Below are 230,686 nucleotides of genomic sequence, written 5' to 3' on the forward strand. Positions count from 1 at the left end.
CAGTAAAGAGTATCCGGTATTTACAACAAATGAAGAAGCAAATGATGAGTTTATTTTAAGAAATTTAAACTTTTCATCCAACTTTGCTAACTTTTCCCATATGCAAAAAAAAGGTGGCACTAGAGTCCGTTTGTATTACAAAGTTCTACAAACTTATAGGTTTTTTCTTCCCACAATTGATGAACAAACTAAAATCGGTAACTTTTTCAAACAACTAGACCAAACGATCACTCTTCATCAACAAGAACTAACCACTTTGAATCAAACCAAACAAGGATTCTTGCAAAAGATGTTTCCAAGAGAAGGCGAGTCTGTGCCAGAGGTTCGTTTTCCAGGTTTTACGGGGGATTGGGAAGTTCGTAAGTTGGGTGAAATGATGGATGTTACCTCTGTAAAGAGAATTCACCAATCAGATTGGAGGGAGAGCGGAGTTAGATTTTTAAGAGCAAGAGATATAGTGGCAGCTTCGAAAAATGAGGAACCAAGTGATTATTTGTATATATCAGTTGATAAATATAATGAATATTCTAAGTTATCAGGTGAAGTTACTCAAGGGGATTTGTTGGTAACTGGTGTTGGGTCAATTGGAGTGCCTATGTTAATTTCTGATGACAAACCTATCTACTTTAAAGATGGGAATATTATTTGGTTTAAAAATAATCAGACAATCCAAGGGGATTTCTTCTACTATTCTTTTATAAATAATAAAATCCAGAAGTACATACGTGATGTAGCTGGAATTGGGACTGTTGGGACTTATACAATTGATAGCGGAAAAAAAACACCAATCTCATTACCAAACTTTGAGGAACAAACCATTATTGGTAGATTTTTTAAACAACTAGACGAGACTATCGCTCTTCATTACCGTGAATTAGATGCCTTAAAAGAAACGAAAAAAGCATTTCTGCATAAGATGTTAGTTTAAATGGATAGAAAAGAGGGAGAAACGTGACGAAAATCGCTCATAATGATGAACTGGCAGTGGAACGTCGATTGATTGAAGTGCTGGGGGAAGGGCATAATCAGTGGAACTATCGTCCGGACTTAAAGTCGGAAGAAGACCTTTGGAAGAACTTACGCAAAATCATTACTCGAAATAACTTATCCGAAATAGGGGAACACCCCATTTCGGATAAAGAGTTTGAGACAATTAAGACCGAGTTGCTTTCTAAAACACAGACACCATTTGATGCTGCCAGGTGGCTGAAGGGGGAGAACGGAATTGCCCGCATAACGATTGAACGCGAAGAGGCATCTCTCGGTTCCATGTCATTAGTGTTGTATTCGAATCATGACATTGGTGGAGGCATCTCTACATACGAAATCGTTCACCAGATTGCGAAACAAAAGGTAAATGCGGATGGCCGTGATCGCCGGTTTGATGTAACACTTCTTATAAACGGGCTACCTATTGTTCAGATTGAATTGAAACAAGTCAGTGCCAAAGATGGCGTATTCCAGGCTTACAATCAAATCAAGAAATACGCGGAGGAAGGGATGTTTCGCAATAACATTTTTTCGACGCTTCAGCTCTTTGTGATCTCGAATGAACAGACGACGCGTTATTTTGCCAATGCGATGCCAAAAGATATGCATAAGAAATTCGTGTTTAGCTGGCGCACGACGGATAATCGAAAAGTAGAGAATCTGTATGAATTCGTCAAACAGGTCTTAAATATCCCGGATGCTCATCGACTGATCGCCAATTATACCATTGTCAGTGAAGATCAGGACAATAAAGCGCTAATGGTCTTGCATCCGTATCAAATTCACGCCATTGAAGCATTGTTCACTTCAGCGATGAAACACGAGTCAGGATTCGTATGGCATGCAACGGGTTCAGGGAAAACGCTAACGAGTTTTGTTTCTACGAAGCTATTAGCACGTAAACCGGGTGTGGATCGTACCATTATGATCATTGACCGGAAAGATTTGGACAATCAGACGACAACCGAGTTCACCAAATTCGCCTCCGAGTTCAATACGGGTATCTCGTCCGGTACGGCGAAGTCCAACAGCTTAATTGTGGGAACCGAGAGTTCAAAGAAGTTAAGTGAGACCCTTCTATCCGACAGCAATTCCAATACCGTCATTATCACGACGCGCCAAAAGCTGGAGGCTGCTTTGCGATTTGCTCAAAAACAGGAAGAAAAAAACGGATCTCAACGGTTCAAGAAGTTGATCGGGCAGCACATTGTATTCGTGGTGGATGAATGTCACAGGGCGCTAAGTGCAGAAGGAATGGAGGCCATCAAAGAATTTTTTCCGAACTCGACATGGTTTGGATTCACGGGGACACCGATCTTCAATGAAAATAAAAAACAAGCGAAGGGTCAGTTAGCTCGGACCACTCGTGACCAATATGGAGAAATTCTTCATACGTATACCATTAAAAACGCGTTAGAGGATGGTTCGGTTTTAGGGTTCCAAGTCGAACACGAAGATACGATTGAATCCACTTCCCTTTACAATTATATCTTTGAGCAACTGCGTCTAAATGAAAAATACGCAGACTGTACGGACGATGAGCTTAATGAAATGATCGATGGTATGGATGGGATAGAGAAAGAAACCTATATTCCAAACGCTTCGTTTGAAAGTGAAGAACATATTCATAAGGTTATCAATAAAATCTTCCGGCCGGATAACGCCTACACGAAATTTGATTTTGAAAATGGCCGTCCGCAAAAATCCGCCATTTTAACCACAAGTTCTATTGATATGGCCAAGCGATATTATCATACGATTAAAGCCATGACAAAAAATCCTGATTGGATTGAACATGAATTTTGGGGCCACCCGATCCGGAAAGGCCGCACGATAGAAGACCCTGACTTCCCTCGAATTGCGATCACCTATTCATTACAGGAAAATGAGGAAACCTCAAAAGAGACACAAGATGAAATGAACCAAATCATCAAAGAGTACAATGGTTATTATGATACAGCCTGGTCGATTGAAGATATCGAACGATACAATGGGGATATCAATAACCGCCTTGCCCGTAAAAAAGCAGAGTTCAAGGAGTTTGGGAAGCAGATCGACCTTGTGATCGTGGTGGATCGTTTATTGACGGGGTTTGATGCCCCGACCATCCAGACGTTATTTGTTGATCGGAACTTAAGCTATGCCAACTTGATTCAAGCGTTCTCCCGTACGAATCGAACCTATCCTGGTAAATCGAAGGGATTGATCGTCACATTCCGAAAACCTTCAACCATGGAACGAAACGTGCAGGATGCGACGAAGTTATACTCAAATAAAAACGATGAATCGAAGCTGGTGTATCCGACGTATGACGAATCCAAAAAACGCTTTAAAAAGGCCCACAAATCATTGCAAACGTTAGTGCCAAACCCTACAGATATTGATGAGCATTCTCCCCTTGAAAAACGAATCGAATTTGTAACAGCCTTTCAAGAGCTGAATAATGCGTTTGAAGCGTTAGTGACCTATGACGATTACAACGATGAGATGGAGAAATCAAAGGCCCTTCAAGAACAGGTGAAGACTTTGGAAGAGTATATTGGGGTGTACAACACGGTGAAAGGATCGCTCGTGGAAGAAGGTGGCGATGGCACGAACCCTGATTTCTCAGGCATCGAGTTTTATGGAGAAAATGCGATTAAGATCTATGATATAGACTCCACCTATATTGACCGTCTATTAGAAACGTACTCAGCCAATAATCAAGGGATCCGTGAAGAAATTGAAAAAGCCCTTCAAAAGTTGAATAAATCAGATATTGTGAAGAATGTATACCATACCATTTTAAATGGCATTGACTCCAAAGAGATTGATATAAAAGAAGATATCTTTGCAGTGAAAAGGCGCTTCTTCACCCAATCCTATCATAAAGCCATTGAAGAATTTGCGAACACTTGGTTTGTGGAGGGAAATGAGCTATATTCCTCTGCTGTTCAATATGAGATTGGCTCAGAGCCTATTCCGAATATTGGCGGGATCATCAATAGCAAGCAATTTGATAAGTTTAAAGCTATACATCCAGACGCAAAACCATTAAAATACGGACCAGAAATGAAGCGTCAGTGGAGAAAAACATTAGATCAAGTTATCATACCTTTGAATGAAGAATTGAGATAATACCTATATGAAATCATGAAATAAAGTGTCAAAACTTAAAAGTTATGACACTTTATTCTTTTTATACATTATAAAGGTATTAATAGGTATCATAACTTATAATTATATATCATGAGCGTTAAGTTGTAATTCTAAAGCTCTGTCTTATTCTTCTGTTACTTTTGTTTCTTTATTTATAAATTTCCAATAGAACGTCTCAATTGAGTTTTCGTGCCACTTTTCCATAATAAAATCACTCACATGGGATACTTCCTGATTTTTTCTTTTAGATTTTATCTCGAAGTAATCGTCTATATGAATTTTAATTGCTTTTAATAATTCATCACGGCTCATACTACATAATTCTTCATATTCTTTTTTAAATGGATGATATTCACTAATTTGTGGCCTATTCTCCCATTTCATTTATATACCTCATTTCATCTTTACTTAAAATCTTTAAGTGTTTTCCTATTATACAAGAGGGGATTTACAAATTGTATAGAATATTTTTAGTATACACTTATTGACGAGAGCTTAAAACTACTGGCAAAGTGATAAAGTAGGGAGGAAATAGACAAACTGAAGGACTCCTTTTGCAGGAGGACTATATAGAGAGAAGGGGATTGAATAGTGAAGTGCTTAAATTGTGATGTCAATTTTCATGAAACAGATATAGAAATTATGGAAGACTGGGATCTGCAGCTATGTGATGATTGTGAAGGTGAGCTCATTGAAAACAAGACAGGTTTATCTGAGTGGGAATTTCTTAAAAAAGAAATGACCATTCTCCATAAGGGCGATAACTTTCTTACAGCATTTTCAGCTGGAGAAGTAATAAAAAAGATGAAGTCTTTGGAAAGAAGAAGTCTTAATAAGTGAAAGTAATCTCATAAAGTTCCTGCATATAAGAGTTGCATGTTCAGCATAGGAAAATCCTTTTGATTTGGTTTTCTTTTCATTAAGTGAACCTTATCGGTCAATCTGCTTTATGGATCTTCTCCGGATTATTAAGTGGCTATCCCGGTGGCTAAAAGAAATTTAATTCTACTCCCTGTTCTAAGCAATATTCGTTCTAAGGGCAAGATATTAATAATCTCTTTTAATGTCAAGAATTTGATTAACCCTCATAATAATTAAACTTAATTAATGTTTCAATATCATCTAAAGAATCAATACATCTAGCTACTTGTTTTACTGAATCTTCTTTTGAGATTTTCCCATCTTGGAGTGATAGTCCTAGGTTAATCAACTGTTCCTTTAATATTAAAAGTTCTCCTTTAAATGCAAATGTGTTGATTATATCCATACAAATTCACCTGCTATATAGTTAATTAAAGTCAGTGTTTATTGCTTTCTTTTTATTGTTTCCATAACCCTAAATAAAATGTCAATATGTAGTTGAACAAAACCACCATGGCTTCTCTACATAGATAAATGGGAATTGGACAATACATTCTTTATACGTACATAGTAGAAAGCTTGCAACATGATAAAATTATGTCATGGTGCAAAGCTTTCATTAACTCGGTTAACAAACGCGTTTTCTTATCCTGAGAAAGGTTAGAGTGAATGATATTTTCGTATTCTTGGATTAAATTTTTTCACTCATGGGTCTCCATCCTTAGGACAATTATTATTTATAGGCAATTGTCATACCGAGGGCATCAAAGTCCAGTTTTTTTACTTTGATTATGTTTATATAGTCATTTCCAACATGCTCTTTTGAAAATGAAGCCTTTATGATGGAAAAATCTTCTTTTCGGAAATATTCAGTATAGAAATACATATGAATAAACTTGAAAGAGTGGTGGTCACGAATTTTATAACTGAAGGTTTTAACGGGAATCATATCAACAATATCCTCAATTTGTTTTGAGAAATCTTCGGATGTCAGCTCTTCCAATGCTTTAAAATCAAAGTCATACCCTAACAGTTCGAATTCACTCTTTAAGAAAAATCGATTTTCGCTTTTACTGGTGAAAATATTATCTTTTTCCTTTGTTAAATCGATATTGGGCTTTTCTTGAGTTCGATCAATAACCCATGTCTTCCCGATTTTTTTAGCCCTGATTTTACCTTCAGCACAAAGGTTCTTAATATAACCAGCAGATAGATCCCATTTTTCTGCAGCCTCTTCAACCCCAATTACATTCTCTAACATATTGTTTCCTCCTTTACATGCGTTATCACATTCTTTAATTATATACCAATGTGTGCGTTATCGCATTTAAAGAGTAATTTTAAATATTTTCATTTATTTTATAAACGACCCTATTGGGATACTGAAAACTTTGAATCCTTTGCTATTTATTCAATGCTCGGATTGAGTAGACACTATTGAAATCTTTTCTTAAGAACCAAATAAAAGAATAACATAACTCCAAATAGTAATAAGCATAAGTCATTGTATTTTACTTATAGAGATATTCAAAAAGGAAACATTTATCCTTGAAAATTCACAAGTTGTGTTTAGAATTTTCCTTTAAGCACCATAATTAATGAAGATAACCTTTTAAGGATGGTAGCTATGGCAATTTTCTTATTAAAGGAAAATAGATTATTGATAGATGAGCTTTATCAGTTGCTCTTTAAAGACTTTAAACATTCTTCTGTATCTATTAATTGGGAATATTATATATGTAGAGAAAGAGAGATTTTTCAAAAAGATATTCTGGAAAGAATGGCAGGAAAACAAGTATTCTCACCGTTTAATTCTGCAGAAGAGAAAATCACAGGATCCAACGAATTCCTTAGAGTATGGCATAAAGAATTTAATGAGCAACTTGGTATAAAGCCCAATAACTATAGTAATGGTTCTCAACAATATGCTGTTTTTAAATGCCCTATTCAAGACTCAAACCACCCTCCTTATATAAAGCAAATATTCCAAGTGTTTACTCATGACCAAGATTGCCCCTATTGTAGTTCTTTTCATCATTGTATATCTAATTCTTTCGGATATCATTTTCCTGAAGCAGCTCGCTTATGGGTGTTCGAAGAAAAGGATTTAACCCCTTTCCATGTAGGTAAAAAGGCATCAAATCTTGTTACTTGGTTATGTGGAGATTGTAAAAAGGAGAGTATTGCGGCAAGGGTCGGAGAATATGATTCTATACGTTTTTGTGAAGAGTGTAAGCCTAAGAATAGAAAAAAGAAAGAGATAAAACTCGGAGAAATTAGTCCGCGTTTAAATAGTTTCTATGATCAAACATGGATGAAACTTAGAAGAGAGGGAACAATAGATTGGGAAATATTATTCTTTAAAGAGAAAGAACTGAAAAAAGAAGATTTACTAGAGAGTATTAAGAGGGTACCACAACGAATTAAAGGATTGCAGCCTCTTATCCAAACTCATAAAAAGCTTGTAGAGGGCGAGTGGAACTTTGAAATAAATGATGCTATAGGAATAACACCTGATAACATATCTGCTGGAAGTAGCCAGATAGTTGCTTTTACTTGCGATAACCCAACCCATCCTCCGTATGAGACAAAAATATCATTGAAAACAAACCCCTCAACTAGTAACGGCTGTCCTTATTGTCATGGTACAAGAAGATGTTTATCAAACTCATTTGGGTATCAACACCCCTACATTGCTCTAACTTGGTCTGAAAAAAATAAAAGTGAGGTTACTCCTTTAATAATAGCATCAGGAAACAATAAAAAGTTCTTTTTCAAATGTCCGGAGTGCGAAAATGAAGAATGGTTAGTATCACCATATAATAGAAAGAAACGCATTGTATGTCCTAATTGTAATAGATGGTCTCAGGGATCATTTGCAGAGACCGCCTTTTACTTTTACTTTAAAGTGGTTTATCCAGAAAGCGAAAAGAAAAAAATGTTAATAGATGATAATGTATGTGAGATAGATATTTATGTTCAAAATTTAAAATTCGGAATTGATTATTTGGGTGAGTATTACCATAAAAATAAGAAGGCAGAAGATGAGAAGAGGCAAGGATTAATAAGAAGGGAAAAAATTGATTTGATAACAATACGAGAATCTGAAAAAAATAACTCGTATTTAGAGGATAAGATGAACTTTATCCATTACGTTTCTAAGGGGATTGGAAGTAAAGAATTCCATGATTCATTAGATGAGTGCATTATTAGGTCTTTTGCGTATTTATGTGAAAGAGGGGAAGAACTGGACCTCATTCAATTAAGAAGAATCGTTAATACAAAATTAGATATGTATAATATTCTAACACTTTTACTTGTAAGAGTTGAGAATAACATCTTTGTAACCCACCCCCATCTAGCCAAAGCATGGGATTACCACACAAACAATCAGATAAACCTTAAGCCAGAGTATTTTTCTTACGGTTCAAACATTACTGTTTCTTGGAAAATTAAAGGTGGTAGTTCTGTTAAGAGGACAATTAAGTATATATGTGGGCTCAGTAAAGAAAAATTAAAAAGTATAGGTTACTTATCAAGCTGAAACTAATCTTTATCCGTTAAAATATAATAAATGTCTAAGTACTTTCTGCTTAGACATTTAAGTGTTTTCAACAATAGGTGGGAATTGAGATTAATTACATCACTTATAAACTCTGTAAATGGTTAAACCAGTGGATTTAAAGTTGTTAGGATTAGCAAGTATTGTTCTTTATTTATTATAAAGAAAGGATAGATCCCTCAAGTTTTATTCAGAAATGTTTACTTTTTTATCAAAATTGGTTAATATATACATATAAACCTGTTTATTCGCAACATAACAAACGGTGAAAGCGTTTACTTATAGGTTTTTTAGAATACCTATTAAGGAGGGGGAAACATGAGCAGGAGAGCAACTGACCTTGCTATGTATTTTATTAAAAATAACTATGACTATCCCCGCAATACATTTGACGGCAATATGAAGCTTCAGAAAATGCTTTATTTCTCTCAATTAATACACATGGCTAGAAAAGGAGAAAAGCTTTTTCCTGATAATATGTATGCTTTTAAAAACGGTACAGTCATAGATAATGTTAGGCAAGTATACCAATACAATAATGACTACATGATTATTGAGTCATTAAATTCTAATACTAATTTTGAGCAGGAGGAGCTTGAATCAATTAAACTGGCTGAAAAAGTTTTTGGTCATTTGGATGCTGAAACTTTATCCGAATTAAATCATCAACAATATAGTTGGCAAGTATCGTATGAGAATTCAAAGGATACGTATTCCAATTACCATCACAAAGAGCGTAGTATAATTGATGAAGAACTCATTAGAGAATATGATTTAAATAAAGTCAGTGATATTTTAGCTGTTATTAGTGAAGAAGATAGTAGTGAAGAGTATGAGATAGTTAACGGCATAAAGTTTTATTATGATCCAGAATTGATTTCTATTGATGATAAACTTATTGAAACATTGCAGAGCTTTCATGGTGACGAAGAGGCTTATTCTATTTGTTTCGATGAAGACAATGGATACATGATTTATTGATGAATATTCAAAAAGGTCAAGGATTAAAGCTATGCCTAGATTTTGCTGATGGCCAAGAGTGCACTTATCCCCGTACTTTTCTTGTGTTGGATGCAGATCAAAGTACATCACAACTATCTCTCCTTAATATTTCTTCTATAAAAGGAAAAGAGCATAAATTACTCTTTTCTTCTAATGAAAGGATTATTCTTTATAATCCACCGTTTTATTTAGCTAGTTTTGTTAAACTAGACGCGCAGTACACTATTGATTACTTTACTGACCTTGATAGCACTATAATGGCTAAAGGGAAAGCTTTGGATCCTGAAGAGTTTCAAAGAATAGAGCAAAGATATATTGATTTCCTTACCCTTAACGAAATTAGTAGTGTATATTACGAAGCATCTCGCGTTAAGGAGTTTAATGGAATAACCTGAAACTTCTGTACTACTTTAAGAATTCTTGGTTATGCAGGGTGAATCTTTAAATCATACTTTCTTTAGCAGTAGAAATAACATTGTAAATGATTTAATAATGTACTTTAGTGAAAAACCCAGACCTAATTGGCTCTGGGTTTTTGATTCTCTATTGACTTTTTATTCTCTAAAGAAGCGAGAGGTAATTAAGTTGCGCGCTTCACTGTCTAAAGATGTGCCGATTTTGTGCCGAAACAGTTTGATAAAATACAATAAACTTTGAAAAACGCAATTAGGAAAACATTGATAAGACAGTTACTTTGATTTCAATTCAAGCAATACGATCATTAAAGTTAATCAAGTTCGAAATGGAAGGTTCTATCGGTTAATAATCAATCAAACTCCCCTGATGAGTCATCAGGGGAGTTTTTTTCTGGTTCCAATCCCCACAATTTTTCCGCGATGAATCCAAAGATAAGAATTTCCATTTCCCTTATGATAAAATGGACATGTTCATAATAAAGTAGGTGAATGCTGATGATATACATAGGCGTTACAGGGTGGGGAGATCATGATACCCTCTATGAGAATGTTTCCCCCAGGGACAAATTAAAGGAATACGGAGCTCATTTCCCCATTGTGGAGGTGGACACGACGTTTTATGCTGTCCAGCCAATTCGAAACGCGGAGAAGTGGGTAAAGGAAACACCAGAGGACTTTAAATTTATTGTAAAAGCATACCAGGGAATGACAGGTCATCAGCGTGGTGAAATCCCTTTTGAAACAAAGGAAGAGATGTTCAGAGCTTTTAAAGAGTCCCTTGCTCCATACACGAATGCAGGGAAACTGGCAATGGTCCTCCTTCAATTCCCACCATGGTACGATTGTAAAAAAAAAGAGAATGTCGATTATATACGGTATTGCAGGGAGCAATTGAAAGATCTTCCTGTATCACTTGAATTCCGCAATCAGAGCTGGTTCAGGTCCGAGTATCGGGACAAGACTTTGGCCTTCATGAAAAAGGAAGGGTGGATCCACAGTATTTGTGATGAACCCCAGGCAGGTGAAGGATCCGTGCCGCGGGTGCTGGAAGCGACGCATGAAGATGCCACTCTCATCCGGTTTCACGGCAGGAATCTCTATGGGTGGAATAAACCGAATGGCGAAGATTGGCGGGAGGTCCGCTATTTATATCGCTATAATCGTGCTGAGCTCGAGGAATGGATCCCCCATCTCCATCATTTGCACGAAAGCTCTAAGGATCTTTATATCCTTTTTAACAATAATTCAGGTGGAGACGCGGCTGATAATGCGAAAGAATTGATTGAATTATTGGGGCTTGAGTATGAAGGACTTGCCCCGAAGCAGCTGGATTTATTTTAGCCGACAGGAGATGAAAGGCAGATGGAATGGATTGTTCTTCTATCAATTGGGCTTTTGGCAGGTGCGATAGGATCACTGGTCGGTTTAGGCGGTGGTGTGATCATTGTACCGGCCCTGATTTATTTTGGTACATATACAAGCCTGGTAGAAGGGATGAACCCGCAGACCGCTGTGGGTACTTCACTGGTCATCATGATATTTACAGGGTTATCTTCCACCCTTGCATATTTAAAGCATAAAACCGTCGATTATAAAAGCGGATTGATCTTCTTTGTTGGGAGCGGACCCGGGTCGATACTTGGAGCCTGGGTGAACAAGGGGTTGAATATGGAAAGCTTTAATCTTTATTTCGGCATTTTCATGATAGTGGTGGCCCTTATTCTGATGATCAGGAATAAATTAAAGCCTATAGAAAAATTCAGGGATGCATCTTTTCAGAGGGAATTTACCGATCCAAGTGGAGAAACCTTCCGGTATGGATATCCTCCGGCACTTGGAGTATTGATCGCCTTTGTTGTGGGGTTTACATCGGGGTTGTTCGGCATTGGCGGCGGCTCTCTCATGGTCCCTGCCATGATTCTGATTTTTCTTTTCCCGCCCCATGTGGCTGTTGCAACATCGATGTTTATGATTTTCCTTTCGGCATTGGTGAGCTCGGGAACACATGTGTTGTTCGGGAATGTCAAATGGCTGTATGCGCTGGCTCTGATTCCGGGAGCCTGGATCGGGGCAAAGGCCGGGGCATATATCAATACGAAGCTCGAGTCCAAAGTATTGGTGAGCGTTTTGAGGATTATTTTGATTTTAATTGGTATTCGATTGATTTATCAAGGAATGACAGGATAACATTCCTCCAATAGGAGTGAACGATTTATGGGAGAAACCATTCATATTTATCATACGAACGATCTTCACAGTCACTTTGAGAACTGGCCAAGAATAAGGGATTTTTTAAAACGGAGAAAACAGAAGCATGTGAATGACGGAGAGTCTGTGTATCTATTTGATATCGGTGATCATGTGGACCGCTGGCATCCATTGACAGAAGCGACGTTAGGAAAAGGGAACGTCAAGTTATTAAATGAAGCCGGGTTCGACGCTGTAACAATCGGAAACAATGAAGGGATCACATTGGATTATGATGATTTAAACAGTCTGTATGACAGTGCCCGGTTTGATGTGATTGTAGGAAACCTGTTCGATCGTTCCTCACGGCGTCCAGGATGGGTGGAGACTTACCGGATATATGAGACCGGCAGTGGTATGAGGATTGGCGTCCTAGGTTTAACGGCCTATTTCAAACCATTTTATAAAGCTCTCGGCTGGAACATTACCTCCCCTTTGGCTGAACTGAAGAAGTTGGTTCAGGAGGTTCGCCAAAGCGTCGATATGATCATACTCCTTTCCCATCTGGGGATAAGGGATGATGAGATGATCGGGGAACAATTCCCTGAAATAGACGTTATCCTTGGTGCCCATACTCACCATGTCTTGCCTCAGGGGAAAGAGGTGAATGGCACCATGCTCGGTGCTGCAGGAAAATATGGTCATTATGTCGGTCATATCACAATCGAGGTGGATACAGCCACCAAGCAGGTCATGGAAAAGAAGGCACGACTATATGAGCAGGGGGAACTTCCGGCTGTTGTGAAGGAAGCGGAGGAAAGAGATCAATGGATCCGGAAAGGGGAGGAGTTATTAAAGCAGGAAGTGACCTGCCTGACAAACGCTTTCCCGGTTGACTGGTTTCAGGCGTCCCCGCTTCCTGAAGTGCTTTGTGATGCACTAATGGAGTGGTGTGGAGCTGATTGCGGTTTCCTAAATGCGGGTCTTCTCATAGAGGGACTTGACGAAGGAATGGTGACAAAGCAGGATTTGCATCGCATCCTTCCCCACCCGATCAACCCCTGCATGATCCGAGTGAAGGGAGCCGAGCTGAAGGAAATCATTAAGCAGACTCTTAATGAGGACTGGCCGCATCTTGAAGTGAAAGGACTTGGTTTCAGAGGGAAAGTGATGGGAAGGTTCGTGTATTCGAATATCTACTTTGAAGACCATGACATCTTCATCGGAAACGGTCCGATCGAGTCCGGGAAGATATACAAGCTGGCCCTGCCGGATATGTTTACATTCGGCCACTTCTTTCCGGACCTACAGAGGCTCGAGAAGAAGTACTTTATGCCGGAATTTTTACGGGATGTCCTCGAATGGAAATTGAAACAGTAAATGTCTCACCGTTTCCACACTCATGACATACATATGAGTGAAGGGAGCGATGAAACATGATGAATGTATCTCCGATTACCATTGGGGGACATACCTTTACAGCGATTTCTGTTGCACTTCCGAAAACCAATCTCCTCGTCGTGACGAGTGAAAAAGGATATATAATGTGTGGGGCACTTGATGTTGCGCTGCTCAATGAAAAATTAAAGGACAGGGGGATCATCGCTGGAAGAGCGGTTGGTGTGAAAACCATCGATCAGCTCCTCGATGCGCCGCTGGAGTCCGTTACCTACGAAGCAGCGAATCTCGGCATCCACACGGGAATGGCCGGAAAGGACGCGCTGTTGAAAATGATATAGACATGAGAATGACCAGTACTCATTATTGAGTGGCTGGTCTTTATTTTTGAGGGAGTGATTGCGTCATTTTAAGAATTATTGCGTCAAAATCGATAGTAAAGTAATTGCGTCAATTAACAAAATAAGGTAACAAAAATCCTCTTCAGCCGGCACGCGACACCTTCATAAAATTCATCTGAACCCTTCGATATTCTTTCATGAATATATAAACAAATACACCTTGCAAGCTCCTTTTTATCCTTTATAATGGAGATACTAGGAAATTTTGTCGAAAAATGAAATAATTACATAGGAGAATTCTATGAGGCTTATATCAACAAGGGCTTTGAAACCCGGCATGGTTCTAGCTACAACGGTATATAATATGAGAGGTCAAGCGTTGATTCATGATAATGTTCCCATTACAGAACGCATGATCCACAGATTGCAGGAGCTTAGTATTCAGTATGTTTATATTGAAGACTCTCTTTCAAGTGGAATCCATGTGAAGGGGACCGTTTCGAGTAAAGTGAGACAAGAGGCGGTTCAGAATATCGAGATGGCCTTCAATCAATTAAGCACCTCCAAAGAGAAGCCAAGTCTCCTTGTGATTGAAGATAGTGCCTCTCAATTAAAGCAGGTGATTGATGTCGTCCTGTCCGAGGTAAAGGCGAATAATGATCTTCTGACGATTTTGACAGATGTGTTTACATACGACTCCTATATATTTCATCACTCTTTTAATGTTACGTTATATACACTTTCCATCGGTCTTGAACTTAAGCTTTCACAGAAGCAGCTGGAGCAGCTCGGGGTTGGGGCGATCCTCCATGATATCGGTAAGATGCTCGTGCCTGAAGAGATCCTGTTAAAGCCCGGGAAACTTACGGAAGACGAATTCTCGGAAATCAAGAAACACTCTGAACATGGCTTTGACATTCTGAGACAGCTTCATTCAGTTTCCCTGATCATCGCACACTGTGCCTATCAGCATCATGAGAGGCTCGATGGCTCGGGTTACCCGCGGGGGATCAAGGGTGAAGATATTCATCCGTTCGCAAAGATCATCGCTGTGGCCGATGTATTTGACGCCATGACGTCAAACCGGGTGTACAGGAAAGCCATGCTTCCTCATCAGGCATTGGAGGTCTTGTATGCGGGATCGGGAACATTGTTCGATTCAAATGTGATTGAAGCCTTCCGCTCATCGGTTGCGATGTATCCGAATGGTATGATCGTGGAACTGAATGATGGACGGAAAGCAATTGTGACCGATCAAAACAGGGGCGTCACAGACCGCCCTGTGGTACGAATCATCGAAGAAGATGGTCAGGAGTTAGACTCTCCTTATCCACTCGATTTAAGCAAGGAATTAGACAAGGTGATCACAGGCTTTGATCCGGATTATGAACCGCAATCTCTTAAGATTAAATAATTTTTTGCGCTAAACCCTCCTTACAATGCATACAAATAGCTTGTAAGGGGGGATTTTTTTGTCAAAGTTCAAAACCTACAAACCCCGAAGAGGAGGTCCGCTGCCTTTTCGACATGTCATGATCATTACGTTTCTATTCTTTATGATCTCAACGGGATTCGGATTGTGGATCATTAACAAAGGGTTGAAGCCGACTCTCCTTGCGTATGCCGAAACACAAACAAGCAGGATCGGTACCCTGGTGATAAACAAAGCGATCAATAAGAAGATTGCCGACGTACTGGATATTTCAGATATAACAGAAGAAGTGAAGAATTCAGAAGGAGATATCGTTTCATTTAAATATAATACACAGACGATCAACAGGGTCCAGGCAGAAATTACGAATCTTGTGCAGCAGAATCTTCAGGAAGCAGAAGCGGGGAATATTGAAAATCTAGAATTTCTCACTGAAGTGGAGCTTGATGAAGGGAAGTCGAAAACATCGAAGGGCATTACCTATTCTGTTCCATTGGGGCAGGCAACGAACAACGTATTGCTCGGGAACCTGGGGCCGAAAATCCCGATCCGCTTTCATTCCATCGGTGATGTACGTTCCGATGTGAAAACGACGGTTGAGCAGTTCGGGATCAATAATGCGGTTGTGAAGGTATTTGTGGAGCTTGAAGTGAATGTGCAGATCATCATCCCGTTTGCAACGAAAACCGAAACAATTAAGCAGGATATCCTGGTTGCGATGGGGACCGTTCATCTGGATGTACCGCAATTTTATAACAATGGTGGAGGGGAATCGAGTCCTTCCATCGAATTTCCCACAAATTAGTCAGGAAAAAAAGTTGTCAAAAGAATGATAGTTTGGTATATTAATAAAGAAAATTTTATAACACACCACATCATCAGTCCGATGGGGTAGAGGCGCAGAGTTCAAGAGTAAGCTGTTTGAGAATGACAACTGTGAGAACAGATGAAAGGGAACTTTTGCCGAAGTAATTATACATGTCAAATGTGTATTTGCTGGGGTTATCTTGAAGAAGGATAACACTGTCATTATAGGGAATCTCTATAATGGGGAGCTACAGATCGTGATGGAGCACTTAAATTACTTACTAAGGTAATGATAGCTTCTCTATCGTTGCCTTTTTTTATTATCCTCTATCATGCTACGATGGTTCCCCCCCTATCAAATAGGAGGAGGACACTATGGAAAACACGATTTACTCATTATTACCACCCCTTTTAGCCATTCTTATGGTTATCCTTACAAGACGGGTTCTACTTTCATTGGGAGTAGGAATCGTTGCGTCTGCCTTTCTGTTGGCAGATTTCTCAATTACCAAAACATTCAGCTTTATGTGGGACGCCTTTAAAGGCATCTTTGTCGCAGATGGCGGACTTAACACCTGGAATGTCTACATCATTTTCTTCTTACTCATTCTTGGTATCATCACGGCATTTGTGAATATTTCCGGCGGGAGCCGCGCATTCGGTGAATGGGCGATGAAACGTGTGAAGACACGACAGGGCGCACAGCTTCTAGCTGCGGTACTGGGTATCATCATTTTTATTGACGACTATTTTAATGCCCTTGCTGTCGGACAGGTTTCAAGACCCATCACGGATCGTCATAGAATCTCACGTGCTAAATTAGCCTATATCATTGATTCAACATCGGCTCCGATCTGTGTCGTATCCCCGATTTCAAGCTGGGGAGCGTATATTATCGGGATCATCGGCTCCATTCTTGCAACACATAATATCACGGAGTACACGGCATTCTCAGCGTTCATTCAAATGATTCCAATGAACCTATATGTATGGGCAGCAGTACTGCTTGTCGTCATGGTTGCCTATAAGGGACTCGATTTTGGAAAAATGAAAGAGCATGAAGTACGGGCCCTTGAAACGGGAGATCTTTATGATCCAGGCAAAGAGATTCCCGGCGAATTGAAAAATGATCTCCCAGTCAGCTCAAAAGGCTCGGTAGGCGATCTTGTCTGGCCGATCGTTGCCCTTGTCATCGGGACTGTTTCCATGATGCTGTGGACTGGATATCAAGCGGTGGGATCCTTTGACCTGCTGCCGATCTTTGAAAATACGGATGTAACCAAATCCTTATTGTATGGTGGATTATTCGGACTTCTTATTTCCCTGATTTTCTTCCTTCGCCAAGTCAGCTTGAAAGGAATCGAAGCGGGTGCGATCGGGACAGCTGTAGTGGAAGGTATCAAGTCGATGCTGCCGGCTGTTTACATCCTGATATTTGCATGGACGATCGTGACACTCATCGATCAGCTGCAGACGGGTACGTATCTTGCTGGCCTCGTTGAACAATCGAATCTGCCGATGCAGGCACTTCCGGTCATCTTATTCCTGGTTGCCGGCATCATGGCATTCTCAACAGGAACATCATGGGGATCGTTTGGTATATTACTGCCGATCGCAGGTGAAATTGCTGCAGCTTCAGACGTGAGCATCTTACTGCCTGCCATGGCAGCGGTACTGGCGGGATCTGTATTGGGTGATCACTGCTCACCTATTTCTGATACAACGATCCTTTCTTCCACAGGAGCGGGAAGCAACCATATCGATCACGTGCTCACACAGCTTCCATATGCCGTAATCGGTGCGGTTGTTGCAGCCATCGGTTACCTTGTATTGGGGTTCACCGGCAGCACCATTCTTGGTCTCGCCGTAGTCATCATTTTGATCTTGGCCTTTTCCTTTTTGTTCGGTGAAAAAGCAAAGCCTGCATCTGCAGAGTAATTCATAAAAACCAGGAGCCATGTAGGCTTCTGGTTTTTTTATGGATTCACATAGAGTTCTCCTCCTGATCCTATCGTCTCCTGTTCTCCAAAATTCGACAAAATTCTTATAGTGAAATAGTACTGTAGAAATTTGGTGAATTTCTCAATAAATCACTAAAATAAAGCTTTGACAATTGGCCTGGAACTAGCTATACTGTCTTTAGATTATAAATAATCTGAAAATATAAAAATTTCAAATACCTCATGGGGGTAGTTGGAAAGAACTAGGGGGGAACAGCATGGAGAAACGTGCACAATTTGGGACACGGGCAGGATTTATTCTGGCAGCTGTCGGTTCAGCAATCGGACTGGGGAACATTTGGCGTTTTCCGGCAGTGGCGTATGAAAATGGTGGGGGAGCTTTCTTTATTCCTTATTTATTCGCTCTTCTAACAGCAGGTATTCCATTATTAGTACTTGAATTTACAATTGGTCATAAGTACCGTGGTTCAGCACCGTTATCTTATTTCCGTCTTAATAAGAAAACAGAATGGCTTGGATGGTGGCAGGTCTTAATTGCATTCGTCATCTCTACCTATTATGCCGTCATTATCGCATGGGCGATGTCGTACAGTGTATTTTCTTTCAATTTAGGCTGGGGGAAGGATACAGAGTCATTCCTGTTCAATGATTATTTAAAATTGACCGTGGACGCGGGTCAGACGGGAAGTGTGGTTCCTGGGGTATTCATCCCGCTTGTAATTGTATGGGCCGTTACACTGGGTATTCTTTTCAAAGGTGTAAAGAAAGGAATCGAAGTAGCGAATAAAATCTTTATTCCAGCACTTGTTATCTTATTCTTAATTATCGTTGTTCGCGCTTTAACTTTACCCGGCGCGATGGATGGTCTGGATGCGTTCTTCAAGCCTGACTTCAGTAAAATTGCCGATCCGGGTGTGTGGGTGGCGGCATATGGACAGATTTTCTTCAGCTTATCCATTGCCTTTGCCATCATGATTACGTACTCAAGTTATTTGCCAAAGAAATCGGATATTACGAACAATGCGTTCATTACAGGGTTCAGTAACTCCGGCTTTGAATTATTGGCAGGTATCGGGGTGTTTGCGGCACTTGGTTTCATGGCCCAATCACAAGGTGTGGCAGTGCAGGATGTAGTAAGCGGCGGTGTGGGTCTGGCGTTTGTTGTCTTCCCGCAGATCATTAACGAATTCCCGGCATTCAACGAAGTATTTGGTTTCTTATTCTTTGTTTCACTTGTACTGGCCGGTCTGTCTTCGTTGATTTCCATTTCGGAAACCTATGTAGCAGCCGTATCTGAGAAGTTCGGGATTTCCCGTAACAAAGCCGTACTTTTCGGTGGTGGACTTTCAGCTATCGTTTCCATTCTTTTTGCCACACAGGGTGGACTGTTATTCCTAGATGTAGCGGATTACTTCATCAACCAATTCGGAGTGGCGTTTGTCGGATTAGTGGAAGTAGTCGTGATCGCCTGGTTCCTGCGCAAGCTGGGAGGATTCCAATCCCATGCGAATGGAATTTCGGATATCCAGCTTGGTGCCTGGTGGAAAGTATGTCTCGGCGTTATCACACCGATCGTGCTTGGATGGATGATGTTCGGATTATTCAAAATGAATTTACTAAAAGAGTTTGAAACGGAAACTGGTAACTACGAAGGATATTCAGATGCTTTCATTCTGTACAGTGGATGGTTCGTAGCTGCCTTTGCCATCATTGTAGGAGTGGCCTTCGGATTTAAACGCTGGCATGCCAAGACAGAAGCCGATAGCTATAAGGGGGTAAGCTAACATGACTGGTAGCGCAATTACAATGATGATAGTCGGAATGGTCATCATCTGGGGTGGATTAGCAGCTAGTATCATGAACGCTGTTTCCAAATCAAAAAAGCAGGTATAGAGAAAGAAGCAGACGATGGAATGTCCATTGTCTGCTTTTTTAATGTTTCTTGCTTTTGATCCTGTCCTGGCGTTCCCACATTCTAAGATGGGGGTAGGGATCAAAGGACCATTCAGTAAGGCCATTATCCTTATACATTCCATAATGCAAATGCGGCGGGAATTTCCCTGACGTTCCCGGAGGTCCATATCCTGAGCTTCCGACACCGCCAATCACCATGCCCGGCTCAACCACTTGTCCGACATGAAGATCTTTGGCAAAACCACTCAAATGGGCAAAATAATGATACGTATTATTGATGTCACGTATCCCGATGCGCCAGCCTCCATAACGATTCCAGCCTTTCATCTCGATGATGCCGTAAGATGTTGCTCTCACCGGTACACCATAATCAGCGAAGAGGTCCGTCCCTTCATGGATCCGTCTTCCACCCCATCCACGGGCATCTCCCCATGTGTTCCGGTAACTATAGTTAAATCTCAGGGGAAGCGGAAAGGCTTTTTGATTGAGATGAATCGTTCCGTACTGTTTATATATTTTGGCATTTCCCATTATGATACTGACGGTTTTATCCCGCTTGTAATAATCCCAGAGGGCAAGCTTGAAGTTGTCGTGATCAATGCCATAACGGAGTATGAAGTCGGTTAGAGCGGCAAGGATATCTTCATCACTTTTCAGGCTAGCTTTCCCGTCATGCTCCCCGTCCCGACCGATTCCATTGAAAAGCGCGATCGTTTCAGGATTGTCATCTTCGGGGTGGGGGTTCAAAGGACCGACCCACTTTTCAGGCTCTACATAAATCGAGATGAAAGAGGATGGTTTATCCCTGTCTTTACGGGCAAACCGGAGACTGCGTTCATACTGATCGATGGCAGCCAGGTAGTACCAGGGGATATGCGTCAAAGCCTCGCTTTTTTGAAATAATTCCATTCGTTTCGTGTAAATTTGTTCATCCGTAAGCTTTTCTGCTGCATAGCTCTTAAACGGACTGATCGCTAAGAAAAATACGATGCAGAAGATCAATCGTTTGTACAAAATCATCCCTCCATTTTTAGGGGCCTATATGTAGTTTGTATCGTTCCGGGGGATTCATAATCATCAATAAATGGTAATAGGACATCACATGCTTGTTTTCACTTTTTTAGTATGATAAAGTGACAAAAGAAGTATATTGATGATGGCTTTTTTTACATAGGATGAACGAGACAACGTTTCACTCTTTGCCTAAGTCAGAATTATTTAGGATTGGAGATGAGGGGTATGAGTAAGAAAGATGAACACATTCGTAAACCGGATTGGCTTAAGATTAAGCTGAATACGAACGATAATTATATGGGTCTGAAAAAAATGATGCGTGAAAACAATCTTCATACAGTTTGTGAAGAGGCCCGTTGTCCTAATATTCATGAGTGCTGGGGAACGAGACGTACGGCCACGTTCATGATCCTGGGTGACATTTGTACACGTGCCTGCCGTTTCTGTGCCGTTAAAACAGGACTTCCGACTGAATTAGACTTGAAAGAGCCTGAACGTGTTGCGGATTCCGTACAATTAATGAACTTGAAACACGTCGTCATTACAGCGGTTGCGCGTGATGACCTGAAAGACGGCGGTTCACAAGTCTTTGCTGAAACCGTCCGTGCTATCCGTCGTAAGAGCCCGTTTACATCCATCGAAGTGCTGCCTTCTGATATGGGTGGGGTATTCGAAAATATCAAGACATTGATGGATGCCAAGCCTGACATCATGAACTACAATGTCGAAACCGTCCGCCGCCTGACTCCAAGAGTTCGTGCCCGTGCGACTTACGACCGGACATTGGAATTCCTCCGCCGGGCGAAAGAATTGAATCCGGAGATCCCTACGAAATCGAGCATCATGGTTGGTCTCGGGGAAACGAAGGAAGAAATTCTCGAAACGATGGATGATCTACGTGCCCATCATGTTGATATCGTGACATTAGGTCAATATCTGCAACCATCGAAGAAGCACTTGAAGGTTCAAAAATATTATCATCCTGATGAATTTGCCGAACTTCGTGAAGCGGCAATGGAAAAAGGCTTCAGCCACTGTGAAGCAGGTCCTCTTGTTCGTTCTTCTTACCATGCCGATGAGCAGGTAAACGCAGCAGCGAAATCCAGACAAGCTAAAGGTGAGCAGGAAGTACAGAACGCATAATTTCATATAACTAGAAAAGGACTGACCTGTCGGAGATCTCTCTGACAGTCAGTCCTTTTGTACAGATAGAGGTTAGTCCATCATGTTATCATTGCCGGTATAGTCATTGCGCTTTTGACGGTCCATATTGATCTTATGGGTATCATCATCACGCATTTCGTATTGATCAGACGTCATTTCACCGTTGGCGTTTTCACCTGAGTCGACATTTCTACCTTGTGGAGAGTCTTTGAGCATCAGGTTGATGGTATCGTCAATGGCTGTATTCGCATTTTTGCTGTCACTATCCATCTGGGCAAGGTTTTCAACGTTGCGCATCAATGCTTTATCATCGGTTACATAGACATGGTACCAGCGCGGAATGACGGACATAGCTGTTTTCTTAACCTGATCGGCTACTTCGAAGCGTCCTTGTTTATCTTTTTTGTCGGTCACATAAGAGACAAGAACTTCTTCGTCCGTGACGAGGGTAGAGCAATCTTTCACGTCAGGAAGGGCAACACTCATTTTGCTGATGCTGTCGGCTACCTGCTCGCGATTGATACTGTACATGTCCTTGGTGGAAATGTTTTGACCACCGGTAGGGCTCTTCTGCTGGCGGACATAACCAAAGTCTTCCCCGCGGTGTGCCCCTTTTTTGGTCCAGCCATTGTCGTTATACAGGTCTTCCCTGTCACTTACGTTAATGGTATTCCCGTTGTCGTGGAACATTTCCTCATTGGCTGTGTCGATGCCATTACAGGCTGTCCCGATTAATGTGATGCCGAGGACCGTTGTACCTAAAAGTAATTTATTCAACTTAAACACCCCCTATCCAGTAGGGTGACCATCTCTTATGGGAATTTTTCATAGTAATTAATGGACAATCCGTTATAATTTAAAATAAGGAAACGAAAGTGGGTGGACAGAGGTGATTTGTGTGCAGAACACGTGCTACGAAATCGTCGAGGAATTCAGGGACGGATTCAACGAGGAAGCTTTCAAGGAAAGATATAGCGATATCTTAAGCAAATACGATTATATCCTTGGTGATTGGGGATACGGTCAGCTCCGATTGAAAGGATTCTTCGATGATCACAATCAAAAGGCTTCTTTCGACACAAAGGTGAGCACTCATAAGGATTACTTATATGAATACTGTAATTTTGGGTGCGCTTATTTTCTTGTGAAGAAAGTCAATAAATAATGGTGAAAAGGAACAAACGACGATGGTCGTTTGTTCCTTTCTTTTACTTGTTTTCAGTATACGGCGGCTCTTCATTCACATCCGGGTCGGCATGAACAGGATGTGATCCCGGTTCCTGACGAGGTATATCCTGATGCAGGGATTTATTCTCGTAGTTGAAGGCACTATAATACCGTTGTCCTTCTTCCCAAGGTGTACTCTTGTTTTCAACAGGGGTATGCTTACCTCTGGGAGCACCGTAAGGACCTTCCGGAAGTGTCTCGGGGACGAGGAAATTACGGTATGTTTCTACATTGGAGAAGTCACTGTATTCTTCGTCTTCTTTATCATAGGATTTCCGGTCTTTGCTCATTTTATCTCCCACCTTTCATACCTTTAGTATGTGAGCGGGAGGTGGAGTTCATTCTCTCGAGTGGAGCATCTGGATCAAAGAATGGTTTCACCTAAAAAGTCTCTTAATTCATCCGCTTCTTCCCCAGTTAACTTAAATACACTCTCAACATAGCCGGGTTCACCAAGGTCATCTCTCCCCAAGATGGCAAATCGACTGCCCTGAAGGTCCAGTACCAATGATTTCCCGTAATAACGTTCCGTTTGGGTAATGGCCAGGTCGTACCGCTGATTTTCCCCCATGAAACTCACGAATCGCGTTCGTGTATTTTCAGTATCGTCATATAAATAAAAGCGTTCACTCATCACGATGTCCTCCTCTTTTTCTGCTTATTTCATCATATCAGACTGAGACGGGAATTGCAGGATGTACCTGTATGGGTCTGGTGAAATTATGTTAAAATAAGGTGCAGGTTATTGTTTAAGGGAGAGGTGAGCATCATGTATTTCGTAGACAGGGAAAAGATTGAAGAAATATTGATCTATATGGATGAGCAGCTAAACATATTCAGTCGTCAAGAACAGTGGAACGCTACTCTGGAAAAGTTGGCGCTGGAAAGGGTTGCCCACGTCATCATTGAATCCATCCTGGACGTAGGGAACAGCATGATCGATGGATTCATCATGAGGGACCCCGGGAGCTATGAGGATATCATTGATATTCTTCTGGATGAAAAAGTGATCACAGATAGGATGAGCGAAGATCTCAAACGCCTCGTCGAACAGCGCAAACCACTGGTCCAGGAATATACAACCGTTGATCACAAGCAATTACATACCATCCTGGAAGAAGTGTTCCAAACACTGAACCAATTCCCGCTGCAGGTCCGGAACTACCTTGAAAATGAACTTGGCCCCGTATCGGCATTTAAAAACTAAACGTATTTGACAGCGCTTTCCTTAATGAGAATGCGCTGTCTTATTTTCTTTAGAGAGTGACTTTATAGCGAAGTAAATAGAAATATTGGACATACTAACGACACTATATGGAGGTAGATGATGAAAGAGTATAAAGGGTATTTAATTGATTTGGATGGCACGATGTATAAAGGAAAGGAGAAGATTGAAGAAGCGGGGGATTTTGTGAAACGGATGCAGGATAAGGGATTGCCTTATCTATTCGTGACGAATAACTCTTCAAGAAGACCGGAACAGGTGGCGGAAAAATTGCGTTCCTTTGATATACCCGCAACGAAGGAACAGGTATTTACGACATCCATGGCGACGGCACAGTATATGGCGAAAGAAAAGCCTGAAGGAACAGCCTATGTCATCGGCGAAGAAGGAATACGCTCAGCACTTGAAGAGAACGGCATTACACTGCGGGATGATAAACCGGATTTCGTGGTAGTGGGGATTGACCGGGAGATTAATTACGAGAAATTATCCCTCGCTTGCCTGGGGGTGAGAAACGGGGCAACGTTTATTTCAACGAATGGAGATATCGCGATTCCGACTGAAAGGGGATTGCTTCCGGGGAATGGTTCCCTGACGTCTGTTGTGACGGTCTCCACCCAGACCGAACCGATCTTTATCGGAAAGCCGGAGTCCATTATCATGGAACAGGCTTTATCTGTGCTAGGGGTCCCGAAGGAAGACACTCTGATGGTGGGGGATAACTATGATACAGATATTCTGGCTGGAATAAACGCAGGGCTCGATACGCTCCTTGTGCATACGGGGGTTACAACAAAAGAGGCGTTGACTCAAAAGCATATTCAGCCTACCTATACAATAGAAACATTGGATCAATGGGATATTTAACATTAATAAATGTGGAGGCTGACTGCAGCTTCCACATCCTTCATGAACCTGCTGAGTACTCAAATATTGGAAAAATTCTTTGATTAGTAACATTTCATAATAGACAACACACGTTTGTATAAGTAAAATAGAACTAGTGTGAAAAGAAGTAAACAAAATACTATTTATACTAAAGGGGGAATTTTGTGATTGCCCTTTTGGTAACAATATCTATGCCTCTATAGATATGTTGTAATAATAAGTAGTATGAACGTACATTATACTCCTAATGAATTATGTGGTTTTTTCCTCTAACTAACGATACTTTTCCATGACGCATATTTGAGTACCCAGAAGGATCATGACGACAGAAAATGAAATACTGAAATTTTTTAAAAATTTTTCGAAATTAAGTGTAAAGGTATTCAACTAGGGTAAACACCAAAGGTAGTAGGGGACTATTAGCATTGATACCTTTTCAATTTCTAACTATTCTTTACGAATGCACACAACTTTAAGAATGAAAGTCACTGTTTCTTAGCTTGATTTTCGAAACAATCCACGTCATTTCTAAAGAATTATTAAAAGGGTAGTGAGGTAATGAGTATTACAGTTACAGGACTTGTCGGAAAGAAAATAAGGCAGCATAGAAGAGCAAAAGAAATCACCATACAACAATTAAGTCGTAAATGTGGATTAACGGTTAATTATATTTCGTTGATTGAAAAGGGAGAGGCAAATCCGTCCCTGAACAAGTTGTTTGCCATAGTATGCTCGTTGGAGGTTCAATGGGAAGATATTATGCCGACTTGTGAAGAACACCAAGACATCTACAATCACACGATTCTTTAATGAACTAATTTTCTCTTTTTAATTTCTTGTTCGATCAGAATGATGAATTCATTACTGAATTTTAACTGTTTTGCTTTTTTATAGGCATCGATAAGGGCTTTGTCACTCAGGAGTTTAATAAGATCTCACCTCGATCATTTTCAAAACGTATGTAAAATGTGTGATATTGTAAACTCCAAAAGAGAGAAAGCCTTTTTTGGTGTGTATGTATTTTAGTTTGGCCCAGGGTACATTTATAATGAATATAATTACAACTATATTTGTAATTATATAAAACTATTCGCTGAAGTGCAAACATTAAGTTAGTTAAATGGATATAATTGATTTACACTGTATAATCTTTTAGGGTAGATTGTATCAATTACCTTGTACGCTTCTTTCATCACTAAAAATCAGACGACCCTGTCGTCTGATTTGGAATACTTATTCACCCTCATTCTGTGCATTTCGCCCGGTGTGCCAATCGGCTGGAAGCGGCAGCTGCAATGGCGCCAACGATATCATCCAGGAAGGTATGGCACATACCCGATGATTTATCATTCAATCTCTCCAGGATTCCCGGTTTTTGTTTATCGATATATCCGTAGTTTGTGAATCCGATCGAACCGTACACATTCACGATCGAAAAGGCCAGGATTTCATCCACACCGTATAATCCTTCATCTACTTCAACAATCGCCTGCAATGGTTCCGCAAGCATCTTTTTCTCAGCTAATATATCAAGTTGAATGCCTGTAAGTATGGCATTCTGTACTTCGCGCTTCGTCAATACACGTTCAACGTTATAGACACATTCCTTTAATTCAAGATCAGGATGATACTTCTGTTGAAGGTACATGACTAATTGAGCGATGTCTTCTATTTCCACTCCTCTTTCATGCAGCCATTTACGTGCCGTTCTCTCTAATAAATCCATTGACGCTTTATCCTTCATCTTATTCACCTTTTTCCTTGAAAGATTATAAAACCCCTATTTCGATTAGACGAAGCCTTGTTTTACTCATATGATTCCCATTTGAAAAATAGACATAATAATAGCTTCTGTTCTCATTCTTGCCCATCCCTGGATTTGGATATTCATAAATGCATTGGAATGATGGTCTAGGGTAGCGCAGTCAGCACATGAATGTTGAAAAAGAACGGTCATTAAAGATAGGAGAGGTCGGTATGTCTCAAGAGATTCTAATGAACCATTTTGGGTTACATCCTGAGCGGGCATTCTTCGATGGAATGATGGATCGATATATGGTCGGGGGATTAGTATATAGTATTGTGGGTGTATCGAATATGGAACAGGAAACCCTGGTGGAACTTTATAAATTGGCAGAGCACCTGAAAAGCTCCGGGGACCGGCATGTGTCGACCTTTGTCCAGAGCAACGAGGGGAAATTCCTCGTGGTGGAGAAGGATAAAGATTATGTCGTCCTTCGAAATGAGGGAATCGAGTCCCCACCAAATCATAAACTCGGCAGGAAGCTAAGCAAATTCCATTTCAAGGGACGGTCCTTCGAAGAGAAAGTGGAGAAGATAAATCGCATGGGTCAGTGGAAAAGTCTGTGGGAAAAGAGGATGGCTCAATTGGAAAAAGCCTTTTACCAGGTCATTCAGGACCAGCCCGCTGACGAGTTTGAGCGCCGGTTTGTCGAGAGTTATCCTTATTACAGTGCGCTTTCGGAAAATGCCATTCAATACTTGGTCGATACGGAGCTTGATGAAGACCCGAAGGCAGAGGACGCCGGAACAATCTGTCATGAACGGTTTCTCGCGTCCACATGGGGGACCGAAATGTGCATACATTTTCCGTTTCAATGGGTATTCGACCACTGCAGCCGGGACATAGCAGAGTGGGTGAGGGAACGATACTTCATGAGGAGTCAAACGTTTCATCCTGAGCTTCAGGATTTCCTGAAAGAGTATGAGTCGATCACACCCCTTTCTCCTTTTTCATGGAGGTTGTTGTATTCCCGTCTGTTGTTTCCCCTGCATTACTTCGAGTGCATCGAAGAATATTACATTTCCCAATCAGAACAAAAGAAAAAGACAGTCGAGGAGAAACTTGAACGCTATTTGAAGAATTCCCACCAATACGAAGCGTTCCTGTCAGATTTTTACCATATGTCCGAAGTGCCGGTGAAAAAATGGGGAATTCCCCTCATAGCGTGGCTGTAATCCAATTCCCGAGATAGGATGTGCCTTCCCTTTTATGCTAAACTGAAGAAAAGAATAGGGAAGGCAGGGGGATGTTTATGAAGCCATTCATCTATATTACGAGGAAACTTCCTGAGGCCGTGGTCGCCCCGCTAAAAAGTGAGTTCGAAGTGGAGATGTGGGGACGGGAGGATGCCCCTGTACCGAGGGATATCCTTCTGGAGAAAGCAGAGAAAGCGTCTGCTTTACTTACCATGCTATCGGACAAGGTGGACCTGGAACTCTTAGGGAATGCCACTTCTTTAAAAGTGGTGGCAAATCTTGCGGTAGGTTTTGATAATATCGATCTTGAAGCGGCAAAAGAAAAGGGTGTCACGATCACCAATACACCAGATGTATTGACGGAAACGACGGCGGATTTAACATTCGCCCTTCTGATGGCTACAGCACGACGAATCGTAGAAGCAGACCGGTACATTAAAGAAGGAAAGTGGGAAAGCTGGTCACCTCTCCTCCTTGCCGGAATGGATATTCATCATAAAACGATGGGGATCGTAGGTATGGGAAGCATCGGTGAAGCGGTGGCGAGAAGGGCGCAAGGATTTAATATGGAAGTGCTGTATCATAACCGTTCCCGTAAACCAAAAGCTGAAGAGACCCTTGGAGTAAGGTATGTGTCATTCGATGCCCTTCTTGCCGAGTCGGATTTCGTGGTCGTCCTGGCGCCTTTAAATGCGGAAACACAGGGCATGTTCCAGAAAGATCAATTCAATAAAATGAAGAAAACAGCGATCTTCATCAATGCAGCACGTGGAGCCATCGTCAATGAAGCGGCCCTCCTGCAGGCGTTAAAGAGGGGGGATATCGCGGGAGCCGGCCTGGATGTATTCGAAACCGAACCGATTAACGAAGATCATCCTCTTCTCCAATTCGATCAAGTCGTCGCCATCCCTCATATCGGAAGCTCCTCCAAAGACACCCGTCATGACATGATGACCCTGTGTGTAGAGAACATACAGGCCGTCCTTAAAGGGGACAACCCGAAAACAGCGGTGAAGTAAAAGAAAAAAACCTGAATCCAATAAAGGATTCAGGTTTTTTAAATGAAATCTCGATTAGAATACTTGCTCTACTTCAACGATACCAGGAACTTCTTCCACCAATGCGCGTTCGATTCCTGCTTTTAATGTGATGGTTGAACTTGGGCAGCTTCCGCAAGCGCCAAGGAGGCGCAATTTCACAATGCCATCTTCAACGTCTACAAGTTCACAATCTCCACCATCGCGAAGTAGGAACGGACGTAATTTATCTAATACTTCCTGAACGGGTGCAATCATTTCGTTTTCAGCCATAATTATCTACTCCTTTCCTTACTATCTATTATAATGACATATTCGCAAAAAATCTATCAACCTGCAAATGATTGGGCATTTCTTTTTCAAAAAATGTTTCCCATTCCGTTTCCAGAAAGAAAATGGTTCCAACCTTCCTGCTTTTTTTGTAAAATAAACAAAAGAGGGGAACAAGGGGGAGGATCACATGAATCGTAAGCCAGTTGAACTTTACGTGTACGGTGCAGAAATACTCTGTCCAAGCTGCGTGAACTTACCATCATCGAAAGAAACGTACGAATGGCTGGAGGCTGCTGTGAGCAGGAAATATCCAAATCAGCCATTTGTTATTAAATATGTGGATATCCACAATCCGCCGGAAGAAGATTCGGTGAAACAGTTTGCCTCAAGGGTAGTGGAAGAAGATATGTTCTATCCCATTGTCTTATTGGAAGGCAAAATTGTCGGAGAAGGAAATCCCCGTTTGAAGACGATCTACTCAGAACTTGAGAAGTATGGATATGAAGCGGTTTAAAGCTTCTTAAGGTGAGAAAGGCTTTCTATAGTGAAAGCCTTTTTTTGTTGGGGATATTGCGGATAAAAAAGAACCGCCCACGAGCGGTTCTTCTTACATCAACCATTATGATATTTATACATCCACAATACACCGGATTTCAACAAACGGGCGACCCGTCCCGTGATGGAGCGCTCGTTCACCAGTCCGAAACCATGCTTCTTTCCGAGAGAACCAAGGATCCCCTTTAGCTTGATCTTTGGCAGTTCTGCCGGAAGCTCTTCGTTATTCCAACGCTTCAGTAAGATGGTAACGATTTGCTCCGCCTGTCCTTCAGCAAGTTGTGCACTTGGGGCTTGAGGAAGGCTTGCGCAGTCACCGACCACATACACGTTTTCATCCTGTGGCAGGTTATGATACTTTGTCAAGATGACGCGACCGCTTGCATCCTTTTCCACATCCATATCGCGAACGACCTTACTCGGTTGAATCCCGGCTGTCCACACGATGGCATCACAGAAAATCTGTTCTTCGTGGTTATGCAGTGTATTCGGTTCCACTCTTGTAATATTGGAATTGTTCACGATTTCCACGCCATTTTCGTCAAACCAGCCGTGAACGTAAGAGCTCAGACGTTCAGGGAAGGCATTGAGGATACGCGGTCCACGGTCGAATAGCTTAATTTTCAGATCTGAACGGCTTTCCCTAAGCTCACTGGCAAGTTCAATCCCGCTTAAGCCGGCGCCGACGATCCCGACAATCGAACCCGCTGGAAGATTACAAAGCGTTTGATAAGTCTTACGTGACCTTTCAATCGTTTGAATCGAGAAAGTATGTTCATCTGCACCCGGTACATTATGATATTTATCCTCACACCCTAGTCCGATGACAAGGTCGTCATAAGGAACGGCATCCTGATCTTTCATACGAACGAGTTTATTCTCCATGTCCACGCCTGAGATGTCTCCATATACATAGGATAACCGGGCATGTTCCGGAAATGATACGCGTACATGTTGATCTGAAATCGTACCGGCCGCAAGCGCATAGTATTCTGTCTTCAGACAGTGATAAGGATTTCTGTCAATCAGGGTAATCGATACATCTTCAGGTAATTGGTTGGGTAATAAGCGAAGAAGGACGCGCATATTGCCATATCCTCCGCCAAGCAGCACTAATTGTTTCATGAAAATTTCCCCTTTTTGCACTCTACATTATTGTTGAAATAGTGTGTTTGTATATGATTTATATCCCGATATGGATAGGGACAGGATTTAAAGGACAGTCACGCCGAAACGGGTCCTGGCAAAGTAAGCATTTTCAATGTGAAGCCTAATTCGAGTAATTTCTACATAAATAAACCTATTAACATTAAAAGTATATCGAAATAAAGGTGTTTTCACAACAGAAATAAGCGAAAATGTTCACAATCTGTTATACCATTACATGGAATACAAATCATTGACGATAATGATAAAAAAAGGTAGCATAACAAAGAGTAGTGAGGTGATAGAATTGAAACCTATTATTGAATTTTGTATAAGCAATCTTGCTAGCGGTGCGCAAAAGGCGCTTGAGATATTAGAAAGAGACCCGAACCTTGATGTCATTGAATACGGATGCCTGGGATACTGCGGAAAATGCGCCCAAGCGTTTTATGCTCTCGTCAATGGGGAGGTCGTAACAGGCGACACGCCTGAAGAACTGGTGGATCATATCTATCAATTCCTTGAAGACAACCCGATGTTCTAAACAAAAGCCGGCCCTGACCGGCTTATTTTTTTTTGTAAAAATACATGTAAAAAAACCAGTGGGGATCACTGGTTTTTTTACATTGACTTCATTTCTTTATACATTTCCCGGATTTCATACCAGCGACCCCTGGCCATTTCGATGATTTTCGGTTCGGTGGAGAGATGCTGCTTACCGATGACTTTAGAAAGGTAGGCTGCCGCTTCCTCAATCTTATCCTGCCTCCTCAGTAATTCAGCGATGATATAAAGGAGCTTTGTTTCGGACATTAAAGAGCCTGATGCACCATCTGTTAAATAAGCATCGATGTATTCATGTGCTGCCAGATTAATGAAGCGCCTTTCCTGTTCTCTATCAGCCATCTTTCGATAAAGCCAGGCTGTGCGAAGGTATAACCCTGCTATGGTCACTTTTTTCTCCTTCTTGATTAAAGCACAGTAGGCGGCCAGTTTATACGTATTGATCGCATCTTCATATGACCTGATTTTCCCATAATCCTGAGGCAGCCAGTGCAGACTGATCTTCTTTTCAAGCTCTGCTTTAAGAACAGGAGGTATGTATGCTGTAAAATCATCGGTATAAGAAAAACCGCACTGCGGACAGACGGATACATTATAGAGCAAAGGGTTTACATCATCTGACTGGTACAAGGGACAAAAGTCACTGTCATATCCGGTGAGCTTCACAAACCGGGATCTGATCCTTGTCGTACTGTATGAGTGTTTACATGATAGACACTGGGTCTTTTTATCATAAAATGGCGTCACTACCGTCATGAATCTCACCTCACAATCGGGACTATCTACCCTATTATACCTTGATGGTGGCGAAGGTAACCAGTGTTTTTTATTCATGGTGAGTAAAAAGTTGTGTTTAATGAGAATATTCGTATAATTACTCTTCCAATCATTCACCAAAGCCCCATCGGTTGAGTAGTAAAATAGAAAGGAGTATACTAAGTAGTAAGAAATGAAAAGGTTGGGGGTGTAATGAATGAGTGAAGTTGTCATTCTAACAGAAGCTGCTGCCCTTCAGATTAAAGATATGATGAAGGAACATGACGAAACAGATGCCATGTTACGAGTAGCGGTAAAAGGGGGAGGCTGCAGCGGCCTTTCTTACGGTATGGGATTTGAACATGAGCTTCAAGATGGAGATACAACGACAGAGCAGCATGGAATCAAGCTTGTCGTAGCAAAAAATGATGCTGCCATCCTGAACGGTACGAAAATAGATTATAAGCAGTCCATGATGGGCGGCGGATTTACGATCGACAATCCGAACGCAATCGCTTCATGCGGGTGCGGATCATCATTCGTGACAGCGACGAATAAAGGTACGCCGGAGAATTGCTAACGTTAACCTATTCGAGAACCTAGTCGAAAGGGTTGCGGATTACGGCGGAAAAACGTCGATAAACCTTCGTTCAATTGAATAAAAACAAGTCCGATTACCGGGCTTTACGGTTGTTAATGACGGCCTCTTAGCGAAATTAATTCGTTAGGGGGTCGTTTTTTATTGTCTTTAAAACGGAAGAAACGTCGTGTCACCGGGTTGTCTAGCCAACGGAAAGAGTACCCGAATCTTACATTACAAGAGGCGTTTGAGTTCGTCGTGTCCGCCAAGAGAGCCGAGGGCCTACGTGAGCGAACGTTAAGGGACTACACGAAAATGTGGGGTTATTTCACCGACTGGCTATCGCATAACTACGAGGTGGACTATATCAACGATTTAACTTCGGAAGTATTTCGCAATTACATCAACTGGATGAAATACGACAAGCCAAAGTACGACGGTCATAAGTACATCGACTCAGCAAAGCAGGGCGTCGGGCTATCCGATACAACGATAAACATAAACCTTCGTACGATACGTGCAGTGTTCAATTACTTAGAACGTGAACAACTGATCGAGGTTAATCCGATTGCAAACGTTAAGCCTATACGCCAAGACGTCGATATGTCCGAGGCATTAGCCGACGATGAAATCAAAGCGATATTTCAGCAACCAATACAACGGGAGTACGTTGGGTTCCGTGATTACGTGGCTATGCACGTCTTACTTGACGCCGGGCTACGAATCAACGAATTATTAAGCCTTCGAGTTACAGACATCGACTTTAAGACGAGATTCATTACGATTGCAAGCGATAAGAGTAAGAACCGTAAGCACCGTATCGTACCAATATCTACGCACGTATCGAAGTTACTATTGCAACTAATATCGGAGAATCAGGAGCACTTTCGGACAGACCGGATATTTATGTCGAGCTACGGGGAGCCGTTAGGAGCGAATCACTTTAACAAACGATTGAAGTTTTACGCAGAAAAAGCCGGGGTTAAGAAAGCGAAGGTAACGGCGCACGTCTACCGGCACACATGGGCGAAAATGATGATTCTTAACGGGTGTGATCCATTTACGTTGCAGAAGCTAGGCGGCTGGGCGGACATACGTACAATGAGGCGTTATATACAGATGGACTTAAGAGAGATGCGGGAATCACACGATACTTATTCACCGGCACTTACATTATTCGGACGAAAACGTCTATAAGCAAACAAAAAAAAGACGCAATCACCCGTACATAGCCGAAGCCAAACACGAATGATATACGCCAGTCACTAGGTTTAGTATATCGAAAAAATCGTTGTTCGGCAAGGTGTATTCGTTATGTCGTTTGAACCGAACATACATTCGTGATAAGGGTACGTTTTCGGTCATAAAGACATATTTATATGTACGGGTAGGCGTCTCTAATCGAAGGGACGAAGCAATCGATGGAACAACGCTATCTAACAACGAACATAACCGAACTCAAACCATACGCCACATTCGATCAGCAGGCGGACATGGACGAGACCATTTACGAATACATAGACGCATTACGCAGCGATGAACATCCCGAATCAGTGATCGAGGTGCTACGGTTCTTCGGTCGCAGTTCACTACGAGTCCTGGGCGTCTCCTTCGCCAAGTACGAGACCATCGCCGAGTCAATCGGGTATAGCAAACGTACAGTCATTCGAGCAGTCAATACACTAGCAGGTTACGGCATGATTGAACGGATCCCAACGTTGAAGCAGTGGACGGGTAGAGGGCGAAAGAAATCCGTTAATATTGTACGTGTGTTACCGCAAGCTATTACGCCAGTGGCACCGCAACCCGTCACCGCAGAGGCACCCGATGAAGTCACGTCAGACAACGAGTCCAACGTTAATATGCAGTCCGAACCACTCGTTAATAAACACTGTACTTCTAACGTACTAGAGACGGTGCAGGCGCTAGAGTCGGCAGGACTTAAGAACTCGATACCAACGCCAATCTATGACGCACTATCACCGTTCTACAACGCACAGGACATTCGCAGGCTAACGGGCATCGTATTTAGAGCGAAGGCATCCGTTAGTAAGAGCATACGTTTAGAAGACCATTCAGAGGCGTTTAAGGGCACCGTATTAGACGTTGTAAGGCGTTTCAAAGCCGGAACCCTACGTAGCATTGATTCGTACCTATACGTGTCTCTCCGCAAGTTATTCCGCAGGCTGCAGATAGAATCGGCCTGGGCATCGTTTTAGTAAACGTAATGGGAAACGTTGATACACCGTTAATGACACTTGTATATACAACGTTAAAATTCGTATAAGAAGTAACCCGTCATAATACGTTAACCATCGTTGGAACAACGTTAACATATAGGTTACCCACGATTGCACGTATGTTTACATATGGCGTTATGCACACGTTTAACTGTCGTAATTCCACCGGCAAACGGGTTCACGAGACGAGGGTGTCCGAAATATACAGGGGTCAAATCGGTAGGCATATCGACACCCTACGCCGTATCTGACCGCTTGATAAACGAGGATCCCAGGCGAGAAACCACCGTTCAGCATTCGTTTTTTATGCAGTAAATTCGTTGTATATTCGGGTGCATAAAATCTATCGAGTATACAACGGTCACAAACGTTGATATAACGGTGTTTGCAACGTAGGTTCCTAGAAACTTAATTATGTTAACTAGGTTGACCGAAACGGCTAAACCCGTTGTTACCATAGGTTTCGTATACCTAACGTGGTATTATTATCGGGTGCCTGGCGAGTGCCTAATCGCATACATACGGATGCATATTTAACCCACGATTGCATTAACGCTTCACCACGTTAAAGGGGCGGGGGCTATCGGGGGATTTCGCCGGCTGCCGGGTGTCGTCACGTTTTCTACAAGTTTCAGAACCTTCGACCTCTAAACGGGTGTGCTACGTTGGCTGCTATAAAATTTTCGCAGAATTTCCGTAAGGTGCGGGGGTTACCTATTCATCCGTTAGGTCGATGATATCTCGTATGTCCGTTATCCCGAGTGCCTGCGCGATCCTTTCGATATGTCCGAAGTTAATGCTTTCACGTTTGCCGTTCTGTAGCTCGCTGAGTGCTGCGTGTCTAATGTCCGTTATTCGCGATAACTCACGTAGGGACATGCCGCGTTCCTCTAATAGACTGCGTATTTTAATCGTTACCTTTACCATCGTTGGCTTCCCCCTAAAATTTATGGTTGACGTTACCTATAAGCGTACCATATAATGTAGTTAACGGTGGTACTTATTCGCGTACCATACGATAAGCGGCTAGCCCGAGCGCGAACGTAGTTCGGGAGAGCGAGGAAGGATGGCGTATAACATGGCACAATGGATCAGCGCAGATGACGGGGGCACGATGACACAAGCCGAAGTAGAGTTCGCGAACATTGAACGTTATTTTATGGCGAAAGGCATCCCAACGGACATAGCGAGAAAGTGCGCCTGGCAAGCGGACTGGACCGACGAGGAATACGAAGTGATGATGCAGGCGGCACGAAGCAAGTGAAGAGCGGGTCATACTAGGGTGACGGAGAAACGGTGATAAAGGTAGATTGCGGGGGTCATATTGGCGTATGGTCCCCGTTAATATTACAAACGTGTTACAACGATTACTGTTTCGTTAAAAGTGACGTCTGATGGCTATATTTTACCCGATTTAACGAGTGTTAAGTAGGGCCGGCGAACTAAAGTTTACGTTATTTTCGCTATCAGAGTTACATGACAGGCGCTCAGCCGAGTATTAAGTAGGGCCGGCGAGTTATTCGCAGAAAGTTACGAGTGGACGCCATATTTTACCTCGTTAGCTATACTATCATATGTACGGCAGCCGTGAGCAGGTGAAGTTTTTTCAACGTGTACCCTGTTTTATACCCCGTTAGCTATACTATTATTAAAGCGATAAAGCACGCAGGCAACCGGCAAGCACGGTGGCTTATTTGTCGTTGAAAAATGTCCCACGAACGGCTTCGAAATTGGTTCATATAAGAGAAGGCATATATTCAAGAAGGCTCAAACGCATTCATTCCTTAATATAACGAAAAGGTGTCGCAAGGCACTCTTTTTTTATTTTGATAAATAAGAAGAAAAAGGAGAGTTTTAAATGAAGCTAAAGACGTACGAAATCGTGTACAAACCGCATTTAACCGTAGGCACCGTAGAGGGCGAGTCTGATCCGTGTCTCTTAACGAATGACCAAGAGTTCACGGCGACCATACGAGAGTTCAGCAAGGAGCTCGCAAAGACACGCCTGGCACTGAACGTTTATCGCGAAAATCTCGACCATCCATACGGTCATGCGATCGCGATGAGCGCAGTGCGGTTCATCAAATCGATTAAGGAGGTGAAGTAACGATGAAGCGAAAGGTCATTCTAAGCCTGCACATCGCTAACGAGTTAGTTCAACGAGGGTTCCCGATTATCGAATTAAAGCCGTCAACGAAAATTCAAGGTCGGGCAGCGTTCATATTCGAGTTAACGCCGAAGCTGAGCGAAGTCCTAACCGAAATATCCAAACGAAAAGGCATTCGACTATAAAACTATCGAAGGGGAGTATTCACAATGAGCCAACAAAGACAACGTAAGCCGATTAATAAGGAAAATCCGGGGGCAAACGGTAAGCATTTTATCGCATTCCCGAGTGATGCGAAACACTACGTTCATCATCCGAGAATGGCACCAGAGAAGTTATTTCTGTATCAGCTATTAATTGATTACTACAACGTTGATAAAGGTTACGCGCACCCGTCGCTCGAAACACTTACGATCCACTACGGGAAGTCCTACAATACTACCGTTAGGCACATCGAAGACTTGAAGGTGGTTGGGCTGCTCGACTATCCGAAGAAAGGTTACTATGTACCGTTACAACCGTTGACGGCCGACGAGTTCTATGCAGATTTTCCTGAGGCGTGGGAGCGCTACAAGAAGGCGTATGACTCGATGGAAGGTAAGAAATCGAAGGACAAAACGAGAATGCAAGAGTGGCGAAGAGAGCAAGGTTATGATGATTGATTCATGTTACGCCCAACAGTGGGGTGTTACGTAACCAACAATTGGGTGTTAAGGAATACGTGAATTGGGTGTGAACTAGATTTAATAAACTAGATTTAATGAACTAGATTTAAAACCCTTACGAGCTTAAGTGCATACTCGCTCACTAACGTTCGCTCGGCATAACCTTACTACGTAAGAACATGCATAAGTATTTGTACAAAAACCTATAAGCGTATAAGAGCATGTACGAAAAAGGATAAATACATGTATGCGAATGAACGAGTGAATACGAGTATATGTGTGTTGCTCGCGACTACCATAAACCAACGAAGGAGACGATTTAACGATGGGGAAAATTAAGAAAATTGAAATCAGCGAGGAAGTTATCGGATTTTACAGAAGGCAAACGGCGGGCATGGATCGGTCGGAAGCGGAATACTTCGTTCACCAGGCGCAGGCAGGCGATGTAGATTTTTCGCACAACAAACGTATCAAACGATGCTTGCAGTGCGATCGTTGGTTCGAAGATGGAAAAGCGAACAAAAGGAAGTGTTGCTCGAGTAAGTGTAAGAACCGATATGACTCAGCAAATCGAAAGGGTAAACGTCAAAAGAAAACGGCAGAACGTCAAGGGATCACGGTGGATGAATTGCAGGCTAAACGCGAGCAGAGTAAGTACGAAGTGATTCCGGTGGGCGACGCCTCCAAAGTCGATTATTACGCGTACAGGAATAACGACGGCAACAGCCGGAAGACAACGATGGAGATCGACGAGTCTGGCGAAGGTAAGGCAAACGTTATGGTGTACTATGGTGAGCGTAAGATAGGCCGGGAGCCAGGCGAAGTTAAAATCACGGAATGTAATCGCGAGGGCATTGACGCGTACATGCTCGAGAAGTACGGGGCACATCGTTTGAGAATGGAACGGGCACGGGCGAAGAGTTACGGCAAACGCATTCATTTTTCAAGATAATGAGGAGAGCATTAATATTCGTGCCTTAGCCGGCGAGATACGATCACACTCTCCTGCGTTTTTATAGCGTGAGGAGAAGAAAACGAATTAACAGGAGGAGATAGCATGAGTAACGAAAAATTCCGCATGGTACGTTTGTTCCTAGATATGACGCAACAAGAGTTCGCGAGGCACTTAGACATCGCATATTCAACGGTGTACGGCATCGAGGCGGGCAATCGTAGGGTAAGCGACAAGGTAGCCGCGAAGATTGCGCACAAGTTCGAGATAACAGACGAGTTCATGGCGTTCGCTGATCGAGTTAAACGTTTGGAGGCGATTTAATGAGTGACGTAAAGGACTTGCTTATCTATCGTAACAGATATAGTAATTTTATCTGCTCGAATCCACGGGAGTCAGACTATCGTAAGGTTAGCTGTTTGTCCGCGAAAGAGGCAGCCAAGTTAGTCGGGTTCAAGTGGTACGCACTACGTAAACAGAAGTTCCAGGACTTACTTTTAAATACGGAGATAGACGGTAAACCGGTATTTATATTAGTGAACGACGGAGAGAAAATCGCGGTCAATCCGAATGTACGTGAGCCACTCGAGTACAGTCCGGTCTTGGCGGCATTGTTCAATGGAAATTAAACTTAGGAGGCGGTTTGATGTTAGCGCATATTGCCCAGGAGTTGATCGAGAATGACACCCGATGAATTAACGCAGGAATGGTTGCAGGCGATTGCTTACGACGACTACCACGAGGAACGGTTCGGAAATGGCAACGACGATGCTTAACGAAACAAAGTGGTACCCAGGCGGGGGCAACGCTGAACACCTCGGCAAGCCAAAGAGATACGTTACGAGTGCCCGCGAGTTACTTCGGTTGCTGCACGATCACAAGATCCACGTTTTTTATCATACGAATCTAGTCGAGTGGGTCAGCGAGAAGCCGTTAGTGGCGGGTGAAGGTCGACTCAAAACGTTAATTGATAAAGGCATTGTACACGCCTCCAACGAGGGGCTTTACTATTTAACGTAATCGCCGAAATTAGCATGGGAATACCCACGTTAATCATAGCACCAAATTGAATTAAATGCAAGCCGGCGTTTGGACTACGTGACGACGCAGGAGCCGGCAACGAAATCAAACATACGAAGGGATGTGCAGGGATGGAGGCCGATAAATTAGCGATGGCAATATACTTACTCGCGTTGGCTCGGATTGAAGCGACAGGCAGGACGTACGTCGCGAAAGAGATACGAGCAACGCAGCAGACGTTACATGAGTCACTTGGATTAAACAAATCAAACTAAAGGGATGGGGATGTTTGTTATGGAAAAAGCATTATACGAAAAAGTGATCGAGATTTTAACGAGGTTAGAGGACAAAATCGATTCAATCGACGAACGCACGCAGGACATCGAAGAACGCCTCGACGGTAGCGACTACGAGCGTAAGTTTGGGGTGGTTCGATGAAGACGATATACACGGAAAAGAGGTCTACCGCCGGCAAGCAAATAGACCCCTCAAATAAATATTCGACTTTAAGTATAGCATTTGTCCGGAGTGGTGGCAATGTCTAATGCACTTTGGAAGTTAGAGCCCGGCTTCATCGCGGCTTATACCGAGGATAGAGAGTTAATCAAACGCATCAAACGATACAAAAAGAATTGGTCGATCATGGCTGATTATTTTCGTAACGGTCGATTAGTCGGAATGCAACTGAAAATCCCGGCTAACGAACGTAGGCAGGCGGAACGAATGCTAGACGTAAAATTAAGCAAATGAGCCGTTTAGAGGCGTTGTAAGTCGTTTAGGTACGAACACCTTAGCGATTATTTACAGGCGCCTTATTCGTGCTGATTAGGGCAAATAGCTGTCGATAGCACCCCCAAAAAAAATTTAGAAAGGATTATTTGATGGATATAACAACTACATTGAAGTTTCATAAGCAAATACCGATCGAAGTACCTTTTCGGAAGTATCTACCTTACTATTCGGGATATACGGAAGGTATGTCTTATAAAGAGTTCGAGAGAGATTGTGAGCTCCGGAGAAGGCGCGGAGAAATAGACTATAACGGGATACTTTTAAAAGGATATATCAGGCATCAGGTTCCTAGAGATTCAGGTGTGTACTTCATGTTCTATGACGATGAAGTAATTTACGTTGGAAGGTCAACCAACTTACAACAACGACTTATAAACCATTGCGAATTAGACGGACATTTAAGGTACGCAGACAAGGTTGCGATTCAGTTTGAGGAATCCATTCCTAGACAGTATGCAATTGAAGCAGTAGCAATCGCAGAGTTCTTACCATCAAGAAATAAAGCGGGGAGGGTTTGCTAGGTGAACGATCATAAACGAAAAAGACGACGCAGAAACCGGAAGCAGCGAAAACAGCGCCCGGCACCAAAGCCGATGGCAACGGAGATACAACACTTACTGCCGGAACCAACCGTTAAGGAGTTGAGGCGCATTGCCAATCGTAAACGTAAACGTAGAGCCTAAGCCACCGCGATTAGATAACGAGAACAAAGAAGTGTATGCGAAGTCAAGCGATGTCACCGTTTGGTCGCTATACGATCAATCATGGGAGACGTTAGTTGACGAGGGGCTTGACCGGTTATTTGAAAGCCGAAACCAATTCGAAGTGGAGCGATTGAAATGCCACGTAGAATAGGCGCGAAGAAGTTCCGGAAGAAACGAGCGGACGGCACAACGAACAAGCCCCGGGCCCACATTAACGACGGCATGGCCGGTTGGATTCGAGGGTTCCTGGGCATCGAACCAGGCCGGGCGACGTGGGAAGCGCCGCCGAAATGGGCGATTCAATACAGTCGGCAGTCCCCGGAACACATCGAAGCACTCGAAAGGAGGGGCGTATATGTTCGGAAGGAAACGGGAAGTGAGAGGCGAGATAGTCGAAAGTCACGACGACATGACCGACAAGGTGCTCGTCAAAATCGACATAGAAGCGTATAAAGAGTTCAGTATCGTTGTCATTAAGATATACGACCGAACCGATGGCAGCGCGTTGTTTGAGTCGAGCTACCGAACGATAGAAAGCGAGCGGCCGGCACACTATACGGCTGAGGCAATCGCAAAGGAATATACGCGGGCTAACGGCCTGCACATAGATAAAACGTTAAGTAATGCGGAGCTCCCATTCGTGGGCAACGCTAACAAGCGCAGCCGATAACAACAAAAACTATCAAACTAAAGGAGAGGTTTTATATGAGAGACCAATATCAGAAGCAAATCGAAAAGGAAGTCGCAAGCTACCGAAAGGCATACGACAAAGTAATGAATAGCGATGACCCACGGTTAGCCGGCCAGGACGTTAAAGACTACGAGGTTGGCAAACTACGGGAGCAACTAGAGGCAAACGTCAGTCAAATCGAAGCCGAGTTCACCGAGAAAATCGAGGCTGAAATCGAACGTGCAGCAAAGGAAGCCGGGCGCAGCCGATTCTTCGTAAGTAGCCCCGACAAACAGTACGTAACGGACATCACGGACAACCTGGTGACGAAGCTAACCTTCGCAGTCACAGACGCAGACAAATCGGAAGCATTCAGCGAATACGACGCTAAACTCGAATTGATCGAAGACGTAGCGCCGTTCAGTGAAGTTGTTAAGCAGTTGGCGGAGGCATCGCGAAAGCTCGGGGACGACGAGTTCTCGAAAAAGAAAATCCGCGGTCTATACTACCAGCTAAACGAGGGATTGCGCACACCTGAACAAGAACGGTATGAAGCGCTGAAAGTCGATAAGATGACGGGCGTATCGCACAAATTCAGAACGCTCCAAATGACGCACCCGAGCTATTCACATAAGCAAGCAGCACGTAAGTCAAAACGTATGTAAGCTAACGCAAGTCGTAATGCTCCGTTTGAACGGCGGTATCTCGTCAATATGCAGTCGGAGGAACACACTTGATCGAGGCGTAACACCCGGCGGGCCCGGCGCTCCACCCGTTAGCCCGCCACAAACTAAATTAAACAGGGGGAATTTTAAATGAACATTGTAATCGAAATCAAGCAGCATCAAGGGAGATTCGGTGTAGGTTACCGCAGTCTTTCCGCAAAGGACGGGAATGGCGAGTATCTATCGAATGACATTAGCGGGAACAACGTTGTCGACTTCGTGGAAAACGCAATCCAGGAAGGCATCAAGCAGATAATAGCGAAGGACGCGAGTGCAGAGGCGTTCACCGTCGACTTGCCGGCGGGAATCGTACTAGGTGCAGAGTTATCCGCAATCCTCGTTCAGAAGTTCGAGGCAGACCCGTTAGTATCGTCATTAGCGTTTAACTAAGCAAGCACAACGGCCTCCACTCGGGGGCTTCTTTAAATTCGATTAACTATTATCACGAAATGGAGCGTGGATTAATGGAAATCCGAACTACAAGCGATAACTTTACAGGCGGGATCACACGTAAGGAAGTCGAACGTACACCGAGGGTAGCGTCAGCAGCCGATGCGCCAACAAGGGTTAACCGGCTAATGACAACGGTCTACTCGACTGAAGAGGTCACGGCGCTATTTGATTACGTTAAGCAACAGGGCGGGCAAATCGTCGCAACGCAGTCATTACGAGCAGGCGCAGGCATTTCCGTCACGATGGAGATACCGGCAGCCAGCGAAAATAGAAAGGAATGATACACGTATGCAAATTGTAGAACGGTTACGGGCGCGCTACCTCGACAGGGTAGACGTTGAGAACCTTAACAAAGTAACGGCACGCAAGCACAAGCGAGACTTGCGGGTGCTACGTACAAAATTGAACAAGCTGCCGGCGGGCACACCGTTGCAGTCGGAAGCACTCGAATTAGCCGAGGCATATCTACGGATTATGGACGAAATCATCACGGGCAAAGAGGCGGACGAATCGTTGGTACACGGTGGCCAGGCGTTCCAACGTTACGTCGATGCAGTTAGGCGAGTGATGTCGTAATGGCGGCTAAAGCGAATAACAAAATGAACATTAGCTATACGATCAAAGCGATTGACCGGTTTACGAAGACGCATGACAAACTAGAACGTCAATTCAGCAAACTCGAGGATATGACGAAAGGCTTAACGCAAGTCAAGGAAATCAAGATAGACGTTGATAACGCAGTCGCCAACGCTAAACTCGAGCATACCGAACAGAAGGTTAAAGACATTCCGAAGTTCCCGACAATCCGGCTCATGGTCAAAGGGTTCTCGAAAGGGCTCGACCAGGCGGATCAATTCGCAACTAGACTACGAACAATGGAAGAACTATCGCAGGGCTTCGGCAGGGGCGCACTGTTTACCGCGCTGCCCGCATTAGCACCCGTGTTAGGCATCGCAGCAGGCGGGGCAGGGGCGTTAGCGTCGAGTCTATTCGCAGCAGGCGCAGGGGCCGGGGCATTCGCGGCAGTCGCAGTGCCGACAATCGGGTATCTCGCCGAAATGGATAAAGAGGTCAAACGTGGGTCCCAGGCGTGGTACAAGTTAAGCGACGGCACACGTTCAGCACTGGGCGAGCTCGACAAACTGCGGTCATCGTGGTCGAAGTTACAAGACCGATTCCGCGAGCCTGTACTCGGTATATTCGCGATTAACTTACAGTCGGCGCAGAAGTTACTAAAGGAGTTTACGCCTGTTATCGAGAGTTCCGTGGACGCCGTAAGCAACCTGTCTAAAGCGTTTGACAAGAATCTCATGTCCGACGACGTGCAAGCCGTGTTCGAGTGGCTCGGTAACACCGCGGGCCCATACCTCGAAGACCTCGTTAAAACGGTCGGCAACTTCGGCGTGGGCTTTATGTCGATGATGAAGGCGTTTGACCCGTTAGCCCAGGATTTTGCAGACGGCTTCTTACGAATGTCCGAGAAGTTCCGGGAATGGGCGAGCACCCTCGAGAATAACAAGGCATTCCAAGACTTCATGGCGTATGTCAGCGAGAACGGTCCGACGTTGTTGTCACTGATCGGTAACATTACGAAGTTCCTCGTCAACTTCGGTATCGCGATTGCACCGTTAGGTACGAAGGTACTAGAGCTAACAAACGCCTTCTTCGCATGGGCAAGCGAGCTAATAAAGAATCACGAATGGATAGCGAAATTAATCGGCGTCGGCTGGGTAGCGCAAGGAATGTTCGCGATGCTCGGGTCTATCTTAGCGCCGGTTATCGTTATCTTCAGAACGTTGTGGCCGGTCCTAGCAACCGTGTTCAAATGGTTCGGCAGCCTTAAAGGCGTATTAACGAGGGTCATGCCGTGGATTGTCCGCATCGGCACGACGGTATTACGACTAGGCGGTCCCCTCGGGTGGCTAATATCGACGATCATATTCATGGCGGGCGTGATTTACTCGAATTGGGACTCGATCAAGAAGTGGACTATCGAAACATTCACGAAAGTTAAAAACGTAATCAAAGACGCCTGGGCGAAAGTTGAAGTGTATTGGGGCGTGGTCAAACGTTTGGCAGCGATCCTAGCCGTCAAGTTCGGCGAAATGGTTAATTCTGTACGCAAGAAAATGGGCGAAATCAAGGACAAAATCGAAGACAAGTGGGACGCAGCGCAGGACTTCCTCGAGGGCATTAATTTGTTCTCCATCGGAGGCGACATCATCCGAGGGCTGGTCGACGGTATCTCGTCAATTGACGTATGGGGCGCGGTGACAAACGTCGGCTCGAGCATCAAGTCCGCCTTCACATCGTTCTTCAAGGTGCACTCGCCGTCACGTTTAATGCGCGATGACGTCGGTAAATGGATCACGTTGGGCGTAGTGGACGGCATGACCTCGATGGCGAGCAAAGCCGAGCGAGAAGCGAACATGGTCGCAAATGCAATCGCAAAGCCGTTCCAAACGATGGAGAAAGACTACACGTTCAGTGCGGTAGGTAGCGCACGCAGTCAGTATGCAGCGAGCACGCGAACAGAGTCAACGCAGGCAGCCGTGGCGACCGCAGGCGCCGGCGGGGACCTCGTAATAGAAGTGCCGGTCACGTTAGATGGTCGCCAGGTAGCACGTGGGACATATCGTTATGTTACCGAGGAGCAACGACGTGAGGCAAGTAGGGTGCAACGATTTAAAGGATAACGGTAACATCGTAACACACGCCGGGGCGGGTATGCCTCGGCTTTTTTTTGTGCATGTCGGAGAGACGCGATTCTGCGCAATTAGATTCGGGCGGACGTACATCAACGGTCAATACCGACGAAATAAAGCCTTGTAATCCCCGTCCACTTTAGGTAAACTATGGATAACGTAGTACATCGCTAATGAGGCGGTACATAAACAACCGTATTGAACGAAATTAATTGGCATCACGCCGTACAAACGCAGTAACCTAGCGAACCTTGCGTAGCTAACCTAACGTTGTCACCTAACGACTAATTTACGATCGACAATCCGAACGCAATCGCTTCATGCGGGTGCGGATCATCATTCGTGACAGCGACGAATAAAGGTACGCCGGAGAATTGCTAAATGAATAAAGGGACGGACCTCACTAATTGAGGTCCGTCCCTTTTTTAAGCTTAATGAATGTTTTTCAGTGCTTCTTCCACAGGTGTGTCACCACTTAGGATTTCGAATACTTTGTGGTTGGTTTCTTCGATGGTTAAAGAGTCTACAAGCACTTTCGCGACATCTGCACGGGGAATGTCACGGCTTTTATCTGTGATGCTGGTGGCCGCTTCAATCTTTCCTGTTGAATCATCGAATGAAAGGGATCCAGGGCGGACGATGGTGTAATTTAAGCCGCTCTCTTTCAAGTGGGCATCCGCAGCACCCTTGGCTTTTAAATAGAATTGCAATTCATCCGGTCCGCTTGAAGGATTATCCGCACCCATGGAGCTGAGCATCACAAAACGCTCGATACCCATCTTCTTCGCATAATCGACTGCTTTCTTAGCACCCTCCTGGTCGATGGCTAACGTCTTATCGTCTCCTGTCGAGCCACCACTGCCGGCTGCAAAAATGACGGCATTTACATTTTCAAGTGCATACGAGAAATCCTGCTCAAGGTCGGCAACAATCGGTCTTGCTCCCAAGTCTTCCATTTCGTTTGCCTGTTCTGTTTTTCGGATCATGGCTCTCACGAAATGCTGACTGCTATTTGAAAGCTCTTTTACTATATGGCGGCCTGTGTTGCCGTTTGCTCCGATAACTAACACATTCATTTTACACATCATCCTTTATCTGAATTTTTTTTGTCCTACTATTGGTCTACCCATTCATGGTGAAAATAAACAAAGGAGTGGGCGTGGATAACGTGAAGAACACAATGGTTGGAAGGAAGTTCTGATCATGAATCATTCATCTTCTCTAAAAAATAAAAAGGCCCAGGATACGATATCCTGAGCCTTGTGGATGGAATTAATCCGTAAACATGGACGTACTGTGCATCGGCTGCACCCTTGCTTTTGGATCCATATACGCTTTGGCATTGTTGACGGCTGTCGGTGCTTCGCCAAATCCACTTGCAATGAGTTTGACTTTCCCATCATACGTACTGATATCACCGGCCGCATAAATACCAGGGATATTCGTTTCCATCCTGGAATTGACCACGATTGAGTTCTTTTCGATCTCAAGACCCCAGTCTTTGATCGGACCGAGGGAGGAGACAAATCCGAAGTTTACAATTAGTTCATCAAGGTCGATAATTTCCTTTTCATCACCTTTTGTTTCCTCCAGTACGATCTGATTGATCTTCTCTTCATCGACGACCAACTCAGATGGGACGTATGGTGTTTTCAATTCAACTGTGGAGTTGTGTAAATTCTCCACACTGTGCTCATGAGCCCTGAATTTATCACGTCTGTGCACGAGATAAACTTTTTCTGCGACAGGCTCAAGCATAAGCGCCCAGTCAACAGCAGAGTCGCCTCCGCCGCAAATGACCACTTTCTTACCTCTGAAATGCTCGAGGTTATCGACAAAGTAATGAAGGTTTTTCCCTTCAAACTCGGACGCGTGCTCAAGCTCAAGGCGGCGTGGCTGGAAGGCACCGTTTCCTGCCGTGATGATGATCGTTCTGGAAAAATGGATTTCTTTGTCAGTGGTGAGTTTGAACATACCATCAGCCTGTTTTTCTAGACCTTCCACGGCCTGCTCCAAACAAATGGTCGTTTCGAATTTCGCCATTTGCTCTTTTAAATTATTGACCAGGTCCTGGGCCTTCACTTTAGGAAAACCGGCAACGTCATATATGTATTTCTCAGGATATAAAGTAGCAAGCTGCCCCCCGAGTTGTGGTAAACTTTCGATGATCTTAACTGATGCTTTTCTCATGCCGCCATAGAACGCTGTAAACAGCCCCGTTGGACCGCCGCCTATGATCGTGATATCATACACTTTTTGATCTTCCTTCAACATGATCCCTCCAACCATTTAGGTATGCTTCTTTTTACTTTATTCTATCACACAGCTTTTGATTATTCCCAATGATAGAAGGTGTAAGTTCAGATAAATCAGACTTATCTATGAAAGAGACTACGACTTTTGATTGATTCTACGGACATTTTTTAAATATTCTTAAGAATTTAATTTCCTATATATATCTTGAAAATGCGAGGCAAAAAGAATATTATGTAATGTAGACATATTGTTAAGAATTTATGACAATTTTCGCATAACTATGGAGTAGTTCGTGAAAAAGGTCACATACTTTTGTTTTCATATCTTTATTAACCAATATTTCCTTTTTCAATAAGGAAAAAACATCGCGTTTGATTTGTTTTAGTTTCCTTTATATAGGGAAAAAGATAATAGCATCATATTGAACGGGATAAAAACGCATAATGTGGAGGACTCTAAGAGTATCCGAAGCAAATTTATCAAAAAAGGTGGAAGTGATTCAGTTGAGAAAGCCAAGAATCGTTGTATTAGGTGCAGGTTATGGTGGATTAATGACGGTAACTCGTCTTCAAAAGCAACTCGGAACAAATGAAGCAGAAATTATTTTAATTAATAAGAACGATTATCACTATGAAACCACTTGGTTACACGAAGCTTCCGCAGGTACGCTTCATCACGATCGAGTGCGCTACGACGTGAAAGATGTTGTCAACACGAGTAAAGTGAACTTCCTGCAGGCGACTGTTGAAGACATCAAAGTGGAAGAGAAGAAAGTCATCACAGGTGAAGGTGAAGTAGAATTCGATTACCTGGTAGTGGCTCTTGGTGCAGAATCAGAAACATTCGGAATTCCAGGCCTTCATGAGCATGCCTTCATGATTTCGAACATCAACTCTGCCCGTCAAATCCGTGAGCACATTGAATTACAATTTGCTACGTATAAGAACGAAGGAGAATTGAACGATGAACGCTTGACCATCGTTGTAGGCGGAGCAGGTTTCACTGGTATCGAATTCCTGGGTGAACTGGGTAACCGTGTTCCTGAGCTTTGCCATGAATATGATATCGACCGTAAGAAAGTGCGCATCGTATGTGTGGAAGCTGCGCCAATGATCCTTCCTGGATTCGATCCGGAGCTTGTGAAATACGCCCGTGCCAAGCTTGAGAAAAAAGGCGTGGAATTCCATATTGGAACTCCGCTGAAAGAAGCAAAGGCAGACAGCGTACTCATCGCTAAAGGTGAAGATGAAGTCGAAGAAATCAAAGCTGGTACGATTGTATGGGCTGCAGGTGTTCGCGGTAACTCCATCATCGAAAGAGCTGGAATTGAAAACATGCGTGCCCGCGTAAAAATCAACCGTGATCTTCGCGCACCTGGACACGACAATATCTTCATCATCGGTGACTGTTCACTGATGATCAATGAAGAGACTGAGCGTCCATATCCACCGACTGCACAGATCGCCATGCAGCAAGGTGAAGTATGTGCCCGTAACATCGCTGCTTTACTGCACGGTAAAGGGGATCTGGAATTATTCACTCCGGACATCAAAGGTACCGTATGTTCACTAGGTGAAGATGATGCGATCGGTGTCGTCTACGGTAAGAAAATCACTGGTACTAAAGCTTCCTTCATGAAGAAGGTTGTCGACAACCGTGCTCTATACATGGTTGGTGGACCGTCACTAGTGTTCAAAAAAGGGAAATTCAAGTTCTTTTAAGCCCTAAAGGATTGAATGAAAGCAGAGTGGATTCCACTCTGCTTTTTATTATGAAGGAATGTAGACGGAGGTGCTTACAATGAAAAGGGGTAAGGTATGGCTGGCCGTTGCTGGTCTGGTCATGGATGAAAACGGTAGATGGCTTGTGGTGAAAAAGAAATACAGCGGATTGAAAGGGATGTGGTCACTGCCTGCAGGATTTGTCAACGCCGGGGAAACCGTCGATGAAGCAGTCATAAGAGAAGTAAAGGAAGAAACGGGATTACATACAACCATCAAAGGGATCATCGGCATAAGATCGGGGGTCATCCAGAACGATATCAGCGACAATATGATGATCTTTCTGCTGGAGAATAAGGGAATTTCTTCTATTGAAAAAGAGGAAGCTGAGTTGTGGGATGTCCAGTGGAAATCCCCTCAGGAACTATTGGCAGACGAAAAAACATCCGTGATGGTCCATGAGATGATCAAACGAATGGGTTCCATGCAGAAGTTGAATATGATCGAAGGAATCAATCCAGGTGACCAGTTCGCCTACACAGAATATCGTTTATTTTTATAAAATTCTGTAAATTTTAAGAAAGAAAGAGATAATGAAAGAAAAACATAAATGTATTCGCTTTCTTAAAGGTACATCCCCTATAATGTCCCTTTTCTTTATTTCGGATAGATGATATATTATCAGAAAATTAAGAAATTAAAGAAAAGGGAGAGGGAAAAATGAGAGCTACTGCGAATGCTAAAACGAAATACTGTCTTTATTGTTCAGGAAAAGGATACTTTCAGTTAGTATTGGGTGGTTCTGAAACGTGTCCGTGCTGCGGAGGCAGCGGGAAACAGAAATAACCCTTAAAGGATAGAAGATGAAAGCAGACCTGACGAAGGTGGATACTTCCCTTGTGAAGTATGGAAACCGGTGTTGGGTCTGTTTTTTCTATGTCTGAATGATAAATAAGTTTATTTTGTGAATAAGTGACAAATCTTCCCCTGAAAATATTGACGCTTACATTTCACTCGAGGTACACTATTCTTTAGTGTTATGGAGGTGTAATTTGAAATGCCTATACATGTAATGATTATATCGATGCTTCTATTTTTTGTTCTATTTTTCGGAATAGGATTTTTGTTAAATATGTTATTGCGCATGACGTGGATCATGGCCATCATTTATCCGATTGTCGTTATTTTTATCGTGGACGAAGTTCGTTTTATAGATTATTTCCGAAATGCAGGGGAGTCTTTTTCAGAACTTGGGACAAGACTCAGCCACTTGGCTGTAGCCGATCTCGTGATTCTCGGAAGCGGCCTCGCAGGTGCCATCCTGTCCGGCATCGTCATGAGAATCTTAAGAGCAAAAGGATATCGAATGTTCTAACCACATCCGTTTAACCGGGAACTTAAATCCCAAGGTTGAACGGATTTTTTATTTTAAATGACTATAGTTTGATATCGTATCACAAGTAAGTGCAGGTTGATTTCCGCTTCAGGTGCTCGCTTTCCGCGGGGCTGGCGGTGAGCCTCCTCGGCTTTGCCTGCGGGGTCTCACCTGTCCAGCGTTTCCCGCAGGAGTCGAGCACCTTCCGCTCCAATCAACTGTCGATGCATACGTTTTTCACTTCAACGGATAAAATATCACTTCCATTTCTATTCTAGTTTTGCTAATCATTTTCTCTGAAACAAATGCTCCACACCCGTAGCACACATTCCATGTCATTAATAAAAGCTTTTATGTTGGTCAATTTGTCATTATACAGTCAGAATATTAAAGCACAGAGTGGATTGAAGCGGAAGGCACTTGACTCCTGCGGGAAATAGAGGAAAGGTCGAGACCCCACAGGGCGCAAGCCCGAGGAGGCTCGACTTCCTCCCCGCCGGAAAGCAAGTGCCTGGAGCGGAAAGGAACGGTCCCTGTTTTCACGAACCACTCATAAAAAATTCTATTTATCTAAGTAAGTATTTTAGAAAATAGAACACACTAGTTGAAGTGAGGAATGCCCTGTTTTTAAAGGAGTTTTTCACGAAAAGAAAAACCAAAATAATTTCCAAATATTGAAACTATTCGATTTTTTTATCAATTTATGCATATATCTCCTCCCGAATGGGAAGTATGTAGGGTGGGAGGAGTGAATACATGAATCTGTTTAAAATTTGGACAAAGAGATTCGTTATGGTCAGTTTGTTTATCCTTGCACTCGGTACCACCTTTCAATCGGTGTCAGGAGTAGAGGCGCAAACCTTTAAAACCTGGATGATGGACAAGGGTGACAGTGATCAAAAGAGTCTCCACGATAAAGAGCATAAGACAAATCCTTTGCATTTGTCATTCAAGTTTCTTAAAAGGTTTACGGGCTATGAGACAAAAGTGTCAGCCAGTGCATCTGTTAAGCCTGAAACATTGGAAGAATCCATTGATTGGGATCAATATACGAAACACAAGGTTGTGGCGACGGGCTATACTGCCGGCGTTGAATCGACGGGGAAGGACCCGGGCCATCCCCTTTACGGCATTACATATTCGGGAGTGAAAGTGAAGCGTGATCTGTATTCTACGATAGCAGCGGATATTTCCGTCTATCCAATCGGTACCATCCTGTTTATCCCTCATTATGGTTATGGTGTCGTAGCCGATACAGGGAGCGCGATCAAAGGAAATAAAGTAGATCTCTATTATGAAACGGTGGACGACGTTTATAATGAATGGGGCAAGCAGACACTGGACGTCTATGTGGTCCAGATGGGTACGGGTGAGTTATCCGAACAGGACTTGACCGAACTTAATGAAAACAAATCCATGCAGGTTTTCAGGCAGCAGATTTTATCACCTGAAAAAGAATAAATAAAGAGGTTGGGACAAAAGTATTTAGTTGAAAGAAAATCCGAACGATTATTCGAAAATCGAAATCGTTCGGATTTTTTATTGGATGTTTACGTAAACATCGTTGCTTTAAGATATAGTAAGTAGTGGTTGATTTCCGCTCCAGGTGCTCGCTTTCGGCGGGGCGTGAGTTGAGCCTCCTCGGTCTTTGCCCTGCGGGGTCTCAAGATCCAGCCACGGTGGCTAGCCCCTCGAGGTCATAAGCTAAATGGTCCAAGAAGGCACAAGAACGCCTTCTTAGCACATTCATCTTATGCTTGTCAGGGCTGAGCAAGCCACCTCCGCTTTTCAGGCTTTCCCGCGTTTCCCTCAGGAGTTGAGCACCTTCCGCTCCAATCAACTTCCAAGCGTAAGTGTTTCTCTATCACTTTGTAATGTCTTGATCGCTTTACCTATTGCATACATCAACTGTTATTCTATTAGTGGCAGTGACCTTAACCGTTACTTATAAAAATACTCTTTCTAAACAGATGTGAATGATTCATTCTGCTTCGACACACCCCAAATGATCGAAAATGAGAAAACTACAGTCTGTGTACGAATAACACCTATCTTGATGAATGGCCCTTTTGTTATCATTGCTAAAGCACATTCAGTATATATAGCAGGATCTAGCTTTTGATTGGAGTGCAAGACGAAGACTCCTACGGGAAAAGCGGAATAGGTGAGACCCCGCAGGAACGACAGTGACGAGGAGGCTCGCCTTCCGCCCGAGGAAAGCGAAGTCTTGCACGGAAATCAAAAGCGGTGTAGCAAGCAATCCTAACTGAATTTATGATTGTTCGCCTTTAGAAGAAATGGATTTAGTTATCTCCCAGCCTATTTATTTATGTGCCGGCCTTGGCAGTAGGGAGCCTCGGATAAGAACAAAGGTCCAATCAGTTTAGCAGCAGTGTAAATAGGGGAAAAAGAAAGTGAGAAACGAAACCAAAAGGAGTGGAAGATATGAACAAAAGTCAATTCGACAAAATGAAGAATGGAGAAGGGTTCATCGCGGCGCTTGATCAAAGCGGCGGCAGTACACCGAAGGCATTGGCAGGGTACGGTGTGAAGGAGGACTCCTACTCAAATGAAGACGAAATGTTTGATAAGGTCCATGAAATGCGGACGCGAATCATCACTTCCCCATCCTTCAGCCCCGACAGGATCCTCGGGGTCATTCTTTTCGAACAAACGATGGACCGGGAAATCGAAGGCAAATATACAGCGGATTACCTTGCAGATAAAGGCATCGTTCCTTTCCTCAAGGTGGATAAAGGACTTGCGGAAGAGGAAAACGGTGTTCAGCTCATGAAACCGATCCCTGACTTGGAAGAGACTCTGGGCCGTGCCACCGAACGGAAGATTTTCGGCACGAAAATGCGCTCAGTCATCCACGAACCGAACGCGAGCGGCATTAAGGAAGTTGTCGATCAGCAGTTCGACATTGGAAAACGCATCATCTCTGCCGGTTTGGTTCCGATCATCGAACCTGAAGTCAATATCCATAGTGAACAAAAAGAAAAGTCTGAAGAAATTCTGTGCGATGAAATCCTGAAGCATTTGAATGAACTATCAGAAGAGGAAAACGTCATGCTGAAGCTCTCGATCCCGACGAAAGCGAATGCGTATAAAAAGTTGGTTGAGCATCCACGCGTTGTGCGGGTCGTCGCACTTTCCGGCGGCTATTCACGTGATGAAGCGAATGAAAAGCTGAAGGAAAATGACGGGGTGATTGCAAGTTTCTCCAGGGCATTGGCAGCTGACCTAAGTGCCGATCAATCCGAAGAAGAGTTTGATGCTGCGTTGAAGAAGGCTGTTGATTCGATTTATGAAGCCTCGGTTCATACTAACTGATAGGGTGTAAAGAAATAAGAACATGCCTGCTCGCTTATAAGTGAGCAGGCATGTTCTTTTACGTTTCATGATATAAATCGGGATGAAGCAACCGGGCAAGTTTCTCGGCCCCTTTTAACAGAAGGGGGGATGGCCGGCAGTAGAGTGCTTCTTCCAGGACAAAAATACGGTCTTCCTGTACAGCGTCAAGTGTATTCCAATCAGGGCGGTTCTTTACGATCTCAGGCTTCACCCTGCTTTGCCTTACACCGACCCATGCCAGGCAGATATAATCCGGATTGCGCTTCAATACGTCCTCCCAATCGGTTTGAACACTTGCCAGGTCCACATCTTCAAAAAGGTTCCGGGCACCGACCATTGTGCTTAATTCGGTCAGCCAATTGACCCTGCCGGGTGTGAAGACCGGTTTAGGCCACCACTCCCAATAAAGGGAGGGAGGATTTGAAACCTGATCCCCGATCGTCTTTAAACGTTTGACAGTATCCAAGAATTCCTGTCGGCGTTTTAAGGCATGTTCTTCGATCCCACACGCTTTCCCCACTGTCACGAGATCTTCCGCAATGTCAGTGAAGCTCTGGGGATTCAAGGTGATGTGGGGGATATTCCTCTTTTCAAGTTCTTCTATATTTTTCTCCATTCCTGGAACGCTTAAGGATGAAAACACCAGATCCGGCTTCAATGATTCCAGCTTATCCATATTAATCGATAGATCCGGTCCGAGCTGCGGAAGGGACTTTACCTCCGCCGGATAGTCGGAGTAATCATCAACGCCGGCAAGAAGAGGTGTCAATCCCAGGTAATCGATGATTTCTGTATTACTGGGGCAAATGGAAACGATTTTCATGCTCACACTCCTAGAGGATGAATAAATAATGAAGCAGAAGGGTCAGGATGATTCCTGAAAGTCCGCCAAAGAATACTTCTATAGGTTTATGACCGAGTAATTCCTTCAGCTCCTTGCGCTTCTCCTGTTCAGGTTTGTTCTGCCAGCCTTTGGCTTCTGACATGAAGCGCTGGAAGTCCACCATCAATTGATTGAGGACAATCGCCTGCTCTCCTGCCTGCCTTCTGACACCCGTTGCATCAAACATCGTAATGATGGCAAACATGGCAGATACAGCGAAGATAGGGGAAGAGAGTCCCGCTTCAAGAGCTACCCCGGTGGATAATGCCGTCACGGCTGCTGAATGGGAACTCGGCATCCCTCCTGTTGAGGTAATCAAGGACCAATTCCATTCCCTCGTTGCGATAAACTGTATGGGAACCTTAACAAACTGAGCAAAAAAGATCGAAAATAAAGACGCCCATAATGGAAAATTAAACAGTACTTCCATGCTGTGAAATGCCACCCTTTCAATTGTTTGAATAAAAATAATGTTCTCATTATAACATACCCCATCCAGCCCTCGTATAACTTTAAAAAGCAGATTGTTAGAAAGTCGAAATAATTGGACATCTTCGCTATAATAGTGAGTGGAGGTGTCGGTGAACATGAATTTTTCAATCAATCAAAATGAAGTAACCAATGCAAATGGAGAATGCCTGATCGTGGGTATTTACAATCAGCCAACATTCGAAGGAGAGCTGAAAGAGCTCGATCATAAGTTTGAAGGCTATCTTACACAGCTTGTGAAGGATGGAGACATTTCTTCCAAGCACAAGAAAGTATCCAAGATACATACGTTTGGAAAACTTGAAGCGAAAAGAATCGTATTCGTAGGACTTGGAAAACCAAAAGAGTTGACGTTTGATCTTTTAAAAGAATCATTGGGCTCTGCATCTAAATCCTTGAAAAATATGAAAGTGTCCTCGTTTTCAGTCGCGCTCGACACATTTGTTTCTGAGGAGATGGTGGCAACGGATGTGGCTCATGCCTTCATGGAAGCCTTTACGATGTCTACATATGAATTCCATGGTTATAAAAAGAAATCGAATGAACCGGAAGTACACGTAGAAGCGATCGAATTTTTTACAAAAGAAGAGTCGAAAGAAGTCGAGACGGCTTTGTACATTGGTTCTGCCTTCGGGAATGGAGTAAACTCAGCCCGTACACTGGTGAATACACCTGGTAATCTATTAACTTCGACAAAATTGGCGGAGTACGCTCTGGAATTGGCTGAAAGATACAGCTTTGAGGTGGAAATCCTCGACAAAGAAGAAATGGAGCACCTTGGAATGGGCGCGCTTCTTGCCGTGAACCAGGGATCCGTTGAACCTCCGAAAATGATCGTCCTGAAGTACAACGGGAAAGAGGAATGGAAGGATGTCATCGGTTTAGTCGGAAAAGGGATCACGTTTGACACAGGCGGCTACTCCCTGAAACCCAAAGATGGAATCGTCGGTATGAAAACCGATATGGGTGGCGCAGCGGCAGTACTCGGTGCCATGGAAATCATCGGTGAAATCAAACCGGAACAAAATGTCGTTGCCGTCATCCCGTCCACGGACAATATGGTGAGCGGCTCTGCATTCAAGCCTGACGATGTGATTACCTCCATGAGCGGTAAGACCATCGAAGTGTTGAATACGGACGCAGAGGGGCGTCTCGCGCTTGCAGACGGTATGACCTATGCAAAGCATCAAGGAGCCAACTATTTGGTCGACGTTGCAACCTTGACCGGTGGAGTCATCGTGGCTCTCGGCGAGGATAAAACCGGTGCCCTCACAAATCATGAAGCCTTCTTCGAGCAGGTGCTGGAAGCTTCAGGTGAATCAGGTGAATTTATCTGGCGCCTTCCTTATACGGAAAATGATAAAAAGCGTGTCCGCGGTAGTGATATTGCCGATTTGAATAACTCACCGGGACGAGCAGGCCATGCCATCATGGGTGGAGCGTTCGTCGGTGAATTTGCCGAAGGCCTGCCTTGGGTACATCTCGACATCGCCGGGACGGCTACAACGAAAGGGAGCCATGATCTCGGTCCTTCAGGGGCAACTGGCGTCATGGCAAGAACCCTTGCCTTACTGGTCGAACGCTTTGTGCCGTTAGAAAAATAAAATGATTTGCATGATGGGAGAGTCTTGTTTCAGTGCCTGAATTTGGAGGCACTGGGAGGAGGCTCTTTTTTTAGTTGTTTTCGGAGGGAGTGGGGGGAGGTATTGGATATAATTGGTGAATAACGCAAATAAAGAAAAAATGACGCAATTCCAGTTTGAAATGACGCAATAATTTGAAAAACGACGCAATTACCAGGAACCAGGCCGTTCTATGCGTATCCCATCGCTTGATGGAGAGGCATTTACGTCGTAAGACGAGTGAGTCCGGCCGTCGGTGAAGGGAATCCAGCCAAAAATAACAATAATCCGGCCGTTATTGGTCAAAAACCAGCCGAAGTGAAGAATAATCCAGCCGAATCGGAACCGAATCCAGCCGAAACAAGAAAAAATCAAGCCGATTAACATTTAATGGTAACCCCGCCCGGACCCAACGCCTCCCACCGCAACCACCTTCAAACCTATGAAAAAATTCCCACTCCATCTTTCACCCTGCTAAAGTATTGACAAACTCTCTTTATCTTGTTAAAGTTGAAATCGTGATTTTATCACTCTACCAATTTAGCGAACTAAAGCAACGGTATAAGCAATGACAACAGTAAAAGTAACAAGCTGATAAATAGTATCTGAAGGAGGAAGCAATTATGAACGCAGTTGTGATAGCGGTTCTTGTCATGCTCGTATTGAGCCTTGCGCGTGTGAACGTGGTATTCGCTCTGATTACTGGGGCGTTGGTCGGGGGACTGACGGGCGGACTGGGATTGGACGAGACGATATCCGTCTTTACAGAGGGAATTAGCGGCGGGGCAAGCATCGCGTTAAGTTATGCCCTGCTGGGTGGATTTGCAGTGGCGATTTCCTATACGGGGATTCCGAATCTGCTCGTTGACTGGGTATTGAAGGTCGTTGGGAAAAAAGGGGATTCAAGAAAGACAGCCCTTTCGAAAGCACTTATTGTTATTTCTATTTTAATCATGGCTTGTTTTTCTCAAAATGTGATTCCGATTCACATCGCTTTTATCCCGATACTGATTCCGCCTTTATTGAAGGTGATGACGGAGTTGCGGATCGATAGACGTTTGATCGCATCGGTGATCACGTTCGGATTGACGGCTCCGTATATTCTTTTACCAGTAGGATTTGGACTACAGTTCCATGAGATTATCGCTCAGAACATGGCATCGAGTGGAATGGAAATCAACATGGGCGATATTCCGAAAGCCATGCTTCTCCCTGTGGGAGGAATGGTCATCGGATTACTGATTGCTGTGTTTGTGAGTTATCGCAAACCGAGAGACTACAGTGAAGCTGAAGAAGTCATTGCTGATGAAAAGGTCGTTTATAATAAAAGAGCGATGGTGTTCGCTCTCATTTCCATCGTAGTGGCCTTATTCGTTCAGCTTCAGTTGGAATCGATGATCTTTGGGGCACTGGCAGGTATAGCCGTCCTGTATGTTTCAGGCTCGGTTAAATGGAAAGAAGCAGACGGGTTGCTGAATGAAGGAATGAAAATGATGGCTTTTATCGGCTTTGTCATGATCACGGCATCCGGATTTGCAGCAGTGGTAACAGAAACGGGAGATGTTGAAACATTGGTAAAGGCGACGGCTGATGTCATTGGCGGCAACCAGGCTTTGGCTGCCCTCATTATGCTTGTCGTCGGGCTTCTGGTGACAATGGGGATCGGTTCTTCATTTGCCACCATTCCGATCATTGCAGCTATCTTCGTCCCACTTGCCATGGAGCTTGGATTCAGCCCTCTCGCAACGGTTGCGATTGTGGGTACAGCAGGTGCACTTGGAGACGCCGGGTCTCCCGCATCAGACAGTACGCTTGGACCGACAGCGGGACTGAATGCCGATGGGCAGCATAATCACATCTGGGATACATGTGTCCCAACCTTTTTACACTATAATATTCCATTGATCCTGTTCGGTTGGATCGCAGCTGTCATTTTATAAAGAAAAGAAGCGGGGCTCCCTCGCTTCTTTTTTTGTGCCTTCACATCCAACGAACAATCACGATTAAATGGCAGCAATCCACCTGCCCGAGCTTTTCGTCAAATACGAGGCGGACTCCATCCGGATTGAACGATACAATCGGCTGTACCCTTGTACCGATGGTTTGAAGTAGTTTATGTACTTCAGGTACATTCGATTGCTGTGCGGCGTTCATGAATTTCGAGGAGAAGTCTTTGGATGTGTTGATTTTCTGAAGCACCTTTTGGGCATCTCCCAGTAAGCTCAACGTTTTGCCTGCCGAAGACATAAATGTTTTGGTTTCGATAGCAGGGTAGTTCCGATGATAGGAGGGAATAGGCTGTGCCCTCGAATGAATCGGTGAGTAGGGGCGTTGAACAGGCGGATAAAAAGGGTGGTACCGATACATAACAGAAAAACCCCTTTCGATAAAAATGCTCTAAGGAAATGTATGAAACTGTTCAGCCGATTATTCATCAATCGAAGGCAGGACGGATAGGGCGGGGAAAATAGAGGATTTTCACACACTTTCTCGAAAAGGTAGTAGAGAAGACTATGATATGGGGGAATTCACGTGAACACGGAGAATACATTGATCAGTGCGTTAGGAATTGAATTTGTAGAACTGGGAAAGGGTAAGGTCATTGCGACGATGCCGGTGAATGAACAGACGAGACAGCCGTTCGGCTTCCTTCACGGCGGGGCTTCGGTGGCACTTGCAGAAACGGTTGCGAGTGTAGGGGCGGTACAGTTGATCGATTTGGATAAAGAAATATGCTTCGGCCTTGAAATCAATGCGAACCACATTAAAGCAAAGCGTGAAGGACTCGTCACTGCGACGGGAACGGTCATGCATCAGGGCAGGACCACCATGGTTTGGGACATTAAGCTTACGGATGAGGACGATCAATTGATCTGTGTATCACGCTGTACGATGGCAGTGGTACCGAAACGCTGACGATACTCACCGAAATGTTTAATCAGTGAAAAAATGGGAAATCAACTACTAACCAATACATTAGGAGGCAATACAAATGAGTTGGACAAAAAATGATTACCCTGATTCACTGAAGAACCTGCCAGTGGACGTACGGAACAAAGCCATTGAGATTGCCAATGCCCTTTTGGATGAAGGATATGAAGAGGGAAGGGCGATTGCCATCGCCACTGACCGTGCCCATCAGTCTGAAGAAGGAGGCACATCGGAGAAGACCGAATATCACGTTACTCACCATGACGACGGCTGGCAGTTAAAGAAGGCCGATGGGAAGAGGGCCATCCTGGTTGAAAGCACAAAGGATAAACTCCTATCGAAAGCGAAAAACTATGTCACGGATCATTCCGGGACACTGGTTGTCCATAAAGAGGATGGAAGCGTTGAAGATCACTTGTATCAACGCTAGGGAATAGAAAAAGGCTTGCCCCTTTGAAAAAATGGGAGCAAGCCTTTTTTGTTCCTTTTATTGACTGTTCTGACGCTCATATTGTTCTTTATCCTTTAAGTCATCCCGTACACTTTTGTCCCAAAGTTTGACGCCGGTATTATAGGCGGCACGTGAGATGAGGTGGCCGGAAACCGGCGCTGTGACAAAGATGAAGATGATGGCCAGGATCAGTCTTGAATTGAAGTGACCATGCTCCAGATAAAAGTAAAGAAATGTGGCGAGCAGGATCGACATGACGCCGAGCGTCGCACTTTTAGAAGCAGCATGATTTCTCGTATATACATCAGGAAGTCTCAATACGCCGAAAGCCGTGACCAGGCTGAGAAATCCTCCAATGACTAAAAAGAATCCAATGAAAAATCTAATGATCTCGCTCACGTTCGATGATCTCCCCTTTCTCCAGGAACTTTGAAAAGGCGACGGTTCCGATGAAAGCCAGAATTCCGAGGAGCAGGATCACTTCTAGAAAAGCGTACGTATCGAGCATCATCGAAACGAGTGCAATGATGGCGATCAGGTTGATCCCGATCGCATCGAGAGCCACTACCCGGTCAGGGATCGTGGGACCTTTCACCACTCGGTAAACGAGGCCGAGCATGGATATGGAGACGCATAATAACGTGATTTGAAAGATCAGATGTAACATTAGCGGCTCACCTCCATGATGGCTTTTTCAAAAGAATCCTTAATTTCATTGATGGCTTCATCGACATCCGGCATATCGATGGCATGAACATAAAGAATCTTCTTGTCGTACGACACGTCCATGACCAGCGTACCGGGTGTCAATGTAATCAGATTCGCCAAGAGTGTAATCTCCCAATCGGTCTTTAATTCTGTCGGTAAAGCGAAGATGCCCGGCTGGAAGTCCAACTTCGGTTTCAAGACCGTTTTTAAAACCGAGATGTTTGCCAGGATCAGTTCCTTCAAGAACAGGAAGAACAGACTGATCACGGCAGCCACCCGTAATAAATAAAACCGTGAGTTGAAAAATCTTCTGAATGCAAAGATAACAAGCAATCCTAGTAAAAAGCCAATAAAGAATGACTGAGAAGTAAAGGATACCGAAAGAAACATCCAGACAAAGGCCAGGAAAAAGTTTAATAATATTTGAAAAGCCATTCTACATTACTCCTTTAACACTGCGTCTATATAGAGATTCGGATTTACCAGTACTTCGGTTGCTTGTGAAAAGAGTGGACGCATCGCTTCTGCACCAAGGCCGTAACCTACAGCCAGCACGACGAGTACAGCAGACGTCATCCATAAGTAACGGGCGTCTCCCTTAGACACTCCGTTATATTCCTTCGGGGTTCCCCAAATACCATTAACGAAAATCTTGATGACAGAGTAGAGCACCAACAGACTGGATGCGAGGACGACTCCTGCTCCTACGTAGGCCTCTGCCGCAAAGCTCCCCCGTACGATTAATAATTTCCCGATAAAACCGCTTAAAGGCGGGATACCGGCAAGTGAGAATGCGGCGACAAGGAATGTCCATCCAAGCCAAGGATAGTGCTTGATCAATCCGCCCATTTTCTTCAGGTTGGCCGTGCCTGTGATGGCAATCATGACACCGACCAGAAGGAATAAAGCGGCCTTGATGATCATGTCATGAACCAAATAATAAATCGCACCCTCCATTGCTTCAGGGTTCATTGTCGATACCCCGAACAAAATCACACCGACAGCAATGACAATGTTATAGATTATGATCTTTTTAACATCCCAATAGGCAATGGCGCCGATACAGCCAAGAACCATGGTAAGGATGGCCAGTATACCCAGGATTTCATGGGTGAATCCGGTATCGTGATAGAAAAATAACGTGTATGTCCGGATAATCGAATAAACTCCGACCTTCGTAAGCAGGGCTCCGAACAGAGCAAGCACCGGGGTCGGCGGCGCATAGTATGAGCCTGGCAGCCAAAAGTATAGCGGAAAGATCGCGCCTTTAAGGCCAAAGACCAATAGGAACAGGATGGCGATGGCTGTTAGAATTCCCGGCTGATCCACTACGGCTATTTTCCTCGAAATATCCGCCATATTCAGCGTTCCAACGACTGAATACAGGTATGCAACGGTGATGACGAATAGTGCGGAGGAGATCACATTCACGAGAATGTATTTGATTCCTTCACGCAGCTGTGCCTTCGTCCCGCCGAGGACCAACAGGACATAAGAACTCATCAGCATTACTTCGAAAAAGACGAAAAGGTTGAAGATATCACCTGTTGTGAAAGCCCCGTTCACTCCAACCAATAGAAATTGAACGACAGGATAATAGTAGAATCGCTCCCTGCCCACTCCTATCGACTTAAACGAGTAAAGAAGCACGACAAGGGCTATGATACTTGTCGTCGTCACAAGTAAGGCAGAGAGCATGTCGGAAACGAGGGTAATCCCAAAAGGAGCTTCCCAGCTTCCGAGGTTCACCGTCTGGATTCCGTCATGGTGAACCGTATTGATCAGTACAAGGGATGCTGCTACGGTAGCCAGAGTTGACAGAGCTGAAATCCCTCGCTGCAGTTTCACATATTTGCTGATAAACATTAAGATAATCGCCGTGAATAACGGGATTAGAATCGGTAGTATTAATAAGTTAGTCATTTCCTTCGTTACCTCTCATCTGATCCATATTATCCGTGCCAAGCTCCTGATATGCCCGATAAGCGAGAACGAGGAAGAAAGCTGTCACTCCAAAGCTGATAACGATTGCCGTCAGGATCAATGCCTGGGGCAGGGGATCGACATATGATTCAGCGTGTTCCCCGAGCAGAGGCGCATCTCCCCCTTTAAGGCCACTCACGGAAAGGATCAATAAATGGGCACCGTGGCTTAACAGGGCTGTCCCGATGATGATCCGGAGCAAGCTCTTGGATAACATTAAGTAAACGGCGCTTGTAAATAGGATTCCGACGACGACGGCCATGATGATCTCCATTATTCGCTCACCCCAATCGTTTGAATGATGGTCATGGTGACCCCGATGACCACCAGATACACGCCTGTGTCAAAGAGGACGGCTGTGTGCAGCGATGTCTTCCCCAACAAGGGAAGGTGGAAATAATCGTACGCGTGGGTAAGGAAAGGAACATCGAATAATAAAGCCCCCGCACCCGTAGCCACTGAAAAGAACAGGCCGATCGCCGTGATGATCTTGTAATCCACCGGTAAAATGGTGGCGACGGTCTTGATGTCATAAGCGAGTAACAGTAACACAATGGCCCCCGACGTCATCAAGCCCCCGATGAATCCTCCCCCCGGAGTGTAGTGACCCGAGAAGAAGAGTCGCAACGAGAACAGGATGATGATGAATGCGACCACATTGGTAACGGTCTGCAGGATGACATCATTCGTTTTTACTTTTGCTTTCATCCTTCATCCCTCCTTGTAAGGCGCAATTTGATCATGGAGTATATGCCGAGTGCCGCAATGGCCAAGACGCAAATTTCAAACATCGTATCAAACCCACGGAAGTCTACGAGGATGACGTTGACCATGTTTTCCCCGCCGGCTTTATCGTGGGTATTCTCAATATAATACTTCGAAATGGACTCAAACATCTTCGAGCTGTAGGAAGAGATGGCGAATAAAGCGACGACCACTCCGACCCCGATCGATATGAGTGCGTTCCCGAGTTTAAACCGCATGCGTTCTTCATGCCTGCTTAATTTAGGCAGGTGGTAGAAGCAAAGTAAGAACAGGGCCACCGACACGGTTTCAATGACAAGCTGTGTCAGGGCCAGGTCCGGGGCGCGGAATAACACAAAGAATAGTGAAACGGTATATCCTGCAGCTCCAAGCGAAATGATGGACGTCAGTCGTGATTTCGCAAACAGGATAGTGACAGAACTGATGACAAGGAGAAGCGCGATGGCAATCTCATAAATCCCGACTGGAGCAACTTCTTCCATATTGATGGCGAACGCCCCTTTGAACCACATCGCAAACAATGAAATGGCAATTAAGAAGGAGAAGATGTACACCAGATACGTACGGATAAAGCCTGTCATATAACCACTTGTAAAGTTATGGGCGCCACGCTCACTCTTGATGAGACCTCCATCATAGAAAGAATTCAAAGTAAAGCGCTCAGGGATCCATGTGTACACCTTTTTCCATGAAGGAAAGAGGAGATACAACAGGATACCGAATAGAATGACCCCGAATGTCATGAATAGCTCAGGTGTAAATCCATGCCAGAATGAAATATGCGTTTCGACCTCATATCCCTCCTGGATCAGGCTTGGGGTAATGGCAGCCACTGCCGGCGCGATGATCCGCTCTGACAGGATGTTCGGGAAGAAACCGAAGATGACCACGAGCGAAGCCAGGATGATCGGTGAGATCAACATTCCAAGAGGGGCTTCATGCGGTTTCTTTTCGAGCTTCTCCGGCTGATGCTTCCCGGTAAAGGTTTTGAAGACCAGGATCATACTGTAAATAAACGTGAACACACTTCCTACCCACGCAAGGAGCGGAAAGATCATGCCGAATGTATCCAGGTTGAAAATATCCATTTCAAGGACCCTGACCATTCCTGTAAAGAACATCTCCTTGGAGAGGAATCCGTTGAAAGGAGGAAGCCCGGCCATGGAGAATGCTCCGATAATGGCGATGGTGAACGTGATGGGCATGAAATTCATCAGCCCGCCAAGCTTTCGGATATCCCGGGTACCCGTTTCATGATCAATGATCCCGACGACCATGAATAAACTTCCTTTGAAGGTCGCGTGGTTGATCAAATGGAATACGGCGGCGAGTGTTGCCACCATATAAATGTTATCATCAAGCTCTGTGTAATGAAGAGCTGCCGCTCCCACTCCCAACAGGGACATGATGAGGCCCAGTTGACTGACGGTGGAAAAGGCGAGGATCCCTTTTAGGTCCGTCTGCTTTACGGCGTTGAAAGAACCCCAGAATAAAGTGAAGATCCCCACGCCGCCGACGAGCCATAGCCAAACGCTTGATTCTGCGAATATCGGGCTTAAGCGGGCGACAAGATAGATACCTGCTTTAACCATCGTGGCGGAGTGCAGATATGCACTGACCGGTGTTGGTGCTTCCATGGCATCCGGCAGCCAGATGTGAAATGGGAACTGAGCGGATTTTGTGAATGCTCCCAACAGTACTAGAAGCAAGGCAGGAAGGAAAAGTGCCTGTGTCATAAGCTGATCAGCTTGTCCGACTAATTCCCTGATGCTGAAAGTTCCGCCCATTAGATAAAGGAGCAGGAATCCTCCAAGCATGCTGAGTCCCCCGAATACCGTGATGAGCATCGATTTCTGTGCTCCATATCTGGAACGCTCACGGTGATACCAGTAACCGATCAATAAGAATGATGAAATAGAAGTGAATTCCCAGAACATATAAAGAACGATCAGGTTGTCGGAAAGGACAACGCCCAACATCGCTCCCATGAACATCATTAAGTACACATAAAAATTATGTAATTGCTCCTTCTTCTTATCTAAGTAATAAATGGAGTAAAGGACAACCAGTGAACCGATTCCCGTGATGAGCATGGCAAATAGTAATCCAAGGCCATCTACGTAAGCGGTGAAGTTGATCCCGAAGGAAGGCATCCACTCCAAGGTTTCCTTGACGGTATCCCCATTTCTTGTAATGGAGATGAATTGAAAAAAGTACGTGAATAAAGCTGCCGGCAACAATAGTACGAACCAGCCGGTATGTACATTCCGAAATGCTTTATATAGAAATGGAATAAGTATCGCAAATAAAAAGGGCGATACAATTGCCCAATGTAATAAAGTCATTTAAAACCCCCCTCTTTATCATAATCGTTTATTCTCAACATGGTCTCATGTCGACCTTATTCATTATTCGGCAACATTCTTCATTACTCGACCGAAGCTGAACCCTAAAAAGCATTATAACGTAAAAAATAAATGCTTGCATTACTCAGCATCCCATTCATATCACAACTTTCAAGAAGTATTAAATATGAAGATACGTGGAAATGCATGTAGAAAAATTTGTTGGATTTTCTCCTCGATTCTTGACACTTCCAGAATAGTTTCGGTCAAATTGGAGAATCCTATCCACAAAGGGGTGAAGTTATGAAAAAGAAAACAGTAGCGGTTACGACCATATTTTTTGCTTTTTTTGGCTTTGCGTGGATGGTGGAAACCGAAGATCGATTTAACCGGGAAATCATTGAGACCGAAGACCCGACGAGTATGAATATCAAACCGGTTCAATATGGTGAAACGGAAGAAGTGGAAGAGGAAATGACGAAAGAACCCGCACGCGGGAGACAACCATTTGAATCCAGGGAATATATCAGAGTGGTACCCCATTCTCATTCCCTTCAATGAAACGGCCCTTTCTTCCATAACAGAAGGGGTGTTTTTTTGTTTATGGATGATAAGGAGAGATAGGCATATTGTCATTGTTCCTTCTGTTTCTATACCCTTTTCAAGATCTCCATAAACGATTATGATGAGAGTGAATGAAGAATCGTTATGGGAGAGTTTTGAGTGAAAAATACATACTTAACAAGTTATTTACCCCTTTTTTCGATACTATTGTTTAGTCTGACGTTTTCCGTTTATGGAGTGGGAGTCTTCGTGGACGTATTTAAAAAAATCGGTGTCTACCCTGGCATGAGGGAGTTTTTATCCGATATACAGCTTAAGCTTGCCATTTTGATCCTGTTAATGGTCGCCTTCTTCATGGTGTTCGCGGCTTTAAAACTGATTGCTGAGACCATCAATGGGGTATCCATGCTGTTTTTTGCCACGGATTCGGATGGGCAGTTGTATAATCTTGTTCGTACAGGCTCGATGATTTACTTCATCGGGGGCTTGGTGTCTGTGGTGAGTCTAAAGTCTTTTTTAGGGCTTTTCATCATTTTTGCACTCAGTTCGATCGCTTATTTTATCTACTTTGTGTATAAAATAAGTCCGTCCCTCTCGAAATGGGGGATCTTCGGAGTGGTGAGTTTGCAGGTATTCTCATGGTCTTCGTTATTTTTGACGATCTTCTTTGTTTTTTTGAAGCTTTATAACGGAGTAATGGCAAGTCTCCCGATTATGTCGAAGGTAAAGTTATAATAGAAAAAGCGTCTGCAGCACATGCTGCAGACGCTTTTTTGATATAAGATCATTCCATGATTTCCTGCCAGACTTTATGACTTGGACGCTTTTGTTCGATCTCACTCATATCACGGGGAATATCATGGCCGACCCAAACGCCTGTCGTAAGGGTGTCGGTCAAACCCATCACCCAGTAATCATGATAGTTATTGGTCGTGCCGGTTTTGATTCCTACATACGGCTTGGATACATACGCGGATCTTCCGGTTCCGGCTGTCGCCCCTTCATTGAGCATTTTTCTTATTTTAGCAGTGGTATCTGCTGACCAGACTTTCTTCGGGTCCTTTTTCCATTGATAAAGAATCTTTCCGTGACTGTCACTGACGGAAAGGATGGCATGACTCTCCTGATAACTGCCGTCAATAAAAGAGGTATAGGCATCCGTCAGTTCCAGGGGACTCATTCCATAAGTGAAGCCGCCAATGGAAGAAGCGAAGGTTTGATCTTCCTTTATCACCCTTTCAAAGGAAAAAGGGGAGATGGATTGGAAGGCTTTTTCAATGCCGACCTTTTCCATGAGACGAAGCGCCGAGCCGTTATAGGATTGTGCCAGGGATTGTTTCAATGTCACCGTACCCGGCTGGATCCCTCCATAGTTGACCGGACAATACTCACCGACACAGTATTGATTGGCATTGACTTTGTCATTGATCCCGGCCTTGAATTTCTCAATGTAGGGACCGTATACGAGCAGCGGTTTAATAACCGAACCAGGCTGCCTGAAGGCTTGGAACGCATGATTGAAATTATATTTCTGGTAATCCCTGCCACCGGATAAGGCAACAATCATTCTGGACTTATTGTCGATGGTGACAGTTGCTCCCTGTAATTCTGCATTTAGCTGTTCATTCAAAGCCCGGACACTTTTTTGTTGAAGAGCGGGCCGCAACGCCGTTTGAATCCTGACACCTGACGAAATCACGTCCTGAAATCGTTCCTCGAGCTTCCCGGCGATCCGCTTCTTTTCCTCTTCAGATGCGGCATTTTCCAGTTCCAGCTTATAGCCTTCGTTTAGAGCGATCAGTTCCTTCAGCTCGTTTTCTACATAAAAGGCATAGTCGGGATAGAGATCAGTCTTCTTGCGGACATTCAGGGTGATCGGTATTTTCTTTAATTTCTCCGCTTCATCCTTCGATAATTTTGATGTGCTCACAAGAATATCGAGCAGTCGCTCCTGACGAACCTTCGTTTGATCGAAATGGTCAACGGGATCATATTTACCCGGATTATTCGGGATTGAAGCGATGAACGCCATCTCCGCCTGGTTAAGATCGGAGACACTTTTTTGAAAATAGTATTGGGAGGCTGTTTCGATCCCGTATACTCCATTACTGAAGTAAATGACGTTCATATATAACTCCAGTATTTCATCCTTTGATAAGGATTTTTCAATTTCATGTGCATAAAACAACTCGGTCAGTTTACGATTATAGGTTTTTTCCTGTCCCAGATATAAGTTCCGGGCCAACTGCTGGGTAATGGTACTCCCTCCCTGCTGGATATGGGTGAACACCAGATTTTTCACGACAGCCCGGAGGATTGCGCCAGCATCGAAACCGACGTGTTCGTAAAAGTGCTGATCTTCAGATGCGACCAGTATATCCTTTAGGAACGAGGGGATCTTCTCGTCCGGCACATATAGACGGTAAGGCCGGTTCACCTCAGAAAAGACCTTACCGTCCTGATCAAGTAATAAGCTTGTACGATTCAGGTCGATGGACTCGGTACTCACTGCATGCTCCAACTCCTGTTGAAAGCTTTGTACCTTGTTCCATTCACCCGTCGCAAAAAATAACGTGGTGAAAAAGATGAGTATAAAACTAATCACCGTTACATAACCTGCAAAAACTCTCATATCTCACTCTACTTTTCTAGTATTCTTTCACATGGCTTTGAGATTCAGAATGATGTATACTCCACCATAATAATCCAAATGCTCCTAAGAATAAAGCACCTGTTACATAAAAAACGGAAGAAATGCCAATATATCCGGATACAATGCCTCCAAATGCCGGTCCGATCACATTTCCAAGAAATCGGAAGCTCTGATTATATCCAAGGACTTCTCCCTGCATACTCAATGGTGCCTCCTGACGAATGTAGGCAGTGACGCAAGGAATCATACCTCCGATCGCAATTCCGAACAGGAACCGGAAAAGAACGAGCTGCCACAGCTCGACAGCCAGTGCCTGTGGAACGATGAAGATAGAGGCGAGAACGAGAAGGATGGATAAAACCTTTTCATACCCGATATCGTCACCGAGCTGTCCCCATCTTCTCGTCGCAATCAAGTTTCCGAATCCCGTCGCTGAAAAGGCGATTCCTGCTAAAAATGCCAGATTACTAGAAGAGGTGAGTTCATCTACATACAGGGCGAGAAGCGGCTGTATGCTGAAGTTCGCCACTTGAATCAGGCAGGAAAGGATAAGGACCGTCAAGAGTAATTTATGATCAAAGATATGCTGCAGGACTTCTTTACTCGAGTATTTGTTCCGTTGATCCCGTTGTTCCCTGCTTCTTTGTTCATCGATCCCGAGAAGTACGACGGTCGCAGCAGTGGCGATGGCGATGGAAGTGAAGATAAACGTGTAGGAAAATCCCACATTGTCTGCCAACAGTCCTCCAATCACCGGACCGAATAACCCGCCTGATACGGTTCCCATCTGAAGGGTGCCAAGTGTCCTTCCCGCTTCTTCCTTAGGGGTCTGGGAGGAGATGAGGGCCATCGATGTAGGGATGAACCCCGTCACCGCCCCCATGATCCCCCGCAGAATGAACAGTCCCCCAACGGAATGCATAAACCCCATTAAGAAGATGGAAGTTGCAATCCCGTATCCAGTGATGAGAAGGATCGGCTTATATCCAAAACGATCCCCGATCCGACCCCATAGGGGAGATATGAAGAACGCCGTTAAGAATGTAACTCCAAAGACAAAACCTGACCAGCGCTGGATATATTCGTGACTATAAGTGCCAAAGGTTTCAATGTAAAGAGATAAAAAGGGCAGCACCATTGTTGCGCTGGCCGCCACCAGAAAATTGGCCATGAGCATGATGGTTAGATTCTTTCTTTTTTGTGAAATAATTAACACCTTCTATATGTTTTTTTATTTCGTATACCTAAATATTCATTTTATTAAAGATTTGGTCCATAGTCCACTGAATAACATTTATTCGCATGTAAAACCGGGAATTAGTCATAATTTCCTGACTTAGCATGATATAATGTAAGAATAAGAAGTATGGAGAAATGCTGCGCATCGCACAGTTCTCCTTTCGGATGGAGTAAAGAAATACGATTATCCTGAATTTTTTTATTATAAATGAATTGGGGTCTTATCTACATTTTGAGGAGGGAGTATACGTGGCGAAAGCGGAACAGCTTGTGTTTATAGATTTTGAGTTTTCTATGCCGGAACGACATAGGGTCCCCAAAGGTTTCTTCCCTGAAATCATCGAAGCCGGGGTAGTGGTGGTAGAGTTCGGGAAAGTGTCAGATACGTTTTCCTCTTATGTGAAACCGACTGCATTCCCCAAACTGACCAACCGCTGCAAACGATTTTTATCCATCAGCCAGAATGAAGTGGATTCAGGGATATCGTTCCAATGTCTGATTGATTATTTTAAAGGGTTGAATGATTTGGGAGTCGCGAAGGTAGTGACGTGGGGAAACATGGATATGAAGGTACTTCGCGATAACTGCGCGCAGGCGGGCGTATCATTTCCTTTCCAAGCTCAATTCGTCGATTTATCCATGGAATATAAGCGCTTCTTCGGTGATCAGAACCAGACGGGACTATGGAAGGCCGTCCAGGAATATGGAAGGGAAGGTGTCGGAAAGCACCATAAAGCGTTGGATGACGCCCTTACCACCCAGCATATCTACAACCTGGTCGAAAAAGATAAAAAATACCTCGATAAAGCCGCACCCACCACCATCGGAGACAGAATCGACCTCTCGAAATTCTACAACCAGCTTGCATGAAAAGACGGGGACGAACCTTCATTTGAAGGTCCGTCCCCGTCTTTCATTAAAATGTGAGGTTATACATCAGTTCGTATTCCCTTTGAATGGATTGCAGTGTTTCAAGACTCTTTTGTGCGTGGGGGGAACCGTCTGCTTCAAGTTCTTCCTTCAACGTTAAGAATGAATGGATAAGTGTTTCATTGTAATCGGGGATGTCCCCGTCATATGGCTTGACCATTTTCTCCGGCATGTTGGCACGCTCACCGTGGGCAAGTGCTTTCCGTTCATGAAACAAAGGTACGTCCACAGCTTGAGGGTTGTGCAGGTCGCCTTGCCTCGGATGCTTTAAGACAGCCTGAATCTTCACGACAAAGGCACCGGGTCGTTCCCCTGTGACCTCCCCTACATATTTTCCCGTTTTATAAAAAGCTGTGACATAATCACCAATTTGAATGTTTTTCATAAAAAACCTCCTCTAATACATCAATCTCTATTATAATGTAAGCAGAATGAAACTGAGAAATAACTACTATAAAGGTAACATGTGGAGGTACATATATGAAGCGTTTAATGATCGTTACCCTCTGTTTACTAGGTTTAGTTCTTGCCTCATGTGGACAAACAGAAAAGGGAGATACCACTGAAGAAAAGCCAAAAGCATCCGAGAAGCAGAAAACAACAGAAGAATCCAAAGGAGATGAAGATATGACGTATCCTCAGCTGACAACAGAAGTTGCTGAAAACGAAAAATTAGTTGAAATGAAAACATCCATGGGAACCATCAAGATCAAATTATTCCCCGAGCAGGCTCCCAAAACCGTGGAGAACTTCATAAAACACAGTAAAGATGGGTATTACGATGGCTTGAAATTCCACCGGGTCATTAAAGACTTCATGATTCAGGGTGGAGACCCGAATGGAAACGGTACGGGTGGGGAAAGCATCTACGGAGAAACATTTGATGATGAATTTTCACCTGAACTATTCAATCTCCGTGGTGCCCTTTCAATGGCAAATAGAGGGCCTGACACTAATGGAAGTCAATTCTTCATCGTTCAGAAAAGTGACTTCGACCCGCAGATGGAAGACCAAATGAAATCTGCCGGTTTCCCTGAGCAAATTATCGATGCTTACAAGGAGAATGGCGGAACACCTTGGCTAGACCAGAAGCATACCGTGTTTGGTCAAGTGGTTGAAGGGATGGACATAGTGGATAAGATTGCAAACGTAGACGCGGATGAAAACGGCCTTCCTAAAGAAGACGTCATCATTGAAAACATCAAGGTTGTAAAATAAATGCTTAAAGAGCTGCGAACCCCATTAATGGGGTTCGCAGTTTTTTTGAAGAGAAAAAAAAGGTATTTCCTCGGAAATTGTCGGGTAGACGTTCAATAAATCGTTAAAAAGGTGACGATTTGAAGTTGGTTTGTCCTTTAGAGAGTTGTTATAATAGACAAAGAGTTTGTTTTCGAAAGGAGCGTACCATGCTTTCTTCATTTATATTAAATTTATTTCTCTATTTTCCCGAAGATAAGACAGAATATATCCCAGCCGGCATTACGATGGCCATTTTTGTGATTGCTGCCCTCCTTACATTCCGGATCATCCAGAAAGCTTCAAAGCGCGAAGAATTGAAAACGAAGAAAATGGAAGAAGAAGCAAGGGTTCAGAAGAGAACAGAATAGAAAATCGAAACACGCCTCCTGAGCGTGTTTTTTTCGTCCTGATGGATATCCTTCATACGGCAACTCTTCATGGAAATAGGAATAATTTTCACCACAGGAGTCAACAATGGTGAAAGAGTATGCAGAGATGGAGGAAGAGCGATATGAAAAAATTATCCCTATTATATATGGTCATGATCACACTCCTTGCAAGCGGATGTGCTATCGAAAATCCGAAAAAGCTAGAAGTGGAAATGAAAAATGAGAACGGTGATTCACTGGGGAATGCCACCCTACAGGAACAATCTGACGGAGTGGAAGTCGCATTGGATCTCGAAGGACTTCCTCCGGGGGAGCACGGAATCCATATACATGAAAAAGGAGTATGCAAGCGGCCGGATTTCGTATCGTCAGGTAATCACTTCAATCCTGACGACACGAAGCATGGACTGCTTCATCCTGAAGGGGCCCACGGCGGAGATCTGCCCAACCTCATCGTGGGGGATGACGGCACGGTGAAGGTGAAGCTCATGGCACCGATGGTTACCTTATCAAAGGGGAAGACATCCCTCTTCACGAAAGAAGGGACTTCACTCATCATTGATGAAAACAAAGATGACGGGATGACACAACCCTCGGGGGATTCCGGTAAACGCATTGCCTGTGGCGAGATCAAAAGCGATAAGAAGTAGCCGTTAAAAAATGTACCAGGTACGAATCCTGACGATTCGTACCTGGTACATTTTTTTAATTCAATGCGGATCTTAATCTTGTCAGACCATCCATCAGCGTCTCCCGTGGACATGCAATGTTCATGCGGACAAAGCCTTCCCCGCCAGGACCATATTTCGTCCCCGGTTCCAATGCAAGTCTTCCTTTTTCTAATAGTCGATTTTTCAGTTCATCATCGGATAGGTTCAACTTCGTGCAATCGATCCAGAGTAAATACGTCCCTTCTGCTTCCACGACTTGCAGTTCAGGCAGGTGTTCTTCAATGAATTCCTTCGTGACGGTTACATTTTCCTGCAGATAATCCAGGATTTCATCCAACCACTCTTCTCCGTGGCGATAAGCCGTTTCCATTCCAATGATGCCGAGTGTATTGAGAGTAAAGAAGCCTTGCTTTTTATGAACGCCTGCAATCTTTTCCCTGATTTCAGCATTTGGAGTGATCATGGCTGAAGCCTGTAAACCTGCCAGGTTAAAGGTTTTGCTCGGTGCAATGCAAGTAATCGTCATATCCCGGAATGTATCATCCAAAGAGGCGAGGGGAGTATGCGTATGATTTTTATAAACCAGATCTGAATGGATTTCGTCCGAAACAATCAAGACGTTGTACTTGTGACATAATTCAGCCATTTTGATCAGTTCTTCTTTCTTCCACACCCGTCCGCTCGGATTATGAGGGTTGCACAGAAGGAATAGCTTCACACCTGTTTTAAGGGATTCTTCAAAGGCATGAAAGTCGATGGAATATCTCCCTTCACGATACTGCAGTCGGGCATTGACAATTTCCCTGTCATTATCCTCCACCAGGCTGAAAAATGGAGTATAAACGGGAGATTGGACTAGCACTTTGTCTCCGGGAACAGTGAGTGCCTGAATGATCGTTGATATAGCGGGAACGACTCCGGGACTGTATTGCAGCCAGGTTGTCTCGATTTCCCAGCCGTGGCGTTTTTGAACCCAATCTTTAATGCTTGCCGCTGTTTCATCCCCTACAAATGTGTAGCCAAAGATCCCGTGCTTCAGTCTGTTCCCGAGCGCTTCCAATACAGCCTCAGGCGGAAGGAAATCCATATCTGCCACCCACATAGGCAGGACATCGTCTCTCCCAAACACGGTTTTCGTGAGGTCCCACTTAACGGAGGAGGACCCTTTCCGGTCGATGATTTCTTCAAATCTACTCATTATTCTTTCCCCTTTCGTTTATGTATTTGTAAGTATAATCATATGATGGAAACGAAAAAGATGAAAATGATATGTCTTACCGTTAGTCATTTGATTTCTTTTCCAACACAAGAAAAAAGGGACTTCTCCCTACGTTTCAGTTAGAAGCGTTTGGGAAAGTCCTTTTTGAAATAGAGGCTCTGTCCTGGCCTCATCCGAAACTTCTTCTGGAGCAGCGGAAACAAATGCATGAATATTTTCCAATACTTCCCTTGGCTTTTCTTCGGGTACAAGATGCCCCGTCTCTTTCAGTACCACGAGTTTCGAGTTCGGGATATCCTGGTTCAGCCTCTCTCCCGTTGATAAAGGTACCACCCTGTCATGCTCTCCCCAAACGAGGAGGCAGGGTGTTTGGATATTTCGCAGGTCATTCACCGAAAGATCTCCTTCGCGGTCCCGTATCATCCTTGTTAGCGCTTTGAAAATATCATCCTCCAGGAAAGGTTTCAAATATCCAAACATCATTTCATCGTCAATCATGGTAGAGTCATGCACGACGTTTTCAAGGTTATTGCGGACCCCTGAGCGAGTAAGCCACAGTTTTACGTAAAGATGGAAAAAAGGGATGTGACTCAGCATCGTGACAGGCCAATTCATCCTCTTTAGATATCCTGAACTGCAGAGCAGGACGCCTTTTTCCACTAAGTCAGGGGCCTTTTTCATGACATTCAAGGCGATCTGCCCACCCATGGAATGCCCCGTCAAATGGATGTTGCTTACCTTCAGATGGCCCAGTAAGGCGATGACCGTATTGGCAAGGTTGTCGTAAGAATAAACGAAGTTGTTGTGTTTTCCGCTGTTTCCGAAAGGAGGAAGGTCGATGGAAACGACATTATAATGTTCTTTCAAAAGAGGTGTAAGCCGCCTGAAGCTGAAGATGGATGATAGGAATCCATGAAGAAGGACGAAGGTCTCAGAGGCAGTGGGATGTTCGTGATATTCAAAGTAAACATTGGTGCCGTTCACCTCCACCACTCTGGAGAAATCGTTTTCCTGCATTTTTCCTCACTCCTTTCTGTATTGATTATAGATATTTTACCCCCAATTCCTCATTTCACACCTTGAATTGAAGTTTCTGACATATCCATTCCCTTTAAAGGGGGGGAATAGGTTGACTCTTTTCATATACGTGACTTCTGATATAATGAAACCATTTAGTGGGGATGAGGAGGAAGCAAAATGCAACTGAGAGAAATGGAGCTTGATTTAGTAAGGATATTACAGAAGGATGCAAGGATTTCGACAGAAGATTTAGGAAAAATGCTTCAAGTGCCGGCAAAGGAAATTGAGGAAGCGGTTGAGAAGCTTGAAAAAGCGAATATTCTTGTCAGATATAGCTCGATTGTGGACTGGTCGAAAGTGGAAGGCCATGAAGGTGTGACGGCCATGATTGATGTAAAAGTCGCTCCGAAAAGAGGGGTGGGCTTTGATGAAGTGGCTCACCGGATTTACCGGTATAAAGAAGTGAAAAGCGTCTACCTGATGTCTGGGGCGTACGACCTGTCCGTGACGGTTGAAGGGCGGTCCATGCATGAAGTGGCGACATTCGTGTCTGAAAAGCTCTCGACCCTGGATTCTGTCCTATCAACGACCACACATTTTCAATTGAAGAAATATAAGCATGATGGAACGATCTTCGGTGATCATGGAGAAGATAGAAGAATCGTGGTGTCCCCATGACAACCAAGACATCATACATAGCTCAATCAGTTAAGAATTTAAAGCCTTCAGGAATCAGGAAATTCTTCGATCTCGCTGCCAATATGGAAGGGGTCATTTCCTTAGGCGTAGGGGAGCCGGATTTCGTCACCTCCTGGACGGTGAGGGAAGCGGCGATTCTCTCCTTGGAACAGGGATATACCTCCTATACAGCAAATGCGGGACTTCTCGAGTTGAGGGAAAAGATTGCCCGGTATATGAAAGAGGGATACTCGGTTGACTATGATCCGAAAACGGAAATCATCGTGACGGTCGGGGCTTCACAGGCACTTGATATCAGTATGAGGGCCATCATCGATCAGGGTGATGAAGTGATCGTCGTCGAACCGGGCTTTGTTTCGTACGTTCCTCTTGTCCAATTGGCGGGGGGAGTGCCGTTAACGGTCGAAACCAAACCGGAAAATGGCTTCAAGGTCACAGCTGAAGAACTCGAAGCAGCCATCACGCCAAAAACAAAAGCTGTGTTACTTTGTTCCCCGAACAATCCGACAGGGACGGTCCTTGAAAGGGGAAATTTAGAGAGTCTGGCTGAAGTGATCCGGAAGCATGATCTCGTCGTCTTTTCAGATGAAATTTATGCGGAGCTTGCCTATGACCATCACCATGTATCAATCGCTTCGTTAGAAGACATGAGAAAAAGGACCATCGTCATCAACGGCTTCTCCAAAGGGTTCGCCATGACGGGCTGGAGGCTCGGCTATATATGCGCCCCTGAAGAGATTGCTTCATCTTTATTGAAAATCCATCAGTATGCCATGATGTGCGCGTCCACGCCTGCTCAATATGCAGCAGTCGAGGCACTGGATAAAGGGATGGACGATGTGATGGAAATGAAGAGAAGCTACCGTCACCGCCGTCACTATTTCGTCGACTCCCTGAACGAATGTGGATTAACATGCCACACCCCGGGAGGAGCGTTCTATGCCTTTCCTTCCATTCAAAAGACGGGAATGTCTTCAGAGGAATTTGCAGAAAAACTCCTGTTGGAAGAGAAAGTGGCGGTTGTGCCCGGTAGCGTGTTTGGTAAAGGTGGAGAAGGGTTTATCCGTTGTTCGTATGCATCAAGCATGGAGCAGCTGCAGGAAGCGGTGAAACGGATGAAGCGATTTGTGGAGAATCACGGTTAGGTACCGAATGAAGGATACCAGGCACCATTTCCAGATTGGTGCCTGGCATCCTTAAAAATACGCAAAAAAATAGGACGATACCATGATCGTCCAACAAATGAAAACAAAAGGGGGGAATACTTAGAAAGCTTATTTTCAGTATGACCCCTTTTGTGTTTCTCTATACATCATTTTCAAAAAAAGTTTTTAAGATTCATTTGTTTCATATTTTAACTCATATAGCATTTGCATCACCCTAAGAAAATCCTCTTCTGAGAATTCCTTGGCCTTGCGAAGGATGAGCTTTGTCCGCTTGGGACCCAGTTCTTTAATCAGCTGCTCCATTTCTGCATCTATTCCTGCAGGTGGATGGTCTTTCACTTCCCGTTCCATGAGTTCGGAAGCAGGAATATCGAGAACAGTGGAAAGTTTAAGGATCGTCTGGGTATCAGGTATCTGCAGATCAGATTCATATTTCTCAATTGTTTTCGTTCCCAACCTGGCCCGTAAAGCAAGCTCCTGTTGAGACAATCTACGCTCTTCCCTTACTCGTTTCAGATTCTCGCCAAAATGAGACATATCTACATTCCCTCCTCTTAAAATGACTTCCGTATAACTTTAGTTTATCACCACTTGGAAAAAATCAGCCCGATAACCCGTGAACAAAATGTTACATAAATAAAAGTAGATGAGACTGTGATAAAAGTGTTTAGTTAAAAGAAAATCCGAACGATCATTCGAAATTCTTTTTTGAAATTCGAAATCGTTCGGATTGATCATTTGGCAGTTTATGTAAATGTTGTTACGTTTAGATGTAGTGAGTCGTGCTTGATTTCCGCTCCAGGTGCTCGCTTTCCGCGGGGCTGGCGGTGAGCCTCCTCGGGCTAAAGCCCTGTGGGGTCTCACCTGTCCAGCGTTTCCCGCAGGAGTCGAGCACCTTCCGCTTCAATCAACTGTCCAAGCGTAAGTCTTTCCCTATAACATTGTAATGTCGAGATTGCTTCACCATTGCATACACCAACTCTTATTCTATTAGTTGAAGTGACCGATAACCGTTACTTATACAATTACTTTTTCTTACCTCATGTGAATGACTCATTCTGCTCCTACACTGCCCAAAGATCTGACATTTAAAAATTATAGTCTGTGTATGAATAACACCAACCTTGGTGAAATTTCCTTTTATGAGTATTGCTAAAGCAAATTCAGTGTATATAGCAGGATCTAGCTATTGATTGGAGTGCAAGACGAAGACTCCTACGGGAAAATCAAAAGCGGTTTAACAAGTGAACCTAATTAATTTTTGATGGTTCGCTTTAAAAGGAAATGGATTTAGTCATGTTCCAGCTTCCTCTATGGATCATGATATGAAAACGAGTATGATCGCTACTGGTACGATGTAGCGCAGGAGGAAGATCCAGCTGTTGAATAAGCCCCTGGAGATGGATGAACCGGATTGAAGTTCATTCCAGACGTCCTCACGTTTCAATCGATAGGATACGAAGATGGAAATGAGTAAAGCACCTACAGGCAATCCGAAGTTACTCGTAATATAATCAGCGAAGTCAAAGAAGTTCTTTCCTCCGATAAGAAACTCATCGAATACACCAAATGATAGAGCGCTCGGGATTCCGGCAATGAAAACAAGGATCCCGATCAGCCAAGTAAACGGCACTCGTTTGTTCTGATTCCCCTTGGACAATGCAGCGACCCCGATCTCTAGGATGGAGAAAGCGGATGTCAAGGTGGCAAACAGTAACAGGATAAGGAACACCGTTAAGAATATCCCACCGAATGCAATCTCATTGAACACGGCAGGAAGGACCACAAAGGCAATCCCCGGCCCCTCATCCGGCTTGAAGCCGAGTGCATATACGGCCGGGAAAATCACCAATCCTGCGAGTAGGGAAATAAAGATATTCAGACTTGAAACACTGATGGCGGACCTGGGCATGCTGTCCTCTTTAGATAGATACGATGCATACGTCACCATGACGGATAGACCCACCGTTAAAGCAAAGAATGCTTGTCCCAGTGCGAGAAGGACCGTCTCTCCATTCAAATAACTCCAATCCGGGAGTAACAGGAAGCGGACACCTTCCATCGCACCATCCAATGTCAGGGATCTGATCACCAGAATAATAAATAAAATGAATAGTGCAGGCATCATATAACGACTGGCACGTTCAATCCCTTTTTGTATTCCGCCCTGTACGACAAGAATGGTGATGACGATGAAGGCGAACTGAGCGATCAGCACTTCTTTTGGATTCGCTATGATGCTTTCAAACAGAGCACCATACTGTTCTTGCGATTTTCCAATCAGAGAGCCCGTCACACTTCTTGCCAGATAGGAAAGAATCCATCCTCCCACCACACTGTAAAAGGATAAGATGATGAACGACACCACCGTCCCCAAATAACCGATCCAGTGCCACCGGGAATGAGGGGCCAATATTTTATAAGAAGTAACAGCATCAGCCCCGGCACGCCTGCCAATGACAAATTCAGCGAGAAGAATGGGGGTCCCAATTAAAACAGTAAAAAGTATAAAGAGCAAGAAGAATACACCCCCGCCATTCGCACCGGCCATATAAGGGAATTTCCAAATCGCCCCCAGGCCGATGGCAGACCCTGCCGCAGCCAGAATAAAGCCTATCTTAGAAGTCCATTGATCTTTCTTGGCCATACCTAAGATCCTCCTTTCAAAAAATAAGATTTTTCAATCGTACTATGTTTTAGTACCTCTGTACACCGGATTTTTTAATTTTCAATAAATGGGGTAAAGGACAGGAAACGCTATTCAATGAAGAAAGTAAACTGAATGACCGCGTTTCATTTCCATTTATTATGGATGAAAACGCTTAAAAACATTACTTTTCAACTAATTTTTAGAAAAGAAGCCAAAAACAAGGCAAATAGACTGGAAATTTTCTGAATATGTAGTATACTAATTGTAACAAAACGTTCACAAATTATTCTTTTTTTCGCCACAATTGAAAGCGTTTACTACAGAAATGGAGGAATTGAAATGGATGTCTTTCTAGTATACCTATTCGTCGCAACGGCAACTCCACTTTTTCTTTGGGTCGAACATCGTAAATGGGCGGTTCTTCACATCCCATTCGTTATAGCCTTATGGTCAGTGTTTATCTATTATGTAGCCGTACCTGAATTCGGAGGCTGGGGACATGTAACCTTATGGAGTCTGTTCGTGGCAAATCTTGCATTCGCACATATCGCAGCTTTCATGTTATATGCTGTTCCATTTATCCAAAAGCAAAGAAAGAAAAAATCAACGACTGTCAAGAACTTTTAGTCTGACCCATTTTTAATTGGGTTGGGCTTTTTTTTTGCACTGCGGATGATTTCATATAATCGAAAGACTGCCAATATATAGTAGAAGGAGAGCGGTATTGGAACATCCCGCATCTTTCAAAACAAAAGGTACCGTAAAGCACCGGATTCACTCTGTTTTAATAAAATGAATAATTGGGAAGCATAACTAGTGAGAATGCAATTATAGACGGATGATAGGATGTAAATGAAGGAGCAAAGAAAATCTCTTTGCCGTATTCCCGATTCTATGATATAATCTACAATTGCGTGTAAAGACGAAAAATAATATATATACTAGGAGTGTTACCATGACTACAAAATTCGAAACAGGAACTGTTGTAACAGGTAAAGTTACAGGCATTCAACCATACGGTGCGTTCGTTGCACTTGACGAAGAAACTCAAGGATTAGTTCATATTTCTGAAATCACTCACGGATTTGTTAAAGACGTTAGTGAGCACCTTTCAGTAGGCGACGAAGTAAAGGTTAAAGTATTATCAGTGGACGAAGCTGCTGGTAAAATCAGCCTTTCTATCCGTGCTACAGAAGAAGCTCCTGCTCAACAAGCAAAGCCTGCAGCAGCGAAAAAACCTCGCCGTCAAGGTCAAGGAAGTGTGAAGCAAGCTAACGAAGAAACAACACCAGCTGGCTTTAACACTCTTAAGGACAAGCTTGAAGAGTGGATCGAGCAATCAGAACGTGAAGATCTAATCAAGAAATAATTGATTATAAATAAAGACCAGCCTTTTTACAGGGCTGGTCTTTTCTTTGTTTACCGAAGTATTGAAAATATGATCGTAAATTAACGAAAAATAAAGAATTTTTTAACAATATACTTGTCCGTACCTCCCGGATGGCATATAATGAAAAATGAAAGCGCTTAACATGGTAAAAAATACATAAATACAGGAGGATCTTAGATGCTTTATAATAATCCGAATACGGAAGGGTCATTGGTACAATTTAAAGACAAATATGAGAACTTTATCGGTGGGGAATATGTACCGCCTGCAAGCGGGGAGTATTTTGAAAATGTATCACCGGTAACGGGGAAGGTCTTCACAAAAATCGCCCGTTCAAACAAAGAAGATGTTGAAAAAGCATTGGATGCTGCCCATGCAGCAAAAGACGCATGGGGCAAAACCTCTGTCGCAGAAAGATCGAATATCTTAAATAAAATTGCAGATCGTATAGAAGAAAATCTGGAAATGCTGGCTGTAGCTGAAACGTGGGATAATGGAAAGCCTGTCCGTGAAACAATGGCGGCAGACTTACCATTAGCGGTTGACCATTTCCGTTACTTCGCAGGGTGCATCAGAGGCCAGGAAGGATCCTTAGGAGAAATTGATAATGATACGGTTTCCTATCACTTCCATGAACCGATAGGGGTTGTTGCGCAGATCATCCCTTGGAACTTCCCGATTCTGATGGGGGTATGGAAGATTGCTCCTGCCCTTGCTGCAGGAAACTGTGTCGTATTGAAGCCGGCAGAACAGACGCCAGCTTCCATCATGGTTCTCGTTGAACTGATAGAAGACCTTCTGCCTAAAGGCGTATTGAACGTGGTTCAAGGGTTTGGTGTGGAAGCTGGGAAACCTCTGGCTCAAAGTAAGCGTGTTGGCAAAGTAGCCTTCACGGGTGAAACGACAACAGGCCGCCTGATCATGCAATATGCTTCACAAAACATCATTCCTGTTACATTGGAGCTTGGTGGGAAATCACCTAATATCTTCTTTGAAGATGTCATGGATCAGGATGATGACTTCCTGGATAAAGCAGTTGAAGGTTTTGTCATGTTTGCACTGAATCAGGGAGAAGTGTGTACCTGTCCTTCAAGAGCGCTGATTCAGGAATCGATTTACGATAAGTTCATGGAGCGCGCAATCGAACGCGTAAAACAAATCAAGCAGGGGAACCCATTAGATACAGATACTATGCTTGGTGCTCAAGCTTCCCAAGAACAATTGGATAAGATTCTTTCATATATCGAAATTGGGAAAGAAGAAGGGGCAGAATTACTCATCGGTGGGGAACAAAATACACTGACTGGGGATCAGGAAACAGGTTTCTATGTGAAGCCGACCGTATTTAAAGGAAACAACAAAATGCGTATTTTCCAGGAAGAAATCTTTGGACCCGTTGTTTCCGTTACAACGTTCAAAACGAAAGAAGAAGCCCTTGAAATCGCCAATGATACTCTTTATGGACTAGGAGCAGGGGTATGGACGCGTGACATGAACACGGCTTACCGTTTCGGTAGAGAGGTTCAGGCAGGACGCGTATGGACCAACTGCTACCATCAATATCCGGCACATGCGGCATTCGGAGGCTACAAAATGTCCGGTATCGGTCGTGAAAATCATAAAATGATGCTGTCACACTATCAACAAACGAAGAATTTACTAGTCAGCTATAGCCCTAAAGCGTTAGGATTCTTCTAAAATGGAACAGCGTCTAGAGGCGACAGAACAAGCTCTCCAGCTGATTGAAACGTTAAAGGGCAAGCACGGCGCCCTTTTGTTCCATCAGTCCGGTGGATGCTGTGATGGCAGTTCCCCTATGTGTTTGAGTCAAGATGATCTGATCATCGGTGACAGTGATGTATTGGTAGGTACTGTAGCCGACTGTCCTTTTTATATGAACGAACAACAATATGAATATTGGAAGCATTTCCGGATCATATTGGATGTAAGAGAAGGCAGAGGGGGAGTATTCTCCCTCGAATCCACGGAAGGTGTACGCTTCATTACGGATTCTAAATTGATGAAAGTGTGAGATTTACACTTTTAGAGACAGCCTGTTTTACAGGTTGTCTCTTTTTTTGGGATAAATATCAACCGTTCTACACAAAACGACAAGTTTCGCCCACCCCCGCCCCACAAAAAAACCACTCCCCCTATAAGAGAAAGTGGCCTCTAACCAATCAAAACGAATTCCGCTCGATCCCGTACTTCCGTATCCGGTACTGTAGGTTCTGTCTGCTCATCCCCAGGGCTTTCGCGGTCTTGGTGATATTAAAGTCGTGGTATTTCAATGCCTTCTGAATATAATAGGTTTCGGCTTCCTCCATGAAAAGCTCCAAAGGCTTGATTTCCGTGCCTGATTGGTAGAGGAATTCCGATTCACCCTGGCTTTCGTCACCTGTTGCCGTATGATGGATCCTCTGCCTGAATCCGAATGGAAGATGCTTGTATCCGATTTCCTCCTCAAACCCTACGAGGTTGAAGGCACCTTCCATGACATGCTCGAGCTCCCTTACGTTCCCCGGCCAGTCATACTGTTGGAAAATCTCCCTCACTTCGTCGGATATCCCCTTGATATTCATGGCGAAATGATGGTTGAACTGGTTAATGAAATAATCCACCAGCTCAGGAAGATCTTCTTTTCTCGAACGGAGAGAAGGGATGAAGACGGACACGATGCTCAGACGATAATAAAGATCCTTCAATAACCGCCCTTCTCCAATGGCGTCGATCGGATCCTCGTTCACCGTTGCCATCACCCTGACGTCAAATGGGAGGTCCGTCCCTCTGGATAGGAAGTTTAACAGTTTCTCCTGAAGGGAAGGGGTTAGTGAGTTGATTTCGTCGAGGAGGAGTGTTCCTCCCTGAGCCTGTCGGAAGAGAGAGGGACGGTGGTGTTCAGGGTCTTTCCCCTCACTCTTGTCGTGAAAGAGAATTTCTTCAAGCATGTCATCACGTAAAGAAGAGCAATTCTGGGTGATGAAAGGACGATTGGCACGGGCGCTGTCGTTGTGAATGCTTTGGGCGAACAGTTCCTTTCCAGTCCCTATTTCGCCGCAGATCAGGACTGGTGAGGAGGTCCGCGTCGCCTGCTTTCCTGTTTCCACAGCGTCAGTGAGACGAGGATGATGCCCTATGATGCTGTCAAACGTGAAGAAACTGCTGGGCTTTTTATGTATGTGATCCCTCATCACCTTCTCGAGTTTAGTGATGTCCCTGGCAATTTCGATGGCTCCGATCAGCACCTCATCGTGAAAAATCGGGAAGGTGTCATTCATCGTCGTGATTTCGATTCCGTTCATATTAAAGTAGGTCTGCTTGACATTAAGGGTAGGTTTATTTGTTTTCAGTACCTTTAAAAGGGTGCTTTCTTCCTCGGAGTGAAATTGAAAAACATCCAGCAGATTTTTATCGAGGACGTCTTCAATTCCCATTCCTTCGATCTCGCGCATCTTGCGATTGTATATGATGGTCCTTCCGGTAGAATCGATGACATGGACGCCTGATTCGAGATGTTCTGCGACTTTCTCATACATATGCAATCGTTTTTCAAATTCCAGCATGCTGTCTCTCTCCTCTTTTTAATCGTAGGTTCCTACTGCAAAACGTATCGTCTATTGAACATTTTATGTGCGAATTACCCATACTGACGTGGATGGGTGCGAGCCCCCAGCTCAGTGGGATTCGCAAAAAGAGTGGAATTATAAAAAATTTTTAAAAAACTCTTGAAAAACGCAACCATCTTTTGCATTATTATAAGTGTAAGGGTTTTCTAAATGCAAATTTTTTTTGCGTGCTTGTGGAGGAGGATGAATAAAATCTTTCTTTAAGGGAGCAGACCCGGATGATTCTCTGCTTCACCTTCAAGTAAAAACAACATCAGTAACACGTTAAGAGTGAAAACGGGAGTGGCCTTTGAATACAAGGGCCCCATCCTTTTATAAAAAAGATAAAGTTTTAGAATATGTAAGGAGGAATCAGTATGACAGTAAGTACGCATTCGATTATTGAACAAACAGAAAAGTATGGTGCCAAGAATTATCTTCCACTACCAATCGTTATTTCAGAAGCGGAAGGTGTCTGGGTAAAGGATCCTGAAGGCAATAAGTATATGGATATGCTCAGCGCCTATTCAGCGGTCAATCAGGGACATCGTCATCCAAAGATCATCCAGGCGCTGAAAGATCAGGCAGACCGGGTGACACTGACGTCACGCGCGTTCCATAATGATCAATTAGCACCTTGGTATGAGAAGATCTGTCAGCTGACAGGTAAAGACATGGCTCTTCCGATGAATACAGGTGCCGAGGCTGTGGAAACGGCGATCAAGACGGCTCGCCGCTGGGCATACGATGTAAAAGGGGTTGCCGAAAACAGTGCAGAAATCATCGCCTGTAACGGAAACTTCCACGGCAGGACGATGACAGCTGTATCCCTTTCTTCAGAAGAGGAATACAAGCGCGGCTTCGGTCCGATGCTTCCGGGTATCAACCTGATTCCTTACGGGGACCTAGATGCGTTGAAGGAAGCGATCACACCAAACACAGCGGCGTTCCTCATCGAACCGATCCAAGGGGAAGCAGGGATCGTATTCCCTCCAAAAGGCTTCCTGAAAGCGGCTTATGAACTATGTAAGGAAAATAATGTCCTGTTCATTGCTGATGAAATCCAGGCAGGCCTGGCCCGTTCCGGAAAAATGTTTGCATGTGAGTGGGAAGATGTCAATCCTGATATGTACATCCTCGGAAAAGCACTGGGAGGGGGAGTCTTCCCGATTTCGTGTGTGGTTGCAGATGAAGATGTGCTGGGCGTATTCAATCCAGGTTCCCATGGCTCGACTTTCGGAGGGAATCCGATGGCATGTGCGGTGTCCGTTGCCTCCCTTGATGTATTGATCGATGAAGATCTTGCAGGCCGTTCCCTTCAAATGGGAGAATACTTTATGAGTAAACTTCGTGAGATAGATAATCCTATGATTAAGGAAGTTCGTGGCAGCGGATTATTTATCGGGGTGGAACTGACAGAACCTGCCCGCAAATACTGTGAACAACTGAAAGAAGAAGGACTGCTATGTAAAGAAACTCATGATACAGTCATCCGTTTCGCCCCGCCGCTGGTCATCTCACAAGAAGACCTCGATTGGGCCATCGAAAGAATCAAAAAAGTACTGTCTTGATATCACCGGCAGGCTGAAAAGTTTTTTTCTTGAATAAGCCTTGAAAACGCTTGAAAATAAAAATTATTTCTTTCCCAAGTCAATGGTTTAAGATACGGTAATATGTTACAATAACAACGTTTCAGATCACATAATAAAGAGGCGAATGTTTACAATGGGAGAAAACCTTAATCTGTTTACTTCTACACAGCATGTCATCAATGATGCTTTATCAAAGCTTGGATATACGGAAGAAATGTATGAACTTCTGAAAGAGCCGATCCGTATGTTGACCGTCCGGATCCCTGTCCGAATGGACGATGGCAGTATCAAAGTTTTTACAGGCTATCGTGCACAACATAACGATGCAGTAGGTCCAACTAAGGGTGGCGTACGATTTCATCCTGAAGTGGATGAAGAGGAAGTTAAGGCTTTGTCCATGTGGATGAGCTTGAAATGCGGCATTGTGGATCTGCCATATGGTGGAGGGAAAGGCGGGATCATCTGTGATCCTCGAACGATGTCCTTCACAGAGCTTGAGAAGCTTAGCCGCGGCTACGTACGTGCCATCAGTCAGATTGTCGGGCCGACAAAGGATATCCCGGCACCTGATGTGTACACAAACTCTCAGATCATGGCTTGGATGATGGATGAATACAGCCGTCTTCGTGAAAATGACTCACCGGGATTCATTACGGGAAAACCGATCGTACTTGGTGGTTCCCAAGGTCGTGAAAAAGCAACAGCTCAAGGTGTGACCATCTGTATCGAACAAGCAGCAAAGAAACGCGGCATCGATATTAAAGGTGCACGCGTCGTCATCCAGGGATTTGGTAATGCCGGAAGTTTCCTTGCAAAATTCATGAATGATGCCGGTGCGAAGGTCATCGCGATATCCGATGCCCATGGAGCGCTCCATGATCCTGCCGGTTTGGATATCGATTATCTGTTGGATCGCAGGGACAGCTTCGGGACCGTAACGACCTTATTTGAAAACACGATTTCAAATAAGGAATTACTGGAACTCGAGTGTGACATCCTTGTACCTGCAGCGATTTCAAATCAGATCACGGAAGAGAATGTCTATGATATTAAAGCATCCATTGTGGTAGAAGCTGCAAACGGTCCAACTACCTTTGAAGCAACACGAATCCTGTCAGAAAGAGGGATCCTCCTGGTGCCGGACGTACTTGCAAGTGCCGGGGGAGTAACGGTTTCTTATTTCGAATGGGTTCAGAACAATCAAGGGTACTACTGGACAGAAGAAGAAGTAAACGAGAAGCTTTATGCTAAACTTGTGGAAGCTTTCAACAATGTATACGAAACATCTCAGAACCGTCGAGTGAATATGCGACTAGCCGCATACATGGTCGGCGCACGCAAAATGGCTGAAGCCTCAAGATTTAGAGGTTGGGTGTAACGATCGCATGAATAAGAAGGACGTATTCTCATTTTATATGAGGTACGTTCTTTTTTTATTTAAAGGAGTTCCCGAAATGAATGTAGAAATGATTAGAAAGCGGCGGTATAGGGTAAAATCACTGAAAATGGGCTTAGGTATATTTACATTGCTCACGGAATTTTTGTTCTTATGTTTAAACTTATAAACATTAAAGATTCGGAGGGAAACAAATGTCGACTGAATTCTTCATAGAGGAAGCTTCTCTCGAGGCGATAGAAGCAAGTCTTCAACAGCACAAGCAATTTTTCAAGTCCGGGGTGACCCGTCCCCTTCAATACAGGAAAGATTTATTAGAAAAATTCTCGACTGTCATAAAAAATCATGAAACAGAAATCATCAGTGCCTTAAAAAAAGATTTGAATAAATCCGAGATGGAAACGTATGCGACGGAAATCGGCATCCTTCTGGAGGAGATTCGATTCGTCCTTAAGAATATCGATGAGTGGGCAGAACCGAAAAAAATGAAAACGGCTAAAACCCATATTGGATCAAAGGCCTATACTGTACCGGAGCCATACGGAGTCACCTTAATCATCGCCCCGTGGAATTATCCGATCCAGCTCGCACTGGCACCGGTTATCGGAGCGATTGCATCTGGGAATACGGCGATCATAAAACCGTCGGAGCTCACCCCGACGACTTCTGCATTACTCGCTCAAATGATCAACACACATTTTGATCCAAGGCAGATGTTCGTCATAGAGGGCGGAGTGGAGACGACCCAGAATCTTCTCAAGCAGCCTTTTGATTATATTTTTTTCACCGGGAGTGTGCCTGTCGGGAAAGTGGTGATGGAAGCCGCCGCCAAGCAGTTGATCCCGGTCACCCTTGAACTGGGCGGGAAAAGCCCGTGTATTGTCGATGAAACGGCAGATATACCTCTTGCCGCCAAGCGTATCGCTTTCGGGAAAGTGACAAATGCAGGACAGACTTGCATCGCACCGGATTATTTATTTATTCATAAAAGCAAGAAAGATGAATTTATCACTGAATTCAAGAAAACCGTGATTGACTTTTATGGAACAGAACCGTTGCTCAGCGATAAATTCGGAAGGATTGTCAACGAGAGGCATTTCAATCGTTTGACGGGCTATTTAGAAGACGGGGAAATCCTTTTGGGAGGCAATGTGGATCCCGGCACCCTGAAAATCGAACCGACGTTAATGGAGCCGAGGGATTTTTCGGTGCCTGTGATGCAGGATGAAATATTCGGACCGATTTTTCCTGTCATAGAGTATGAAGATCTCGATGAGGTCATCGATTTTGTAACCGAGCGGCCGAAACCTTTGGCACTATACCTGTTCACGGAAAACCCCATCACGGAAGAGAAAATCAATGGATCGATTTCCTATGGGGGCGGTTGTGTAAATGATACCCTCATGCACATTGTAACGCCTTATCTTCCTTTCGGCGGGGTAGGGGAGAGTGGAATAGGAAATTATCACGGGGAATCCAGCTTTTCGACCTTTTCCCATTATAAGAGTATCTTGAAGCAGACGACGAAGTTCGATATGAGCTTCCGTTATCCAAGCGGACGATTCGGGATGCAGATCATCAAGAAGTTGTTGAAATGATAAAAGGTGACCCGGGGTGGGTCACCTTTTATATTGGGGTCCTTAGTATCTGGTTGGTTCTGTACGAGGTTCTCTTTCAAGCTCTTCCGTCGGTTTGAATAACAGACCAAGATTGATGAGGCCTGCAATCCCAACTAAACCGTATACGATCCTGGATAGAGCTGCATCCTGTCCGCCGAAGATCGCTGCAACAAGATCGAATTGAAAGAAACCGATAAGTCCCCAGTTGATAGCACCAATGATCGTAAGAACCAAGGCAATGCGTTGAATACCACTCATGTTGTTTTCCTCCTTTTAGTTCAATGGCTCATTCATAAGTTTCCCCGTAAGCTCATTCCTATTCAAATTGCCCATAGTAAAATTTCCTTGTGCAAGTTCTTTGCAATTTGGGGATGATATATTCGATAATAGAAAATGTGCTAGGAACATTTTGGGTAACGAAATAAATCGGCCCTTACAGAATACAAGGAGGTAACAAATAATGAATGACTTTACATTTTACAATCCGACTAAATTAATCTTTGGTAAAGGACAAGTAGAACAATTGAAAGAATTGGTGCCTCAATATGGTAAAAAGGTGCTTGTCGTTTACGGCGGGGGAAGCATCCAGCGTAACGGACTATACGATCAAGTGATGTCAGTGCTTAAAGAGATTGACAGTGAAGTATTTGAATTATCCGGAGTCGAGCCGAATCCACGCCTTTCTACGGTTAGACGAGGAGTGGAAATCGCTAAGGAGAAGAACATCGACTTTATCCTGGCCGTCGGCGGCGGAAGCGTCATCGATTGTACGAAAGCCATCGCTGCAGGCGCAAAATACGATGGAGACGCATGGGATCTTGTAACGAAGAAAACGTTTGCGAAAGAAGCCCTTCCATTCGGAACGGTTCTTACTTTGGCTGCGACGGGTTCTGAAATGAATGCCGGATCGGTTATCACAAACTGGGAAACAAATGAAAAATATGGTTGGGGAAGCCCGGTGACATTCCCTCAATTCTCCATCCTGGATCCGGAAAATACGTTTACCGTACCAAAGGATCACACCATCTATGGCATGGTGGACATGATGAGTCACGTGTTTGAACAGTATTTCAATAATGCTACAAACACACCGCTTCAAGACCGCATGTGTGAATCTGTTCTGAAAACAGTGATCGAAACAGCTCCGAAGCTGATCAATGATCTTGAAAACTATGAGCTTCGTGAGACGATACTGTACTCAGGTACAATTGCACTTAACGGAATGCTGCAAATGGGTTATAACGGTGACTGGGCAAGCCATAACATCGAGCATGCCGTGTCAGCTATATATGACATTCCACACGCAGGTGGACTGGCGATCCTGTTCCCGAACTGGATGAAGCATAACCTGAAAGTGAACCCATCACGATTTGCCCAAATGGCTGAACGCGTATTCAACGTCGACCCAGCCGGTAAATCGGAAGAAGAAGTGGCCCTTGAAGGTATCGAAAAGCTTCGTGAATTCTGGTCAAGCCTGGGTGCACCATCCCGCTTGGCGGATTATGATATCGACGACAGCAAGCTTGACCTGATGGCAGATAAAGCCATGGTCAACGGCGAATTCGGCAACTTCAACAAACTGAACAAAGAAGACGTGCTTGCGATTTTAAGAGCATCTTTATAAGTTAATGGGGAGGGACGGACCTTGTGAGGTCCGTCCCTCTTTTTGTAGTGGTTTGGGAGTAGGTGTTGGGATGAGATTTGGTGAAAAAAGTAAAACGGCTGGTTTCTGTTCAGTTTTGGCTGGATTATGGGGTGAATCGGCTGGATTCGGTGGCGTTTTGGCTGGATTAAGGCATGAATCGGCTGGATTCCTGACCATTTCGGCTTGATTTTCCCCGAAGACAATCCAAGCCACTTCCCATTTCGTCCTATCTACCCTTTTTTCCTCTGCAGATTCCAAAAATATCGTGTTTTCTTCCCAGTAATTAGGGGAACATAAACAGGTGAGGGTGGGCATAAATAAAAAGTTTATCATGCACGCGCTTACATAAAGGGAGCGTTCTTGATTCTCGGGTCAGCTTTCGATAAAGTGAGATAGAAGAAAATATTTTAATCGGAGGATGGTTATGACACACATTCATTTTGATTATTCAAAGGCGTTATCGTTTTTTGGAGAACACGAACTTACATACTTAAGTGATGCGGTTAAGGTTGCCCATCATTCACTTCATGAACAAACAGGTGCCGGGAGTGACTTCCTTGGTTGGATCGACCTTCCTGTGGATTATGACAAAGAAGAATTTTCACGCATCCAGAAATCAGCGGAAAAAATCAAAAATGATTCCGATATCCTTCTTGTGATCGGTATCGGTGGATCTTACCTCGGGGCGCGGGCAGCGATTGAGATGTTGAATCACAGTTTCTACAATGCCCTTCCGAAAGAAAAGCGTTCGACTCCACAAGTCTTATTTGTGGGGCAAAACATCAGCTCCACTTACATGAAGGACTTAATGGACCTTCTGGATGGAAAAGACTTCTCCATCAATGTGATCTCAAAGTCGGGTACGACGACTGAACCTGCGCTTGCTTTCCGTATCTTCCGCAATATGTTGGAAGATAAGTACGGGGTGGAAGAAGCCCGCACACGTATTTATGCGACAACGGATAAATCGAAGGGTGCACTGAAGACGCTTGCGACAGACGAAGGCTATGAAACATTTGTCGTTCCTGATGATATCGGAGGACGCTATTCTGTCCTGACAGCAGTAGGCTTGCTGCCGATTGCCGTCAGCGGAGTAGAGATCGAATCGATGATGAACGGTGCGGCACAAGCCCGTGAAGATTTCAGTAAATCAGAACTGACAGAGAATGCTGCCTATCAATATGCCGCGGTTCGAAATGCCCTTTACAACAAAGGAAAAACAATCGAAATGCTCATCAACTATGAGCCGGGATTGCAGTACTTTGCTGAATGGTGGAAGCAGCTGTTCGGGGAAAGTGAAGGAAAAGACCAAAAAGGCATTTATCCTTCTTCTGCGAACTTCTCGACGGATCTTCATTCTCTTGGACAATACGTTCAGGAAGGACGCCGTGACATTTTCGAAACCGTCATCAAGGTTTCAGAGCCCCGTCATGAGCTAAAAATCGAGAAAGCGGACAGCGACCTGGATGGATTAAACTACCTTGCTGGTGAAACAGTGGACTTCGTGAACAATAAAGCATTTGAAGGTACGCTGCTTGCCCATACAGATGGAGGAGTACCGAACCTGATCGTGGAAATTCCTGCGATGGATGCCTACACATTCGGCTACCTTGTTTACTTCTTCGAGAAAGCATGTGCCATGAGTGGATACCTTCTTGGTGTGAATCCATTCGATCAGCCGGGAGTGGAAGCATATAAAGTGAATATGTTTGCCCTTCTTGGTAAACCAGGCTTTGAAGAGAAGAAAGCCGAGCTTGAAAAACGTCTGAAATAATGCACAAGAGCACTGAGTAAATCTCAGTGCTCTTTTTACATTTTTCTTTACTTTTAGGAGAAACTATCCCTAAAAGAAAGGGGATGCATCCACGTGATTGAGCTTTCATCGAGCATTGAAGGACAGCATTATCAACTGTATAAACTGGAACAGCTTTTAAAGCCGCTTGGATATTCGATCGGCGGTAACTGGGATTACGATCACGGCTACTTCGATTATAAAATTGATGACGAGGTCGGGTATCAATTTTTAAGAGTGCCGTTTACCTCGGTGGACGGTCAACTGGACTCAAGGGGGGCTACCGTTGAATTCGGTAAACCGTTCCTTCTCTCTCATAAGTATCAGATCGGCCTGGACGATTTTGCATCGACAGGGAACTTTTCAGGTTCTGTCAATCAATTTTCAGAGCCCCAGGATCCCGATGCAAGTTTTCCTGAAAAGTACATTGCCGTTGGTAAGGAACTAGTGAAAGAACTCGAGAGCACCCTGTTTTCTAGTTAGAAATCACAAGGAGTTCGTCTGATTCTTCAACAATCGTCGTTAAAGGAGGATTCACTGTTGTGTGTTCTCCTTTTTTTATGCCTAAAAGGATGACGTTGTTCGTTAAGAGATGGCTGCTTAAAGAGTGGAAATTTTCATTGATGAACTCCTGTGATACAGGAATGAGCTTCAGATTATTCCCTTTTAGATGATTCAACAACTTTAATATGGTTTTAGACATTCCTTGAGAAATGATGCTATTCATCATTACGTAACTGGTCTGCATATTCGTTTGGATAACCTCATCGGCTCCTGCCCGATTGGCATTTGCGACTTGGTCCTTCTGAAGAATTTCTACCACGGTATATAATTCCGGATAGTTCCCTTTAATGGCGAGAAGGGTCAGAACGGAATTCATATCAGAGGTCATCTCATCTTTATTTTGGTCTGCCGTGATGATGGCGATGGCTGCTTCCTGAAGATTGACTTTCTTCAGGGTGGCGTCCTTAAACGGTGTTCCCCGGACGAAATGAATATGATTATTGGTGTAGGGATTCTTGTGAAGGGTTTCATCGACCAGGATGATATCACATTTGGACTGAAGGGAGGTGAGCTGATTGATGATTTCCCTTGTCCGTTCGTTCCAGCCCACGATGATGACATGCTCCCTTCCTTTAAACGTCGCCTTTCCTTCCAGGTAGGCATTTTGTGTCATGACGGTTTCGGCGGCCAGTGTGATAAAATAGGTGGAAAGAAAGCCGGCACCAACCAGGATCAGGACAATCCCGAGAAATCTCCCTTCGAATGTTATTGGAACAAAGTCTCCATATCCTACAGTGGACGTCGTGATGATGGCCCACCAAATCCCATCAAATAAAGAGGGGAAGGTATCCGGCTCTATAAAATGAATGATCGTGCCAAACGAAATCATCAGCGTTATGGCGATCGTAAATATTCGAATAACTAGAGGCCAGCGCAAGAAACCATGAAACATTTGCTGTACCATTCTACCAGCTCCTTTTTCATCTGCACTGACCATTATTTCCTTTTCAGGTACGTCTAAAACTATGAAAGCCATTCTTTCTTTAACAAACTGTACATATATGCGTCAAATGAATGGTCATCCTGAAGGATATATTCCCTCAGCAAACCTTCCTGCTTGAATCCAAGCTTCTCAACCACCCGTGATGACGCCTTATTATAAGGAACGATCACTGCTCCAATACGATTCATTCCTTTTTCTGAAAACAGGTAACGAAGTAAAGGGGAGAGCGCTTCACCCATGATTCCCTTACCCCAATGCCCGGGATGCAGGTCATATCCGATTTCACAGCGTTTATACGCCTTCGAGATGCCATGGAACCCGCATGTCCCGATCATCTTATGGGAATCTTTCTCCACGATGGCCCAGCGCATGGGACCTCCTGATTCCAGGTGCTTTTCATAGTTTTCAACCATACTGACCGCCACGTCTTTCGATTCAATCGGACTCATGCCGAAATAACGGAGAACGTCCCCGGACGTATAGAGTTCATAAAGAAAATTGACATCTTCCAATGTAATCTGTCTTAAAACCAATCTATCTGTTTCAAATACTGGATATATTTCCATATTTATCAACCCCTTTGTAGAAGAAAGTATACCATGGAAAAGCCCTTGGGGGGGTGAAAATCATTTACACAAAAAAGCCTCTGTCGAATGAGACAGAGGCTCCATCATTATGACTTGAATCCTGCAGCTTGTTGCACGTTCCATCCTTTCTTTGAATGAAATGAACCGTCCTTCACGTTTGTCAGAAGCGAGCGGTCACAATCGGAAATGGATGATTGACCTGAAAGGGCAAGCGTCAAGTCGAGATCGGCCAGTATATTCCGGATCACGTCTTTCACCCCTTGTTCACCGGCCAAAGTCAATCCGTACATATAGGGTCTTCCTATGAGAACGGAACTTGCCCCGAGGGACAATGCTTTCACCACATCGGCTCCACGCCTGATGCCACTGTCAAAGAGAACAGGGATGCGGCCGTCCACAACGTCGCATATCACCGGCAGGGAGTCTAAAGCTCCGATGGCCCCGTCAACCTGTCTTCCACCATGATTGGATACGATGATTCCATCCATTCCCCGATCGACGGCAAGCTTGGCGTCGTCGGGATGGAGAATGCCTTTCAGCAGGATCGGCAGCCGTGTATGTTCACGCAGAAAGTCCAAGTCATCCCATGTAAGTCTTGCGTTGCCAAACACTTGGGACCAGAGGATGGCAGCTGCATTCCGGTCCACTTCAGGGGGTTCACTCAATCTTGAACGAAAGACAGGATCGCTCACGTAATTACCGACTCCTTCTCCTGACAGAAAGGGAAGGTAGGCGTTTTCAAGATCGAATTCACGCCACGCCATCATCGGGGCATCAAGGGTCACGACGATAGCGGAATATCCAGACGCTTCAGCCCTCTTAAGCATACTGGCTGCAATCTCAAGGTCATTACTCCAATACAGCTGGAACCATCTTGGGGAGTCCCCCATGACGGAAGCGATTTCTTCCATGGAGTAAGTGGACGCTGAACTTGCAATGAACGGGACATTCATGGATGCCGCCGCGCGTGCAGACGCCAGCTCCCCATCAGGGTGAACGATGGATTGCACTCCGATCGGTGCAAGGAGGAGGGGGGAGGAGTAGGTTTCGCCAAATAAGGTCACTTTCAGGTCGCGATTCTCGACATTATTCAGCATACGGGGGACGATCTGCCAGCTTTCGAGGGCACTTCTGTTGGCGCGCATAGTCTCCTCGCCGCCGGCACCTCCCGCCACATAATAATAAGGACCGTCCTCAAGCTTTTCCCGTGCTCGTTGCTCAAGCTCTTCAAACCGGAAAGGGATGGAGGGACGGACCTTTCTCTGATAAATTTCATTTTGGACGTGGTTTCCATACTGATTCATGATTTTCTTCTCCTTTCATCGTTGCCGGGAAAAAATGCAAATCGTAAAAAGGAAGCGTATGTAATCGGCGTGCTTTTCCTTATAAGGAAAATGGTACTTACAGAATTCAGAAAAGTCAATTAAATCATTTTTTAAAAAGAGTCTGGGACAAAAGTGTCTAGTTAAAAGAATATCCGAACGATCATTCGAAATTCTTTTTTGAAAATCGAAATCGTTCGGATTGATCAATTTGATGTAGTGAGGAGTGGTTGATTTCCGCTCCAGGTGCTCGCTTTCCGCGGGGCGTGAGTTGAGCCTCCTCGGGCTTTTGCGAAGCCACTGAAAAAGTCCAGCATTTTAGAGATGAAAAATGATGTTTAAAAAACGAGGCTCCAGATTCGCTTCTAAGCGACGATAGACTGGTAGGGAGACATATTTGACCCCCTAAAAAACAGCATTTTTATAAAGTGACTACTTTTTCAGTGGCTTCGGCTTTTGCCCTGCGGGGTCTCAACTTTCCCGCGTTTCCCGCAGGAGGCTCGCCTTCCGCCCGAGGAAAGCGAAGTCTTGCACGGAAATCAATAGCGGTAGCAAGCAACCCTAACTAATTTTTTGATTGTTCGTCTTGGAGGAAATGGATTTAGTTATGTCCCAGCCTATCCAATTTATAGCCCAACCTGCTTTTTAATCGCATCCAATCGTTCATCAAGCTCGTCGGATACGGTTTTCACTTCTTCGTGTTTCGCTGATCCCAGATCGTTCAGGTAGTTTCTGATTTTATCCTGACGGTCATCGAGGAGAGTAGAGATGGCAGAGCGTTTCTCTGAATCAATGAGTTTTTCTTTTTCCAGGCGGTTGAGGGTTTGTGTCATTCTATTTTGTTCATTTTGAAGCATGGACTGATAAGTGGAGGATATATCTCTCAATGCATTATAGTGATCGACCGTTGTCCATACATTGTCACTGAACCTGTGAACCGCCCACCATCTCCACGTATTCTTATTGATGGCTTCTTCCCACACATTTTTGATTTCAGATAATTGCTGTTTCGTTTTCACAGAGGAGTACTCTCCGCCACCGGCCTCTGCTACCTTCTTCAATTGTCCGTCGGCCTCTGAATCCACATCGAATCCGATGATATTGATTTTGACATCGGTATTGTCCGCCTTCACCTTTTTGGCAGCGGCCACCGGATCCCCATCGCAGGTTTCGATTCCATCACTCACGACATATATGAAGTTCTCCGTCTTTCCGTCACTTTGGGATGTAAGTTGTTCGTTGGCTAATTCGATACTTGATGCCAATGGGGTCCAGCCCTTGGGATCGAATTTTGTTAGCGATTCCGAGAAAGCAGCCCCATCATATGGTTGAAGGGGATAGAGAGACTCGACTGCCTTACACGACATCTCTTTATCGGCATCACTTCCAGTTCCCTTATGTCCGAATGCGATCAGGGATACATTCACGGATTCGGGCAGCTCCTTTGCAAGACTTTCCAGGCTATCCTTGGCAAGGGACATCTTGCTTTCCCCATCCACGTCGGCTTTCATACTCCCGCTCGAATCGATCAACAAGGCGACATTCACCCTTTTGTCTTCTTTCTGGGTAATTTCATTCATCGGGACATCCTGCAGAAGTCTACCGTCGGGAAGCTCCATTTCTTCATATACAACCTCATAGTTTTCAAGCTCAGAGGCAATGTCACCGTATCCCGTTTGGAGACTTGATAGAATGGACTGTGCCCACTTATGTTCGTCCCATTTTTTCGTTTCTTTTTTACCGATATCCTCGACATATTCATCGGTTGCGTTACCTGTAGCCTCTTTATACGCTTTAGGATCTTTGGACCAGCTCTTATTTTCTATGTATTGATGATAGAGGTCGCCTGATTTCTCCTTGATCAACTCTTCGGGGGTGGCACTTGATAAATCCACTTCTTTAGAGGCTGAAATGGTCTTGCCAGGCTCCAGCCCGCCTTTTTTCTTTGTAGCGGCATTTTCTTCGTCTTCCTGACATCCGGTTAAAAGGATGAACAGCAAAGACAATATAAAAAGCGGCTTTAATCGATTCATATCATTCTCCTCTTTCGAACAAAATTATACAACTACTCATTTTATCCATAAATTTACTTTTAATCTACTACCCTTTGAACTAGTACGATAAACCCATTGATCACACAATAAAAAAAAGCGTCCTTATTGTATAAATAAGGACGCCTTTTATCTCATTTCGTTATGGAGCATAGCGGGATCGAACCGCTGACCTTTTGGCTGCCAGCGAACGTTGAGTTATTAAATACGTTTAAATAAGTCAATTTAGGTCGTTTTAATGTAAAAGAATTTACGGAAAAACCCCATTAAATAATCAAATGTGTGCTTTTGTGAACTTTTATGGTAATGTACGTGGTCATTTTTAAAATAAAGCTATACCTAAATAGAAATGGTTCTTTTCTTAGGGATTGTTGCTTTAAAAGAACAAAGGAATTTTATGGTACTATATATAAAAAGAGTTTTTTCTGGAGGTAATAACAATTGAAATATGACGTAATTATCATTGGAGGGGGGCAGGCGGGGCTTTCAATGGGGTACTACTTGAAGAAGAGTAGTCTTTCTTACCTCATCTTGGATGAATTGTCTGAGATTGGCGAGGTGTGGAAAAATCGATATGATTCTTTACAGTTGTTTACTCCTTCTTATTTTAGCTCACTTCCAGGTTTTAATCTTGATTCAGATTCATATCCTACCAAGGATGATGTTGCTGATTACTTAAAGCAATATGTAAAGAGATTCTCACTCCCATTACAGATGAACACTAAGGTCAATAGATTATTTTTAATTAATGGTGAATTCGTAATAGAAACCAATCAAGGTTCAATAAAGGCTAATAATGTTGTAGTGGCAACAGGACCTTTTCAAAAACCTTACATCCCTGATTTTTCATCGCTTATGTCTAAAGAGGTCTTACAAATTCATTCGTCAGAATACAAAAATCCAAGCCAATTAAAACCAGGGACAGCTCTAGTTGTAGGTGGAGGAAATTCCGGTGCCCAAATTGCTGATGAGTTATCAAAAGATAGGAAAGTATTTTTATCTGTCGGACATAAAATGGTGTTTTTGCCACAAGATGTTGGCAATAAAAGCATCTTTTGGTATTTGGATAAATTAGGAGTGTATAAAGCCAGTCATAATTCTCTGTTCGGAAAAATGTTAAAAAAGAGGCCAGACCCTATTTTTGGTTATAGGTTGAAAAGGTTAATTAAGAATGGAACTATAACATTAAAACCACGAGCCATTTCTTCTGAAAAAAATCTCATACTATTCGAAGACAAAACTCAAATAAAAGTAGATAATGTAGTCTGGGCAACCGGGTATAAACCAGATTACAACTGGATAGAGCTTAATGAAATATTCAACGATAAAGGATTTCCGACCCATAATAGGGGTGTAACTTCCCAAAAAGGGTTATTCTTTTTAGGGTTACCCTGGCAACATAATAGAAGTTCTGCTTTGATTCAGGGAGTAGGGGAAGATGCTAGTTATATATATACCCAACTAAAAGAATCAAATTCATAATGTTTATTCAGAAAGTCATTCCATAATGGAATGACTTTCTGCTTGTAGACAAAGTCTAAGAATTAGACCAAGTCTACAAGCTTTTTTGTATAATGGAATGGAATCGATTATTTTGTGGGGGATATAAAAGGTTATCAAAACACGTTGAGGATGGAAGAAATCAAATTGAAATGGTTGCGTTGGACCAACTTGTTCCAGAGGATCATCTAGTTAGGAAGGTTGAACAAGCGATTGACTTTGAATTTATTTATGTCCTGGTAAAAGATAAGTATTGTTTAGTGCCAAGCCGTTCCTGCCGCTACTGAAAAAGGCATCTCTTATATTGCAGATCATTAGCTCTTTCCAATTGGTCGATTGCTGATGAAATTAGTAGGCTCGTCCCAATTAATACACCTCAAGTAATCAGCCACAATTCATGCTTCATAAGGATGACTGCCCGTTCCAGATGGAAGATCCATTTAACCACCCCAATTCTTTTTATAAACAGGGTTTCAGCAGCACTGGCTCTCAAAAGTATCAGTGTAAATCTTGTAACAAAAAGACATCATTAACCCCTAAAAGAGAAGAATCCATTACATACAATCAAAAGAGACATGACCTTAAACTGACGTGTCAGGTTTGTAAAAAAACACTTATTGCGAGAATTGGGATTCCCCAATTCTTTTTTTCATTCAAGCTGATACTTGAATGAGCTTGAATGAGGGGATGGATAAAGGGTATACTATATTCAAGTAAAGGTTTGAATGAAAAAGAGGTGGGAATATGAATAAAAATACTTACGAGATCTATTGCTATGACGAAGAAAAGATCAATCGATTACAACAGGATTTCAGACAGTAGATATCCCTAGTGTTTGCATAAAATGTTCAAAAGTTTGTGTTGAAACACAGGAAAGAGGAGGTTGAAAAATGATAACAACTATACTTACAGCCGCAGCTATTTATGTAGCAACTGGTATTGATTACCTTGTTATTTTAATTCTATTATTTTCACAAATTAAAAAAGGACAGGCAAAACATATTTGGTTAGGAAAGTATATTGGAACGATAATTGTTATAGGAGCAAGTCTTTTAGTTGCTTTTGGTGTTACTAACCTAATTCCTCAACAATGGGCTATAGGACTACTTGGGCTTTTACCAATTTACTTAGGTATAAAGATATGGATTAAGGGCGACGAGGATGATGAAGGCAACATTTTATCGTTATTTTCCTCAGGTAGGTTTAATCAATTATTTGTAACGGTCACTTTTATTGTATTGTCTTCCAGTGCAGATGATTTTTCCATTTATGTACCGTATTTCACAACATTAAACGTGACTGAAATTATTGTCTCTATCATTACTTTTTTAATTATGATTGGAATTTTACTCTATGTCGGTTATCGTTTAGCCAACTTGGATTTCATATCGGAAAAAATTGAAAAGTATCAACGTTGGATTGTTCCAATTGTCTTCATAGGATTAGGAATTTATATTATGTTTGAAAATAGAACATTTAATGCCCTATTCACATTCCTGTTTTAATAAATAGTTGTACTAGTTAACAAGACAAAAGCATTAAGAAATGATTTGTATGAGATTCACTTGAATGTAATGGCGAAGAATGTGTATACTTTATTCAAGCGAACATTTGAATGAATGAGGTGAGAATATGAGTAAAGCTACTTGTGAAATCTATTGCTATGACGAAGAAAAGGTGAATCGTATACAAGGAGATTTAAAAACAGTGGATATTTCTAGTGTTGCCCAAATGTTAAAAGTGATTGCTGATGAAAATAGGGCAAAAATCACCTATGCTCTCTGCCAAGATGAAGAGCTTTGTGTATGTGATATCGCGAATATCGTAGGTGTTACTGTCGCAAATGCCTCCCATCATTTGAGAAAACTTCATAAACAAGGTGTCGTTAAGTTTCGAAAAGAGGGAAAACTCGCATTTTATTCGTTAGATGATGAACATATCAAGCAGATAATGATGCTCTCATTAGCCCATAAAAAGGAGGAGAAAGGTAATGTCTGAACAAGTAAAAGTCAATGAACAAGAGTCAAAAACATTCCGTGTTCAAGGATTCACCTGTACTGACTGTGCTAAAACGTTCGAAACGAACGTGAAACACCTGGATGGTGTTTCGGATGCGAAAGTTAATTTTGGTGCTTCTAAAATTACGGTTACGGGCAATACAACCATTGACGCACTTGAAAAGGCAGGTGCTTTTGAAAACTTGAAATTACGAGACGAAAATGAAAAAAAGGTAGAACGTGAACCTTTTTGGAAGCAAAAAGAAAATATTAAAGTCTATATTTCAGCGATATTGCTTGTAATTAGTTGGTTTTTAGGAGAGCAATTAGGGGAAGAACATTTTCTTCCGACGATTGGTTATGCAGCATCCATTTTAATTGGTGGATATTCGCTATTCATTAAAGGTCTTAAAAATCTAAGTCGGTTAAAGTTTGATATGAATACATTAATGACCATCGCCATTATAGGAGCTGCAATCATTGGTGAATGGGGTGAAGGGGCAACGGTAGTTATTCTCTTTGCCGTCAGCGAAGCCTTAGAACGATATTCAATGGATAAAGCTCGGCAGTCTATTGAATCATTGATGGATATTGCTCCAAAAGAAGCGTTAATTCGTCGTGGAAATGAAGAAATGATGGTCCATGTTGAGGGTATTCAAGTGGACGATATTATGATCGTAAAGCCTGGGCAAAAATTAGCGATGGATGGAGTGGTCATTAAAGGCACTTCTACTCTAAATCAGGCTGCGATTACAGGAGAAAGTGTTCCAGTAACGAAAACGATTGATGATGAAGTCTTTGCAGGCACCTTGAATGAAGAGGGATTGCTCGAAGTTAAAGTAACGAAACGAGTGGAAGATACTACATTATCGAAAATCATTCATTTGGTGGAAGAGGCTCAAGCAGAACGAGCACCTTCTCAAGCGTTTGTCGATAAATTTGCAAAATACTATACACCAGCTATTGTGATTCTGGCATTCTTAATTGCAGTTATTCCTCCGTTATTCGGCGGTGATTGGAGCGAATGGATTTATCAAGGATTAGCTGTATTAGTGGTTGGTTGTCCATGTGCACTGGTTGTTTCAACTCCAGTTGCCGTGGTTACCGCAATAGGAAATGCAGCAAGAAATGGTGTTTTGATTAAAGGTGGTATTTATTTAGAAGAAGCAGGAGCCCTTAAAGCCATTGCTTTTGATAAAACAGGAACATTAACAAAAGGTGTACCTGCTGTTACCGACATCATAAACTTTGGTGAAAATGATAATGATTTATTGTTAATCACAGCAGCGATTGAAAAAGGTTCACAGCATCCTCTTGCTTCAGCTATTATGCGAAAAGCAGAAGAAAAAGGATTGAAATTCAATGATGTATCGGTCGATGATTTCCAATCTATTACAGGTAAAGGTGTAAAAGCAAAAGTAAATAACCAAATGTATTATGTAGGAAGTCCGAACCTTTTTGAGGAATTGCATGGAAGCATTTCTAGTGATAGAAAAGAAAAAATTGCGGAGATGCAGACACAAGGCAAAACAGTGATGGTGTTAGGAACAGAAAAAGAAATTCTTTCGTTCATTGCCGTAGCCGATGAAATGAGGGAATCATCTAAAGAAGTCATCGGCAAGTTGAATAATATGGGTATTGATACCGTGATGCTGACAGGTGACAATCAAAGGACAGCAAAAGCAATTGGAAAACAAGTCGGTGTTTCGGATATTAAAGCTGATTTACTGCCAGAAGATAAATTGAATTTCATTAAAGAATTTCGAAGAAAATACCAAAGTGTCGCAATGGTTGGAGATGGCGTGAATGATGCACCAGCTCTTGCTGCTTCCACTGTTGGTATAGCAATGGGTGGAGCTGGGACTGATACAGCACTAGAAACGGCTGATATTGCGTTAATGTCTGATGATTTAAGAAAATTGCCATATACGATTAAATTAAGCCGTAAGGCTTTAGCAATCATCAAGCAAAACATTACCTTCTCTTTAGCGATTAAATTAGTTGCATTACTGTTAGTTATGCCTGGATGGCTTACATTGTGGATCGCGATCTTTGCAGACATGGGAGCTACGTTGTTGGTGACCCTTAACAGTTTGCGGTTACTAAAAGTAAAGGAATAAAAATAAGATATGGCAAGAGAAAACACTGTTTGTTTCTCTTGCTTTATTATTATAGTGCTAGTCTTATTCAAGGGGCTTTAATGGAATAACGCATAATATAAAAGAGGAGCTGCAATCCCGTTGCAGCTCCTCTTTTATGTGCAGTTTTTCATTCGTTTTCCCCTTCAAAATTGCTTGCAAAAGACTTTGTAATTTTACTTGTAAAAGCAATTGCAGTTATGCTTTTTTTTCCCTCTCACCCGAACGGGTTACGCTTAACACAAAGGTGGGGTTTGTCTACGGTCTGAAAGTCATTTCATAAAGGAATGACTTTTTATACTTCACATAGGTATTGAGGGTAATACTATTTGAATCTGGCAAGCACTGAGAAGTATTTACCACCTTTAGGAATGATTTAGTATTTCACAAATAGTTGCATAAGTCATTCCTGGTAATATTCAAATGAAATTTGTATTAAGCTCTTTATGTGTTCATTAACTAGATAATAATAAACAAGTTTTCCTTCTTTTCGGTATTGAGCCAAGCCCAGGTTTCTTAATAATCTTAAGTGGTGAGAAGCGGTGGCTGTAGAAGAGCCTACTATGTTTGCAACATCACAAACACAAAGTTCTTTTTCCAGTGAAAGTGCATAGGCAATTTTTAAACGTGTATCTTCAGAAAGGATTTTAAACATCTGTGCAATATTAAATGTATTTTGCTTTTCTAACTTTTCCTTTATTAAGGATACTTTTTCACTATCTATACAAGTAACTTCACATATATCTGTGTTTTTCAATTCAGTCACCTCATAGTCATAATAGAACTATCTACATTGTATCACGGTTCCTGTTCCAACAGAATCTGGTATTCTATGTCGTGTATTTCAGCACAAATCAAATGGAAAAGGGACTTATTTTATAGAATGAGTCCCTTTTCCATTTGAAAGTCATTAAATTCCTGTCATCATTATTAAATGGGTGGAATGTCACGGGGTTAGTAAATTGTAATAAATGCTACAAGGTTGCCTAGAATCCCGTAAAACCACCAAATAAATAGTTCGTAAGAAAAGAAATGATGGGATTCATCCAATTAAAGTATAAAATGATTCCCATAAAGATCATTAAGTACCCGCCGATTTTCATGATTTTTGCGCTGTACTTATTGATCCACTTTGCTTTCCCAAGGAAAAAACTTAGCACAAAGAACGGTACCGCAAAGCCAAGAATGTACCACGCCATAAAGAACAACCCTGCATTAGGGTCTGTGATACCAAGCGAAATGACTGCCGCTAGAATGGGCCCTGTACAAGGGGTCCATCCGGCAGCAAAACCGATACCGATTAATATCGTACCCAAATAACCAGATGGCCGCCTTTTGAATTGAATCCTTTTGTCTTTCATCAAGAAATCAAACTTAAGGAGACCGGAAACCACCAATCCGAAAAGTACGATGAGTATGGCCCCGATCTGGCGGAGCAACTCTTTATTCAGCAAGAAAAAGTTTCCGATGAAAGATCCCGATACTCCTAAGAATATGAAGATGATCGAAAAACCGATCAAAAAGAAAACGGTGTGTAAAATGGCTTTTCTCTGCATTCCTTTTCGGTTATTTAATTCATCTATGGACATGCCTGTTATATACGATAAAAAAGCAGGGTAGATGGGGAGCGTGCATGGTGATAGAAAAGATAGCAAGCCTGCCCCGAAAGCAAATAAAATGTTTAATTCTTGCACAATTCCAATTCTCCTTTATTGTTCTGGCTTGATCATATTCATATAATCATGTATGTCTTGCTGTGACATACTTCCCGTAATTACTTTTACTACTTTTCCTTCAGGGTTTATAAGGAATGTCGTCGGGATAGGTCCTACTCCATATGTGTCAATCAATTCACGGTTTCGATCCATTGGGAAAGTGAAGCTCAGATCATATTTTTCAACAAATTTATTGACAAGGAAATCAGATTCTCCGATATTAACCGCTAGCGTTTCAACGCCTTTATCTTTAAATTGTTGGTAGCTCTTCTCCATGTATGGCATTTCTTTTTCACACGGTTTGCACCAAGTGCCCCAGAAGTTCAGAAATACACCTTTCCCTCTATAATCACTTAATTGAACTGTATCACCGTCTAACGTTTCTAATTTAAAATCTGGTGCCATGTCCCCTTCCCCTATGATAGCTCGATCTTTCGTAGCGTTTAGATAGAGTGTATAGACGACAGCAGAGATTAATACAAGTAAAATGCCCGTCCGTACCAATCTTCTCTTTCTTTTTTTCATTGTTTTCCCTCACAGTTTCTAGTAGAATATGTTTGAATCTAATATATATTTGAATGTACATTTAAATTAACAGTTTAGTTTGTTTCGGGCAATAGAAGGGCATGGCATTTTTACGCAGTTCAGAAGATTGTTGAAATTCTGTAATAATTTTGGTTCATTGATGATTCTGACAGCTGATATGATGAAGCTAGTTTTAATAATTTTGAAGAGGTGTACTTTTATGAAGAAATCATCCCCGATCAAGTATCTCGTATTACTTACTGTGTTAGTAGCTGTCATATTGGCGGCAATCGTTATGCTGAACACCAAGTCGCAAAACAAGGATGAAACATTGGAATCTCATCCAGACACAAAAAATCAGCCCCTTTTAGGTGAAAAGGATGCACCTGTCTCGGTGGTCGAGTTCGGTGATTTTAAGTGTCCTGCATGTAAGGCATGGGGGGAAAGGATTTATCCTCAACTAAAAGAAGATTTCATTGATACCGGGAAAGCGAATTTATCCTATGTAAATGTGCTCTTTCACGGTGAGGAATCAACTTTGGGTGCGTTAGCTGCCGAGTCAGTTTATAAACACGATCCTGACTCTTATTGGGAATTCCAAAAAGAACTATTTAACCAGCAGCCCAAAGAAGATCATGATGCCCCGTGGATTACAGTGGAAAAGCTGTTGGAAGTAGCGGGTAATACGACCGATATGGACCTTGAACAGTTAAAGCAGGATATTGAGCAGCAAACGTTCAAGGAACAACTCGAGCTGGATAATTCCCTAGTGGAAGAGTTCAAGGTGGAGAAAACACCGACTGTAATCATCAATGGGGTAAAGCTTGAGGATCCGTATGATTACGAGCGTATTAAATCGTTGATTGAAGAAGGACAAGAGTAGATGAAGGAAGTTAGCAGAAGTCAATATTTTCTTTATGGTGCATGGGTCGTTTCAATCATTGCGACACTTGGAAGTTTATATTTCAGTGAAATAAGGGGGTTCATTCCTTGTGAATTATGCTGGTTTCAAAGAATATTCATGTATCCATTGACGTTGATTCTGGGAGTGGCGACGTTTCAAAATGATAGCGGACTTAGAAAAATCATACTTCCTATGTCGATTGTTGGAGGTACGATTTCCATATTACATTATTTGGAGCAAAAAGTTGAAGGGTTCGGAGGAATCAAGCCTTGTGCGAGTGGTGTTCCCTGCAATGCCGAATATATTAATTGGCTCGGATTCATCACGATTCCATTCCTGGCCCTCACAGCTTTTGTATTTATTACTATTTTTACTCTGCTATCAGCAAATAAAAGGTAATCATGCAGCCAATATTCATGTGAAATGGAAATTGTATACAACAAATGAGCCATGGAACATCATGGCTCATTTTATATTCGGATAACCAGGTAATCACCGTTCGTCATCTGTACAACATCTGCTTTTAAACCTTTCGCTATATCGACCGTCATTTGCTTTAAATCTTCAAGATTGTCGCTGTATAAAAGAAGCGGTCCTCCATTTATTACCCTGTCACGGTCTGAAGTTAAGTATGCCAATATTTGATATGAAGGTTTCATTGAATTTTCCCTGCCCAAGAAGACTCACCCTTTCAAGTTGGTTTTCATAACAGCATGAGATTTTTTCGTGCTTTCGAGTAAGGGACATTTTTTTACGGCTTCGATGAATGCATCTATATCGCGCTTGATTGGAACAAGAGTGATCATGACCTTTCCATCCACATAATCTTTTCTTGTGAATTGATAGCGTTTGACACCCAATGCCCGGCATGCTTCGAATAAAGCAGCCTGCCGTTGTCCGAAGTTATCCAAATTGATCCTGAAATGATTTTCTTTAGGGTAGATGACGACGGCCATTCCTTCTTCTGTAAATAGCTTTTCAGCGTTGTCCGTTCCGAGCAGGTTGCTGACATACATATCATCTACATAAAGGGATGAATGTTTTACGTCTACTTTTCCTTCCTTTACCTCTGCAATATCCCCGATCGTCTTGCCTTTCGTGAATCTTTGCAAATAATATAAGAGTGCGAAACCCGCCAATGCACCCCCGACTATACAAATCATTAGATTGTTCAAATCGAGAGCGTTTCGGAGAAGGGAAATCGTGAAAGAAGTGACGAGCGCTACGATAAATGCAATATAATTTCTGGCTTCGAATGTTTTGGCAATTCCATCTATGTATGCTTTACCTCGATAGGTGTATTCTGTTTCCTCCAAGTCACTTAAACTTTCCTTTTCCATTTTTCTTACATCTCTAAATTGTTGAAGAGCCAATGTCAGGAATGTCACAGCCACAAAGTTTTTGCTGAGTAAAGCAGGAATTGCCACGGCCCCGAGTGCCGCTGCTACAAAACCCGTAATGATTTGAATAAGATAACCATTGGGGTAACTGGGATACTGCCTGAAGTCTTCTTTGATGGTTATGATTCTCGCGATCGTTCCAATCACAATCGCACTGACAATGGTAATTAGTTCATTTGATGTTATACCGGCTGATTCCATGGTGTATCACCTCGATTAATGGGATCGATCTGGATTAGTATTAGGAAATAGTCTGTGGTTTATGCGATGTTTATCCTTGTGTTTATATGTGTATATGTGTTCATATTGGGATATTGATGAATAAGGAGGTTCGAATTGTGGAGACTGCCTTTCTATTAACGTGTTTATTTATTTTGATCATTGTACTTCTTTATACGTTCTTTATCATTGCTGCTTATAAGAAAGGAAAAAAGATGAAAAAATAGTGTAAGAGGAGCGTGATGCAAATTGTCCAAGAATCAGTCATCTACCAAAAATACCAGGCTGGCCTTTTTCTTAAATCTAATTTTTACTATTATCGAGTTCATTGGAGGATATCTCACTAATAGTATGGCGATATTGTCTGATGCTGTACATGATTTGGGTGATAGTCTGTCGCTCGGGGGATCATGGTATTTACAGAGACTTTCAAATAAAGAAGGGAACAATAGGTACAGCTTCGGATACAAGAGGTTTTCAGCACTGGGCGCGTTGATCAGCGGTACCGTATTGCTGTTCGGATCGATTTTCGTTTTGACTGAGGCTATACCGAGATTGTTTAATCCTACTCATCCAGATGCCCAGGGGATGTTGTGGTTTGCCATATTAGGTGTGGCGATAAATGGATTCGCTGCATGGAGGTTACATAGTGGAAGCTCTATGAATGAAAAGGTTCTGTCCTGGCACCTTCTTGAGGACATTCTTGGCTGGGTAGGGGTCCTGATCATAAGTATCGTGATGATGTTTAAGGATATTCATATTCTCGACCCCATTCTTTCCATCGTGATTACTTGTTTTGTACTATTTAACGTTGTTAGAAACCTTATTAAAACGATGAAAGTCTTTCTTGATGCAGTGCCGGATGAAGTGGATTTGGATGCCATTCGTGAACAAATCAAAAGTATAAACGGCGTGGATGAAGTTGACCATCTTCATATCTGGTCGATCGATGGAGAAGAGAATGCCATGATTACTCATTTATATACTTCGAAGGGTTTTGCATGCGAAAAACAAGAAGAGATAAAAGAGAAGGTAAGGGATTTTGTTTCACACCTTGATATTAAGCATTCCACTATAGAAATTCATATAAAAGAAAACTAGGCATAAGAAACTGCCTAGTTTTTCTTCTTAGTATTAAAATAGCAGATTGCTGTCATATGACTAAGCAATGCTACGGTAAGAATGGAAAAAATCATGTGTAGAGATGAAGAGATTGGGCTGAGTTCCTCCGTTTTGGCAATAAATCCTCCAAAGGTTGTAAATCCAGCCAGCAAAATCAATAGCAAGGCTTGTTTCTTCATCACTTTATACCTGAACGAAAGGAATAGTGCATACCCTGTAGAGAATAGTGTGACCATTCCTAAAACACCATGCATCAAATATACGAAGGTTGTCAGTTTGATTTCTGCGGTGTTTATTTCGAATAGTAGTTGACTTAGTTCAAAATGTTTAAAGAGAGCACCTACTAGCACCTCTGTCATAAGAGCTGTAAATCCAACAAACAAAGGTATTCTTATTTCTTCCAAAACCCTGTTTTCAGGTCTTTTATTTAACCCTGCATGAAGGAAAATGAGAGAGATTAATAGAAATAGACTAAACATCACATCAAGTGTGGTGAAGCCGGTTGGTGTTCCCAGTAATACATTCATCCCGCCAATCATAGCTTGGATAAATAAGAGAATCATTGAAAGAACCGAAATGACTTTTACTGCTTTATCGGATGATTTCTTCCATGCCAAGATTGCGTTTATAAGAATGACCAGCCCGAGAAGTGTGGTAAACAAACGGTGTGAATATTCGATCACTATGTGATAATCTGTTATATCAGGAATGATTTTCCCGTTACAAAATGGCCAATCAGTACCGCAGGCATCGCCTGAATTTGTGGCAACCACTAAGTTTCCAAGAATTAATGCAGCAATCGTTACATTGATTGTAAATAAGGAGAAATTATATTTCATTTTTCATAGTAGTCCTTTCATGTTAAAATAAATATTATATTTATATATGTTCATATATTAACAGGTTCGAGCGTTTCAGCACAAACGTTTAAAACGGTTTTCACATAACGTTCACCATTCATGTAATGCAAAATAAACAATAATAGATTTATGGAGTTGATAACAATTGGACTTTTTAAAGAAACAAATGAGAGACAACTTCTTTATGTTGACTCTCATCTTTTTAATTGCAAAATCATATGTAGTCAGCCGGTTCGTCTTTAACCTGGAGATTGAGAATGTCATGCAGGAACTGATTCTGTTTCTTGCGAATGCAGGGTCTATCATGCTCATACTTTCCCTGGTGGCGATCGGTAAGAAAGAGACACTGAAATGGAAGCTTTTGGTCACCAATATCCTTGGAACGTTCATTCTCTATTTTAACGTGGTGTATTATCGGTTTTTCAATGACTTCATTACATTGCCGGTACTCTTTCAAACAGATAACGCGTCGGATTTGGGAGAGAGTATAATCAGTTTAATGAATCCGTTGGATATCTTTTTGATTGCTGATTTTGTACTTATCTCTTATCTGTTTAAATATGTGAAGATAGTTGAAAACAAGAGAAAACATTACAAATTTGCATTCGCTTCTGCCATTATTCTATTACTGAATATCGGACTTGCGAATATAGAACGCCCCCAGCTATTGACCAGGTCCTTTGACCGTCAGATGCTGGTGAAAAACTTAGGAGTGTTCAATTACCATCTGTATGATGGATTTCTGCAGGCTAAGACGAATATGAATCGGGCACTTGCTGATAATTCAGAGCTGGCTGAAGTTTTGAACTACACAGAATCAATAAAGAGGCCGGTAAATGAAGAAATGACGGGGGTTGCAAAAGGAAAGAATGTGTTTGTTATTTCACTTGAATCTACTCAGAACTTTGTAATAAATAATAAAGTGGATGGAAAAGTGATCACACCTTTTCTGAACCAACTAATCAGACAAGAAGATACGTATTATTTTAATAATTTCTATCATCAAACAGGACAAGGGAAAACGTCCGATTCTGAGTTCTTGTTTGAAAATTCATTGTATGGACTGCCAAGAGGAGCAGCGTTTTTCACACATGCTCAAAACGAGTATAATGGGCTTCCATCTTTGTTAAAAGAAAAGGGATATACAACATCGGTGTTCCATGCCAACAACAAAAGCTTTTGGAACAGGGATGTTATGTATAAAAACCTGGGGTATGAAAACTACTACTCCGAATCGTATTATGAGGTGAATAATGAAAACTCGATAGGCTGGGGTTTGAAGGATCAATCATTTTATGAACAGTCGATTCCATATTTAAAAGAGCTTTCACAGCCTTTTTATTCAAAATTCATCACGTTGACGAACCATTTCCCTTTTTCTCTTGAACAAGAGGATGAGTCGATCCCGGAATGGACTTCAAATGACGGAACGGTGAATCGTTACTTCACTACAGTCAGGTATGAAGACGAAGCATTAAAGCAATTTTTTGAAAGGTTGAAAGAGGAAGGTTTATACGAGAACTCAGTCTTCATCATCATGGGGGACCATTATGGAATCTCTCAAAATCATAATGAAGCAATGGGGCAGTATTTAGGTAAAGAAATCACCCCATTCGTAAATACCCAGCTTCAACGGGTCCCGATGATTGTTCATATTCCAGGTGAAACAAATGGACGCACCATATCAAATGTAAGCGGACAAATCGATGTGAAACCGACCATATTAAACATGTTGGGGATAAAGCCAGATGAAGACATCCAGTTCGGATCGGATTTATTTACGAAGGATCCTGATCAGTTTGTCGTACTCCGAGACGGCAGCTTCATTACAGATAAGTACGTGTATACCGATCAGAAGTGTTATGACAAGAGTACAGAAAAGCTGACGGAACAAAATGCATGTGAGCCCTATATCAAACAGGCAGAAGACCAACTCAAATATTCGGATCAGGTAGTTTATGGGGACCTGTTACGGTTTTTAGAAGAGAAGAAACAAGGTGAATAACCTAAAGAAGAAGCTGAAGTTACTAGAGGTAACTTCAGCTTCTTATCTTGGTGCCCAAAGAATCACTGAAACTCCTAAGAGGCAAATAGCTGCACCGATAAAGTCATACATGTCCGGGGTGTTCTTATCAACCCACCATCCCCACAGGATTGCGAGAACGACAAATACTCCGCCATATGCAGCATATACCCTTCCAAACGTGGGGAAGTTCTGCAGAGTAGGGATGATCCCATAAAGAACCAGGATAAGGCTTCCCCATACTCCATACCACGGAGAAGCGTTCTCCCTCAGCCATAACCAGACGAGATACCCTCCTCCGATTTCAGCCAGCCCGGCAACGATAAATAATATGATGGCAGTTAACAAATAGAAACGACCTCCCTTTCATAAAAGCCAGATCTGATCATATCACAGACCTGGTGATGATATATTACACCCACCCGAAGATCCTTGCTAATTGAGCAATTGCGAACGTGACTGCTATAGCCAAACCTGTAGGGATTGCAAAGGACAAGAATGTCCACTTTTTACTTTTTGTTTCTTTATAGATATTAATCAGGGTCGTTCCGCAAGGGTAGTGGAGTAGTGAAAATAACATCATATTTAAAGCTGTGATCCAGGTCCACCCTTGATCAATGAAAATTTTCTTTAATGAATCCAGATCCTCCACCTCGATCATTGCTCCGGTCGATAAGTATCCCATTAATAGGATTGGGAGAACGATCTCATTTGCAGGGAGACCCAGAATGAATGCCATTAAGATAAATCCATCCAAGCCAAGCTGTTGTGCGAACGGATCCAGAAACTGGACGATATGCATTAAGATACTCGTATCTCCGACCATGATATTAGCCAGAATCCAAGTAAGTACACCAGCTGGGGCGGCAATGACAATGGCCCTTTTTAATACAAAGGCTGATTTATCAATTGTCGCTCTTATGATGGTGTTCATAAATTGTGGTTTGCGGTATGGAGGCAGTTCCAATGTATAATGGGTTGGAACTCCCTTGAGTGCAGTTTTTGAAAGAACCCATGAGACTGCAAGTGTAACAATAATACCAAATACGACCATCCCGACCACAACTCCTGCAGTTACAAGAGTTCCAGCAGCACCAGTGAATCCGGCAGCCATAAATATGGATGCAAGCAATATTAGTGTTGGCCATCGACCGTTACAAGGAACGAAATTATTGGTAAGGATCGCAAGCATTCTTTCACGAGGCGATTCAATGATCCTCGTAGACATGATGGCAGCTGCATTGCATCCGAATCCCATTGCCATTGTGAGGGATTGTTTACCGTGTGCACCGGTTTTTTTAAACAAACGATCCATATTAAAGGCTACTCTGGGCAGATATCCGTAATTTTCTAAAAGGGCAAACATTGGAAAGAAGATGGCCATGGGCGGCAGCATAACACTGATCACCCAGGATGTTCCTCTGTAAAGCCCCAATACTAGTACCCCGTGAAGCCAATCAGGAGCGTTGATGGTCTGGAATCCCAATGACAGGTATCCTTCAAGCCATCCAAAAAAGCTGGCAAGCATGGAAGAGGGAACATTAGCGCCGGCAATTGTTAAATAAATGACGATTCCCAGCATAGCAAGCATAATTGGAAACCCAAATAATCTTGAAGTAAGGATTTTATCAAGTTTTTCTGTGTGTAACAATTTGCTTTGATCCTTCACTTTTGTCATGTCTTGACAAATGGCCTGTGTATGCCGGAATGCACTTGATACAATTTCATCACGTATTGATTCAGAGGAAAGATTAAAGGCTTTTTGTTTAAGTAAAGTGATTTCACCACTACTCTCCTGATGCAAATTCATACTCTTTCCCTCCTTTTCTGTTCTTTAATACTCGCTGATTTAATTCTTCAATAACACTTTCATCACCTTCCAACAGTCGCAGTGCAATCCACCTTGATGGTAGAAAATCATTATATACAGCTTCGATGTCAGGCTGTAACGTTGAAATTTTACTTTCTATTTCCTCTGAGTACTTGATATTAATGAGAGCAAACGTACGGTTGTTCTTTACGGTATCACTAATTGTGTTCAGCATGTTTTCTATTCCGATTTTATTTCGTGCTGATATTTTCAATACAGGTACTCCAAGTGTGTTACGTAGTTTTTGTTCATCGATATGAATTCCCTTTTTTTCAGCCTCATCAATTAAATTCAAGCAAACCACTACTTTGTTCGTAATCTCCATCACCTGTAAAGCAATATTGAGATTTCTCTCTAAGGAGGTGGAGTCTAATACAACAATCGTGATATCCGGTTTTTCAAAAGCAATATAATTCCGGGCGATTTCTTCATCAAGTGAATTTGAAAACAGTGAATACGTCCCAGGCAGATCAATGATTTCATATGAGGTCTGCAGATGATCGAAGTAACCCTTTGACTGGGATACAGTCTTACCCGGCCAGTTTCCTGTGTGCTGGCGTAAACCAGTCAACAGGTTGAACAAAGTTGATTTCCCGGTATTCGGATTACCTGCCAGTGCAATACGATATGTCCTTTGGTTATCCAATTAAACCAACTCCCCGATAATTTTTGTACTTTCTTCTTTTCTTAAAGCAATCATTGTATTACTTACTCGAAATGCGGTGGGATCGCCTAAAGGACTTTTCTTAACGGACGTGATAATGCCCCCGGGTACAAAACCCAAATCTAATAATCGTCTTCTCATTACCCCAGTAAGATGCAATTCTGTAATTCTCATACTTTTGCCTTCTTCAAGGTCATATAGTCTATTTGTGGACAAAGGCATTTGTTTTACCACCCTTCACATATTTTTTATTAAGTTTATTTTTTTTCCTTAGTGCAACTTTTTCTTTATCGTATGACCGAAATTTGATTTTGTCAATAGCTTTATTGACGAATGTTTGTACTTTTTACTGAATAAAGTTAACTAGTGGAAAGGGGGTGCTGATATTCACATTTATACAGGTTTATACGTAGGGATTCCTTTAATCATAGGGGTTGTAATCGGTATTTTTACATATAATCTGATTGGCAATTATAAAAAAATCCTCACGAACTTGATTGGGATAGGCTTGGTTTTATTTATAATATTGGAGTTCATTCCGCATATTATTGGGAAGTACGATTACACTGGTGTCTTGTTGGGGAGTACAAGTGCTGTTGTCTTCTTTTATGCATTGACTCGGCTTACTGATCGGCAAATAAGCACGAGCAGGAGGCTGCCATTCATTGCAATGATCTCAGGCTTTATTCTGCATAGCATTCCGACTGGTTTCAGTATTGGGGTCACGTCAGCCATCGATGGAATATTGGCGATGAAGCAATTGAAGGGGATGTTCATCCACCACCTAGGTGAAGGGGTAGGAATAGCGGGTCTATTGTTCAAACAAGGAAATGAGGTGCGTTTTGATTCCGGGGGTGCTTCTGTAATCGTTATTACTCTGGTCTTTTACTTTTCTGTGTTGGCTGGTACTAATTATCAAGTGAATGAACATATAGCAAACTGGGTTGTTGGTGTTGCACTAGGATCGCTACTCTATGCGTTGATGCATTTATTTGAAACGTGATGAAAATCTGTTTGACAAAAGCAGATCTTTTTTTTATCATATAAATTATAATACATGAACACATAATCATATATTGGAATAGGATAGGAGTGTCAGTATGGGGAAAAATGAAAAAGACGAGAAATTAATTGAATTGAACAAAACAAAGGTTGATCAGGTAGAAACGAGTGATTGCGAAGACATTGATGAGGAAACGCTCTTTATTGTCACCCAGACATTTAAAGCTTTATCTGAGCCTACGCGTGTAAAGATTCTTCATCTGCTTGCACAGGAAGAGCATTCAGTTAATCAGATTGCGGAAAAACTTTCATTATTGCAAACAACTGTTTCACACCAACTGCGTTTTCTGAAGAATTTACGCTTGGTTAAATATAGAAGGGAAGGAACGACTCTATATTACTCTGCTGATGACGATCATGTGATGAATATGCTTCAACAAACCATGCACCACGCCAGACATCACTAATGTTTTAATGGGGGATACTATATGAACGAATATAAACTGCAAGGACTCTCATGCGGAAATTGCGCGAGGGAAATGGAAGAGGAAATCAATAAGCTCGAGAATGGGGAAGGCTCCAGAATACTTTATAACAGCAGTAAGATGGTTCTGACTGAAGGTGTCGATCTTAAAAGGGTTGAAAAAATCCTTTCTTCGGATGGAGCTGCCATCTTGAAAGATCAAGAAGGTGACAATGATTCTCATGACCACGATCATGATCATTCTCACACTAACAGCAGTACCATGAAGATCTTGCTGGGAATCTCTACAATCATTTTTCTATCTGCCATATATGTCGATACACAATTGGACAATATAGTACCCGTTCTCATGTACTTAACAGCAGCTGCAACAAGTGGTTATCCGACATTCATCAAAGGAGCAAAAAACTTACTTAAGTTCAAATTCAATATTGATACTCTCATGACAATCGCGCTCATCGGTGCTTTTTCGATTGGGGAATGGAAAGAAGGAACATTGGTTGCCATTCTGTTCGGGCTCAATGAACTGCTTGAAGGAATGGGGATGGAAAAGGCCAGGAAGTCGATGGAAGAACTGCTGAAGGTTGCACCTAAAGAAGCGATTCTCCTTGAAGGCGGAGAAGAAAGAGTGGTTCCCATAAGCTCGCTTATGATTGAAGACATTGTCCTGGTCAAATCCGGACAAAAGATTCCTTCCGATGGAGTGGTTCAATCAGGTAAAAGCTCTGTCAATGAAGCAGCCATCACAGGAGAAGCCATGCCGGTTGAAAAGGGGCCCGGCGAAAAGGTGTTTGGTGGAAGTATCAATAATGAAGGCGTATTAAAGGTAAGGATTTCAAAAGAATACAAAGATTCTTCACTAGCAAAAATCCTGCACCTGGTGGAAGAAGCTCAGGAAACAAAAACACCGACAGAACAATTCATAAACAAGTTTGCCCGTTATTACACACCACTCATTATGGCAGTTTCCGCTTTAGTGATGCTGGTACCGCCTCTTCTTTTAGATGGGGATTGGGGTTCATGGTTTTATCAAGGGCTGGCTGTTCTCATTGTCGGATGTCCATGTGCATTGATTCTTTCTTCTCCAATTGCCATCGTCTCCGGTATTGCCCGTAACGCGAAGAACGGAATCCTTGTCAAAGGCGGCGTTTTCCTTGAGCAGCTAGGGAAGATTGATACGATTGCATTTGATAAAACCGGCACTCTGACCAAAGGGCATCCTTATGTAGAGGAAACGGTGGTGTACGAGAAAGAAAACTTTTTCCGAATAGCTGGGTCAATAGAGAAATCCTCTTCACACCCAATCGCAAAAGCAGTCATGAAAAAGATAAGCGAAGACGCTGAAAGCCAAACATATTCAGAACCGGAAGAAATCAATACGATCTCGGGTCAAGGAGTATCCGCAGTAATCGATGGGAAAACCTACAAAGTAGGAAATGAGAAAAGCCTCGATTTTTCCGTTCCGTCTGAAGTGAAGAGAAGTATTCAAACGCTAAAAGACATGGGATATACGCTTGTGATTGTGTCAAGTGATACAGAAGTTCTTGGACTATTTGGGATCACGGATGAAATCAGGGAAGAAAGTAAGGGAATTATAGGAGACCTTTATTTAGCTGGTATTAAAAATGCGGTCATGTTGACAGGCGACCATGACAAGACAGCAGAAAAAGTGGCAAAACAAGTGGGACTGACAGACTATTTTGCTCGTCTCCTCCCGGATGAAAAAGTCTCTAAAGTAAAAGAACTCACAAGCCAAGGAAAGGTTGCCATGGTGGGGGACGGTATTAACGATGCTCCGGCATTGGCGACAGCGGATTTGGGCATTGCAATGGGCAAAGGAACGGACAGTGCAATAGAAACAGCCGATATCGTACTGATGCAGGATCATCTTGGGAAACTCCCATCAGCCATAAAGATTGCTAAACGGGTCAATAAAATTATTAAGATCAACATCTCATTGGCATTGGGATTAAAACTGATTGCATTGCTCTTGACCATTCCAGGGTTATTGACACTATGGATTGCCATCTTATCTGATATGGGCGCAACTATTTTGGTCACATTGATAAGTCTTACGGTTATGCTGGGGGAAAAACAAAAAGCTATATAATAATAAAAGGAGCAGGATGGTATCTGCTCCTTTTAATTATGATTGTCACATTATGATCATTTTTCATACATTGTCCAGCCCGATGCTCGTGATACATTTATGATAATTAATACACAGGAGGACGAATAATGAAGAAATATTATTGGATTAGTATTCTCGTCTCTGCAATGCTTGTTCTTTCCGGGTGTGCAGAATTTGAAGCGGAAACAGATTGGAAGGTAAGGGATTTCAGCTATACGAACCAAAATAATGAAGAGGTAGGGTTAAAAGATCTGAAAGGCGAAATTTGGATTGCGGATTTCATCTTTACCAGTTGTGAAACTGTCTGCCCTCCAATGACGTATAACCTAACGAAAATTCAAAAACAATTAAAAGAGGAAGGAATCAACGATGTCCGGTTTGTTTCATTCAGCGTTGATCCGGAAGTTGATACTCCGGAAAAATTAAAAGAATACATAAGCAGCTACGAAGCGGATACAAAGAAATGGGATCTTCTCACTGGATATGATCAAAAAGAAATTAGCTCGCTTGCCGAAGAGTCGTTTAAGGCATTGGTAAGGGATGACCCTTCCTCAGACCAAGTCATCCACGGCACCAGCTTCTATTTGGTGAATAAAGAAGGGAAAGTTGTCAAGAATTACAGCGGGGTACAGGATGTCCCTTATGAAGAAATCGTATCCGACATCAAGCTTTTGAAAAAATCGTATGAATAGGGTGGAGTAGATGAAAAAAAGAATCATTTTCTTGTTTAGTATCATGCTTTCAATTGGGATTCTGGAAGCTTGCGGGTCCGACGAAAAGCAAAATGACAAAAAAGAAGGTCAAGTGCCTCAAATGTTAGAAGTTAAAGTGAAAACCGATCCGGGTGAACTTTCGGCCGGTAAAACCAATCAAGTAAGCGCCATCGTTACCCAAGGTGAAGAAAAGGTGTCCGATGCAGATGAAGTCCTGTTTGAAATCTGGAAGGAAGGTGTATCTGAGGAAGATCACATAAAGAAAGAAGCTGAGCTTAAAGAGGATGGAATATATGCCATCGACTATACGTTCGATGAAAAAGGGAAGTATTTCATCATTGCCCATGTAACAGCAAGGGATCTTCACAACATGCCAAAAGTAGAAGTGAATGTGCAATAGGAAGCAGGTGCAACAGATTTGAGATTGTTTAAATATATTCGGATTGCAAGTATTATTCTGATTGTCGGGATGGCTGTATTCTTTTATGTGCCATTTAACTTAAGCCCTCCGGATTCAACCAGGGTGATTCTTGATCATGATAAAAAGACGTATATTGCGCCTCCTTGTTTCAATCAGACTGATGCTACAAATTTCTTGGAAGAAACAACGGTTGCGAAACTTGATGAACTTGATTATGAAGCAAATTCTTCGTGTACGGAAGAAGCACTCACTAAAAAGAAGACGACTTTATTTCACCGCGTGACAGGGGAGCCTAAATTTGAATGGTGATACACAATAGAAAGGAATGAGAAGATGGATATTATTAACCTCATTTTGGCTTATTTGATTTTATCAATTCCTGCAGGTCTAGTAGTTCTGTTTTTTAAGAGAAAGTCATCCAAAGAGCTTCAGAAGTTGGAACAAACAGGTGATCATTCAGGGGCTGTTGCATCACCTGACAATAAGTAGGGCCGCTATATCGCCTGCTGCTATCTTGGTACATCAGTACTTATCGAAGAGCTTGTCCATATGGATGAGCTCTTTTATTTTGTTTCCGAATTACCTGTGTATTTCACCCTGTAGCACAAATTCCAATTAATTTTGACACACATATTAGAAATTGCTAATATGTTAGTTGTACATATTAGAAAAATCTAATGTGATAGGAGACAAGGATATGAGTACAAAAATTGATTTGAATACAAAGGTGAAATTCCTGCATAGCTTTGCCCACAAAATCAGGATACAGATATTAGAGAGTATCAAAACGGAAGAAAAGACAGTTTCTCAGATTGTAGGGGAACTGGATGGGAGCCAGTCGAGCATTTCCCAGCATCTTGCCTGCTTAAGGGGTTGCGGTCTGATTGTCGGGAGGCAGGAAGGAAAGTATACGTATTATAGTGTAAGCAACCAGCATGTCCGTGATTTGCTTGATATGTTTGACGTGGTGCTGGATGAAGTTGAAAATGATGTTGCGTGCTGCAGCAATCATATCGTGTAGAGGGTGGATTGAATGGGAGAGTCATGTTGCAACTCAAGAGAAAAAGAAACCAGCAAGGAGACCGGAACAGCAAGCTGCTGCAGCAGTCAAGGTAATGTTGAGAAAAAACAAGAACCTAAAGGCTGCTGCAACAGCCAAGAAACTTCGCGTAAAAAGGAAGAGGGATTGGTTGCGTTCAACTATGAATTCAACCAAATCGAAGAAAATAAAGATTCTGAGAAATCATGCTGCAGCAGTACTGGAACGACCGAACATGTTGATGTGAAAAACGGGTCTTGCTGCTCATCCAGCAATCATAGGACTGGGGAGACTGAAGCTTTTTCATCCACATCTGAAAAAGCTGATTACCGGATTTATGGGATGGATTGCCCTTCTTGTGGAATGTCGATTGAAAAAGCTCTCGTAAAGGTGGAGGGAATTGACGAAGCGAAGGTGAACTATAATTCTGCAAAGCTTCAAGTAGCAGGCAGCAATTTTGATTTGGTAGAATCAGAAGTACAAAAACTCGGATTTAAGATCGAACCAATAAATCAAAACAGGAATCTGAAGATATATGCTGTTGAGGGGATGGATTGTGGAAGCTGCGCCAAGAGCATTGAAAACCATTTAAATACGATTCCTGAAGTCCGGCATGTAAGTGTCAATTTCTCAACGGGAAAAATGAAAGTGGATCATGAGAACCGTGTGGAAGACATCGTTTCTGAAGTTTCAAAGATTGGATTTCATGCATCCTTGCAATCAAAGCAGGATGGAAGCACTGAAACTTCAAATAGAAAAGAAGGATATGGAGTCATCATCACTTCCGGAATTTTGATTGCTCTTGGTTTCTTAGGGTCGTTAACAGATGTTTCCTATCTGGTGACCACACTGTTGTATGCAACTGCTATGTTCATCAGCGGCTATAAGCCGGTTAAAAGTGCTTATTATTCGATCAAAAGCCGTTCGTTGGACATGAATGTATTGATGTCAGCAGCTGCAATTGGGGCAGCATTGATTGGGGAGTGGCTTGAAGGAGCCACGGTGGTTTGGCTGTTTGCCTTGGGAACTTCCCTTCAAAACATGTCAATTGAGAAGACCAGACATTCTATCCGGAACTTGATGAATCTGGCACCATCTGAAGCGTGGATTAAAGCAGGGGCACAGTTAAAGAAGAAGCCAGTGGAAGAAGTGAAGATTGGTGAAGTATTAATTTTGAAACCCGGGGACAGAATCCCGCTGGACGGGGAAATTATAACTGGTAAATCAAGTATCAATCAAGCCCCAATCACCGGTGAATCCATCCCGGTGGATAAAGAAGCCGGAGACTTGGTCTATGCGGGAACAATAAACGAGAATGGGTCTCTTGAAATAAGTGTCACGAAGCTTGCTGAAGATACAACCATTGCAAAAATTATTCACCTGGTGGAGGAAGCCCAGGAACAGAAGGCCCCTACCCAGGCGTTCATCGATAAGTTTGCAGCTGTGTATACGCCTATTGTGTTCGTGCTCGCGTTGGTCGTCATGGTTCTTCCGCCACTGCTTGGCTTTGGTACTTGGGGAGATTGGTTTTACAAAGGGCTCGAATTGTTAGTCGTTGCCTGTCCATGTGCCCTGGTCATTTCCACACCTGTCGCGATTGTCTCGGCAATTGGCAATGCAGCGAAGAACGGTGTTTTAATCAAAGGTGGTACATTCCTTGAAAAAGCAGGAGCGATTACGGCAATTGCGTTTGATAAAACGGGTACCTTAACCGAAGGGAAGCCAAAGGTTTCTGAAGTAAAGGCGTTTCATGCAACAGAAGAAGAGTTGTTATCCATTGCTCTGACATTAGAAGAGTATTCGACACATCCGATTGCACAAACTATTGTAGGGTTTGCCAATGAGAAAGGGATTGAATCTAAAGATGGGGAGTTCTTTAAAAGCATAGTGGGAAAAGGGGTTCAGGCTACCATTGATGGGGTCTTACACTATGCAGGAAATTCAAGGCTATTTGAAGAAATGAACCTCCCTTTAGACGAGGCTGAAACAATCGTTCAAGAGCTACAAAGCACAGGGAAGACGCTCGTGATCGTCGGTACAAAACAGGAGATCCTCGGAGTCATTTCTGTTGCTGACTCGATCCGTACAACGACTGTAAAAGCATTGGATGGTTTGAAAAAAGTTGGAATTGGCCAGGTCGTGATGCTGACCGGCGATAATGAAGGCACCGCCAAAATGATTTCAAAGGAAGCAAGCGTCAATCGTTATTTTGCTGAGCTTTTACCTCAAGATAAGGTAGATGCCATTAAGAAGTTACAAAGCGAAGGCCACAAGGTAGCGATGGTCGGGGACGGCATTAACGATGCGCCTGCACTTGCCACCGCTGATTTAGGAATCGCAATGGGCGGTGCAGGCACAGACACTGCGATGGAAACGGCCGACATTGTATTAATGGCGGATAATCTTGAAAAACTGCCTCACACGATCAATTTGAGCAGAAAAGCACTCACAATCATCAAACAAAACATCTGGTTCTCATTGATTGTGAAATTTGTTGCATTGGCATTGATTTTCCCTGGCTGGCTGACACTGTGGCTGGCAGTTCTGAGCGATACAGGGGCTGCAATCATTGTCATATTAAATGCTCTTCGCCTTTTAAAAGTAAAATAGTTGAGAGCTGTTTCCGTGTTCACTGAACAGATCAGACCACTTTTAATTAAGTGGTCTGTTTTTGATTGATAGATTCTTTGTTAAGTCAAAGAAGCTCACATCCTTTCTGTTATTAAATGCTGGATTGCAAATTCTTTTGCTGAACACAAATATCAATTGACCAGGTATCTCCGGTGAGCATTACGGTTTATACCCACAAAATATGCACTATCCATGCAAACGAAAAATAACTTTCTACGAGCGATAAAAATATTATTTATTCGTTTATTGGCATGATAACTGGATATAGTAATTATGTAACAAATAACTCAAATCCCAAGGAGGAATGTAAGATGTCACATGAAAGGTACCAATCTGCTATCAAAGCGCTGCATGAGTGTATGGAAGCTTGTAATCATTGCTACGATGCTTGTTTAAAGGAAGAAGATATCAACATGATGAAAGAGTGCATTCGGTTAGATCGAGAATGTGCGGATATGTGTGCATACTTAGAACAATCCCTAGTAAGAGGGACACCATTCGCATCTGAACTGGCTCAAGTGTGTGCGAAGATTTGTGAAACGTGTGGAGAAGAATGTAAGAAACATGATCATGATCATTGTCAAGAATGTGCAGATGCTTGCTTTAATTGTGCAGAAGAGTGTAAAAAAATCGCTTAAACATAAACAGGGGAGACAGTTCGAATGTCTCTCCTGTTTTATGATAAGAAATCAAAATGAGAAACGATATTTTGACTATTCAAGTGAATGCTTATCCTTAATACATATGCGTTTATTGTTTTGCATAAATTATTCATATTTTCAGGGAAAGATATAGTTAAGGTAGAAAATGATGTTAGGAGTGGTGAAAACTGACGACAAACATTGAAGGCAAAAAGGTTCAAGAAGCAGATAATAACAGAAAAAAGATAAAGCTGATCCTTCTACTCGCTCTACCCGCAGTTGTGGAGAACTTTTTTCAGACTATCTTAGGTTTCGTTGATACGTACTTTGTTTCAAAATTGGGTCTAATACAAGTATCGGCTGTAGGGGTAACAAATGCTATACTCGCTATATATTTCGCTCTATTCATGGCCCTTGGGGTCGCGGCTAATGTATATATTGCTAACTTTATAGGTGCCAATAAAATAGAAAAAGCACGGCACATTGCACAACAATCAATTATTGTAACGATTGTTGTGGGTATAATCACTGGAATTATTACTATATTTTTTGCAGAACCGTTGCTTAAATTAATGGGGATTGAGAGCAATGTACTGGATGCAGGGGTGACATATTTTAGGATTGTTGCCATTCCATCTGTATTTATGGCCTTGATGTTCGTTTTGAGTGCTATTCTCAGGGGGGCAGGTGACACAAAGTCCCCGATGAAGACGAGTATTATCATCAACATTGTGAATGCGGCACTGGATTACGTGTTTATCTTTGGTTTTTGGGTCATACCTGAAATGGGAATAGTCGGTGCAGCAACTGCTACAGTCGTAGCACGTGCACTAGGAACTTTTATACTATTTCGCTATACTCAAAAAAATACTTCTTTAACTTTCAAAAAAGAATATTGGAAAGTAGATCCTGTTCATTTAAAAGAGCTGTTTATCCTAGGGACTCCCGCAGCAGGAGAACGATTGATTATGAGAGCAGGTCAAATTGTTTATTTTGGATTTGTTGTGGCTCTTGGAACCAATGTTTTCGCAGCTCATCAGATTGCTGGTAACATTGAAGTGTTCTCTTACATGATCGGGTTTGGATTTGCCACAGCAGCAACGATTCTGGTAGGTCAGCAGGTTGGAGCCGGTAAGTTTGATGAAGCGAAAACATATGCTAAACTGTGTGTATTTTTAGCAGTTGGAAGTATGGCTGTCTTTGGACTCATATTATTTAGCTTAGGCGGATGGGCAGGAAGTTTATTTACAGAAGACAAAGTAGTGATCGGAAACATTGGAACAGCATTGAAAGTCTCAGGAGTATTTCAGCCATTTTTGGCAGTTGTCCTTGTTTTAACAGGTGCCTTTCAAGGAGCGAATAATACAAAATTTCCGATGTATTTAACAGGAATCGGTATGTGGGCTATCCGAACGTTACTTGTTTATGTATTGGGCATTCAGCTTGAATGGGGGCTGCTAGGTGTCTGGATGGCGATTGGTTTGGATATTGCCTTTAGAGCCGTCGTACTAACCCTACAATTTCATCGTGACAAGTGGATTGTGGTGAAAGTGGAGCCGGAAGAAGACCCAGAATCTCATTGCCACCCTCAAACATCGAAGGAGAATATGTCAGCGTGTGTGAATAACTACTAAAAAAAGATGGAGCGATTCTTGGCTCCATCTTTTTTTATTTCATGATTTAGTGGTGTCCCCCGTCACTTTCTGCAACGATTTCAAGCTTGTTATCGATTATCCCCTGGGTCTCATAAGAGATGGTTTCAATACTCCCCATTAAATAGGAATGATTATATGGACCTTCTTGGGGGCTATCTTGAAAAGTAGGTTTAATCTTTGCAAGGAAATGATAAACAGAGTCCTCCAGTTTACCTTGGTCCAGCCAAATTAGCGGACAATGCTTTCCCAGGTGGGAAAATGGAGCTGTAGTAATGGCCAATTCAGGCTGGGAGGTTGAGATGAAGGAAAGCCCCCTCCCTGGCTTGTCGATACCCCATCCAAAACCACTATCCTGGTCTTTAAACATTGTGAATTCAATTGAGACATCGACGGGATTATCTCCTGGAATTCTAGTAACGCTACCATACATGCTCAGTTCTTCTTCTACTTGTTTAGAAATTATTTTTTCAGGTCCTACAATATAAATATTTGGATTCTTTCTTTTCTTCAGGGCTTTAATTGTTTCTAATGGAACGCCATTCGTTTCTACATATAAAATGGGCTCAGGCATATGAGCAATCCAATAACCAGCTACTAGAGAAAAAAGCTTTGCATGATCCTCGGAGGATACAACGAGGATATTTTCAGGATACTCATCTGTCAATCTTGCATATTCCTCATCGACTTTAAAAGCAAACTGAGCAGCCGTCTCTGCTGTTAACGATTTAACCTTATAAGAAGCCAATTGTTCATTCACATGATCAGTAATGTCTCCCATAACCATTATTTGAATCCCTTCAGAATTTCCTTTAGGTTGTAGTCTGTCGATTTCATTAAGCACTTCTTCCGACACACCTTCCGAGTCAAAATGAAAAACAGGTCCGTTATTTGGGTGATGAATAAAATTTACCGATGCCAAGCCAATACTCCACGATTTATTCGGGAAAAGAGTAACCGTGCCAGGTCTGGTTTCATCATGTGTGGCCGGCCAAATCATTTGGGAAGTATAGATTGAAGCCTCCAGCGTATTATCTGTATTTAGTCTCGAGACATTTTTCGTATCATACGTCTTAAGGTTAACCCCTGCGCGATCATTATAAGAATTAGGTTTACTGGCAAACTGTTCTAATTGTTTATGTGTTTTCATCGAATCCTCCTATAAATATTGAATATAATTAGCATATTCCCCAAGGGATTGCAGATTGTTTGCAGATAAAAGAATTCTATTTTTATTCGATTATTTTATGGGTGTAAAATTACGCTTGTATGGTTAATCTAAACATTGCATTAAAGTACCAATACATTACTGAAATGTATTAAGTATGTATAAAAAAGGAGCTTTATATAAGGGTGGCTAAATGGTAAGTTTTGTATATTTTTACAAGTCAACAATTCTATATTATTAACAATGAATGCAGACTTATGTTTAATTTATTGGGATATTAAAGTTCAAGTAACATCGGTGAGTTGAGACCATATATTTGTATTTTTAGGCATGCTTATGCTTCTATATAATTGAGTCAAAATTATGCTTCTATTTGTAATTAAAAGTCATTTCCTGCTTGTTTTCGGACATATCTTTTCAACCAAAAAAATAAAAGTTCAAAACTTCTTCTGAAAATAAATTTATTACAAGTTGAAAAAACGTCTTTTAAGGCGTTTTTCTTTTGCTTAATCACTTTTTATATAAATAATTAAAATTATCTGAATATTATTGACATTAAGTTAATAAAAGATAATTATTAAATAAATACCTTACCTATGTACTGTACAGAGTAAAAAGAAAGAAGGGAGTGTTTTTTATCAGTGGTGAGCCTGCTTTTACAAACAAACAGATGATCTTTGCTATTTTAGCTTTAGCAATTCCTGCCGTCGTGGACAATTTTTTTCAGACCATACTTGGGTTTGTAGATACTTATTTTGTTGCTCAAATCGGTTTGGAGGAAGTAACCGCTGTAGGAGTGGCTAATACGTTACTTGCAGTGTATATTGCAGTATTTATGTCTCTGGGAGTATCAGTGAATGTCTATGTCGCAAAATTTTCAGGCTCAGGGAATAAGGAAAAAACCCAGAATGTTGCGGGTCAATCAATTCTCTTGGCTTTAGCTCTTGGTCTTGTATTTGGATTTGTTACCATCGTATTTGCTGAGCCATTATTAAGGATGATGGGTCTGGGGGGAGAAGTACTACAAAAGGGAGTTATATATTTTAGAATCGTTGGTATCCCATCACTTTTGATTTCTTTGATGTTCAGTATGAACAGCATTTTAAGAGGGATGAAAGATACTAAAACACCAATGGTTGTCAGTATAATCATAAATTTATTAAATATTTTGCTTGACTATATTTTAATCTTTGGTTTCTTTATCATTCCTGCATTTGGATTGGAAGGAGCTGCATGGGCTACAGTGATATCCAGATTAACGGGAGTTTTGTTACTGATTATTTTCCTTAATAAAAAGAAATTCGTTCGCAAATCGACATTATTTAGATGGGATTCATCTCTTCAGAAATTACTGCTGCAATTAGCCACTCCAGCAATGGGAGAAAGGCTAGCCATGCGGATCGGCCAGGTACTTTACTTTGGTATCATTGTTTATATGGGAACTCAATTATTTGCTGCACATCAGATAGCAGGTAATATTGAAGTCTTTTCTTATATGATTGGGTATGGGTTTGCAACGGCGGCAACTACATTGGTCAGTGATTATTTAGGGGCACAAGAATACGATCTTGCAAAAAAGGCAGCGAGGTACTGCGTATACTTAGGAATAGCATGTATGTCGATATTTGGAGTCTTTTTATTTTTTGGCGGAGAGTGGATCGGTTCTTTTTTCACAGTTGAGGAAGAGGCAATTAAGAATATTGGTATAGCTTTAAAGGTTGATGCTTTTATTCAGCCCATTTTAGCGATTGTTCTCATCATGACTGGAATATATCAAGGAGCAGAAAATGCCAAATCACCATTGTATTTGACCATGATTGGAATATGGATCATCCGTACGTTGGGGGTATACTTGCTTGGGATGTATTTCGGATGGGGGATATTAGGGGTTTGGATAGCGATCGGATTGGATAATGCATTTCGGGCATATTTTCTATACAGAGGATTCCATAATGGAAAATGGTTAAATAACATAGAAATCGTAACAGATATCTCGTATCAAAAACAAAGAACCCTTTAGAATGGGTTCTTTTGTTTTGTATACTAATTTACGATCAGTGTACCGGTCATACCGTTTTCTTTATGACCAGGGACGGTACAGAAAAATTCATAAACTCCTTTTTCGGTAGGAAGAAATTCTAGTTGATTTGAACTGTTGGCTTGAGCATGAAGATGAAATGATTCATTGGATATTGATGAGTGGTGGGCATGCCCACCATTTGAATTAGGCGCATTAGCTGTAATTCCTTTAATTTCAATATCGTGTTCTACTTGATCATCATTTTGTAACACAATTCTGGCAGTTGTGTCTTTTACAACAGTTATGGTGGATGGCTGATAACGCATTTCAGATGCAATGATGTTGATTGTGTGTATATCTTCAGTTTGGTTTGAACCGTTATGATTAAGGTGAGATTGATGCCCCGTCTGTTCTTTAGTTGGTTCTGAATGTGGCGAAGCAGTAGATTTAAAAAGTAATTCACCTGAAAAGAAAAATGCAAAGATGGTGACGAAGACAACCAAAGGCTTAAATAGCCATTTCTTCGTAATTAAGTACTGTTCAGGTTTGGTTCGCGGAAAAATAAAAAATAGAAATATAGAACATAATGAAAGCACCGACAAAATTTTCAAAATCATAATAGATTCTTTAGGAGAAATCATTTCTCCTAACATTGCTCCCATCATACCACCCATTAATCCTGCCATTAAACCTTCGATGGAAGATAGTGGACTATGGATGATTCCTATCAGCAGTCCGACAGTACCTCCTATCCCCATAGACAATAAAGTGGAATAGAATAAATCCCCTTGGTATAGTGCGCCGAACATTACTCCTAGCGTCAATCCAATACTCATTCCTGTATACATGGAAATCATCATGTATGACATAGAATGTAACCGTTCTTTTAATATTTTCCCCATAATCATACAAGCCAAGACTAAGAGAAAAAGAGTGATAGAAATAAATAGTTGATATGGTTGAATCGTTATCTCCTCCTTTGTTTGCTTTCATGATATGAGAAGAATAGACAGGCCATTCCAAAATTTTTTAAAACATTTGAACTATAAAAATATAATTTTCTTAAAATTCAGTATTTACAAAATATTAAATAAGGTATAGTATATTTAAAAACAAGCCCAATATACTATAGAGGGGTATTGTATTTTTTAAAAATTTATATAGGGAGGAATACAAATGGCAAAAGGACAAAAAATTTTGTTTCTTGGAGTTTATGGAATGGAAGTTGTGGAATGTGGAGGTGCACTGGCAAAGAACGTAACTAGTGGCGGAGAATCCTACGCAACAATTATGCTTTGTCGTGAGACCAGTCAGCCTCAAGTAAGAAAAGCCAGTGAAGAATTAGGAGTGAATGTTTCCTTCTTGGATTTTCAATATGGCACTGTCGATTTAAGTATTGATTCAAAGCTCAAATTGATCAAAGTCATCAGAGAAGTAAAACCAGACATTATTATCACTCAAGACCCCGAGCATTCCTTCCATGATCTTGACCCGGACCGCAGGCCGGCTATGACTTTACTGCTCGAATCCATCGCCCTTTCAAGTCGAGATTTTGGTTTGGAAGAACTTCCTGGTTTAGATCCGCATCCTATACCAACCATTTACTACATGACCCCTCATCACCCTAATACTGTAGTAGATATTTCATCTGTTTGGGGAAAGAAAGAAAATGCGATGAGTGTCTTAGAAAGTCAAATGGAATTCAGTGGAATGCATTTTGATGAAATGCTGGATCCGTCAGCTGCAGAAATTATAGCTCCCGGTTTTTCTAAACTAACTAATAATTATGAAAAAGGACGGGCCATTCATAAAGCATTGGATAAAGCGGTTCATGTTTATCATGGATTGGCAACCCACGGCCATTTTGCTTTAGCTGAAGCGTATAGAAGAGAAGGAAATTTCCATTTGCAGGAATTAATTAAATGATATGAAAAGGGGAAAAAGGATGAAGAAACCTCTACTATTAATTGCAGTCTCGCTGTTACTTGTTATTTCGAATCTCACCCCTGTATTTGCAGATCAGAAAACTAAATCCTTAAAAGTCGGAATTACAAAGGATGAAAATGGACTTAATCCCTACACCTATGTAACGGGTTATCCTGGCCTCGATTTGGTGAACCTTCTTTATGATAACATGTTTGTGTTAGATGAAGACAATCAGCCTCAACCATGGTTAGTTAAAGAGTACAATGTTAGTGAAGACGGTCTGACCTATGAGTTTACACTACATGAAAATATCACATGGCATGATGGTAAGCCTTTGACAACAGAAGATGTTAAATTTACAATGGAATATTTTATCGATCATCCTAAGTCTCGCTTCACGAATCCTCTTAAGAGCATCGCCTCAATAGATCAATCAGACGAAACCACAATCTCACTTACCTTATCAGAAGCAGATCCCAACTTCATGATTCAACCACTTGCAGATTTACCTATACTACCAAAACATATCTGGAGTGAAATAAGCAATCCAGATGAAGAAACGAATGCTATTGGAAGTGGTCCATACATTCTGGAAGAACATAAGTCAGGACAATATTATAAGATGAAGGCCCATAAGGATTATTTTCACGGGGAGCCTCCAATAGAAGAAATCGTTTTTCCGATTATAGAAGATACGACAGCCATGCTGAATGCCCTTCAAGCTGGAGAAATCGATGCTCTTTCTTCTAGTATATCACCTGAACTTGTAGAGCAATTTGAATCAAATAGTTCATTAAAAGTGGCTAGGGGACCTGGTTACAGTACGACACTTTTCCAAATTAATGCGGAGAAGTATCCGATGACAGAATCGGCCTTTAGGCAAGCTGTTAATTATGCAGTGGATAAGCAGAATCTAGTCGATACATTGTTGCTCGGATATGGTGAAGTGGGTAGTCCAGGATTTATCCATCCGTCTTCCACATTCCATAATTCAGAATTGAAACCTGTATACGATCAAGAAAAAGCGAAACTGATCCTTGAAGAAGCGGGCTTTAAAGATGTTGATAGGGACGGTTTTAGAGAAGACCCAAAGGGAGAGAAGATTGACCTTACCACTCTTGTATATGCAAACAGTCCGATCAGAATCCGGACAGCAGAGCTGGTTTCAGAAGCAATAAACGAGATTGGGATTAAAAATACGGTAAAAGCGATGGATGCAACAACTGTTGATTCCCTAATGTGGCCTGACTTTGATGTGACAAAGGGTCGTGATTATGATATGGGTCTGTGGGGTTGGTCTAACACGATGCAGTTATTCCCTGATCGTATGGTTGAGTTGTTCCACTCCGATCCTGCAGTAGGTTCTGTTAACATTGGTGCTTATAAGAATGCCGACTTTGATGCATTGTCTGAACAATTATCCACTACTTTTAAAGAAGAGGAGAGAATGAAGGTCATTAAGGAAATGCAATCACTAGTTGCAGAAGATTCTCCTTTTATCACTTTATATTACCAGGAGATCGTTAATGCATATAACCCATCAGTATACGACGGATATGTTTTCCAAGTAGGGAAGGGGATTATTAATAAGCTATCCTTTGTTTCAGGTGAGAAATCCGAAATCAAAACGTCTGACCAGAAAGAAGCAGCAACTGGGGATGTAGCCAGCCAAAGTACATCTGGTGGGGGTTCTAAAAACACCCTATTCATACTTGGAGGGCTTATTCTTATAGTGGTCATCGGCTTCTTCTTTATTAAACGAAAAGGTAAAAGCAAACCGAAAGATGATTTTGATTTTTAAGTGATAAGGAGGTCTGATTGATTACTTGAATCAGACCTCCTTGATTCACATTCTAATGTGGAGGTGTAACAGTTGGGAAAGTTCATAGCTGGAAAGTTTGTACAATATGCCATCGTCATTTTTTTGATGCTCACGCTGAATTTTCTTCTTCCGCGCTTGATGCCAGGCAATCCCTTGGTTTTCCTAGCGGGTGAAGATGTTGGGTTTATGTCGAGCAGTGAGAAAGAGGCAATATTGGATGAACACGGGTTGAATGATCCGATTCTTGTTCAATATGGAACGTATATTAAGAACATCGCTACTGGAAATTTTGGCTTCTCTTATCAGCAAAAAAGACCTATCTCAGACCTTTTGATGGAACGACTGCCATGGACATTGTTGCTTACCGGGCTAGGGCTGGTAATTTCAACGGTCATCGGAGTTATGTTCGGGGCAATTTCGGCTTGGAAACGCGGTACAAAGACCGATGCTAACCTGCTCACGGTGTTTATGTTCCTGAGTGCTATGCCCTCCTTTTGGGTAGGTATGATTCTGGTTTCTATTTTTTCTGCTCAGCTTGGATTATTTCCGGTGTTTGGAGCTGAGAGTGCCTGGTCAAATCTAACTGGTATTGATCGATTTATCGATATTATGAAGCACTTAGCATTACCCTTAACGACGCTAGTATTGATTTCGGTAACCAGCACATTTATGATTATGCGCTATTCAATGTTAAGTGTATTGGGTGAAGATTATATCATGATGGCAAAAGCAAAAGGGGTTAAAGAGAAAGTCATTAAATATAAGCATGCCATGAGAAATGCGTTATTGCCTGTAGCTACAGTCTTTATGCTTAGTTTAGGGTTTATGCTGGGCGGAGCTACCGTGATCGAAACGGTATTTGCTTATCCTGGTGTAGGCAGATTGATGTTTGAATCTGTACTAAGCAGGGACTACCCTTTGATTCAAGCCACTTTCTTAATTATCACCTTTAGTGTGGTCCTTGCAAACTTATTTGCTGATTTGATTTATCCTATCTTGGACCCGAAAGTGGGTAAAAATAATGGATAAACAAAAATTAAAAAATTATTGGTCCGTTCTCTCATCAAACAACTTAGGGATGCTAGGTGTTGGGATCTTATTGATGTTCTTGCTTATCGCCTTGCTGGCACCTCTTATAGCACCCTATGATCCGAGTGTCAGGGTGGGAGGCCCCTTTATAAAACCAAATGGTGACTTTCTTCTCGGAACTAATGATGTAGGTCAGGATATCTTCAGTGAATTGATTTATGGTACAAGAGTCTCCTTGCTAATTGGTATTGTTGCGGCTTTAATTTCCATTGTCATTGGCTGCCTAGTAGGAGTCATAGCAGGATATTACGGAGGGAAAATAGATTCGATGTTAATGAGGTTCGTTGATTTGATCCTTGTAATCCCATTCCTGCCCCTTATGATATTATTAGCCGCTTTCATCGGGCCAAGCTTTTGGAATATCATCCTGGTCATAAGTTTGATCTCATGGGCGAGTCCAGCCCGTGTAATACGATCACAGGTGCTATCGTTAAAAACAAAAGGATACGTGGAGGCCGCCAAATCGATTGGTACCAATATTAGGGTCATTCTGACAAAACATATCTTACCAGGGGTAATCCCCATTGCTTTGTCCCAGTTTGTACTGGCAGCAAGTCATTCGATATTAATAGAAGCTTCATTGAGTTTCCTTGGATTAGGAGACCCATTTACAAAGAGCTGGGGCACCATTTTATACTATGCACAAGCAAGAGGTGCTTTCTTAACGGACGCGTGGGTATGGTGGATACTTCCTCCTGGGCTTCTGATCACTACGCTGGTTATAGGGTTTGCATTCACGGGGTATTCCTTGGAAGAAATCCTTAACCCTCGATTAAGAAAGGAGCGGTGATAAATGAATTCCTTACTCACAGTGGAGAATCTGTCAACTTACTTCAAAACAGATAAAGGAATAGCAAAAGCAGTGGAAAACGTTTCTTTCTCGGTAAAAGAAGGAGAAATGCTGGGGATTATCGGTGAATCAGGATGCGGAAAAACGACAGTTGCACAGTCTATTCTACGTTTGATTGAATATCCTGGGAAAGTGGTTTCTGGAGAAGTTCAATTAAACGGAAAAAACATTATGAAACTCTCTGATTCTGAACTTACTGATTTAAGGTGGAAGGAACTTTCTGTTATTCCTCAAAGCGCGATGAATGCTCTTAATCCAGTCTATACCGTGGGAGAACAAATAATGGAAGCTATCTTCCTACATGAAGATGTAAGTAAAAAAGAAGCGGAAATCAGAGTCAAAAAATTGTTAGAGTTGGTTGGTATAGATGGAGAACGTTGGAAAAGCTACCCGCATGAGTTTAGCGGAGGGATGAAACAACGTGTTGCAATTGCCATGGCGCTTGCATGCAACCCTAAGCTGGTCATTTCTGACGAATCAACAACAGGTTTGGATGTTTTGACTCAGGCTCAAGTCATTGCCCTGATAAAAGACTTGCAAAGAAAATTAAATCTTTCTGTCATTTTGATTTCCCATGACCTTCCAATGGTAACAGCAATATGTGACAGAATCGTTATCATGTACGCAGGAAAGATTGTAGAATGGGCTTCTACTGAAGATATAATTAACGATGCAAGACACCCTTATTCTTCAGCTCTTTTGAAAGCTACACCAGACCTGGCAAACCCTGAAAGGGAAGTAATCTCCATTCCAGGAAGTGTTCCAAACTTAGTGAACCCTCCCAGAGGCTGCAGGTTTGAAACTAGATGCCCATTTGCAATGGAAAGATGTAAAACAGACACTCCTGAACTAAGAGAAGTTAAACCAGGCCATTTTACTGCTTGCTTCCTAGAAGAAAAGGGGGAGAATAAAATTGGATAAAACAGTATTATTCAGTATCAAAAACCTACAGAAAACATTTGTGAAAAAAACTGGACCGATTTTTAAGCGGGTGAGGAAAGAAGTCTATGCTGTCAATGACATTAATTTAGATATAAAGCGCGGGGAAATATTAGGGATCATAGGTGAAAGTGGATGCGGGAAAACAACTACCGCAAGGATGGTAATGAGATTAATGAAAGAAAGTGCAGGAAAGATTGAATTCGAGGGAGAAAACTTATGTAAATTAAATGATGCTCAAACGAACAAAGTACGGAAAAAGATGCAAATGATTTTTCAGGATCCTTACGATACATTAAACCCAGGGATGCGAATATTAGATATTTTAATGGAGCCATTAAATGCACATGAAAAGCACCTATCTCATCCAGAGAAATTAAAGAAAGTAAAAGAAGCGATAGAATCAATAGAATTAAGGCCAGCAGAAGATTTTATGTATCGGTATCCTCATCAATTAAGCGGTGGTCAGAGACAACGGATTGCCATAGCAAGAGCAGTGATCTTAAAACCATTATTTATTGCGGCGGATGAACCAACTTCAATGTTGGATGTTTCTGTAAGGGCAGGGATTTTAAATTTATTATTAGACTTAAGAAAGAAAATGGGCTTGACAATGATGTTCATTACCCATGATTTAACGACTGCAAGCTATATGTGCGACAGGATAGCAGTGATGTACCAAGGGAAGGTAGTGGAAATCGGGCCAACTAAGAAGATTATCCAATCACCATCTCATCCCTACACTAAAGCATTAGTTTCTGTGGTAAAAGATTTGAATTATTTTATTGAACATCGTGACCAGATCATCCTGGACGGAGAAGTCGATGCTACTCAAGAGTTGAAAGGTTGTCCTTTTGTTCACCGATGTCCTCACCAAGAAACTAAATGTCATGATATGGAGCCTCAACTAGAAACCCTTGGTAAGAATCATGAAGTTTCTTGTCATTGTCATGAGGAGTTATTAGAGAAAACATCTTAGTGGAGAAGGGAGTAATCAGCTTTGGAAGGGAAGAAAACTAAAATTGCAGTAAACGGAGGGATTGGATTCGGTGCCAAGCTGACTTCCAAACAGTTAATGGTCATTGCGAATCGCATAGGGGATGTCGAGTTGGAATTAACCACGTTCCAACAAATTTACTTGGAAGTATCAGAAGATGAAGTGGATGAAACCATCCAGGAATTTCAAGCAGCTGGGTTAAAATGTTACCCGGTAGGCAATGTGGTTAAAAGCCTGCGCACTTGTAATTTTTGTAAGGGTGAACTCGAAGAAGGAATGCCTGTTGCGAAGGAAATCAATGAGCGAACTGCGGGAAAAGAAGTGCCCTTTACTGTAAAGATGGCTTATACTGGTTGTCCCGTAGGATGTGGAGAGCCTCTAGTAAATGATATCGGTATTATGAAAATAAGGGATAAATATAATCTATATATAGGAGGGAAATCCAAAGGTAAGGACGCTGAGGCAGGTACTCTGCTTTTCGAGAATTTGGAACCAGAAGCACTCTATCTTTATATCGATCGTTTTCTTGCCAAGTATCAGGAATTGGGAAGAAAACGTGAAGGCGTTGCAAAGTTCATAAAGAGGATTGGATTTGATGAAATAAAGCAATCGATTAAATAGTCTAAATATTTGTCATACAGCTTGAAATCATGTAATTTGAATATGATGGAAAGCACTTTCATTGTTTTAACCAAATCGTTTGAAAGGGGTTGCGAAATGTCATCTAATCCAGAAAATATTATTGAGATGGATTCTTGTTGTGCAACGGATGGTGATCGAAAGAGCCATCATTCAGATAAAGTAAAAAATAACCTTGTAACAAGACTGAATAGGATAGAAGGTCAAATTAGAGGAATCAAAGGACTCATAGAACGTGATACGTATTGTGATGATGTTATAACACAAATATCGGCCACGCAATCTGCACTAAATAGTGTAGCGAAAATATTACTTGAGGGTCACATGAAATCCTGTGTCTTAGAACGCATTCAAGCTGGAGACAACGAAGTACTTGATGAAGTATTGGTAACCATTCAAAAATTAATGAAGAAATAAGGAGAGGATCGAGATGGAAAAAGTAACGCTGCAAGTAGAAGGTATGTCATGTGGTCACTGTGTGAAAGCCATAGAAGAAAGTGTAGGGAAATTAAATGGAGTTCAACATGTGAAAGTATATCTTGATTCAGGTACAGTCGACGTTGAATATCAATCCTCTAATGTTTCTATTGATACGATCAAAGAAACTATTGATGATCAAGGATACGATATTCAGGAATAAATAAAAGAAAACGTGCCATTATGTGCACGATTTCTTTTGGAAATGAATATACCCCATATAGGTATAAGGAGGTCTGATAATGACTGATAATTCTAAAGAATTCAATATGCAAATAACGGGAATGACTTGTGCGGCATTTGCTAGAAGAATAGAAAAAGGACTGACCAAACTGGAAGGTGTTAAGAATGCCACGGTCAATTTGGCATTGGAAAAAGCTACAGTTGCATTTGATTCTAAGAATGTGAATGAAAGTAAAATACAAGAAAAGATAAAGGATCTGGGGTTTGATCTGGTAACAGAGAAAGTTGAAATAAGTATATCCGGTATGACTTGTGCGGCCTGTTCAACAAGAATTGAAAAAGGATTGAATAAATTAGACGGGGTTTTTAAAGCAACAGTTAATTTGGCTTTGGAAACGGCTACTGTTGAATATAATCCATCCACTCTCACAGTAAACGATCTCATGAAAAAAATAGAAAAGCTAGGATATGGAGCTAGAGAGAACATCGATACAAATCAACAAGCTGCAGTAGATCATCGACTGAAAGAAATAGAGAACCAAAAAGGAAAATTTGTTTTCTCTACCATTCTTTCTATGCCATTATTATGGGCGATGGTGAGTCATTTTGAGTTCACTTCTTTTATCTATTTACCGGAAATGTTTATGAATCCTTGGGTTCAATTTGCTTTAGCGACGCCTGTTCAATTCATAATAGGGAAACAGTTTTATGTAGGTGCCTATAAAGCATTGAAAAATAAGAGTGCAAACATGGACGTATTGGTAGCGCTAGGAACTTCAGCTGCTTATTTCTATAGTATATACTTATCCATTCAATCGATAGGAAGTACTGAACATATGGTCAGTTTATACTTTGAAACAAGTGCAGTATTAATTACGTTGATCATTCTCGGAAAGCTCTTTGAAGTGAAGGCCAAAGGCAGATCTTCAGAAGCAATAAAAAAACTAATGGGTTTACAAGCGAAAACCGCCACTGTACTTCGTAAAGGAGAAGAGCTCGAGTTGCCGTTAGAAGAGGTTCTTGTAGAAGATATCGTCTACATAAAACCAGGAGAAAAGATCCCGGTCGATGGGGTGGTCATCGAAGGGAAATCAGCTATTGATGAGTCCATGCTGACTGGGGAAAGTGTTCCGATAGATAAATCAGAAGGCGACGAGGTGATTGGCTCCACGTTAAATAAGAATGGTTTTTTGAAAGTGAGGGCTACAAAAGTAGGAAAGGATACTGCCCTGGCTCAAATTATTAAAGTTGTGGAGCAAGCACAAGGATCTAAAGCTCCTATACAACGTCTTGCCGATAAAATATCCGGGGTTTTCGTACCTGTGGTAGTGGTGATAGCGATTATTACGTTTTTCACCTGGTATATATGGGCTACACCTGGTAACTTTGCTGAATCTTTAGAAAAAATGATTGCTGTTCTTGTTATTGCTTGTCCATGTGCATTGGGATTAGCAACACCTACATCAATCATGGCCGGGTCTGGCCGTGCAGCAGAGCACGGCATCTTATTTAAAGGTGGAGAGCATCTTGAGACGACTTATAGAATTTCAACAGTAGTTTTAGATAAAACGGGAACGGTCACCAACGGAAACCCTGTTCTGACAGATGTGATTACTCATCAAGATATTGACGAAACTGAATTTCTAACCTTAGTAGGCGCTGCAGAGAAACCCTCTGAACATCCTTTGGCTATTTCCATTGTCGAAGGGATAAGGGAAAAAGGGATTAATCTTGATGCAAACGTTGAGTTTGAAGCGGTTCCTGGATTTGGTGTGATAGCCAAGGTTGATTCTAACAATGTTCTCATTGGCACGATTAAATTAATGAACAAAGAAGGAGTGTCAATTGGAGGAAAGGTGTTGCAGATCAAAAATCAGCTTGAGCAAGCAGGAAAAACTGCTATGCTCGTTGCCATCAATGGTCAATATGCTGGATTAGTTGCAGTGGCAGATACCATTAAGAATACATCTAAAGAAGCTATTGAACGATTAAAAGATATGGGGTTAGAAGTCATTATGATGACTGGAGACAACCGGCAAACTGCGAATGCTATTGCCAAGGAAGCGGGTATCAGTCAAGTCATTGCGGAAGTATTGCCTGAAGGGAAGGCAGAAGAGGTCATAAAGCTACAAAAGAAAGGGAAGAAGGTAGCTATGGTAGGAGATGGGATCAATGATGCCCCGGCCCTTGCTGTAGCTGATATCGGAATGGCAATCGGAACAGGTACAGATGTAGCGATGGCAGCAGCTGATATCACACTAATACGTGGTGATTTAAATAGTATCGCAGATGCCATTAGAATGAGCCAAAAAACAATTATAAATATTAAACAAAACCTTTTCTGGGCGTTCGCTTATAACACATTGGGAATACCTATTGCAGCCCTCGGCTTCCTCGCTCCCTGGCTTGCTGGAGCGGCGATGGCCTTCAGTTCAGTTTCAGTCGTACTTAATGCTTTACGTTTACAAAGAGTGAAATTATAGGAGGGATAGAAGATGAAAAAGTGGGCTGTATCTGCACTTGTATATCTATTGCTAATAGTTGGAGGTTATACTGTGTATTCACAAGTGTTTCAGTCGGATGAAAAGGCTTCAAACGAAAAATCTGAAAGCCATAATAGCCATGAAACCGCTGAACCTGCCGATACTCACGGTGAACATGAAGAAACATCAACTGAATCAGACAGCCATGACGAACACGGTGAAGGTGTGGAGGGAAGCGAAGTCAATGTCGATGTAGCTGCAGAAAATAATTCAATCTCCATCATGGTGAAAGATACAGATGGCAATCCTGTAGACGAATTAGATATCAATCACGAAAAATTACTTCATCTAATTATTGTAGGATCTGATATGGAAATATACAAACACTTGCATCCAGAAAAAACTTCAGAAGGAACATTCAAGGTAAACCACGATTTAGTAGATGGAAGCTATAAAGCATTTGTCGATATCAAGCCAACCAACAAGAGTTATCATGTTGAAGCCATTTCTTTTAACATAGGTGAGCAAGGTGCAGATAGCCATCACGCTAAATTGATTGAAAGTGAAAAGCTTTCTGTGGAAATCGGTTCTCATCAAGTAACATTAAACCCCAGTACCCTGAAAAGCGGTGAGGAAGTGGAGTTGCACTTTGATTTGAACGGGGAAGTACCCGAGCAATACTTGGGAGCCCTTGGCCATGTGGTTATCTTGGATGCACATGCCGAGGAATATCTTCATGTTCATCCATTAGAAGGCGAAAATCCTATCTTTGCAACAAGTTTTGCTGAACCAGGACTTTATAAAGTTTGGGCAGAATTTAAATTTGACGGGGAAGTATTCGTGTTTCCGTATGTAGTGAATGTGAACTGAGGAACCTCCAAAAATTAAGAAGGAATGAAGTTAAGATGGATTGGTTCACGCATCTTTGTAATGACATCATAGACAAAATATTAAGGACAATAAACTCTTTACTGCTGTATTCAGTATTGCAATCAATGTTTTTATCAGTATTATAGGTGTTTTACCAACTTTTTTATAACACCAAAATGAATTTAACTCTGATTGGACTGGAAACAGGAATCGTAGTATCAATCCTGTGTGAATCTTTAGGAACTATTATCAGATTTGTATTGTACAGAAGAGGGACTTCCTCTTCAAAGCTTTACAAAGTAACCAGAAACAAATATTTTGTTAAATTAAAAAATGCTCAGGGGAATGAATGGATATTCCTGTTGTTTGCATTTAGAATTGTACCATTTATTCCTTCGAGTGTGGTGACCGTGGCTGCAGCTTTCAGCAACATTCACATTGTGGCGTTTTCGATAATCAGCACCATTGGGAAAATTCCAGCTCTTTTAATGGAAGCAATGATTGTTGTGAATGTAATTAAAGCATCGCAGTGAAGTTTGATTTTAATGGTGGCTCCTACAGTAATGGTCCTGGGCTATTTGAATTTCAAGATGAAAAGAATAAAAAAATAAGTATTGTACTGGCAAATATGATATAAAGCCCTGTAGGTTATTAAAGAATACTACAGGGCTTAATATATTTATCAGTAAGCACACTTATCATTCCGGCTGGTTATTTGCTTCAGGGTCTGGAGTAAAATTTGGTGTAAAACCTTTGTATTTCACCATATTGACCATTCCAGCACTTGCATGATGAAGATCGTGACAATGGAATAGCCAGTTTCCAGGGTTATCTGCCTTAAAGGCCACTACGTATTCATCTCCGGGCTTTAAATTTATTGTATCTTTCCAAATGGGTGAACCTTCTATTGGTTTACCGTTTTTACTCAATACTTGAAAAAAGTGTCCGTGTAGATGCATGGGGTGGTCATCACTTTTCGAATTGTTCGTCAATGTAACTTTTACAAGGTCGTTTTCATTTACCTTGATATTTTCTGTATTAGGGAACGTATTATCATTGATTGTATAGGCCATTCCTTCGTGGTTCATTGCGGTATTCAAATCCATTGTATATTCGACATCATATTGTTGATCAAGGCTGAACTTAGTCTCCTCAGGTTCCCCGTACGATGTAAAGTTAAATTCCGGCAATTCTTGAGCTTGATTTGACTTATCTACACTGGTCTCTGCACCTTCATATTTTATTAAAGTCTTCATTCCTTTTGTGCCTTCCATTTCACCATGACATTCGAGGAACCACTCACCTGGATTGTCTGCAGTGAATTCGATATCATAGCGTTCACCTGGAGCGATGGAGACAACTTCGTCTTTAAGTTTCTGTGGATTCGTTATTTCCTGACCGTCAATTGCGACTACTTTATAATCATGTCCATGTAAATGTATCTTGTGGGACAAAAAGCCAACGTTCACAAGGCGAAGTCGAACCTTTTCTCCTTCCTTGACTTTGAGTGGTTCTATTGCTTCCCCACTTTTACCGTTTATGGAGAATACATCGTACTCACTCATATCATGACCCATAGAATTTTCCTCATCGTTCTCCGTTTTTTCAGAGTTTTCGTTCTGACCCCCTTCTGAATTCATGTTTTCATGGTCCATGCCTCCCATCTCATCCATACCCGAGTTCTTTTCTTCGCTTATCCATTCATCGAGCATTAGCGTATAATCTCTGTCATAGCTGACTTCCTTTGGCTCGACAGTTAAAGATCCATATAGCCCTTTATCCATTTGATCGACTGCATTTTGGTGAGTATGGTACATATAGGTACCTGCATCTTCAGGAGTGAATTCATATTGGAAAATTTCTCCGGGTTGAACGGCATTCTGAGTAACCCCTGGGATACCATCCATGTCATTAGGAACAGTAATTCCATGCCAGTGAATAGTAACTGGGACGTTTAATTCATTCTTTAAATTAATTTTTACTTTTTCCCCTTGTTTGACTCGAAGTTGTGAACCTGGAACTGATCCGTTAAAGGTTAATGCGTTAACGCTGGTTGTAGGAGTTAGTTGATGGATTCCTTCTTTTGCAGTGATTGTAAATTCGTTACCTGTCAATGTTTCTGTATCGACTGTCTTTACTCCATCTGATTGACCGTCAGAATTAGTTGAACTTTGTTTGGTGTTATCGTTGGATTCACTATGCTCCATGCCGCCCATTTCGTCTTCTTGTGAAGAGCATGCAGTTAATATAATTGTGAAAAACAGGAAAAAACTAAATAAAATAAACTTTTTCATCTTGTTACCTCCATAAAAGTTATAACTTAAGATTAAGTGAAATAAATGCAAAACTTAAGGAAATAGATTTATGTAATAAAAAGTTCACAATTAAATAAAAAAGTGTTTTAATTCATAATTTCTCCTTATTTATCAGATAAACTATCCTATTAAAAGGAGGTATGTTTTACAGTGGAGGACATAAACACGATAGACCGTATAGCAATAGAAGTTGGACCCTTTACTGTTTACTGGTATGGAGTAATAATAGGGTTAGGTATACTGATAGGGTTCTTGCTGGCTACTAAAGAGTCCAGAAAGACAGGTCTGGACCATAACGTATTTCCGGATCTTTTGATTTGGGCAATTCCTATTTCCATTCTTTTTGCAAGAATCTATTATGTTAGTTTTGAATGGGAATACTATAAAGAAAACCCGTTGAATATCATTGCTGTCTGGGAAGGCGGAATAGCCATTCATGGTGCGTTGATTGGGGCGGTATTAACCACAATTATTTACTGTTATAAAAAAGGCATATCTTTTTGGAAAGTCGCCGATATTGCTGCACCGAGTTTGATCTTGGCTCAATCTATTGGACGATGGGGTAATTTCATCAATCAGGAGGCTCATGGAACTCAAGTGAGCAGAGAGTTTCTAGAATCAATGTTCCTGCCTGACTTTATAGTCGATCAGATGTTCATCGAGGGTAATTATTATCATCCGACATTTCTTTATGAATCAATGTGGAATTTATTGGGATTTATTGTTTTGATCACTATTAGAAAAAAGTTCACAAAATTAAAGCAGGGAGATGTGTTCCTCACTTACCTGATTTGGTATTCCACGGGCAGATTTTTTGTTGAAGGAATGAGGACAGACAGTCTAATGCTTACAGACAGTATTCGAGTAGCTCAATTGGTTTCGTTGCTCATTATTTGCATAGCTATTTTTCTGATGTATTACCGTAGAAAGAAGTATAGACTTGAACCTTATCTTCACAGCTATCGGAGGCACTAATGACTTGCGACGCTCAACGGCTGTGCAGCATTGAAATTATGTGATGCATGTGCATCTAAATTTGTATGCTGAAGTATGCCCTCAGTAACAGGTGCATCCCAATGACAGTATAATTACAATTATTGAACTTATTATGAAGCATAACAGCCATGCAATTTGACTGTTATGCTTTTTTGTTAATAGTAAAGGTATTGATTTTCATGAATTCTGCATATTTTTAGGGCATTACTAATTGAAAGATTGTTTATGAAGGAGGAATATTTGGATGAATCATCAAAATTCACATGATCATCATCGGCACCGAGAGTCTCACGGAGAACCAGGGATGAAAAATGAACATGTACACGGGGAGCAGGAAGATCATGCTTCTCATCATGCCCATATGGTTGATGACTTTAAACGAAGGTTCTATATTTCGCTCATCATCACTATTCCGATACTGATTTTCTCACCTATGATTCAGGAATTCTTAGGGATAGATTTAAGATTTACTGGCGATATGTATATTTTATTCGGCCTTGCTACGTTTATATTCTTTTATGGTGGATGGCCATTTCTTGAAGGGTCCTGGAAAGAGTTAAAGCGAAAAGAACCTGGAATGATGACACTGATTGCTTTGGCCATAACCGTAGCTTATGTCTATAGTTCGCTTACGGTATTTGGTCTTTCCGGAAAAAACTTCTTCTGGGAGTTGGCAACGTTGATTGACATCATGCTCCTTGGCCACTGGATTGAAATGAAATCGGTCATGGGTGCTTCACGTGCATTGGAGGAGTTAGTGAAGTTAATGCCGTCAGAAGCTCACCTCGTCGATGAAGAAGGAAATGTAAAAGATGTTCCGACTTCAGAATTGAAACAGGGGGACAAGGTTTTGATTAAGCCGGGGGAAAAAGTACCGGTCGATGGAATGATCATTAAAGGAGAATCCTCACTTGATGAGTCAATGTTAACAGGGGAATCAGTGCCTGTTGAAAAATTCAAAGAAGATCAAATCATTGGCGGTTCAATCAATGGTGAAGGCTCTTTGACAGTTTCAGTGGAGAAAACAGGGGAAGACAGTTATCTCTCACAGGTCGTGACGATGGTGAAAGAAGCACAGGAATCAAAGTCACGAACACAAGACTTATCAAACCGTGCAGCTAAATGGTTGTTTTATATAGCTCTTTTAGCGGGCATCATTACAATGGCAGTGTGGCTGTTAATAGGGGAAAGTTTTGTTTACGCATTGGAAAGAATGGTAACAGTCATGGTTATTGCCTGTCCGCACGCATTGGGGCTGGCTGCTCCACTCGTAGTCGCAAGATCGACGGCAATTGCTGCGAAGAGGGGGCTGTTAATTCGAGATCGTGCTAGCTTTGAAGGTGCAAGAATCCTTGATGCAATTGTATTCGACAAAACTGGAACGTTGACAGAAGGTAAGTTTGGTATCACTGATATACAATTGGTTGAAAGTTCGGAAGAAGAAGTTATAAGGCTCGCTGCCTCATTGGAAGCCCAGTCAGAGCACCCAATTGCAAGAGGAATTTTCGAGGAAGCTGAAAAACGTTCAATTAAATTATCAGAACCGGAAAACTTCCAATCCATTACAGGTAAGGGCCTTAAAGGGAGCATTAATGGCAAGAGCGTAATGGTGGTCAGTCCTGGTTATATGGCTGAAGAGAAGATTTCCTATGATAAAGATATTTATGAAAAACTATCCGGTGAAGGGAAAACTGTAGTGTTTGTACTTGTTGAGGAAGAATTATCTGCCATGATTGCTCTGGCGGATAAAGTGAGAGAAAGCTCCAAGGAAGCCATGAAACGATTAAAAGAACTCAATATCCGTGCTATGATGCTGACGGGCGACAACAAGCAGGTGGCCAACTGGGTGGCGAATAATTTAGATCTTGATGAGGTTTATGCAGAAGTGTTGCCTCACCAAAAAGCTGAAAAGATCAAGGAGGTGAAAAAAGAAGGTCTGAGAGTAGCAATGACAGGTGACGGTGTAAATGATGCACCGGCTCTTGCAAACGCCGACCTTGGTATAGCGGTGGGAGCGGGTACTGATGTGGCAATGGAAACAGCGGATGTTATATTGGTAAAGAGTAATCCGAATGATGTTGTGTCCATTATTTCATTATCGAAAGCAACGTATCGGAAGATGATTCAAAACTTATGGTGGGCTGCCGGTTATAACATTGTAGCTATTCCGCTGGCAGCTGGAGTACTGTACAATGCAGGAATTGTACTAAGTCCGGCAATCGGAGCGGTACTAATGTCACTCAGTACCGTGATAGTAGCTATTAATGCACGTTTATTGAAAGTTTAAGGTTTTTTGAGTAACGCGCAGGTGACTTACTTGAGGAACACTCTAAGAAATTTAACAGCATTTATCACAATATAGTAAAAGAGCATCTCTTTCGATGCTCTTTTACTATATATTCATTTGAAAATGAAATTTACATATATCATATACTTTCTCATGAGAATTTCTTTTTAATTGTTGGTTTACAAACTCCAATACGTGAGCGTATCAAAAACCCCAAGGATAACTAAGGCTACCCCAGAAAACTTCTGAACCAAGGAACCTACCTTTCTGCTTTTTTTAATCAACGATCCATCAAGTTCCAAAAAGCTAATCATGAATAGAATAATTAAAAGTGGAATAGATGTAGCGATTCCAAACAATGACGGTAGTATAAAGCCTGAAGGAGAAGAAATGGCAACTGGCATTAGGGTTACAAAGAATAAAATAAACATAGTTGGACAAAAAGCAACTGAAAAACTGATTCCCATCCAAAGCGATCCCCATTTCCCCTCTTTAAATGTAACTGGAATCCAACTTGATAGTTTATTAATGAAACGCAACTTGAAGAAGCCTAATAAAAATAAACCAATAAAAATAATCATGGGACCTATAACCTTCCGGAATGCAGAGAAAAAAATAGTGCTATTAGATCTGAAATCATTTCCAATCCACCAAAATAATAGACCAAGCAAAGAGAAGGCAATGATCTTCCCTGCTATAAAAAATAGTACTTCTGTCCACTTCATTTTAGACTGGATACTGCTGGTTCCATAAATTGTGATAGCGCTGATATTCGTAGTGAGCTGGCAGGGCGCGAGTGAACCGATTAATCCTAAGATTAATGCAACTAAAATAGGAAAATCCATTAAACTATCCACCATATTGTAAAACGGGAGACTTAATGTATTACTGATTCTAGTTAGTATTTCATACATACTTACACAACCTTATTCATTATTATCACTTAGGTTTTCCACTGTCCATAATTTCAGTCCAGTTCTTGCCGCCGTCAGACGTACGGTAGATATCATTTTTGTATGTCACTAACGTCATTTCTGACTGATTCTTTGGATTTTGTGCTATGAACATGATAGGATTATCGTTATTTATTGAAGGTAACGGTAATTCTACTTCTTCAAGTGATTCCAAGTTAAATTTAATCAAGCTGATACCCTCTTCTTCTAAACTCGAATATACCCCGGTTTTATCGTTTAATACTACACTGGTAACCGGTGTTCCTTGCATTATTGGTGAAAAGGTATCCCCGCCGTCTTCTGAGAAAAAGATCCCTTCCTGACTATTTATAGCCAACAGATTTTTTTTATCAGGATGGGCGGCAAGTCCAATCAACTTAGCAGGATCGATTCCTGACATTTTTCTCTTGTTCCAGTTTTCCCCTTCATCGCTTGAAGAATAAAGGCCTGTTTCCAATGTAGAATTAGGTTCTTGGTTTATGACAAACAACTGACCGGATTCATATCCTGCAGAAAGATAATGAAAGTCAGTTTCCCCATAGAATGCCAGCTTGTCTAAAGATTTCCCTTGATCAGTACTCTTGATGATTCCCAGTGGGTTCTTCAAGTCAGAACCATTCTCAGGATGCCCGCTGGAATAAAAACCGTCTTTATATGGAGAGAATCCCATGTAATCATGTTTATTGCGATTAGCCTCTGTCCATTTGTTTTCTTCATATTTATAGAGTCCGTTGTGAGTGGCTATAAAAAAAGCATCGTCATTATTTGGGTATCCTGCACCATGTAGGTGTTCGACATTTTCTGATTCTGGACTTACGAACTTATATTCTTGTGCTGTAGAGGAACATCCGGTTATTAGTAATCCAGATCCAATTAATATACCAATTGCTTTATTAAGTTTCATATAATTTTCTCCTGCCTTCTTGTTTATTTATACTTTCCACTGATAACCAAATCCCCAAATGGTGGTCAAGTGGTTCTCAATGGGAAAGTGAGCGGATTTTAACTTTTCACGAAGATTCCGGATATGAGAATCTACCGTGCGGATTTCAGTTTCCGCATGATTATCCCATACCATCAATAGAAGCTGCTGCCTTGTATACACTTGTTCAGGCTTCTTCATTAATGCTTCTAGTAATTTAAATTCCTTCAAAGTGAGTGATATTTGCTTTTCATTATGAATTAGTGTGAATGACTGATAATTCAAACTGAAATCCCCTCTGATTAAGAGGTGTGAGTTAGATGTTTTGAACTCATTCTTGTGCCTTCTCAAAGCTGCTTTAATTTTGGCCAGGAGCACTTCTTCGTCAAATGGTTTTGTGAGATAATCGTCTGCTCCGAGTTCAAGGCCTCTGATAAGATCGGCTTTTGTGTCCCTTGCAGTAAGCATGATGATTGGGACCGACGAAAACGTCCTGATCTTTTCACATACTTCCCAACCAGACATCTCTGGCATCATGATATCAAGCAGCAGTAAATCAAATTCTCTCTTCCTCAATTGCTGGATGGCTTCATGACCGTTGTTAGTTTTAACACATGAGTACCCACGCGGTTTGAGAAAAAGTTCAATGAGATTCAGCATTCTCGCCTCATCATCTACAATAAGAATGTTTTTCATTTAGAACCCTCCTTGATAGGAATATACAGTTGTATAATCGTTCCTTTTCCGATTGTACTCTTCACCTGAATATCACCTCTGTGTGCTTCAACCAGCTCTTTTACAATTGATAGTCCAAGCCCTGATCCCCCATGTTCTCTAGAACGAGACTTTTCAACGCGATATAAGCGTGTGAAGATATTCGGAATTTCATCTTCAGGGATACCGATACCTTCATCTTCAAGCGAGAAGATAGCATTCTTCGAGTCAGAGGTGACAGTAAGAGTGACCATCGTATCTTTTTTTGAATATTTCTTAGCGTTATCCAGCAGATTCAAGAAAATTTGTTCCAGACGTATCGGATCTGCATAGATGACCATATTAGTTGTACAATCTACAAAATGTAATTGAATGTTTTGATTAACAAATGCCGGCTTAACCTTTGTATATAATCTATTTAATAAAGGCCCAATTTCCACTGTTTCCTTGTAAATAGTAAAGGTATTTTCATCAAGCTTTGCAAGTTCAAATAGATTTTCCACTAGCTGGACAATTGTACCGGTCTCCTCCTCGATAATATGAAGATATTCCTTTCGCTCCTGCTCCCCGATTTCTATTCTCTTTGCAATAGTAGTGTAGCCTTGCACGTAAGTTAGAGGAGTTCTAAGTTCATGAGAGATACTTGCTAGAAATTCAGCTCTCTCTGCTTTTATTGACTTTAAATCATCAGATAACTTCTGTATAGCTTGTGACAATTGGCCAATTTCATCATTTCCAGCTTGAGGAAGCATGACATCATAATCTCCTCTATTGATACTCTCGGTTGCAGCCTTCATTTTAATTAGTGGCCGGGTTAAAATCTTGGAAAGAATAAAATGAATAATAATCATTAGTACTAAACTCAGCCAGCCTGCAATTAGAAAGTGAGAATTTAGTTCCTTGATTAGTTTTCTTAAAGGGCCAGTAGGTTTGAACATAAAGATATAGCCTTCCTGAGAACTTGCACGAAAAGAAGACATAGATACGATGTAATCGTCATTACGGTAGTCTTTTTTTAGCATGTTGCTATTGGGATAAGAAGCTACAACAGCTTTCTCTATAACCCCTTCCATTTCAGGTGAAACCTTGTCCGAAGCAATAATTATGTTTTTTTGTTTGTCAGTAACAACAACGATTGCACTTGTCCTTGATTCCATCAGGGCTATATGCTGCAGGGTTTGCTGAGTGTAATTATCCTCTAATATGTCACGATGACTTTCACCTCTGGATTGAATGGAATTTATCTCTTCATCTATCCTACTGTTCACGATACTTTCGTGGAGAAAAACCAAGATGAAAACAACCAAAATAAATACTGCAATCGTGAAATATACCGTTAACTTGGTAGATATCTTCATTATCAACCCTCAATTCTGAACTATTAATAAGTTTACATTTTATTTTTGAAGAAAGTGTGCAGTTTTAACAGTTAACTCTAGCTTATAAATAGTTTTTGTTTCTACATATATTTTGCATATCTACAGGGTAAAATTTTAATGAAACGTAAGTAAGGAGGAGTCAACATGACAATCAAAAGAATTGCTTTGCTTTTCGTAACACTATCTATTCTTGTTCTGGGGGCTTGTTCTAGCAACAACGGGGAAAAGACAGAAAACAACGAAAACCAAAGTGATCAAGAGAAGATGGAAGAAAAAGAAGAGATGGATGATATGGACCATGGTGAAATGAATCATTCTGGTTCGGGTGAAGTTCCAGAAGGCTTGAAGGAGGCAGAAAACCCTAAATATGCAGTCGGAAGCAATGCCTTACTCGAAACGGATCATATGCCGGGGATGAAAGGTGCAGAGGCGACTATCCAAGGTGCTTATGACACTGTAGTATACACTGTTACTTATACGCCTACAAACGGTGGTGAAAAAGTTAAAAACCACAAGTGGGTCATCCATGAAGAATTGGAGAACCTCAGGGAAGAACCATATAAGCAGGCAGATGAAGTCGTATTAAATGCCAACCACATGGAAGGAATGGATGGTGCTAAAGCCGCAATTGATTCAGCTGAAGAAACAACCGTCTATATGGTCGATTACACCCCAACGGATGGCGGAGAAGAAGTGAAAAATCATAAATGGGTTACGGAAAGTGAGCTGTCATCCAAAGAACAATGATAAACGAAAAGAGCTCATCCGTACATTGTGGATATGCTCTTTTTTGTAAACTATTACGAAATTTAATTAAACATGGATAATTTCTAGTTTATAAAATACGGTAGTGGGTATAAGGATAATAAGGAGATGATTTTATGATGAACGGCGGAGGTATGGGCGGTGGCTTTTTTGGAAGCGGATTTCTCTTTATTATTCTCATCCTTGCCATCATTGGAGTATTCATTTGGATGATGAGGTCAAATCCAAAAGGAGATGCCAGTCCTCCAACTCAAAACATGAACAACCAAGCATTGAATCGATTAAAGGAGAGGCTGGCAAAAGGAGAAATTACTGAAGAGGAATACGATCGGCTTAAGAGAAAACTGGAACAATAGAGTTGAGAGGTTTCTGTTTCGTGTTCACTAACTGCGCCTTAAATGGCGCAGTCTTCGTTTACGATTTACTTGCAAAGATTCTGCATGAGAGATGGGTACCGTGGTAGTGATTCAAAAAATGTATTAAGGAGACTCAACGATGAACAGGAAAATAATAGGATCTATACTTATTACAATATTGGTGATCATGGGTGTTTTTTTGTATCTCAATTCTCCATGGAATAAAAGTGATATGACTTTACCAGAGGGAGTGAAAAGCGGCGAAAGGAGTATTTTAAAGGTCGGGGCACAAGAGCAAGGTGAACGAAATGTAAAGTCATTTGATTTAACCGCTCAAGAAAAAGAGTGGGAAATCAGTGAAGGAAAGATTGTAAACGCGTGGACCTATAACGGTACAGTTCCAGGAGAACCGCTTCGGGTTAAAGAAGGAGACTTTGTAAAAGTAAATTTAAAGAACGAACTCAACGTTCCGGTTACGATTCACTGGCATGGGGTCCTATTACCGAATAAAATGGACGGAATTCCCGGACTCACTCAGGATGCGGTGCAGCCTGGGGAAAGCTTTACATATGAATTTATAGCAAACGACGCAGGGACTTATTGGTATCACTCTCACCAACAAAGCTCAAAACAGGTGGATAAAGGCCTCTATGGTTCACTTGTTATTGAAGAAAAGGAAAAAGAATATGAAAAGGATGAGTTTTTCATTCTTGATGAATGGGCGGTAGATCAGGATAAACGGGATATGTCGAATATGGGGGGGATGATGCAGGGAGCTATGTCCGGTGACGGTGAAGCGGATACGAAACAAATGTACGACACGTTTACCGTGAACGGTAAATCAGGGGATGCCATCGAACCACTTAAGATGGAATCAGGTGAAAAAGCAAGGTTGAGGTTCGTTAATGCGGGTTATCAGGTGCATAAATTAGTCTTCCCGGAAGGTTCTATGCGTGTAATTGCCAATGATGCAGAAAAGGTTATATCAGAAAAAAACACTTCCAATGTACTAGAAATTGCACCTGGCGAGCGAATCGATGTGGAGTTTACGAAACGAACCCAGGAGACTGCTTTCATCGGTCAGGAACAGAACATAGAAAATGCGGAAGACATGGTGATCCCGGTGATATCAGAGAATAATAACCAAGCGTCGGATCAAGAGGTTGTGCTTGCATCCGGAAAGGATACAGCAAAAGGTATTTCATATGGAAGTGAAAAACTCCTATTCGAAGATACCCCTGATCCAGATGTAAATTACGACATGGATTTAAGCATGGGAATGAACATGGGAGAAGGAATGTCTTTCCAAATAAATGATAAAACATTCCCCGAGACCCCGCCTATTCAGGTAAAGGAAGGTGACATTGTAAAAGTGACACTGAGAAATACAGGAAGAATGAATCATCCTATGCACCTGCATGGTCACCGGTTCCAGGTAAATTCTAAAAACGGGGAAGAATTTGAAAATCCAATTGTGAAAGACTTAATTCACGTGAAACCCGGGGAAGAATATGTCATCTACTTCAAGGCGGATAACGCAGGAGAATGGCTGTTCCACTGCCACGATAACAACCATGCTGATATGGGAATGGTGACGATTGTGGATTATGAAGGGGTATATTCACCGTTTGAGTTAGGCGGTGAAAAAGATAACCAGCCAAACTAATATATCTATTTAGAACTGGGCTCAGAGTTGAATTTTAGTGTTTCGACGCTATGGAATTTCTCCAACTGTAAAAATTCACAATGAGAGTGTAGGGATAAACAAGGAAAAAGGAGAAACGTTAGGGAATAAAAAAACCCTTGAATATCAAGGGTTTTAGGTATATGGAGCATAGCAGGATCGAACCGCTGACCTTTTGGATGCGAGCGAAGTTATTAAATACGTTAAAATAAGTCAATTTAAGTCGTTTCAAGAAAAAAAATCACGAAAAAACCCCATTAAAAAATCAAATGTGTGCTTTGTGAATTTTTTTGGTAACGTGCGGGGTCAATTTTTAATTGCAAAATGCTCAATTGTTCTTATGACTTTTAGAATTAATTCTAGTAAGAGTTCGCTTTTATTAAGAAAATAAATGATTAATTCCTATATTCTTTTGAATACAGATTACTAAAGTCTTAGAAATCCTCCCGCATCAACAGAGTTAAAAACTACATTGATAAAAGAATTGATTCATTCATCAAAAATAATTAAAAATAACCTTTACAAGAATTGGGTTGCATGGTATGTTATATACAGAAGTTCCCAGCCGAGGAAATACATAATCTCTTTTAGGTATTGATTGCATTTTTTTAAATAATATGAGTTAATAAAAGTACAATCATTTTATCAAATAATAAAGTAATTTAATATACAAAAAAGTGGAAGGACCACAAATTAAACGATGGGTTTCGTACCTGCATCGGTTCATTTGTGGTCCTTTTTTTATTTATTTACATCATATATACAAAAATTTGGGTGATAATCATGAGTTTTAGCATACATACCGCAAAGCTAGATAGAACATTACTTAGAGACTTTCCAATGAAACAGTTAAACATTTCTCAAACCGCTTTAAACTTAATCTTTCACCTAACTCCTTTCGTGGATCGCGACGGACGTATTCACCTGGACAAAGAAGTTGTAAGGAGAAAGATGTATTGCGACAGACGCGAATTACATAAAGCTTTAAATGAGTTACGTGAAACTACATATCAAGGTAAGAAACTTATAACCTACGAAAATGGTTATTATGTTTCTCATTTCCACCTGCCTACAAATGGGGATGACTCTTACCTTAAGCATATCCCTTTTTACAATTCAGCTGATTTCCAAAACCTATCTAAAAATCAGACTCGTCTATTCCTATACATCGCTACAAACAATATAAGGAATCAATTTACACGTGTAGCCGTTGAAAACCTGTACAAAAATACACTGCATGACCGCGAATACGGACTAAATATTTACGATAGCTATAAAGATATGACAGAAGACCTATTCTTTCTTATCGATAATGGCTATATTTCAGTGCGCTTCCAAGGACATAAAAAACCAATCGACAATAATGCAACCCACTACAAGTCCGATTTCCATAGAACTTTCGGGTTTAAAAATAATAAAAAATCACGCACTAGCAAATATTTCAAACCAAAACACAATCTCGATCTGAAAGTGAATCATATTTTGTTCAATGAAGAAGCTATTAAGAATGAAGCTGGTAAGGCGGAACTTCGCTTATTGGCTGAACGTTACCATATGTGCCATGAAGATATGAAAGCAGAAACATTTAATTTCATCATAGGTAGAAAGAAATCATTGATAGAACAATTCGGCATTGCCGGACTTGAGATATACCGTACAGCCCTCCAGAAATACTTCAAAGAAAAAAATGAAAGTATAATTTATTACGACCTTGTTGGCAAAGCCGTAAACACCTTCACAGATTTCTATTTATTAGAAGAGATCAAGAAGGTTATTTTGAGTACTCTTGAAAATCAGTTAGGCGGATTTGTGAGCACTTCTTTGTCAAACCCAATAAAAAGCGCCCATATTCCTACACTTATTAAATACTTTATTGCCAACTCGTCTGATGAACATAAGGTTCTAATAGATCAAGACATCAAGAAAATTGATAATGCTTACGATTTACTCTCAGGTCTAGCTGCAGAGGAGCCATGGATATACTTAGCAGAATCCATTGAAACCACTTACGCAGTTCACGAAGCTAAGTTATACAAGATGTTGAGAGTAGAAGGTGTCAAAGCAGGCATCCATCAACCTTTCGAACTGCTAGAAGCAGTGAACACAAAAAAACTCATTGCATCTTTTGCTGCTAATGCTCAACTCTCTAAACATAAATACCTAGAGGAGGAAGCTAACCAACTCAAACAAGTGGTACGTTTCTTCAAAAAGAAACAAACACCTCTTGCTCAACGCATACAAGAAAGCAGTAAGGAACCAGACCCAAAACCAAAGAATCATTTTGCCATGTTTGAAGAATATATGAATTCGTAACAAGCCGTTGCCTTGCTTTTGAAAAATTTAAAGCTAACGGCTTATTCGTGTTTATCTTTAGAACATATTTAAGCACAGTCAAATAAAAATAGACATTGCATACAATAATACGAACCAGTTCCACCTCCCAATTGAGGAAAAACTGGTTTTTTTGTGTTCATTACTTCCATTATTTTTCAGATGAAAACAATTATCGTTTCTATAAAAGCCATTACTTCTACTCCTATACGACTTCCTATAGCATTAAAAGATTTTATTGAACTTCTCTAAGTCATAAAAAGCACAATTCCGATACTCGTGAAAAATTGCTGTAATCTAAAAAATTCAAAAAAACGTGAATTACATATATATCAATGGATCCAATCCTTCTAATACCGTCAATTGCATTTTCCTAATGTTTTTTGTAATAGGGTTTGTAATTAGGTTTGTTATGAGTATTGTTATTGAAGCTATTATCTGTTTTCTTTAAACCGTATTCCGATTTATCGTTAGTTCAAACATATTTGATAAGACCGGCTACATGAGAATACAGGTTTAAACATTTTACATCGACAAAGCTGAACCTGTTGCTTGGAAGATCCACTCTCAAGGGGGAGACCATGTAAAAGTTTTAACTCAATAGAAGAGGAAAGAGATTATCTGAAAGTGCAGGTAGACTATTTTAAAAAAGTCTAGAAAAGGAGGGGAAATCAGATTCATTTAGCGAGCTATTATAAGTAAAGAGCTAGAAAAGGGCAAAACGGGATTAGAAACACACATTACGAGTGTTTTATTTACAAGTATAGAACGGTGCTTTTTAATACTTAAAAATTAGTACGATTAATTTTTATTTTAAATTCTCGTTAAGCAAGGAGAAACAAAATATGCAAAACCAAGATCCAATTCAGCATTCATTATCTTTTGTTGAATCTGACCAATCAGACAATATAGATAATTTGTTTACCCAAAAAGATATGAGCCGTTTCGGAAAGGGGAGGGAAATGTGGGGTTATATCAACCATCAATATGCCTATTCAGTAGAATTTGATAGTAAGGAATTGATTTAGAAAGCTAAACATATACTTCTCTTTCTTCCTTATAGTGAGTGATAAAGGTGTCCATAAGCGTCAAAAGCTGCTATAGAAAAATGATGTTCTAGGGGGTAAGGTATATAAAGACCGGGCAGGTTAAGTTCTACGATCCATTACACCACCTGCCACTTGTTAATTAATTCGTTTTTATTGGGTAGTCTTGATTTTGGATCTTCAAGTTGGATTCGCAGAAAGTCTACCCACTGCTTTTTTTCTTCCTTTAGAAAATAACGTAAACCACCAGAAGTTTTATGTACTGGAAGGTGTGGATGCTTTTTTAAATTACTCTTTATAAAATCTACAGATACTCCCAAGTAGGCAGCCATGTGAGTTGTTGTGAATTGTTTTTTATAATTGAAAGTTTCTTCATAAGCAATACTATGCTTTCTTTCTCCATATATTTCCGCGCCATCATACAACCAATCACGAATCTTTATTGAATCACGGCTGCAAAATAACATCTTCATAAATGACTCAGATTTACAATCATTATGATCAATAGGGTACCAAACATGAGAGGGGGTTATATTTAGATGTTTTTTGATTTTTAAATATACTCCATACATAAGTTTTTCGTTACCACAAATTGCAAGAAACAACTGACTATTCCTATGAAACCAAGATCCGTCAGCATCTATTAATCCGAGAATTACAGTACTATCTAATGAATCTGGGATTAATGGATAATTCACTACTAATGACTTATTTGGAACACACCCCAAAGCTACTAGGTCATTAAATAGATATGGACTATGTATTCTTAATTCTTTATATTTATCTCTTACTATTTTTAGTTCATTGGTGTAGTTTAATAATTTGGAAATTTTTTCTACAATATCATGGTCTTTTTGCGATATTGATACTGTCTTTGTTGCATTTTTTTTTGATGGAAAGGTATTACCGTCTCCTAACATAACACCAAAAGGATAAGCGATTATTTTATTAATAATCCCGTATTTAAAAAAGAAGTGGTTGCAAATTTCTTTGTTACGAAAATTCTTTTGTTTACCTACAATGTCATATGTTCCAAGTGTTTCATCAGGCGCAAAGAATTCATATTCTTTGGTATTGAACCTAAAATTTGACTCATCGAACTCTTTTACTTGAGAATCTGCAAAACAGCTTTGACTACAGAATTGATTATAAATAGGTGAATTCCGTATCACTTTAACAAAGGTAGTATTACAATTCTTACAAATAAACTCCGCTTTTTCTGCAAGAGGTAATTTATAAGGGTGAACACCGTACTTTTTAAAATGTTTTCCGACAGTGCTGTTATTTTTCCCTGATCTCCTTGCGAATTCAGTAATAGTAAGTTTATTTTCTTGTAAATATCTTGATAATTCATTTGGCGTTTTTCCATACTTTTCTATGCATTCTAAAACTAAATGATTTTCCATATTGTGAAGCATTTCCAATATTCAACTGAATAATACATAAAATTGAATTCTCTAAAAATTATTAAAGAATTAAAAGGTGTAGTTATAAATCCATTTCCCCTGTCCTTGTTAATTCTACATTGATGTGATTAAATTAAATTAATTCCGCAAATTATTATTATTTACACTGGGAGCACCAGAAACATGCCTACTTTATTATACGGGCATGTTTTCAGGTGCTTTTGTTTTTTTTGAAGAAAAATTATACATATACTCAGAGCACACATTAGCCAACAAATTACTCTTTTTGGTTGGTGTACTAATAAGCCTTAAAAGCTAGGTGATGGGTGCAGTGTGTGTATGTCAGTTTTTAAGCTGGATAAACTAATACTTAGAGGTGATTAAAATGAAATCCAATGATTTTATGACTATTTATGCTGCATGTAATGAATGGGGAATCTCTGAAGGATTCTTCAGTGTCTTAAAAAGCCTTCCCAAGCACGAGGCATGGTTTACTGGAGATGCAACACAATATGGGCAGGATCTTGTTCTAAAGACAGCAATTCCAAATATTAAGGCTTTATATGAAAAAACTTGCGAGGAATTTAATAATTACACCAAAGACCCGAATTACCTGAACATCGGTGGGCTCATTAAAGGGGTGACTCAAACCAACTCAGAGATAAAGAACATGATTGATTCAAAGCAATACGATCATCTATTTGTTAAAGTATTACGCAGAAAAAAACTCGACCCGATCTTTGGTGCCTATATATATTTTTTTAAATACGACTTCCTAGAGCATTGTGAGAACTTAACAACTGGTTTTCTTGCTAAATTACTAAAAAAGAGAGGGATAGTAGTTTCTGATGTGACTATATTAAGTTATAAAAAAGAAGGACTATTATCAGTTAAAGAAAATCAATATGGGATAGATACGATGTCTTTAAATGAAGTTGAAAGCCTTGTTCTTGCTAAAAAGAAGGAAAAATATATGCATTCAAAAAATACAGCAAATGAGAACTCGAATTTTTCTGTGCTCAACAGTCAACAGCAGAAGATAATAGAAGAGTATCTATCTTTTAGAAAAAAGGGGGGAAGAATATCACACAACAACTATCGGGCAAAAAAACACATTGCAAATAAAGAAGAAACACTTGCCAAACTAAGAAGTGCCTTGGCCACATTCTTCTTTAGAATTATTTGTGCTCGGTGCAATATTGATCAAAAACCTAAGATGAGGTATGCCTTTCTTACACAAGATGAAAAGGAGAAATACGACTCAAATAAGTTCCATCCCACACAAATTAGTGAGGATGATGCATTTGCATTTATGACAGAATCTAAGACTACATCAGCCGTCCACGTATTCCAAACTATTAAGCCTTTTTATGCTTGGATACTACAACGTCTAAAAAACGATGCATTGACTCCTGATAAATGGTTTGAGTATGGGCAACTGGAGCTAAGAATAGAGTCCTTCTTAAATCAGTTTCCAACAAACTATAGTGAACTAGCGTCTGGAGAGACCATTAATAAAGTTAATAAGTCTTTCTTAAATAGAGAAGAGATGATTATTGTGAGGGAAAAACTACTTAATGATCCTGGCTCTCATGACCCTTATAGAAATGCAACTATCTGGGAGTTATGCTGTGTTACAGGGACTAGACCGTACGAAGTAAGAAAACTCAAAATTGAATATTTCTTATTAGACAAGGAAGGATATATAAAATTAAATAGTCGGGGGTGGGGAGAACTTCACATCCCTCGTGAAGCTTCAAAACATGAAAATTCTCCATCTCACCCCGTACTAGGTACGGTAATTCCAGCAGGTACTGTAAAACGGGTAAATGAATACTTGAAACGATTGTATAAAAAACAAAAGAATGAGCCCAGGGGGAAGGGATTTTTATTCAGACCTGAAGATCTATTTCCAGAAAAGGGATACAAGTCGGCAATTATGACAGATGTGATGACGAGGTTGAAAACGCAATTGGATTTTCTATCGTATGAGCAGAGAAGAGATTTTGAGTTAAAAGCATCAAGGCGGAGCATGAATAATCTAATTGAGGGCTTTGGCGTAAGGTTACCTATTGAAAGATTAAACGGTAGGATTCAAAAAGTGGCTGCGGATATACAAATGCGGCATAAAATTTCTGGAGATATTGGAGAAATGCATTATACTGCACCCATATCAGATGATGATTTTTATACTGTTTTAAATCACACGATTAACTTTCCATGGAACCGAAAAGAATTGATTATGTGGGAAAAGGAATTGAACCTGCATTCTTCAAAGGATTTTGAAATAAAAAGTGAAGAGAAGGAAAGTAAAAAGAGCAGTCAGGAAAGAAAGGAATATGAGTTAAATGAGATTAATTCAAAACGTCTAGATGAAATTAATCTGCAATTAAATAAACTAAGGAAGCGGCCCAAGGGGTTAACCATAGAAGAATGGTTTGAGATGAAAGAGAGCTTGGAAAAAGAAAAAATGTACATTAATTAGCTCAATAAGGGGGAAGCTAATGAAAGATCAAAATCTAGAAATATTTTCAAAGTACTCTTCTTGGGAGGAGTTTGAAGGTTATATCCATGAATATGGCTTTGAAGGGAGCATCCCTCATGTTTTTGAAAAAATCCGGGATAACGACCTTCTTACGCCTTCTGATATATCTTATATAACAGGATATTCAGAGGAAACGGTTCGAAGATGGTGCCGTTCTTGGAAACTGAAAACTACAACTGGTCGTGCACCTTATCATGTGGTAGGAAGTGACTTAAAGAATTTCTTGTATTATTGGACAAGGAAAGAGTTGATACAAAACTATAAATAATGTAATAAGATGTCTACTATAGAGGTGCAGAATGGAAAACGTACTGGGTTTCCCAACGAACCTAACAGTACGTTTTTTATTGTCAAGACATATATGTAAACTAGTTATTAAATCTTTCTTTTTCTTTATTAAGCTAAGGGGGCGTTAATTAAATTACGTTAAGGAACGTGTGAATATGCCGTTCATAAAAATATCTTTTTAATAAAGATAAAGTAGATAGCTTTAAAAAACTAAGTATATTTCCAATCCTGGAAGGGAAGAGTTTTTATGGGATTATTTTAAAGTTCCTCCAGTATACTATTCAGAACGGAGTGCTTGTAATGAAGTGGGAAAATAGGCCATCAATTAGTGAATCGCATCCATTTAAAGAGGAATATGACCGTCTGTTAGATTTAGATAGGGATGAATTATTAATGGAAATTAAAAGTCATATAGACGACTACTTTGAAATGAAATCAAAGAGAGAACAACTTGGGAAACTTAATGTAAATGATCTCCTTACTGAGCAGTGGCATAAAAACTCAATTGAGACGTTCTACTGGAAGTTTATAAACAAAGATACCAAAGTAAAAGATTTATAAAGACATTTCAATTGGACTCTATTTTTTATTCATCCCAGATGATTTCCATATTTTTAAAGTGTCTTTATAATCAATAGTATTTATTCCAGTATCTTTTGATTAATTTCTCCAACTGTCAAAGCTAAATCAGTCCTTACTTTCGGTGAATTTTGTTTTTTTACGTAGATAGACTTTTATCAAATCGTCAGGGATGACTTCTAAACTTTTATGGATTCCCAGGTTATACATGATCAATATTAAAGCTCGTTGTAATTCTTCATCTGTGTATAGCATCTTACCCTCTCGCGGCATTTCCCATTTTGGTGGCAAATACGACTCCATGTCATCATATGTAATTGCTTGAGGTTCTAATTTCAATGTTAACTTTTCCATAATAATCTCCTTTGATTTAAAGAAATTTGCTAATTCTGAATCACTAAGCACAATCTGTTCCACAATTTGAAAAAGGGCTGGATTTTCAACACCATCTTCTAATTTGACTACTAATTCTTCCACTTTTTTCTTGAATTCATCGCTACACATTTTATCACCTCCTGCTATTGGAAATAATTTTTTTAACACTTCAATATGAACCTCAAACAAATAGAAATTCTCCGTTGCAGACATTCCCGGTTTCTTCGTAACAGCATTTCAAAAAATTTCTCAATACCTATAAGCAAGGCTTTTTCATACCCTTCCATGCACACTTAATTGAGTATTAATGTTGGATGAGTATTAATCCCTAAGCTCCTGAGAACGCACATTTTAATTTGCTTTGTGGTACAAATAGCATAACCTTGCTACAGCCATTATTTTTGAGATTAAAGGGGAACATACTTCTAGAAAATCTCCTCACTAATATTTTATTATTCGTTTTTAAGTACTCTTCCGTGTTTCTTATCTTTGTAACGCAATATGAAAGTATTTCTTTATTTTAGAAGCATTTTTTCTTATTCGGTTCTGATAACGCTTGTTTTATTCATCATAATCTTGCCCTTTATAAATAACTACGAACCATTTACAGCAGTACTAACTTCATCCATCTAATTACATCTAGTCTTATTTGTTTTATTATAATAAGTAAATCGCAACTAATAAAGCACCTATCAAAATAAGTATGTCGAGGCTTTAATCTACCAAGATAGTGACTGAGGAATCGTTTTATATCTAGTTTTATTTCTAGTCAAAAAAACTAAAGGAAGTGAATTTATCCTAATGCGCCAATTTCATTTTATTGACAAGATTATTAATGCTGCAGACAGCATAGAGACATATATACAAGGACTGTCGATTGAAGAGTTCAAAAAGTCGAGGTTAATTATTGATGCAGTAATTTGGAATCTAGAACTAATTGGAGAAACAGCAAAAAACATTCCTATTAAAGAGAAGGAAGATAATCCCCATATTCCTTGGGAAAAGATAATTGGCTTTCGTTATACTCTAATAAATGAATACGACAATCTAGATTTATCAGAAATATGGGAAATAGCAACAGTAGATACAATTACACTAAGAGCCAAATGTGCTGAAATAAAAAGTAAATAGGCTAATCTAAAAAAGTGGGTGATTAGGGAACTAATTATCCACTTTTTTACATGTCGAGTAGGTATTTTTAAACATAATGTCGAAGTATGTATTATCAGGTTTTTTTGGGGGAGTGTTGCTGTGTTAGAAGTAACCAAAGAAGAAATTCTTCATTTTATATATATGAAAAAATCAGAAAAATCGGATTAAGGAAAAGATACTATAATATCCTACATAACAAAGAATCAGAAGAGTATAAGAGGTTTATAAGTGTTTATCTAAATCATAAAAGTATGTTAACCGAGAGAGAACAGATAGTATTAGATTCTGTTTATGGTGTAAAAGGAAAACCCTTAAAACTAAGGGAAGTCGCGGAGATCATTGAGGTTACTCCTGAAAGGGTAAGACAATTAGTTTACAAGAGTGAAAGGAAATTGGTGGATTTCCTACGTCAAATATACAAGGTTAATTTCTTCATGAATTGAGGTAGTTCTTATAACATCGATTATAAGTACTGATTATTTTAGGTGTGTGGCATGATTTGCGGTTCCAGAGGAGAGGAGCAACCAATAGACTGCTATTCTTTAATTGAAATTAAAGATAGCATTTAACTATTAACAAGGTAAAGGAGCTTTAATTTGAAGATATCAAATATTAAGGTCAATAATTACCGAAACTTAAGAGCAGTTGACCTAGATACAAATAAAATTGTAGTTTTTATTGGAGATAATAATTGCGGTAAGAGTAATCTACTTAGAGCAATAACACTTCCTTTTATGAATCAAGAAATAGGAGCGGTTAATAAAAATCTCGGATGGCAAGACATTAATAGTGCCGCTAAGCAAGAATATTATTCTTTCATAGAAGGAAACTTAGAAAAAATTAAAAATAGTACATGCGACATAGATCAATTTATTGACCATATACCTTTTGTAAATGTTGAAGTAACACTTACTCCCCAAAAAGTGGCAGAAGAATATTATGTTAGAAATTGGACTACTAATTTAGATAATGACACACCCTTATTCACTATAAGGTATGAATATAAGGTTGAGGACCCTCAAGATTTACTTCGCCACATCTCAGACATATTACAAGATGTTGATTCGATAGATGATTTAAAGATGAATTTACTTCCAATCGAGTTTTATAAGTACCAAACAATCATACCCTCGACCAATGAAAAGGTTTCCTATACAGACCTGGCTTACTTCAAATATAATGCACTAGCTGCTGAAAGAGATGATTTTTCAAATAAATCTTCTCAGTTAGGCTCTAAATCACTAGTATCTCTCTTGCATAATAAGATGAATACAGATGATAAAAAGAAAGTGGAACAATCATATGAAACATTCTTCAATGACTTAAAAAACATTAGTAGCTTAGAAGAGGTATTTAATTGGCAGGAATCATCGGACTTAGAAAATGCTAAAGATTTTTTTGGAAAGATTACTTTGCTACCTAATGTTCCTACAATGAACTCTTTACTAAACAATGTGCGTTTAGGCTATGGTGATGAATCCTTAAATTCACAAGGTTTAGGATATAGAAACCTAATCTACTTATTCGTCATGTTGAATTCGTTAAGCATAGAAAGTGATGTAGCTTTAAACATATTAACAATAGAAGAACCTGAAGCTCATTTAAGTGTAAGCAATGAACACCTTTTAGCTAGTTTTATAAATTCGACGATGAATAGGAACAACCAACTACAACTTTTTATTTCAACACATAGCGCGGAGTTTCTTGATAAGCTCGATTTAAAGAATGTAGCAATATTAGCTGAAGGAAGCACTTATGCTCTAAAGAAAGAACTTGAAGGTGACCAATTGGATTACTTAGCCAAAAAACCTAACTTAGACTTTCTAAAGTTTCTATACTCAAGGAATTGCATCTTAGTAGAAGGTCCAACCGAGGAAATGCTTATCAAATCTTACCTAAGTACACAAAATGAACAATTGAATGATATTGAAGTAATCTCTTTACATAAGGGCTTTAGAGATATGCTTGATATATGGCTTAAAGTGAATCAAAATACAAGCCATAAAATAGGCATAATTAGAGATTTTGACAATCAAAGGAAGGCTCAAGAAGATCATGAGGCTTATAATCATTATCCGAATATTTATGTAACAACTACACAAGAGTATACCCTGGAACCTGAATTTGTTAACACTAGTACTAATTTTGAAAAGCTGAAAACATACTTTTCTACCAAGCATGGCTGGGAAGGTATTGATACTAAAGAAAACCTTTCAGATAAGTGGAGGGGAGCTAAGACGGATACAATGTTACACTTTTGTCGAGACATAGGAACTGAAGAATTAAAAGATGTGGTAATGCCCAACCACATTAGAGAGGTCATTCACTTTTTAATTACGGGAGAAAAAACATGTATATTGTAGTGGCTGGAGCTGGAGCCGGTAAAACAACCTCAATGGCTGAACTCGTAATATCAAGACTTAAAGAGATTACTGATAATAAAATAATATACGTTATCACTTATACAAACGCTGCAAGAGATAGAATAAAAGAAAAAGTTATAGAAAACGAAGGACGCATTCCTAAACAATTAAAAATTGAAACTATACATTCTTTTTTGTTAAAAGAAGTAATTTATCCTTTTAATCACTTAGTTTATGGGGATCTTTATAAATCTGCTTCGCAGATACCCCTTCATCCTAAACCGGCCTTTAAAGCAATTAAGAAAAAGGAGTTAAGAAGGGAACATATATTACACGTAGAAGATGTAACGAAGACAGCCAAACATCTTCTTTGTGGTAAAAACAAGGATACTGCGAAGATAAAACACAGGCGTAATAATGCCTTGAAAATGTTGTCTAGATACTTAGATTCCATATATGTGGACGAAGCACAAGATATGGATAAAGATTTTTTAGAGGTATTAACAATGCTTGCGAATTATAATATCAACGTTAATTTGATAGGTGACCCTAAACAAGACCTTAGAAATAGAGGAGCTTTTCGAGATATTATTGCAGGTGATTTATCGGTTGACTATAAGTCAGAGAACCACCGCTGCCCTAGTTTACACGTAGATTTTTCAAATAGCTTCATATCAAAGTCAGAGCATCAGACTTCAACAAAAGAAGAGGGAACATTACGATACTTATTGGAATCAAACTCCACAATTCAAGAAGATATTAAATGTGCAAAGTACGATTTAGCATATATTTACCAGAGGAATGCCCGCTTTAAGACTCATAGAGAAGATGTAACAAAAACAGAGAAGCAATTATCATACGAATTAACTGTAATAGCTCGTAAGGCATCTTCTGTAAAACAGAATAATTTAAATCAAGTTGTTTATGTGCTTAAAAAAAAGACTGTTAAATCTATCAAACGAGGAATTCCTACTTATAAAATCTTTTCTGGACTTGAAAAAGAACTTACATTAAGTCTAGATAAATATGACAAAGGTAAGATTGGTTCTGCTGTAAATGCATATCATAGTGCATTATCAAGTGAACCAGGTATATTAGTAGGTTCCATTGATGCTATTAAAGGATTAGAAGGCTATAATTGTTTGTTTATAATTTCCACTCAACTTGCTCCTTATTTATTTAAAGAAGTAGATGATTACAATAAAATGAGGAACTATTTATATGTAGCACTTACTCGTTCTAAACGTGACTTAACTATGTTGCTTACAACCGAGGTGGAAAAAAAGTATGGCCATAAATACATTCATGAACAACTTAATAAGTTAGGTATAGCAGAGTTAAAGACCTAAATTTGGTACTTTAACTGTTAAGAAACTGAGGTTGTTGAGATCGTTGCTAAAGTGAAATTGGTACAATGGTTATCTCGCTTTCAATTGGGTATTAAGTTGGTTATACAAGAAAAAGACAACAGGAGAATTGCTAAACAGTATAAATATACTTGTTATGAATTATATTTAAACGCGATCACTTTGAAAGTGATTGTTTTTTCGTATTTGACTCATATTGTGCAAAAGTCCCGTTAAAATTACTTTGTGAAAATATTTACTTTAGCTAGATGGTAACACGATAATAAGAATTTATAATGTAGAAAGAAAGGACTTTAATAGTTTTAAAAGTAAGTACAATTAACTATAAATAGTCTTGTTAATTACTTAAATAGGGGTGACATTAAAATGAACTACAGAAATATAATTAGAAACCAAATAGGTAAAAGTGGTAGAGGACCAGAAATAAATGAAAATAGCAGAAAAGGGGTTGATGGGGAGATAAATGCATTATGTATTATGAAAAAATATTACCTTGACACCAATGAGTTAGCCAAAGTTTTCTTTCTTAATCAAAAGAAAATAGAGCATGCTAAATAAAAAACATCCACTGCTTACTATGGAGTTATAGTACATTGGGTAGGTTTAAGCAATTTGATAGCTGTAATGTCTTAGGTAGAACTATTACAAAATGAAAACACTTGGAGCTCTTTACCTGTGCCAGACTATAAAGTTGATACTAATAGAAGCTGTTTAATTTAGTAGCATCAAGTAAATGGCATTTAAATTTGAGGCAGTTGTCATATCTATAAGCCGATCTAAGTTCCTTTATGTGTGATCTGAGTGTTCAAACTAGCATACTTTTGCCCGACTGTTTAAGAAGGCGACATATCACATTGAGACGTATCTGTGTACTTAACAACAAGTTTTGATGTTTTTGGCACAAAAGCTATATAATTTTCATAAATATATTCGATTAGATCTTCTCTTTTCACTAGCCATTTACGATCATTGCCTTTTGTCGCCTTTAATTTTCCATCTAATATATGAGGCTTTAAGACTCTGTAGTTCACATGTTTTCTCAACTCAAAAAAATCATCGAATCTAAAGATATATTGAACTTCTCTAAGTGTTAGGATTTTACCATTATCTAGATGGTTAATTTGATGTCGCACTATGAAATCATGCATGTATCCATTGTAATTAAAATCTGGTTTGGGCTCCCACTCCTTCCATAATTTAGAATCTGAAAGCTCTATAATGTCTGAAAGCCTTATGTTTGCGAAGTGTATTAGGTTTTTATCAAACGTATCTTTTACTGGCAGATAAAGATTTGAACTTTTAGCTACTTGCTCTTTTCTAAAGCTTTCATTTAAGGAGGGCTTACTGCTGGCAGTGCTAATAACGTTATTTTCTTTTAAACCCACCTCTACTTTTTCAGGACCAACCACTAACCTAAATTCGTACACACATTCTCCTGTTTTTAATAGTTGCGGTATAAATTGCACTAAGTAATAGTAGCTTCTACCTGCACATTTTTCATTTAAGTCTCTTATAGTATCCTGGTGTTCCTCTTTGAACTCCGGAGCTATCCATATATGATACTTTGCATTGAAACTTACCCCGTATTGTAATAACCTTGAGAAGTGATCGTTGTCACTTACAGTTAATTGATTTTCAATAACTACATTTTCCCTTGAAACTTTTGTTCTGCCTAAGACATCTACTCTTTTTCGGTTTTTGGCGTTCACCTCTTTTCCTATTACTTCTATATCTAACTTTATCACGTCACTTAATTCTCTTATTTTGTCATATTGAACTAGCCACGGAGTGAAATCTTTTGTTTCATTACTAAAGAACTTTCTGGGTTCTATTGTCTTTTTATCATGCAAACTTAACATTTCCCCTCCCCCTTCCCTATATGATTGATTAGTATTTTTACACGCAAAAAGATTTTCAAAGAGGCTTTTTATATTTTTTCCTAAATATTAATAAACAATTCCTTTTTGAAAGAAATTTAAAGCCAACGAGACCTTTTATTAAATTCCTTGGGATTGCTATGCTATGGCTGTAAAGTAGGAGCAAAAACACTCATTTGTGGTGAAGTTGAACTATAGCAGCAAGCTCTCATAGCAAAGTTAATAGTAATAAATTAGGATACACGATTATTCTACTTATGGAATAAGACCTCTCTTTGATCAGAATACAGATTATTCTTCGTATTATTACAAAAATAGTGTTATCAAAGTCTTTTATATCAAGCGAGTTGATAATACAGGATTATTAATCGGGTACATTCGGTAGTTGGAAAAATATAGTGTCTAGTGGAAGTTTTTATGGCTTCCGTTCTATTATTGTTGAATTCTAAACGGATGTTCAATTAAAGGGCCATATTGTTGAATAAAGCTTTTTGAAAATGGCAGTTTAAAATAGTAAATCGATAATATAGTATATAATACTTCCCTTGACCCTGTACTATAGTACAGGGTTTATACTTTGTATGAGGTGAGATAAATGCAATTTCGAATTGGAGAACTGGCTGAAAAGTGCGGCGTTAACAAGGAGACCATTCGATATTACGAGCGTTTAGGCTTAATTCCAGAGCCTAATCGTACCGAAAACGGATACCGAATGTATTCGAAGAAAACAGTTGATCGATTGAATTTTATAAAACGGATGCAGGAACTGGGATTTACCTTAAATGAAATTGATAAATTGCTAGGGGTTGTCGATCGCGATGAAGCGAAGTGTCGTGATATGTATGATTTCACTGTTCTTAAGATAGAGGACATCCAGCGTAAAATTGAAGATCTTCAAAGAATTGAACAAATGCTAGTGGATCTAAAAGAAAGATGTCCCGAAAATAAAGATATTTATGAATGCCCCATTATTGAAACACTGATGAGGAAATAAGAGGTGCAACAGGATGAAAAACACACTAAAAAGTTCAGGTTGGTTTCTTTTCGCACTAATCACATGTCCGTGCCATTTGTTTTTACTGCTTCCTTTGGTTGCAGGTACAGCACTAGGCTCATACTTTACGGAATTTAAAGATGTTATTTTCATCGTGATGGGTCTTTTATTTTTATTCGCCCTTTTCAAGGGCTGGAGAAAACTTGATCCAGAAACAAAAAGAGAAACAAAGAAAGAAACAACAACTCATGATTGCTGCAGCATGGAAAGGTTTAAATCATGAAGGAAAAAGTGTCTCAGTTAACTACTATATTTTCTGCTTTTGTTATGGCTGGATGCTGCCTGGGTCCGTTGATTTTTATACCCCTGGGTTTAACCGGTTTTGCCGGAGCATTAGCCTTCTACTCATTTAAATATCGATTATTGTTTAGCATCGTTACGATTATCCTTCTTGCTTACTCCTTTTACATGGTTTATGGAGGAAAGAGAAAAAGAAAAAATTCTATCATCGGCTTATGGCTCACGACATTTTTCGTTTTTTGTATGTTTCTTTTTTTATTTCTAGTTGAAGGTGGATTATAAAAATGAGGTGCTTATATGAGAGTACACTTAATCAAGATTATGATGCTATTATCGCTTTTGTTCGTGGTTAGTGCGTGTAATAACGAAAAAGAAACACAAAATACTATAGATGCTAAGGAGCATGTAAAAGCTACCATTGAAACAACTAAAACAGGGACATTCACGGTTTTGGGTATGAATTGTTGTCCGCCTTCAGTTGTTAAAGATGTTTTGAAACAAGTAGATGGTGTTGGCAAAACAACCATTAAAGTCAGTGGAAGTAAAGGCGAAGTAACGGTTGCCTTTGATGATAAGAAAACGGATTTACAGACAATAAAGATGTCTGTATCGGAATTTGGCCTTGGAGTCGAGTAGAAGGAGGAATTTTACATGAAAAAGTTTCAAGTAAACGTTCAAGGAATGACATGTACGGGTTGTGAAGAACATGTAGCTGTCGCCCTTCAAAAAATGGGGGCAAAAGAGATTGAGGTCGATTTTCGTCGCGGAGAAGCTATATTTGAACTTCCAAGTGACGTTAAGGTGGAAACAGCGAAAAATGCGATTGCCGAAGCCAAATACGAGCCAGGTGAAGCAAAAGAAGTACAACTGCATGAGCCTGTAAAGCTAGGCGAAGAAGGCGATTATGACTACATTATCATCGGTTCCGGTGGGGCTGCCTTTTCATCAGCCATTGAAGCTGTAAAATATGGGGCAAAGGTGGCTATTATTGAACGTGAAACAGTTGGTGGGACCTGCGTGAACATTGGTTGCGTTCCCTCAAAAACCTTGTTGAGAGCTGGTGAAATCAATCATTTAGCCAAAAACAATCCGTTTGTAGGATTGCATACGTCAGCTGGTGAGGTGGATTTGGCACCATTGATCAAGCAAAAAAATGAATTGGTAACGGATCTTAGAAACAGGAAATATGTAGATTTAATTGATGACTACGGTTTTGAATTAATCAAAGGGGAAGCAAAATTTGTAAATGAAAAAACGGTTGAAGTGAATGGAACGGAGCTATCAGCGAAACGATTTTTAATAGCAACAGGTGCTTCACCGTCTTTACCTGCCATTCCTGGAATAGATACAGTAGATTATTTAACAAGCACCACATTACTTGAATTAAAGAAAGTGCCAAAACGTCTTACAGTCATTGGCTCTGGTTATGTCGGTATGGAACTAGGGCAACTTTTTCATAATTTAGGTTCAGAAGTTACGTTAATGCAAAGAAGTGAACGTCTTTTAAAAGATTATGATTCGGAGATTTCAGAAGTAGTGGAAAAAGCTCTAGTTGAACAAGGAATAAATCTTGTGAAAGGAGCAACCTATAAACGAATCGAACAAGATGGAGACATAAAAAAAGTTCATATTGAAGTCAATGGCAAGAAGAGAATCATTGAATCAGAACAATTGCTGATTGCCACAGGAAGAACACCTAATACGGTAAGTTTAAATTTACCTGCTGCAGGCGTTGAAACAGGTTCGCGTGGTGAAATCATAATTGATGACTATTCGAAAACTACAAATGCTTGCATCTATGCTGCAGGAGATGTCACGCTTGGACCTCAATTTGTATATGTGGCAGCCTATCAAGGCGGAGTTGCAGCTGGAAATGCGATTGGTGGACTGAACAAAAGGCTTAATTTAGAATTGGTTCCAGGGGTTACGTTTACGACTCCATCAATTGCGACGGTTGGTTTGACTGAAAAGCAGGCAAAAGAAAAAGGGTATGAAGTGAAAACCTCCGTATTGCCGTTAGATGCAGTGCCCCGTGCACTCGTAAATAGAGAGACGACTGGTGTGTTTAAATTGGTTGCAGATTCAAAAACGTTGAAAATACTAGGAGCTCATGTGGTGGCAGAAAATGCAGGAGATGTGATTTATGGGGCAACATTGGCTGTTAAATTTGGGTTAACTGTGGAAGATCTCCGTGAAACCCTAGCTCCATATTTAACCATGGCAGAGGGATTGAAATTAGCTTCCCTGACGTTTGATAAAGATGTTTCAAAATTATCTTGTTGTGCGGGATAACAACACAATTAATCCACCGTTTAGGCAAGACGGTGGATTTTTCTAACCCTGGATAAGGTACGGGGTTTCATTTGATAGAAATAAGGCAAACGTATTATAGAATCAATATTCTGTGAGGAGGATAATAATGATTAAGAAATACGATCTTATTGTTATTGGTACAGGTTCTGCGGGTTCAATTGCAGCAGCAAAATGTAATAAAGCCGGTTGGAGCGTAGCTATGGTCGATGACAGGCCGTTTGGGGGCACGTGTGCACTACGTGGATGTGACCCAAAGAAAGTTTTGCACGGTGCTGCCGAACTAATTGATTGGAACAAACGGATGGTTAATAATGGGGTACCGTCTGGATTCTCCATAAACTGGAAAGATCTTATGAGCTTTAAAAGAACCTTTACAGATCATATCCCGGAAAAAAAAGAGCAAGCATTGAATAAACAGGGAATCGATACGTATCATGGCAATGCATCTTTCGTGAGTGAGGACAAACTTGAAGTGAATAAAGAAGTGCTCGAGGGGAGTTATTTCTTAATCGCAAGTGGTGCGAAACCTACTCCTTTGCCTATAGAAGGAGAAGAACATCTTACTTATAGTGATGAATTTTTAGAGTTGGATGAATTACCACAAAGAATCGTCTTTGTTGGTGGGGGGTATATTTCGTTTGAATTTGCTCATATCGCGGCACGTGCTGGATCAGAAGTTCATATTATCCATAGAGGTCAAAGACCTTTGGAGAATTTTGATATAGATCTTGTAGATATCCTTTTAGAAAAGTCGAAAGAGATTGGCATACAGGTACATCTTCAACATTCCGTTGAATCCATTGAAAAAGAACAAGGAAAGTTTCATGTGTACGCTCGAAAAAAAGAGGATATAACTCGGTTTGAAGCAGACATTGTTATTCATGGTGCAGGAAGGGTCCCTGCCTTAGATATGGATCTTGAAAAAGGGAATATAAAAAGGAAAAAACATGGTGTCCATGTTAATGAGTATTTGCAAAGTGTAAGTAACCCGAAAGTCTATGCAGCCGGGGATGCTGCAGCAACGGATGGCTTGCCCCTCACACCTGTAGCCAGTGCAGATTCTCATGTCGTAGCATCTAATTTATTGAAAGGGAACAGCAAAAAAATTGAATATCCCGTGATTCCATCTGCTGTATTCACCGTACCTAAAATAGCATCGGTAGGTATGAGCGAGGAGGAAGCCCAAAACTCTGGTCGGAATATTAAAGTAAAGCAGAAAAACATCTCCGACTGGTTTACATATAAACGGACAAATGAGGACTTTGCTGCGTTTAAAGTGCTGATTGACGAAGATCATGATCAAATTGTCGGTGCTCATTTGATTAGTAATGAAGCCGATGAACTTATTAATCATTTTGCAACAGCCATTCGTTTTGGAATTTCAACCAAAGAAATGAAACAAATGATATTTGCCTATCCAACAGTAGCTTCGGACATCGCACATATGTTGTAACTTTTATTAGATGTTTTTTCAGCACGATTTTTCCATTATCTCTTGCACACGCTTATTCAGAAAAGGGCGCGATTGGTGAAAATCAAAAGCTTAATTTCTCACTAAAAATAATGAGGAATTAAGCTTTTTTATCTTTCAAAATCCTTAACGTCTGTATTTACCCGACGGTACCTCGACTTTCAAGTATTTGATTTGTATATATAAAATCCTCGCTCAATACTATCCCTCCAAACTGTTGTTAACCACTCTATGCTTGAAATAATTATCATAGTTCAAAAAGGATACGTTAATAATTGCTATATTGATTAGATTGTTCAAGGAGTGCTTTATGATTTATACAATTGTATTATTCATTGTTGCAGGATTAGCTGAAATTGGTGGTGGTTATCTAATTTGGTTATGTCTCAGAGAAGGTAAGCCACTTTATTTGTGGATCTTTGGGGGAGTAGCCTTAGTTTTATACGGAGTCATTGCTACTTTTCAATCATTCCCATCGTTCGGTAGAGTTTATGCTGCCTATGGAGGAGTATTTATTGTTCTTTCTGTACTGTGGAGATGGGGCATTGATAAAAAACACCTGATTTATATGGTAGGGTTGGTGCTGGTATTTGCTTGGCTGGGGTATCAGTAATGTTGTTTGCACCACGTCAATAAAAAGACTTCTTCAAGTGGCGCTTTATTTGAAGAGTCAACCTAATAAAGTCGGTTCCTTAGCGTACAGGAAATTGACTATTTTAGATTGAGATTCGCTTAGCGTACGAAATTTCCGAAATGTTGGCGGTACCCCATATATGATAATCTACAAAAAATAGCTTTAAGTGCAATTACATCGAGGGAAAATAAAATGTTCTTCCGTTAAAGGGCGTTAGTGGAAGATGAGATCAAAATAAGACCTGACATTTTAGATATGTCTAATATGTGTAGTTCTTTTAATAACAAGCGTTAAAGTCCTATAACCTAAATATAACATTGGCTTTATAAGTATATGGATGATCGAGATGGTGATGGACTAGTAGGTGAGTAAACAGTTGCTATGTAATACAAATATAATGTCATATATGTTATTCCGTCTGAAAAATGACAAGGATCCTTGTTATAAAAGGGATCTTGGCATTTTTCATTATGTTATAAGTTACTCATAAAATCCCCATTAACGACAAAACAGAAGATATTCTAAAGGTCAGTAAGCTAAGATTCTTATTCTTCCGTTAAAGGGCCATTTAATTGAACATCGACATTGCCTAAAGTGGAGTAATTTGAAATAATTGGTAGAAGTAAACTAATTTTTAAGGGGCTAAAATTGTGAAGGATATAGAAATGAATATAAGTTTGAAATGTAGTGTTTGTGGAAATGATCAATTCTCCTTAATTGACAATAACAGTGATGATAAAAAGGAGGATACTGATAACATTTTCTTTAAATGTACTGACTGTGAGGTTGTTAAATCTAAAATGCAAATTATTGAAGAAAATAATTACATAATTGATGCAAACTTAATGGACTTACAAGACGACGTTATTAAGCAACTTATGAAAGATTTTAAGAAGGTGTTTAAATAGGAGGAAATTATGGATTACGTAAAATTATGGTTGGAATTTAAAGAGGTGTTCATTGATCTAGTTAAATATGGATTCCCAACAATTGCACTCTTTTTATCTTTACTCTCTTACTGGGATTCAAGAAAAACAAAAAAGGTTCAAGTTAGGCTAAACGAGTTAGAGGAAAAGCTTAAGAGATTTGAATTGGAAGACAAAGAAAAAGAGCGTGAAGAGTCAACAAAAGCAATGATTGAAGCAAGGATTATGAACATCTCTAGAGGTAAGTACAGAATGAAGTTGTGGAATTCTGGCAAAGTTACCGCCTACAATGTTGACTTTGAAACTCAGGAAGACTCGAAAGCTATAGTATTAAAAGAAAAGGTACCTTATGAGTTTCTAGAACCTGGAAAAAGCTTTGAAGAACACGTTATTGTTCATAGCGGGACTTTCAGAAAATTTAAAGTAACTACAATTTGGACCGATAAGCAAGGGAATAACTATTCAAAAGATCAAATTGTAACAATCTAGTATTAGTAAAAATGCATGGGACTTAAACCAAATAAAACAAGGTTAAAAGTAACCCAACGACTTGTAGAAGTCATCAAGTTTATTTTTGACTCATTTTTAAATTTAAGACATAAATGAGGGATAAAATGGTATTTTTAAAAAAACATGGATTAAGTAGAACGAAAATATATAAACTTTGGAAAACAATGAGGTTAAAGTGCTATGGGAGTAATGTAGATACCCGATATAAAGGGAAGGATTTATGGATATGCAGTGAATGGAAAGAAGATCCTGTAACCTTTGTGAAATGGGCTAAACAAAATGGTTATAAAGAAGGTTTGGAATTAGTTAGGAAAGACAAGGATGACGGTTTTTACCCAGAAAACTGTGTATTTCTTGAAAAGAAAGAAACAAGTAAAACTCATGGCATGAGATGGTCGAGATTATATAGGATTTGGACGCTAATGAAGCAAAGGTGTGTAAATCAGGATTTAAATTATTATGATAGATATGGTGGGAGAGGAGTTTCGGTATGTGACGAATGGATGGAATTTGAGGCTTTTGCAATGTGGGCGATGGAAAACGGTTATAAAGATGATTTGTCTATTGATCGTATAAATGTAGATGGAAACTATGAACCTAAAAACTGCAAATGGAGTACAGACGTGCAGCAACAAAGAAACAAAAGAAATAATCATTTTATAACTATTAAAGGCGAAACGAAGACTATCGCAGAATGGGCTGAGATAAGTGGACTCCCATATAAAACTCTGCAAAGAAGAATTTATACCGGCTGCAAGGAAGAACACTTGTTGTCTCCAATAGGATCACAGTACAAACATATTGAAATTAATGGTGAAAAAAAGCCATTGAGTGTTTGGGCAAAAGAAGCAGAATTACCTTACTCAACAATTAAAAGAAGATATGAAAAGGGTATTAGAGGGGACGATTTATTGAAAAGAGGAAGACTAAATAAAAATCCAGAGGAACAAATGTCATTTGATCTTTGAAAACAGTTACGAATTGTTTTTCAGACTTAGTTAAAGTTGTTCTCAGCCCGCGACTAATACAGAAACTTACAATTAAATACAATGTTCCAACGGATTTGTTTTTTCTAGGAATATATTTTGGGAAAATCAATCTCCTGTTAAAGAGGGCAAGAACCGAAGAATAACTAATTGATCTGGCTATTGATCTTTTTCAATTATTGGATTAACGGAGCAGAATACTTGAAGAAGAAAGTTAATGCAGAAACAAAGAACTTTAATTGAAAGCCTGTAAGAATGTGGTGAAACTATGGACATAAAAGACAAATTAAAGTTATTGCTAAGGGAGACTGTTTTAGATTTTGTAAATGGTGATTTCAAGAAAATTCACCCAAAATTAATAGATGAACTTACAATCGAGGACATTAAAGAAGAGTTGAATTACTGGGGTTCATTAACGGTTCCACCTGAATTTGCTTATGAGACCGTATATTATTATAAGTACGATGAGGGTTCAGGATATGCTATCGAATTTGACCTCTGGGTTGATAATCAACAAAGCGATTTAACACTATCTTGTGAAGCCGTTATAGACTCATATAATAATGTATTGTCTTTTAAAATCGAAAATCTACACGTTTTATAGTTCCTGCTTATTGCGCTAATGGGGGCATTACTTTAATTGAGGTGTTTAATTTGAGTGGCGAACAAACGATGTTAACAATTGATGTATCTAGTATTAAAACATCAAAAGGATGACATTTATTATTAAAAGAATCCCTTGAATTTCCTGATTTCTATGGTGAGAACTGGAATGCTTTTTGGGATGCAATAACAGGTCTTATTGAGCTACCAATGAGAATACAATTTATTGGCTGGTCTAATCTAGAAGAAAAATTACCTTCTGATGCCAATGCTTTATTAGAATGTCTTACTGATTTTAATGGAGAATATACTGACGAGAAAAGGGAATTCTTGTTTCGCTAACGGGTGCGAAAGTTGAGCAAGGAATTACAGGCAGCAAGTGCTGAATTCTTTGAAAAATATGAGCAATAATTTTTAATAAGCGTTTTATAGAATAGGGGGATTTAAAAGTGAGTTATTTTGAAAATTTTAATGTTGATATATTCTGGGATGATAGTGAATATGCAAAGAAAGAGTATATTTCAAAACCGCCTACAAATGAAGTCATTAATAAAATAGAAAATGATCTAGGGTATAAACTCCCTGAATCTTATATTTGGCTAATGAAAAAGCACAATGGAGGAACCCCAATAAATAATTGCTTTCCTACAAATACTCCTACAAGTTGGGCAAATGATCATATTGCTATAACAGGGATTTATGGGGTTGGATACGAAAAAAGTTCTTCACTTGGAGGCAATTTCGGTAGTAGATTTTGGATTGAAGAGTGGGAGTATCCAGATATAGGAGTTGCAATTTGTGACTGTCCATCTGCTGGTCATCATATGGTTTTTCTTGATTATAGAGAGTGTGGTCCTAATGGAGAGCCATCGGTTGTTTTTATAGATCAGGAAAACGATTATAAGATTACTTTCCTAGCGAACAATTTTGAAAGTTTTATTAAAGGGCTAATAAATGAAGAGGTTTATGAACAAGAATTTGATGATTATGAAATAGAAAGTATAGAAATAAGTGAGGATCTTTTAAAATTATTAAAAGATGAAGAATAAATCATTCTTAAACAAAAGGGGGCGTTAATTGAAGAAAATCCGTTTTTCAATCAGTAAATTTGCTACAAATTTGAAACCCTTTTGTAAGAATTATAACCATAATGGACAAAATTCGTTATGTTTTTTGTGCCATTTTTATAAACTACAATATATATTTCAGTGTTGCGGAAACGTGCGCGAAGGGTTAGATACGTAAAGGCACTCAAAAGCAAAAGGTATGCTGTAATATCAATAAAAAACAGCATACGAATAATGGTGCGAATTCGTATGCTTGAGACTATTGAATTTATACGTTGTGTACCTCTGAAGTGAAATACTTAGAAGTAAACTCTATGTCCTCTTTTTTTGGATGAATATGGTAAAATATAATTGTATTTTGACAATTTGAAGTTGGGAGGTATCTCCATGATAAATAAAGAGGAAGAATATAAATCTACTTTAAAGCTAATTCTCAAATGGTCTAAGCATTGGATGACTCCGAGTGCAAGAAGAAAATATTCAGGAGCAGGTGGAATGAAAGAACCAGCCCAAAGGACATTGGATTTTATAGCCAAGTTAGATGGGGCTTCATCTTACAAAGAGAGGTTAGATAGATTATACGTCTTTCTTAGTGAGAGGGAACAAGAAGAAAAACAAAGTCAGTTAATGGGAACAGGTTTTTATTTTGAGTTGATGTCACAAATTAGAACAGCATTTAAACAAGTTGAAAGAGGAGAACCTGTTCAGAGAAACATAAACAGGTGATATAAGAATGGATTTACCTGGATAGGAGGATGTAACTATTAAAATTATTCAAGATTCCTTTAATCAACTCATTTCAAATAAACTAAAAGAATTTCCTGAAATGGATAATCCCACAGAGAAGATTAATAAACTCATGGATGAATTACCTTCAATTATTGAAGAATCTACAGAAAAGTCATCCGGGTCAATTTTTAAATCGATGATATCTAATTTAGATAATTTATATTCAGAAAATAAGAAAGAGCAGCGAGAGTATTGTGAGCTTTTAGAATCTAAATGGTATCAAGCACTGTCTCTCTTACATGGAATCATTGTCATATCTACTGAAATATCTACTGATTTACTGGATAGATTCAATGAAGATGAATTTGATCTAAAAGAACTGGAAATATATTCGGTATTGCTAAAATTGCAATCTAGAGCTGTTTTAATCAGCAAAGAAATATTTTCACTAGTTGAAAATGGTTATCCGGACGGTGCGTTGGCAAGATGGAGAAGTTTGCATGAAAATGTAGTGATTTTTTCACTCTTAAAGAAAAATATTAAAGACACCACTTTCACTTTGGAGTTAATAGGAAGATTTATGGATTATTCACTAATAGAAGAATGGAAGTTTGCAAGAAAACTTTCTGCTGAAAAAGTAGAAAAGGGTTATTTTAAAGATTTAACTGACACTAGAGAAAAAATATTAAAGAAATACGGAGATAATTTTAAAGAGGCTAATATGTGGGCTCACCCATTATTTCCTAGAAAAAAGAAAATATTCTTCTCTGATTTGGAAACAGAAGCAGAATTAAATAACTTAAATATTTACTATAGTCAGGCTAACACTCAAGTTCACACTAGCCCTATGGGAATGTATGAGAGCCTTTCTTTGCAAGAAAAAGTAGATCAGAAGTCGTTTTATCTTTTTGGAAGCTCTTTTTACGGGAATGCTTTACCGATTCAATTAACAGGTATTTCGTTAGCCCAGATATCAACCGCATTATTATCAATTAATCCTAATATAGACGATATCATCGCTATGAAGGTAATAATGAAGTTTAATGACATGTGTAATAAAACATCAGATCAAATAAGAAGTGAAATAAAGCCAAAATAAAAAATTACTTTCTTTAGTAAATTATTGGTTAAAATACAATTTACTTTGTTATTAACTTATTTATAAAATATCATCACACAGTAACACCTACACCTAGCTTTGAGCGAGGGAGAAATCCTTTGCTCTTTTCCACTTATTTATAGTACAAAAGCACCTCTTGACTGCCTTGGTATTACTTGCCTCGGGATTAACGGATCTCGTATTTTAAACTCCTCCCTTATTTGTAGATAACTTCTTAGGTTGATAAAAGGAAGAGAGAATAAATAAAACCTTATTAAGCTAAACGGGGGCGTTATGGGAAGATTATTGCAAAGGTTTTATAACATTGATTATAAGTACTAAATTATCTCCAGTAATTAGGCCAAATTGCGAAGTAACATTTATATTGCGAAGTAGACATATACTAAGCAACAAATTTTTAAAAAGGAGGGCTACCGCGTTTATTCTGGTGAGATTCTATTTTTATGACCACATTCTGTACAAAATTTAAATTTTGCACTTCACAATAATTAGAACATCTAGTAATGTATTAATATTATTTTATATAAAAATCAAGAACTGCATTTACTTTATGTTGGATCTCAATAAGCAATGTATGTAATTTTTCTTTAGGTGGGTTTCCTAAAATTAGCTCAAATTTTTTATTAATTTGAGCTCGTTCTTTTACCGGGTCAAAGGTATCTACCTTTGTGGAGATGGGTTCAAGTTTTGTGATATGTATTAAGTCAAAGATGTTTCCATCTTTTTTACATTGAAGACAGTTCCATTCACTCGTCACTGCATCCATGGTTGTGTTTTCCCAGCAATGGGGACATGGAAAAACAATTGTCATCTCGTCTGCATTAAAGACATAATCAATTTTTCGTGTTTTAAAGAATGATAATACAACATAATGTTTGCCCATATAGTCACTCCCGCGCCCACTTAGGTTTTACACGAGCAGCTTTCATAAATACTTTAAAGTCATGCCCGGTTACAATATACTTGTTTCCAAAACAATATGAAGCCATCTTTCCATCTCGGCACCAGCGGCGAACTGATTCTGGGTGCATACCAGTTAGGTCAGATATATCTTCAATATGGAGAACGACATCATCAGGAACTTCAAATAATTGTGATAATTCAATTTCCATACAATCAACTCCTTATCACACATATTACACATATTGAACAACAACTATTCAAACTGAAAAAAAATTATCCCCTCTGTTTGCCTTCACTCTATCAAAAAACTTATAATTAAAATAAGAAATAAATATTAATGAGATAAGAATTAATGCATTTTGTACAGAAGGACTGGACGAATGTATTGTGGATTTTACACAATACGTTTGTCCTTTTTTTGTTAGGAGGAAAGATAGTTATGAGGGAATAGAATTACTTTAATCACGACATATAGTAATAATCAATTTCAATATAAGGAGGGGAGACATTGGGAAAGTCGATTGAGAGTTATCCAATTGTTCTTAAAGCAAGTCATATTGCTGAAATACTTGGTGTTTCAGAACCTACTGCGTATAAACTAATGCGAGAGAAAGATTTTCCTTTGATTAACATCTTAGGACGAAATATGAGAGCTCTTCGCAATGAATTTTTCAATTGGTTAGAAGAAAAATCAAACAATTCTTAACCAACAATTGTGCGTTTGAATTTTATTTAAAACAGGGGGGAAGTTGAGCTATGAAAAATAATAATCATGAAGGAAATATAAACAAGAAATGTTTGAAAGCTAGGTATGTCAGAAAACATACTCCAGTATCGGATAAGAGGGGAAAGGAAGGTAAAAGAGAATACTTAATTATTCAAAGTAAACCCAAGCAGCGGATGCAAAACCAACAGTTAAGTAATAAACGACCTTGGAGTTTAAAAGAAGTAAGTCAATTCCTAGCAGTAGCTGATAAAGAAGGAAAAGGTCTATTATATGACTTTACGCTTTCCACAGGATTAAGACTGGAGGAGGTTTTAGCCCTACCTTGGTTCAATGTGGATTTAAAACAGGGGACCGTTACAGTATCAAGAAGCGTTTCCTTCTTTTTAAATGGAGGGGCTGATCTTAGTACATCCAGGAGTCACCATCGTACGATATCCCTACCTCCATCCCTGGTCGAGAAAATGAAGAAGCATAAAGAGGAACAAAATGAAATTAAGCAACGACTGAGGGAAGATTATCGACATGGGCTTGACCTTGTATTTCCCAGAATGGATGGGGGATTACGTAACCCTTCAAGTATTCGATTTCAATTATATAGGCTGATAGAGAAGGCAAACGTATGGCAAATCAATTTCCATGAATTGCGTAATATACACGAGAGCAGGCTGGTTCAAAGTGGAGCACATCCTCAGTTCATACAAGAAAGATTAGGGCGTTAAAAACTTTGAAACACTTCTTACTCTATACATAACCTAGGCAGTGATATTGTATATAGCTAAAGATAGAGTTTTGAGTAAAAGAGTAATTCCAGCTGTATGTCATAATTCAAACAAGCTATTGAGACGTATAGGTAAATCGCAGGTTCAGAAGAATGAATATCATCAATAAATGAAATAACCATTCTAGGTCGGGTAAGTGACTACTGTAAATATTAATAGGAATAATTTGCACAGAAGAACTGGCAAATGGATTGTTTTATCAATCTATTTGCCTTTTTTATTTTTAAATATTGCAGGTAATTAGAATTTTCACCTCTGGTTTGATAAAGGGCATTGCATTATATATTTGGTGGCATGTGTTCATACTGTTGATGACCACGTGCTTACCTAAAATAGGAGGTAAGTTAAGCTTATGGCTAGTGTAAAGACGAAAGGAAAAGGAAATAAAAAACGTTGGGTGGTAAGGTATGACGGTGCGCCTGATCCTGTGACAGGAAATAGGAAACAACTTCAAAAGACTTTCAAGTCAAGTAAAGAAGCAGAAGAGTTTAGATCACAAGTAACGTTAAATAGAAGTTATCAAGGTGAAATGAATCAAAACGGGACTTCCAGCAAAAATGATGTAGAGGTGGAGGAAATCTTATTCTTCGAATATGCGACTAAATGGTTAGAAGTCGAGTACTTCCAAAAAGTCAGACCCACAACATTCAAAGCAGGCCGTTACTTTATGGAGAAGCACATCTGTCCATTCTTCGGGGGTAAATACCTTTCAGACGTTACAACTCAAGACATCAAGGAGTTTTATGCCAAACTGAAACGAGATGGATATGCTCAAAAAACGATCAGCAGCATTCACAAATTCCTATCGAGTTTCTTTCAAGCTACAATCGAAAATGGGGTCTTAACGGAACACCCGATCAAAGCCATTAAGAATAAGCCAAAAGATCCCATCCGCATAGCCCACCCTTGGAGTTATGCAGAGGTCGATCAATTCTTAGCAGTAGCTGAAAAAGAGGGGAAAGATGTAATGTATGACTTTACCCTTGCGACTGGGTTAAGGCAGGGGGAGGTCTTTGCCCTTCCTTGGTTCAATGTAGATTTGGATGGGAAAAGAGTCACTGTAACAAGAAGTGTTTCCTATGATGAAAATGGAGAGCCGGAGCTTCTACCGAAAGCTCCAAAGAGTTACCGAACGTTGTCCTTACCCACGTACCTGGTAGAAAAACTGAAGGTGCACAAAGAAAAGCAAGATATGATGAAACAGCGAATCGGTAAAGATTATCACCATGAACTTGCCCTGGTATTTCCAAAAATGGATGGCGGATTCCAAAATCCATCTAATGTGCGCAGGCAACTATATAATCTGATGAAAAAGGCGAACGTGAGGAGGATTACGTTTCACGAACTAAGACACACGCACTCTAGCTTGCTCATTCGAAGCGGAGCACAACCCAAGTTGGTGCAGGAAAGATTAGGTCATGAAGATATAGAAACCACATTCCGATATTATGGCCATCTTTGGCCGAATGCGGACCATGAGGCTGTTCGGGGCTTGGAGAAAGAAATGGAGAAACATAAAAATCAAAGGAATGTCTGAAAACAAATGTGGACTTGTGAAGGTGAAGGGATATACAAGGGAAAAAGAGAAAATTGAGGGAATATAAAAAAACCCTTGAATATCAAGGGTTTCAGGTGTATGGAGCATAGCGGGATCGAACCGCTGACCTTTTGGCTGCCAGCCAAACGCTCTCCCAGCTGAGCTAATGCCCCGTGAATCGGTCAAGATTTATTATAAGAAAGTTCAGAGTGTTCGTCAATGCTTTTTAAAAATTATTTTTTAGCAATGGAAAAGCGGCGAGCCACTCACCGCTTTCCAGATATGGATCAGCCTTCATTCGTTACTTCACATCTTTATTGGCTAATTCGAACCCTTTTACGAGTGCCGAAGCTTTTTCATCAGCGATCACCGTTACATGGTCATGATCATTCAGAATAGAAGCAGGGAAGCTTTCGGAAATAGTGCCTTCTACTAATTTTCTTAGTGCTTCCTGTTTCGCTTCGCCTGATACAAGGAGGAGAATTTCCCTGCTTTTCATGATCGATGAGATTCCCATCGTAATCGCATGTGTCGGTACTTCATCGATTGAATCAAAATAACGGGCATTTGCCTCCCGGGTTGATTGGGCAAGTTCCACAACATGAGTGCTGGAGTCAAAAGAAGTCCCGGGTTCATTAAATCCGATATGACCGTTGCTGCCGATCCCCAGTACTTGAATGTCGATGCCGCCGTGGGAACGGATTTTTTCATCATACGCATTGGATTCTTTTTCGGGGTCCGCCGCATCTCCTGAAGGAATATGGATGTTTCCAGAATCGATATCAATGTGCCTGAATAGGTTCTCATTCATGTACTGATAGTAGCTGTTCGGGTGTTGACGGGGTAGTCCGATGTATTCGTCCAGATTGAAGGAAGATACATGTCGATAAGACGTCCCATTTTGCTCATGGTCATCAATCAGTGCCTCGTAAAGCCCTTTTGGGGTACCCCCTGTGGCCAGTCCCAGGGTCAGATTTTCAGATGATTTCACTTTGGATAATAGATAGTCTGCAGCGACTTGACTCATTTCCTGGTAGTCTTTTACTTCAATTCGTTTCATGAGTGTCATCCTCTCGAATATAGGCTATTTTCCCTTTGCATATCGTGGTGTATACGTCTTTGTTTTCATCTAATAGGACGATATCTGCATCTTTCAGGGGTGCGAGGCTTCCTTTCCGGCTAAAAACATTTAATTGTTTGGCGGGATTCTCAGCTGTCATTTTAATCGCACTTCTCATATCACTTGTTGTGAATGATTGAATGTTTGAAAAGGCATCCTTCATTTTCAGTACGCTTCCTGCCAATGTGTCTTCATCTAACATGGCTTTGCCGTCATTGACCGTCACCATCTGACCGCCGAGATCATACTGACCATTCTTCAGACATTTCGCCCTCATGGAATCGGTAATGAGGATTAAACGTTCATCCGTGATCTGATTGAAAGCAAGTTGAATCACTTCAGGCCGGACGTGGATGCCGTCTGAAATCAATTCCACCATCAGTTCCTGTCGCAGGAAGGATGCTCCGACGATCCCCGGCTCACGATGATGGAGTCCCGACATTTGATTAAACAAGTGGGTCACATGGGATAAGCCGGCATCGATGGCCTCCCCGACTTCATCGAAGGTTGCACTGGAGTGGCCCACTGAAGAGACGATCCCGTTTGCTTTTAAGTAACGGATCAATTCGTAATCGTCATCAAGCTCGGGGGCGAGCGTGACTACTTTTATGTGGTTTTGAGATAGTGCCTGCCAGCGTTTAAATGTGTCAACGCTCGGCTTTTGGATTCGATCGAGAGGTTGTGCGCCTGCACGGTCCGGATTGATGAACGGTCCTTCTAAGTGAAGGCCGAGAATTTCCGCCTGACCATCTTTTTGATGATTGGCCATATAATCGGCGGTATTCTTCAATGCTTTTTCGATCGGCTCCGATCCTTCTGTCATTGTTGTGGCAAGGAAGCTCGTGGTTCCTTCTTTCGGAAGAGTCCCTGTCATCGTATCAAGGGCTTCCCTGGTCGCATCCATGGTATCGGCTCCATTTACGCCATGAATATGAATATCTATCATTCCAGGGACCACACTATACCCATGGGGAAGGGAAATCACTTTGTACCCTTCTGTATCTGTTAAAGGAGAACGTTCACCCATTTCGGTGATCATTCCGTTTTCAATTTTGATATACCCTTTTTCATACACTGTATCTTCTGCATAGATTGTTCCATTCAGTATTAGCAGTTTTTCTATATTTGAGGTCATTGAAATCACTCCTTGAGTACTTTACCATTCTACAATACCACCAGTAAGTATAGATGTCTATACCAGTTAGAAAGTGGGAAAAATATTTCAAATATGAAATGCGACGGGTAACCTATCCGAATCAATAAAGCAATAAGTCCCAATAGATGAATTGGTATAGACTTCTATTCCTTTTTAATGATATGATTTTTCCTAAGCGCTTTCAAATGAAATAAAAGGAGAGAATAGTATGTTAGGTTTCTTACAACGAATCGGTAAATCGCTCATGCTTCCCATCGCGGTTCTGCCTGCAGCTGCATTACTGCTGAGATTGGGTCAGGATGATCTGCTGGGTATCGCGTTCATGTCTGAAGCAGGCGATGCTATATTTAAAAATTTAGCACTAATCTTTGCCATCGGGGTGGCCATCGGATTTTCGAAAGATGGAAATGGTACAGCCGGATTGGCAGGTGCCATTGGTTATCTGGTATTAACTGGAGGGTTAAAAGCCCTTGACCCGGACTCAGATATGGCGATTTTCGGCGGAATCATATCCGGTGTGGTGGCAGGTTTATTATATAACCGTTTCAATGATATTAAACTTCCGGCATGGCTCGGATTTTTTGGAGGCAGACGTTTCGTTCCCATTGTGACAGCTGCATCCATGGTTGTACTCGCAGGGATCTTCGGCATCATCTGGCCGCCGATCCAGAGCGGGATCAATTCCATCGGTGAATGGATCATCGGGGCAGGTGCGACGGGAGTGGGTGTGTTCGGCCTGCTAAACCGTCTCCTGATTCCGGTTGGACTGCATCATGTGTTGAATACCCTCGTCTGGTTTGAATTCGGCACATTTAAAGATGCAGCGGGTGAAGTCGTGAAAGGGGATATTCCCCGATTTTTCGCAGGGGATCCTACAGCCGGGACCTTCCAGACCGGATTCTTCCCGATTATGATGTTCGGTCTTCCGGCAGCGTGTCTCGCCATGATCGTGACGGCAAAAAAACACATGCGTGCCAACGTAGCGGGGATGTTGATCGGACTCGCCGTCACTTCCTTCTTAACAGGGATCACGGAGCCGATAGAATTCAGCTTCATGTTCTTATCTCCTGTCCTTTACGGGATTCACGCTGTCCTGACGGCGAGTTCTATGGTCGTTACCTATGTACTTGGCATTCATCATGGATTCGGTTTCTCGGCGGGTGCCTTTGACTACATCCTTAATTTCAGCATCGGTCAAAAGCCTTGGCTATTACTCGGAGTGGGGATTCTCTACGGGATCATCTACTTCCTCCTATTTACTTTCTTGATCAAGAAGTTCAATTTGAAAACTCCTGGTCGTGAAGATGATGAAGATGTGGGGGCACCAGTTAAGAACTCAGGCGGGAATGGTAAGTACGAGATCATGGCTTCGCATTTCCTTCAAGATCTCGGTGGAAAAGAAAACCTGGCCGTCATCGATAACTGTGCCACTCGGTTACGTCTCGAAATCAATGATGTCACACTGGTAGACGAAAAAGCGTTAAAAGCTCACGGTGCGAAAGGTGTGATGAAGGTGAATAATCGGAACCTTCAAGTCATTGTAGGAACAGATGTGGAATTTGTCGCAGACGAGCTGAGAAAGCTGAAATAAGTGGAGACTGCTGACCGTACCGGGCTTGCCCTCATCGGAACGTTGTCTGCTTTTTACATGATAGATATAATAAAATAGAGCTTAAATCCGTTATATCGAAAGGAGAACCGTTCGTGGTTAATAAAAATTCTCCTCTTCCTTTGTATTATCAGTTAGAAGAACACCTTAACCACTTAATACAGTCTGAAGAGCTCAAACCGGGGGACGCCCTTCCATCCGAACGGGAACTTGCTGAGTCATTTAAAATCAGCAGGATGACCGTGAGACAGGCGATTACCAATCTGGTGAATAAGAATGTCTTATATAGAGAGAAAGGGCGGGGCACCTTCGTCTCCCATCGGAAAATCGAACAAAGCCTCCAAGGACTGACAAGCTTTAGCGAAGATATGAAAAGCAGGGGACTCGAGCCTGGGAATAAATTATTGCATTTCGAAATTTCTCCGGCATCAGAGGATATCCGGGAGCTCCTTTCACTGGAGGAAGAAGAACTTGTGTATACGATGAAGCGGATCCGCCTTGCAAACGGCGAACCGATGGCATTGGAGACGAGTTATATACCCGTCAAGCTGCTTCCTGGATTGAATCAGGAAACATTGGAGAAATCCCTGTATCACTATATCGAAAGAGAGCTGAACCTTCGCATCAGTCATGCCACCCAATCAGTGGAAGCGGCAATTGTGACAGAAGCGGATACGAAGCATCTGAAGGTGAAAAGCGGGGAGCCGGTGCTCTTCATCCAACGGGATTCATTCCTGGAAGACGGGACCCCTTTTGAATTGGTACGATCCGTATATCGAGCCGATAAATATAAGTTTAAAATCAACCTCGACAGAATGTGAAAAAAGGAGCAGAGGCCCCGTTTAAATAGGGATCCTGCTCCTTTTTGATTACAGTCCTTTTGTTAACAGGGGAATCCGTCTGCGGTACTTCTCGATCAACCTTTCATTATGATCCCCTGCACCATCCACGTTTCCACTGATGAAGATAGGCGGCTCAAACCCTCTTTCCGCCATGTGTCCGATGGCACCGGCCATGATACTATTCAAAATCGCAGCTCCGACGACGGTTGAGGAAGGTGAAAATGGAACAGCCACCCGTTCATCGGTCATGACAGCATCCCCAACGACGGAGTGATTGTTCATGGCAAGATCCACTACTTCACTAAGAAATTTCCCGCTTGGATGCCTTGATGTTTCTTTTTCTACGTAGTCAAAGGAGCTGATGGAAGCAACATAAGCGCCCTTTTCCTTCGCATGAAGAGCAACGTCGATAGGAACAGGGTTCTTTCCAGAGGTAGAGAGGACGATCACCACGTCTTGAGGCTGAATATCCTCTCCACTCATGAACTCTGACGCAAATCCTTCTGCTCTTTCTAATTGAGAAGACCGTACGGCTCCTTCGTGGAGCATGAGGGGCTCAATCAAAATCGGGTTGATGGGAACCAGTCCACCTGCTCTGTAGAAGACCTCTTCAGAGAGGATGTGAGAGTGTCCGCACCCGAAAAGGTGGATGATACCGTCTTGTTGGATGCAGGAAGAAATGCGTTGGGCAAGACTGGCCATTTTGTCTGCTTCTTTCGTTTGAACCACGTGAAGTTTTTCCTGGATTTTTTCAAAATATGTCGTAATCATTCTGTTCCCGCTTTCAGTTTTTCTTTCAGCATACCATAATGCTAATGAATCTATTCAATCCTCACGCCCCGCAGAAAGCGAGCACCTGCAGCGGAAATCAACCTGCACTCGCTCTTTCCAATCGCATAAAGGTAAACCCTTTTTCAAAATCACCAATAGATGTTATAGTAAGATAATATAAAATTGAATTTCCTGAAAGGATGTTCTTAATGAGCTATAAAATGATCGTACTTGATTTAGATGATACATTACTACGGGATGACCAAACGATTTCAAACCGCACAAAAGATGCCCTCATACAGGCGCAGGAAGCCGGAGTGAAAGTCGTCCTTGCATCCGGACGTCCTACCCAGGGAATGCGTTGGGTAGCGGAAGAATTGAAACTCGATCATTACGGAAGCTACATTCTCCCTTTCAACGGATCGAAAATCATAGATTGCAAGACAAAGGAAGAGAAATACAGCCGAACCCTTTCAGCTGAAACGGCACATTCCTTATATGACATAAGTAAGCGAGAAGATGTAGGTATTCTGACTTATGCAGAAGACGCCATTATAGTAGAAGAAAAAAATCAATTTGCTTCCATAGAAAGTGACCTGACGGGCCTACCGGTGAAAGTCGTTCCGGATTTTAAGGAAGCGATCACGGGACCGGTCGTGAAAGCTCTTATGCTGAAAGAAGCCGATTATCTGGCAGAAGTGGAGAAAAAGCTACAAGCCGAGCTTGACGGTGAACTCAGCGTGATGCGATCAAAGCCCTTCTTCCTTGAATTCACCCAGCTTGGTGTCACAAAAGGAGCAAGCCTTGACTATCTGATCAAACCTATGGGAATCAAGCCCGAGGAAGTCATTGCCATCGGGGACAGCTACAATGATCTGACCATGATTGAATTTGCCGGCCTCGGAGTCGCCATGGGTAACGCCCCGGATGACATGAAGGAAAAGGCGGATTACGTTACATCTTCCAATATGGAAGACGGAGTAGCAGAAGTGGTCGAAACATTTGTGTTGAATAAATTGTCCAAAATCTGATTGCAAAAGGACCGGAGTCCATATAGGGGACTCCGGTCTTTTTCCCCTTTTTTTAAATAAAAGGGAAAAAATGTATAAAATCTTCCGTTCTATGATACTATTAAAAGTAACATTGTAAACCGGAGGACAGAGTATTGAAAGTTATAGGTGGTGTAGTAGTTAAATTCCTATTATCGATCATAGGGATCATTTTTATAGGCGGCCTGCCCGTCCTGCTTTCGGGTATTGGCGAGCGGGAATTGAACTTGCAGGCGTACTGGCAATCCGTAAAAGAAATTGTATATGCCCTGTTTCACGCCGGGGATTTAACATACGTGGTAATCGGTGGAGAGAAGGAACGTGACCTGTTCCCTTATTTATGGGAACCGATCTTCTATTCACTAATCATTTTATTTTCCGCTTTTCTTCTCGCAAGTTTCTTAAGTATCCTCCTCACGATTTTCACCATGCTGTTTTCACAGAAAAAACGAAATCGAATCAAATTCTTCTTATATTTATTCGAATCAATGCCCGATGTTCTGGTCATCCTGCTATCACAGCTGATTGTCCTCTATCTGTACAAGCAGACAGGCATCCTGTTTTTTGAGATTGCTTCCGTAGCAACGGAAAAAGCGTATTTTCTTCCCATCCTTGTGTTGGCAGTATTGCCTACGGTACAGCTGTTCAGAATTTCAATCCTTTCTTTTGAAAGGGAAGAAGGAAAAGACTATGTGACACTTGCTCAATCAATCGGATTGGGGAAACTGGTGATCTTAACATTCCATATATTAAGGAATGCCATTATCTCCGTCTTTTTTCAATCGAAGAAAACAGTATGGTTCATGCTGTCCAATTTATTCGTTCTGGAGCTTTTATTCAATATCGCCGGGATCACCCGTTTCCTGAAGTCGACGCTACAGCCGAAAATGTTTACAATCGCGATTCTTTCGATTTTCATTCCTCTGTTTGTCTTCTATACGGTTGGAGAGATCGTGCTCTCTAAAAAGGCCAACAAAGGGGAGGAAATTTAATATGAAGAAAAGCGTATGGAAAAACCCATTCTTTCTAATTGGATTCACTTTCATTTCTGTGATGATTGTGTCAAGCTTCTTCTATTCGTTTGTGTGGGGGAACGAGATCAGAAGATTGTATTTTATCTCTGAAGAAGGCGTTGTCGTGGAATCTTCCCCGATTTCACCGAAGTGGTTATTTCCATTCGGGACGGATGCCCAAGGGCTTGATTTGCTCGGTAAAATCATCATCGGGGCAAAATATACAATCTTAACGGCCTTTGTGATTGCCTTCTTAAGGGTATTTTTATCGATTCCCCTTGGTTTGATACTGGGAACCTTTCTGATGAAGTATAAAAAATACATCAATGGATGGATCGATTCCTTCCATTACATCCCTTTGACGATTCTTGCTTATTTTTTGCTGCAGCCGGTCCTTTGGGAACCGTTTGAAGGATTTTCCACTTCCCTCGTGGAGCGGTTCGTCATCGAGATTCTCTTATTAACGCTGCTTATCGTTCCGATCTTATCTGCGCTCCTGGGAAATGAAGTGTCACTAGTGTACAAGCAGGAATTCGTTTTGAGTGCGAAAACATTGGGGGCAGGGAAGTGGAGAATCATCTTTAAGCATATCTTACCTTCCATGAAAGAAAAACTCGTCATTTTATTGGGACAGCAATTCATGCAAACACTCGTCATTTTCATACATCTGGGGTTACTCACCTTATTCTTGGGTGGTACGGACGTGGACTATCAGATGGTACATGACCCGCCAAGATCGATTACGTATGAATGGTCCGGCCTGATAGGCGATTCCTTTCGCTATCTTCAAGGGGCACCATGGATACCGTTGACGCCGATCCTGTTTTTTTCTGCGACGATGCTATCGGTTTCGTTCATGATCGAAGGATATGTACAGGCAACGAGCGGACAGTCCTATTATAAAAAGAAATTCAAGGCGGCCTACCGCCCATTGAAGGAAAACAAAGTAAAAGAGCTCGATAAGTCCGATTTTCAAAAGGTAAATATGTAAGGATGGAGCAAAATAAAGGGGAAGGTCTTTGCTTACTGGTAATAATTTCATTAGTCGTTTATGTTTTACGTAAAGATTTATAGGGAATTAGTTTACACTGAGCAAACAAAACAAGGATATTTTTAACAATGGAAGTATATTCAACCACCATAGTGGGAATATATGGGGCGTTCACTTCTTGTTCAAAATTCCTTAACCCTTGTCAGATAAGGATTCCGCACCGTAATTAGCAGCGTTTGTCGAATCCCCATGAAATATTTTTGATACATTTACCGCAAATTGTTATACACATGAAATCAATTTTTGTTATAATACTCGTTGTTGATTCGATTGGATTTACATTCGCTTAACATTTCCTTACTCAAATGATGCTAATAAGTGCTACAAATTAAATACAATAAAAAAGGTGATGAAGTATGAACTTCTTTAAAAGACAGGTTGAAGATATACGCAGTGGGAAGTTATCGTTCTTCTTTACAGTCGTCGTATTGTTTTGGATCAAGACCTACGCGGTATATTTAGCCGAATTTAATCTAGGAATACAAAATGCACTTCAGCATTTTCTTTTATTTCTTAACCCATTAAGCTCAGCTCTCTTATTCTTTGCTCTCGCATTATTCTGGAAAGGCAAGGGTCGGTATATCGCATTCATCGTCATTAACTTCCTGATGTCCTTTGTCCTCTATGCGAACGTCGTATACTATCGTTTCTTTAATGACTTCATTACAGTTCCGGTATTACTTCAGGCGAAGACGAATAACGGACTTGGAGGAAGTGCACTGGAATTATTGAGTCCTATCGATATCCTGTACTTCTCTGACTTGTTCATAATCATTGGACTGATGATTATGAAGAAAGTGAAACCACAAGAAAAATTACGTTTCCGTTCAGTATTCGCGGTCATGACATCAGCAGTCCTTGTGTTCTTACTGAACCTTGGCCTTGCAGAAATCGACCGTCCAGAACTATTGACACGAAGCTTTGACCGTAACTATCTTGTGAAGTATCTTGGTACACACAACTTTACGATTTATGATGTGATCCAGAATTCCAAGACATCTGCCAAGCGTGCCCTGGCAGACAGTAATGAAGTATCAGAAGTAGAGAACTTTGTGAAAGCAAACAAAGTGGACCCAAACCCTGAATACTTCGGTAAAGCAAAAGGGAAAAACGTCATTTATGTATCGATGGAATCCCTGCAAAACTTTGTGATCGGGAAAGAAATCGATGGGCAAGAGGTAACGCCATTCCTTAACTCATTAGTGGAAAAAGAAGATGCGATCTATTTCGATAATTTCTTCCACCAGACTGGTCAAGGGAAGACATCCGATGCCGAATTCATCATGGAGAATGGATTATACGGATTACCTCAGGGTGCCGTCTACATGACGAACGCCAACAACACGTTGCAATCAGCACCTGGAATCTTAAAAGGTGAAGGATATACTTCAGCAGCGTTCCACGGAAACTATAAAACGTTCTGGAACCGTTCTGAAATGTATCGAACGATGGGATATGATGAGTTCTACGATGCAACGTATTATGATATGAGTAATCCGGAAGAGCAGCTTCCGTATGGATTGAAGGATAAGCCGTTCTTTGAAGAATCCATGCCGATGCTTGAAAAATTACCACAGCCGTTCTATACGAAATTCATTACCCTATCGAACCACTTCCCGTTCGATCGTCATGAGAATGATACAGACTTCGAACCGGGTCAATTTGGCGATGGTGTAGTGAACCGTTATTTCCAAACGGCCCACTATATGGATTCAGCTTTGGAACAATTCTTTAATGATCTGAAAGAAAGTGGACTATATGATGATACCGTCATCGTCCTTTACGGTGATCACTATGGTATTTCTGAAAACCATAATAAAGCAATGGAACAAGTCACAGGCGAAGAAATCACAGATTTCAAAAATGCACAGCTTCAGCGCGTTCCGTTATTCATCATTGCTCCAGGGGTCGAGGGTGAAGTCAATCACACATACGGCGGTCAAATAGACGTCCGTGAAACACTATTCAACCTTCTTGGTGTGGATAACAGGGACTTTATCAGTTTTGGTCAGGACTTACTGTCCAAAGATCGTAAACAAATCGTACCTTTCAGAAATGGAGACGTCATTACTCCTGAATACTCTGATATCAAAGGAGTATGTTACGATAACGAAACGGGTCAACCTGTAGAAGAAGGAAGCAACGCATGTGAAGATGCGTCTAAAGAAGCTACGAAACGTCTCGAACTTTCAGATAAAGTAGTATATGAAGACTTACTTCGTTTCTACAAACCAGAAGGCTATAAACAAATCGATCGTTCAGATTATCAATATATAAACCCGAATCCGAAAAGCGCAGAAAATCCTGAAGCTTCTCAGGAAGAGTCTCACGAGTAATTCGGGTATAGTAAGCCAGTCCTTTCACCATGATGGTGGGGGGGCTGGCTTTTTTTGTTGTGGGTAGGAGTGGTTCGTTCAGCTGCTGATTATGTGTGAAAAATCAGCAGCTGAAAAATAGAAAGGTTTCAACAGGAAAAAACATCGACTGCTCACTTTTGATTGTAATATGATTGATTATGATAGTTTTTGATTAAAAATGATTGATATTTGTAACCGTTCTCATTATAATGAAGGTAACAAACGATCGGAGAAAGTAGGAGAGGCCATGTTAACCGAGGAACGTCATCGAGTCATTTTAGACTTATTGAAGGAGAAGGATGCGATCAAGATCCAGGATATCGTAGATGCAACGAATGCCTCAGAGTCAACGATTCGCAGGGACTTAACGCAGCTGGAGCAGGAAAAATACCTGAAAAGGATTCATGGCGGGGCGTCAAAGCTGCAAGGGAAATTGAAGGAATTGAGCGTTTCTGAAAAATCATCCAAAAGCCTTCATGAAAAACAGGTAATCGGCCAATACGCAGCCTCTCTGGTGGAAGAAGGGGATTGCATCTATCTGGATGCCGGTACGACTACCTTGAGTCTGATCGATCATCTTCCTGAAAAAGACATTGTCGTCGTCACGAATGGATTGACCCATGTGGAAGCCCTGCTTCAAAAAGGATTTAAAACCTATATGATCGGTGGGTACGTCAAGCCCGTAACGAGAGCGATGGTCGGTAGTGGGGCACTGGATTCCCTCCGACAATACCGATTTGATAAAGCATTTATGGGGGCAAACGGGGTGCATGCACAATATGGATTCACCACGCCAGATCCTGAAGAGGCCCTGGTGAAGCGGATGGCCATTGAGTTATCAAGAGAAGCTATGTTCCTTGCCGACGATTCTAAATTCGGTGAAATTGCTTTCAGTAAAATAGTGGATCTCGATAAAGCGATGATCATTACAAACACTTTGGATGAAGAGCATGATCAGGCAATGAGGAATCAAACTACAATAAAGGTTGTGACAACATGATATATACATTAACACTGAACCCTTCTGTGGATTACATTATGGAACTGGACTCCTTTCAAAAAGGCGGTCTTAACCGGAGCAGTGCAGAAAGTGCCTTTCCAGGGGGGAAGGGGATCAATGTTTCCCGCGTTTTACACATATTGAACGTGGACAGTGTGGCACTTGGATTTGCAGGGGGATACACGGGGGAGTACATCAAACAATTTTTGAACCAAGAGGATATCAGGACAGAGTTTGTCGAGGTAAAGGAAGCCTCTCGCATAAACGTCAAGGTGAAGGCGGATGATGAAACGGAAATAAACGGAAGCGGGCCTTCCATCAGCGAAGAGAACATCCGGGAGCTGCTCGATCAAATATCTTCCTTGACGGCAGATGACATGATTGTGCTTGCCGGAAGCATACCTGCTTCGGTTCCAAAGACATTTTATCAGGAGATTGCCGCTCAATGTCAAAAACAAGGGACGAAAGTGATCATCGATGCTGAGAAAAAATTGATTGAACCGGTCCTGCCTTTAAAGCCATTCCTCATCAAGCCGAATCATCATGAGCTCGGGGAAATGTTTGATGTAAAGATCGACTCTATTGAAAAAGCGGTACATTACGGAAAGAAACTCAAAGATACCGGTGTTGAAAACGTCATGGTATCAATGGCTGAAAAAGGTGCACTCCTGCTGACTGATAATGGGATGTTTTATTCTTCTGTACCTAAGGGGGAATTGAAAAGCTCGGTCGGTGCAGGGGATTCAACGGTCGCCGGATTCCTTGCCGGCCTTTCGAGGGGATGGAGCGTGAAGGATTCTTTCCGCTTGGGTACCTCAGCCGGGTCGGCGACTGCCTATTCCATTGGTCTCTGTTCATCTGAACACGTGGAAAGATTATTCGAAGACATTCAGATTACAAACATATAGAGGGGGAATTCAAAATGAGAATAACGGAATTACTGACAAAAGATACGATTCAGCTTCATGTATCTTCTCATTCGAAAAACGGAGTCATTGACGAGCTGGTATCCGTTTTGGATCAAAGTGGTAAATTGCAGGACCGTGATGAATTCAAGAAAGCGATCCTTAATCGGGAAGCACAGAGTACGACGGGGATCGGGGAAGGAATTGCGATTCCCCATGCGAAAACATCCGCTGTTAAAGCACCTGCGATTGCATTCGGAAAATCAGAAGAGGGTGTTGATTATGAATCTCTTGATGGCGCACCAGCTCATTTGTTTTTCATGATTGCAGCGACTGAAGGGGCGAATCAAACCCATTTAGAGGCACTCAGTCGCCTTTCGTCCATGCTGATGGATATGGATGTACGGAAAGCACTGTTGAACGCTGGTACAAAAGAAGAGGTATTGGAAATCATTAATACTCATGATGGTGAGGACGAAGAAGAAACGACCGCTGAAACGTCCGCTCCGGGGGGGAAGATCCTTGCTGTCACGGCTTGTCCCACAGGGATCGCTCATACGTATATGGCAGCTGATGCACTAAAGGCGAAAGCGAAAACGATGGATGTGAATCTGAAAGTAGAGACAAATGGTTCAGGAGGGGCAAAGAACATCCTGACACAAGAAGAAATTGAAAGTGCCATAGCCATCATTGTCGCAGCGGACACGAAAGTGGAAATGAATCGGTTCAAAGGAAAACACGTCATCGAAGTTCCTGTGGCGGAAGCGATCAGACGTCCTGAAGAACTATTGAATCAAGCCATGAAAAAAGACGCCCCGATATATAAAGGGGGAGAGCAGGAGAAAGATTCCGATAAGGGCTCTGAGAAAAAGCAAAAATCGGGGTTCTATAAGCACCTTATGAATGGTGTATCCAACATGCTTCCGTTCGTGGTAGGGGGAGGGATCCTGATTGCCATCTCCTTCTTATTCGGCATTCAGTCAGCAAACCCTGATTCTCCGGAGTACAATGAGTTTGCGGCGATCTTGAATACGATCGGTGGAGGGAATGCCTTTTACCTGATGGTTCCTGTCCTTGCAGGGTTCATTGCCATGAGTATAGCCGACAGACCGGGGTTTGCCCCTGGTATGGTAGGCGGATTAATTGCAGCAACGGGTCAAAGTGGATTTTTAGGCGGAATCATTGCCGGTTTCTTAGCCGGTTATGTAGTACTTGGAATTAAACGATTAACTAAGAATTTCCCTTCCGCTTTGGAAGGAATCAAACCGGTACTCATTTATCCGTTACTTGGTATTTTCATTACAGGGGTGATCATGCTTCAATTCCTGGTTGAACCTCTAAGTGCACTCAATACAGGCATACAGAACTGGCTTGATGGTCTCGGAACAGGAAACTTGATATTACTTGGGTTGATCCTGGGGGGAATGATGGCTGTCGACATGGGAGGTCCCATCAACAAAGCGGCCTTCACGTTCGGGATCGCCATGATAGAAGGCGGGAACCTGGCACCCCATGCGGCCATCATGGCAGGAGGGATGGTACCTCCATTGGGACTCGCCATGGCCACGACATTATTTAAGAAGAAGTTCAATGATAATGAGCGGAAAGCGGGTATTGCAGCTTACTTTATGGGCGCTTCCTTTATTACCGAAGGAGCGATTCCTTTTGCAGCAGCGGATCCATTCCGTGTGATTCCTTCGATTGTGACGGGATCTGCGATTGCAGGGGCATTGACCATGTTCTTTGGGATCGGTTTACCTGCACCGCATGGGGGATTATTCGTCTTCCCTGTAGTGGAAGGAAATCCATTCCTATATCTACTGGCGGTTCTGATCGGGTCCGTCATTACAGCGCTAATGGTAGGCTTCTTGAAGAAACCTGTAAAATAGCCGGGAGAAGAACAAAAAAGAACGAGGGAAATTCCCTCGTTCTTTGTTACGTTTATAAGCTCTCGATCTCTACATCCTTGATTCCTTCTATTTCTGAAATGGTGTAGTAAATGTCTACCGTCTTTTTCCTGAAGTCAACAATGATCTTTAACTCTAATAGATGGTGTTGATTCTTCAAGTCTTTGATCCGGATATTTTCAATGGTGATCTCTTCGGCTTTGATTTTTTCAATGATCGACTTGATCTCCTTCTTTTCGGATATCGTGGCGCGAAGGGACAATTCTTTTTCCCTCAGGCGTTTTGGACCTAAGTAAGTGATGATGATAGGGACCACTTCTACAGATACGATCAAAAGGAGGACCCCCGCAGTTGCTTCGAAATAAAAGCCTGCACCGACGGCTATCCCTATTCCTGCTGCCCCCCAAATCATCGCGGCAGTGGTCAAACCTGAAATACTATCGTTTCCTTTGCGCAGGATGACACCTGCTCCCAGGAAGCCGATACCCGAAACAATCTGAGCGGCTAATCGAAGCGGGTCCATGGTGATATTCACTTTGTCCGAACCCTCAGAAAGATAGGCGGATTCCATGGACACAATCGTTAATAAACAACTCACAATGCAGATGACAAGAGACGTCTTCAGTCCTACAGGCTTTCTCTTCAATTCCCTCTCTAGACCTATAATCAATCCCAATACGGCTGAAACACCGAGTTTTATTAAGAATGTCGTATCTAATAGCTCCATCCATCCCCCTCCAATCCTTCCAGACTACAAAAAAATTCATGTAGTAATTCGATTCGTCTGATTATAAAATAGAGCAATGAACAACATATATCAGGAGGTCTGTCATGTCGGATGCGAAAGTAAATCCATACCTTATACTTGCTATCGGAGTCATCTCCGTTTCCACCTCTGCCATCTTAGTGAAGGTATCGAGTGCGCCATCAGGCATTTTGGCATTTTATCGATTGTTTTTCACCGTTCTTATAATGTCCCCGGTATTTTTTTTAAAGTATGTGAAGGAATTGAAACTTATTACTCTGAGAGACTGGATGTTTTCGATTTTAGCCGGTGTATTCCTGGCGTTTCATTTCATCCTTTGGTTTGAATCCTTACACTACACTTCCGTTGCAAGTTCCACGGTGCTTGTCACGCTGCAACCGTTATTCGCTTTTATCGGTGCGTACCTATTCTTTCAGGAAAAGTTAACGGCAAAGGCTTTATTATCCGCTGTCTTAGCCGTTGTAGGGAGCTTCATCATCAGCTGGGGGGACTTCCGGATAAGCGGCAGCGCTTTATGGGGAGATATTTTGGCTTTAATTGCATGCGCCCTTATAACGGGATACCTCTTATTCGGGCAGACAATCAGAAAACGGCTATCTCTTATGACATATACATACCTCGTTTATGTCATAAGCTCTATCGTCTTATTACTCTATGTCCTTTTCCGATCTGAAAGTCTGGGACCCTACCCGAAAGAAGATTGGATCTATTTCCTTCTTCTTGCCATCATCCCGACGCTACTTGGGCATACATTGTTTAATTGGTCGTTAAAATGGTTAAGTACCTCGACGATCTCCGTGGCCATCCTCTTTGAACCAATAGGCGCATCTCTCCTCGCCTATTGGCTATTAGGGGAAAAAGTACTGATGACTCAGGTGATGGGCGGCATGGTCATTATGACCGGTGTCACGCTTTTCTTAATAGAAGAAAGGAAACTGAAAAAACTTACCCAAGCGAGTGAGGTGAAAACGGATGCACTATAGAAAGGCAGAACTGCAAGACGCAGGGAGCCTCGCTTACGTCCATGTGCATAGCTGGAGGACCACCTACCGGGGGATCGTTTCAGAAGATTACCTCGAGTCTTTATCCATAGTGGAAAGAGAAAAGAGGTGGGTCAGTATCCTTTCAGATGCCCATTACACGTATGTATGCGAAAAGGAAGACGGAGAAATCATCGGCTTTGTTTCAATTGGAAAAGAGCGTTCTGGTAAATATGAAGGAGAGTTGTATGCCATCTATCTTCTGGAAGATTATCAAGGGAAGGGCATTGGGAAAGCATTATTTGATATTGCCAGGGGAGGGCTCAAGAACATGGGCTTCAACTCCATGTGGATCTGGGTGTTGAAAGAGAACCCGTCGAAACACTTTTATTACAAATATAATCCTGTCCTTTTGAAGGAAGAGATATTGACAATAGGGAATGAAGAGCACCGGGAAGAGGGGTTGCTGATGGACCTCAATCAAAAAGACTAAGGAGCGATGGCCCCTTAGTCTTTTTGAATACGTCGGACTCAAGAAAATACGTATGTAAAGCCGGAAAAAACAAAAGCCATGACTACGGAAAAAATAAAGGTCAATCCCCTTACAGGAGCAGTACTTTCACATATCTTAAGGGCCTGTACATAAGAATACGCAAATAAATACACGGCCATGATGAAAGATAGAAATAGTGCAACGGTTGTAAGCATGTCAGAAAAATCCCCTTTCAGAATGCGTAGTACTCATGTATATGGAGAATATCCTTGTAACAGAACAGACCCGAGATTAATAATGTTTTAAGTTTTCCTTAAAAATATATTGCAATAGCATTAACAGCGTGTTATATTAATAAACGTCGCTGATACAGCAAACAACATTCAAGAAAAACAAATGAAAAAGTTGTTGACGCGAAAGTGTAAAACGTGATATATTAATAAAGTCGCTTCTTAGACAAGCGATAAACATTGAACCTTGAAAACTGAACAAAACAAGACAATACGTCAACGTTAATTCTAGATTTATTTTTAAAGAGCTATTCAAACTTTTATCGGAGAGTTTGATCCTGGCTCAGGACGAACGCTGGCGGCGTGCCTAATACATGCAAGTCGAGCGGATTGATGGGAGCTTGCTCCCTGATATCAGCGGCGGACGGGTGAGTAACACGTGGGTAACCTGCCTGTAAGACTGGGATAACTCCGGGAAACCGGGGCTAATACCGGATAACTCATTTCCTCGCATGAGGAAATGTTGAAAGGTGGCTTTTAGCTATCACTTACAGATGGACCCGCGGCGCATTAGCTAGTTGGTGAGGTAACGGCTCACCAAGGCAACGATGCGTAGCCGACCTGAGAGGGTGATCGGCCACACTGGGACTGAGACACGGCCCAGACTCCTACGGGAGGCAGCAGTAGGGAATCTTCCGCAATGGACGAAAGTCTGACGGAGCAACGCCGCGTGAGTGATGAAGGTTTTCGGATCGTAAAGCTCTGTTGTTAGGGAAGAACAAGTGCCGTTCGAATAGGGCGGCACCTTGACGGTACCTAACCAGAAAGCCACGGCTAACTACGTGCCAGCAGCCGCGGTAATACGTAGGTGGCAAGCGTTGTCCGGAATTATTGGGCGTAAAGCGCGCGCAGGTGGTTTCTTAAGTCTGATGTGAAAGCCCACGGCTCAACCGTGGAGGGTCATTGGAAACTGGGGAACTTGAGTGCAGAAGAGGAAAGTGGAATTCCAAGTGTAGCGGTGAAATGCGTAGATATTTGGAGGAACACCAGTGGCGAAGGCGACTTTCTGGTCTGTAACTGACACTGAGGCGCGAAAGCGTGGGGAGCAAACAGGATTAGATACCCTGGTAGTCCACGCCGTAAACGATGAGTGCTAAGTGTTAGGGGGTTTCCGCCCCTTAGTGCTGCAGCTAACGCATTAAGCACTCCGCCTGGGGAGTACGGTCGCAAGACTGAAACTCAAAGGAATTGACGGGGGCCCGCACAAGCGGTGGAGCATGTGGTTTAATTCGAAGCAACGCGAAGAACCTTACCAGGTCTTGACATCCTCTGACAACCCTAGAGATAGGGCTTTCCCCTTCGGGGGACAGAGTGACAGGTGGTGCATGGTTGTCGTCAGCTCGTGTCGTGAGATGTTGGGTTAAGTCCCGCAACGAGCGCAACCCTTGATCTTAGTTGCCAGCATTCAGTTGGGCACTCTAAGATGACTGCCGGTGACAAACCGGAGGAAGGTGGGGATGACGTCAAATCATCATGCCCCTTATGACCTGGGCTACACACGTGCTACAATGGACGGTACAAAGGGCAGCAAGACCGCGAGGTTTAGCCAATCCCATAAAACCGTTCTCAGTTCGGATTGTAGGCTGCAACTCGCCTACATGAAGCTGGAATCGCTAGTAATCGCGGATCAGCATGCCGCGGTGAATACGTTCCCGGGCCTTGTACACACCGCCCGTCACACCACGAGAGTTTGTAACACCCGAAGTCGGTGAGGTAACCTTTTGGAGCCAGCCGCCTAAGGTGGGACAGATGATTGGGGTGAAGTCGTAACAAGGTAGCCGTATCGGAAGGTGCGGCTGGATCACCTCCTTTCTAAGGAAGATTTACAAAACAAGTTGACAGTCGAAGTTTTGTTCAGTTTTGATGGTTCAACCATCAGGGATTTTTGCGAAAGCAAAATATCCAACCATAATGTCTCTTGTGAGACAAATGATTGTTCTTTGAAAACTAGATAAAGATAAATTGATAGTCAAGAAATTACCGAGTATCGCCATTTTAGGGTTTAAACCTTAATTAGTAAGTGATCAAATTTTGATTTAGCAGCAAAGCTGATAAAGCGAAATTTAGGTTAAGTTATGAAGGGCGCACGGTGGATGCCTTGGCACTAGGAGCCGACGAAGGACGGGACTAACACCGATATGCTTTGGGGAGCTGTAAGTGAGCTTTGATCCAGAGATTTCCGAATGGGGGAACCCATTGTTCGTAATGGAACAATATCCTTACTTGAATACATAGAGTATGGAAGGCAGACCCAGGGAACTGAAACATCTAAGTACCTGGAGGAAGAGAAAGCAATTGCGATTCCCTGAGTAGCGGCGAGCGAAACGGGATATAGCCCAAACCAAGAGGCTTGCCTCTTGGGGTTGTAGGACACTCTATACGGAGTTACAAAGGAATGAAGTAGACGAAGAAGTCTGGAAAGGCTCGTCAAAGAAGGTAACAACCCTGTAGTTGAAACTTCATTCCCTCTTGAGTGGATCCTGAGTACGGCGGGACACGTGAAATCCCGTCGGAAGCTGGGAGGACCATCTCCCAAGGCTAAATACTCCCTAGTGACCGATAGTGAACCAGTACCGTGAGGGAAAGGTGAAAAGCACCCCGGAAGGGGAGTGAAATAGAACCTGAAACCGTGTGCCTACAAGTAGTCAGAGCCCGTTAACGGGTGATGGCGTGCCTTTTGTAGAATGAACCGGCGAGTTACGATCCCATGCAAGGTTAAGTTGATAAGACGGAGCCGCAGCGAAAGCGAGTCTGAATAGGGCGAATTTAGTATGTGGTCGTAGACCCGAAACCAGGTGATCTACCCATGTCCAGGATGAAGTTCAGGTAACACTGAATGGAGGTCCGAACCCACGCACGTTGAAAAGTGCGGGGATGAGGTGTGGGTAGCGGAGAAATTCCAATCGAACTTGGAGATAGCTGGTTCTCTCCGAAATAGCTTTAGGGCTAGCCTCATGTGTAAGAGTCTTGGAGGTAGAGCACTGTTTGGACTAGGGGCCCTCATCGGGTTACCGAATTCAGACAAACTCCGAATGCCAAAGACTTATCCATGGGAGTCAGACTGCGAGTGATAAGATCCGTAGTCGAAAGGGAAACAGCCCAGACCACCAGCTAAGGTCCCAAAGTATACGTTAAGTGGAAAAGGATGTGGAGTTGCTTAGACAACCAGGATGTTGGCTTAGAAGCAGCCACCATTTAAAGAGTGCGTAATAGCTCACTGGTCGAGTGACTCTGCGCCGAAAATGTACCGGGGCTAAACGTATCACCGAAGCTGTGGATTGACACCTCTAGGTGTCAGTGGTAGGAGAGCGTTCTAAGGACTGCGAAGCTAGACCGTAAGGACTGGTGGAGTGCTTAGAAGTGAGAATGCCGGTATGAGTAGCGAAAGATGGGTGAGAATCCCATCCACCGAATGCCTAAGGTTTCCTGAGGAAGGCTCGTCCGCTCAGGGTTAGTCGGGACCTAAGTCGAGGCCGATAGGCGTAGACGATGGACAACAGGTTGATATTCCTGTACCACCTCTTTTCCGTTTGAGCAATGGGGGGACGCAGGAGGATAGGGTAAGCGCACTGCTGGATATGTGCGTCTAAGCAGTTAGGCTGATGATGAGGCAAATCCCATCATCTTAGAAGGCTGAGCTGTGACAGCGAGCGAATTATAGTAGCGAAGTTCCTGATTCCACACTGCCAAGAAAAGCCTCTAGCGAGGAAAAAGGTGCCCGTACCGCAAACCGACACAGGTAGGCGAGGAGAGAATCCTAAGGTGAGCGAGAGAACTCTCGTTAAGGAACTCGGCAAAATGACCCCGTAACTTCGGGAGAAGGGGTGCTCTGGTAGGGTGCAAGCCCGAGAGAGCCGCAGTGAATAGGCCCAGGCGACTGTTTAGCAAAAACACAGGTCTCTGCGAAGCCGTAAGGCGAAGTATAGGGGCTGACGCCTGCCCGGTGCTGGAAGGTTAAGAGGAGTGCTTAGCGTAAGCGAAGGTGCGAATCGAAGCCCCAGTAAACGGCGGCCGTAACTATAACGGTCCTAAGGTAGCGAAATTCCTTGTCGGGTAAGTTCCGACCCGCACGAAAGGCGTAACGATCTGGGCACTGTCTCAACGAGAGACTCGGTGAAATTATAGTACCTGTGAAGATGCAGGTTACCCGCGACAGGACGGAAAGACCCCGTGGAGCTTTACTGTAGCCTGATATTGAATTTTGGTACAGCTTGTACAGGATAGGTAGGAGCCTTGGAAACCGGAGCGCTAGCTTCGGTGGAGGCATCGGTGGGATACTACCCTGGCTGTATTGAAATTCTAACCCGCGCCCCTTATCGGGGTGGGAGACAGTGTCAGGTGGGCAGTTTGACTGGGGCGGTCGCCTCCTAAAGAGTAACGGAGGCGCCCAAAGGTTCCCTCAGAATGGTTGGAAATCATTCGCAGAGTGTAAAGGCACAAGGGAGCTTGACTGCGAGACCTACAAGTCGAGCAGGGACGAAAGTCGGGCTTAGTGATCCGGTGGTTCCGCATGGAAGGGCCATCGCTCAACGGATAAAAGCTACCCCGGGGATAACAGGCTTATCTCCCCCAAGAGTCCACATCGACGGGGAGGTTTGGCACCTCGATGTCGGCTCATCGCATCCTGGGGCTGTAGTCGGTCCCAAGGGTTGGGCTGTTCGCCCATTAAAGCGGTACGCGAGCTGGGTTCAGAACGTCGTGAGACAGTTCGGTCCCTATCCGTCGTGGGCGCAGGAAATTTGAGAGGAGCTGTCCTTAGTACGAGAGGACCGGGATGGACGCACCGCTGGTGTACCAGTTGTCTTGCCAAAGGCATCGCTGGGTAGCTATGTGCGGAAGGGATAAGTGCTGAAAGCATCTAAGCATGAAGCCCCCCTCGAGATGAGATTTCCCATCACGTAAGTGAGTAAGATCCCTAGAAGATGACTAGGTAGATAGGTCAGAGATGGAAGCATGGCGACATGTGGAGTTGACTGATACTAATCGATCGAGGACTTAACCACATTATAAAGCGGAGGCGGCTTGAACAGAGACGACAAGCATTTCTGGGCAATCAGAAGAGGGTGCTTTTTACCCTCAGCTGATTGAACTGAAATGACCTCGAGTCTCTAGCCGCCGGAGCTGGATTACTGTCTACTTGTAATAGTAGATACAACAATGGGTCGATATTCGGCTTTCTTGACATCAATTCTTTATCTAGTTTTCAGGGAATAATTTTTATACGAAAATATAAAAAAACCTTGAAATATTATGTCTACACGATATAATAATACTTGTCCTTAAAAAGAGACAAGACATAGTCTGGTGACAATGGCGAAGAGGTCACACCCGTTCCCATGCCGAACACGGAAGTTAAGCTCTTCAGCGCCGATGGTAGTTGGGGGATCTCCCCCTGTGAGAGTAGGACGTCGCCAGGCTATATAACAAGGAGGATTAGCTCAGCTGGGAGAGCATCTGCCTTACAAGCAGAGGGTCGGCGGTTCGATCCCGTCATCCTCCACCATTTTAACCACTTAGAAACTTACCGTGCCGGTGTAGCTCAACTGGTAGAGCAACTGACTTGTAATCAGTAGGTTGGGGGTTCAAGTCCTCTTGCCGGCACCATTTGGTTTTTTTATGAGATGAGCCATTAGCTCAGTTGGTAGAGCATCTGACTTTTAATCAGAGGGTCGAAGGTTCGAATCCTTCATGGCTCACCAAAGATTTTTGCCCTGGCAAAATATCTTACCATTGTTTTTCTCCAATGTGAAAAACAAAAATATATGCGGGTGTGGCGGAATTGGCAGACGCACCAGACTTAGGATCTGGCGCCGCAAGGCGTGGGGGTTCAAGTCCCTTCACCCGCACCATTTCTTTTGCGGAAGTAGTTCAGTGGTAGAACACCACCTTGCCAAGGTGGGGGTCGCGGGTTCGAATCCCGTCTTCCGCTCCAGAGACTTGCCGGGGTGGCGGAACTGGCAGACGCACAGGACTTAAAATCCTGCGGTAGGTGACTACCGTACCGGTTCGATTCCGGTCCTCGGCACCAGAATTTTTTGCGACAGCAAAATATCTATCCTTACGTTACTATTAAAGAATTCATTTAGCGCCCGTAGCTCAATTGGATAGAGCGTTTGACTACGGATCAAAAGGTTAGGGGTTCGACTCCTCTCGGGCGCGCCATATATCGGGAAGTAGCTCAGCTTGGTAGAGCACTTGGTTTGGGACCAAGGGGTCGCAGGTTCGAATCCTGTCTTCCCGACCACTTCTTTGGGGCCTTAGCTCAGCTGGGAGAGCGCCTGCTTTGCACGCAGGAGGTCAGCGGTTCGATCCCGCTAGGCTCCACCAAGATTTTTTGCTCCAGCAAAATAATCTTCATTGATTTTTGCGAAGCAAAATAAATTCCCTTTATGTTTTACGAAAGTGAAACTTAATACTATGTTATATGTTTCTTGGCGGTGTAGCTCAGCTGGCTAGAGCGTACGGTTCATACCCGTGAGGTCGGGGGTTCGATCCCCTCCGCCGCTACCAATAGGGACCTTTAGCTCAGTTGGTTAGAGCAGACGGCTCATAACCGTCCGGTCGTAGGTTCGAGTCCTACAAGGTCCACCAAGTACCATTTTTCATTACGGAGGAATACCCAAGTCCGGCTGAAGGGATCGGTCTTGAAAACCGACAGGGGTGTAACAGCCCGCGGGGGTTCGAATCCCCCTTCCTCCTCCATATTATCTTTTATATTTTATCGTCGCGGGGTGGAGCACGACCGAATAATCTTCGGAGCCTTCACATCAGCGCAACGACTGAGCAACAGCTTGAATAAGCTTACTGAAGTCGGAGCGGATCTGCGTGATGCTTTATGGGATAGTAGAAACTTAATAATATTTTATCGTCGCGGGGTGGAGCAGTTCGGTAGCTCGTCGGGCTCATAACCCGAAGGTCGCAGGTTCAAATCCTGTCCCCGCAATACCATTTTGATTTATTTATGAATTAGGAAATTGATAATTCGCGATGAGTCACGTATGGATAGTTATTTTCGCTAGCGCGAAGGTAATGAAAGTTATTTTTGCTAGCGCAAAAAAACTTTGGTCCGGTAGTTCAGTTGGTTAGAATGCCTGCCTGTCACGCAGGAGGTCGCGGGTTCGAGTCCCGTCCGGACCGCCATTTATTTTTTGATATAGTTCTGTTTCTTCAAATGGAAAAGGGTTTCGATAAGTGAGAAGGTCGAGGAAGCGATCGAAGGAACACCGGAGCGTATTTAACATACGTGAGGATGTGACTGAGAGAGCTGACGAAGAGATTCGAAGCTTAGGGGAAGCCGAAAACTATTTGGCTCAGTAGCTCAGTTGGTAGAGCACGATGAATAAGCTTCACCCGAGTAAACTTCAGCGTACAGCTCGAGCAGCTCCTTGATTCAGCATCCTGAGAGCTGGACGATGGACTACAACATTCTAATTGTAGGATGCATACTAAATATGGCTCAGTAGCTCAGTTGGTAGAGCAATGGACTGAAAATCCATGTGTCGGCGGTTCGATTCCGTCCTGAGCCACCATTTTTCTATTTAGACACATTATGGCGATTGTGGCGAAGTGGTTAACGCACCTGATTGTGGTTCAGGCATTCGTGGGTTCGATTCCCATCAGTCGCCCCATATTTAGTGCGGGTGTAGTTTAGTGGTAAAACCTCAGCCTTCCAAGCTGATGATGAGGGTTCGATTCCCTTCACCCGCTCCAATTCATTTTTGGGCCTATAGCTCAGCTGGTTAGAGCGCACGCCTGATAAGCGTGAGGTCGGTGGTTCGAGTCCACTTAGGCCCACCATTATATTATTCCGCAGTAGCTCAGTGGTAGAGCTATCGGCTGTTAACCGATCGGTCGCAAGTTCGAATCTTGCCTGCGGAGCCATATTTGGAGAAGTACTCAAGTGGCTGAAGAGGCGCCCCTGCTAAGGGTGTAGGTCGGGCAACTGGCGCGAGGGTTCAAATCCCTCCTTCTCCGCCATTAAGGCCCATTGGTCAAGCGGTTAAGACACCGCCCTTTCACGGCGGTAACACGGGTTCGAATCCCGTATGGGTCATTATGAAGAGACTATCATTGTTGATAGTCTTTTTTTGTTGTTCAAAGCAGCACTTTGCCTTGAAATGGAGCTGTTGTAATTATGTTTAATATGTAAAATGTGGTTCTAGGTTTCTGCGTCGATGGATATATTATCGACTTTTCCCTCCCTTCATTCGACACCGCTATTTCAACTTCCAAGCAACCAAAATCCTATACAAAATACCGGAATCCCTCTATATTTCCTACAAATATTAAATTTTTTCACAAAAAAACTTTCGACAAATTCCGCTAAGATTTCAACGTATTTCCCCTATGTTTTTACAATGTAAACCTTGCCATTTAGAATAAAATTCCAAATTTGAACTTTTTCAATGTAAGCATGTAGTAAATTGTCGTAATTGAACGACGATTATAAAGAGGATTTTGGTGATGTTGTTAGAAAGTAGTTAAGTAGATTGAAAAAATGTAGGTGAGATGATGAACGCAATGACCATAACAGATTACGATGTGTTTTTGTTTCATGAGGGAAATTTGCAGCAGGCCTATCAGTTTATGGGTGCACATGTGAGAAGGGATTCCACTGGGACCTATACAGAATTTTGCGTTTGGGCACCGAAAGCAAGGCATGTTTCATTGGTGGGTTCCTTTAATCAATGGAATGGGAATGGATACGATTTAAAAAAGCGGAACAGTGAAGGTCTGTGGACGATTCGAGTCGATAAAGATCTGACGGGAGAAACGTATAAGTATGAGATTACGACTCCCCTGGGGACAAAGAAGCTAAAGGCGGATCCGTACGGGTTTGCCTCTGAAAAGCGCCCTCATACGGCAAGCATCGTGTATGAGCTGGAGGGCTTTGCATGGGAAGATGAGAAGTGGCTCGAGGACCGTTCAACCACTACGATATACGACAAGCCTATGACGATTTATGAGGTTCATTTAGGTACGTGGAAGAAGGAAGCAGGAACGTTTCTATCTTATAGGGAATACGCGCAGCAATTGATTCCCCATGTGAAAGAGCAGGGATTCACCCATATTGAGCTGCTGCCAGTCACGGAGCATCCATTTGACCGTTCCTGGGGTTATCAGGGTACGGGTTATTATTCCCCTACCAGTCGCTACGGCTCACCACATGATTTGATGGCATTTGTGAACGAATGTCATTTACATAATATTGGCGTGATCCTGGATTGGGTCCCAGGTCATTTTTGTAAGGATGCGCATGGGTTATATGAGTTTGATGGTTCGTTTGCCTATGAGTACAGTGAGGAAAGGGACCGGGAGAATTATACGTGGGGTACGGCGAACTTTGATTTAGGCAAAGGGGAAGTGAGAAGCTTCCTGATTTCCAATGCCCGTTTCTGGATGGATCAGTATCATATCGATGGCTTCAGGATCGATGCGGTGGCGAACATCATCTATTGGGCGAATCAAGGTGAGCTTACGCCGAATGAAGGTGCCATACAGTTTTTGAAAAACTTGAACAAGGCCGTTTTTGAGTGTGATTCTTCGATTCTGATGATTGCAGAGGATTCTACGGACTGGCCACAGGTGACGTCTCCTGTTCATTATGGAGGACTTGGATTTAATTATAAGTGGAATATGGGATGGATGAATGACGTCCTTAAATATATGGAAACCGATCCATCTGAACGAAAGAATGTGCATTCTCTCATTACGTTTTCGTTGTTATATGCGTTTTCAGAGAATTATGTTCTTCCCTTCTCCCATGATGAAGTGGTGCATGGGAAGAAGTCGTTATTAAATAAAATGCCGGGGGATTACTGGCAGAAATTCGCTCAATACCGGTTGCTCCTCGGCTTCATGATGGCTCATCCAGGAAAGAAACTTCTGTTCATGGGAAGTGAACTGGCGCCGTTTTCAGAATGGAAGGACCTTGAGGAATTGGATTGGCATTTACTGGATTACGAATTTCATCACAAATTCAATTCATATTTTAAAGAGCTAATGCATTTATATAAAGGTGCTGAGCCATTATTTCAGATGGATCATCGTTCAGATGGATTCGAGTGGGTTGATGTCAATAATGCAGAGCAGCAGATTTTCTCTTTCATCCGTAATGGGATAGAGAAGGGAAATCATCTTGTGGTAATCTGCAATTTCAGTCCACATGTGTATCACCAGTATAAGGTGGGAGTGGATAAGGTTTCTTCTTATGAAGAGATTTGGAATAGTGATGATGAAAGGTTTGGAGGTTCCCATCAGGTGAATCCCAACCCGCTTACCGTGCACAATGAACCGTATCATGGAAGAGATGGGTATGTGGAAATGACGATTCCACCATACGCAGCCGTTTATTTAAGACCAACCGAGTGAAAGGGGAGAAGATTTAATGACAAAAGGTAGATGTGTGGCCATGTTGTTAGCAGGTGGAAAAGGGAGCAGGTTAAGTTCATTGACGAAGAGTCTGGCGAAACCGGCCGTACCATTTGGAGGAAAGTACCGTATCATTGATTTTACCCTGAGCAATTGTACGAACTCAGGCATCGACACTGTCGGCGTTCTTACCCAGTACCAGCCTCTGGTATTGAATTCTTATATCGGGATCGGGAGTGCGTGGGATCTTGACCGCAGAAACGGTGGCGTGACCGTGCTGCCCCCTTATGCTGAATCATCTGAGATGCGCTGGTATACGGGGACGGCAAGCGCCATTTATCAGAATATGAATTACCTAGAACAATATGATCCCGAGTTCGTATTGATTCTATCGGGGGATCACATATACAAAATGGATTATAGTAAAATGCTTGATTATCACATCGAGAAAAAAGCAGATGTCTCGATTTCAGTCATTGAAGTGGGATGGGATGAAGCGAGCCGTTTCGGACTAATGAACACGAATGAGGATATGCGTGTCACGGAGTTTGAAGAAAAACCGCCTTTCCCGAAAAGCAATCTTGCGTCGATGGGTATTTACATCTTCAACTATTCAGTGTTGAAGGATTTTCTGGAGATGGATGAACGGAATCCAGATTCGAGCCATGACTTTGGGAAGGATGTCATTCCTCTCCTCCTTGATGAGAAGAAGAAACTGATGGCTTATCCATTTGAAGGCTATTGGAAGGATGTCGGTACGGTCAAGAGCCTTTGGGAAGCGAATATGGACCTGATAGATGAACAGAATGAACTGAACCTGTTCGATCATGATTGGAGAGTGTATTCGGTTAATCCGAATGAGCCTCCTCAATATATTTCAGAAGAAGCCCATGTGGAGGGATCTCTTGTAAATGAAGGATGTACGATTGAAGGAACAATTCAAAAGTCCGTCCTCTTCCAGGGAACAACGGTAAAAAAGGGAGCGCATGTCAGTCGTTCAGTCATTATGCCGGACGCAGTCGTTGAAGAAAATACCTATATCGAGCAGGCGATTGTGCCTTCGAATGTAAAGGTTCCAAAGGGCTTGTGCATCATGCCGGAAGAGGGATCCGATGAAATCATCCTGGTGACGGAATCATTCATTGAAGCACTGCTGGAACAGGAAAGAGTGTAAGGTTCAAGACCATCTTAACAACATTAGAGGAGGAGAAGTGTTTTGAAAAATACGATGCTTGGTGTTATCGACGCTACGAGTTACTATGATTCCCTGGAGGATTTATTGTTACATCGCTCATTAGCGGCCCTTCCCATAGCCGGCAGATACCGATTGATTGACTTTGTCCTTTCCAATATGGTGAATTCCGATATCGGCAGTGTGGCGATTTTTCCAAAGTTTCAATACAGATCGCTGATGGATCATCTTGGATCAGGGAAGAACTGGGATCTGAACCGGAAGCGGGATGGCTTGTTTTTCTTTCCTGCTCCTGGGTTGGAAGCGAATGAAGAGGGTGTCGGATCCTTTAATCACTTTGCCCATCATATGGACTATTTCAGACGCAGTAAACAGGAATACGCCCTGATCAGCAATTGCTTCACGTTATGTAACATCGATTATCAACCGGTACTCGAGCGTCATATCCGTGTCGGTTGTGATATAACGGAAATGCGGCACAATGGCAGCTCACTAGAAATGTACTTAGTAAAAACGTCTACACTGATTGATTTGATCGAGAACAGGCGTGAAACGGGCTATACTTGTATGCAGGATGTGGTGGACGACATGGATAGCGGATTTAAGGTGTGCGGATATGAGCATGAAGGATTTGTTCAAACGATTGCTTCCATTGGAGAATACTATGAGGCCAGCATGAAGCTTATGAACTTATCCTATTGGAAAGAGCTGTTCAAGAAAGATATGCCCATTTATACGAAAGTGAAGGATGAGCCGCCGACACGCTACACATCAGCTGCAAGTGTGAAAAATAGCATCATCGCCAATGGATGCTTTATTGAGGGCAAAGTGAAAAATTCTACCATGTTCAGAGCGGTGAAGGTCGGCAGGAATACCACCATTTCTAACAGCATCATTATGCAGAAGAGCCAAATTGGAGATAACTGTGTACTGGAGAATGTGATTCTGGATAAAGATGTGAGAATAGAAGATGGCGTCAAGCTTATCGGAGAAGCAAACAATCCAATTGTCATTCGCAAAGGGATGATTCAAGGAGCGCTGATGAATTCGTGAAAGTGTTATTTGTAGTATCTGAGTGTGTCCCATTTATTAAATCCGGGGGCTTGGCGGACGTTGCAGGCGCTTTGCCCAAGGAGTTAAGAAGTTTAGGCACGGATGTCAGGGTGATTCTGCCTAAATACGGCGGGATCCCTCAAGAATTCCGTTCCAGAATGAAACGGAAGAAAGAGTTTTTCGTGTCAGTAGGCTGGAGAAATCAGTATTGTGGAATTGAAGAGTACAGTGAAAATGGCGTGACATATTATTTTGTGGATAATGAATATTATTTTAACCGGGAGCGTTTATACGGATACTTTGACGATGGGGAGAGATTCTCCTATTTTACAAGGGCAGTGTTGGAAAGTATCGCTGTTCTTGATTTCTATCCTGATGTGATTCATTGTCATGACTGGCACACGGGCATGGTGCCGTTCCTACTCCGGAGCGAGTATCAGGAGAGACCGGGCTACTCATTTATCCGCAGCGTATTCACGATTCATAACCTGCAATTTCAAGGAATCTACCCTAAACAGGTGATGACCGACTTATTAGCTATCCCGGAGAAGTATTTTCATCATGAGTACCTCGAGTTTTATGGGAATATCAATTTCATGAAAGGCGCGCTCATTTCTTCTGATTTCGTCACCACGGTGAGTCCTACCTATAAAGAAGAAATCCTCACGCCTTACTACGGGGAAAAGCTTCATAATATACTTGGCCAGCGGTATAACCAATTATTAGGGATCCTCAATGGGATTGATGATGAAGTGTATGATCCTGATGACGGGGAGTTTCCTTTCTTCAGCGGAAATCTTCAAGGAAAGAAGCAGGCGAAGCAACATCTGCAAAAAGGCCTGGGCCTCGAGGAAAATGAAGGAATCCCTCTTGTGTCCATCATTTCGAGACTGACGAACCAAAAGGGTCTTGAACTCATCAGGGGCGTCTTTCATGAGATGATCCAGGAAAATGTCCAGTTTGTCCTGTTGGGGACAGGTGATTGGGAGTTTGAACAGTTCTTCAGGGAAATGGAGTGGACGTATCCTGATAAGGTCAGGGTACAGATCGGCTTCAATGAAGAATTGGCAAAACAGATTTATTCTGCCAGTGATCTGTTCCTGATGCCCTCCAAGTTCGAGCCTTGCGGGCTGGGACAGTTGATTGCCATGAGATACGGAGCCCTGCCACTTGTAAGGGAGACAGGCGGACTGAACGATACCGTTGAATCCTACAATGAGGAGACGAAGAGCGGCAACGGCTTCTCCTTCAAAAACTTTAATGCTCACGATATGCTTTACACCTATCGAAGAGCCCTATCGTATTTCCACGAAGATCCGGAAACATGGACTCATATTGTACGTAACGCAATGAATAAAGATTATAGTTGGGCCCAATCGGCCTTTAAGTATAATCAACTATACGCTGACCTTGTATCAAGGAGTGAAAGCCATGTTTTCTGATCCGATTGAATTCAAAGAATTGTTTCTGAAGAAGCTTGAAATGATGTATGGAAAGACGTTCCCTGAGTCCACCAGTCAGGATCAGTTTTTCACATTAGGTCATTTGATTCGTGAATATATTTCGATGAACTGGATCCATACGAATGAGCAGTACCGGTTCAATAAACAAAAGCAAGTGTATTATTTATCCATCGAATTCCTGCTCGGGCGTCTGCTCCGGCAAAATCTGACGAATCTGGGGATTTACGATATTGTGGATAAAGGTCTTCAGGATCTTGGAATCGACCTTGCGGAAATGGAAGAGGTCGAGCACGATGCAGGCCTTGGAAATGGCGGCCTTGGCCGTTTAGCTGCCTGCTTTCTGGATTCCCTGGCTTCCCTTAATTTACCCGGCCATGGATATGGTATCCGTTATAAGCATGGATTGTTTGAACAAAAGATCGTGAACGGATTTCAGATGGAGCTTCCGGAACAGTGGCTGCGTCATGGACATGTGTGGGAGGTCCGCAAATCAGATCTTACCGTCGAAGTGCCTTTCTGGGGGAAGGTGGAATCATATACTGAAAAGGATGTCTTAAGGTTTCGACATGTAGATGCAGAAATCGTCGCGGCGGTTCCTTATGATATGCCTGTAGTGGGGTTTGAAACGTCGACGGTCAATACGCTTCGTTTATGGAGTGCCGAGCCTGCGGCCTATAAAGCGGGAAAAGATATGATGAAATACAAACGTGATACGGAAGCCATCACAGAATTTCTATATCCTGACGATACCCATGAGGAAGGGAAGATCCTGCGCTTGAAGCAGCAATACTTCCTGGTGTCAGCAAGTATCCGATCCATTCTGGATTCGTACCTTTACCGAAATGGGGATCTGAAGGAACTGCATGAGAATATTTCAATCCATATCAATGATACCCACCCGGTTCTTGCCATCCCCGAACTGATGAGGGTCCTTCTGGATGAATACTCCTTTGAATGGGAAGAAGCCTGGGAAATCACGACGAATACATTCGCCTATACAAACCATACGACTCTGTCAGAAGCACTGGAGAGATGGCCAATCCGTATATTCCAGCCCCTCCTGCCCCGCATCCACATGATTGTGAATGAAATCAATGAACGGTTCTGCAGGGAATTATGGAAAGAGTATCCCGGTGAGTGGAAGCGGATAGAGGACATGGCGATCATCTCACATGATGAAGTTAAAATGGCCCATCTTGCGATTGTAGGAAGCTTCAGTGTGAACGGTGTGGCAAAGATCCACACGGAAATCCTGAAGCAGCGGGAAATGAACTTATTTTATCAATATTATCCTGGGAAATTTAATAGTAAAACAAATGGAATCACCCATAGAAGGTGGCTCCTTAATAGCAATCCATCCCTTTCGAATCTGATTACCTCTTCGATAGGGGAGGAGTGGATCAAAGACCCTTCCAAACTGGTGAAGCTGAAGGAGTATCACCATGATACGGCATTCCTGAAAGACCTGTATGATGTGAAGCAGGGAAATAAACAAAAGCTTGCCGGGCTGATATATGAAAGCAATGGAATCATCGTCGATCCGTCCTCGATATTCGATATCCAGGTGAAGCGGCTTCATGCGTACAAACGTCAGTTAATGAATGTGTTGCATATTCTTCACCTGTATAATCGCTGTGTGGAAGATCCGGGATTTGATTTTCATCCACGGACATTCATTTTTGGGGCAAAGGCGTCCCCTGGATACTATTATGCCAAAAAGATCATTAAACTGATCCACTCGGTAGCAGATCTCGTGAATGATCATCCACTTGTGAAGGGGCGCATTAAAGTCGTGTTCCTTGAAAATTACCGGGTGTCCCTTGCAGAAGAGATCATCCCGGCAGCTGACTTGTCCGAGCAGATATCGACGGCCAGTAAGGAAGCGTCGGGTACGGGGAATATGAAGTTCATGATGAACGGGGCTTTGACCCTTGGGACACTTGACGGTGCGAATATTGAGATCCTCGAACAGGTCGGGAGGGACAATATCTTTATATTCGGATTAACGGCTGAGGAAGTGATGAAATATCAGCACCATGGAGGCTATTACGCCATGGAGTACTTCCACTACGATACAAGGATCAAAAAGGTGTTGAACCAATTGATCGATGATACCCTGCCGGATGCAGGTGATCATTTCGAAACCATTTATGACTCGTTACTGACTGAGAATGATCAATTCTTTGTGTTAAGGGATTTCGATTCCTATGTAAGGGTTCATGAACAGGCAGGAAAGGCGTATGAAAACAAAGAGCACTGGTCACGGATGTGCCTGCAGAACATTGCCAATTCCGGCTATTTCTCCAGTGACCGGACAATCGAGCAATATGCGAAGGACATATGGGGCATTGCACAGGGGAGTTTAACGAAATAGAAAAAACGCTTGGGAATCGAATCCCAAGCGTTTTTTCTATTTTTTCTTCTTATCGGAAACGTAGCTGTCCCCATCTTTATAAGGGATGTCACCCAGTGGTGATTCCATATCATTCTCATCGAGCATGTCCTCATACTCTTCATGTGTCTTCGACGGATAAGCTTTACGGTTCGATCCTTCCATGTCGGTCCCGACGAATGATTCAAAATCCTCGGTGAACCCTTCCGAAGTGTCCTCATCCTGATACAGGTCTGAGTAATCCTCGTGATCCCCTTCAAAATCGGATGGGGTTTCAGATGTCCCGAAACGGCCGACTTCCTGGAAACTGTCCTGGTCGTCACGCACGTTCCCATCTGTTTTATGTCTGAATTCGTTATCGACAGGCGGTTGCAGTACATCTTCTTCTACCGGCCTATCCTGGGGTGTCGACTTCTCTGGTGTATGTTCCTTACAATAAAGAGTCGTCGGAATGACTTCGAGACGCTCGTAAGGGATATCCTGTCCGCATTCTTTACATTGACCATACGAACCGGCTTCAATCGCGTGCAGGGCTTGCTGGATTTTATCCAGTTCAAGCTTCGCATGGTCGTCGATGGCGAAATCCTTCTCCCGTTCATATAACTCTGTACCCATATCGGCAGGATGATTATCATAAAGGGAGAGTTCTCCTGTGTTATCGCGTTCATTTGTATGGTGAAGATTATCTAAATCCTGATGTAAGTGTTCTTTTAACTGCTTTTCCTGTTGCACCAATTCTTGTTTTAAAGTCTGTTTTTGACTGTCTGTTAGCAATTTCTTCACATCCTTCATTATGTTCGCTTAAATCTTGTCCTAACCATACTTTATCCGAAAGTGGGATGGTTAAAACATAAAAAAAAGAGTCGACCCGGATTTGTCGGGTCGACTCTTTGCCTTTCTACAGCATATAAGCAAGTAATAATCCAATGGATAACAGGAAACCAAAGATGGTATTTGTTTGTGCGGTTGCTTTCATGGCGGGCATCATTTCGATGGGGTGTGATTTCCCGATGAATCCTTTTGTTGCTTTGATGGCTTTAGGGATGCTCAAGAAGGCTACGAACAGCCAAGGTGATGAGATCCCCGTTACGACCAATCCGATGATCCAGGCGTAGGATACGACAAACATACTGCCTAAGAGGATGATGGCGCCTTTTTTTCCTAACAGGATCGCAATGGTTTTCCGGCCGTTTTCTTTGTCTCCATCGAGGTCGCGAATATTGTTGGCCAATAATATGGAGCCTACCAATATGGAAACCGGAATTGAGATGAGTACGCTGTCCCCATTGATGTAGCCGGTCTGGATGTAAAATGAGATGATGATGATCACAAATCCCATGAAAAATCCAGCTACGATTTCGCCGAATGGTGTGTAAGCAATTGGCATTGGTCCGCCAGTATAAAAGTACCCCGCTGCCATGCACACTATTCCTATGAGAGCCAGCCACCATGTACTGTTAAGACAGATATAAATCCCTAACAGAAGGGCGATCCCGTACAGTGAAAAGGCAAGATTGATGACCGTTGATGGTTTGACACCATTACGGACGATCGCTCCGCCGATCCCGACCGAGTGTTCAGTATCGAGGCCTCTTTTATAATCATAATATTCGTTGAACATATTCGTCGCCGCCTGAATCAACAGGCAGGCAACCAGCATGGCTGCGAACAGCAACAGGTCCACTTTCGTAAATTGCAACGCGAGTACCGTCCCTAATAGTACAGGTACAAATGCTGCTGTAAGAGTGTGGGGCCGGGTCAATTGCCACCAGATTCTCCACCCTTTATCTGATTCCAACACGTTGGATGCTTGTTGTTCCATCATTCTCTCTCCCTTACGTAACAAGGAATTTTCAGAAAACATTACAATTCCTTTACAGATTAAAGTGTAGGTAAAGGGAAGTAGACTGTCAATCATTTTCTACAAATTCGTGAAGGTTCTATTTTCCAGTAATTGAGGACTTTTACAAAGCTTTTGGTTTCTCAAAAGAAGAAAAAGGGTTTATTATATATATAATAAGGATAAATATTGTAAACATGTCTTGAACTCCGTTGACACACCATAAGTACAGGTGTATCTTATAGTAAGTTTGACTATTGTACGTGATTTTGTTTGGGGGAATTCAATTGGTTACCATCCATAAGACCAATATTGAAAAAGCATATGATACAGCAAGAATGAAGGCTAAACAAATACATCGCCCCGTCCTTCTCAGTATAGTGGAGGAAGTTGATGCCGTGGATCCTCTTTCTTTTTATTATGGAGGAAACTCCTTTCATGGAGAGCGCTTCCTATGGAAGGACCGCGATCATACCATCACATTGGTAGGGCTCGGAGCGGCTCAGATTCTGTCTACAGATGAAAAAGAAGAGCGCTTTTTTACCGTTGAGAACGAGTGGAAGCGCTTTATCCGGGAATCTGTGATCGTGGCGGGGGATAAATGGGCAGGAACCGGTCCACTATTATACGGCGGGTTTCGTTTCGACCCGATGAACGATAATAGTGAAGAGTGGGATCATTTCTCTACTGGGACATTCCAACTCCCGATGTTCATGTTAACAAAGCCTGAAAAAACGAATTATTTGACGATGAATGTCATCTGTCATCCGGATGAGGATGAAGGCTTATTCCAAGAGCGTATCAGATTGAAAGAAGAGCTTCTTGCAAACGCCCGAAAGGCCATCATCCCTGAACGCCCTGAGTGGACTGGGAACCGTGATGTAAAACCTGAAGAATGGAAGGAATCCGTCCAGAGTGTAGTGAATCGCCTGCAAAAGGGTGAGATGGATAAAGTCGTCCTTGCGAGAAAATGTGAAGTGTCATTCGACCAACAGGTGTCATCTGATTTCGTATTGGACAATCTGTGGAAGCAGCAGCCCGACAGCTTCGTCTTCAGCTTTGAATGGGAAGGAAGCTGCTTTATCGGCGCAACTCCGGAACGACTCGTAAAGAAAACAGGGGGAGAAATCCTCTCCACCTGCCTTGCAGGTTCGATTGCCAGGGGGGATACCTTGGAAAGTGATGAGAAACTTGGGGAAGAGCTGCTCGAGGATGAGAAGAACCGGTACGAACATCAGCTTGTTGTGGACAACATCCAACAGGCCCTCAACCCGTTTTGTGACACACTTTCGATTCCTTCTACGCCACAGCTTATGAAGCTTAAGGATATCCAGCATCTCTATACACCGGTCATCGGAGAGGCATCTGAGCATACGTCGCTTTTGAACCTTGTTGAAAAATTACATCCCACTCCCGCACTGGGTGGCGTACCGAGGGACAAAGCGATGCATGTGATCAGGCAGGAGGAAAATATGGACCGTGGTCTATATGCTGCTCCCATCGGTTGGATCGATGCCTATGGAAATGGTGAATATGCCGTCGCCCTTCGCTCAGGCCTCCTGCAGGGAGACAAGGCCTACTTGTATGCAGGGTGCGGAATCGTAGCCGACTCAGAGCCTGAAAGTGAATTCAAGGAAACACAGATGAAATTTCGGCCGATGCTCCGGGCATTAGGGGGAACCGTACATGATTGATGAACATCAGAAGAACCTGACAGATTATTTAGCGGCCTTCATTGAAGAATTGGTTGGAAATGGAGTAGACGAAGTCGTCATCAGTCCCGGCTCTCGTTCTACTCCTTTAGCGTTGTTATTCGCCCACCATCCCGGGGTGAAGACGTATATCAATGTGGATGAACGCTCTGCGGCTTTTTTTGCATTGGGGATCGCCAAGGCTAAGAAAAAGCCCGTCGCCATCCTTTGCAGTTCCGGGACGGCCGGAGCCAATTACTATCCTGCTGTCATTGAAGCTCGCTATGCAAGGGTGCCCCTCATTGTGCTGACAGCGGATCGGCCCCATGAACTGAGGGAAGTGGGTGCCCCTCAAGCCATTGATCAGATCGATCTTTACGGGAAACACGTGAAATGGTCCATCGACATGGCATTGCCTGAAAACATCCCGTCCATGCTGCAATATGCACGATCCTCTGCTGTCAGGGGCGTAGCTCTTTCAACGGGATATCCGGAAGGGCCGGTTCATTATAATTTCCCGTTTAGGGAACCGTTGATCCCGGATTTACAAAAAGTTGAACTCTCAATCGGGAAACCGGGAAAAAGAGTCCTTCAAGGAGAGCGACAGTTATCTCCTGACTTCAAGCATGAACTTCAGGAAACATTAGGGAATTCAAAGCGTGGCCTCATCGTGTGCGGCCCCGGTCTAAGCGAAGAGGCTGTTCCGTCCATCATACGATTTGCCGAAGAATATGCACTGCCGATCGTTGCGGATCCACTGTCCTTCATGCGGAGCGGGAACCATTCTAAAGATAATATCATTGACTGCTACGACACGTTCTTACGAATTGATGAACTGAAAGAATCACTACATCCAGATCTCATTATCCGTTTCGGTGCCATGCCTGTATCGAAGGCGCTTATGCTGTTTATGAAAGGCCTGACGGATATCCCGGCCTGGGTTGTGAGTAAAGGGGAAGAGTGGCAGGACCCGACGGCACGCGGTACCGATTTTATTCACTGCGGGGAAAACCTGTTCTGTCAAAGCTTTATGGATCAAAGTGGGAAAAGAAATAGGGCATGGCTTGTTGAGTGGAAGCATGTCAATAAGGAAACGAAGAGTTTACTCGTCAAGGGTCACCAATCCTGGGATGAAGGAATGGCGGTCCATCAGTTGATACAGCATTTGCCTGAAGGAGCGACCCTGTTTTCCAGCAACAGCATGCCAATCCGTGATTTGGATACATACTTTTTCACGAATGACCTGTCCCAGCGGATCTTTGCCAACCGCGGAGCCAATGGAATTGACGGTGTGGTATCCACGGCTCTCGGCATGAGTACAATATCTCAGCCAATGTATCTCCTGATTGGGGATCTCGCTTTTTTCCATGATCTTAATGGGTTATTGACAGCGAGGAAATATCAATTGGATATGACGATTGTGGTGATGAACAATAATGGGGGCGGAATCTTTTCCTACCTGCCGCAAGCAGGTGATCAGACTCACTTCGAAGACCTGTTCGGAACCCCGATGGACTTGGAATTTGCTCATGCAGCCAAACTATACGGAGCACATTATTTCCATGTTGGAAGCGGGGAAGCATTCCTCCCGGCTCTCCAGGAAGCAGAGCAAAGCAAGGGAATAAAGATCATTGAAGTTGTGACCAATCGGGAAGAAAATGTAGCAAATCATCGTAAATTGTGGAATTTTGTTTCCCGGGAAATGACTCAGAACCTTAAGGGTGAAAATCTTGATTCTTCAAATAGATGATATCCGTTATTTTGTAGAAGTGAAGGGGGAGGGAGACCCTTTGGTTTTCCTTCACGGCTTCACAGGCGATACAACAACGTGGTCCAGGGTCACCGATCAATTGTCTGCTACATATCGATGTGTCAGCATTGATTTGATTGGTCATGGTCGTACGGAGTCCCCGAAAGACGTCACAAGATACACAATGGAGCGGGTTGCAGAAGATATCTGCAGCCTTCTAGATGAGCTCGAAATCGACAACGCAGTGTTGGTCGGGTATTCAATGGGTGGGCGTATCGCACTTCACTTCAGCTTGGCTTATCCTGAAAAAGTGAAGGCATTGATATTAGAAAGTGCCTCTCCCGGATTGAGGACGAGTGAAGAAAGAGAAGAGCGACGGAAGAAGGATCATGCATTGGCGGACAGAATAGAAAGTGAAGGCATTAAAGACTTTGTCGACTTCTGGCAGGAGATTCCCCTGTTCGCCTCTCAGAAGAGACTATCGGATAGAGAACGTTCCGATATCAGGCAACAGCGACTGAGGCAATCGGTCACAGGCTTATCCAATAGCTTGAAAGGGATGGGTACCGGGGCACAGGATTCTTTATGGGACAGGCTTGGTGAACTAACATTTCCAGTCCGGTTACTCGTGGGAGAACTGGATCATAAGTTCGTTCATATTGCAGAAGAGATGAAAAAGCTCAATCCCGATTTTCAAATCCTGACATTTTCCAACACCGGGCATGCAATTCATGTGGAAGAATCGCGAAAGTTTGGTACAATAATAGAGGAACTACTTTTTACTACATAAAGGAGGAACAAACCAATGGCTTTTGAATGGGTTTCAGAAAGAAATTACGAAGATATTTTATACGAAACATACAATGGAATCGCTAAGATCACGATCAATCGACCAGAAGTTCACAACGCATTCCGTCCTAAAACCGTCATGGAACTAATCGATGCATTTGCTTATGCACGCGACGATTCCAAGGTTGGTGTCATCGTTTTAACAGGTGCAGGTGAGAAAGCGTTCTGTTCAGGCGGAGACCAACGTGTACGCGGTCATGGCGGATATGTTGGGGAAGATGAAATTCCTCGCTTGAATGTATTGGACTTACAGCGTCTGATCCGCGTTATTCCTAAGCCGGTCATTGCAATGGTAGCGGGTTATGCGATTGGAGGCGGACACGTCCTTCACGTCGTATGTGATATTACGATTGCAGCAGACAATGCAACCTTCGGACAAACAGGTCCTAAAGTAGGAAGTTTTGACGCTGGATACGGTGCAGGATATCTTGCACGCATCATCGGTCACAAGAAAGCGAAAGAAATCTGGTACCTATGCCGTCAATACAGTGCTCAGGAAGCGCTTGATATGGGCCTTGTAAATACAGTGGTTCCATACGAGCAACTTGAAGCGGAAACGGTTCAATGGGCATCAGAAATGCTTGAGAAGAGCCCGACTGCCCTTCGTTTCTTGAAAGCTTCATTCAACGCAGATACAGATGGACTGGCAGGTCTGCAGCAGCTTGCAGGTGACGCTACCCTTCTCTACTACACAACAGAAGAAGCAAAAGAAGGACGAGACGCATTCAAAGAAAAGCGTAAGCCGGACTTCGGACAATTCCCTCGTTTCCCTTGATTTGAGGGTGGCCTGATGAATCTGATATGGATTCATCGGGCTTTTTTAAATGAAAAGTGAACCAATACGAAAGGAATGGAGAATGACAGGATGACAACACAGGAATTACCTAACTGGCTTAAACAACGAGCATTTTTAACCCCTGACCGGATGGCTTTAACGAATGGGGATGTGGAGTATACATTTGGTGAGCTGTGGGAAAAAGCCATTTCGATCGGGGAACAACTACATACCATCGTAAAACATTCGTCTCATCCTTTTTTGGGACTCATGATTAAAAACAAAGTGGAGTCTGTCTTACTTGTGCATGCCATTCAACAGCTCGGTTTCACGACTGTACTCTTAAACAATAAGTTAAGTGAAAGTGAACTTTCTTTCCAGATTCAAGATATGGGATTAGGGACGGTCATTTATGATGATGAATTTTCAGGGAAACTTTCTTTTTTAGGGGAAGACGCGGTCGGAGTCTCTTTCTCTCAATTATTCGACACTGTCCCGACAGGCTTTGAGGTGAAGGATCATTTTCAGTTAGATCAAGCATGCTCGGTCATGTACACATCAGGTACGACGGGAGCGCCAAAGGGGGTCCTTCAATCGTACGGGAACCATTGGTGGAGCGCCATTGGGTCTTCCCTGAATCTTGGTATAAATGAAAATGATACATGGCTTTGTTCTGTACCCCTTTTTCATATCAGTGGTTATTCAATCCTGATGCGAGGTGTTATTTACGGAATGAACGTGCGTCTGTTTGAAACCTTTGATGTGGAAGGGATCAACCGTGAATTAATGTCAGGGAATGTCACCATCATGTCGGTTGTCAGCAATATGCTCTCCCGTTTGATGAGAGGCATGGGGGATGAAACCTATCATCCAAGTTTCCGCTGCATGCTGTTGGGTGGTGGTCCTGCGCCACTTCCATTACTGCAGAAGTGTGAAGAAAAAGGGGTCCCGGTCTTCCAAACCTATGGAATGACAGAAACCGCCTCTCAAATTGTGACATTGGCACCAGAGTACAGTATGTCTAAGCTCGGATCGGCCGGAAAGCCCCTCTTTCCTTCTGAATTAATGATCAAGAAAAAAGAAGGTGCGAATCAAGAAGGGGAAATCCTTGTGAAAGGGCCGAATGTGACGAGTGGCTATTACCGGAGAGAGGAAGCCAACGCCAAAAGCTTTGAATCGGGCTGGTTTCATACGGGGGACATCGGATATGTGGATGAAGAAGGGTTCTTATTTGTCCTGGACAGGCGTTCGGACTTGATTATTTCCGGCGGGGAAAATGTGTATCCAGCTGAAATCGAGAGTGTCCTCCTCAGCTGTGACGGGGTGGAGGATGCAGGAGTGGCAGGCATTACAAGTGACGAATGGGGACAGATTCCGTGTGCCTTCATTGTGAAAAAAGATCATCTGACAAAAGAGGATATTATAACACATTGCAAGAAGAACCTGGCGTCTTATAAACGTCCGAAAAAAATGGTGTTTGTCGATGAACTTCCACGAAATGCGTCAAACAAACTGCTGAGAAGAGTGTTAAGAGAGCAGTGGGAAAAAGGAATGGTCGCCGATGAAGATTAAATCCATCACCCTTCACGTTATTTCCATGCCTTTAAAAAGTCCATTTGTGACCCATCTTCAAACGGTTAAAGACCGCGAAGGCATCATCGTCGAAGTCAAGGACAGAGATGGAATGTGCGGACTGGGGGAAGGAGTCGCCTTTTCCACACCGTGGTATACAGAAGAAACGGTCAAAACATCCTATCATATGCTGAAGGATGTCTTGATCCCCCTTATGAACAGCCGGCCTTTTCACCATCCTGAGGAAATCGGGAAGCGGTTTGAAGCCGTCCGGGGAAATGCCATGGCGAAGGCTGCCCTTGAAATGGCCTTATGGGATCTTTATGCGAGGCAGCAAGAGGTGCCATTATGGAATATGATCGGCGGGACGCGTAAAGAAGTACTTGCCGGGGCTGTAATCGGAGCTGGCTCGGTTCCAGAGATGGTCACGCAGGCTGAAGACCTTGTGCAAGAAGGATATCAACGAATAAAGCTGAAAATTTCTCCAGGGGCCGATGTGGAAATCGTAAAAGAATTGAGATCCCATTTTCCAAAGCTTTCCCTTTTAGCTGATGCGAATTCAGCGTATAGTCTTGAAGATATACCCCGGCTTCAAGCATTAGATGAATTCGATTTAGAGATGATCGAGCAGCCCCTTGGCATCGACGATTTAGTGGAACATTCTTTACTGCAAAAGGAGATAACCACGCCAATCTGTCTCGATGAAAGCATCGTTACCCCCCACGACATGAAGAGTGCGATTCATTTGAATAGCTGTGGAGTGGTCAACATCAAGCTTGGCAGGGTCGGGGGATATACGAGTGCGCTTGAGATCTATCGGTTGTGCCGGGAAAACGGGATAAAGGTTTGGTGCGGCGGGATGATTGAATTCGGGGTTTCCCGGGCTCATAATCTGGCGCTTTCAACCCTTGAAGGATTCCGGGTTCCTGGTGACATCTCTTCCTCCTCGAAGTATTGGGAAGAAGACATCATTACCTCACCGATTGTTGTGAGAAATGGTGTGGTGGAACGTTTGGAAGGCAGCGGGATCGGAGTGGAGCTCAATAGAAAGCGCTTGAGTGCCGTGACACTGTTTAAGGAATCCTTTCCATTCAATGAAAAGCATGTTTAGTCGATCAACAAAGATATAAGCCAGAGAGCACATGCTCCCTGGCTTTCTTTCATTTAAAACGGATTCGTGGCCCATTGAAGGGATTGTTTGATAAAGATCCTCTGGTGTAATTTCAGCTGTGATACCATATGCTCTGCCAAATCCTCGGGCTGCATATACTTTTCTTTGTCAGCTTCCTCAAGCTTGTCTCCAAAGGTCAGGTCCGTTGCCACCAGGCTAGGATTCAAGGTCATGACACGGATGTTATGTTTTCGGACTTCCTGCATCAGCGCCTCCGTCATCCCTTGGACGGCGAACTTGGATCCACTGTATGCCGTGCTTCCCTCAGTGCCTTTCAAGCCGCTGCTTGAAGAGATATTGATGATGTCCCCCCGGTTCTTCTCGATCAGCTGGGGCAGGACGGCACGGGTGACATAATAGGTGCCGAATACATTGACCTCAAAGGTCCGTTTCCACTCTTCCGGATTGATTTCGAGGAATGGACCGTACGTTCCGATACCTGCGTTATTGATTAAGATGTCTGCAGGACCCAGGTCATTTTTAAGTTTTGAAACGGCCATATCCACTTGGTCCATATCGGAAATATCCGCTACAGCCACACTG

227 protein-coding genes, 22 tRNA genes, 3 rRNA genes, 4 pseudogenes and 1 riboswitch (2 of these 257 running past the window's edge) are annotated in these 230,686 nt (G+C 41.8%); of the genes and pseudogenes, 188 read left to right on the top strand and 68 right to left on the bottom strand.

The genetic code is table 11. The features are described 5' to 3' along the window. A protein-coding gene (locus ACSQ2E_RS03665) for a restriction endonuclease subunit S (protein WP_435989399.1) crosses the window boundary here: on the top strand, positions 1-928 show its 3' portion. 302 nt of this gene lie to the left of the window's left edge; only the last 928 of its 1,230 coding nucleotides appear in the window; its start codon lies off the left edge, out of view; the stop codon is at positions 926-928. 23 nt (positions 929-951) lie between these two features. After that, positions 952-4,107, top strand: coding sequence for a type I restriction endonuclease subunit R (locus tag ACSQ2E_RS03670; protein WP_435989400.1), 3,156 nt, complete (start codon positions 952-954; stop codon positions 4,105-4,107). Between the two features lie 144 nt (positions 4,108-4,251). Here the strand turns inward: ACSQ2E_RS03670 and ACSQ2E_RS03675 are convergent, their stop codons facing one another. Continuing rightward, the gene (locus tag ACSQ2E_RS03675) at positions 4,252-4,512 is read right to left on the bottom strand and encodes a hypothetical protein (RefSeq protein WP_435989401.1); all 261 of its coding nucleotides are present in this window, start codon (positions 4,510-4,512) and stop codon (positions 4,252-4,254) included. 207 nt (positions 4,513-4,719) lie between these two features. Here ACSQ2E_RS03675 and ACSQ2E_RS03680 point away from each other — a divergent pair, with 207 nt between their 5' ends. After that, on the top strand, positions 4,720-4,968 hold the full coding sequence (locus ACSQ2E_RS03680) for a hypothetical protein (RefSeq protein ID WP_435989402.1): 249 nt from the start codon (positions 4,720-4,722) through the stop codon (positions 4,966-4,968). A 238-nt stretch (positions 4,969-5,206) separates the two neighbouring features. On the opposite strand, the gene ACSQ2E_RS03685 is transcribed toward ACSQ2E_RS03680, so the two are convergent. Continuing rightward, complete coding sequence (locus ACSQ2E_RS03685; protein ID WP_435989403.1) at positions 5,207-5,395, bottom strand: hypothetical protein; 189 nt, start codon at positions 5,393-5,395, stop codon at positions 5,207-5,209. A gap of 327 nt (positions 5,396-5,722) precedes the next feature. Beyond that, positions 5,723-6,250, bottom strand: coding sequence for a hypothetical protein (locus tag ACSQ2E_RS03690; RefSeq protein WP_435989404.1), 528 nt, complete (start codon positions 6,248-6,250; stop codon positions 5,723-5,725). 366 nt (positions 6,251-6,616) lie between these two features. On the opposite strand from ACSQ2E_RS03690, the gene ACSQ2E_RS03695 reads away from it, so the two are divergent. The 12 genes from ACSQ2E_RS03695 to ACSQ2E_RS03750 all read left to right on the top strand — a co-directional run bounded on the left by ACSQ2E_RS03695 (position 6,617) and on the right by ACSQ2E_RS03750 (position 19,988). After that, on the top strand, positions 6,617-8,533 hold the full coding sequence (locus tag ACSQ2E_RS03695; RefSeq protein ID WP_435989405.1) for a zinc-ribbon domain-containing protein: 1,917 nt from the start codon (positions 6,617-6,619) through the stop codon (positions 8,531-8,533). Between the two features lie 336 nt (positions 8,534-8,869). Further along, positions 8,870-9,532, top strand: a complete 663-nt coding sequence (locus tag ACSQ2E_RS03700; protein ID WP_435989406.1) for a Panacea domain-containing protein — start codon at positions 8,870-8,872, stop codon at positions 9,530-9,532. Further along, positions 9,529-9,948: a hypothetical protein gene (locus tag ACSQ2E_RS03705; protein ID WP_435989407.1), complete on the top strand. Its 420-nt coding sequence runs from the start codon at positions 9,529-9,531 to the stop codon at positions 9,946-9,948. Before ACSQ2E_RS03700 ends, ACSQ2E_RS03705 begins: the two co-directional genes overlap by 4 nt. Before the next feature lie 516 nt (positions 9,949-10,464). After that, on the top strand, positions 10,465-11,310 hold the full coding sequence (locus tag ACSQ2E_RS03710) for a DUF72 domain-containing protein (RefSeq protein WP_435989408.1): 846 nt from the start codon (positions 10,465-10,467) through the stop codon (positions 11,308-11,310). Between the two features lie 21 nt (positions 11,311-11,331). Continuing rightward, entirely contained in the window at positions 11,332-12,156 is an 825-nt protein-coding gene (locus tag ACSQ2E_RS03715; RefSeq protein WP_435989409.1) for a sulfite exporter TauE/SafE family protein, read from the top strand. Positions 12,157-12,183: 27 nt separating this feature from the next. Further along, positions 12,184-13,536, top strand: a complete 1,353-nt coding sequence (locus tag ACSQ2E_RS03720) for a bifunctional metallophosphatase/5'-nucleotidase (protein ID WP_435989410.1) — start codon at positions 12,184-12,186, stop codon at positions 13,534-13,536. Positions 13,537-13,592: 56 nt separating this feature from the next. After that, a complete protein-coding gene (locus ACSQ2E_RS03725; RefSeq protein WP_435989411.1) occupies positions 13,593-13,895 on the top strand; it encodes a YunC family protein in 303 nt (100 codons plus the stop codon). Between the two features lie 301 nt (positions 13,896-14,196). After that, entirely contained in the window at positions 14,197-15,309 is a 1,113-nt protein-coding gene (locus ACSQ2E_RS03730; RefSeq protein WP_435989412.1) for an HD-GYP domain-containing protein, read from the top strand. A 58-nt stretch (positions 15,310-15,367) separates the two neighbouring features. Beyond that, a complete protein-coding gene (gene yunB, locus ACSQ2E_RS03735; protein WP_435989413.1) occupies positions 15,368-16,132 on the top strand; it encodes a sporulation protein YunB in 765 nt (254 codons plus the stop codon). Between the two features lie 79 nt (positions 16,133-16,211). After that, a riboswitch (Lysine riboswitch) is annotated at positions 16,212-16,393 on the top strand. A 116-nt stretch (positions 16,394-16,509) separates the two neighbouring features. Beyond that, entirely contained in the window at positions 16,510-18,072 is a 1,563-nt protein-coding gene (locus tag ACSQ2E_RS03740) for a Na+/H+ antiporter NhaC family protein (RefSeq protein WP_435989414.1), read from the top strand. 280 nt (positions 18,073-18,352) lie between these two features. Further along, entirely contained in the window at positions 18,353-19,879 is a 1,527-nt protein-coding gene (locus tag ACSQ2E_RS03745) for a sodium-dependent transporter (protein WP_435989415.1), read from the top strand. A gap of 1 nt (position 19,880) precedes the next feature. Continuing rightward, positions 19,881-19,988, top strand: a complete 108-nt coding sequence (locus ACSQ2E_RS03750; protein ID WP_079532007.1) for a methionine/alanine import family NSS transporter small subunit — start codon at positions 19,881-19,883, stop codon at positions 19,986-19,988. Between the two features lie 39 nt (positions 19,989-20,027). On the opposite strand, the gene ACSQ2E_RS03755 is transcribed toward ACSQ2E_RS03750, so the two are convergent. Then, a complete protein-coding gene (locus ACSQ2E_RS03755) occupies positions 20,028-21,029 on the bottom strand; it encodes a M23 family metallopeptidase (protein WP_435989416.1) in 1,002 nt (333 codons plus the stop codon). Between the two features lie 219 nt (positions 21,030-21,248). Between ACSQ2E_RS03755 and lipA the strand changes: the two genes are divergently transcribed. Beyond that, positions 21,249-22,166: a lipoyl synthase gene (lipA, locus tag ACSQ2E_RS03760; RefSeq protein WP_435989417.1), complete on the top strand. Its 918-nt coding sequence runs from the start codon at positions 21,249-21,251 to the stop codon at positions 22,164-22,166. Positions 22,167-22,238: 72 nt separating this feature from the next. Here the strand turns inward: lipA and ACSQ2E_RS03765 are convergent, their stop codons facing one another. After that, positions 22,239-22,973: a YhcN/YlaJ family sporulation lipoprotein gene (locus ACSQ2E_RS03765; RefSeq protein WP_435989418.1), complete on the bottom strand. Its 735-nt coding sequence runs from the start codon at positions 22,971-22,973 to the stop codon at positions 22,239-22,241. A 103-nt stretch (positions 22,974-23,076) separates the two neighbouring features. Here ACSQ2E_RS03765 and ACSQ2E_RS03770 point away from each other — a divergent pair, with 103 nt between their 5' ends. Further along, positions 23,077-23,352 carry a YutD family protein gene (locus ACSQ2E_RS03770; RefSeq protein WP_044338154.1) on the top strand — a complete coding sequence of 92 codons (276 nt, stop codon included), beginning with the start codon at positions 23,077-23,079 and terminating at the stop codon, positions 23,350-23,352. A gap of 43 nt (positions 23,353-23,395) precedes the next feature. Here the strand turns inward: ACSQ2E_RS03770 and ACSQ2E_RS03775 are convergent, their stop codons facing one another. Continuing rightward, entirely contained in the window at positions 23,396-23,704 is a 309-nt protein-coding gene (locus tag ACSQ2E_RS03775; RefSeq protein WP_034763749.1) for a hypothetical protein, read from the bottom strand. A gap of 74 nt (positions 23,705-23,778) precedes the next feature. After that, positions 23,779-24,048 carry a DUF3055 domain-containing protein gene (locus tag ACSQ2E_RS03780; protein WP_435989419.1) on the bottom strand — a complete coding sequence of 90 codons (270 nt, stop codon included), beginning with the start codon at positions 24,046-24,048 and terminating at the stop codon, positions 23,779-23,781. 135 nt (positions 24,049-24,183) lie between these two features. On the opposite strand from ACSQ2E_RS03780, the gene ACSQ2E_RS03785 reads away from it, so the two are divergent. The 3 genes from ACSQ2E_RS03785 (at position 24,184) to ACSQ2E_RS03795 (ending at position 26,337) form a co-directional block, all read left to right on the top strand. Beyond that, positions 24,184-24,621 carry a DUF86 domain-containing protein gene (locus tag ACSQ2E_RS03785; RefSeq protein WP_435989420.1) on the top strand — a complete coding sequence of 146 codons (438 nt, stop codon included), beginning with the start codon at positions 24,184-24,186 and terminating at the stop codon, positions 24,619-24,621. Between the two features lie 120 nt (positions 24,622-24,741). Next, the gene (locus tag ACSQ2E_RS03790) at positions 24,742-25,506 is read left to right on the top strand and encodes a TIGR01457 family HAD-type hydrolase (protein WP_435994380.1); all 765 of its coding nucleotides are present in this window, start codon (positions 24,742-24,744) and stop codon (positions 25,504-25,506) included. Positions 25,507-26,085: 579 nt separating this feature from the next. Then, entirely contained in the window at positions 26,086-26,337 is a 252-nt protein-coding gene (locus tag ACSQ2E_RS03795; RefSeq protein WP_435989421.1) for a helix-turn-helix domain-containing protein, read from the top strand. Here the strand turns inward: ACSQ2E_RS03795 and sda are convergent. After that, complete coding sequence (gene sda, locus ACSQ2E_RS03800) at positions 26,334-26,456, bottom strand: sporulation histidine kinase inhibitor Sda (protein ID WP_435994382.1); 123 nt, start codon at positions 26,454-26,456, stop codon at positions 26,334-26,336. The genes ACSQ2E_RS03795 and sda overlap by 4 nt on opposite strands. A gap of 314 nt (positions 26,457-26,770) precedes the next feature. Then, complete coding sequence (locus ACSQ2E_RS03805) at positions 26,771-27,271, bottom strand: phosphatidylglycerophosphatase A family protein (RefSeq protein ID WP_435989422.1); 501 nt, start codon at positions 27,269-27,271, stop codon at positions 26,771-26,773. A gap of 233 nt (positions 27,272-27,504) precedes the next feature. Between ACSQ2E_RS03805 and yutH the strand changes: the two genes are divergently transcribed. Continuing rightward, positions 27,505-28,506 (top strand): spore coat putative kinase YutH, encoded by a 1,002-nt coding sequence (yutH, locus tag ACSQ2E_RS03810; RefSeq protein ID WP_435989423.1) that lies wholly within the window; start codon positions 27,505-27,507, stop codon positions 28,504-28,506. A 77-nt stretch (positions 28,507-28,583) separates the two neighbouring features. Next, on the top strand, positions 28,584-29,546 hold the full coding sequence (locus ACSQ2E_RS03815; protein WP_435989424.1) for a 2-hydroxyacid dehydrogenase: 963 nt from the start codon (positions 28,584-28,586) through the stop codon (positions 29,544-29,546). 54 nt (positions 29,547-29,600) lie between these two features. Here ACSQ2E_RS03815 and ACSQ2E_RS03820 read toward each other — a convergent pair whose 3' ends face one another. After that, a complete protein-coding gene (locus ACSQ2E_RS03820) occupies positions 29,601-29,837 on the bottom strand; it encodes a NifU family protein (RefSeq protein WP_034763763.1) in 237 nt (78 codons plus the stop codon). A gap of 187 nt (positions 29,838-30,024) precedes the next feature. Here ACSQ2E_RS03820 and ACSQ2E_RS03825 point away from each other — a divergent pair, with 187 nt between their 5' ends. Beyond that, a complete protein-coding gene (locus tag ACSQ2E_RS03825; protein WP_435989425.1) occupies positions 30,025-30,351 on the top strand; it encodes a YuzD family protein in 327 nt (108 codons plus the stop codon). Between the two features lie 98 nt (positions 30,352-30,449). Here ACSQ2E_RS03825 and ACSQ2E_RS03830 read toward each other — a convergent pair whose 3' ends face one another. Then, positions 30,450-31,517, bottom strand: coding sequence for an NAD(P)/FAD-dependent oxidoreductase (locus ACSQ2E_RS03830; protein ID WP_435989426.1), 1,068 nt, complete (start codon positions 31,515-31,517; stop codon positions 30,450-30,452). 283 nt (positions 31,518-31,800) lie between these two features. Between ACSQ2E_RS03830 and ACSQ2E_RS03835 the strand changes: the two genes are divergently transcribed. Beyond that, positions 31,801-32,082, top strand: a complete 282-nt coding sequence (locus ACSQ2E_RS03835; protein ID WP_435994384.1) for a YuzB family protein — start codon at positions 31,801-31,803, stop codon at positions 32,080-32,082. A 77-nt stretch (positions 32,083-32,159) separates the two neighbouring features. Here the strand turns inward: ACSQ2E_RS03835 and ACSQ2E_RS03840 are convergent, their stop codons facing one another. Continuing rightward, positions 32,160-32,858 (bottom strand): DUF2225 domain-containing protein, encoded by a 699-nt coding sequence (locus ACSQ2E_RS03840; protein WP_435989427.1) that lies wholly within the window; start codon positions 32,856-32,858, stop codon positions 32,160-32,162. 217 nt (positions 32,859-33,075) lie between these two features. Between ACSQ2E_RS03840 and ACSQ2E_RS03845 the strand changes: the two genes are divergently transcribed. The 3 genes from ACSQ2E_RS03845 (at position 33,076) to ACSQ2E_RS03855 (ending at position 35,657) form a co-directional block, all read left to right on the top strand. Then, complete coding sequence (locus ACSQ2E_RS03845; protein ID WP_226677042.1) at positions 33,076-33,438, top strand: HesB/IscA family protein; 363 nt, start codon at positions 33,076-33,078, stop codon at positions 33,436-33,438. 162 nt (positions 33,439-33,600) lie between these two features. Continuing rightward, positions 33,601-34,635 (top strand): tyrosine-type recombinase/integrase, encoded by a 1,035-nt coding sequence (locus ACSQ2E_RS03850; protein ID WP_435989428.1) that lies wholly within the window; start codon positions 33,601-33,603, stop codon positions 34,633-34,635. Between the two features lie 224 nt (positions 34,636-34,859). Then, positions 34,860-35,657, top strand: a complete 798-nt coding sequence (locus ACSQ2E_RS03855) for a helix-turn-helix domain-containing protein (RefSeq protein WP_435989429.1) — start codon at positions 34,860-34,862, stop codon at positions 35,655-35,657. A gap of 735 nt (positions 35,658-36,392) precedes the next feature. Here ACSQ2E_RS03855 and ACSQ2E_RS03860 read toward each other — a convergent pair. Further along, positions 36,393-36,605: a helix-turn-helix domain-containing protein gene (locus ACSQ2E_RS03860; protein ID WP_435989430.1), complete on the bottom strand. Its 213-nt coding sequence runs from the start codon at positions 36,603-36,605 to the stop codon at positions 36,393-36,395. A 151-nt stretch (positions 36,606-36,756) separates the two neighbouring features. Here ACSQ2E_RS03860 and ACSQ2E_RS03865 point away from each other — a divergent pair, with 151 nt between their 5' ends. The 21 genes and pseudogenes from ACSQ2E_RS03865 to ACSQ2E_RS03965 form a co-directional block, all read left to right on the top strand. Next, positions 36,757-36,942, top strand: coding sequence for a hypothetical protein (locus ACSQ2E_RS03865; RefSeq protein WP_435989431.1), 186 nt, complete (start codon positions 36,757-36,759; stop codon positions 36,940-36,942). Positions 36,943-37,536: 594 nt separating this feature from the next. After that, positions 37,537-37,785, top strand: a complete 249-nt coding sequence (locus tag ACSQ2E_RS03870) for a hypothetical protein (protein ID WP_435989432.1) — start codon at positions 37,537-37,539, stop codon at positions 37,783-37,785. 2 nt (positions 37,786-37,787) lie between these two features. Further along, positions 37,788-37,970, top strand: coding sequence for a hypothetical protein (locus ACSQ2E_RS03875; RefSeq protein ID WP_435989433.1), 183 nt, complete (start codon positions 37,788-37,790; stop codon positions 37,968-37,970). Positions 37,971-37,994: 24 nt separating this feature from the next. Continuing rightward, positions 37,995-38,447, top strand: a complete 453-nt coding sequence (locus tag ACSQ2E_RS03880; protein ID WP_435989434.1) for a hypothetical protein — start codon at positions 37,995-37,997, stop codon at positions 38,445-38,447. A 328-nt stretch (positions 38,448-38,775) separates the two neighbouring features. Continuing rightward, on the top strand, positions 38,776-39,402 hold the full coding sequence (locus tag ACSQ2E_RS03885; RefSeq protein WP_435989435.1) for a hypothetical protein: 627 nt from the start codon (positions 38,776-38,778) through the stop codon (positions 39,400-39,402). A gap of 105 nt (positions 39,403-39,507) precedes the next feature. Beyond that, positions 39,508-39,726, top strand: coding sequence for a helix-turn-helix transcriptional regulator (locus ACSQ2E_RS03890; RefSeq protein WP_435989436.1), 219 nt, complete (start codon positions 39,508-39,510; stop codon positions 39,724-39,726). After that, positions 39,726-40,031, top strand: coding sequence for a hypothetical protein (locus ACSQ2E_RS03895; protein WP_435989437.1), 306 nt, complete (start codon positions 39,726-39,728; stop codon positions 40,029-40,031). Before ACSQ2E_RS03890 ends, ACSQ2E_RS03895 begins: the two co-directional genes overlap by 1 nt. Before the next feature lie 91 nt (positions 40,032-40,122). Beyond that, positions 40,123-40,422, top strand: coding sequence for a hypothetical protein (locus tag ACSQ2E_RS03900; RefSeq protein WP_435989438.1), 300 nt, complete (start codon positions 40,123-40,125; stop codon positions 40,420-40,422). Between the two features lie 131 nt (positions 40,423-40,553). Beyond that, positions 40,554-40,697: a hypothetical protein gene (locus ACSQ2E_RS03905; RefSeq protein WP_435989439.1), complete on the top strand. Its 144-nt coding sequence runs from the start codon at positions 40,554-40,556 to the stop codon at positions 40,695-40,697. 19 nt (positions 40,698-40,716) lie between these two features. Continuing rightward, positions 40,717-40,860 (top strand): hypothetical protein, encoded by a 144-nt coding sequence (locus tag ACSQ2E_RS03910; protein ID WP_435989440.1) that lies wholly within the window; start codon positions 40,717-40,719, stop codon positions 40,858-40,860. 99 nt (positions 40,861-40,959) lie between these two features. After that, complete coding sequence (locus tag ACSQ2E_RS03915) at positions 40,960-41,172, top strand: hypothetical protein (protein ID WP_435989441.1); 213 nt, start codon at positions 40,960-40,962, stop codon at positions 41,170-41,172. Between the two features lie 131 nt (positions 41,173-41,303). Continuing rightward, positions 41,304-41,735, top strand: a complete 432-nt coding sequence (locus ACSQ2E_RS03920) for a GIY-YIG nuclease family protein (RefSeq protein ID WP_435989442.1) — start codon at positions 41,304-41,306, stop codon at positions 41,733-41,735. Further along, entirely contained in the window at positions 41,736-41,897 is a 162-nt protein-coding gene (locus ACSQ2E_RS03925) for a hypothetical protein (RefSeq protein ID WP_435989443.1), read from the top strand. Next, positions 41,866-42,069 carry a hypothetical protein gene (locus ACSQ2E_RS03930; protein ID WP_435989444.1) on the top strand — a complete coding sequence of 68 codons (204 nt, stop codon included), beginning with the start codon at positions 41,866-41,868 and terminating at the stop codon, positions 42,067-42,069. Before ACSQ2E_RS03925 ends, ACSQ2E_RS03930 begins: the two co-directional genes overlap by 32 nt. A 204-nt stretch (positions 42,070-42,273) precedes the next feature. Further along, positions 42,274-42,588, top strand: coding sequence for a hypothetical protein (locus tag ACSQ2E_RS03935; RefSeq protein WP_435989445.1), 315 nt, complete (start codon positions 42,274-42,276; stop codon positions 42,586-42,588). A gap of 35 nt (positions 42,589-42,623) precedes the next feature. Then, positions 42,624-43,253, top strand: a complete 630-nt coding sequence (locus tag ACSQ2E_RS03940) for a hypothetical protein (RefSeq protein WP_435989446.1) — start codon at positions 42,624-42,626, stop codon at positions 43,251-43,253. Positions 43,254-43,403: 150 nt separating this feature from the next. After that, complete coding sequence (locus tag ACSQ2E_RS03945) at positions 43,404-43,703, top strand: hypothetical protein (protein ID WP_435989447.1); 300 nt, start codon at positions 43,404-43,406, stop codon at positions 43,701-43,703. A 74-nt stretch (positions 43,704-43,777) separates the two neighbouring features. Beyond that, positions 43,778-44,047: a hypothetical protein gene (locus ACSQ2E_RS03950; protein WP_435989448.1), complete on the top strand. Its 270-nt coding sequence runs from the start codon at positions 43,778-43,780 to the stop codon at positions 44,045-44,047. Positions 44,048-44,054: 7 nt separating this feature from the next. Then, positions 44,055-44,342 (top strand): hypothetical protein, encoded by a 288-nt coding sequence (locus tag ACSQ2E_RS03955; protein ID WP_435989449.1) that lies wholly within the window; start codon positions 44,055-44,057, stop codon positions 44,340-44,342. Further along, positions 44,342-46,462, top strand: coding sequence for a phage tail protein (locus ACSQ2E_RS03960; RefSeq protein ID WP_435989450.1), 2,121 nt, complete (start codon positions 44,342-44,344; stop codon positions 46,460-46,462). The genes ACSQ2E_RS03955 and ACSQ2E_RS03960 overlap by 1 nt, the downstream gene beginning before the upstream one ends. A 297-nt stretch (positions 46,463-46,759) precedes the next feature. After that, positions 46,760-46,852, top strand: a pseudogene (locus ACSQ2E_RS03965) (iron-sulfur cluster assembly accessory protein); the annotation flags it as partial. Between the two features lie 50 nt (positions 46,853-46,902). Here the strand turns inward: ACSQ2E_RS03965 and ACSQ2E_RS03970 are convergent. Together ACSQ2E_RS03970 and ACSQ2E_RS03975 are read right to left on the bottom strand one after the other, a co-directional pair. Next, entirely contained in the window at positions 46,903-47,547 is a 645-nt protein-coding gene (locus ACSQ2E_RS03970) for an SDR family oxidoreductase (RefSeq protein WP_435989451.1), read from the bottom strand. A 196-nt stretch (positions 47,548-47,743) separates the two neighbouring features. Next, the gene (locus tag ACSQ2E_RS03975; protein ID WP_435994386.1) at positions 47,744-48,742 is read right to left on the bottom strand and encodes an NAD(P)/FAD-dependent oxidoreductase; all 999 of its coding nucleotides are present in this window, start codon (positions 48,740-48,742) and stop codon (positions 47,744-47,746) included. A 488-nt stretch (positions 48,743-49,230) separates the two neighbouring features. Here ACSQ2E_RS03975 and ACSQ2E_RS03980 point away from each other — a divergent pair, with 488 nt between their 5' ends. From ACSQ2E_RS03980 to ACSQ2E_RS04005, 6 genes are all read left to right on the top strand, one after another. After that, positions 49,231-50,448, top strand: coding sequence for an NAD(P)/FAD-dependent oxidoreductase (locus ACSQ2E_RS03980; RefSeq protein WP_435989452.1), 1,218 nt, complete (start codon positions 49,231-49,233; stop codon positions 50,446-50,448). Between the two features lie 79 nt (positions 50,449-50,527). Beyond that, positions 50,528-51,010: an NUDIX domain-containing protein gene (locus ACSQ2E_RS03985; protein WP_435989453.1), complete on the top strand. Its 483-nt coding sequence runs from the start codon at positions 50,528-50,530 to the stop codon at positions 51,008-51,010. A gap of 158 nt (positions 51,011-51,168) precedes the next feature. Further along, positions 51,169-51,294: a YuiA family protein gene (locus tag ACSQ2E_RS03990; RefSeq protein WP_159362729.1), complete on the top strand. Its 126-nt coding sequence runs from the start codon at positions 51,169-51,171 to the stop codon at positions 51,292-51,294. A gap of 211 nt (positions 51,295-51,505) precedes the next feature. Then, the gene (locus tag ACSQ2E_RS03995) at positions 51,506-51,823 is read left to right on the top strand and encodes a YuiB family protein (RefSeq protein ID WP_034763779.1); all 318 of its coding nucleotides are present in this window, start codon (positions 51,506-51,508) and stop codon (positions 51,821-51,823) included. A 756-nt stretch (positions 51,824-52,579) separates the two neighbouring features. After that, entirely contained in the window at positions 52,580-53,284 is a 705-nt protein-coding gene (locus ACSQ2E_RS04000; RefSeq protein WP_435989454.1) for a 3D domain-containing protein, read from the top strand. A gap of 984 nt (positions 53,285-54,268) precedes the next feature. After that, on the top strand, positions 54,269-55,159 hold the full coding sequence (locus ACSQ2E_RS04005) for a fructose bisphosphate aldolase (protein WP_435989455.1): 891 nt from the start codon (positions 54,269-54,271) through the stop codon (positions 55,157-55,159). 58 nt (positions 55,160-55,217) lie between these two features. Here the strand turns inward: ACSQ2E_RS04005 and ACSQ2E_RS04010 are convergent, their stop codons facing one another. Continuing rightward, positions 55,218-56,003, bottom strand: a complete 786-nt coding sequence (locus tag ACSQ2E_RS04010) for an ABC transporter substrate-binding protein (protein WP_435989456.1) — start codon at positions 56,001-56,003, stop codon at positions 55,218-55,220. Positions 56,004-56,013: 10 nt separating this feature from the next. Continuing rightward, positions 56,014-56,493: a divergent PAP2 family protein gene (locus ACSQ2E_RS04015; protein ID WP_435989457.1), complete on the bottom strand. Its 480-nt coding sequence runs from the start codon at positions 56,491-56,493 to the stop codon at positions 56,014-56,016. A 157-nt stretch (positions 56,494-56,650) separates the two neighbouring features. On the opposite strand from ACSQ2E_RS04015, the gene ACSQ2E_RS04020 reads away from it, so the two are divergent. Both ACSQ2E_RS04020 and ACSQ2E_RS04025 read left to right on the top strand, forming a co-directional pair. Next, positions 56,651-58,156 (top strand): leucyl aminopeptidase, encoded by a 1,506-nt coding sequence (locus tag ACSQ2E_RS04020; protein ID WP_435989458.1) that lies wholly within the window; start codon positions 56,651-56,653, stop codon positions 58,154-58,156. Positions 58,157-58,797: 641 nt separating this feature from the next. Continuing rightward, on the top strand, positions 58,798-60,114 hold the full coding sequence (locus ACSQ2E_RS04025) for a Na+/H+ antiporter family protein (protein ID WP_435989459.1): 1,317 nt from the start codon (positions 58,798-58,800) through the stop codon (positions 60,112-60,114). A gap of 40 nt (positions 60,115-60,154) precedes the next feature. Here ACSQ2E_RS04025 and ACSQ2E_RS04030 read toward each other — a convergent pair whose 3' ends face one another. Then, positions 60,155-60,541: a hypothetical protein gene (locus ACSQ2E_RS04030; RefSeq protein ID WP_435989460.1), complete on the bottom strand. Its 387-nt coding sequence runs from the start codon at positions 60,539-60,541 to the stop codon at positions 60,155-60,157. A 165-nt stretch (positions 60,542-60,706) separates the two neighbouring features. Between ACSQ2E_RS04030 and ACSQ2E_RS04035 the strand changes: the two genes are divergently transcribed. Then, the gene (locus ACSQ2E_RS04035; protein ID WP_435989461.1) at positions 60,707-61,090 is read left to right on the top strand and encodes a PaaI family thioesterase; all 384 of its coding nucleotides are present in this window, start codon (positions 60,707-60,709) and stop codon (positions 61,088-61,090) included. 76 nt (positions 61,091-61,166) lie between these two features. Then, on the top strand, positions 61,167-61,535 hold the full coding sequence (locus ACSQ2E_RS04040; protein WP_435989462.1) for a DUF2188 domain-containing protein: 369 nt from the start codon (positions 61,167-61,169) through the stop codon (positions 61,533-61,535). A 57-nt stretch (positions 61,536-61,592) separates the two neighbouring features. Here the strand turns inward: ACSQ2E_RS04040 and mnhG are convergent, their stop codons facing one another. Genes mnhG through ACSQ2E_RS04075 form a run of 7 tightly spaced genes read right to left on the bottom strand, consistent with a single transcriptional unit; the run spans position 61,593 to position 67,357 of the window. After that, a complete protein-coding gene (mnhG, locus tag ACSQ2E_RS04045; protein ID WP_435989463.1) occupies positions 61,593-61,955 on the bottom strand; it encodes a monovalent cation/H(+) antiporter subunit G in 363 nt (120 codons plus the stop codon). After that, positions 61,939-62,223 carry a Na(+)/H(+) antiporter subunit F1 gene (locus ACSQ2E_RS04050; protein WP_034763802.1) on the bottom strand — a complete coding sequence of 95 codons (285 nt, stop codon included), beginning with the start codon at positions 62,221-62,223 and terminating at the stop codon, positions 61,939-61,941. Before ACSQ2E_RS04050 ends, mnhG begins: the two co-directional genes overlap by 17 nt. Continuing rightward, a complete protein-coding gene (locus ACSQ2E_RS04055; protein WP_034763805.1) occupies positions 62,223-62,699 on the bottom strand; it encodes a Na+/H+ antiporter subunit E in 477 nt (158 codons plus the stop codon). Before ACSQ2E_RS04055 ends, ACSQ2E_RS04050 begins: the two co-directional genes overlap by 1 nt. 6 nt (positions 62,700-62,705) lie before the next feature. Beyond that, a complete protein-coding gene (locus ACSQ2E_RS04060; protein WP_435989464.1) occupies positions 62,706-64,187 on the bottom strand; it encodes a Na+/H+ antiporter subunit D in 1,482 nt (493 codons plus the stop codon). After that, a complete protein-coding gene (locus ACSQ2E_RS04065) occupies positions 64,180-64,521 on the bottom strand; it encodes a Na(+)/H(+) antiporter subunit C (RefSeq protein ID WP_435989465.1) in 342 nt (113 codons plus the stop codon). The genes ACSQ2E_RS04060 and ACSQ2E_RS04065 overlap by 8 nt, the downstream gene beginning before the upstream one ends. Beyond that, positions 64,521-64,955 carry a Na(+)/H(+) antiporter subunit B gene (locus tag ACSQ2E_RS04070; RefSeq protein WP_435989466.1) on the bottom strand — a complete coding sequence of 145 codons (435 nt, stop codon included), beginning with the start codon at positions 64,953-64,955 and terminating at the stop codon, positions 64,521-64,523. The genes ACSQ2E_RS04065 and ACSQ2E_RS04070 overlap by 1 nt, the downstream gene beginning before the upstream one ends. Further along, the gene (locus ACSQ2E_RS04075; RefSeq protein WP_435989467.1) at positions 64,952-67,357 is read right to left on the bottom strand and encodes a Na+/H+ antiporter subunit A; all 2,406 of its coding nucleotides are present in this window, start codon (positions 67,355-67,357) and stop codon (positions 64,952-64,954) included. The genes ACSQ2E_RS04070 and ACSQ2E_RS04075 overlap by 4 nt, the downstream gene beginning before the upstream one ends. A 303-nt stretch (positions 67,358-67,660) precedes the next feature. Between ACSQ2E_RS04075 and ACSQ2E_RS04080 the strand changes: the two genes are divergently transcribed. Together ACSQ2E_RS04080 and ACSQ2E_RS04085 are read left to right on the top strand one after the other, a co-directional pair. Continuing rightward, on the top strand, positions 67,661-67,918 hold the full coding sequence (locus tag ACSQ2E_RS04080) for a hypothetical protein (RefSeq protein ID WP_435989468.1): 258 nt from the start codon (positions 67,661-67,663) through the stop codon (positions 67,916-67,918). A gap of 162 nt (positions 67,919-68,080) precedes the next feature. Next, entirely contained in the window at positions 68,081-68,656 is a 576-nt protein-coding gene (locus tag ACSQ2E_RS04085; RefSeq protein WP_435989469.1) for a DUF5366 family protein, read from the top strand. Positions 68,657-68,705: 49 nt separating this feature from the next. Here the strand turns inward: ACSQ2E_RS04085 and ACSQ2E_RS04090 are convergent, their stop codons facing one another. Together ACSQ2E_RS04090 and ACSQ2E_RS04095 are read right to left on the bottom strand one after the other, a co-directional pair. Beyond that, a complete protein-coding gene (locus ACSQ2E_RS04090; RefSeq protein ID WP_435989470.1) occupies positions 68,706-70,553 on the bottom strand; it encodes a transglycosylase domain-containing protein in 1,848 nt (615 codons plus the stop codon). A gap of 16 nt (positions 70,554-70,569) precedes the next feature. Next, a complete protein-coding gene (locus ACSQ2E_RS04095) occupies positions 70,570-71,781 on the bottom strand; it encodes an MFS transporter (protein ID WP_435994388.1) in 1,212 nt (403 codons plus the stop codon). A 281-nt stretch (positions 71,782-72,062) separates the two neighbouring features. On the opposite strand from ACSQ2E_RS04095, the gene kapD reads away from it, so the two are divergent. Further along, positions 72,063-72,683 carry a 3'-5' exonuclease KapD gene (gene kapD / locus ACSQ2E_RS04100; protein ID WP_435989471.1) on the top strand — a complete coding sequence of 207 codons (621 nt, stop codon included), beginning with the start codon at positions 72,063-72,065 and terminating at the stop codon, positions 72,681-72,683. Between the two features lie 46 nt (positions 72,684-72,729). On the opposite strand, the gene ACSQ2E_RS04105 is transcribed toward kapD, so the two are convergent. After that, complete coding sequence (locus ACSQ2E_RS04105) at positions 72,730-73,128, bottom strand: kinase-associated lipoprotein B (RefSeq protein WP_435989472.1); 399 nt, start codon at positions 73,126-73,128, stop codon at positions 72,730-72,732. Between the two features lie 95 nt (positions 73,129-73,223). Here ACSQ2E_RS04105 and ACSQ2E_RS04110 point away from each other — a divergent pair, with 95 nt between their 5' ends. The 3 genes from ACSQ2E_RS04110 to ACSQ2E_RS04120 all read left to right on the top strand — a co-directional run bounded on the left by ACSQ2E_RS04110 (position 73,224) and on the right by ACSQ2E_RS04120 (position 75,021). Next, complete coding sequence (locus ACSQ2E_RS04110) at positions 73,224-73,961, top strand: peptidylprolyl isomerase (protein WP_435989473.1); 738 nt, start codon at positions 73,224-73,226, stop codon at positions 73,959-73,961. Positions 73,962-74,149: 188 nt separating this feature from the next. After that, the gene (locus ACSQ2E_RS04115) at positions 74,150-74,350 is read left to right on the top strand and encodes a hypothetical protein (RefSeq protein ID WP_435989474.1); all 201 of its coding nucleotides are present in this window, start codon (positions 74,150-74,152) and stop codon (positions 74,348-74,350) included. A 143-nt stretch (positions 74,351-74,493) separates the two neighbouring features. Next, entirely contained in the window at positions 74,494-75,021 is a 528-nt protein-coding gene (locus tag ACSQ2E_RS04120) for a superoxide dismutase family protein (RefSeq protein ID WP_435989475.1), read from the top strand. 55 nt (positions 75,022-75,076) lie between these two features. Here the strand turns inward: ACSQ2E_RS04120 and ACSQ2E_RS04125 are convergent, their stop codons facing one another. Both ACSQ2E_RS04125 and ACSQ2E_RS04130 read right to left on the bottom strand, forming a co-directional pair. Further along, entirely contained in the window at positions 75,077-76,240 is a 1,164-nt protein-coding gene (locus tag ACSQ2E_RS04125; protein ID WP_435989476.1) for a MalY/PatB family protein, read from the bottom strand. Positions 76,241-76,369: 129 nt separating this feature from the next. Beyond that, positions 76,370-77,278 carry an alpha/beta fold hydrolase gene (locus tag ACSQ2E_RS04130; RefSeq protein WP_435989477.1) on the bottom strand — a complete coding sequence of 303 codons (909 nt, stop codon included), beginning with the start codon at positions 77,276-77,278 and terminating at the stop codon, positions 76,370-76,372. Positions 77,279-77,458: 180 nt separating this feature from the next. Between ACSQ2E_RS04130 and ACSQ2E_RS04135 the strand changes: the two genes are divergently transcribed. Next, positions 77,459-77,959: an Lrp/AsnC family transcriptional regulator gene (locus tag ACSQ2E_RS04135; protein ID WP_034763838.1), complete on the top strand. Its 501-nt coding sequence runs from the start codon at positions 77,459-77,461 to the stop codon at positions 77,957-77,959. Next, positions 77,956-79,125 (top strand): aminotransferase, encoded by a 1,170-nt coding sequence (locus tag ACSQ2E_RS04140; protein WP_435989478.1) that lies wholly within the window; start codon positions 77,956-77,958, stop codon positions 79,123-79,125. Before ACSQ2E_RS04135 ends, ACSQ2E_RS04140 begins: the two co-directional genes overlap by 4 nt. Before the next feature lie 186 nt (positions 79,126-79,311). On the opposite strand, the gene ACSQ2E_RS04145 is transcribed toward ACSQ2E_RS04140, so the two are convergent. Further along, positions 79,312-79,683, bottom strand: a complete 372-nt coding sequence (locus ACSQ2E_RS04145) for a helix-turn-helix domain-containing protein (protein ID WP_435989479.1) — start codon at positions 79,681-79,683, stop codon at positions 79,312-79,314. 781 nt (positions 79,684-80,464) lie between these two features. Next, positions 80,465-81,793: a sodium-dependent transporter gene (locus ACSQ2E_RS04150; RefSeq protein WP_435989480.1), complete on the bottom strand. Its 1,329-nt coding sequence runs from the start codon at positions 81,791-81,793 to the stop codon at positions 80,465-80,467. A gap of 342 nt (positions 81,794-82,135) precedes the next feature. On the opposite strand from ACSQ2E_RS04150, the gene ACSQ2E_RS04155 reads away from it, so the two are divergent. From ACSQ2E_RS04155 to ACSQ2E_RS04170, 4 genes are all read left to right on the top strand, one after another. Then, a complete protein-coding gene (locus ACSQ2E_RS04155; RefSeq protein ID WP_435989481.1) occupies positions 82,136-82,423 on the top strand; it encodes a spore morphogenesis/germination protein YwcE in 288 nt (95 codons plus the stop codon). Positions 82,424-82,751: 328 nt separating this feature from the next. Beyond that, positions 82,752-83,165 (top strand): S1 domain-containing post-transcriptional regulator GSP13, encoded by a 414-nt coding sequence (gene yugI / locus ACSQ2E_RS04160; RefSeq protein WP_034763847.1) that lies wholly within the window; start codon positions 82,752-82,754, stop codon positions 83,163-83,165. A 198-nt stretch (positions 83,166-83,363) separates the two neighbouring features. Further along, the gene (gene adh, locus ACSQ2E_RS04165; RefSeq protein WP_435989482.1) at positions 83,364-84,884 is read left to right on the top strand and encodes an aldehyde dehydrogenase; all 1,521 of its coding nucleotides are present in this window, start codon (positions 83,364-83,366) and stop codon (positions 84,882-84,884) included. 1 nt (position 84,885) lies between these two features. Continuing rightward, positions 84,886-85,218, top strand: coding sequence for a DUF779 domain-containing protein (locus tag ACSQ2E_RS04170; protein WP_098439222.1), 333 nt, complete (start codon positions 84,886-84,888; stop codon positions 85,216-85,218). Positions 85,219-85,366: 148 nt separating this feature from the next. Here the strand turns inward: ACSQ2E_RS04170 and ACSQ2E_RS04175 are convergent, their stop codons facing one another. After that, the gene (locus ACSQ2E_RS04175; RefSeq protein ID WP_435989483.1) at positions 85,367-86,749 is read right to left on the bottom strand and encodes a sigma-54 interaction domain-containing protein; all 1,383 of its coding nucleotides are present in this window, start codon (positions 86,747-86,749) and stop codon (positions 85,367-85,369) included. A gap of 419 nt (positions 86,750-87,168) precedes the next feature. Here ACSQ2E_RS04175 and ACSQ2E_RS04180 point away from each other — a divergent pair, with 419 nt between their 5' ends. The 3 genes from ACSQ2E_RS04180 to ACSQ2E_RS04190 all read left to right on the top strand — a co-directional run bounded on the left by ACSQ2E_RS04180 (position 87,169) and on the right by ACSQ2E_RS04190 (position 91,377). Next, on the top strand, positions 87,169-88,362 hold the full coding sequence (locus ACSQ2E_RS04180) for an ornithine--oxo-acid transaminase (RefSeq protein ID WP_435989484.1): 1,194 nt from the start codon (positions 87,169-87,171) through the stop codon (positions 88,360-88,362). Between the two features lie 154 nt (positions 88,363-88,516). Then, positions 88,517-89,761: a Glu/Leu/Phe/Val family dehydrogenase gene (locus tag ACSQ2E_RS04185; RefSeq protein ID WP_258262477.1), complete on the top strand. Its 1,245-nt coding sequence runs from the start codon at positions 88,517-88,519 to the stop codon at positions 89,759-89,761. Between the two features lie 212 nt (positions 89,762-89,973). Next, complete coding sequence (locus tag ACSQ2E_RS04190) at positions 89,974-91,377, top strand: aldehyde dehydrogenase (protein ID WP_435989485.1); 1,404 nt, start codon at positions 89,974-89,976, stop codon at positions 91,375-91,377. Positions 91,378-91,419: 42 nt separating this feature from the next. On the opposite strand, the gene ACSQ2E_RS04195 is transcribed toward ACSQ2E_RS04190, so the two are convergent. Further along, positions 91,420-91,656, bottom strand: coding sequence for a DUF378 domain-containing protein (locus tag ACSQ2E_RS04195; RefSeq protein ID WP_435989486.1), 237 nt, complete (start codon positions 91,654-91,656; stop codon positions 91,420-91,422). Between the two features lie 202 nt (positions 91,657-91,858). On the opposite strand from ACSQ2E_RS04195, the gene ACSQ2E_RS04200 reads away from it, so the two are divergent. The 4 genes from ACSQ2E_RS04200 to ACSQ2E_RS04215 all read left to right on the top strand — a co-directional run bounded on the left by ACSQ2E_RS04200 (position 91,859) and on the right by ACSQ2E_RS04215 (position 95,318). Continuing rightward, entirely contained in the window at positions 91,859-93,022 is a 1,164-nt protein-coding gene (locus ACSQ2E_RS04200; protein ID WP_435989487.1) for an iron-containing alcohol dehydrogenase, read from the top strand. A 70-nt stretch (positions 93,023-93,092) separates the two neighbouring features. Beyond that, complete coding sequence (locus tag ACSQ2E_RS04205; protein ID WP_435989488.1) at positions 93,093-93,230, top strand: hypothetical protein; 138 nt, start codon at positions 93,093-93,095, stop codon at positions 93,228-93,230. 237 nt (positions 93,231-93,467) lie between these two features. Further along, complete coding sequence (locus ACSQ2E_RS04210) at positions 93,468-94,817, top strand: glucose-6-phosphate isomerase (protein ID WP_435989489.1); 1,350 nt, start codon at positions 93,468-93,470, stop codon at positions 94,815-94,817. Between the two features lie 93 nt (positions 94,818-94,910). Continuing rightward, positions 94,911-95,318 (top strand): YugN-like family protein, encoded by a 408-nt coding sequence (locus tag ACSQ2E_RS04215; RefSeq protein WP_098439228.1) that lies wholly within the window; start codon positions 94,911-94,913, stop codon positions 95,316-95,318. On the opposite strand, the gene ACSQ2E_RS04220 is transcribed toward ACSQ2E_RS04215, so the two are convergent. The 4 genes from ACSQ2E_RS04220 to ACSQ2E_RS04235 form a co-directional block, all read right to left on the bottom strand. Continuing rightward, entirely contained in the window at positions 95,311-96,303 is a 993-nt protein-coding gene (locus ACSQ2E_RS04220; protein WP_435989490.1) for a potassium channel family protein, read from the bottom strand. The genes ACSQ2E_RS04215 and ACSQ2E_RS04220 overlap by 8 nt on opposite strands. 59 nt (positions 96,304-96,362) lie before the next feature. Beyond that, entirely contained in the window at positions 96,363-96,908 is a 546-nt protein-coding gene (locus tag ACSQ2E_RS04225; protein ID WP_435989491.1) for a GNAT family N-acetyltransferase, read from the bottom strand. A gap of 107 nt (positions 96,909-97,015) precedes the next feature. Further along, positions 97,016-98,233: a lactate 2-monooxygenase gene (locus tag ACSQ2E_RS04230; protein ID WP_435989492.1), complete on the bottom strand. Its 1,218-nt coding sequence runs from the start codon at positions 98,231-98,233 to the stop codon at positions 97,016-97,018. Positions 98,234-98,877: 644 nt separating this feature from the next. After that, entirely contained in the window at positions 98,878-100,284 is a 1,407-nt protein-coding gene (locus tag ACSQ2E_RS04235) for a vWA domain-containing protein (RefSeq protein ID WP_435989493.1), read from the bottom strand. A 459-nt stretch (positions 100,285-100,743) separates the two neighbouring features. Here ACSQ2E_RS04235 and ACSQ2E_RS04240 point away from each other — a divergent pair, with 459 nt between their 5' ends. The 5 genes and pseudogenes from ACSQ2E_RS04240 to ACSQ2E_RS04260 all read left to right on the top strand — a co-directional run bounded on the left by ACSQ2E_RS04240 (position 100,744) and on the right by ACSQ2E_RS04260 (position 105,919). Beyond that, positions 100,744-101,784: a flavin-containing monooxygenase gene (locus tag ACSQ2E_RS04240; RefSeq protein ID WP_435989494.1), complete on the top strand. Its 1,041-nt coding sequence runs from the start codon at positions 100,744-100,746 to the stop codon at positions 101,782-101,784. Positions 101,785-101,876: 92 nt separating this feature from the next. Then, positions 101,877-102,056, top strand: a pseudogene (locus ACSQ2E_RS04245) (hypothetical protein); the annotation flags it as partial. Positions 102,057-102,692: 636 nt separating this feature from the next. Continuing rightward, positions 102,693-103,307 (top strand): CadD family cadmium resistance transporter, encoded by a 615-nt coding sequence (locus tag ACSQ2E_RS04250; RefSeq protein WP_159362715.1) that lies wholly within the window; start codon positions 102,693-102,695, stop codon positions 103,305-103,307. 127 nt (positions 103,308-103,434) lie between these two features. Then, the gene (locus ACSQ2E_RS04255; protein ID WP_159362714.1) at positions 103,435-103,800 is read left to right on the top strand and encodes an ArsR/SmtB family transcription factor; all 366 of its coding nucleotides are present in this window, start codon (positions 103,435-103,437) and stop codon (positions 103,798-103,800) included. Then, a complete protein-coding gene (locus ACSQ2E_RS04260) occupies positions 103,793-105,919 on the top strand; it encodes a heavy metal translocating P-type ATPase (protein WP_159362713.1) in 2,127 nt (708 codons plus the stop codon). Before ACSQ2E_RS04255 ends, ACSQ2E_RS04260 begins: the two co-directional genes overlap by 8 nt. Positions 105,920-106,340: 421 nt before the next feature. Here ACSQ2E_RS04260 and ACSQ2E_RS04265 read toward each other — a convergent pair whose 3' ends face one another. The 3 genes from ACSQ2E_RS04265 to resA form a co-directional block, all read right to left on the bottom strand. Continuing rightward, the gene (locus tag ACSQ2E_RS04265; RefSeq protein WP_159362712.1) at positions 106,341-106,694 is read right to left on the bottom strand and encodes an ArsR/SmtB family transcription factor; all 354 of its coding nucleotides are present in this window, start codon (positions 106,692-106,694) and stop codon (positions 106,341-106,343) included. Between the two features lie 229 nt (positions 106,695-106,923). Beyond that, entirely contained in the window at positions 106,924-107,631 is a 708-nt protein-coding gene (locus tag ACSQ2E_RS04270) for a cytochrome c biogenesis CcdA family protein (protein ID WP_159362711.1), read from the bottom strand. Between the two features lie 15 nt (positions 107,632-107,646). After that, the gene (gene resA / locus ACSQ2E_RS04275; protein WP_159362710.1) at positions 107,647-108,177 is read right to left on the bottom strand and encodes a thiol-disulfide oxidoreductase ResA; all 531 of its coding nucleotides are present in this window, start codon (positions 108,175-108,177) and stop codon (positions 107,647-107,649) included. A gap of 220 nt (positions 108,178-108,397) precedes the next feature. Here resA and ACSQ2E_RS04280 point away from each other — a divergent pair, with 220 nt between their 5' ends. Together ACSQ2E_RS04280 and ACSQ2E_RS04285 are read left to right on the top strand one after the other, a co-directional pair. Beyond that, positions 108,398-109,060, top strand: coding sequence for a thioredoxin domain-containing protein (locus tag ACSQ2E_RS04280; protein WP_159362709.1), 663 nt, complete (start codon positions 108,398-108,400; stop codon positions 109,058-109,060). Beyond that, on the top strand, positions 109,061-109,480 hold the full coding sequence (locus ACSQ2E_RS04285) for a disulfide oxidoreductase (protein WP_159362708.1): 420 nt from the start codon (positions 109,061-109,063) through the stop codon (positions 109,478-109,480). 71 nt (positions 109,481-109,551) lie between these two features. On the opposite strand, the gene ACSQ2E_RS04290 is transcribed toward ACSQ2E_RS04285, so the two are convergent. Together ACSQ2E_RS04290 and ACSQ2E_RS04295 are read right to left on the bottom strand one after the other, a co-directional pair. Beyond that, positions 109,552-109,740, bottom strand: coding sequence for a capping complex subunit for YIEGIA (locus tag ACSQ2E_RS04290; protein WP_159362707.1), 189 nt, complete (start codon positions 109,738-109,740; stop codon positions 109,552-109,554). Between the two features lie 24 nt (positions 109,741-109,764). Next, positions 109,765-110,682: a YIEGIA family protein gene (locus ACSQ2E_RS04295; RefSeq protein WP_159362706.1), complete on the bottom strand. Its 918-nt coding sequence runs from the start codon at positions 110,680-110,682 to the stop codon at positions 109,765-109,767. 267 nt (positions 110,683-110,949) lie between these two features. Here ACSQ2E_RS04295 and ACSQ2E_RS04300 point away from each other — a divergent pair, with 267 nt between their 5' ends. Then, positions 110,950-111,801 carry a cation diffusion facilitator family transporter gene (locus tag ACSQ2E_RS04300; RefSeq protein ID WP_159362705.1) on the top strand — a complete coding sequence of 284 codons (852 nt, stop codon included), beginning with the start codon at positions 110,950-110,952 and terminating at the stop codon, positions 111,799-111,801. 14 nt (positions 111,802-111,815) lie between these two features. Here ACSQ2E_RS04300 and ACSQ2E_RS04305 read toward each other — a convergent pair whose 3' ends face one another. Further along, positions 111,816-112,661, bottom strand: a complete 846-nt coding sequence (locus tag ACSQ2E_RS04305) for a COX15/CtaA family protein (protein WP_159362704.1) — start codon at positions 112,659-112,661, stop codon at positions 111,816-111,818. A gap of 187 nt (positions 112,662-112,848) precedes the next feature. Between ACSQ2E_RS04305 and ACSQ2E_RS04310 the strand changes: the two genes are divergently transcribed. Beyond that, positions 112,849-114,687 (top strand): LTA synthase family protein, encoded by a 1,839-nt coding sequence (locus ACSQ2E_RS04310; RefSeq protein ID WP_159363319.1) that lies wholly within the window; start codon positions 112,849-112,851, stop codon positions 114,685-114,687. A gap of 42 nt (positions 114,688-114,729) precedes the next feature. Here the strand turns inward: ACSQ2E_RS04310 and ACSQ2E_RS04315 are convergent, their stop codons facing one another. From ACSQ2E_RS04315 to ACSQ2E_RS04330, 4 genes are all read right to left on the bottom strand, one after another. Next, on the bottom strand, positions 114,730-115,053 hold the full coding sequence (locus tag ACSQ2E_RS04315) for a YnfA family protein (protein ID WP_159362703.1): 324 nt from the start codon (positions 115,051-115,053) through the stop codon (positions 114,730-114,732). Between the two features lie 64 nt (positions 115,054-115,117). Next, on the bottom strand, positions 115,118-116,515 hold the full coding sequence (locus ACSQ2E_RS04320) for a nucleoside recognition domain-containing protein (RefSeq protein WP_159362702.1): 1,398 nt from the start codon (positions 116,513-116,515) through the stop codon (positions 115,118-115,120). Continuing rightward, entirely contained in the window at positions 116,493-117,221 is a 729-nt protein-coding gene (locus tag ACSQ2E_RS04325) for a FeoB small GTPase domain-containing protein (protein ID WP_159362701.1), read from the bottom strand. The genes ACSQ2E_RS04320 and ACSQ2E_RS04325 overlap by 23 nt, the downstream gene beginning before the upstream one ends. Then, on the bottom strand, positions 117,222-117,461 hold the full coding sequence (locus ACSQ2E_RS04330; protein WP_159362700.1) for a FeoA family protein: 240 nt from the start codon (positions 117,459-117,461) through the stop codon (positions 117,222-117,224). It lies immediately after the preceding gene. A gap of 355 nt (positions 117,462-117,816) precedes the next feature. On the opposite strand from ACSQ2E_RS04330, the gene ACSQ2E_RS04335 reads away from it, so the two are divergent. From ACSQ2E_RS04335 to ACSQ2E_RS04380, 10 genes are all read left to right on the top strand, one after another. After that, positions 117,817-118,242, top strand: a complete 426-nt coding sequence (locus ACSQ2E_RS04335; protein ID WP_435989495.1) for a hypothetical protein — start codon at positions 117,817-117,819, stop codon at positions 118,240-118,242. Between the two features lie 97 nt (positions 118,243-118,339). Beyond that, positions 118,340-118,708, top strand: coding sequence for an ArsR/SmtB family transcription factor (locus tag ACSQ2E_RS04340; protein WP_159362698.1), 369 nt, complete (start codon positions 118,340-118,342; stop codon positions 118,706-118,708). Between the two features lie 21 nt (positions 118,709-118,729). After that, positions 118,730-120,835 (top strand): heavy metal translocating P-type ATPase, encoded by a 2,106-nt coding sequence (locus ACSQ2E_RS04345; protein WP_159362697.1) that lies wholly within the window; start codon positions 118,730-118,732, stop codon positions 120,833-120,835. 128 nt (positions 120,836-120,963) lie between these two features. Next, positions 120,964-121,548 carry an SCO family protein gene (locus tag ACSQ2E_RS04350; protein ID WP_159362696.1) on the top strand — a complete coding sequence of 195 codons (585 nt, stop codon included), beginning with the start codon at positions 120,964-120,966 and terminating at the stop codon, positions 121,546-121,548. A 10-nt stretch (positions 121,549-121,558) separates the two neighbouring features. Then, on the top strand, positions 121,559-121,969 hold the full coding sequence (locus tag ACSQ2E_RS04355) for a FixH family protein (RefSeq protein WP_159362695.1): 411 nt from the start codon (positions 121,559-121,561) through the stop codon (positions 121,967-121,969). Positions 121,970-121,987: 18 nt separating this feature from the next. Further along, positions 121,988-122,299: a hypothetical protein gene (locus ACSQ2E_RS04360; RefSeq protein ID WP_159362694.1), complete on the top strand. Its 312-nt coding sequence runs from the start codon at positions 121,988-121,990 to the stop codon at positions 122,297-122,299. A 388-nt stretch (positions 122,300-122,687) separates the two neighbouring features. Beyond that, on the top strand, positions 122,688-123,011 hold the full coding sequence (locus ACSQ2E_RS04365) for an ArsR/SmtB family transcription factor (RefSeq protein WP_159362693.1): 324 nt from the start codon (positions 122,688-122,690) through the stop codon (positions 123,009-123,011). A gap of 12 nt (positions 123,012-123,023) precedes the next feature. After that, positions 123,024-125,639 carry a heavy metal translocating P-type ATPase gene (locus ACSQ2E_RS04370; protein WP_159362692.1) on the top strand — a complete coding sequence of 872 codons (2,616 nt, stop codon included), beginning with the start codon at positions 123,024-123,026 and terminating at the stop codon, positions 125,637-125,639. Positions 125,640-125,971: 332 nt separating this feature from the next. Beyond that, on the top strand, positions 125,972-126,298 hold the full coding sequence (locus tag ACSQ2E_RS04375; RefSeq protein ID WP_159362691.1) for a four-helix bundle copper-binding protein: 327 nt from the start codon (positions 125,972-125,974) through the stop codon (positions 126,296-126,298). A gap of 203 nt (positions 126,299-126,501) precedes the next feature. Next, positions 126,502-127,935 carry an MATE family efflux transporter gene (locus ACSQ2E_RS04380; RefSeq protein WP_159363318.1) on the top strand — a complete coding sequence of 478 codons (1,434 nt, stop codon included), beginning with the start codon at positions 126,502-126,504 and terminating at the stop codon, positions 127,933-127,935. 46 nt (positions 127,936-127,981) lie between these two features. On the opposite strand, the gene ACSQ2E_RS04385 is transcribed toward ACSQ2E_RS04380, so the two are convergent. Continuing rightward, positions 127,982-129,103 (bottom strand): cell wall-binding repeat-containing protein, encoded by a 1,122-nt coding sequence (locus ACSQ2E_RS04385; protein WP_435989496.1) that lies wholly within the window; start codon positions 129,101-129,103, stop codon positions 127,982-127,984. A 646-nt stretch (positions 129,104-129,749) separates the two neighbouring features. Here ACSQ2E_RS04385 and ACSQ2E_RS04390 point away from each other — a divergent pair. Beyond that, positions 129,750-131,141, top strand: a complete 1,392-nt coding sequence (locus tag ACSQ2E_RS04390; RefSeq protein ID WP_252189223.1) for an MATE family efflux transporter — start codon at positions 129,750-129,752, stop codon at positions 131,139-131,141. Between the two features lie 23 nt (positions 131,142-131,164). On the opposite strand, the gene ACSQ2E_RS04395 is transcribed toward ACSQ2E_RS04390, so the two are convergent. Beyond that, positions 131,165-132,043: a cupredoxin domain-containing protein gene (locus tag ACSQ2E_RS04395; RefSeq protein ID WP_435989497.1), complete on the bottom strand. Its 879-nt coding sequence runs from the start codon at positions 132,041-132,043 to the stop codon at positions 131,165-131,167. 274 nt (positions 132,044-132,317) lie between these two features. Between ACSQ2E_RS04395 and ACSQ2E_RS04400 the strand changes: the two genes are divergently transcribed. The 12 genes from ACSQ2E_RS04400 to ACSQ2E_RS04455 all read left to right on the top strand — a co-directional run bounded on the left by ACSQ2E_RS04400 (position 132,318) and on the right by ACSQ2E_RS04455 (position 143,949). Beyond that, positions 132,318-133,067, top strand: coding sequence for a PIG-L deacetylase family protein (locus tag ACSQ2E_RS04400; RefSeq protein ID WP_159362689.1), 750 nt, complete (start codon positions 132,318-132,320; stop codon positions 133,065-133,067). Positions 133,068-133,086: 19 nt separating this feature from the next. After that, positions 133,087-134,868 carry an ABC transporter substrate-binding protein gene (locus ACSQ2E_RS04405; protein ID WP_435989498.1) on the top strand — a complete coding sequence of 594 codons (1,782 nt, stop codon included), beginning with the start codon at positions 133,087-133,089 and terminating at the stop codon, positions 134,866-134,868. A 72-nt stretch (positions 134,869-134,940) separates the two neighbouring features. Continuing rightward, a complete protein-coding gene (locus ACSQ2E_RS04410) occupies positions 134,941-135,918 on the top strand; it encodes an ABC transporter permease (RefSeq protein WP_159362687.1) in 978 nt (325 codons plus the stop codon). Beyond that, the gene (locus tag ACSQ2E_RS04415) at positions 135,911-136,768 is read left to right on the top strand and encodes an ABC transporter permease (RefSeq protein ID WP_159362686.1); all 858 of its coding nucleotides are present in this window, start codon (positions 135,911-135,913) and stop codon (positions 136,766-136,768) included. Before ACSQ2E_RS04410 ends, ACSQ2E_RS04415 begins: the two co-directional genes overlap by 8 nt. 3 nt (positions 136,769-136,771) lie before the next feature. Further along, positions 136,772-137,749: an ABC transporter ATP-binding protein gene (locus ACSQ2E_RS04420; RefSeq protein ID WP_159362685.1), complete on the top strand. Its 978-nt coding sequence runs from the start codon at positions 136,772-136,774 to the stop codon at positions 137,747-137,749. Continuing rightward, a complete protein-coding gene (locus ACSQ2E_RS04425) occupies positions 137,742-138,746 on the top strand; it encodes an ABC transporter ATP-binding protein (RefSeq protein WP_159362684.1) in 1,005 nt (334 codons plus the stop codon). The genes ACSQ2E_RS04420 and ACSQ2E_RS04425 overlap by 8 nt, the downstream gene beginning before the upstream one ends. A 21-nt stretch (positions 138,747-138,767) precedes the next feature. Then, positions 138,768-139,385, top strand: a complete 618-nt coding sequence (locus tag ACSQ2E_RS04430; protein WP_232353719.1) for a nitrite reductase — start codon at positions 138,768-138,770, stop codon at positions 139,383-139,385. A 96-nt stretch (positions 139,386-139,481) separates the two neighbouring features. After that, the gene (locus ACSQ2E_RS04435) at positions 139,482-139,820 is read left to right on the top strand and encodes a metal-sensitive transcriptional regulator (RefSeq protein ID WP_159362683.1); all 339 of its coding nucleotides are present in this window, start codon (positions 139,482-139,484) and stop codon (positions 139,818-139,820) included. 13 nt (positions 139,821-139,833) lie between these two features. Continuing rightward, on the top strand, positions 139,834-140,043 hold the full coding sequence (copZ, locus tag ACSQ2E_RS04440; protein WP_159362682.1) for a copper chaperone CopZ: 210 nt from the start codon (positions 139,834-139,836) through the stop codon (positions 140,041-140,043). A 79-nt stretch (positions 140,044-140,122) separates the two neighbouring features. Beyond that, positions 140,123-142,546 carry a heavy metal translocating P-type ATPase gene (locus ACSQ2E_RS04445; RefSeq protein WP_435989499.1) on the top strand — a complete coding sequence of 808 codons (2,424 nt, stop codon included), beginning with the start codon at positions 140,123-140,125 and terminating at the stop codon, positions 142,544-142,546. A gap of 12 nt (positions 142,547-142,558) precedes the next feature. Beyond that, positions 142,559-143,416: a hypothetical protein gene (locus ACSQ2E_RS04450; protein WP_159362680.1), complete on the top strand. Its 858-nt coding sequence runs from the start codon at positions 142,559-142,561 to the stop codon at positions 143,414-143,416. A gap of 146 nt (positions 143,417-143,562) precedes the next feature. Further along, the gene (locus ACSQ2E_RS04455) at positions 143,563-143,949 is read left to right on the top strand and encodes a VTT domain-containing protein (RefSeq protein WP_159362679.1); all 387 of its coding nucleotides are present in this window, start codon (positions 143,563-143,565) and stop codon (positions 143,947-143,949) included. A gap of 165 nt (positions 143,950-144,114) precedes the next feature. Here ACSQ2E_RS04455 and ACSQ2E_RS04460 read toward each other — a convergent pair whose 3' ends face one another. Continuing rightward, positions 144,115-145,710 carry a multicopper oxidase family protein gene (locus ACSQ2E_RS04460; RefSeq protein WP_159362678.1) on the bottom strand — a complete coding sequence of 532 codons (1,596 nt, stop codon included), beginning with the start codon at positions 145,708-145,710 and terminating at the stop codon, positions 144,115-144,117. Positions 145,711-145,881: 171 nt separating this feature from the next. Between ACSQ2E_RS04460 and lgt the strand changes: the two genes are divergently transcribed. Both lgt and ACSQ2E_RS04470 read left to right on the top strand, forming a co-directional pair. Beyond that, entirely contained in the window at positions 145,882-146,706 is an 825-nt protein-coding gene (gene lgt / locus ACSQ2E_RS04465; RefSeq protein ID WP_159362677.1) for a prolipoprotein diacylglyceryl transferase, read from the top strand. A gap of 265 nt (positions 146,707-146,971) precedes the next feature. After that, positions 146,972-149,014 (top strand): heavy metal translocating P-type ATPase, encoded by a 2,043-nt coding sequence (locus tag ACSQ2E_RS04470; protein WP_159362676.1) that lies wholly within the window; start codon positions 146,972-146,974, stop codon positions 149,012-149,014. A gap of 179 nt (positions 149,015-149,193) precedes the next feature. Here the strand turns inward: ACSQ2E_RS04470 and ACSQ2E_RS04475 are convergent, their stop codons facing one another. From ACSQ2E_RS04475 to ACSQ2E_RS04490, 4 genes are all read right to left on the bottom strand, one after another. After that, positions 149,194-149,859 carry an urease accessory protein UreH domain-containing protein gene (locus ACSQ2E_RS04475; RefSeq protein WP_350448808.1) on the bottom strand — a complete coding sequence of 222 codons (666 nt, stop codon included), beginning with the start codon at positions 149,857-149,859 and terminating at the stop codon, positions 149,194-149,196. Between the two features lie 94 nt (positions 149,860-149,953). Next, the gene (locus tag ACSQ2E_RS04480; RefSeq protein ID WP_159362674.1) at positions 149,954-150,871 is read right to left on the bottom strand and encodes a F510_1955 family glycosylhydrolase; all 918 of its coding nucleotides are present in this window, start codon (positions 150,869-150,871) and stop codon (positions 149,954-149,956) included. Positions 150,872-150,898: 27 nt separating this feature from the next. After that, entirely contained in the window at positions 150,899-151,585 is a 687-nt protein-coding gene (locus ACSQ2E_RS04485) for a response regulator transcription factor (protein ID WP_159362673.1), read from the bottom strand. After that, positions 151,582-152,961 (bottom strand): sensor histidine kinase, encoded by a 1,380-nt coding sequence (locus ACSQ2E_RS04490; RefSeq protein ID WP_252189222.1) that lies wholly within the window; start codon positions 152,959-152,961, stop codon positions 151,582-151,584. Before ACSQ2E_RS04490 ends, ACSQ2E_RS04485 begins: the two co-directional genes overlap by 4 nt. Positions 152,962-153,126: 165 nt before the next feature. On the opposite strand from ACSQ2E_RS04490, the gene ACSQ2E_RS04495 reads away from it, so the two are divergent. From ACSQ2E_RS04495 to ACSQ2E_RS04515, 5 genes are all read left to right on the top strand, one after another. Beyond that, a complete protein-coding gene (locus ACSQ2E_RS04495) occupies positions 153,127-153,729 on the top strand; it encodes a YdhK family protein (RefSeq protein WP_159362672.1) in 603 nt (200 codons plus the stop codon). Positions 153,730-153,863: 134 nt separating this feature from the next. Continuing rightward, complete coding sequence (locus tag ACSQ2E_RS04500) at positions 153,864-154,103, top strand: SHOCT domain-containing protein (protein ID WP_159362671.1); 240 nt, start codon at positions 153,864-153,866, stop codon at positions 154,101-154,103. 139 nt (positions 154,104-154,242) lie between these two features. Continuing rightward, on the top strand, positions 154,243-155,769 hold the full coding sequence (locus ACSQ2E_RS04505; RefSeq protein ID WP_159362670.1) for a multicopper oxidase family protein: 1,527 nt from the start codon (positions 154,243-154,245) through the stop codon (positions 155,767-155,769). A gap of 858 nt (positions 155,770-156,627) precedes the next feature. Then, a complete protein-coding gene (locus ACSQ2E_RS04510; RefSeq protein ID WP_159362669.1) occupies positions 156,628-158,100 on the top strand; it encodes a hypothetical protein in 1,473 nt (490 codons plus the stop codon). Positions 158,101-158,963: 863 nt separating this feature from the next. Next, the gene (locus ACSQ2E_RS04515) at positions 158,964-159,146 is read left to right on the top strand and encodes a hypothetical protein (protein WP_159362668.1); all 183 of its coding nucleotides are present in this window, start codon (positions 158,964-158,966) and stop codon (positions 159,144-159,146) included. A 137-nt stretch (positions 159,147-159,283) separates the two neighbouring features. Here the strand turns inward: ACSQ2E_RS04515 and ACSQ2E_RS04520 are convergent, their stop codons facing one another. Next, a complete protein-coding gene (locus ACSQ2E_RS04520) occupies positions 159,284-160,570 on the bottom strand; it encodes a hypothetical protein (protein WP_159362667.1) in 1,287 nt (428 codons plus the stop codon). Between the two features lie 385 nt (positions 160,571-160,955). Here ACSQ2E_RS04520 and ACSQ2E_RS04525 point away from each other — a divergent pair, with 385 nt between their 5' ends. The 3 genes from ACSQ2E_RS04525 to ACSQ2E_RS04535 all read left to right on the top strand — a co-directional run bounded on the left by ACSQ2E_RS04525 (position 160,956) and on the right by ACSQ2E_RS04535 (position 163,964). Beyond that, positions 160,956-163,055 (top strand): hypothetical protein, encoded by a 2,100-nt coding sequence (locus tag ACSQ2E_RS04525; protein ID WP_397554282.1) that lies wholly within the window; start codon positions 160,956-160,958, stop codon positions 163,053-163,055. 19 nt (positions 163,056-163,074) lie between these two features. Continuing rightward, positions 163,075-163,383: a helix-turn-helix domain-containing protein gene (locus ACSQ2E_RS04530; protein ID WP_159362665.1), complete on the top strand. Its 309-nt coding sequence runs from the start codon at positions 163,075-163,077 to the stop codon at positions 163,381-163,383. A gap of 320 nt (positions 163,384-163,703) precedes the next feature. Next, a complete protein-coding gene (locus ACSQ2E_RS04535; RefSeq protein ID WP_159362664.1) occupies positions 163,704-163,964 on the top strand; it encodes a hypothetical protein in 261 nt (86 codons plus the stop codon). A 126-nt stretch (positions 163,965-164,090) separates the two neighbouring features. Here ACSQ2E_RS04535 and ACSQ2E_RS04540 read toward each other — a convergent pair whose 3' ends face one another. Continuing rightward, on the bottom strand, positions 164,091-164,570 hold the full coding sequence (locus ACSQ2E_RS04540) for a hypothetical protein (RefSeq protein WP_159362663.1): 480 nt from the start codon (positions 164,568-164,570) through the stop codon (positions 164,091-164,093). 588 nt (positions 164,571-165,158) lie between these two features. On the opposite strand from ACSQ2E_RS04540, the gene ACSQ2E_RS04545 reads away from it, so the two are divergent. The 5 genes from ACSQ2E_RS04545 (at position 165,159) to ACSQ2E_RS04565 (ending at position 169,797) form a co-directional block, all read left to right on the top strand. Then, entirely contained in the window at positions 165,159-165,488 is a 330-nt protein-coding gene (locus ACSQ2E_RS04545; RefSeq protein WP_159362662.1) for a HepT-like ribonuclease domain-containing protein, read from the top strand. Positions 165,489-165,760: 272 nt separating this feature from the next. Continuing rightward, entirely contained in the window at positions 165,761-165,952 is a 192-nt protein-coding gene (locus tag ACSQ2E_RS04550; RefSeq protein ID WP_397554287.1) for a sigma factor-like helix-turn-helix DNA-binding protein, read from the top strand. A gap of 153 nt (positions 165,953-166,105) precedes the next feature. After that, positions 166,106-167,872 (top strand): ATP-dependent nuclease, encoded by a 1,767-nt coding sequence (locus ACSQ2E_RS04555; RefSeq protein WP_159362660.1) that lies wholly within the window; start codon positions 166,106-166,108, stop codon positions 167,870-167,872. Beyond that, entirely contained in the window at positions 167,860-169,221 is a 1,362-nt protein-coding gene (locus tag ACSQ2E_RS04560) for a UvrD-helicase domain-containing protein (protein WP_159362659.1), read from the top strand. Before ACSQ2E_RS04555 ends, ACSQ2E_RS04560 begins: the two co-directional genes overlap by 13 nt. Before the next feature lie 384 nt (positions 169,222-169,605). Continuing rightward, on the top strand, positions 169,606-169,797 hold the full coding sequence (locus ACSQ2E_RS04565; RefSeq protein WP_159362658.1) for a hypothetical protein: 192 nt from the start codon (positions 169,606-169,608) through the stop codon (positions 169,795-169,797). A 275-nt stretch (positions 169,798-170,072) separates the two neighbouring features. Here ACSQ2E_RS04565 and ACSQ2E_RS04570 read toward each other — a convergent pair whose 3' ends face one another. Continuing rightward, the gene (locus ACSQ2E_RS04570; protein ID WP_159362657.1) at positions 170,073-171,098 is read right to left on the bottom strand and encodes a hypothetical protein; all 1,026 of its coding nucleotides are present in this window, start codon (positions 171,096-171,098) and stop codon (positions 170,073-170,075) included. 613 nt (positions 171,099-171,711) lie between these two features. Here ACSQ2E_RS04570 and merR1 point away from each other — a divergent pair. From merR1 to ACSQ2E_RS04645, 15 genes and pseudogenes are all read left to right on the top strand, one after another. After that, positions 171,712-172,110, top strand: a complete 399-nt coding sequence (merR1, locus tag ACSQ2E_RS04575) for a mercury resistance transcriptional regulator MerR1 (protein WP_079533366.1) — start codon at positions 171,712-171,714, stop codon at positions 172,108-172,110. Between the two features lie 13 nt (positions 172,111-172,123). Further along, complete coding sequence (locus ACSQ2E_RS04580) at positions 172,124-172,393, top strand: hypothetical protein (RefSeq protein WP_079533368.1); 270 nt, start codon at positions 172,124-172,126, stop codon at positions 172,391-172,393. Continuing rightward, positions 172,390-172,692: a mercuric transport protein MerT gene (gene merT / locus ACSQ2E_RS04585; protein ID WP_079533369.1), complete on the top strand. Its 303-nt coding sequence runs from the start codon at positions 172,390-172,392 to the stop codon at positions 172,690-172,692. The genes ACSQ2E_RS04580 and merT overlap by 4 nt, the downstream gene beginning before the upstream one ends. A 15-nt stretch (positions 172,693-172,707) precedes the next feature. Further along, positions 172,708-173,046, top strand: a complete 339-nt coding sequence (gene merP, locus ACSQ2E_RS04590) for a mercury resistance system substrate-binding protein MerP (RefSeq protein ID WP_079533371.1) — start codon at positions 172,708-172,710, stop codon at positions 173,044-173,046. Positions 173,047-173,061: 15 nt separating this feature from the next. Beyond that, on the top strand, positions 173,062-174,702 hold the full coding sequence (gene merA, locus ACSQ2E_RS04595) for a mercury(II) reductase (protein ID WP_159362656.1): 1,641 nt from the start codon (positions 173,062-173,064) through the stop codon (positions 174,700-174,702). A 127-nt stretch (positions 174,703-174,829) separates the two neighbouring features. Then, positions 174,830-176,176, top strand: coding sequence for a dihydrolipoyl dehydrogenase family protein (locus ACSQ2E_RS04600; protein ID WP_201449567.1), 1,347 nt, complete (start codon positions 174,830-174,832; stop codon positions 176,174-176,176). 328 nt (positions 176,177-176,504) lie between these two features. After that, positions 176,505-176,830: pseudogene (locus tag ACSQ2E_RS04605) on the top strand (YnfA family protein). A gap of 648 nt (positions 176,831-177,478) precedes the next feature. Beyond that, a complete protein-coding gene (locus ACSQ2E_RS04610; protein ID WP_201449566.1) occupies positions 177,479-177,736 on the top strand; it encodes an ECs_2282 family putative zinc-binding protein in 258 nt (85 codons plus the stop codon). 9 nt (positions 177,737-177,745) lie between these two features. Next, entirely contained in the window at positions 177,746-178,243 is a 498-nt protein-coding gene (locus tag ACSQ2E_RS04615) for a hypothetical protein (RefSeq protein WP_159362654.1), read from the top strand. Positions 178,244-178,368: 125 nt separating this feature from the next. Beyond that, a complete protein-coding gene (locus ACSQ2E_RS04620; RefSeq protein ID WP_320324105.1) occupies positions 178,369-179,232 on the top strand; it encodes a hypothetical protein in 864 nt (287 codons plus the stop codon). 286 nt (positions 179,233-179,518) lie between these two features. Further along, on the top strand, positions 179,519-179,854 hold the full coding sequence (locus ACSQ2E_RS04625; RefSeq protein WP_159362651.1) for a DUF7668 domain-containing protein: 336 nt from the start codon (positions 179,519-179,521) through the stop codon (positions 179,852-179,854). 68 nt (positions 179,855-179,922) lie between these two features. Next, a pseudogene (locus ACSQ2E_RS04630) lies at positions 179,923-180,195 on the top strand (barstar family protein). Between the two features lie 107 nt (positions 180,196-180,302). Then, the gene (locus ACSQ2E_RS04635; protein WP_159362650.1) at positions 180,303-180,902 is read left to right on the top strand and encodes an SMI1/KNR4 family protein; all 600 of its coding nucleotides are present in this window, start codon (positions 180,303-180,305) and stop codon (positions 180,900-180,902) included. Positions 180,903-181,307: 405 nt separating this feature from the next. Further along, complete coding sequence (locus ACSQ2E_RS04640; RefSeq protein ID WP_159362649.1) at positions 181,308-181,646, top strand: hypothetical protein; 339 nt, start codon at positions 181,308-181,310, stop codon at positions 181,644-181,646. A 100-nt stretch (positions 181,647-181,746) separates the two neighbouring features. Then, complete coding sequence (locus tag ACSQ2E_RS04645; protein ID WP_159362648.1) at positions 181,747-182,748, top strand: DUF5677 domain-containing protein; 1,002 nt, start codon at positions 181,747-181,749, stop codon at positions 182,746-182,748. 535 nt (positions 182,749-183,283) lie between these two features. On the opposite strand, the gene ACSQ2E_RS04650 is transcribed toward ACSQ2E_RS04645, so the two are convergent. Together ACSQ2E_RS04650 and ACSQ2E_RS04655 are read right to left on the bottom strand one after the other, a co-directional pair. Beyond that, entirely contained in the window at positions 183,284-183,652 is a 369-nt protein-coding gene (locus ACSQ2E_RS04650; protein WP_159362647.1) for a hypothetical protein, read from the bottom strand. Positions 183,653-183,656: 4 nt separating this feature from the next. After that, positions 183,657-183,881 carry a helix-turn-helix domain-containing protein gene (locus tag ACSQ2E_RS04655; RefSeq protein WP_159362646.1) on the bottom strand — a complete coding sequence of 75 codons (225 nt, stop codon included), beginning with the start codon at positions 183,879-183,881 and terminating at the stop codon, positions 183,657-183,659. Between the two features lie 299 nt (positions 183,882-184,180). Here ACSQ2E_RS04655 and ACSQ2E_RS04660 point away from each other — a divergent pair, with 299 nt between their 5' ends. The 3 genes from ACSQ2E_RS04660 (at position 184,181) to ACSQ2E_RS04670 (ending at position 186,715) form a co-directional block, all read left to right on the top strand. Further along, positions 184,181-184,378, top strand: coding sequence for a helix-turn-helix domain-containing protein (locus ACSQ2E_RS04660; RefSeq protein WP_198257854.1), 198 nt, complete (start codon positions 184,181-184,183; stop codon positions 184,376-184,378). A 50-nt stretch (positions 184,379-184,428) separates the two neighbouring features. After that, the gene (locus tag ACSQ2E_RS04665) at positions 184,429-185,118 is read left to right on the top strand and encodes a tyrosine-type recombinase/integrase (RefSeq protein WP_159362644.1); all 690 of its coding nucleotides are present in this window, start codon (positions 184,429-184,431) and stop codon (positions 185,116-185,118) included. 412 nt (positions 185,119-185,530) lie between these two features. Beyond that, entirely contained in the window at positions 185,531-186,715 is a 1,185-nt protein-coding gene (locus ACSQ2E_RS04670; protein WP_159362643.1) for a tyrosine-type recombinase/integrase, read from the top strand. 100 nt (positions 186,716-186,815) lie between these two features. On the opposite strand, the gene ACSQ2E_RS04675 is transcribed toward ACSQ2E_RS04670, so the two are convergent. From ACSQ2E_RS04675 to nagA, 3 genes are all read right to left on the bottom strand, one after another. Further along, positions 186,816-186,888 (bottom strand) — tRNA-Ala (locus ACSQ2E_RS04675). A 128-nt stretch (positions 186,889-187,016) separates the two neighbouring features. Continuing rightward, a complete protein-coding gene (gene nagB, locus ACSQ2E_RS04680; RefSeq protein ID WP_435989500.1) occupies positions 187,017-187,775 on the bottom strand; it encodes a glucosamine-6-phosphate deaminase in 759 nt (252 codons plus the stop codon). Next, a complete protein-coding gene (gene nagA / locus ACSQ2E_RS04685) occupies positions 187,762-188,970 on the bottom strand; it encodes an N-acetylglucosamine-6-phosphate deacetylase (RefSeq protein ID WP_435989501.1) in 1,209 nt (402 codons plus the stop codon). Before nagA ends, nagB begins: the two co-directional genes overlap by 14 nt. Positions 188,971-189,199: 229 nt before the next feature. On the opposite strand from nagA, the gene nagE reads away from it, so the two are divergent. Further along, a complete protein-coding gene (nagE, locus tag ACSQ2E_RS04690; RefSeq protein ID WP_435989502.1) occupies positions 189,200-190,582 on the top strand; it encodes an N-acetylglucosamine-specific PTS transporter subunit IIBC in 1,383 nt (460 codons plus the stop codon). 113 nt (positions 190,583-190,695) lie between these two features. Then, positions 190,696-191,421: a GntR family transcriptional regulator gene (locus ACSQ2E_RS04695; protein ID WP_435989503.1), complete on the top strand. Its 726-nt coding sequence runs from the start codon at positions 190,696-190,698 to the stop codon at positions 191,419-191,421. A gap of 48 nt (positions 191,422-191,469) precedes the next feature. Here the strand turns inward: ACSQ2E_RS04695 and ACSQ2E_RS04700 are convergent, their stop codons facing one another. Beyond that, complete coding sequence (locus ACSQ2E_RS04700; RefSeq protein WP_435989504.1) at positions 191,470-192,213, bottom strand: SIS domain-containing protein; 744 nt, start codon at positions 192,211-192,213, stop codon at positions 191,470-191,472. Between the two features lie 209 nt (positions 192,214-192,422). Here ACSQ2E_RS04700 and ACSQ2E_RS04705 point away from each other — a divergent pair, with 209 nt between their 5' ends. The 7 genes from ACSQ2E_RS04705 (at position 192,423) to ACSQ2E_RS04735 (ending at position 201,477) form a co-directional block, all read left to right on the top strand. Further along, the gene (locus tag ACSQ2E_RS04705; RefSeq protein ID WP_435989505.1) at positions 192,423-193,244 is read left to right on the top strand and encodes a Cof-type HAD-IIB family hydrolase; all 822 of its coding nucleotides are present in this window, start codon (positions 192,423-192,425) and stop codon (positions 193,242-193,244) included. A gap of 134 nt (positions 193,245-193,378) precedes the next feature. Continuing rightward, the gene (locus ACSQ2E_RS04710; RefSeq protein WP_435989506.1) at positions 193,379-194,254 is read left to right on the top strand and encodes an ABC transporter permease subunit; all 876 of its coding nucleotides are present in this window, start codon (positions 193,379-193,381) and stop codon (positions 194,252-194,254) included. Between the two features lies 1 nt (position 194,255). After that, positions 194,256-195,266, top strand: coding sequence for an ABC transporter permease (locus ACSQ2E_RS04715; protein WP_435989507.1), 1,011 nt, complete (start codon positions 194,256-194,258; stop codon positions 195,264-195,266). A gap of 416 nt (positions 195,267-195,682) precedes the next feature. Next, positions 195,683-197,662: an LTA synthase family protein gene (locus tag ACSQ2E_RS04720; RefSeq protein WP_435989508.1), complete on the top strand. Its 1,980-nt coding sequence runs from the start codon at positions 195,683-195,685 to the stop codon at positions 197,660-197,662. A gap of 268 nt (positions 197,663-197,930) precedes the next feature. Then, positions 197,931-198,683 (top strand): DeoR/GlpR family DNA-binding transcription regulator, encoded by a 753-nt coding sequence (locus tag ACSQ2E_RS04725; RefSeq protein ID WP_435989509.1) that lies wholly within the window; start codon positions 197,931-197,933, stop codon positions 198,681-198,683. Further along, a complete protein-coding gene (gene pfkB, locus ACSQ2E_RS04730; RefSeq protein ID WP_435989510.1) occupies positions 198,680-199,591 on the top strand; it encodes a 1-phosphofructokinase in 912 nt (303 codons plus the stop codon). The genes ACSQ2E_RS04725 and pfkB overlap by 4 nt, the downstream gene beginning before the upstream one ends. Before the next feature lie 14 nt (positions 199,592-199,605). After that, entirely contained in the window at positions 199,606-201,477 is a 1,872-nt protein-coding gene (locus ACSQ2E_RS04735) for a PTS fructose transporter subunit IIABC (protein WP_435989511.1), read from the top strand. A 52-nt stretch (positions 201,478-201,529) separates the two neighbouring features. Here ACSQ2E_RS04735 and ACSQ2E_RS04740 read toward each other — a convergent pair whose 3' ends face one another. Beyond that, on the bottom strand, positions 201,530-202,222 hold the full coding sequence (locus ACSQ2E_RS04740; protein ID WP_435989512.1) for an MgtC/SapB family protein: 693 nt from the start codon (positions 202,220-202,222) through the stop codon (positions 201,530-201,532). 104 nt (positions 202,223-202,326) lie between these two features. Between ACSQ2E_RS04740 and ACSQ2E_RS04745 the strand changes: the two genes are divergently transcribed. The 31 genes from ACSQ2E_RS04745 (at position 202,327) to ACSQ2E_RS04895 (ending at position 220,477) form a co-directional block, all read left to right on the top strand. Beyond that, positions 202,327-203,244 (top strand): DMT family transporter, encoded by a 918-nt coding sequence (locus ACSQ2E_RS04745; RefSeq protein ID WP_435989513.1) that lies wholly within the window; start codon positions 202,327-202,329, stop codon positions 203,242-203,244. Beyond that, positions 203,234-203,734: an N-acetyltransferase family protein gene (locus tag ACSQ2E_RS04750; RefSeq protein WP_435989514.1), complete on the top strand. Its 501-nt coding sequence runs from the start codon at positions 203,234-203,236 to the stop codon at positions 203,732-203,734. Before ACSQ2E_RS04745 ends, ACSQ2E_RS04750 begins: the two co-directional genes overlap by 11 nt. Positions 203,735-204,284: 550 nt before the next feature. Next, a 16S ribosomal RNA gene (locus ACSQ2E_RS04755) occupies positions 204,285-205,836 on the top strand. A gap of 254 nt (positions 205,837-206,090) precedes the next feature. Then, a 23S ribosomal RNA gene (locus ACSQ2E_RS04760) occupies positions 206,091-209,027 on the top strand. Between the two features lie 297 nt (positions 209,028-209,324). Continuing rightward, positions 209,325-209,441 (top strand): 5S ribosomal RNA (gene rrf, locus ACSQ2E_RS04765). The 16S, 23S and 5S rRNA genes sit together here with 21 tRNA genes alongside, the layout of an rRNA operon. A 10-nt stretch (positions 209,442-209,451) precedes the next feature. Then, a tRNA-Val gene (locus ACSQ2E_RS04770) sits at positions 209,452-209,527 on the top strand. Between the two features lie 25 nt (positions 209,528-209,552). Further along, positions 209,553-209,628: transfer RNA gene (locus ACSQ2E_RS04775), tRNA-Thr, on the top strand. 19 nt (positions 209,629-209,647) lie between these two features. Continuing rightward, positions 209,648-209,723: transfer RNA gene (locus ACSQ2E_RS04780), tRNA-Lys, on the top strand. A 65-nt stretch (positions 209,724-209,788) separates the two neighbouring features. Next, a tRNA-Leu gene (locus ACSQ2E_RS04785) sits at positions 209,789-209,873 on the top strand. A gap of 8 nt (positions 209,874-209,881) precedes the next feature. Beyond that, positions 209,882-209,956, top strand: a tRNA-Gly gene (locus ACSQ2E_RS04790). 7 nt (positions 209,957-209,963) lie between these two features. Continuing rightward, a tRNA-Leu gene (locus tag ACSQ2E_RS04795) sits at positions 209,964-210,052 on the top strand. A 57-nt stretch (positions 210,053-210,109) separates the two neighbouring features. After that, a tRNA-Arg gene (locus ACSQ2E_RS04800) sits at positions 210,110-210,186 on the top strand. Positions 210,187-210,191: 5 nt separating this feature from the next. Continuing rightward, positions 210,192-210,268 (top strand) — tRNA-Pro (locus ACSQ2E_RS04805). 7 nt (positions 210,269-210,275) lie between these two features. Then, positions 210,276-210,351 (top strand) — tRNA-Ala (locus ACSQ2E_RS04810). Between the two features lie 106 nt (positions 210,352-210,457). Then, positions 210,458-210,534: transfer RNA gene (locus tag ACSQ2E_RS04815), tRNA-Met, on the top strand. 4 nt (positions 210,535-210,538) lie between these two features. Further along, positions 210,539-210,615 (top strand) — tRNA-Ile (locus tag ACSQ2E_RS04820). 18 nt (positions 210,616-210,633) lie between these two features. Next, positions 210,634-210,726 (top strand) — tRNA-Ser (locus ACSQ2E_RS04825). Between the two features lie 167 nt (positions 210,727-210,893). Then, a tRNA-Met gene (locus tag ACSQ2E_RS04830) sits at positions 210,894-210,967 on the top strand. Positions 210,968-211,087: 120 nt separating this feature from the next. Then, positions 211,088-211,164, top strand: a tRNA-Asp gene (locus ACSQ2E_RS04835). Between the two features lie 313 nt (positions 211,165-211,477). Next, positions 211,478-211,553, top strand: a tRNA-Phe gene (locus ACSQ2E_RS04840). Between the two features lie 23 nt (positions 211,554-211,576). Next, positions 211,577-211,652, top strand: a tRNA-His gene (locus ACSQ2E_RS04845). Between the two features lie 8 nt (positions 211,653-211,660). Further along, a tRNA-Gly gene (locus tag ACSQ2E_RS04850) sits at positions 211,661-211,734 on the top strand. A gap of 10 nt (positions 211,735-211,744) precedes the next feature. Further along, positions 211,745-211,821: transfer RNA gene (locus ACSQ2E_RS04855), tRNA-Ile, on the top strand. Positions 211,822-211,830: 9 nt separating this feature from the next. Then, positions 211,831-211,905: transfer RNA gene (locus ACSQ2E_RS04860), tRNA-Asn, on the top strand. Between the two features lie 5 nt (positions 211,906-211,910). After that, positions 211,911-212,001: transfer RNA gene (locus ACSQ2E_RS04865), tRNA-Ser, on the top strand. Between the two features lie 4 nt (positions 212,002-212,005). Further along, positions 212,006-212,077: transfer RNA gene (locus ACSQ2E_RS04870), tRNA-Glu, on the top strand. 455 nt (positions 212,078-212,532) lie between these two features. Then, positions 212,533-214,395, top strand: coding sequence for a 1,4-alpha-glucan branching enzyme (gene glgB, locus ACSQ2E_RS04875; protein WP_435989515.1), 1,863 nt, complete (start codon positions 212,533-212,535; stop codon positions 214,393-214,395). Between the two features lie 16 nt (positions 214,396-214,411). Next, positions 214,412-215,569 carry a glucose-1-phosphate adenylyltransferase gene (locus ACSQ2E_RS04880; protein WP_435989516.1) on the top strand — a complete coding sequence of 386 codons (1,158 nt, stop codon included), beginning with the start codon at positions 214,412-214,414 and terminating at the stop codon, positions 215,567-215,569. Positions 215,570-215,611: 42 nt separating this feature from the next. Next, entirely contained in the window at positions 215,612-216,640 is a 1,029-nt protein-coding gene (locus tag ACSQ2E_RS04885) for a sugar phosphate nucleotidyltransferase (protein ID WP_435989517.1), read from the top strand. Next, entirely contained in the window at positions 216,637-218,082 is a 1,446-nt protein-coding gene (gene glgA, locus ACSQ2E_RS04890) for a glycogen synthase GlgA (protein ID WP_435989518.1), read from the top strand. Before ACSQ2E_RS04885 ends, glgA begins: the two co-directional genes overlap by 4 nt. Next, on the top strand, positions 218,072-220,477 hold the full coding sequence (locus ACSQ2E_RS04895; protein WP_435989519.1) for a glycogen/starch/alpha-glucan phosphorylase: 2,406 nt from the start codon (positions 218,072-218,074) through the stop codon (positions 220,475-220,477). Before glgA ends, ACSQ2E_RS04895 begins: the two co-directional genes overlap by 11 nt. 36 nt (positions 220,478-220,513) lie before the next feature. Here ACSQ2E_RS04895 and ACSQ2E_RS04900 read toward each other — a convergent pair whose 3' ends face one another. Both ACSQ2E_RS04900 and ACSQ2E_RS04905 read right to left on the bottom strand, forming a co-directional pair. Next, positions 220,514-221,278: a TraR/DksA C4-type zinc finger protein gene (locus ACSQ2E_RS04900; RefSeq protein WP_435989520.1), complete on the bottom strand. Its 765-nt coding sequence runs from the start codon at positions 221,276-221,278 to the stop codon at positions 220,514-220,516. A gap of 115 nt (positions 221,279-221,393) precedes the next feature. Further along, entirely contained in the window at positions 221,394-222,317 is a 924-nt protein-coding gene (locus tag ACSQ2E_RS04905; RefSeq protein ID WP_435994391.1) for a 1,4-dihydroxy-2-naphthoate polyprenyltransferase, read from the bottom strand. 305 nt (positions 222,318-222,622) lie between these two features. Between ACSQ2E_RS04905 and ACSQ2E_RS04910 the strand changes: the two genes are divergently transcribed. The 6 genes from ACSQ2E_RS04910 (at position 222,623) to menC (ending at position 230,083) form a co-directional block, all read left to right on the top strand. Next, entirely contained in the window at positions 222,623-224,029 is a 1,407-nt protein-coding gene (locus tag ACSQ2E_RS04910; protein ID WP_435989521.1) for an isochorismate synthase, read from the top strand. Then, the gene (menD, locus tag ACSQ2E_RS04915) at positions 224,022-225,776 is read left to right on the top strand and encodes a 2-succinyl-5-enolpyruvyl-6-hydroxy-3-cyclohexene-1-carboxylic-acid synthase (protein WP_435989522.1); all 1,755 of its coding nucleotides are present in this window, start codon (positions 224,022-224,024) and stop codon (positions 225,774-225,776) included. The genes ACSQ2E_RS04910 and menD overlap by 8 nt, the downstream gene beginning before the upstream one ends. After that, positions 225,748-226,566, top strand: a complete 819-nt coding sequence (gene menH / locus ACSQ2E_RS04920; protein ID WP_435989523.1) for a 2-succinyl-6-hydroxy-2,4-cyclohexadiene-1-carboxylate synthase — start codon at positions 225,748-225,750, stop codon at positions 226,564-226,566. The genes menD and menH overlap by 29 nt, the downstream gene beginning before the upstream one ends. A 15-nt stretch (positions 226,567-226,581) precedes the next feature. Further along, on the top strand, positions 226,582-227,400 hold the full coding sequence (menB, locus tag ACSQ2E_RS04925; RefSeq protein WP_435989524.1) for a 1,4-dihydroxy-2-naphthoyl-CoA synthase: 819 nt from the start codon (positions 226,582-226,584) through the stop codon (positions 227,398-227,400). Between the two features lie 90 nt (positions 227,401-227,490). Continuing rightward, a complete protein-coding gene (locus ACSQ2E_RS04930) occupies positions 227,491-228,972 on the top strand; it encodes an o-succinylbenzoate--CoA ligase (RefSeq protein ID WP_435989525.1) in 1,482 nt (493 codons plus the stop codon). Further along, positions 228,962-230,083, top strand: coding sequence for an o-succinylbenzoate synthase (gene menC / locus ACSQ2E_RS04935; RefSeq protein ID WP_435989526.1), 1,122 nt, complete (start codon positions 228,962-228,964; stop codon positions 230,081-230,083). Before ACSQ2E_RS04930 ends, menC begins: the two co-directional genes overlap by 11 nt. A gap of 53 nt (positions 230,084-230,136) precedes the next feature. Here menC and ACSQ2E_RS04940 read toward each other — a convergent pair whose 3' ends face one another. Further along, positions 230,137-230,686, bottom strand: the 3' portion of a protein-coding gene (locus ACSQ2E_RS04940; RefSeq protein ID WP_435989527.1) for a 3-ketoacyl-ACP reductase. 173 nt of this gene lie beyond the right edge of the window; only the last 550 of its 723 coding nucleotides appear in the window; its start codon lies beyond the right edge, outside the window; its stop codon occupies positions 230,137-230,139.

The organism is Rossellomorea sp. LjRoot5 (genome assembly GCF_964253455.1).
Taxonomy (GTDB): domain Bacteria; phylum Bacillota; class Bacilli; order Bacillales; family Bacillaceae_B; genus Rossellomorea.

Excerpts from the sequence above, each read along its gene's own strand:
- ACSQ2E_RS03675 (WP_435989401.1), bottom strand. The coding sequence starts at position 4,512 with ATGAAATGGGAGAATAGGCCACAAATTAGTGAATATCATCCATTTAAA.
- ACSQ2E_RS03685 (WP_435989403.1), bottom strand. The coding sequence starts at position 5,395 with ATGGATATAATCAACACATTTGCATTTAAAGGAGAACTTTTAATATTA.
- ACSQ2E_RS03690 (WP_435989404.1), bottom strand. The coding sequence starts at position 6,250 with ATGTTAGAGAATGTAATTGGGGTTGAAGAGGCTGCAGAAAAATGGGAT.
- ACSQ2E_RS03695 (WP_435989405.1), top strand. The coding sequence starts at position 6,617 with ATGGCAATTTTCTTATTAAAGGAAAATAGATTATTGATAGATGAGCTT.
- ACSQ2E_RS03700 (WP_435989406.1), top strand. The coding sequence starts at position 8,870 with ATGAGCAGGAGAGCAACTGACCTTGCTATGTATTTTATTAAAAATAAC.
- ACSQ2E_RS03710 (WP_435989408.1), top strand. The coding sequence starts at position 10,465 with ATGATATACATAGGCGTTACAGGGTGGGGAGATCATGATACCCTCTAT.
- ACSQ2E_RS03715 (WP_435989409.1), top strand. The coding sequence starts at position 11,332 with ATGGAATGGATTGTTCTTCTATCAATTGGGCTTTTGGCAGGTGCGATA.
- ACSQ2E_RS03720 (WP_435989410.1), top strand. The coding sequence starts at position 12,184 with ATGGGAGAAACCATTCATATTTATCATACGAACGATCTTCACAGTCAC.
- ACSQ2E_RS03725 (WP_435989411.1), top strand. The coding sequence starts at position 13,593 with ATGATGAATGTATCTCCGATTACCATTGGGGGACATACCTTTACAGCG.
- ACSQ2E_RS03730 (WP_435989412.1), top strand. The coding sequence starts at position 14,197 with ATGAGGCTTATATCAACAAGGGCTTTGAAACCCGGCATGGTTCTAGCT.
- ACSQ2E_RS03740 (WP_435989414.1), top strand. The coding sequence starts at position 16,510 with ATGGAAAACACGATTTACTCATTATTACCACCCCTTTTAGCCATTCTT.
- ACSQ2E_RS03745 (WP_435989415.1), top strand. The coding sequence starts at position 18,353 with ATGGAGAAACGTGCACAATTTGGGACACGGGCAGGATTTATTCTGGCA.
- ACSQ2E_RS03750 (WP_079532007.1), top strand. The coding sequence starts at position 19,881 with ATGACTGGTAGCGCAATTACAATGATGATAGTCGGAATGGTCATCATC.
- ACSQ2E_RS03755 (WP_435989416.1), bottom strand. The coding sequence starts at position 21,029 with ATGATTTTGTACAAACGATTGATCTTCTGCATCGTATTTTTCTTAGCG.
- lipA (WP_435989417.1), top strand. The coding sequence starts at position 21,249 with ATGAGTAAGAAAGATGAACACATTCGTAAACCGGATTGGCTTAAGATT.
- ACSQ2E_RS03775 (WP_034763749.1), bottom strand. The coding sequence starts at position 23,704 with ATGAGCAAAGACCGGAAATCCTATGATAAAGAAGACGAAGAATACAGT.
- ACSQ2E_RS03780 (WP_435989419.1), bottom strand. The coding sequence starts at position 24,048 with ATGAGTGAACGCTTTTATTTATATGACGATACTGAAAATACACGAACG.
- ACSQ2E_RS03785 (WP_435989420.1), top strand. The coding sequence starts at position 24,184 with ATGTATTTCGTAGACAGGGAAAAGATTGAAGAAATATTGATCTATATG.
- ACSQ2E_RS03790 (WP_435994380.1), top strand. The coding sequence starts at position 24,742 with ATGAAAGAGTATAAAGGGTATTTAATTGATTTGGATGGCACGATGTAT.
- ACSQ2E_RS03795 (WP_435989421.1), top strand. The coding sequence starts at position 26,086 with ATGAGTATTACAGTTACAGGACTTGTCGGAAAGAAAATAAGGCAGCAT.
- ACSQ2E_RS03805 (WP_435989422.1), bottom strand. The coding sequence starts at position 27,271 with ATGAAGGATAAAGCGTCAATGGATTTATTAGAGAGAACGGCACGTAAA.
- yutH (WP_435989423.1), top strand. The coding sequence starts at position 27,505 with ATGTCTCAAGAGATTCTAATGAACCATTTTGGGTTACATCCTGAGCGG.
- ACSQ2E_RS03815 (WP_435989424.1), top strand. The coding sequence starts at position 28,584 with ATGAAGCCATTCATCTATATTACGAGGAAACTTCCTGAGGCCGTGGTC.
- ACSQ2E_RS03820 (WP_034763763.1), bottom strand. The coding sequence starts at position 29,837 with ATGGCTGAAAACGAAATGATTGCACCCGTTCAGGAAGTATTAGATAAA.
- ACSQ2E_RS03825 (WP_435989425.1), top strand. The coding sequence starts at position 30,025 with ATGAATCGTAAGCCAGTTGAACTTTACGTGTACGGTGCAGAAATACTC.
- ACSQ2E_RS03830 (WP_435989426.1), bottom strand. The coding sequence starts at position 31,517 with ATGAAACAATTAGTGCTGCTTGGCGGAGGATATGGCAATATGCGCGTC.
- ACSQ2E_RS03835 (WP_435994384.1), top strand. The coding sequence starts at position 31,801 with ATGATAAAAAAAGGTAGCATAACAAAGAGTAGTGAGGTGATAGAATTG.
- ACSQ2E_RS03840 (WP_435989427.1), bottom strand. The coding sequence starts at position 32,858 with ATGACGGTAGTGACGCCATTTTATGATAAAAAGACCCAGTGTCTATCA.
- ACSQ2E_RS03845 (WP_226677042.1), top strand. The coding sequence starts at position 33,076 with ATGAGTGAAGTTGTCATTCTAACAGAAGCTGCTGCCCTTCAGATTAAA.
- ACSQ2E_RS03855 (WP_435989429.1), top strand. The coding sequence starts at position 34,860 with ATGGAACAACGCTATCTAACAACGAACATAACCGAACTCAAACCATAC.
- ACSQ2E_RS03860 (WP_435989430.1), bottom strand. The coding sequence starts at position 36,605 with ATGGTAAAGGTAACGATTAAAATACGCAGTCTATTAGAGGAACGCGGC.
- ACSQ2E_RS03865 (WP_435989431.1), top strand. The coding sequence starts at position 36,757 with ATGGCACAATGGATCAGCGCAGATGACGGGGGCACGATGACACAAGCC.
- ACSQ2E_RS03870 (WP_435989432.1), top strand. The coding sequence starts at position 37,537 with ATGAAGCTAAAGACGTACGAAATCGTGTACAAACCGCATTTAACCGTA.
- ACSQ2E_RS03875 (WP_435989433.1), top strand. The coding sequence starts at position 37,788 with ATGAAGCGAAAGGTCATTCTAAGCCTGCACATCGCTAACGAGTTAGTT.
- ACSQ2E_RS03880 (WP_435989434.1), top strand. The coding sequence starts at position 37,995 with ATGAGCCAACAAAGACAACGTAAGCCGATTAATAAGGAAAATCCGGGG.
- ACSQ2E_RS03885 (WP_435989435.1), top strand. The coding sequence starts at position 38,776 with ATGGGGAAAATTAAGAAAATTGAAATCAGCGAGGAAGTTATCGGATTT.
- ACSQ2E_RS03890 (WP_435989436.1), top strand. The coding sequence starts at position 39,508 with ATGAGTAACGAAAAATTCCGCATGGTACGTTTGTTCCTAGATATGACG.
- ACSQ2E_RS03895 (WP_435989437.1), top strand. The coding sequence starts at position 39,726 with ATGAGTGACGTAAAGGACTTGCTTATCTATCGTAACAGATATAGTAAT.
- ACSQ2E_RS03905 (WP_435989439.1), top strand. The coding sequence starts at position 40,554 with ATGGAGGCCGATAAATTAGCGATGGCAATATACTTACTCGCGTTGGCT.
- ACSQ2E_RS03910 (WP_435989440.1), top strand. The coding sequence starts at position 40,717 with ATGGAAAAAGCATTATACGAAAAAGTGATCGAGATTTTAACGAGGTTA.
- ACSQ2E_RS03915 (WP_435989441.1), top strand. The coding sequence starts at position 40,960 with ATGTCTAATGCACTTTGGAAGTTAGAGCCCGGCTTCATCGCGGCTTAT.
- ACSQ2E_RS03920 (WP_435989442.1), top strand. The coding sequence starts at position 41,304 with ATGGATATAACAACTACATTGAAGTTTCATAAGCAAATACCGATCGAA.
- ACSQ2E_RS03935 (WP_435989445.1), top strand. The coding sequence starts at position 42,274 with ATGTTCGGAAGGAAACGGGAAGTGAGAGGCGAGATAGTCGAAAGTCAC.
- ACSQ2E_RS03940 (WP_435989446.1), top strand. The coding sequence starts at position 42,624 with ATGAGAGACCAATATCAGAAGCAAATCGAAAAGGAAGTCGCAAGCTAC.
- ACSQ2E_RS03945 (WP_435989447.1), top strand. The coding sequence starts at position 43,404 with ATGAACATTGTAATCGAAATCAAGCAGCATCAAGGGAGATTCGGTGTA.
- ACSQ2E_RS03950 (WP_435989448.1), top strand. The coding sequence starts at position 43,778 with ATGGAAATCCGAACTACAAGCGATAACTTTACAGGCGGGATCACACGT.
- ACSQ2E_RS03955 (WP_435989449.1), top strand. The coding sequence starts at position 44,055 with ATGCAAATTGTAGAACGGTTACGGGCGCGCTACCTCGACAGGGTAGAC.
- ACSQ2E_RS03960 (WP_435989450.1), top strand. The coding sequence starts at position 44,342 with ATGGCGGCTAAAGCGAATAACAAAATGAACATTAGCTATACGATCAAA.
- ACSQ2E_RS03970 (WP_435989451.1), bottom strand. The coding sequence starts at position 47,547 with ATGAATGTGTTAGTTATCGGAGCAAACGGCAACACAGGCCGCCATATA.
- ACSQ2E_RS03985 (WP_435989453.1), top strand. The coding sequence starts at position 50,528 with ATGAAAAGGGGTAAGGTATGGCTGGCCGTTGCTGGTCTGGTCATGGAT.
- ACSQ2E_RS03990 (WP_159362729.1), top strand. The coding sequence starts at position 51,169 with ATGAGAGCTACTGCGAATGCTAAAACGAAATACTGTCTTTATTGTTCA.
- ACSQ2E_RS03995 (WP_034763779.1), top strand. The coding sequence starts at position 51,506 with ATGCCTATACATGTAATGATTATATCGATGCTTCTATTTTTTGTTCTA.
- ACSQ2E_RS04000 (WP_435989454.1), top strand. The coding sequence starts at position 52,580 with ATGAATCTGTTTAAAATTTGGACAAAGAGATTCGTTATGGTCAGTTTG.
- ACSQ2E_RS04005 (WP_435989455.1), top strand. The coding sequence starts at position 54,269 with ATGAACAAAAGTCAATTCGACAAAATGAAGAATGGAGAAGGGTTCATC.
- ACSQ2E_RS04010 (WP_435989456.1), bottom strand. The coding sequence starts at position 56,003 with ATGAAAATCGTTTCCATTTGCCCCAGTAATACAGAAATCATCGATTAC.
- ACSQ2E_RS04015 (WP_435989457.1), bottom strand. The coding sequence starts at position 56,493 with ATGGAAGTACTGTTTAATTTTCCATTATGGGCGTCTTTATTTTCGATC.
- ACSQ2E_RS04020 (WP_435989458.1), top strand. The coding sequence starts at position 56,651 with ATGAATTTTTCAATCAATCAAAATGAAGTAACCAATGCAAATGGAGAA.
- ACSQ2E_RS04025 (WP_435989459.1), top strand. The coding sequence starts at position 58,798 with ATGAACGCAGTTGTGATAGCGGTTCTTGTCATGCTCGTATTGAGCCTT.
- ACSQ2E_RS04030 (WP_435989460.1), bottom strand. The coding sequence starts at position 60,541 with ATGTATCGGTACCACCCTTTTTATCCGCCTGTTCAACGCCCCTACTCA.
- ACSQ2E_RS04040 (WP_435989462.1), top strand. The coding sequence starts at position 61,167 with ATGAGTTGGACAAAAAATGATTACCCTGATTCACTGAAGAACCTGCCA.
- ACSQ2E_RS04050 (WP_034763802.1), bottom strand. The coding sequence starts at position 62,223 with ATGTTACATCTGATCTTTCAAATCACGTTATTATGCGTCTCCATATCC.
- ACSQ2E_RS04055 (WP_034763805.1), bottom strand. The coding sequence starts at position 62,699 with ATGGCTTTTCAAATATTATTAAACTTTTTCCTGGCCTTTGTCTGGATG.
- ACSQ2E_RS04060 (WP_435989464.1), bottom strand. The coding sequence starts at position 64,187 with ATGACTAACTTATTAATACTACCGATTCTAATCCCGTTATTCACGGCG.
- ACSQ2E_RS04065 (WP_435989465.1), bottom strand. The coding sequence starts at position 64,521 with ATGGAGATCATCATGGCCGTCGTCGTCGGAATCCTATTTACAAGCGCC.
- ACSQ2E_RS04070 (WP_435989466.1), bottom strand. The coding sequence starts at position 64,955 with ATGAAAGCAAAAGTAAAAACGAATGATGTCATCCTGCAGACCGTTACC.
- ACSQ2E_RS04075 (WP_435989467.1), bottom strand. The coding sequence starts at position 67,357 with ATGACTTTATTACATTGGGCAATTGTATCGCCCTTTTTATTTGCGATA.
- ACSQ2E_RS04080 (WP_435989468.1), top strand. The coding sequence starts at position 67,661 with ATGAAAAAGAAAACAGTAGCGGTTACGACCATATTTTTTGCTTTTTTT.
- ACSQ2E_RS04090 (WP_435989470.1), bottom strand. The coding sequence starts at position 70,553 with ATGAGAGTTTTTGCAGGTTATGTAACGGTGATTAGTTTTATACTCATC.
- ACSQ2E_RS04105 (WP_435989472.1), bottom strand. The coding sequence starts at position 73,128 with ATGAAAAACATTCAAATTGGTGATTATGTCACAGCTTTTTATAAAACG.
- ACSQ2E_RS04110 (WP_435989473.1), top strand. The coding sequence starts at position 73,224 with ATGAAGCGTTTAATGATCGTTACCCTCTGTTTACTAGGTTTAGTTCTT.
- ACSQ2E_RS04115 (WP_435989474.1), top strand. The coding sequence starts at position 74,150 with ATGCTTTCTTCATTTATATTAAATTTATTTCTCTATTTTCCCGAAGAT.
- ACSQ2E_RS04120 (WP_435989475.1), top strand. The coding sequence starts at position 74,494 with ATGAAAAAATTATCCCTATTATATATGGTCATGATCACACTCCTTGCA.
- ACSQ2E_RS04125 (WP_435989476.1), bottom strand. The coding sequence starts at position 76,240 with ATGAGTAGATTTGAAGAAATCATCGACCGGAAAGGGTCCTCCTCCGTT.
- ACSQ2E_RS04130 (WP_435989477.1), bottom strand. The coding sequence starts at position 77,278 with ATGCAGGAAAACGATTTCTCCAGAGTGGTGGAGGTGAACGGCACCAAT.
- ACSQ2E_RS04135 (WP_034763838.1), top strand. The coding sequence starts at position 77,459 with ATGCAACTGAGAGAAATGGAGCTTGATTTAGTAAGGATATTACAGAAG.
- ACSQ2E_RS04140 (WP_435989478.1), top strand. The coding sequence starts at position 77,956 with ATGACAACCAAGACATCATACATAGCTCAATCAGTTAAGAATTTAAAG.
- ACSQ2E_RS04145 (WP_435989479.1), bottom strand. The coding sequence starts at position 79,683 with ATGTCTCATTTTGGCGAGAATCTGAAACGAGTAAGGGAAGAGCGTAGA.
- ACSQ2E_RS04150 (WP_435989480.1), bottom strand. The coding sequence starts at position 81,793 with ATGGCCAAGAAAGATCAATGGACTTCTAAGATAGGCTTTATTCTGGCT.
- ACSQ2E_RS04155 (WP_435989481.1), top strand. The coding sequence starts at position 82,136 with ATGGATGTCTTTCTAGTATACCTATTCGTCGCAACGGCAACTCCACTT.
- yugI (WP_034763847.1), top strand. The coding sequence starts at position 82,752 with ATGACTACAAAATTCGAAACAGGAACTGTTGTAACAGGTAAAGTTACA.
- adh (WP_435989482.1), top strand. The coding sequence starts at position 83,364 with ATGCTTTATAATAATCCGAATACGGAAGGGTCATTGGTACAATTTAAA.
- ACSQ2E_RS04170 (WP_098439222.1), top strand. The coding sequence starts at position 84,886 with ATGGAACAGCGTCTAGAGGCGACAGAACAAGCTCTCCAGCTGATTGAA.
- ACSQ2E_RS04175 (WP_435989483.1), bottom strand. The coding sequence starts at position 86,749 with ATGCTGGAATTTGAAAAACGATTGCATATGTATGAGAAAGTCGCAGAA.
- ACSQ2E_RS04180 (WP_435989484.1), top strand. The coding sequence starts at position 87,169 with ATGACAGTAAGTACGCATTCGATTATTGAACAAACAGAAAAGTATGGT.
- ACSQ2E_RS04185 (WP_258262477.1), top strand. The coding sequence starts at position 88,517 with ATGGGAGAAAACCTTAATCTGTTTACTTCTACACAGCATGTCATCAAT.
- ACSQ2E_RS04190 (WP_435989485.1), top strand. The coding sequence starts at position 89,974 with ATGTCGACTGAATTCTTCATAGAGGAAGCTTCTCTCGAGGCGATAGAA.
- ACSQ2E_RS04195 (WP_435989486.1), bottom strand. The coding sequence starts at position 91,656 with ATGAGTGGTATTCAACGCATTGCCTTGGTTCTTACGATCATTGGTGCT.
- ACSQ2E_RS04200 (WP_435989487.1), top strand. The coding sequence starts at position 91,859 with ATGAATGACTTTACATTTTACAATCCGACTAAATTAATCTTTGGTAAA.
- ACSQ2E_RS04205 (WP_435989488.1), top strand. The coding sequence starts at position 93,093 with ATGAGATTTGGTGAAAAAAGTAAAACGGCTGGTTTCTGTTCAGTTTTG.
- ACSQ2E_RS04210 (WP_435989489.1), top strand. The coding sequence starts at position 93,468 with ATGACACACATTCATTTTGATTATTCAAAGGCGTTATCGTTTTTTGGA.
- ACSQ2E_RS04220 (WP_435989490.1), bottom strand. The coding sequence starts at position 96,303 with ATGGTACAGCAAATGTTTCATGGTTTCTTGCGCTGGCCTCTAGTTATT.
- ACSQ2E_RS04225 (WP_435989491.1), bottom strand. The coding sequence starts at position 96,908 with ATGGAAATATATCCAGTATTTGAAACAGATAGATTGGTTTTAAGACAG.
- ACSQ2E_RS04230 (WP_435989492.1), bottom strand. The coding sequence starts at position 98,233 with ATGAATCAGTATGGAAACCACGTCCAAAATGAAATTTATCAGAGAAAG.
- ACSQ2E_RS04235 (WP_435989493.1), bottom strand. The coding sequence starts at position 100,284 with ATGAATCGATTAAAGCCGCTTTTTATATTGTCTTTGCTGTTCATCCTT.
- ACSQ2E_RS04250 (WP_159362715.1), top strand. The coding sequence starts at position 102,693 with ATGATAACAACTATACTTACAGCCGCAGCTATTTATGTAGCAACTGGT.
- ACSQ2E_RS04255 (WP_159362714.1), top strand. The coding sequence starts at position 103,435 with ATGAGTAAAGCTACTTGTGAAATCTATTGCTATGACGAAGAAAAGGTG.
- ACSQ2E_RS04260 (WP_159362713.1), top strand. The coding sequence starts at position 103,793 with ATGTCTGAACAAGTAAAAGTCAATGAACAAGAGTCAAAAACATTCCGT.
- resA (WP_159362710.1), bottom strand. The coding sequence starts at position 108,177 with ATGAAAAAAAGAAAGAGAAGATTGGTACGGACGGGCATTTTACTTGTA.
- ACSQ2E_RS04280 (WP_159362709.1), top strand. The coding sequence starts at position 108,398 with ATGAAGAAATCATCCCCGATCAAGTATCTCGTATTACTTACTGTGTTA.
- ACSQ2E_RS04285 (WP_159362708.1), top strand. The coding sequence starts at position 109,061 with ATGAAGGAAGTTAGCAGAAGTCAATATTTTCTTTATGGTGCATGGGTC.
- ACSQ2E_RS04290 (WP_159362707.1), bottom strand. The coding sequence starts at position 109,740 with ATGAAACCTTCATATCAAATATTGGCATACTTAACTTCAGACCGTGAC.
- ACSQ2E_RS04295 (WP_159362706.1), bottom strand. The coding sequence starts at position 110,682 with ATGGAATCAGCCGGTATAACATCAAATGAACTAATTACCATTGTCAGT.
- ACSQ2E_RS04305 (WP_159362704.1), bottom strand. The coding sequence starts at position 112,661 with ATGAAATATAATTTCTCCTTATTTACAATCAATGTAACGATTGCTGCA.
- ACSQ2E_RS04310 (WP_159363319.1), top strand. The coding sequence starts at position 112,849 with ATGAGAGACAACTTCTTTATGTTGACTCTCATCTTTTTAATTGCAAAA.
- ACSQ2E_RS04320 (WP_159362702.1), bottom strand. The coding sequence starts at position 116,515 with ATGAATTTGCATCAGGAGAGTAGTGGTGAAATCACTTTACTTAAACAA.
- ACSQ2E_RS04330 (WP_159362700.1), bottom strand. The coding sequence starts at position 117,461 with ATGCCTTTGTCCACAAATAGACTATATGACCTTGAAGAAGGCAAAAGT.
- ACSQ2E_RS04340 (WP_159362698.1), top strand. The coding sequence starts at position 118,340 with ATGGGGAAAAATGAAAAAGACGAGAAATTAATTGAATTGAACAAAACA.
- ACSQ2E_RS04345 (WP_159362697.1), top strand. The coding sequence starts at position 118,730 with ATGAACGAATATAAACTGCAAGGACTCTCATGCGGAAATTGCGCGAGG.
- ACSQ2E_RS04350 (WP_159362696.1), top strand. The coding sequence starts at position 120,964 with ATGAAGAAATATTATTGGATTAGTATTCTCGTCTCTGCAATGCTTGTT.
- ACSQ2E_RS04355 (WP_159362695.1), top strand. The coding sequence starts at position 121,559 with ATGAAAAAAAGAATCATTTTCTTGTTTAGTATCATGCTTTCAATTGGG.
- ACSQ2E_RS04365 (WP_159362693.1), top strand. The coding sequence starts at position 122,688 with ATGAGTACAAAAATTGATTTGAATACAAAGGTGAAATTCCTGCATAGC.
- ACSQ2E_RS04370 (WP_159362692.1), top strand. The coding sequence starts at position 123,024 with ATGGGAGAGTCATGTTGCAACTCAAGAGAAAAAGAAACCAGCAAGGAG.
- ACSQ2E_RS04375 (WP_159362691.1), top strand. The coding sequence starts at position 125,972 with ATGTCACATGAAAGGTACCAATCTGCTATCAAAGCGCTGCATGAGTGT.
- ACSQ2E_RS04385 (WP_435989496.1), bottom strand. The coding sequence starts at position 129,103 with ATGAAAACACATAAACAATTAGAACAGTTTGCCAGTAAACCTAATTCT.
- ACSQ2E_RS04395 (WP_435989497.1), bottom strand. The coding sequence starts at position 132,043 with ATGGGGAAAATATTAAAAGAACGGTTACATTCTATGTCATACATGATG.
- ACSQ2E_RS04400 (WP_159362689.1), top strand. The coding sequence starts at position 132,318 with ATGGCAAAAGGACAAAAAATTTTGTTTCTTGGAGTTTATGGAATGGAA.
- ACSQ2E_RS04405 (WP_435989498.1), top strand. The coding sequence starts at position 133,087 with ATGAAGAAACCTCTACTATTAATTGCAGTCTCGCTGTTACTTGTTATT.
- ACSQ2E_RS04415 (WP_159362686.1), top strand. The coding sequence starts at position 135,911 with ATGGATAAACAAAAATTAAAAAATTATTGGTCCGTTCTCTCATCAAAC.
- ACSQ2E_RS04420 (WP_159362685.1), top strand. The coding sequence starts at position 136,772 with ATGAATTCCTTACTCACAGTGGAGAATCTGTCAACTTACTTCAAAACA.
- ACSQ2E_RS04435 (WP_159362683.1), top strand. The coding sequence starts at position 139,482 with ATGTCATCTAATCCAGAAAATATTATTGAGATGGATTCTTGTTGTGCA.
- copZ (WP_159362682.1), top strand. The coding sequence starts at position 139,834 with ATGGAAAAAGTAACGCTGCAAGTAGAAGGTATGTCATGTGGTCACTGT.
- ACSQ2E_RS04445 (WP_435989499.1), top strand. The coding sequence starts at position 140,123 with ATGACTGATAATTCTAAAGAATTCAATATGCAAATAACGGGAATGACT.
- ACSQ2E_RS04450 (WP_159362680.1), top strand. The coding sequence starts at position 142,559 with ATGAAAAAGTGGGCTGTATCTGCACTTGTATATCTATTGCTAATAGTT.
- ACSQ2E_RS04460 (WP_159362678.1), bottom strand. The coding sequence starts at position 145,710 with ATGAAAAAGTTTATTTTATTTAGTTTTTTCCTGTTTTTCACAATTATA.
- ACSQ2E_RS04470 (WP_159362676.1), top strand. The coding sequence starts at position 146,972 with ATGAATCATCAAAATTCACATGATCATCATCGGCACCGAGAGTCTCAC.
- ACSQ2E_RS04475 (WP_350448808.1), bottom strand. The coding sequence starts at position 149,859 with ATGGATTTTCCTATTTTAGTTGCATTAATCTTAGGATTAATCGGTTCA.
- ACSQ2E_RS04480 (WP_159362674.1), bottom strand. The coding sequence starts at position 150,871 with ATGAAACTTAATAAAGCAATTGGTATATTAATTGGATCTGGATTACTA.
- ACSQ2E_RS04485 (WP_159362673.1), bottom strand. The coding sequence starts at position 151,585 with ATGAAAAACATTCTTATTGTAGATGATGAGGCGAGAATGCTGAATCTC.
- ACSQ2E_RS04490 (WP_252189222.1), bottom strand. The coding sequence starts at position 152,961 with ATGAAGATATCTACCAAGTTAACGGTATATTTCACGATTGCAGTATTT.
- ACSQ2E_RS04495 (WP_159362672.1), top strand. The coding sequence starts at position 153,127 with ATGACAATCAAAAGAATTGCTTTGCTTTTCGTAACACTATCTATTCTT.
- ACSQ2E_RS04500 (WP_159362671.1), top strand. The coding sequence starts at position 153,864 with ATGATGAACGGCGGAGGTATGGGCGGTGGCTTTTTTGGAAGCGGATTT.
- ACSQ2E_RS04505 (WP_159362670.1), top strand. The coding sequence starts at position 154,243 with ATGAACAGGAAAATAATAGGATCTATACTTATTACAATATTGGTGATC.
- ACSQ2E_RS04510 (WP_159362669.1), top strand. The coding sequence starts at position 156,628 with ATGAAACAGTTAAACATTTCTCAAACCGCTTTAAACTTAATCTTTCAC.
- ACSQ2E_RS04515 (WP_159362668.1), top strand. The coding sequence starts at position 158,964 with ATGCAAAACCAAGATCCAATTCAGCATTCATTATCTTTTGTTGAATCT.
- ACSQ2E_RS04520 (WP_159362667.1), bottom strand. The coding sequence starts at position 160,570 with ATGGAAAATCATTTAGTTTTAGAATGCATAGAAAAGTATGGAAAAACG.
- ACSQ2E_RS04525 (WP_397554282.1), top strand. The coding sequence starts at position 160,956 with ATGAAATCCAATGATTTTATGACTATTTATGCTGCATGTAATGAATGG.
- ACSQ2E_RS04530 (WP_159362665.1), top strand. The coding sequence starts at position 163,075 with ATGAAAGATCAAAATCTAGAAATATTTTCAAAGTACTCTTCTTGGGAG.
- ACSQ2E_RS04535 (WP_159362664.1), top strand. The coding sequence starts at position 163,704 with ATGAAGTGGGAAAATAGGCCATCAATTAGTGAATCGCATCCATTTAAA.
- ACSQ2E_RS04540 (WP_159362663.1), bottom strand. The coding sequence starts at position 164,570 with ATGTCTGCAACGGAGAATTTCTATTTGTTTGAGGTTCATATTGAAGTG.
- ACSQ2E_RS04545 (WP_159362662.1), top strand. The coding sequence starts at position 165,159 with ATGCGCCAATTTCATTTTATTGACAAGATTATTAATGCTGCAGACAGC.
- ACSQ2E_RS04550 (WP_397554287.1), top strand. The coding sequence starts at position 165,761 with ATGTTAACCGAGAGAGAACAGATAGTATTAGATTCTGTTTATGGTGTA.
- ACSQ2E_RS04560 (WP_159362659.1), top strand. The coding sequence starts at position 167,860 with ATGTATATTGTAGTGGCTGGAGCTGGAGCCGGTAAAACAACCTCAATG.
- ACSQ2E_RS04565 (WP_159362658.1), top strand. The coding sequence starts at position 169,606 with ATGAACTACAGAAATATAATTAGAAACCAAATAGGTAAAAGTGGTAGA.
- ACSQ2E_RS04570 (WP_159362657.1), bottom strand. The coding sequence starts at position 171,098 with ATGTTAAGTTTGCATGATAAAAAGACAATAGAACCCAGAAAGTTCTTT.
- merR1 (WP_079533366.1), top strand. The coding sequence starts at position 171,712 with ATGCAATTTCGAATTGGAGAACTGGCTGAAAAGTGCGGCGTTAACAAG.
- ACSQ2E_RS04580 (WP_079533368.1), top strand. The coding sequence starts at position 172,124 with ATGAAAAACACACTAAAAAGTTCAGGTTGGTTTCTTTTCGCACTAATC.
- merT (WP_079533369.1), top strand. The coding sequence starts at position 172,390 with ATGAAGGAAAAAGTGTCTCAGTTAACTACTATATTTTCTGCTTTTGTT.
- merP (WP_079533371.1), top strand. The coding sequence starts at position 172,708 with ATGAGAGTACACTTAATCAAGATTATGATGCTATTATCGCTTTTGTTC.
- merA (WP_159362656.1), top strand. The coding sequence starts at position 173,062 with ATGAAAAAGTTTCAAGTAAACGTTCAAGGAATGACATGTACGGGTTGT.
- ACSQ2E_RS04600 (WP_201449567.1), top strand. The coding sequence starts at position 174,830 with ATGATTAAGAAATACGATCTTATTGTTATTGGTACAGGTTCTGCGGGT.
- ACSQ2E_RS04615 (WP_159362654.1), top strand. The coding sequence starts at position 177,746 with ATGGATTACGTAAAATTATGGTTGGAATTTAAAGAGGTGTTCATTGAT.
- ACSQ2E_RS04620 (WP_320324105.1), top strand. The coding sequence starts at position 178,369 with ATGGTATTTTTAAAAAAACATGGATTAAGTAGAACGAAAATATATAAA.
- ACSQ2E_RS04625 (WP_159362651.1), top strand. The coding sequence starts at position 179,519 with ATGGACATAAAAGACAAATTAAAGTTATTGCTAAGGGAGACTGTTTTA.
- ACSQ2E_RS04640 (WP_159362649.1), top strand. The coding sequence starts at position 181,308 with ATGATAAATAAAGAGGAAGAATATAAATCTACTTTAAAGCTAATTCTC.
- ACSQ2E_RS04645 (WP_159362648.1), top strand. The coding sequence starts at position 181,747 with ATGGATAATCCCACAGAGAAGATTAATAAACTCATGGATGAATTACCT.
- ACSQ2E_RS04650 (WP_159362647.1), bottom strand. The coding sequence starts at position 183,652 with ATGGGCAAACATTATGTTGTATTATCATTCTTTAAAACACGAAAAATT.
- ACSQ2E_RS04655 (WP_159362646.1), bottom strand. The coding sequence starts at position 183,881 with ATGGAAATTGAATTATCACAATTATTTGAAGTTCCTGATGATGTCGTT.
- ACSQ2E_RS04665 (WP_159362644.1), top strand. The coding sequence starts at position 184,429 with ATGAAAAATAATAATCATGAAGGAAATATAAACAAGAAATGTTTGAAA.
- ACSQ2E_RS04670 (WP_159362643.1), top strand. The coding sequence starts at position 185,531 with ATGGCTAGTGTAAAGACGAAAGGAAAAGGAAATAAAAAACGTTGGGTG.
- nagB (WP_435989500.1), bottom strand. The coding sequence starts at position 187,775 with ATGAAACGAATTGAAGTAAAAGACTACCAGGAAATGAGTCAAGTCGCT.
- nagA (WP_435989501.1), bottom strand. The coding sequence starts at position 188,970 with ATGACCTCAAATATAGAAAAACTGCTAATACTGAATGGAACAATCTAT.
- nagE (WP_435989502.1), top strand. The coding sequence starts at position 189,200 with ATGTTAGGTTTCTTACAACGAATCGGTAAATCGCTCATGCTTCCCATC.
- ACSQ2E_RS04700 (WP_435989504.1), bottom strand. The coding sequence starts at position 192,213 with ATGATTACGACATATTTTGAAAAAATCCAGGAAAAACTTCACGTGGTT.
- ACSQ2E_RS04705 (WP_435989505.1), top strand. The coding sequence starts at position 192,423 with ATGAGCTATAAAATGATCGTACTTGATTTAGATGATACATTACTACGG.
- ACSQ2E_RS04715 (WP_435989507.1), top strand. The coding sequence starts at position 194,256 with ATGAAGAAAAGCGTATGGAAAAACCCATTCTTTCTAATTGGATTCACT.
- ACSQ2E_RS04720 (WP_435989508.1), top strand. The coding sequence starts at position 195,683 with ATGAACTTCTTTAAAAGACAGGTTGAAGATATACGCAGTGGGAAGTTA.
- ACSQ2E_RS04725 (WP_435989509.1), top strand. The coding sequence starts at position 197,931 with ATGTTAACCGAGGAACGTCATCGAGTCATTTTAGACTTATTGAAGGAG.
- pfkB (WP_435989510.1), top strand. The coding sequence starts at position 198,680 with ATGATATATACATTAACACTGAACCCTTCTGTGGATTACATTATGGAA.
- ACSQ2E_RS04735 (WP_435989511.1), top strand. The coding sequence starts at position 199,606 with ATGAGAATAACGGAATTACTGACAAAAGATACGATTCAGCTTCATGTA.
- ACSQ2E_RS04740 (WP_435989512.1), bottom strand. The coding sequence starts at position 202,222 with ATGGAGCTATTAGATACGACATTCTTAATAAAACTCGGTGTTTCAGCC.
- ACSQ2E_RS04745 (WP_435989513.1), top strand. The coding sequence starts at position 202,327 with ATGTCGGATGCGAAAGTAAATCCATACCTTATACTTGCTATCGGAGTC.
- ACSQ2E_RS04750 (WP_435989514.1), top strand. The coding sequence starts at position 203,234 with ATGCACTATAGAAAGGCAGAACTGCAAGACGCAGGGAGCCTCGCTTAC.
- glgB (WP_435989515.1), top strand. The coding sequence starts at position 212,533 with ATGATGAACGCAATGACCATAACAGATTACGATGTGTTTTTGTTTCAT.
- ACSQ2E_RS04880 (WP_435989516.1), top strand. The coding sequence starts at position 214,412 with ATGACAAAAGGTAGATGTGTGGCCATGTTGTTAGCAGGTGGAAAAGGG.
- ACSQ2E_RS04895 (WP_435989519.1), top strand. The coding sequence starts at position 218,072 with ATGTTTTCTGATCCGATTGAATTCAAAGAATTGTTTCTGAAGAAGCTT.
- ACSQ2E_RS04905 (WP_435994391.1), bottom strand. The coding sequence starts at position 222,317 with ATGGAACAACAAGCATCCAACGTGTTGGAATCAGATAAAGGGTGGAGA.
- menD (WP_435989522.1), top strand. The coding sequence starts at position 224,022 with ATGATTGATGAACATCAGAAGAACCTGACAGATTATTTAGCGGCCTTC.
- menB (WP_435989524.1), top strand. The coding sequence starts at position 226,582 with ATGGCTTTTGAATGGGTTTCAGAAAGAAATTACGAAGATATTTTATAC.
- ACSQ2E_RS04930 (WP_435989525.1), top strand. The coding sequence starts at position 227,491 with ATGACAACACAGGAATTACCTAACTGGCTTAAACAACGAGCATTTTTA.
- menC (WP_435989526.1), top strand. The coding sequence starts at position 228,962 with ATGAAGATTAAATCCATCACCCTTCACGTTATTTCCATGCCTTTAAAA.